The sequence below is a fragment of the Cohnella rhizosphaerae genome (assembly GCF_029525575.1).
Lineage (GTDB): Bacteria > Bacillota > Bacilli > Paenibacillales > Paenibacillaceae > Cohnella > Cohnella rhizosphaerae.
Genome location: NZ_JAPDIA010000009.1, coordinates 1 through 230,686, shown reverse-complemented (window position 1 = coordinate 230,686; position 230,686 = coordinate 1). Strand labels below are relative to the sequence as shown.

The following is a 230,686-nucleotide window of genomic DNA, read 5'->3' as shown; positions in this document are numbered from 1 at the left end:
TCCGGCGATCGTCGTCCACGGCTGGCGACCATCAAAGCACCGGCTCTTGTCATTCATGGTGCGGACGATCCGTTATTCGTCCCGGCGTGCGGCGAGGACACCGCTTCTGCCATTCCAGGCGCCGAGTTCATGCTCGTTGACGGCATGGGACACGACATTCCGCATCAACTGTACCCGGTCATTTCCGATGCCATTGAGCGAACGGCGCGTCCGCAGTCTTGATCTAGCGGTTCTTCCTGATTCATTCATAAACAAGAACCCAATATCTCGCGCCAGGCGCTCCTTCCTCTACGACGGCTTTCCAGCCCCGCTTTTTTATAGAAACGGAGCGCTTTATGATTCTCGGAGACGCATTTTAAGGTGACTGGCGTTCCAAGCTCGGCCACAGCGCGTTTGAGCAGCAGATCGCCGACACCTTTGCCGGAAGCAGTCGGGTGGACAAACAAATTGTGAATAAAGCGGTCAGGCACATACAAGGAGGCGAATCCGAGAACTTGGGCGTTCTCCTCCGCCAGAACAATTTGCTCTTCCGATGTATCCCGGTCAAAATCATCAAGCGCCATCTCATCAGCATCGGCCCAATGGAAGCTTTCACGTCGGGCGTCCAGATAAATTTGCCTCAGTTGCGGATAGTCTGTCATACTTGCTTCCCTGATGATCATCATTATCTCCTCTTGCGCTGCCACGCTCGGGCATCCAAATGCCTTAGGAATTCAAGTACACGCTGCAATACCAGCGCTTACGAAATATCAAGTCGTCTTTAGGTTTAAAAGACAAAAGTCTTCCCAATGATCCCTCGTGTTCTTTGATTGTGCATTTGCAGGTATGATAAACTTTTCCGTCGGCAAATAAAAATATTTCTTTTGATCATGTTTCTGCAAGCCCGAGATCTTCTTTAAGTCTTTTTTGTAAAGTTCGATAAAAAGATTGGATCTGTTTATCCGGTTGCTTGGATATCATACGCATTTGAATGAGTTCTCGACTTTTATCGGTTTCTCTGCCGCCTTTAACTTCGATCGAATAGGAATCCGGTTCATCATAAAAATATCCGAATTCTTTGATTTGCGTTGTGGCTTGTACGGGATAGCAGGAAAAGAAAAATGAGTTATACGCCGTATTTGTGAAATAGTCCGCGAATAATTCCATTTCTTTACTTTCGAAAGTTGAATATTGACGGTCGCCTTCGGCATTAACAAATATTTCGGCGTACAGTTTAACGCCATGGCTCATCATTGCATGCTGGCTCTGCATAAGAAAATCGATAACAGGCATTGAAATATTGAAGTAGGTAGCGATGTGAACTTCCCCCCTTTTTCGCTAAATCGAAATATCATTCCTAGTTCGTACAGCCTCCCTTTAACCAAGCTTACTCGTCCGACCCGGTCTCAAGCTGAATGGGCTTATAACGCTTCACTGCCTTCAGCGTTCATAATTTCCCTTACCAAATAAGTTATGGCTTCTTCTGTATTTGTTCAACCACTTTTGTTAACCGACTTAGCTCTTCCCTAAGCAACTGCGTTTGTTCTTCATTTTCACGAACGAATTTCAAAAACGTATAACCAATAATCGTTAACACAAAACCAAAAATAGGATATATCACTCTTTTTGCAATTATGGACATAAAAACACTGTCTGGTGTGTCGGATGAAAATGACTTGGGCATGTATTGTTTAGTAATGTTGTAATACAGTGTAACCACCCCCTGCCCTTGTGTCTGATCGAACGCTCGTTCTCCGTCAGCGCAACTATAGCCCATAGCTGCAACGACATAATGTGCTTAATCCGACAGTGCCCGCATGATGTTGGATTTCGCCTCTGCCGCAATCTCTTCATTCCTGTCATCGACCGCTTGCATCAAGATCAGTACGGGGATGTATACCGCGATCAGCCGCGCCAGCAACTTCGTTTCCTCGTCCGCTCCTCCGTAAGTTTCGAAAAACACGCCGCGCGCGTATGGTGGTAAAAAGCTATAAGCAACGCTCAAATCGCAAGCCGGATGGCCTATGCTCAGATCGCCCCAATCAATAATGCCGGAAACGATCCCTTTCTCATTCACAAGCATATTTTTGAAATGAAGATCGCCATGTAGCAGTGCATTCACCGCCTCGACACGGTCCGTTTGCAGCCTGCTAATATACGCTTCGATCACACCGTACTCCTCCGGCGACAAGTGTTCAACCAACTTCGATAGAAAGCCCTCCAATTTCACTTTGCGCGATGCGATGTCCGTCAGGCTTCGATGATCTTGCTGAACTCCGCACTTCAGCGCCGCCTGCACCGGAAACTCATGCAATCTCCGCAAAAATTTCGCCAGCGTCTCTGCCGATAAAGCCCGGCGTTCTTCCGCCAACCCGATGGGAAAATCTCCCGGCACATAGTCATAGCCAAGAAATGGTGCCGGGTATTCGTCACTTGCTTCGCCATAAAACAACGGTTTGGGATAGGGGATGGTCATATATGCATCCAGCATCGGCAGCAGCTTCCCCTTCCATACGAATCGAGCCAACTGAAATCGTTCTTCTAGGAAACCGGAACACGTACTCGTCACCGATGAGAAAAACCGTATTGTCCCAGCCCCAGTCCAATCGCCTCACTTCTTTCAATGACAGCTGAGGGAATTGTCTGCCGATCAGCATCCGCGCCTGCTCTTCGTTAACCTCCCACTCCGCATCCCATACATTCGTTCCTCCCATGAAATATCTGCCTCCTCGTTCCTTACTTTTTTTAGACGCTTACATTCCCTGGAAGTTACGCCTAACTGTCCATTACTTCAAACGGAAACGGCAACCGATCGTCTGACCGGCTGCCGCGATGCTCGTTATGCTACCGTTCACCGTTAGCTTAACATCATTTCCCTTGGTTCATATCTTTAGTTGCCAAATCTAATGCCACTGCAATTTTAATTTGGTGCATTTTGCTAAACCCTTTAAGTAACGATTCAAAAGGATATATCTCAATTATAGGCTCAACTTGATGATCGAAACGATCAAGCTCGATCGTAATAACGGAATGTGTATCCACCAGGAATGTGATAATATCTTCACCTTGTTCGGGTATCCAATATAGAATGTATGCTGTTTTCATTGCTGGAAAGCTTTCTTTAATGATGCTTAGAAACCTGCACGTGGATTCATCATTGAATAAGCGATTTTTCGATGCTTGTAATTCCTTTCTGTATCCTTGTTCAGTGATGGTTCCTTTTAGTTTCAATGTCCCGCCTACTTTCTTGCCTACCCGCTTTTGTTAATCAATCTCGCCCGTTCGCGTGGAGAAGGCAGCCGATTGTTCTCATTGCGGCTGCCTTCATGTCATTGAACTAACGTTCTCCGATAGTTCAATTACTTAATTTTTGTTTTAGTACTTTGAAAGCATATAAATCGAAGTTATTATGCAAATACTGTTTGATTTGCTGTGCACATTCATAAGTACTATTGAATTCAGTATTTATTTCTAAGTCGTAAATGCCATGGGCATGAACCAGATTAAACTGATAATTTGCAAGACCAATATTCCGATCTCCTCTTTCCCTTTCTCTTCGTTGAAGTTCTTCTAACGAACAATTTACTGAAACAAACATCACTTTGTAATCTGCTAACAACGTAACGCATTCATCTAACCACTGTCTTTCTTCGAGTACATGGTCGACAATTAGGTTATTCCCAGCAGCAACTAGTGCAGGAAGTGCCTGATGAAAACCCTTAATAACGTTCAACATCGCATCTTTTGATATTTCCGCTGGTTTACTTCCATTAAGATAATCCTCTGGCAGCATATACAAAAATTTATCTACCGATATGTGTAAGTATGGTTCGTTTAAAGTTCGTTGTAATTCTAAGGAAATACTGGTTTTCCCCGAACTTGAAGTTCCATTTAAAAATATAACTGTCCCTGGCGGCACTGTACATTCCCCTCATCCCGTTGGCGACTCTATGTTAACTCCCGTTAGCGTAACACTGACTACGTCCCTTTGAACCCTCCAAGCAATGCAACTATTACTAATACGATCCCTAAGCAAACACTAACATATCCGCTTATAATAAATCTTTTGATTGTAGCTTTTGATGGACTTTTTGGATATACGAATGTAGCTGAAGACTTGTACATCATTTCAGGTTTTATTATTGAGAATATCCCTGGGACCATTAGTATTAATGCGATGAACAGTGCAAGAGTAATTCTGTCTCCCATGTTTATCTCCTCATCTCTTCCAACACGCATACAATTACACATGCCAATGCCAGTCTTGTTTTCGTATTAATCCCCTCCTGACCGACAAGTCGCGCATTCCATCCATCCAATGATCAGTTCAAAGACGATAAAGACGCTGACACGCTAATCGTCCACATATCTAAAGCAAAAAAAAATGCCGCACCAAAACATCACTGCGCCGTAGCGCCTTTTATGAACGATCTTCTCAATCGCCTTTAATAAAGTCACGATAAAAACGAAGCTCAATATCGGCACGAGATAAATGGAGCTAAAAAAGAAAAGCTACCATTGCCGCAGCCCCCCTGACTGTTTTAAACGATCTTATTTAAATATTTCGCAAAGCGCTCCGATATGCCGATCCCACGCTGCCAGTCGGTTCCCCCCGTCTTCTATCGTCCAACACGCTTCGAGCACGCCTCGCGCGACGCCCCACATCGCGATCCGGCGCGGGTCCAGCCCAAGACGATCGGCCATGATCGCGATTCTGTTTTGCAACACTTGATCGCGGTCGCCGCCTCGATCTTCGTAGTTAAGCAGGTATTGGATCGTTTCGAAATGGATATCGCCGACGACGCCTTTCGGATCGATGACCGCCCATTGCGATTCGCCGCGGAGCAGGATGTTCTCATGATGCAGATCGCCGTGCAGCAGGACGTCCTCGCTCGTCGTCGCGATAAGGTAGGCCAGGCATTCTTCCGCATTTTCCAGCCAACTCTCCGGCAGCGGAGCTTCGAGCTCTCCCCCGCTTTGTCTCTCGCGATATCGCTCGATGCCCGCGAAGTGCCGCTTCATGGCGTGGTACCCCGCACCGGTCGGAGCCGAGAGATGAAGGCCGTTCAATACTTCGCAAAAAATCTCGGTCGCAGCCGCATCGTCCTCGATCGCCGATAACGGCGTACCCGGTTCTACGCGTTCAAGCAGCGCCACGCCCCATTCTTCGTTTTCTTCCAGCACGCGGACGGTTCCCCGCCCTTCGTAGGCCCGGAGCGTCTTGATTTCCCTGGACAGTTCTTCTTTCATGAAGGACGCTTTAAGGACGACCGGTTCTCCGTCGCTGCGCTTACCGCGAAGCAGGAAGTTGTAGGATAAGTTGGTAAACGGCTCTTCCGGCACAAAGTCGAAGCGCTGCGCGAAGTCGCGAACCAACCCGGGCAACGCCTCCGTCCAAGCGGATCCTTCCTCCCCGTGGAGCTCTTGCATCCTTTTCCTAAAAGTATCGGGAATGACGATCATCGGCGTTGTAGCTCCTTTCTGCGAGCGTATATGGTTTATCGTATAAAAGGATTGGCCAGAGATCATAATCCTCGAGGCTTCTTCCCTGCGGTCATGTTAAACTTGTTTCACGCGGACATTTGTCAGAAAGGGGATTTTTCTTTTGCTTTTCGCCATTCTACTATTCGCGATTGCCGGATTGGCCGAGATCGGAGGCGGTTACATGGTGTGGTTGTGGCTGAGGGAATCGAGGCCGCTGTGGTATGGCATCGTCGGCAGCCTCATTCTAATCGTATACGGGATCATTCCGACACTTCAAAGCTTCCCCTCGTTCGGACGCGTATACGCCGCTTATGGCGGCGTATTTGTCGCGCTTGCCGTACTATGGGGATGGCTCATCGATAAAAAGGCGCCCGATCTGTACGATTGGATCGGGGCCGCCATCTGTCTCGTGGGCGTATCGGTCATGCTGTGGGCGCCGAGAAGCGGCTGATCAATGCAGCACCTCGATCAGGAATCCGCCCGGCGCTTTGACGTAGAACGTCCATGAGTGGGTCCGCTTCGGTTGATCCACCTCGACCCCGTCCTCGCGCATCCGTTGGTTGATCTCGTTTACCCGTTCTTCGCTTGGTTGAATGAAGCCGATATGGAAGTTGTCGGGATAAGCGACTTCCTTGCCCTTCATCAGCGCAAGCATGAAGCCGCTGTCGTCGAACAGGAAGGCCATGGCATTGCCGCGGGTGTGCCCGATTCGCATATTAAAATATCGGGCCAAAAAAATCCGCAGTTGCCTTCACATCGGTAACGGTTAGATTGAGATGGTTTAACTTCACATTTGCACGCTCCTCGCAAATCGCAGTTGGCTTATCTCTTGGCCTAACTTCGAAGCTTCATATGAAGCAAGCGGAAAAGGCTTGCCCGAGCCGTCCGTTTCCGATCGTCCGGTCTGAACGAATCCGTATCGGCTGTAAAAGGAAAACGCGCCTTCGTTCTGCTCGTTCACGTCGACCTGCAGACCCGGGCCCTTCATGCGCTCCGCGTGTCGGATCAGCTCGCTGCCGATTCCCCGCCCATGATAATCGGGATCGACGAACAGCATCTCGATACGTTCGCCGTCAAGGCCCATGAAGCCGACCGGGGCGCCATGCGCGTCGCGCGCGACCCACAGCTCGACCGCCCCGAGCGCTTCGTCTCGCACGATACGATGATAGAATCGAATGTCCGATTCCGCGAGAAAACGATGGGTAGCCCGCACCGCACGCTCCCAGATATCAACGAGCGCTTCGTGCTCGTGCTGATCGGCCTGCGCCAACTGCCAGTTCATTGTCTGTCTTCCCTCGCTTTTTTCGAATGGCGCGCATCGATATCGTCCTGAGATTCGAACATCACGCGATCCCCTCCGTTTTTCCAGGTCCGTTCATTTTACCACAGGAACATTCGTTTCTTTAAGCCGCTTCATAAAGAAAGAGCAGCTGTCGCGTCGACAATCTGCTCCCTCATACCCGTTCATCACTTTTCCCAAAGCTCGACCAGCCGGCCTTCGGGATCCTTGATCCAGGCGAACTTTCCGTAATCGCCGACCTCTTTGGCTTTGGCAAGCGGTACGCCGATCCGGTCGAGGTGCCGCAGCATCTCGTCCAGGTCATGTACCTGGAAATTCAACATCGCTTGCTGCTCGGGCGGAAAGTAGCCGTCGTCCCCGGCAAAAAACGAAAAGATCGTTTGGTTGCCTTCCTGCGGCTGGATGATCGTCCCGTTCCAATCGCCGATCTCGATCTTCAGCACTTCGCTATACCACTTTTTTAGTCGCCTCAAGCTGGTTGGTTCTCCAGAACACGCCTCCAAAGCCTTTGATCACGGCAATCGCTCCTCCACGCAGCCTATTTTTGGATATCCGTTTGCTTTGATATTCGAGATGGAAGGGACAACCCCCTCCAATCCCTTGAGTTCCCGATGAAGATGCCCCTGTTCTTCACCGCCAAAAAGTGGTGCATGTTGCCTTGTCCGCTATATTAAACTCAATCATCTTTTCAAGTAATGCGTATTCAACCGGACGAGCCCAGGGGATACGCACGATCTCTTTCGTTCGCTCATACCCGGCCTTTGAGATCTCCTCGGAGAAACGTACCATCCCCGCTTGCTCCGGGGAAACGGCCATATGTTTCTTGGATACGCTAAACCCGATGATAAATGTACCATGATCCGTAAACATAGGCTGATTCCACTTCAGCGCAGGAGACAAATTCGGGAATTTCCTCGTCACCCAAGATAATACCTCTTCCATACGCGCTTGATGCTCCGGGTTTTCAATAGGATCCAGGAATTTTGCGAATACGTTCATACGATCCCTCCCCCGCAAATTCTGCAGACTCTCTCATATAATAAAACAGACACTGAAAAAGTGTCTGTTTTATTATATGACACCGATTGGTGTCTGATCAATTCCCGAATCGATGCCCTTAGTTCGCACCTACAAACCGGTCTCTTGAAGCCCCCATCCCGACGATGAACAGCAAGACTGAAGCGCCCAGCAATATGAAAAGCGGCGGGGTCCAGCTATTTGTCGCATCATGCAGATAGCCGATGAGCGCGGGACCCGCAGCGGCCAGAAGATACCCGACGGATTGCGCCATGCCGGACAGCTCCGCCGCTTGATGGGCATGCTTCGTACGCAAGCTGAAGAACATCATGGACAAGCTAAAGGCGAAGCCTGCGCCGATGCCGAGCAGGATCATCCACAACAAAACGACGGCGGCGCTGCCGTAGAGCAGTCCAAGCGTTCCCGCCATAAGCAAAAGGCTTGTGATCGTCACCAAGCCAAGTTGGTTGGACATTCGGCCGGCCACAACGGGAACGATAAACGTAAACGGCAGCACGGCTAGCTGCATGAGGGAGAGGTACCAGCCGGATTGGCTCGCGTCAATGCCTAACTGAATTAATATTTCAGGCAGCCAGGCAATCAGCACATAGAAAACCATCGACTGTATCCCCATGAATAGGGTAACTTGCCAAGCGACAGGGGAACGCCACACGTTCACATGATGACTGACCGTCCGACGCGTCGTCGCTCCTTGCTCGGGTAGACGGTTTTTGAATTGGGTTAGCCAGCATAGGATCGAGACAAAGCTAAGCACGCCCCATATTCCCAATGCCCCCTGCCACTTCAGGCCCGCATTCGCGGCAAGCGGCACGCTGATCCCCGATGCGATCGCTCCGCATAAATTCATCGATATGGCATAGACGCCCGTCATGGCGCCAATCCGTCTGGGAAAATCCCGCTTGATCAAGCTCGGCAACAATACGTTGCAAACGGCAATGGCGAATCCAAGAACGGCCGTACCGATATACAGACTGGCGGCGCCGTAGAACGAACGGATGACGATACCGACCGTCAAAAAAGATAAGCGCGATCAGAATCATGCGCTCGAATCCATATCTTCGTCCTAGTTTGGGTACCAGAGGCGATAATAAAGCAAAGGCAAGCAGCGGTACCGTCGTGATCAAGCCTGCCAATGTATTGGAAATATGAACCTCAGCTTTAATCAGGCTCACCAAGGGACCGACTGAAGTTAGTGGCGCTCTTAGATTAGCCGCTATAACGATGATGCAAAGTATTAGCAGCCCCATAGACGCGGGCACGGCCGCTTTTTTAATTTGTTTGTCCGGCATTCTCCTGCCTCCTTCCTTGATCGACAACAAAGCAATCTCGTTCGCGCGAACAAGGAAAGTATATTATAGTATTATATTTTTAACAATAATTAATTTATAATATACTAAATCTCGTTAAAATTAAAAAACAACCCCAAAATCCCTGCACGGAATTTGGAGTTGCATTCAAGGCGTCGTATTGGGCTGCCTTCGCCATCAATACCCATACTTCAAGGAGATATGGAGCACCGCTTCGCGATCCGTAGAATTAGTATAGGCGTGAGGGTAATCCGCACGAAAGCTGATCGTATCGTATTGATTCAACGTATAAGCTTCTCCATTGACTTGAATTTCGACGGAGCCGGTCATTACGGTCGCGATTTCGGTTGTATTTACATGATGACCTTCAGGATAGTACGCGCTATTGGGCTGCAGGTACGCCCGGCACATTTCGATATCGCTGCTTGCGTTTTTGAATATGGGTTCGATGGTCCAATTTTTCTGATCGTTCGAAAATCGCATGCCTTCGCCCGCCCGATACAGGCTGACGGATTCCTCGGATTTAAACAAGGCAAACAGCGGCAAGGAGATGCCTTTCGAAATTTTCCAGATGATCCCCAAGGTGGGATTGGTCTCGCCGCGCTCGATGTTCCCCAGCGTCAATTTGCTTACGCCCGTTAACGCCGCCAAGTCGTCCAAGCTCATGTTTTTTTCTTTTCTGTACTTTTTTAAGGCGCCGCCGATTTGCAATACCATTTGCCTGGATTCGTCGACTTCGTCCATTCCCTATTCACCTCAACACCAAACGATTACAGCTAGTATATGACTTATTGAGCTCCTTTTCCATACGATCGGTCCCCGCCGCTTTCGCGGCAGCTATGCCATTCCTTTCGAAAATTTTTTTTCAACCTTCCGTAACGAAAATCCCGTTGCCGATACTTATGTTGTAGGAGGTGAATGGATGGAGAGTATGGAGCAAGCTGTACGAAAACTATGCGCAGACCGTTTATCGATACTTATATAGCCTTACGCAGAACGCCGATCTGTCGGAGGAGCTGACGCAGGAGACGTTTTATCAAGCGATGAAAACCATCCATCAATTCCGCGGCGAGTGCAAGCTGTCCGTATGGCTGTGCCAGATCGCCAAGCGGGCCTGGTATAAAGAGCTGAATAAAACTAAGCGGAAGCCTTCCGTCTCCTTGGATGAGCTTGAATCCCCGCTCCCCGCGAGCCGAGACCCGGAGAAGGATGTCTTGCGAAACGAAGATAAGCTCGCCATGTTCCGAACGCTCCATCAACTGGACGCGAAAACCAAAGAGGTCATGTACCTCCGTCTCTCCGGCGAACTGAGCTTTGCCGAGATCGGCGATATTGTGGGCCAAAGCGAGAACTGGGCGCGAGTCACCTTCTACCGCGGCAAACAAAAAATGGCGAAAGGAAGATCCGAATGGAACCGAGATTAAATTGCGAGATCGTGCAAGATCTGCTGCCCAACTATATCGAGGGCCTGACCGGCGAATCGACGAACAAGTCCATTCAAGCGCATCTGGCCGACTGCGGGGAATGCAGAAGAGCGTTGGAGCAGATGACGCGCGATACCCAAGGCATCAAAGGGGCTCCGCCCAAACAAATCAACTTTTTGAAGAAAATCAAGCGCAGACAGTGGCTCGTCGCCAGCGTCAGCGTCGCGATCGTCGCCACGCTCCTGATCGGCGCTTATTACTTGTTCGGAACGCGCGACTTCTCCGTACCGGCGAGCGATGCGAAAATCAGCGACGTGTACCGGATGCAAGACGGCACGATCCACTATCGCGTGACCGCCAATATAAAGGGAATTGTCAGCCGGGTGTCCACGCGCGGCAATAATCATACGGAAATCTACCGGATCTACGAGCATAGGCGGCTGTTCTCCAAGGAGAAGGAAAGCGTCGTTACGATGCCCGAGAACTGGTCGACGAAGAACGCGAACACGAAGCAGGAGAAAACCGGTATCTACTTTGAAGGCATCAATAAAAACGATCGAATCGTCATCTGGGAAAAAGGCATGACGATCCCCCAAGCCACCGCCGAGCAAGAAGAAGCGTACCGGAAGTATCTCGGAAGATAAACCGAATGACAATGGCAGCCGACACTTCTTCAGATCGGCTGCCATTCATTATTATTCGTTAAGCCGATAAATCAACTGCACGACGCCCGAGGAGAACGATTTTGTATCCACCCATTTTAAATTTAAGCGCTGCCTGACATCGACGAACAGCGGCTTTCCTTCTCCCAATACGACCGGATGAACGGATAACCTGAATTCATCGACCAGCCCTAGACGGATAAACGTCGTAATCAGACTCGCTCCGCCATACAGCCAGATGTCTTTGCCGGGCTTATTTTTGATCCGATCGACTTCTTCAACAAGATGGTCGTTGATGAACGCGGCTTGATGGCCGGTTCCCTTCTGCGTCCTGGAAAACACGTATTTCTCTTTGCGATGGACCAATTCCCAAAATTGTTTTTCGGCTTCTCCGGATTCCTGATCCGGCGTGAATTGCCCCCATAAGTCATAGCTTTTTCTTCCGTAAAAAATCGTATCGATTGAATTCAAAAACCGATCGAATCCCATCTCCGCGTCCATGATGCACCAATCGACTTCGCCGTTTTTCCCTTCAATAAAACCGTCCAGCGTAACGGCCAAATCCAGTATGATTTTTCGTTTCAAGCTTGTCGCTCCTTTCGTTCATCTACCTCCCAGTATAAGGTTTATATATGTCACCTTATGTCATATTAAAAGGCGTTGTTAAAGTCATTTGCGCAAAGCGCGTTTTAAAGCCGTCCGGTATCCCGCTACGACGCGCCGGCTGATCTCGGCGGTCGGGAAGTATTCTTCGAAGCCGTGAAAGCCCCCCCGGATACAAATGGAACTCCGTCGGAACGCCGGCCTGCGTCAGCCTTGATACATAATCGATCGTCTCGTCGCGGAACGGATCCAAGTCGCCTACGCATGTATACGTGGGCGGAAGACCCGACAGATCGTCCGCGCGCGCCGGAGCTGCATACGGGGACGCTTCGCCCGTCTCGCCCAAATACATTTTCCATCCTAATTGATTCTTATCCTTATTCCACACCCTTGCATCCGTGATCTCATTGCTGGATTTGGTCCGATTGCGATCGTCTATCATTGGGTACAGCGGCATCTGGAACAGGATCGCGGGACCGTGCCGGTCCCTTGCCAGCAGCGAGAGGGCGGCCGTTAATCCGCCTCCCGCGCTCGGACCGACGACCGCGATCCTGGAAGCGTCGACGCCCAGCGCTTCGGCATTGGCGGCGAACCAAACGAGAGCGGCATAGCAATCTTCGAGCGGAGCCGGAAAAGGATGTTCGGGAGCCAGGCGATAATCGACCGATACGATGACGCAATCCACTTCCGGTACGAGCTGCTGCAAGGCAGGATCCATCATATCCGCGTTTCCAAAAATATAGCCGCCCCCGTGAATATAAAGTACGCCGGGAACCCTGCCGGGCTTTGCCCGCGGTTCGTAAATTTTGACGCGAACCTCCGGATCCCCCGCGGCTCCCGGAATATATCGCTCCGAGGTGAGCACCGAATCGTTAACGGGCAGAGAAGCGGCCATATCGGCGTACATCTCGTTCATCTCGTTTCTTGCGGCACCTATGTTCTCTTCTGTATAAATCGTTTCCGGCACGAACGCGAACATTTCTTTCAGCTCCGGGTGCAGCCTATCTTCCATGATCCTATCTCCCTCCCGTAGGGTCAGATTCCTTGCTTGCTTCTCCATGCCGTTTGCCCCAGCAGCTGGCGCATGGCAGCCATGTACGTATTTTCCGAAGCGGTCCATCTCAGTCTGGCCGTCTCTTCCGCGTCCGGCCCCGCGACATAACGCAGTCGGTCGGACTTGTCGGAAGCGGCTGCGTAAATCTGTTCGGCAACCTGGTTCTCGTCCGCATATGCGAAAGGATAGTTCATCATCGACTGCATCATATGATCGAAATACGGCCTGTACGACTCCGGAACGGACATGTCCCGGGAAGCGGACATCGTGTTCGACGCGAAGCTCGTCGTTCGCATGGCTCCCGGCTCCACCAGTTTGACGGCAATATTTTGCGATTCGAGCTCGTAGGTTAGCGACTCCGACAGCCCCTCGACCGCATGCTTGGTCGCCACGTAGACTGCCAGCAGCGGGTTCGACGCGAAGCCCATATTCGAAGTGACATTCACGATCGAACCGCCGCCTTGCCCGCGGAAGTAAGGCGTAATGGCTTGAATAACGTTCATCGTACCGAAGACGTTCGTCTCGAAAACGCCGCGGATCGCGTCCATGGGCGTCGCCTCAAAAAAGTCCGAGGATGCTGACCCCCCGCGTTGTTTACGACGGCGTCGATCTTTCCGAACCTGGCGATCCCCGCCGCGATCGCCGTCCCGATACTCGCGGGCTTCGTCACGTCGAGCTCCGTCACGAAAATCCGCTCGGGGTTTTCTGCCGCCAGGCTTTGGTCCGGTTTGCGCATGGTCGCGACCACGTTCCACCCTTCATCGGCAAACTTCCTGGCCGCGGTATGGCCGAGCCCGGTCGAACAGCCCGTAATTAAAACCGTTTTTATCATTAAAATTCTCCTTTATACCCGCTTATTTGACTACCTTGTAAGCTTAACAGGCGGTAGTCGCTCTAAGTCAAATGCGTCTCCGCAAGCCTTTTGGCGTCCCCAAACGATCCGAATGGTTTGACTAAATAAAAGCGCGAACAGTAAAATTGGTTAGAGCCACTCTAACCGGAAGCGGGTGCGAACTTATGGCTTATACCGTTAAAGAAATATCGCAAAAAACGGGCATCTCTCCGTATACGCTTCGCTTCTACGAGAAAGAAGGCGTCCTGCCGATCGTCGGCCGGGGGGCCGAACGGGGCGCGCCTGTTTAACGAGCAGTACGTCGATATGGTGAAAACGGTACAAGCCCTGCGTTCGACGGGCTTGCCTTTGGCGGAGATCAAAGAATACGTGGCGCTTTACAAGCGGGGAAGCAGCACCCTTGAGCCGCGAAAAAAAACTGCTGAAACGCCAAAAAAAGCAAAGTGCAGGACCAGATAGCGCTGCTCATGAGCGAGCTGGAAAAAATCAATTACAAGCTGGCGTTAATCGAAGCGCAGCAAAATAACTTCGAGCAGCTGCCGTAATGCGAGGGGACGAACGAATGCTGGAGGCGGAAACGGCCCACCCGGCTCGACCGATCGATGCTCACACGCCGCATGACGGTATTTTCGACCAGCCGATCACGGGGCGGACCCTTCCCGGGGGCTTCGTTTGCTTTTGGTTGGTGGCGCCGGGATTCCTCCGGCTTAAACTGCAGTTAGTCCACCAATAAAGGTTGAACCGCGTTCCAGGTCTCTTCTCCAACCTTGACGCCCGTAAAAAAGATGCGTCGCCCGACCGTACTCGTCGAAGAGCAGTTGGGGACGCTCTCTGCGATCCGCTAACGTAATGACCCCATCCTCCCGAACCAGGCTATGGTCATAAGCGATTACCGATTCATGGGGACGCCAACCGGTTAAACCGTCGTCCGACACGAGATGAACGCCATACCGTTCATAGCCGGAAACGCTGCCTCCGTTATCTTCGAGAATCATCTCGAACCGCCCGCCGCGACTGAATAAAAATGGATCCTCCAGCTTTTTACCGGGTACAAGATCCTCTTGGACCACCCGATACGCCCCATTGAAGGCTTCCGCCTCGGCCATTCCGATCCTCATGTGCGGCCCATGCCGGAAGGCCAGAAGCACGCGGCCGTCCGAACCGATCCAGGGAGCCGGATTATTGGAATCCGGCATAAGCGGAAGCGCGTCGCTTGTCCGAACCCAAGGGCCTTCGATAGACTTTGAATAGGCGTAGCCGATCGCTCTCGTCTCCGGCGCCGGGCTCCTCGCCCCCAGGTAATACAGAATATATTGATCCCCATGCCGCACGATCGCCGGGTTATGAACCATCTGCGCGTCCCAATGCCCGCCCCCCTCTTCCGCGCAAGACCACTTCGACGAAGGTATAGGGGCCCTCCGGCTTTTCGGCGATCGCCCTTACGATCTCCGAATGCGTGCGGTACCCGTCGGGAAAACCGGTCTCGACCGGCCACCTTGAAGCGAACATGTGGTAGCGGCCGTCTTCCGCCTTCACAACGCTGCCGCACCATATGTAATAACCGTCCATGCGAAATCCGCCGTCCTTCGGCATAGGCAGAAGCCGGCTTCGAAAGGTCATCGCCATGTTACGTCCTCCTTTTGCATTCAAGCGCTTCAAAGTAAAGGAGGAGGCCCGACGAACAAGCCTCCTCCCGTTGTCCTATTCGTTTTTCACAAGTGCGTATTGCGCATTGTATTCTTCGATGACTTTGTTGCCGCCGCCTTTCGTCCATTCTTCGACGGCTTTGTTCCAACCGGCTTCGTCGATCTCGCCCATGATGTATTTGGTTCTCGCATCGTTAATCATTTTAGTCAACTGCTCGCCCTTCTCCGTTTGCGTATCGGAGGTAAACGGATTCACGGCGCTTACGACTGCGAGCGGAGCGTTATCGCTGATCATCTTCTTGGCCTTGGCAACGACCGGCGTATCTCCATCCATCGGATCGAATACGCTCAAGAAGACCATCAGCTGATTCAACGGGTTAACTTCGGCATTATAGAGATCCTGATTGGTGATTTTACGAACATTGTTTTCCTTCGTATGGTGAACCCCTTCGATCCCGTATACCAGAAGATCGCGGATCGTTTGGTCGCTCAGCTTGTCGAAGAAACCCAGAATCTCCTTCAGCTCCGCCTCGGTCTTCACGCTCGATTTAGGGAACATCATGACACCGCCATAACCGGGCGCGCCGGGCGTCTTCTCTCCTGCCGGACCTTGAATGCGGGATACGACATCAAGCTCCGCTTTCGGGTTGGCGCTGGCGAGGTCCTTGTATTTCGCCCAGACATCGTCAACGGCGCCGAACTTGACCCCCCGCCTTGCCCTGATTAATGTTCGGGCTGCCGTCTTTGGTAATGGCGAAGTCGCTGTTCATCAGCTTCTCGTCGTAAAGCTTTTTTAAACCAATTAAGCGTTTCGACATATTCTTTCGTCATGAAGGCCGGCGTGACTTTATCGTCCACGATCCCCCACTCGTTGAAGCCCCCCGTTGTAGACGAGTATGTCGTTGAAGGCGCCCAAGCCTGCCTCCAAACTTAGACCAAACGTGTCGTTTTTCCCGTTCTGGTCCGGATCTTGCGTCGTAAACGCCTTCAGAACGTTGTAGATATCGTCGACGCTCTTCGGCGGCTGCAAGCCCAGGTTGTTCAACCAATCCTTGCGGATAACGAAACCGTCGCGCGTTAGCGGACGATAGCGATACAGCCCGTACACTTTGCCGTCGATGGATATGTTATTAAGCACGTCCTTGTTGAGCTTGCTCAGGTTCGGATAATCTTTGAGATACGGCCCTACTTCCCAGAATTGACCGCTTCTTGCTCCGTTAACAATGTAGGATGCTTTATTATTGATGACAGTCAGAACCTTTGGCATCGAGCCTGAAGAAATCGTAATACTCAGCTTATCGTCATAGGCTACGCTTGGGACCCAGGTTAGCTCCAGTTTGGACTTGGTATACGCCTCTATTTTCTTCACAACCGCATTGTCCGGCTTGATCGGCTCGGTCGTGAACTGCGGAACCAGAATGGAAATCGTCGGAATCCCGCTTGCTTCCTTTCCCCCCTCCTTCGTACCGGCACATGCCGCCAATAGACTCCCCGCCAACGCCAACGTACTGACAACCGCCAGCACGCGAGTCATTTTCCGTCTGCTCATTTCTGTTGCCCCTCTCTTTGTCCACTTTTAATTTATCAGTAAATACCCTTACGGATATTAACCTTTCACGGAACCAAGCAAGATCCCTTTTGTAAAATGCTTTTGCAAAAACGGATAAACGAGCAGAATCGGAAGGGTACCGATCACGATCACGGCCATTTTGACAGAAGCGGACGGCACGACAAACTCCCCCCGAGAATTGGGACGAGTCTCCGATCCCGCCCGAAGCCAGAATGACAATCTGGCGGAGCAGCACCTGGATCGGATATTTCGCATAATCATTGATATAAAGGATCGCGCTAAAGTAATTGTTCCAATTGCCCACTGCGTAGAAGAGCGCGAAAGTGGCGAGCGCCGGCGTCGAAAGCGGGAGGACGATTCTCCACAGGATCGCGGCGTCGTGGCAGCCGTCGATCTTGGCGGCTTCCTCAATGCCGTCCGGAAGCTGCTGGAAGAAATTTTTCAAGATGATCAGATTAAACGCGCTGATGGCCCCCCGGAATGACTAAGGCTGCATAGGTATCGAGCAGGCCGAGGGATCTCACGACGATAAAAGTCGGGATGAGCCCGCCGCTGAACAGCATCGTAAAGATGACCATGATCATAATCGGCTTCCGCGCCGCAAAATCTTTTCTGGCCAGCGGGTAAGCCATAAGGGAGGTCATCAGAAGGTTGAAGAGGGTTCCCGCTACAGTGACCCCTACCGTGACCCACAGACTGCGCAGAATCGTCGACGTAGAGAACATGTAGCGATACGCATCCAGCGTAAGCCGCTTCGGGATCAGAAAAAATTCATTGGACGCGATCTGTTCATTCGGAGCCAGAGAGCCGGCCAATACATAGATGAAGGGGACGAGGGTAATCAAGGAGATCAAGAGCAGGAGCATCAAGTTCGTTCCATCCAGTATTCGACCCATCCACGACGAACGTTGAGGCATTAGTAGATTCCTTCCTCTCCCCATTTACGGGCTCCGTAGTTCGCGGCAACGACCAATACCAGGCTGATGACGGATTTAAACAGTCCAATCGCCGCGCTATAGCTGAAATTGCCTTGCAGGACGCCAGAGGTGTAGACATAGGTGTCGAACACTTCTCCGACATCCCGGTTCAGACTGTTCAGCATGAGAAAAATCTGCTCGAACCCATTCTCCATGAAGCTGCCCAGTCTTAGAATCGCCAGGATAATGATCGTGCTTCGTATGGCCGGAAGGGTGATGTGCCACATCTGTCTGAAGCGATTCGCCCCGTCCAGCTTGGCCGATTCGTAGAGACCCGGATCGACGCCGCTGATCGCCGCCAGGAAAATAATCGTTCCCCAGCCCGTCTCTTTCCAAATGACTTCCAACGTGATCATCGGTCGGAACCAGCCGTCGCTGCCCAGGAAAGGAATCGGATCTGCCCCGCCCATGGACAACCAATTGTTAACGATGCCATCCTGCGTCGTGAAGAACATATACGCCAGTCCCACGACGACGACCCATGACATAAAGTGCGGAATATAGATGACCGTTTGAATGACCCGCTTCATCCATTGAATGCGGAGTTCATTTAACATCAAGGCGATGAGAATAGGCAGCGGGAAGAAGAACACAATGTTGTAGAGCGAAAGGACTAAAGTGTTCCTCATCAGCATCCAGAAGGCCGGCTCATGGATGAAACGGTCAAAATGCTTCAAGCCCACCCATTTGCTGTGAGCGATGCCCAGAAACGGCTGATAATTCTGAAAGGCAATCACCAGGCCCGTCATGGGCAAGTATTTGAAAATGACAAAATAGAGAATGCCCGGCGTGACGAGCAAATACAACCATCCTTGCTTGCGCAATTGCCTGTTCCAAACGGTTAACAAGTGACTCACCTCCCTTTGGGTTCGCTTTTGGTTCGCCCGATCTCTGTGGTTCCGGCGGTTACAAACCGATTCTAGATGCCTCCGGCGATGCCCGTCGATGCTCATAACTGGACTAAACCCGCCGAAGCCAGGCCGATGTTCATTTGCGGACCTTCCTGCACAGAAAGAAACCAAGAGGAAACGTATCGAGGGATACATAAAAAAAAGCCGAATCGGCAAGGATTCGACGGTCTTCGCGTTATCCGACGGGACGATTGTCCCGATATTGGCCTGGCGTTATTCCCTCCATCTTTTTTGAAATAGCGAATGAAATTCTGAGGGCTGTGATACTTGAGCTTCTCGGCAATCTCGGCAATTTTCATATCGGTATTCATTAGCCAATCCTTCGCCATGGAGAGTCGGTACTGCGCCAAATAATCGCTGTAGTTGATGCCCGTTCCTTTCTTGAATACCCGTCGCAAGTAGTCGGCATGGTAGTTTAACTTCTTGGAGCACACTTCGAGCGTCAACTCTGTATCGAATCCCTCATGGATCATCTGCAGCATCGCATTGGATATTTTGGTTACCTGCTGTTCGGATCGTTCGGACATGTCCTTCAGGATCGGTCCGATGATGCTGCTCCGGAACCAGACTTCGACCTCCTCCTGTCCGTCCAGCTCGAATAATCGTTCAAAGGTCGTTTTCGTATCGTGTCCCTGCAGCATGCCCCACTGATGCGGCGCCAGTTTCATGATATCGATGAGGAGCCTGACCAAAGCAAACTGAATCTCTCGGACCGAATTCGCTTTATAGATGTCGCTTACCAGCTCATGCAAGGTAGAATCGGCGCTTGCGGGATCCCGATTCTCAATCGATTCGATCAACTCCAGCTCCAGGTTGTCCGGATAAGGCCGAACCTCGGCTCGAGCCGGCATGACATCCTGGAAGAACAAGACTCTTCCCTCTCCGAAGTTGATCGGATCCTGCAAGGCAAAGGTGCTTTCCCGATAGGCCGCGGCCATGTCGGACAAGCCGCCATACTCGGAGCTGATGCCCACGCTTACGCTAAGCTGCAGGAACTGAAGTACGGCGCGTTGTATACGCTCCACGATGCCGGAAGCCCTTTCCTTAAACGTCAGGGACCCTGTCTCCAGCTTGAGCACCGCAGTGACCGCGCGCTCCATGCAAATGGGCGGGAAGGCCTGATCCTCCGCCAGAAGTTCGCCTACGATATTCTGCACCGCGAACATAAGCAGGTCGAAATCGTTCGGTTCGTATTTCGTCCTCAGCAGGGAATCGATTTGTACCGAAACGATGAAGAAGGTAGCCGCTTCAGGCGGCGTGATATACTTGGCGAGCTCTTCCCAATCGGACCTTTTCATATGACCGGTCAGGAGTCTGAACACCGTGTAGTCGCGGAGCTGGGATTGCTGTCGCGCGGTTCTGTCCCTCAGGTCCGATTCCGTCTGCATTAAAGCAGTCAGCCGATTCCCGACAGTTAAAAGCTCATCCGAATGATCCCTCAGGTCGCGGCCTCCCCCGGTTGAAAGGTTGTACAGCCTTCGGATCGGCGAATACATATTTCGCGACAGCGCGATGGCAAGCGCCCCGGTAACGAGCAGAATCCCCAAACAGAGCGCGAACGTCGTCCATCCGATCGTTCGAACGTCCTGCGTCATCGTTTGGACGTAGGAAACCGAGACGTACCTCCACCCGTTGTATGCGGATTCGCGATAAATGCATACCACTTGCCGACCGCCAAGCTCCGCGTGAAAGAGCCCGGCATTGGACGCGCCCCGCATCTCCGATAGCCAGTTGGCCGGAAGTGTCCCCTCCAGCCCGGCAACCGGCCCGGAAGCCGTCAGGATGCTCCCCTGCCGATCGGCGATCATCAAGATCCCGCCGTCGCCGCCTGCGAGCGAAAGCCATTTTTGCATCTGATAGTCGGGAATTTGCGCTTCCACGATAATCGAAGGCTTCCGGCTATAGATCGGAAATTTTTTGACGAGTCGAACCATTGAAGGTCTGAGCTTCCCGATGCCTTCTCCGCCGACGCTCCCTTCCGACACCCAGAACGAGCTTTCGCTGCGCGACGCATAATCTTGAAAGCGCTGCGTATTCTGAGCCTCGCTTAACCGAATCATCGACTGATTGTCGATCAGCCACGCTTTATCCAGATTCACCAATACCACATCGCTGACGCCCATCTCGAATGACTGTATGCCCGACAACAAGCTTGTCAAATCGGCGAAAAAGTCAAAGTTGCTCCCCACCAGCTCTTTGGCGGCAAGCCGCCACAAGCCCGTGGGAGTTCATGAACTGGGTCATCGAGTAGTCCACCATGGTAAGTATTTGTTCGATGCGCAATTGAAATTGCGTCAACGACTGCTCCGACACGCGGTTCACTTTCTCTTGAAGCTTATTCGAATAGAGCGTATTGGACACATAACCCAAGATGAGAACCGGGAGCGCTCCGATTAAGCAACTGTACAGAATGAGACTTCTAACGAAGCGGGGAATTTTGATCAGACGCTCCATTCCTTAACCTTCCTTCGGCACTTTGTCTACGCTGTTATTTCGCGACGTTCGGGCCAAAACCCTGTTTCGTCTCATAGGGGTCCGATCTCTCCAGTAAATCCCCCCGGGAACAACGTCCCCGGGGGATTCGCTTGGACAACGGCTGATCTGTCACGTTTTGGATAACAACATGTCGCTCGCCGTCACGGTAAGCGTGTGCGGGCCGAGAGGCCGTGTACTCAATCGTAGACGCCGAGGTTTTTGACCGTAAACGGCGGCAAGTCGTTCACCGTCGTGTTGACCCCGAGCTGCAGGCTGAGCAGACCGTTCAAATCGAGCTGTCCGTTCGGATCGTCGCCGCCGAAAGAGGTGAATTCCTCAAACGGAATGCGAATCTGGTTCCAGCCCTGCTTGATCGAATAGCCGTCCGCCGTGTAGTAGCGGGAGCCGGTGCTCTCCTTGAGGAAGAGCCTTAACGTCGTTCCGGCCAACGCTTGATCGGCATAGATATCGAACGCCAGTCCCTCGTAGCCGGTATAATCCGTCCCCCGCGGGCAGAATCAGGTAAGGATAAGCCCAGCGGTCCCCGTTCGTAAACGCGTAATCGAATTGCACCGAACCCGTGTCCGTACCCGTCGTTATCGCTCCCGTCCCTACGGACGCGATCGCATCCGGCAAATCGAGGCGCCAGCTCGCGGGATCGGCGCTTCCCGCAACCAGCTGGCTGATCGGAACGTCTTGCACCGTACGCACATCGCTGACGGCCTTTGTCGTCATTTGTCCGCCGAACGTCCCTTGAAACGAAATCGGCGACGAAAGATTGGGGACGACGTTAGGACCGGCGGATACTTGGAATTCCACCTCTGCCTTCTCGAACGGCTGAATCGTCACCGATTTGGAAGTCTCGCTTAACGTCCAGCCGCCGCCGGCCACGCCTTCTATCGTTCCGGTCATCGGAACGTCGTTGAAATTGTAGGCTTCCACTTTGACTGTCGTGGGCTGATCGGCGGCGAGCGTATACCCGTATTTTTTGCTGTCGGCGCTTACTTCCTGCGGATACCGCTGCACCAGCACGACGCGCTCCGCCGCAGTCAACGGCGTGGCGGGCGGTACGCTGTCCGTGCCCGATACCGATCCGCCCGAGAGCGGTACGGAGACATTCCCTGCAATCCTTACATAAACGGGATCATTGCCGACGGGAATGCTGTACGACCCGTCGCCTGCGGGTGTCAGCGTCTGCTTTCTGCCCATGAAATCCGTCAATACGGCTTGCGGCTGCTCAAGCGACAGCGTCACAGCGGTAGACGAAGTCCCCCACAGGACGAGCACGGAATCGGCTCCGTCATGGAACGCATAGCCTGTTACGCCGTTCGGCAGCCCTTGCAGCGCGCCGGCGTACTGCCCTTTGCCGAGCGCCTCGGTCATGGCGGCTTCGGCCGCATACGCCGCGTATGGCGTGAACGAACGGCCGAACAGCCCCCAGTAATAAGAATTCTCTTGGTAAGGCGGCGCGACAAAATAAAATTGCTTATCCGATCCCTGCGACAGCGAGGTTACGGTCGAGGTGACCAAATAACGGGCCTGCGCTTTCTGCTCCTCGTACGTGATGTCGTTCGGCGCCTGGGAAGCGATCGCAAGTCCGGCCTCCGACACCCACATCGGCTTGTCTCCGCCGCCGTTCTGGTCGAGGAACGCTTGGTGCGCCGCCACGCCGTCCGGGAACGGGACCGGAAAGACGCCCGGCTTATTCCGCTGATGACGGTGGAAATTGTAGATGTCGATATAGGGGAAAATGTCGTTTTGCGCGAGCAAGTTCTCATAATTGCCGGGAAGGAGCGCAAATCCGCTCACGGATAGGGTCGGGTTGGCTGCGGAATCGCGGTATCCGATGGCGGCGGCCTTCAGAAAGGCTGCGTATTCGTCCGCGGTTTCATCCGTATTCGTAAACGGATTTTCCGGCTCGTTCCACATCTCCCATGTATCCACGCGGTTCCCGTAGTAGTCGGCCGCGCTGCGCGCAAAATCGTAGGCTGCGAACAGATTGTAAGGCAGCTTCGAGCCGTTCGCTGTCGTCCACGACGGGGCGCTGTGGTAGGCCATCAACACGTTGATGCCATTGTCGGAAAGCGCCTGAGTAGACTCGTCCGATGAGTCGGCGGCAAAGTTGAACGCGCCCGGCCCCGGATTCACCGTATCTCCCCAGTTCATCCGATCGCGCGCCCAGGATATGCCGGACAGCTTCATGGCCGACGCGAAATCTTCCATCTTGCTCTTCGGCACCAGCCAAGCGGCGGCGGTATCCAACCCGAACGGCGTGTCGCCTAGGGCCGGCCGATCCGACAAGGCGCTGACGACGGCGAACATGCCGGACACCGTCTGCTCCGAGCCCGTCAATTGGGCCGTATACCGGTAGTGCCCTTTCGCGAGCCCGGTCAGCGTTAGATCCGCGCTCTTGCTGCCCGCCGGGAACGTGACGGTATGATGCTCGGTCCCGCTCGACCAATAATCCGTGATATCGACGGCCACCTCAGTCCCCTGCTGCGCCATTGCCGTCAGTTGAACGCCCAGCTTAACCGGATTCCCGTCCTGAAAAACGTTAAGCGGAGCTTCGGTCGTCAGCGTTTTGAGCTCGAGAGGGGCCGGCGACAACGAGAACGAATCGATAAACATCGTGTACTTCTGATCCGGCTGCGCGCGCCTGTCCGTGACGCGGAAGACGATCGTGTTCAAGCCGGCCTTCAGGTCCACCCCATCCAGATGAAATTGGCGGACCGTACTGTTGATCTGGCCGTACTCCACCGCATTCGTCACCCGGTTGAAAGCGCCTTCGTTGATCTTTATATCAAAATGCGACGCCCACGATTCGTTCGGCGGCGTCGAGGTCAAGTCGAGCTGATACGTGCCCGCTTGGTCGATCAAGACGTTATATGCGGCCGTATAACCTCCTTCGGGCGCCTGCGTGTCCGTAAACAGCCAGAGCATCTTCCCGCCGCTGTACGCGCTGCCATTCTGGATGCCCGGCGCAAAATTGGTCGTTGCCGCCTCCCCTTCTATGGTCAAGGGATACGTGATCGGCGAGGGGGGTCAGCGTGAACGAATCCATATAAAACGTGTACTTCTGATCCGGAACCGTGCGCCGGTCCTTCACGCGAAAAACGATCGTATTCGTCCCTTCCTGCAGCAGCACCCGATTCAGGTGATACTTGTGAACCGTACTGTTCAACTGGCCGTATTCCACGGCCCCCCTGGACACGTTCGAACGCCCCGTCGTTGATCTGGATATCGTACGGCGACGTCCAGTTCGCTTCGGGGGGGCGTCGTTGCGACGTCAAGCTGATAGAGCCCCGCTGCCGGAGCTTGAAATTGATAAGGCATCAGGTAACCTTCGGAAGGCGCCTGCGTATCCGTAAACAGGGCCAAATACTTGCCTCCGCTGTACGCCGTCCCCAATTGGATGCTCGGCGTGAAGTTCGCGCCGTTCACCGATTCCCCTTCGACTTGGATCGCGCTCACCTCTGCCCGGGACACAGCCGGCAGCCAGGCGCACAGCAGCGCCAGAATCAACAGCCAACATACCTCGCGTCGTAATGCGATCATCATATAACCTCCAATTCCAACATCAGAGGCTCTCTCTATTCTCCTATCCGTGCTTGGCGCAGCCGCCTCTTCAGTTACCATCGGAACGAGCGGCGACTTTAAGGACCTGTGCTGCTCACCTCCTTTTGGTTCGCCCGATCTCTGTGGGCCCGGCGGTTACCCCCCGATTCTAGACGCCTTCGGCGATGCCCGTCGATGCTCATATCTGGACTAATCCGGCCGAATCCAGGCCGATGTTCATTAAAGGACCTGCTTTATAGGTAAAAAAACAAGAGGAAACGCAAAAAAAGGTCCAACCCGCACTTCTCAGCAAGGTTGAACCCGTATTTAATCGCGTTAGATCTTCGAGTAACGATATAAACTATAACCCGTGTATTTGACATAAAATCCGTCTTTAAGCCGATTCTGGTCCCAGGTTTTTTCGCTCATCGGGTTGAAAAGCGATGAAAGTAAACTTCTTTTTAATTTCATCCTTCGCTACGACTCCCCCCCATATATAACTCCTCTTAACTCGCTCGTCAGCTCCTTCGATATCCTGTATCCCTGCATGCTGTTATCCGTATCTACGAGCAAGGCGTTCATGCCGTCTTGGTCCTCGACGTTAAGGACGTATTTCTTTTGCGTGCCGTCCTCGAAAAAGAGATACATGAAAAAAGTGACGCCATAATCCAGAACGCCGTTCATTTTTTCCGCTTTAACGATCGCCTTGCGGAATACGTTCAGCGCGTCGCCATTTTCTTTCGTAAAAATCTTTTTCGCAAACGGTGGTTTTTCCGCTTTTTTTGCAGAAGTCCGCGCATTCCAGCTTGACGGACACGATTTCTTTTCCGTTCAGCATGACTTTGCCGTTCGTGTGTTTGGCGAACGTGCAACCTGTCGCGACGATGCTCAAAACCAAAACGATAACCGCGATCAGTCTCACGTCTATCCCCCCCTATAAAAAGTAAAAACGATCCATTTTATTAAAAAGTTGCTTGAACCCCCCTCATAGAAATAGCCCGCCGGATTGCGCCGGCAGGCTATCGCTTTTCATGATGTTTTATCGTTCGTTCGCGTCGTTAAGAATTTACCGGCTCCGGATTCCAGTTCTTCACGCCGTTGTCTTCGATGATCCCGAGGGTCACGTCGGCGATGTCGGCGTCCAGCAGCAACCGATCCCGGATCTTGAACTTGATATCGTCCGCATCCGCCAGCGTCAAGCCGGGTCGCAGCTCGATCAGTCCCTCGACGTGGTAGTAACGGCCTTCCTGCAAAATGCGCATTTGATAAATATCGGTCACATCGCTGTTGGAGAAAATGATCTGCGCGACCTTGTCCTCCACATCCCTTGGCGCGGAAACGCCGATGAGCCCGACCATATTGTCATAGCCGACCTTGAACGCGACCCCGACCATTAACAAGCCGATGAGGATGGTCGAGACGCCGTCAAGCAGATGAAAGCTCGTCAGCGACGTCACCACAACGGCCAGCAGCGCCAGAAGCGCGCCGGTCGTCGCGACGAGATCCTCGTAAAAGACCAGACGCGTCGGCGGCGCGGCGCGTCCTACGTTTTTGAACGCTTGGGGAACGATCGCCAGTCCCTTCGCTTCCGCCCGCGACTCGTGGACGATTTCCTTCATCGCCTTTATGAGGACAAATCCGTCGACCCCGACGGACAGGAGCAGCACAATGAGATTAAACCAGAATCCGTGCGATTCGGCCGAAGGGTGCTTCAGCAGGTGAAAGCCTTCGAGCATCGTCTCGTACGCCATCACGGTGACGACGATGACCGCCACCATGCAGAACAGGTTGATGACCCGGCCGAATCCGGTCGGGAACCGGCGCGTCGGCTTTTTCTCCGCCAGCACGCTTCCGGCGAATACGAACGCTTGATTCACGGCATCGGCGATCGAATGCATCGTCGACGCGAACATCGCCCCGCTGCCCGTCGTAGCCGCCGCGATGCCTTTGACGATCGCGACCCCGGTGTTGCCGATGGCGGCCGCCGCCGACGAGGTGTTTCCTTTTTTCAACAATGCGATAAAGCTTGTCCGTTGACTGTCCGATTCCACGATGCAAAGTCCCTCCTAATGATGATCCAAGGCTTACTACGTATAGAACGGGAAGAAGGTCGCGCTAAACTGCGATTGCTTATGATGCGCGGACCATTCATTCATTATAATGGAAATACCCATTTATGGTTAATTTATAATTTTTCAAGAGGTTAAAAGCATGACGAAGCAAGCGCGCGACTGGAGCGAATCGTCGCGAATCAAGGTTTGTCTATCGCGCGCACCAGCGCCAGGCAGCTGCTCGTCAATAGCCGCATAACCGATGCCCAACGTCAAAGGGCTCAATCGCGAAAGACGATCGCATGCAGAGCCTACCGATCATCGCCTGCAAGTTTTGATCCTGGTTAGGACTTTCTGCGGCCGGCGATCCTCAAAGCTGCCGCGGGTGTTTCTGGTTGGGACTTTCTGCGGTCGGCACGCCTCTAAGCGACCGCGAGTGTTTCTGGTTGGGACTTTCTGCAGCCGGCACGCCTCAAAGCGGCCGCGGGTGTTTCTGGTTAGGACTTTCTGCGGCCGGCGATCCTCAAAGCTGCCGCGGGTGTTTCTGGTTGGGACTTTCTGCGGTCGGCACGCCTCTATGCGGCCGCGATTGTTCCTGGTTAGGACTTTCTGCGGATGGCGATCCTCAAAGCGGCTGCGGTTGTTTCTGGTTGAGACTTTTTTGCGGTCGGCACGCGGCTGCACCGATTCACCGCAGCCTCCCAGCTTTTTCCGCTCGCGATGCGAAGATCCGTCGCGATCAGATAACAGTTGTCCGCCAATCCGCAAATCAAGTTATGTACCAAGAATCTCATCTTTATTATTTCGCACCGTAAATGATCGATGATCGAGGAAACCTGACCGATGATGCGAAAATGAAGGCCGTTAAAGGCAATGCTGCGAAAATACGAATAGCCCAGGACGTCCGCTCGGACGACTTGGGCTGCCGTAGATGTTTCTCTTTATTGCTCGTCGGCGCTGGGGCCATAAATGCCCGGAATCGGCACATCGAGCAGCCTTAGATAGACCGTCAATTGCCCGCGATGATGATAACAATGATTAAGAAGCGTCGAACGTACCTGCTCGTATCGCGAGGTCGAAGCGATCGATGCGCCCTCGAGCGTCCAGTTGAAATTCTGCTGGAGATCATTGTCGCTCCACTCGCGGATCTGGCTTGCCGCTGCCGTCGTGGAACGTTCCAGTAGCGCCATGATTTCCGATACGGATTCGGCTTCGGGAAGTGGAACGGTCGGCACTTCATGGGACGATGAAGACAGCATCGAGGCCACTGCCTCGGGCATGCCGGCCAAATGCAGAGCAAGCTGTCCCAGCGACATGGACTTGGCATGCGGTCTCCAAGCCAGTTTTGCTTCCGGTATGATCTCGATGATACGGCGCGTAGACGCCGCCTCCCGGTGCAGTTCTTCCTCTAACAGCTGGATCAAGCTCATGATTGGCATCCTCCTTGTCATAGCCCGATTATAAGTCAAAGCCCGACAAGACGTTTCTTACCGATTGCTCGATTATAAAAGAGATCCATTTCGCGAAAAAAAGAGGAACGGCTGATTGCCGTTCCCTGGAGCAGCAAACTTCGCTGCTCCCATGCTTCACTCCCTGTCCAACCGCAATCCCAGCGCCCCGAGCACACCCGCATCCAGCAGCGACGCGTCGTCGTGGCCGAAGGGCGTGCGCTTTTCCGGATCAAAAAAGGGTGAACGTCTCGTTGTACGACCAGTAGCTCCAACCGATATCGTGCGCCTCCATGGCCTCGCGGAAATCGCGTATGAATGAGAGCCGCTCCTCCGGCACGCAGCCGGGGCCGCCGTACTTCCGGCCCATCACGGCATCCATTACGCCGAACTCGTTGCACAGCACGGGCAGCCTGCGCCCATGCCTCGCCCGCCAATCCGCTACCCGCTCCACGCGACGCTCGTGCCAGCCGCGGTCGAACCAGCCGTGGTTGCCCTGCTGGTAATTACCTTCGCCGTAGCGCCTCGCATAGCCGGCCGCCTCCTCGCGATGCCCCTCCGCTACGCCCGACAGCATATCGTCCAGTCGGCGCTCGACGATCGCCGGACTGGCCGGATAAGGCACGCGCCCCACCCGATCGAGCTCGGCCGGCGTCCCGCCAAAGAAGGCATTCCAGCTCTGCAGCGTGAAGGCGAACGGGTCATAGCTGGTATAGCCGTAATACACATTGTCGTCGTCCACGGGGTTCATGGCCAGCATGCCCGCCAAACTTCCGACCCGATCGCCCGACAGAACCAGCGTATGCCGTGTCATCTCCGCACGCACGACCTGCCACAGTTTCGGATGCATGTCGTTCCAGTCGGTATAGTTGGCAAAAGGCTCCGTCATGATCTGAAACGCGATCTCGCGTTCCTCCCATCGTTCTGCCAGCCACGCCGACAACTCGCGATAGAAAGCGAGCACGGTTTCGAAGCGTTCGGACGACGCCAGATAATCCTGCTTGAACGGCGCCTCCGGGTGAATGCACACCAGGCAGGGCAAGTTCTCCCCTACGGCCATCCCGACGATTTCCTCGACGTACCACAGCTTGCTCCGGTCCAGGGCATCGCCTGCCATCAGGGACGACGGCGTGAACAACACTTTCACATGGTCGGCGCCCAGCCGCTTGATGATGCGCATATCCCCCGGGCTCGATTCTCGCAGACGCATCCGGCGGTATGCCCGCAGGCTGACACTTGTCGATGACGATTCCCTTTTCCAGCTTTATGAACGGCTTGCTCATATCCAGGCCTCCACTTCGGCGTCCCGCGCCGCTTTAGTCGTCTCCCAGCAGCGCCTCGACGAGCGCAGAATCGACCTTCTGCCCGAATGCGTCCGGATGCAGGCTCGCCGTGATCAGACCCTTGCGGTCGCCCGGCTTCAGCAGCGTGAACGACTCGTTGTATGACCAGTAGCTCCAGCCGATGTCGTACGCTTCGAACGATTTTCTAAAATCCTCGATCAACTGGATTCTTGTCGCATCGCTGTTGCCCGTGCCTTGGTTGGCTTCGAACAGCTCCACCGGCGTCTGGCCGTCCATCGCGCCGAACTCGACGCTCATGATGTGAATGTTGCCGCCGTACCGCATGCGCCAATCGTTCAGGCTGCTCGCGCGCGCCAAGTGCCAGTCGTAGCCGTACGTCAGTCCGGGATAGGAATTCGGCATGCCGCTGTCGGACGTCGCGTCCAGATACGCGCTCACCGCGCCGCGCGCTGCGGACTGAAGATTGGACGGCACGTCCGCGACGATGTCATCGACGAGATCCTCCTTCTGCTGCGCGGTCAATCCCGTCGGCGCGGGATACGGGATCTCTTTCATGTACTTCCAGTATTCGTTCGAGATCGATTGCAGCGTATTGAAGCCGATCGTATAGGGCTCGTAAGTCGTGAACGAGTAGATCAGGTTGCTGTCCGTCGCCGGCGACATCAGCTTGAGCCGTTCGAGGTTGCCGCTCGCATCGGAGCTCGTGACGATCGTATGGTCCGGCGCGGCGTTACGCACGGCGCCCCAAGTACGGTCCGCGATCCAGTCCCAGCTGACCGCCGTAGAATTGCTGTTCGGCTCGGTCATAAGCTGGATGGCGACCGTGTCGGCACTCCAGCGCTCGGCGACGTAAGAGGCGAAATCGCCGTACCATTTCAGCAGCGGCTGCAGGTTAGCCTCGACGGCCGCTTTATCGGCGCCGCCCATGTACGCGCCCTTGAAACCCTCCTCCGGATGAACGCACAGGATCGCCTTGAACCCTTGGGCCGCCACCTCGTCGAGCACGGTCCCGATGAAGGCCATCCGCTCCTCGATCAGCGCGCCTTCATTGTCGATCAGCCAGTTCGGCGTGATCAGCACCTTGACGTGATCGAAGCCAAGCGCCTTGATGTTGGCGATATCCTGCGGTGCGACGATCGACCGTTCGTAGTCGTACGGATTCCAGTTCCAGTATTGGCGGCGATCGATGACGACGCCCTTCTTCAGATCGAGCGCCGGCGCCGCGGGCGTATTGTCCGCCGTATCGATGACGGCTGAGGTCACCTGGGACGGCAGCTTCACCGCGTCATAAATGCGCAGCTCCGCCATGGAGCCGTCGAAGCTCTCCCCATGACTCGCGTTCGCTCCGATCACCACGCCGTCGCCCAAGCTTACCGAGCCGGCGCTCAGCGTACCGCTGTACGCGCTCGTGCCGTCGATATAACCTTTTAAAGTCCCGCTTCCGTACGAGATCAGCACATGATGCCAGAGACCGTCCGCGAGGTTCGTACTGCTCATGACGGCAGTACCCGCACCGCTGTCTACGCTTAACCGGCCGTCCGCATCGAGATACAGCTTGATGTTGCCGGACGCGAGGATCGTGCGATCGTCCTCCTCTCGCACCGGCGCCATGATCCAAGCTGCCACCGAAAATTCGCCGGACGACAGCTCGCTTGCCAGATCCGCGTCCGCGGACACATACGACTCCGCGATCGAGAAATCCAGCACCTTGCCGAACGTGGCATTGTTCAGCCATACGCCGTAATGGCTCGCGGCAGCCGTGCCGCCTGCCAGCTCGGACCGGACGATGCCCGACAGGCCGCCGTCGTCCAGCGCCCATGCCTCGACCGCATTCGCCAGCAGCGGATCGCCGAGCGCCGTCCACTGGGCGGTCAGCGTCGCGTCGGACGACTGCAGCGTATAGTAGGCGCCCGGCAAATATGTCTTCGAGCCGTCGCTCCAACCCGCGAACGCGTACCCGCTCCTCGCGAAAGGACTTGCCGGAAGCGCTACGCGTCCGCCCGGCAGCAGACTGATCGCGGTAGGCGCCGTCCCCGTGGCCGAAGCATGCCCCTTGTCGAACGTCAACGTCCCCGGCGCCGTGGTCGTGCCGGCGTACAGGTTGTCGATGCCTACAGTCACGGCGCCTGTGCTGTAGACGTACAGCCTGAAGCAGTTCAGGCTCGCGAGGTCCGGCGCATTGCCCGTAAATACGCCTTTGTCGAAGCGCAGCGTCAAGTGATTCCATCCGTTCGCGAGCGGGATGTCCGTGCCGAGCTCGCCCCAGTGCACCTCGTTCACGTCTGCCTGCGCACTGCTCGTCAGCTCGATCTGTCCGCCCGTAATCTTGGATGCGTCGCTCACGTAGACGGATAAGTGGATGAGCGAATCCTTGTATTCCTGGAGGTCCTTGCGGAACGTATTGACCGCCCAGGCATTCGTGACATAATGCTTCTGAAAATTAATATAGCCTGCCGCCACCGCGGTCGACGACAAGTAGCCCTTGCCTTCTGGCGCGCCGGTCGTGACCAGAGACATCGTCGAGCCGCTCCAGTCCTTCTTGCTGTCCATATTGTCGATCTGGTAAGGCTTGCGAGGCGCCACCGGCTTCGTGTTCCCGATCGTCGGCAGATCGGCGGCCGTACCGAGATAGACGCCTTCCAGCTTCAGCGTGGTCGGCGCCGTCACTTCGGCATGAATGCCGAAGTAGTTGATCGCCGACCAGTTGGCGTCGTCGCTGCCGTCCGCCGAAGCGACCGGGAGTGCCAGTTCGTTCCAGCCGGCGGTCAGATTCAGCTGGTCCAGCTCCCAGGAGGTCTCGGCGTAGTCGGGAATCGTGCTGCTCGTCAATTCCAGCTGACCGCCTGCAATATTGGCTGGATTGCTTACGTACAGCCACAGATACACGTAGCCTCCGTTTGCATACTCGCTAAAATCAGTGTTGCTGAACGTCTTGGACAAGCCGACCTTATCGTCCAGGCTCGAGACCTCGAGCACGCCGGTGCCAGCGAGGTGAATGCCAGGCTTTTCGACGGCGATGCCCCTGATCTTCCAGCCGCCCGTACTGTAGATGGAGCTGCCCTTGAAGCTCTGGGCACCGAGCAATGTCGTCGCATCCAGTTGACGAAGCGCGTTCGCATACCGCGGCTCGACATAGTCGGCATTCAGAATGCGCAGATGATCGATGGCAAAATAGGTTCCGGTCGCAGTCGTATGTTGATAGAAACGGAACGAGACGATATTCGACCAATCCGCCGTATTCCTCGTTGCCTGCGCAACGCTGAGCGTCAGCGCGTTCCAGCCGGTCACGAGTTGCGAAGAGATGTCGTCCCAGGCGATCACGCCCGACGCGGCGTCGTGCAGCTCGATGCCGCCCTGGTTCAGGCCGGCGGCGAGCTTCGCCGCATCCTCGACATAGACGCTTACCTTGACGATGCCGCCGGCCAGGTAAGACCTCAGGTCCACATCCGGCAGCGTGCCTGCGACGACATACGCGCCGCTCGTATCCGGAGCCGTTACCTTCACGTAGCCGTCGCCCTGCGGAGCGCCGCCGCTGACGAGCGCCAACGTCCCCGAACCCGTAAGCCCGTCAAGCGATTCAAACTCGCCGAGCGCGGTCGCCGTCGGCTCGATCCGGTCGACGACGCGAAGGTCGTCGACGCCGAATACGAGAGTGCCGGTCGTGACGGCGCGAATGTGGATGAACTTAATCGCGGACAAATCCGTCCCCGCGCTCGCCCCGTCCGCCAGACGGAAGGTCAGCTCGTTCCAGCCCGTCTGCAGCGAGGATGCCGTCCACGTGGTCGTGTTCAGCGGGGCGCTCTCCGTATGCGTAATATCGAAGTAGAGCTGCGGTCCCGACGCCGCCAGCTTGCGGGCGTTTGAGATGTAAACCCACAGCTTCAGCGCCTCGGCCCGGCTAACATCCACCGTGCTTGCCAGGTTGCCTGCGATGACGTTGCCGTCCTGCGTCGTGACGAAGCCCCCGCCCTCCTTCTGGCCCGTCGTCGCGAGATTCAGCGTGCCGTCGCCCCACCAGCCGCTCGTCGTATCGAACGGGAACATCTGCACGACATGATCGGCGGCGTCCGCGTTCAGGATGCGCAGATCATCGGCGCCGAAGGAAGTGCCGGCCGCGGTCGTCGTCTGGAAAAACCGGAACGAAACGATGTCCGACAGATCGGCCGTGCTGCTCGCCGCCTGCGACAACGGCAGCGTCAGTTCGTTCCACCCCGTCGTCAGTCCTGAAGAGAAGTCGTCCCAGACGATGACGCCCGAACCGCTGTCGTGCAGCTCGACGGCGCCGTGATTGGGACCAGTCGATACCAGCTTGGCGGCATCCTCCACATAGACGTCGAGCTTCAGCACGCCGTCCGCGGCATACGCGCCCAGATCCGTCGCCTGCCACTCGCCTGCGATGACGTAGCTGTTGTTGGCGTCCGGCGTCGAGACCTTCACATAGGCATCCCCTTGCGGCGCATTGGCAGTCTCCAATGTCAGCGTGCCTGTTCCCCAGTGCCCGGTCAAGGTCTCGAACGCATCGATCCGCTTCACGGTCGGGGAGACCGGCTTCACCTGCCGCAGGTCATCCAGACCGAAGGTGACCGGCGCGGTCGCATCGATACGGATGCGGACGAACCGGATCGCATGCAGCTTCGTGTTGGAGATCGCCGCATCGGCCATATAGAAGACGACCTCGTTCCAGCCGGTCTGCAGTCCGTCCGCGGTCCACTGCGCCGTTTGAAGCGGAACATTTTCCACATGCGAAAATTCGAGATACAGCTGAGGGCCCGTCGCGATCAGCTTGCTCGCGTCGGAGATGTACACCCACAGCTTGAACGCCTGGGCCTCGCTCACGTCGACCGGCGCGGACAGATTGCCCGCGACGATCGAACCGCTCTCGCTGAAGTAGCCCGCGCCTTCCTTCTGCCCGCTCGTGTTCAGCGACAGCGCCGCATCGCCCCACCAGCCGGTCGTACTGTCGAACGAAAAGATGGAGTCCGTTTTGCTGGTTGCCGCCGAAGCCGTGCCGTTCCCCGCCAACGCGAGCCCGATCGCCGCGATGAAGACGAACAGTGAACCTCCGCACAATCTCGCAAACTTCTTCATCCGTCATGCTCCTCTCGATTCAATGGGTTAGACATAACCGCGCCCTTCTTCTTCAAGCGCTTCCTCCCTCCTTGCGATTCGTAAATAGCGTCCGTATGCGTCGTCCCAGAAGGAAACGTCCGCCGGACTGTACCTTTCAGACTTGAAGGATCGCGCAGCCACCTCCCGCGCTTGCGACTGGTCCGCGAGCTCGCCGCAAGCCGATCGCCTGTACAAGCAGATTGCCCGCGGACGTCGCCTCGTCCGGGCCGGCGATGACGGGTTTCCCCGTCGCATCCGCTGTTAATTGGCACAGCAAGCGGTGCCGGACGCCACCGCCGACGATATGGATCGCGCCAAGCCTCCTGCCGAGCAGACGCTCCAGATTTTCCGCCGTCTGCCTGAACTTCAGCGCCAGGCTGTCGACGATGCAGCGCACGATCTCGCCCTTCGTCCGCGGCACCGGCTGCGCCGTCTCGCGGCAGTACGCCGCGATCGCTCCGGGCATATGCGGCGGCGCCAGAAATGCCGGATCGTCGGGGTCGACGAAGCAGACGCCGCCCGGTTCGGCGCGCGCCCACGCCTGCATGTCTGCATAGCTCGCCTCCTCGCCTTCGATCGCCCACTGCCGGCGGCACTCCTGCAGAAGCCATAGACCCATGATATTTTTGACGATCCGGGTCTTCCCGTCCATTCCGCCTTCATTGGTAAAAGACAGCTTCAGGCCAAGAGGATCTCGCATCGGCGCCGCGCGTTCGACGCCCATGATGGACCACGTGCCGCAGCTGATGAACGCCGCGCTGTCGTCCTCCATCGGCACGGCGACGACGGCTGCCGCGGAGTCGTGGGAAGCGGTCGCGATCACGGGAACCGCGGGCATCCCCAGCTCGGCACCGACGGCGGGCAGCAGCGCGCCGACCCGGGTGCCCGGCTGCACGAGCGGGGCCAGCATGCGGTCCGGCAGCTGCAGCGCGGACAGCAGCGGCTCGGACCAACTGCGCAGCGCCGGATCGAGCAGGCCGCCGGTGCTGGCGACCGTGAATTCCGAAGTCTTCGCTCCTGTCAGGAAATAGTTGAACAGGTCGGGCATCCAGAGCACCGTCTCGGCCTTCTCCCACAGGACGGGATCGTAGCGCCTTGTCGCCAGCAGCTGGAAAACGGTATTGTACTGCCACGGATACGAGCCCGTCAGCCGGTACATGTCTTCCTCCGGGAGCTGACGGGCCGCGAGCGCCTGCATGCCTTCGTTGCGCGCGTCGCGATAATGATAGGGATTGGCCAGCAGCCTGCCCTGCCCGTCGAGAAAGCCGACGTCCACGCCCCAGGTGTCGACTGCGATGGAGGCGAGCCCGTCCCCGTAATGCTTTTTGAATTGTCCGATTCCTTGCAGGAGTTCATGGTACAAGCGCAAAAAATCCCAGTAAAAATGGCCGCCCAGCCGAACGGGCGTATTGTCGAACCGGCGGAGCTCCTGGATCTGCAGGCGCGAGCCGTCGAAGGCCCCGAGCATCGCCCGGCCCCCCGCTCGCGCCGTAATCCATAGCCAGCATGTTCAGCGTTCGATTCACGATGCAGCACCTCGGTAAATTGATGGGATGAGTCAGCCGCGGCTCGCGTCCGTAAGACCGGCTCCCGACAAATGACGCAGCGCCTCGCTTAACAGAATGCCATCGTGGGGTATGAACTGGCGCCAGTACCGCACGGATTCGCGCATCTTGTACAAAATGTTGGCATTCATCTCGCTCGTGCCGGCGAAGATCTCCAGCGTCAGATACAACTCCTTGCACGGCGGCGGCATTCCTTGCGCTTCTTCGCGTTCATAGGAGACGGCGAGCGCTTGCAGCAGCGGTTCGCCGAACACGATGCCCTTGCGGTTTTCCTCCTCCGTAAACGGCAGATGCGCGGAGGATGTCCCGTCCGTCTGCTGCAGATGGACGATCGGTGAATAGCGTCCCAGCTCCTCCAGCCACAGATACGTATCCCCGTCTGGGAACGACGCGAAGAGGTGCGGATACCGGTCCATCTCGCCGTCGATCGCTTCGAGATACGCCGCCCACTGGCTCTCCGGCTTCGCGAGCATCTCCTGGAAAAGCAGTTCGGCGGACTTCGGACCGAGCCAGATACCCTGAACGCTTGCTGCCTGCGCCTTCCTCGCCGCCTCCTGCCGAATGCGGTCCCGACTCGGCCTCGTAAATTTGCGCTGTCCGCTCTGATGCCCGGTGTCGAGCGTCAGGTAGAACGGCGCTCCCGACTGTCGGTACACCTCGCGCAGCAGCCTCTTGGAGCCTTCGATCGTCCACGGGATCTGATGGGGCGTGTACATTTGCTCGACGCCGGCCGCGCTGATGCCGAGGTCGCGGCAATGAATCGCGAGCTCGGCCAGTCTCGCATACAGGTCCCGCTCCGCATCGTCATAAGCCTCGGGCGACTGGAGCGTGGCATCGGAGAAGGCGTGGCAGTAGAAGCCGAGACCTGCGCCCGCCTGTGCCGCGAATGCCGATATCGGCTTCAGCCAGTCGTTCAAAAACCGATCCCGGTTGCGCTTATCCGTATGGGCGAGCCCGAGCGTCGCGTAGGTACCGTGACCCGAATAGATATTGCCGATCCGCACGCCCGTCCGCTCGCCTTCGCGCTTCGCCTCGGCCAGCCAGTCGGCCATGTAGGACACGTCCATATAGAGCGGATCCAATTCGTTGTCGGCACTCGCCTCTGCGACGCTCACGCCGAACTCCCGCAGCAGCTCCATCCACTCCGCCGGCCTGGTCCATCGTTTTTTGGCAAAGCTATTGTCCACGGCCAAATATAATTTAGGATCGGTTTTCATGCCTTTCACTCCATATCCGTTCGTTCTATGTGTTACGGGCATCAGCGCAGCGATAGGTTCATAGCGTCCAACGTGATCCAGCCCCGGTCAACGGAGATCGCAAGCCGGTTCTCCCCTTCGCGGAAAGCGTCCGGCGGAAAATCGATCCGGGTCGTCCGAGATTGGGCGAGCTGCCACGGCTCCGCAAGCTGGAAGCCGTAGCCGGCCTCGATCTCCGCGGACAGCGAGACGCAGCCGAGCGCAGCCGCGAGACGCCCGCCTTCCTCCGCCTGGTCCGCCGAATAGATCCGCAGCGTGCCGGCCCGGCCGGCCTGCTCCGCGCTCAGCGTGAAGCGGAACGTCAGCTGCCGGTCCCACAGATAAGGCACTTCTCCCGTCGGTACGCGGCCGTCGGATGCGGCTGCGACGAACACGGCATCCGACGCAGCGGCATCTGCACGTCCGACGGAAGGCGCCGCCGCGACCGCGGCCGCGTTCTCAGTCCCGGCTCCCTGTTCGACCGCGGCCGCCACAGCCGCCGCAGCAATTGCGCCATCAGCTTCAGCCGATGTGCCGTCGAACCCGGCAAAGCCTTCGCACGTCAGGTCCTGCCGCCCCGTCCAAAGCGCCACGTCCTGCGGCGGCGCCTCGGCCGTCGCCGCGTTGTATGCGGTAACGTACCAGCCGGTCTGCGCCAGCGTCAGATCCTCCCGCCGCGGCGCGGTGATCGTGATGTCCCGGTACTCCCCCTTGAGGAATGAAGCCGAACTGCTCCGAGAAGGTAAGGTCGGTCCGGTAGAGCAAAAGCGGATGCGTCTCGACGTACAGCGCCGTCATGCCGCCAGTATTTTCCACGCGAAGCACCAGCGTCTCCCGCTCCCCGTCGGCCCGATGGCTCCGCACCTCGGCGCGAAGCGCGGTGCGCTTGACCGATCCGCCCATCATCCCCGTATACGTCGGCGGCGTGCCGAATTCGGGGTCCGGAAGCCCTTCCTTGAACAGTCCGGCCAGCGGCGCCCGCGCGCCCTGCGCGCCGAAGACGTAGAGGCGTTCGCCGAGACGGCGGCCGTCCGCATCGTTGAGGTATAGCTCCATAATGACGGGACCGGTCTTGAGGGCCAGCGCCGGCTCGATCCGGACGCGCCCCAGAGACTTGGCCTCCAGCATTGCGATCTCGGCGGTGCCTTCGCCCGTGCGATAGACGTCCCCGTGGCGATCCCGCAAAATGTAGCGCCACTGCAGGCCGGCGGCCGGCTCGGGCGCGTCGCTGCACAGGATCAGTTCCGCCTCGAGCCCGTCGAACAGGTCGAACAGCACCGCGTCGTATTTCAGGCACAGGCTGATCGGCTTCATCGCCTGCGCCACGCCGTAGAACATGTGCACGGGCCGGCCGTCATGGTCCACCAAGTACGAGCCGGCCCCGTTCGGCCACGGCTCGTTAAAGCACCAGCTCGTGAAGCCGCCCATGTTCATGCGCCATCGCAGCGAATCGTAGGCGTAACGCAGCCCTTCGGCCCCCATCCACTGCGACGTCGCGATCAGCTCCTCGAACGTTTCCGCCTTGCCGAACAGTCGCTCGATATTGTCCGGCATGAGCCACACCTCATCGTTGAACGCGGCGCGGATCATGTTTTTGCGGATCAGCACCGGATCTTCCTTGTCGATCGGAAACCGGGACGCGGGCGGGATCGTCCGCTTCAGCAGCTCGACGTTGCCCGCCGTCTGCGTGCCGAATTCGCCGTTGCGCAGCATCGGATAGGTCCCGGTCTGGTCGCGCATGTTCTCGTCGTTGTAGATCTTGTAATGCACGGCCGAATTGTAGTCCCATGGCGCATGGCGCACGCCCTGCGAGGGACAGGTCGCGCGGAAGTACCGGCCGTCCTCCTCCGCGATGATCGCCCGGGTCGCGGTCAGCGCCGGGTGGACCGTGTCCTGCTGCCAGCCCATCTCGTTGCCGCCGGACCATTCAATGATGCTCGGATGGTTGCGCAGCAGCTTCACCATGTCGGTGACGACTTTGCTCCAATGCGCGACGATGTCCTCGTCCTCTTCGATGATGCAGTTGCCCGCCGGAAATTCGATGGACAGCAGGATGCCCATCTCGTCGCACGCGTCGTAGAAGTCCTCCGTGAACACGATCTGTCCCCCCGTGCATGCGCAGCGTATTGAAGCCGGCCTCCACGGCTCGCTGCGCATAGAGCCGCGCGCGGTCGTGCGCTCTTCCATGCAGGAGGTCGGGCGAAGACATGTTGCTGCCCATCGTGCGGATCTGCCGCCCGTTCAAGGTGAGCTTAAGCGGATTGATAAAGTCCGCGGGCACGCCCGCAAGCTGCCCCCACTCCACGCGGCGGATGCCGAAGCGGACCGCGCGACCGTCCGAAGGCTGTTCGCTTCCCGCAACATGCAGCTTGCTCTCGAGCGTATACAGCGGCTGCGCGCCGTGTCCGACGGGCCACCACAAAGCCGGACCTTCGATCGTCTGCTCCCACCGGAGCTTGTTGCTGCCGGCTTTCAACCGCACCGCCTGCCTGAACCTCAGCTCGCCGCCGTCCGGCGCGAGCAGCCTGATGTCGAGCTCGCCTTCCGCGTCCGCCGCGCTGTCCACTTCCCATACCGCGCGCACGACCGCTTGCTCATACGTGTCGTCCGGCTCGCTTCGCACGTGCAGATCGTCGATGCGGACCGTGTCGGAGGCGTACAGCGCGACATCCTTCCACAGCCCCATCGTCCAGATGTTCGTGCCCCAGTCGTAGCTGAAGTTCGTGATGCTCTTCAGACCCCGGAGCACCTGACGGGTCTTGTTCATCCCCCCAGACGAAGAAGAATTCGGTGCCTTCGCCGCTTCCAGCGCCGTCGGACTTCTGAATGTATTCCTCGAGCTCGGGCGGCATCTTGTGAAAAAGCACCGACAGTTCGTGCGTCGTCCCGGCGCCGACGCGGTCCGTGATATCCGCGGAAAACCGCTCGAACTGCCCCTCGTGCGACGCGATCGGCAGGCCGTCCAGATACACATCGCAGGCATAGTCCGCCCCGTCGAAGCTCAGCTTGATCCGCTTGCCCGCCCATTCGGCCGGCACCTCGAACGATTTGCTGTACCGCCAGTCGTGGCGGGCGACCTCCCAGATTCGTTCGTCCCCGACGCCGTAATAGATCGGCTTCAGGCAGCGCGCGTTTTCCAGATCGGCCTGAATATTGCCCGGCACCTGGGCCGGGACGGTCGGGAATGCCCCGCCCTCGCACGAGAGCGTCCAATCCTTCCCGCTCAGCGAGTAGACGTATTCCGCTTTGATCATTGTCCGAATCCTCCTTCACTAATAAAGCTGTTTTATTGAATAATGCCGATCAATCCGAGACGGAAGTTCGTCCCCTTGCATTCCGGCCGGTCCCCGTGCACGACGACCAACTCGCAGCGATGCTTGCCCGCCGGCAGATCATCCGAGACGACATCGGTCCAGAACACGCCGTCGTTGCCGCACCAGTCCGGACGATCGCGCCTGGTCGTCGTCCACTCGTCCCCGTCCAGCCGGATCATGTATTCCGACGAGGCTTTGCCGTAGTCGAATCCGAGCGCGAGCCCGCGTCCGGTAAAGGTAAAAGCCAAGCGCGCGCCGACGGCCGCGGTCTCCAGCGTCCGATCGATCCAGGGGTTGTTCAGGCAGCGCCGAACCGTCCATGGCCCTTGCCGCTCGATCAGCGAAAAGTCCAGCAGCGACACATGCTCCCACAGATCGGTATCGAGCGGTGCGGGCCGCTCGGGCCAGGCATATGCGCCCCCCGGATCCGGGGCATCCAGCAGCTCCCGATTCAAAAAGGACGTCACGCTCTGCGCATAGCTCAGACTCCCCCCCGGACGGACGGATGAAGTCCGTCCGGCAGCCATTCCTCCCAGCTCATCCCGCCTCTCGTCACTTCGCCAGCGGCATGCATTCCCATCCAGACGGAGCCGATGCCGTAGTGCCCGGCGAGCCGTTCGAATTCGGCGACCGACGGGGGCGATACGCCGTTCATCATATCCGCATACCAGCCTTGCTCGAACGCATAGACGATCACGATGTCGCGACCTTCCCCCGGAGAGCAATTGGCGCAGCAGCCCCTCTCTTGCCCGCATGCGCCGGGCGGCCGGCAGCCCCTGGTCGTTGACGGCATATTCGATGAATACGAGATCGCAGCCGCGGCGAATAATGTCCCGCTCGCAGCGGAAGGCGGCAAGATTGCTTGCGGTAGCCCCGATCGCCGCATTCTCGACGTTCACCTTGAGGCCGGGGAAGCAATCGACGAACCAGGCGATCACCGGCTCGGGCCAGTTTTGCCGCGCCCTGCCGTCGGTGATCGAGCCTCCAAGAAAGCCGATCGTCAACTCCCCGCGCTCGATGCATTCGATCGTTCGGCGCAGTCCGCGCCGATGGTTGTGCACGGCAGTCATGATCGGCTTGATTCGCGGACTGCGTCTTTGGCGACGAAGCGCCAGAGGCTGCCCGGCTTTCCTTCCACGTTGTAAATTCCGTCGCCCCGGTCAACCAGGCCGTCGTGCAAATCTGCGATCGCATAACCCTCCGGCAACATCAGCGAGAAAGCGCCTTCGACCGTCGTCGCGAGCTCGACGTCCAGGGTCCGCTGCGCTTGATCCCAAGCCAGCGTCACGGACGCCCCGTTACGGCAGCCGACGCGACCGATGCGGCCGCTCGCCCAGCGTTCGGGCAGCGCCGGCAGCAGCTTCACCGTGTCCGGCGTCGAGAAGACGAGCGCTTCAAGCACGGCCGCGCTGATACCCATATTGGCGTCAACCTGGTACGGCGCCCCCCTTGCCGAGCGAGACGCGCAGCGTGACGCCCATGTTGCGCCAGTCGTTGTGGTAGGTGAACAGATTCGCGCCGACGCAGGTCCGGGCGAGCAGATCGAAGCACGTCTGCACCTTGGCGGCCTCGCCCATCCGCGCATAGATGCCGGCCTGATGCGCAAGCGACCAGCCGGTCTGCGCCTCGAGCCCGATCGACATTCGCTTTTCCATCGCGACTCTCGTAGCTTCGAACAGCTCGGGCTGCTCCTCCTTCGTAATCTGGAAGCCGGGGAATACCGGATAAATGTGGGACAGATGGCGATGCGCGTAGTTATCGTGATGGTCCGAGTGAATCCACTCCGCCAAAGCGCCGTCCTCGTTGATCCGGAAGGGACGCAGATGTGCGACGATATCGTGCCAGACGGCGGTATCCGCTTGCGGTAGGCCGAGCGTGTCGTACGCTTCGCACAGGTTGCCCAGCAGCTCGCGGACGAGCGCCGTATCGATCGTGGAGTTGATCGTGAGCGGCACGCCCGGATTCATCATGACGCTGAGGTCCACCTCGCCCGCGATATCCTCGCTCGGCGCGTTTTCCGGCGAGTTGGACGGCACGACGAGCACGCAGCCTTCCTCGTCCCGCAGCAGATAATCCTCATAGAACAGGGCGACCTCCCGCATGAACGGAACGGCTCGGTCCCGTAGGAAGGCTTCGTCCCGCGTGTACAGGTAGTAGTCGTAGAAATGTTGTGCAATCCAGGGGGGCGACGCCGATGAAGTGCAGCACGTGCGGCTGTCCGTCGCGGATCAGGCCGGTGTCGGCGGCCGCGGTGAGCGGGATGAAGATGCCGCGGCAGCCGAACAGCTTGCGCGCGTTCTCCCGGTAATCGGCGATCCGATCCTCGAAGTAGCCGAACATGGCTCCCGTCACTTCGGGGAGCGAGCCAGCCAGCGCCTGCCAGTAATACATCTGGGTGTTCTCGTTGTGGACGTAGAAGCTGTTCCACGGCGGATAATAGTCGCCGTTCCAGGTGCCCTGCAGCGTCGGCGGGAGGCAGTCGCCCGTGGAGCAGGCGATCAGCAGATAGCGGCCCATGTCGAACATGCGCTCGACCAGTTTGAGAGGTGCGACGCCTTGATAGGCCTCCAACAGCAGCATTTCGTTCGGCGCAGGAGCGGCTTCGGCGGCGTCCTTGGCGGCTACATCGCCGAGGACGAACTCGCACCGAAGGAACTTCTCGCGGTGCACGACGGCGTGCCGCTCGAACAGCGTGTCGTAGTCGGCAGGCAGCGCGTCCAGACGGCGGCACAGCGCCTCGATCTCGCGCTCGGGATCGTCCGTGTTGACATAGACGCCGACGATCGCCACGATCTCCGCCGCGCCGACGATCTTCTCGGTCTCGTGCGATTCGATCGGCAGGTTCCACATGACGTTCAGCGAGGACAGCTGCTCCGTCCACGACAGCTCGCGGGCGAACCGGCGCTCGCCCGCCCCGCAGACCGTGCGGAGCACCGCCCCGTACTCGCCGCCCATGGAGCCGTTCACGCGCAGGACGAGCTTGTCGCCGCGCACCTCGGACTTGAATTCGAGAGGCGGCGTCTTGGGAACGCCGTCCATCTGCACCGAATCGCTCAGATTGTGCTCGCACAGCTGAAATCCGGCGTCCACGCTGCGATCCCCGGACTGAATCCGCAGAACGGCGACGTCGTCGGTGTGGCTGATAAAGAAGTCCCGGCGTTTGTCGACATCGCCGTCTTTCCAAGTCACGGTCGCCTGCCCGGTCTCGAAGTCGAGCGTTCGCCGGTACGCGGCGAACCCCTGCTTCTGGTGCATGACGATCTTCAGGTCGAAGGCGGGATGCAGGATCGGCAATCCCGATACGAAGCCGCGCTCGCTCAGCGCCTCGGTCATTTGCCGGTTCGCTTCGGCGAAGCGGCCCGCAAGGGCGAGCCGCCGCGCTTCCGCAAGCGTATCCGAGACATCGGGCAGCGGCGACTGCGTCGCTTCGTACCACAGGGAATCGTGATTGAACTGGATGGTCTCCGGAGAGATGTTGCCGTACACCGACGCGCACAGCGCGCCGTTGCCGCAGGGCAGGCCGTCTCTCCAACTGACGGCCGGCGTCAGCATCGTCATCTGATGTTTAGCGGTCATGGCGGTATTCCTTCCTTCTATTGAATAGTCGCTTACGAATCGCAGCCGGCGATCAGTAGATCGGGTCGCCGAATCGCTCGACGTTTTTCTTGTAGCGGTCGGTCATGAAGGCTTCGAGCTTGTCGTAATTTTTAACCTTCTTCATGTCGGCCAGCATTTTGTCCAGGACCTGCGCGGACTTCTCGGCGGTCGGCGCCGCGATCGCCTTGATCACGTTGTCCGCCAGCTTCGTCACGGTCGTGAGCGCGATGCCCTCGTCGGAAGAGCCGCTCGGCGTCATGCGATACGATTCGTTGGTTGAGTCATAAGCGTAGGGAACCGAATTCGGGATATCGTACGCGATGTTGTCCGGGGAGTCGCTGCGCTGGCCGGGCATCGGCTGATACCAGAGCGAATAATAGTCCCAGATGCCGGTCTTGTTCTGGTAAGCCGTCACGTCTTTTTCAACCTCTTTGGCCTCCGCCTCGGGTCTGAAGTACACGCCGTCCTTCACTTGATAGTGCTTGCCGGGGTTGCCCTGGCTGATTTGCATCGTACCCGTCGTGCTGAATCCGTAGCGGATGAGCTTGATAGCGGCTTCGGGATCCTTGTTTTTCTTGGTGATGAAGGTCTGCGTCGCGCCCCCCCATGCGGGATTGGCCGGGAAAGCTGAACGGCTTGCCGGTGGCGGACATCGGCGGGATGGCGATGAAGTGGCTGTCCGGCTTCTTGGCGTCGAGGATGGTGTTGGCCGATCCGGCCGCGTGATAGACGTAAGGCAGCATGAACGCGCTCGTCGCGAGGTCCTCGCTCACCTGCTGTTCGTCCTTAACGAAGATCTCGGGGTCCAGCAGCCCTTCGCGGAACAGCTTGTTCATGTAGGCGATGAAGTCCGGATAGTTGGGGTTCATATACTTGACGGTGCAGGCGCTGCCGGCTTCGTCGCAGTAAATGTCGTGGATGCCGAAGGAGTAGCCGATCGTCGACAGCGCGCCTTCGCCCTTGCCCCAACCGCTGATGCCGATCGACGTCTTGCCGTCGATCGTCGGGTACTTTTCCTTGAACAGCTTCAAGGTGTTGTACAGATCGTCCGGCGTCGCGATGGAGGGATGGCCGAGCTCATTCCAGATATCCTTGCGCACGCTGTAGGAGAAGTTGCCGATGATCGGGTCCTTCTTCTCCTTGAGCAGCCACTCGGGGTTCGTGACGCCGGAGATGCTCCACATCCGGTCGTCGATCTCCTCGTAAGTGCCGATCTCCCGCAGCACCTGCGGCACCTCGCTCTTGAAATCCGGAATGTACTTGTCGATCAGCTCGTCGAGCGAGTACACGTATCCGCCCTTGATCAGCTCCTCGCCTGCGGCGTCGCCGAAGGGAAGCGTAATGAGGTCCGGCATGTCGTTGGTCGCCATCATCAGATGGATTTTCTCGTTGGGATCGCCGCTCGGTATCGACCCTGTGACGTTGATGCCCGTGATCTCGGCGACGGTCTTGAGCGCCTCGTATTCGGTCCACGGCTTCGTGGTGAGATGGTGGTTGTAGTTGAAGTACCAGGTGAAGTCGACGTTGCGGCCGACGTTCCATTTTGCTTTTTCGTCCTGCACGTATTGGTCGAACGGGAAGCTGTCGTCCACGTTTTTCGTGATGTCCCAGGACACCTTCTCCCCTGCGCTTGCGCCAGCGGACGGGGCGGCGCTCGAAGCGCCGGAAGGCGAGGCGGAGCCGGAGCTCGGCGGGGCGGATTCGGAGCTTGACGCGCTTTTCCCGGCGTCGCAAGCCGTCAGCATGAGCGCCAGCGCGCTCGCGGCGATTGTCAATCTTCTTTTGTTCACCATAGTGACCTCCTTATATGTTTGAAGAGTCGGCAGTACGGATACTGGCGACTGAGCTTCCAAAAGGAACTACTCCTTCATGGCGCCGATCAGAAAGCCTTTGACAAAAAATTTCTGAAAAAAAAGGATAGATCAATATGATCGGTCCGATCGCGACGACGATCGTCGCCAACTGAATCGAATAAGGCGTGACGCGTCTGGACAAAATCTCGTCGCTCGACACCATCTTCGTAATCTCCGATGCCGCGCTCGATCCCTGGATCACTCTTTGCAGCACGAGCTGTACCGGCATCAGCGATTCCTTGGAGATGTAGATGTAGGCGTCGATCCAGGCGTTCCACTGCGAGACCGCATTCATCAGCCCGATCGTCGCGATGACCGGCATGGAGCTCGGGAAGACGATCCAGAAGAAGATGGAAAAGTCGTTGGCCCCGTCGATCATCGCAGACTCCTCGAGGGCGGCGGGCAGCGAGTTGAAAAACGACTTCATGATGATCATCGCCATGATGCCGTACATCGCGGGGATGATATAGACGAGATAATTGTTGGAGAAGCCGAGATTGGTCATGTTGATGACGCTAGGAATGAGCCCGCCGCTGAAGAACAGGGTAATGAAGCAAAGCGTCAGGTAGAAATTGCGGAACATCAGCTTCTTCTTGGACAGTCCGTAAGCGAATAAAGCGGTTGCAACGACGCTTGTGATCGTACCGAGCACCGTTCTGGATATCGTAATGAGGTATGAGCTGTAGATCAGGTCGTTCTGGAAAACAACCTTGAAGTTCTGCAGCGTGAACTTCCGCGGCCACAGCAGCGTACCGCCAAGCGACGTATCGTTCGCCTCGTTAAACGCCATGACGATGACCTTCCAGAACGGATACAAAAACGCGAGGGTCAGCAGCACCATAAACGCGTAAAGGAACGTATCGAACACTTTGTCGCCCGGGCTTCGTTTGAACATCGTCGGCCTCCTTTCTTCAAAACAGTCCTTTTTCGCCCTGCGTCATCACTCGGGCGGTCCTGTCCGCCGCGAGCAGCAGGCAGAACGACACGATCGAAGTCGCCAGGCCGATCGCGGTGGCATACGAATAGCGGCCCGACTGCACCCCGGTTCGGAACACGTACGTATCGATCGTCTCCGCCGTCTCCGATACCATTTTGTTGCCGAGCAGGAAGTGCTGCTCGAAGTTCGAGCCCAGGATGCCGCTGACCGACAGGATGAGCAGGATGACGATCGTCGGCATGATGGACGGGATCGTGATATGGATGATGCGGCGGAATCGGTTGGCCCCATCCATGTAAGCGGATTCATACATCTCCTGGGGAATGCTCGCGATGGCGGCCAGGTAGATGATTGATCCCCAGCCTACGCCCTTCCACAGGTCTGAGAGCACCGCGATCGCCCGGAACAGCTCGGGCTGCGACAGATAGCTGATGCGCTCCGAGATGATCCCCATCTGCAGCAGGATCGAATTCAGTGGTCCGTCCAGCGACAGCATCGTCTGCATGAGCGACACCATGACGACCCAGGAGATAAAAAAACGGGAGATAGGATACGGTTTGCGCGATCCGTTTGAAGGCGAGCGAACGGATCTCGTTGAGCAGGAGGGCGAACAGGATGGGTGCGGGGAAGCCGAAGACGAGCTTGAGACCGCTAATGATCAGCGTGTTCTTGATCGCCTGGATGGCGAACGGATCGGAGAAGAACGCTTCGAAATGCTTGAAACCGACCCAGGCGCCGGAGAAGAACCCCTCCGAAATCCGGTAATCCTTGAAGGCGATAATGATGCCATACATGGGAATGTACATGAAGATAATCAGCCAGACGATTCCCGGCAGCACCATCGCCTGCAGCGTGATCTGCGATTTGAACCTTTTGACGCCCTCCCCCGATCCGCTGCGCGGCGCTCCATCGATGAGCGGTTATTTGTTCCGTACGACGAGCAACATCTCCTTGAATCTGTTTCATCGATCTCACATTCCTTTCACCTGGCGGCTCTGATGATGAAATGAATGAAGCTTGAAAGGTAAGCGCTTTCTATTGATTCGATATTGTTTGTGGCTATCCCCTCCGTATGGCAGGACGTACGCGTTTCGTTCATGCGGCCCTAAATCCCGTGTCGATTCTTTATCTTGTTTTGCGCCTTGTTCTTCAGGTAAAGAATAGCATTCCTTTTACGATATAGTAAATATCAATTATCAAATTTTTATTTTGATTTTAGATATATAAGATATCAATTATTAAAAAAATACTTATGACCTAATTTAAAATACCTTTATATATAAAGGATTATTAGGGTGCGTTACGGAAATCGGCTTGGTTTAGTAATAATAAAATTATGATATAAATTATCTTATTTTATCTTTTTGAATAAACCTTTTTTATGATATGATTTAATTCATCATTCATCTATTGATGCGATATCGAATATCATCTCCGGCCGCACGCAACGAACGGACCGCGGAGATAGAACGGAGCCGCTATGAAGTCCATGCTCGTATCCAAAGGCGGATGCATTCTACGTATTCAGAGCATCCTGAACAACCTCAAGTCGGCGGAACATCGCGTGGCAAACTATATTCTGGACCATGCGGAACTCGTCACCGCCCAGACAATGGAGGAGCTCGCCGTCGCCAGCGACGCCAGCTATTCGACCGTCGACCGCCTCTGCCGCAAGCTGGGCTACACGGGCTTCCGGGAGTTCAAGGCAAGCCTGATCTACGATGTCATCAACAATAACAATGTCGGGACGATCATTCAGAATCTGACGGTCGGACAGGAGACATCCACGCAGGGCATCGCCGAGAACGTATACAATCTTGCCTTTAAGGTGCTTGAAGACAGCCTGGCCATCATGAACATCTCCGAGATCGAGATGGTCGTCCAGCAGATGATCAAGGCCAAAAAGCTGTGTTTTATCGGGGCGGGTTCTTCCGGGTTGTGCGCGCGCTATGCCTACAGCCGCTTCTTCCGGATCGGACTGAACTGCGCCTCCGACATCGATTCGACGTTGTACAAGATGCAGGCCGCCCTGCTGACGGAGGACGACCTGCTGTTCGTCATCTCCTCCTCCGGACGCACGGAGAACGTCGTCGAGGCGGCGCGCCTTGCGAAGAAAAACGGCGTGACTGTCGTCGGACTGAGCGACTACGCCATCACCCCGCTCTCCAAGACCTGCGACTACAACCTTTACACGACGTCGCGCAATGCGAACATGTTCCTCAACATCGACATGCCGCTCATCACCGGCCAGATCACGATCATCGATCTGCTGTACATGTGCACCTGCGTCGCGCTTGGCGAGGACGCCTCCCGCCATTACGAGAAGACGATCACGACGGCGAATCAGGAAAAGACGAGAAACGGCTGACTGTCGTTCCTCGTCTTTAATCGGCCCCGGCTATTGCGAATAGTTTTCGCCGCTGGGCGATTCCCGTTCAATAAAAATAAAAACGACGTCGCCGGGACGGATCTCCTCGATCTCTCCTCCCAACGAAATTGATGACCGAGCAAGTCGGCACGCTGCCGGGGAGAAGTCTATTAATCGATGGGGGGTTCGCTTGATGCGGCGCGCTTCCGACGGCAAAGAGCCGGTACGCGGTGAGTCGCGCGCCGGCTTGTTTTCGACTTGCTGGTTTCGTAGCGGACTCACCGTCCGCTATTGTTGCAAACTGCTTGCATTTTTCATGCTCCGCGGACTCCAGTGCCGTAATTTCCTCCTAAAACGCCTGCTTTCATACTGTTTATCGAGGATAACGGATATGGGGTCCGCAAGACGCTCCAAAACGAACTCGATTGTTAATATAGCGGCTCTCAGGTCCACTTCGCCTTGGATCATACCGCTATTCGAAACGAATCTCGTCGATCGTAAAGCTGCCCGAAAACGCGCCGTGCTTGAACTTCCTGGCCGTCGCTTTGTCGAAGCCCGCGAAGTCGGCGAGCGGAATGCGGATCGTCTGGTAGCCGGTCGTCGCGGTGACGGTCTTCGTCCCCTTCGCCCCTCCCGCGTCCCACATCGTCACGTTAAAAGAGGCGCCGTTCGTGCCGCTCTTCACGACGTAGACGAGGTATGTAGGCGGACAGGTCGACGTTCGTCTCGGCGGCGCTGAACGTGGCGTCCCACCAGCTGACGCCGTTAAGCGACAGCTCGGAGCCGTTGCTCGATATCGTGCCGTCTCCCCAATAGCCGCCTCCCATATCGTTCGTGTGCAGCGTGTTGTATTGGTTGGCATTGTCGTAATTGTCGAAGACAAGCGGCGTTACGCCGCCTCCGCCGCCGCTAGCGCTCAGTACGATACGGTCGAAGTCGGGCGCATAGCCGGTCGTCTGGGAAAAGAGCAGCGTGTTGGCACCTGCCTGCAGATGCACGGTCGTCGTCTTCGATGCGACCGTCGTCCAGCCGCCGGAGCTCGGGAAGCTGATCGACGCGCCCGCGCCGCCGTTCACGCTAAGCGAGGCTGAGCGGCTCGCGTCGCCGTTCAAGTAGTAGATCGTCAGCGTATAATCGCCGGCGGCAGGCGCCGTCACGCCGTTGAACCGCAGCGTGCCGCTGCCGTTGCCGACGTAGCCGACCTTGCTGCCGCCGGAGCAGGTCGCGCAGCTCGAGACGGCAGCCGGGCTAACGAGCGTGTTGCCCGACGCTTCTGCTTCATAGACAGTCGTGCCTGCAGGCGGCGTCGGCGTCGGGGTTGGCGTCGGGGTTGGGGTTGGTGTCGGTGTCGGTGTCGGTGTCGGTGTCGGGGTCGGGGTTGGGGTGGGTGTCGGTGTCGGTGTCGGGGTTGGGGTTGGTGTCGGCGTTGGCGTAGGCCCGCCGGTCAGCGGCGGATCGGCCAGCGTCGTGGACGTCGTGGCGCTCGCGGTTACGCGGAAGCCCGACAGCGTCAGCCAGCCGCTGCGGTTGGCGTCCTGCCGCGTGTTCGCGAAGCGAAGCGGCTTGCCGTTCGACAGCGGGTTGACGACGCGCATGACCAGCTTATAGTCGCCGGCGGGCAGATTGTGGCTTGCGCTGAAGGCAAAGCTGTAATCCGCGCCGCCCGGCAACACGCTTTTCAGATTCCAGCTTGCGGTGCCCAGCGATTTGACCCAGACGTCGGAGGCGTTCAGCACGCCGAACTCGACCGGCCAATTATAGTAGAACGGCGCTACGCCCTTGTTCTGCAGCTTGACGTTGACCGTCAGCGAGGACGCCGGCGAATCGGGCAGCTGCACGCCGGAGTTGTACAGCGTATAGCCCAGCATCTTGTGCCCCCGCAGCGCGTTGGCCGAGGCGGTGGCGTTCGGCAGCGACGTTTTGAACAGTCTGTCGTACATCATCCAGGAAGCATGCGTCGTCTCGACCGAGGTCTGGTAGTTCTGCCCGTTCTGGTTGGGCCAAGTCTGCCAGAAGCTCGTATCCTGCTGGAGCGGCGGATAGAGCTCGCCCCCGATCGGATGCGTTTGCCAAATGTTCTGCACGCCGTTCTGCGTGATCAGATTCCAGAAGTCCCAGTCCGTCTCGAACAACGTCGCGTAAGCGAAGGAGTCGTCATGGTACCCGAAGGCGTTCTTGAGCGTCGCCGTGCTCGCGGAGTACGGATACCGGGCCAGCACCTGCGTCGTGTGAAACGCGTCCTTGAACGCCGTCAGCAGCGCGTCCATGTTCGTCTGGTTCATCCGCCAATCGTTCGGGGCGGCGTCGTAGGGCCACGTATGCCACTCGCCCCAGAAGCCGTACAGCCCCGCCGTCACGAAGCCGATCCGCGAATCGCCGTCGTAGCGGGCGCCGAGCGCGGCGACGAACTGGCGCAACGCCGTGTTCAGGTTGGCGTCGTTCCAGTCGGGCGCCAGGCTGTGCGTCGAAGTGTCGTGGTTGCCGTTCTGGTCGTAATCGCGCGTCAGCAGACCGCCGTTGATCAGAAACTGCGGAATGCCGGTCGTGCGTCCCGGGTAGTCGACGTAGACGCGGAACGCCGCCTGGTTGCCCCGGCTCGCGATATCGTTCAGATACGCGTCCAGCGGCGCCCAGTTGTACGTGTTCCAGCCCGTCATGAGATCGCGCAGCGAGACGTAAAACCACTCCATGCTGTGCGGGAAGCTGTTGTTCGGATCCACGCTCTCGGAAGGCTGTTTGGAAAAGGGCAAAAAGCCCTTGAGCGGATTCTGCTCCAGCCCCGGCTTGTTCGGGTCGTACGTCTGAGCCTGCCATTCGCCCGAGGCGGCCGCGTGCGGAGGTTTCAGGTTCATGAACAGCATCGTGCCGATCAGAACAACGATTATCAAAACGAGCGTTGGCTTTGCGGGCCTTGCGATTCTTGCGTTCCACACCACATCGTTCACTCCTGTTCGCATGGGATATGTTGCCGAAGCGTCCGGCGAGCCTGCCCGCCGTCCCTGCTCCTCGCCCCCCTTTCCGGTACGGTCACGCGACTGCGCTCCATGACAACGCAAACGAACGGACCATCACCCGCCTGACTCGAATATCTTGGTAAGCGCTTACGATATCATCATAAATCACGCGTTTTGCGCGTCGATAGGCCCCGATTTTAAGATCTAAACCATCTTTTTTTAGATTCGCTGTCCGGGGTCGGGCAGTACCGGCAAACAAAACAATGGCTGTCTCTCAGGTCGCTTTATGACCTGTCGAGACAGCCGTTTGGCAGGGGATGGGCAGCGCTGAAATGGCTTCGCGCACCGCACCCGCAGCGGTGGCCTCCATCACTCCGCTTCCTTATCCTCCTGCACCTGCCATACCAGCTCCGCGCACAGCCCGCCCCGCTCCGAGTGGCTGAGGAACAGCCCGGAGCTTTTGCCGAACAGCAGCATGAGCCGCTGGTGGACGTTGTGCAGGCCGGCGTCGATCTGGTCGCTCGGCGCCGTGCGGATCTTTGTCTGCAGCGCCTCCAGCTGCGCCGGCGCGAGGCCCGTGCCGTTGTCGTCGACCGTAAGCCGCGCGAGGCCGCCATCCTCCAGCGTTCCCCGGATGCGGACGCTGCCGTACTTCACCGGTTTTCTGAACGCATGCACGATCACGTTCTCGATCAACGGCTGCAGCGAGAGACGAGGGATCTCCATCTTCAGCAACGCCGGATCGATGTCGATCTCGTATTCGAAGTCGTCCGTCAGCAAGCGGTGAATGTCCAAGTAGTTTTCGATCAGGCTAAGCTCTTCCTGGATGGTCGCGAAGCTACTGCTGAGCTTGGTCGTATAGCGGTAATACCGGCTCAAATTCATCGTCATCGAGACGGCCGCTTCCTTTTCCTCGAGCTCGACCATGCTCTTGATGTACGCCAGCGTGTTGTAGAGGAAATGCGGATTGATCTGCGACTGCAACTGCTTGACGTTCGCTTCCTTCGTCCGGATCTGCTCCTTCAGCACGTCCTCGATCAGCTCCTCGATTCTTGCGGCCATCGAGTTGAACTTCTGATAGACGTAGCGGAACTCCCCCCTTCGGAGGGTCCTTCATCCGGCTCGTATAGATGCCCTTCTCGATGAAGTTCATGCCCTGCATCAGCTTGCGGAACGGAATCCGGATGCTCCGGTACAGCAAAAAGCTCAGGATGCACGCCATAAAAAGCATCATGCCGCTGATCGAGTAGAACATCGTCTGGCTGCGCTTGATCGGCGCCATGATTGTGTCGATCGGCACGTAATCCACCAGGTACCAGCCCAGCGGCTGCACCATGTCCATATGCACCTGGTACGTGCCCCCGCTCGTCCGGATAAGCAGCGGCTCGAAGCCCTCTTCCGCGGCGACCGGATCCAGCTCGGGCAGCAGCTCCCGGATCAAAGCCTGATTCGCCGTATAATTGTAGATCGGGTTGTCCCCCCGGCTTGTATAGAAAAGGATCCTCCAGCCCGTTGCTCTTCATCTCGGACAGATCGCTCTTGATCTCCCCTTCGTCCACCTTCGCGACGACCGTCAGGTCCGCCTCCTCTTCCCTGGCGCTCTTGGCCGGATTGGAGATCGTCTCGATAAAATAGGCGTTGCCCTTCGGCCCCGTCCGGTAGCTCCAGAAGCCGTCCTTGTCCGGCAGCTCCGCGGGCACGGCGCCCAGGCTGGAGTTGCTCTTGATCACCACCCCCGTCTTCGGGTAGACGACCGCGATGATGCCCTTCCACCGCCCGTAGCCCGCCAGCCTGCTGATCTCCTCGGACACGGTCTTAAGCGTGCGGTAATAGAGCAGATCGTCGTTCAGCAAGTCCGGATAGGCCAGATTGCGGACTTCGGTGCTCTCGTACAGCATCTTTTGATAGGAATCGTATTGTGCGAACATCTGACCGAGCTGCCCGACGAACGTCTCGACCTGCGTACGCTTTGCCTTCACGATTTCCCTTTTCAGCACGCTGGAGCTCGTATGGTTCGAGTAGGCGTACAGCGCGATGATCGGCGTCAGCAGCAGAAGCAGCGCAAGTACCATCCTCGTGAAAATGCTGGATTTCACTTCGCTCCCTCCCGATCCGCGCGGGAGGTCTGCGACGCTCTAAAATCCGCATATTGTCGCTTGAATTCCACCCAGACTTTGTCGTAGCCGGCTTTCTTGAGCGCCTCCATCGAACCCGGAAATGCCTGGTCATAACCGACGATGCCGAGGTTGATCGGCAGGAACTTTTCGTTGTAAACCGCGAGCACTTTGGCATACTCTTTTTTTGACCGGCTCCTGGTTAAAATGAAAACCGAAAATTTTCGAGATCCGCGCATTGTCGTCGTTATGCAGCATATCCTCCACGACGGAGTCGTCCACGTTGGTCGCCGGCATGAAGTAATTTTTGTTGCGCCACATCCACTCGTACATGAACTGGTCGTTCGTGAGCAGCTGGATTTTGTCGTTTTCGATCCGATAGTCCTTGCCTTCAACGCCATAAATGATGAAGTTGTAGTGCTCCTTGCTCTGCAGGATCCAGTTCATAAACTGCATGGCGCGCTCCGGGTGGAGGGCCTTGGCCGGAATCATAACCGCCTCGTTGGACGGCGCCACGATGTATTTCGGTTTGTCCGGGGCGAGGTAATATTCCCTAAGCTTGGCAGCGGGGTCCGCGTTCTGCACCGTCTGCAGGTTCTCCATCGCCCGGGAGACGGCGCCCACCCGGAACAGCAGCTTGCCCGCGTCCTCCTGATCGATGTTGGCCGCCTTGTTGCCGGCGAGACGCTTGTCGATGACCCCGATGTCCACCCAGCGCTTGCGAACTTCCGAGACCTTCTTGTACAGATCGGATTCCAGATAATCGACCAGCTCGCCCGTATTCTCGTTCACGGCGAACATCTGGTTTTCATCGAGGAAGGTGAGCGGCTGATCCGACAGCTCCCGCCAGAGGACGTCCTGACCGCGATCGTTCTCCAGGTACCCGTAGTAGCTCGGATCTCGCGCATGCATTTTCGTATAAAAAAGCTTCTAAATCGGCGATCGTGCGGATATTCTTCATGCCGACCGACTCCAGCAGATCCTGGCGCACCATCACCGACGTGAACTTGCCCGCCGAGGTGAATGCCTGGGAAGGAATCGCCCACAGGCTGCCGTCCATCTCGTACTGCTTGAAGTTGTCCGCCGGGATTTTCGCCGTCAGATCCTGTCCGTACGTCCGAAGCAGCGTATCGAGCGGCTGGATATACCCCTTCGTCTTGTAATCCGATACGAACGAGGTGCCGTACCAGAACAAATCGTAGTTCTCCCCGGTGGACAGCGCAAGCTCGACCTTGGATTGATAGTCCGCCCAGGGGATATACGTCAATTCCAGCTTCATGTTGAGCTCCTGCTTCAAGCGCGCGTTCAGCTCGTTGTCGACGAACTCCCGCATGCGCGCCGACTCGTCCCCCCGGCATGATCATGCTTAACGTGACATAAGGCTGCGGCACGTCCGCGCCCGTGGATTCGCCATGCTCCGGCGCGCCTTTGCAAGCCGAGGCAGCCGCGACCCACGCGATGAACGAACATAGCAGCAAAATACGATGGATGGTTTTCATCTTAGGCCTGTCTCCCCCGGAAATTGAACATGGATACCATTCAATTGTATAAAGCCCCGGCAGATTCCTGCCGAGGCTCCAAACATTCAGTTCATAAATTGAACGCGCTGCAAAAACCGTTTGAGCAAAACGACCGCTTCGGCTCTGCTTGCGCTCGCGCCGGGATCGATCGTCGTTGCCGATCTACCGTGCATGATGTCGGCGGCAAGCAGCCCGGCGACGGCCGGTTTGGCCCATGTGCCGATCGCGTCCTTGTCCGCGTACTTCGCGAGAATCGTCTCTTGGGCATCGCCTGCCTGCGTGGATGAGCCCGCATACTTTAACGCTCTGGACAGCATGACCGCCATCTGTTCGCGGGTGATCCGGTCGTCCGGTTTAAATGTACCATCCTGATAGCCCTCGACGATACCCGCATTCACCGCCTGTTCGACCGCACCGTTATACCAGTCCGCTTGGGAGACATCGCTGAACGAAGCTGCCGCAGCCGGCGAATTTAAACCGAGCGAGCGAACGAGCAGGGCCGCGAATTCCGCGCGCGTGATCGATTGATTGGGCGAAAAGCGGTTCAACGAATCTCCGTTGACGATCCGCTTCGAAGCCAGCGATTCGATATCCGCCTTGGCCCAGTGACCGTTCAGATCGGCGAAAGTCTTGCTGCCGGACGCCACCGCGTAGATGCTGTTCCCGTTCCGCTTGATCACGGCTTCCGTACGGTCGCCGCTCGTCCGGAAGACGGCCGGTACAAAACGGAAGGTGCCTGCAGCCGGGTCGTACAGCAGCGCTGTCGTTATCGATGGATCCACCTTTCCGGACAGGATCACCGTTCGCTCGACGTAAGTGCTGCCGAAGTCCGCGAGCTCGACGGATTTTCCGTTCGCCTCCGCAAAGATGTTGTATGCCAGCGCAGGGGCAAGCAAGATCAGGTCATCCTTAGCTGCTTGTGCGGACAAGGATTCTGCCGCCGCGCCTGCCACTTTGTTGATCTCGATTCGGACGGTCATTGCATCGGCGCTTACGCCCAGCTTTTCCGCCATCGAAGACAATCCCAGAACGGGGACAGGCACCTTGTAGCTTCCCAAATCCGTCTGCACGACGATGGACGCGCCCGGCAGTTTGCCCGCGGCATCGATCAGCGCGGACGACGGAATCTCTACCTTCACGCTGCCGCCGTCGTTTTTCACGTCGATCGTGACCGCGTTTAAGGTCGCCGACGCTTGCTTCGCGAGCGCGTCGAAAGCCTCTTTAAGCCGCTTTGCATCGATCGTCGCGGTTGTTTCGGCGACGCCGTCCGCATTTTTGGTTTGCGTCGTCTTCACGGCGTCCTGCCCCAGCTTGACGCCATCCTTCGTCTGCTCCGGCGCCGGCGTCGAAGGCGTTACGTTCGTGCCGCCGGAAGGCGGGTTGGTCTCCGGCTCGGTCTCGGAAGACACGGTCACCTGGAACTGCTTCGCGAAGTTACCGTCCGAAGTCTTGGCCGTGATCACGGTCCGGCCGACGCCAACAGCTTTAACCAAACCAGCCGCAGATACGTAGGCGACCGCCGGGTCTGCCGAGGACCACACGACTCTTGTGTTGCTAGCTTCTGCCGGCGCTGCAGCGACGCTGATCTGCGCGCTTTTGCCCGGCGCCAATCGCAGTTGCTCCGCGGTATCCGAGGCGATGCCGGTCACTCTAGCCGGCGCCTCGGCGGCGCTGCCGGACACGACGACGCTGCCGAGATTTAGCCATCCGCCGTCAGTTTGCTCGGCGTTCGCAAAGCGGAACGGCTTGGCGTCCGCATTGATCTGCTCGAGCGGATTCACGTAACGCAACAGAATTTGATAGCTTCCGTTGCCCAGTTCCGGATTGCTCGTAGACTCGAACAGTTTATTGCCGTCGAAGCCGTTTGTATTGGGCAGCAGGTCCTTTAGATCCCAACCCGGCTCCCATATTTTAACGATGCCGTTGTCCGCTTGAGCCGCGAGCTCAACCTTCCAATTATAGTAGAAGGGTGCCACGCCTTTGTTCTCCAGTTCTACGCCAACCTTCAGAATTCCGCCCGCCGCATCCAGATAAGTCGTCGGCACATTATACTCGTAACCCATTTTGCGCGAGCCTTCCGTCGCTCTCGCAAGCGGATCCTGGGCCAGCGGCGTCTGGAAGATACCCTGCGCGATCAGCCAGGAAGCGTGGGTCAGGTTGAGGCTCGTGTAATAATCCTCGCCTTGCGCGCCTTCGATCGGCGTCGCCGGTTCGTTGTACCGCGGCGGATCGTTGTTCCACATCTTCACCTGAATCTCGGGCCGCATCTCACCGCCCATGCTGTTCGTCTTCCAGAACTCGGTTGCCGACGCATCCTTGATGCGGCCCCAGAAGTGCCAGCTTTGACCGCCGAGGCTCGGCGGCAGCGTCTGGAACGCGAACGAATCGTCGTGATAGCCGACATCGAAATTCGTCGTTGTCAGCGTGCCGTTGTCCATCGGATACCGCAGCACAAGCTGCGTGCTGTCGAACGCATCGTCCATATCGGTCAGCACGCGCTTGAGGTTGGCGTCGGTCGGCATGAGGTTGGGCGATTTTAAGTTCCCGTCATACGGGTACGTATGCCACTCTCCCCAGAAGCCGATCAGGCCGATCATGATAAATCCGATCCGGGGATCGCCGTCATAACGCGCGCCAAGCGCGCCGATGAAATGGTCCAGAGCGCCCATCAAGCGTTCGTCGTTGTAGTCGGGCGCCAGGCTCGTGGCATCCTTGCCGTTGTCGTAGCCTTCATAGGCAAACGTCTTCAGCCCTTCGTCGATCAGAAATTGCGGAATGCCCGAAGGCTTGTTCGGATAGTCCAGATACACTCTGAACACCGCCTGATTGCCTCTGGCCGCCACCGCTTCCAGCCGTTTGTCGAGCTCCGTCCAATCGAAATCGTTCAGGTTGTTCATCAGCTTGCTCAGCGGCAGGTAGAAAAACTCCATGCTGTACGGCAGCTGGGTCGGACGGTCTCTCCAGTCGTCGCCTGCCGTGAAGTACGCTTCCTCGGACGCATCGTAAAAAGGAAGGAAGCCCTTGAGCGGATTGTCTACGGGTGCCTGGCTGTACGCGAGCGCATGCGTCCCCTCTGCCGTCGCCCAGGCCGGCGCGCTCGGGTGGTCCACAGGCTCCGGTCCGGATGGACCGCCGTCGCCGCCGCTCGTTCTGCCCGCCAGCGCATACAAGCCAAGCGCGTCGATCGTGAGGACATTGTCCGATTGACTGGCCGGGCCGAAGCCGAACTGAATTTGCAGCACCTTGCTTCTGTCGAATGCGGCGTCGCAAGCGCCGCAGCCCTGCCAGGACGATTGGGAAAAGGCATCCCAAGGAATGCGGACCATGCCCTTGTAGCCCGCCGCGATCGACAGCGAACCTCCGCCGAGGGCGGTCGCCTTCCAGCCGTCCGCAGCGTTGTAGAACTTGACGGCGGCTCCGGCTTTTAAGGAGAACTCGCCCTTCGACGCGTCGGTAACCAACGCTACGTTAAGATCCATGCTTTTGCCGCTCGGCGACGCATTGTTCACCCAGAAGGTCAGTCCGTCGTAGTCGGTCCAGTTCGTGTCCGTCCCGGTAAACGCCGCGCGCTTGATATTGACCCAATTGGACGCGGGCTTGCCGGACGGCGGAACAACGGAAAATTTCATCGCCTGCGCGCCGTCTGCGGCATTGGTCTTGTCGATCGTCCGCAGCGCGGACGGATTCCCGTCCTCCCAGTCGATCTTCCAGACGTTCTGCAGCGCGGCATCGTCCGCATAGGTATCGAAGTTGTCTAAAATGCGATCCGCCCGATAGAGCGCGATGTCGTCGATCGTGACGACATTGTGGATGTAGCCCTTGGGCGGGAAGCCGAACTGGAGTCCGTCGATCTCGCTCGGGTCCAGCGCGGCCGCGCATGCCGTCTGATCGCCGTCGCACTGCCAGGCGGCTTGAACGAATTGATCCCAAGGGATTCGGACGACGCCGCTGAAGCCCGCAGGAACGTTGAGCGAAGCGCCGTTAAACGCCGATGCGCGCCAGTTTCCGTCGGCGGCGAGCGTCCAGGCCGATCCGCCGTCTTTTAACCCGAACTCTCCCTTGGCGACGGGTGTCTCAAGCGCGACGTTCAAGCTGAAATCCTTGCTGTCGCTCGTCGTGTTGTTCACCCAGAAGCTTAAGCCGTCATAGCGGGACCAATCCCGCTTGTCTGCCGGAATCGCGTGGATGATATTCGCCCACTCCGAATCCGCGGTGGCGACGGACAGCCGGAGGCCCTTGCTCCCGCTCGCTTGGCCGAGCGCTCTCGTCACCGAGCCCGGCTTGTCCGACCAGGCTTCCGTCCACGCTTGACCGATAGCCGCATCGTTCGCATAGGACTCGAAGTCTTCGATCAGCCCCGGCGTGCCGGCGCCCGGATTCGTCGGCGTGTCCGGACCGTTTCCATTGCCATTTCCGCCTGTCTCCGTATCCGATTCGTATTTGTCCGTGAAGTAAATTTCATCGATATAGATCGTGCCCGTCGTATTCCAGGTCGCTTGCGCGAGGGCGATGCTCCAGATCGTCTGCGACAGATCGACGCCGTTGGCCGGCAGATCGATCACGAGATCTTTATAGCTTGTCGTAACGGTGTCGCCGCTGAATTGGCCGAGCGTCTTCGTAACGCCGCCGATCGTGAGGTTGAGCTGGCTTTCTTCGCCGCCCACGGCGCCTTTCGCCCGAATGACAAGCTTGCTCGCAGCGGCCAGGTTGCGGCCGATATTCGTCTCGAGCCGGGACATGTTCTGATACTGAAGGATGAGCGCGCCGTCTTCAACGACGCCCGCGCCGTTCCCGTTCGCGAAGTTGCTGGAGCCGGTCCATTGATTCAGATCGTTCTGCGTGCTGGCCGACCAGGCCGGCGTCCCGTCGTAATTATCGACGAGCAGCTTCGTCGGCGGAGGCGGAGGCGTTGTCGGCGGCGGCGTGCATGGCGACGCGCAGTCCCCCATCAGCACGGTCCCGAGATTGAGCCAGCCTTCCTTGTCCTGATCCGTATTCGCGAATCCCACCCGTTTCGCTTTGCTGCTGATCGCCTCGAGCGGATTGACGACTTTCATGACCAGGTAATAATAACCGTCGCTTAAGGCCGGATCGTCGATGGTCGCATCGAAATAATACGGCTCGCCGAACGGCACGTACTTCGGATTGCCGTCGACGTTCCATTCCGGATACGTGCGGATTTGCGCAGGCTGCACCTTCGTGATGTCCCATGCCGTGTCCCATTGCTTGACCAGCTTGCCGGACGCGTTTTTGACGCCCAGCTGTACCTTCCACGGATAAGAGAACGGCGCCACGCCGTTATTCTGAATGGTCACGCCGACCTTGAGCGGATCGCCCTGGGCCACATTGTTGTAATAAGCGCGCTTCACGTTCAGATCGTAGCCCATCTTGCGGATGCCCGCAGCCACCGCGGCATCGTTCGCGTTGTAGCTGCCGATGCCCTTATGGTTGATCATCCACGTCGCATGCGTAAGCTCGATGTCGTCGATCGCGTCGTCGACGTCGGCGCCGCCGCTGAAGAATCGCTCCTGAATCTCGGGACGGACTTCGCCGCCGATCGATTCCGCGATCCATTTGTTTTCCGAACCGGCATCCAGCATCTGCGTCATGAACGAATAGTAGGCGCCGCCCATGCTCTCCGGCTGGGTTACGCTCTGCAGCGGATTCCCTTCCTTGAAGCCGAACGAATCGTCATGATAGCCGAAATTATAATCGCCCGCGCCCGGCAGGCCGGGATTGCGAACCTCTAATTTCGTGTGATTAAAGGCCGTGTCGTAGGCGTTAAAAATGGCGTTGATCGTCGTGGCGTTCGGCATATGGTCCGGGTAGCTGTCGCTGCTCGTATCCGTGTCGTACGGCCACGTATGCCACTCGCCCCAGAGGCCGACGAGGCCCATATGGATGAAGCCGATGCGCGGGTCGCCGTCGTATTTGGCGCCGAACGCTTGAATGAAGTCGGTCAAATACGCGACCATGCGCGGATCGTCGTAATCAGGTTCGTCCTGGTTGAAGGCGTCGTTGTGTCGAATCGCGATGCCGTCGTCATGCATGAACTGCGGGATCGCGTCTGCCTCTCCGGGGTACTCCAGATAGACGCGAAGCACCGCCTGATTGCCTCTGGCGGCAATCGCATTCAGCTTGCGGCTCGATGCCCGAGTCGAACGTAAAGGAATTCGGGCCGTTCATGACCGCCTTAAGCGGAACGTAGAACCATTCCAGGCTGTGGGGAAGCGACGTCTCGTTGTCCCACGGATAAAACGGGGCGAAGCCCTTGAGCGGATTGTCCAGCGGGCTGGGAGCGGCGGTCAGATCGTGCTTGGCCAGCGCGCTGTCCACCGCGGGGCTCGGGTAGGGATTGACCGGCACGCGCTGCGCCGGGTCCGGGCCTTCGGCATTGGCTCTGCCAGGCGCCGCCGTATTTGCCAGCACCGTGCTCAAGAGCAAACACATCGCCAGAAAAACGCTGAATGACGATTTTCGAATCTGATGGGCCGATATTGGATGCATCGGAAACCTCCTTAAATGGTTTTTACCAATGATAGCGTTATCAAATAGGATTAAAGAAAAATTTTAACAGGAGCTTAATCCGCTCTTCCGCTCTAAAGTAACTTTTTGCCCTTACAGCCCCGAAGCCGGGCACTTACGTCGCTCTTGAGTAACTTTTTGCCTCTACAGCTCCAATGCCAGGCACTTTTGCCGCTCTAGAGTAACTTTTTGCCCTTACAGCTCGAAAGCCAGGCACTTACGCCGCTCTAGAGTAACTTTTTGCCCTTACAGCCCCAATGCAGCGTACTTTTGCCGCTCTAAAGTAACTTTTTACCTTTACAGCTCGAAAGCCGGGCACTTTTGCCGCTCTAAAGTAACTTTTGCCTTTACAGCCCCGAAGCCGGGCACTTACGCCGCTCTAGAGTAACTTTTTGCCCTTACAGCCCCGAAGCCAGGCACTTTTGCGGATCTAGAGTAACTTTGCCCTTACAGCCCCGAAGCCAGGCACTTTTGCCGCTCTAGAGTAACTTTTTGCCCTTACAGCCCCGAAGCCAGGCACTTTTGCCGCTCTAGAGTAACTTTTTGCCCTTACAGCTCGAAAACCAGGCACTTTTGCCGCTCTAAAGTAACTTTTTGCCCAACTATTGACCTCACTGCCACCCTCCGAACCCGGCGGCGTCTTGGCGCTGCCAGGTTCGAATGATGACGCTTCTCCCTCGAGCCGCCTCAGCCCTTGCTCGCGCTGAACGCGACGCCTTCGATGAACCGCCGCTGGAAGATAAAGAACAGCACGAGCATCGGAATGACCGCCATGAACGCGCCGGCCGTGAGCACCGGATAGTCGGTGCCGAACATGGACACGAGCGTCGCAAGTCCTGCCGACAGCGTCAGCTTCTCGGGCGAGCTGTTGATGATCAGCGGCCATTGCAGATCGTTCCACGACCAGAGCAGCTGGATGATGACGATCGCGACGAGCGCCGACTTCACGAGCGGCAGCATGATGTGGCGGAAAATCTGGAACGGATTGCAGCCGTCGAGCACGGCGGCCTCCTCCAGCTCCTTGGAGATGCCGAGGAAAAATTGCCGCAGCAAGAAGGTGGCGAACGGACTGACGAGCGAGGCGATCCAGAGCGCGGTCACCGTGTTGACGAGTCCCAATTTGCTCATCATCATGTATTGCGGCGTGTAAAAGACCGGGTTGGGCACCATCATGACCGAGATGATCAGGAAGAAGCACAGCGCGCTGCCCGGGAAGCGAATGCGCGCGAACGCGAAGGCCGCCATGGCGCTGAAAACGACGGGAAACAGCGTCTTCATGAACGCCGACATCAGCGTGTTCGCGTAGTAGTGCAGAAAAGGGGACTGCGCGAGCGCGTCCTTGTAGCCGCGGAGGCTGGGCTCGGCAGGGAACAGTCGGATCGGAATCTGGGTCGCCTCCGTCGTCGTCTTGAGCGACGTAAGGACCATCCAGAGGAACGGAAGCACCATGATGAGAGCTCCCGCGATGAGAATCAAGTGAATGACGAGATTGCTTCTACGCTTGGCAGAGGCGACGCCGCTCATATTCGTACCTCCTCAGTCGTAAACCACCCATTTTTTTTGCATCAGGAACTGGAAGCCGGTCAGGATCAGGTTGATGACGAGCAGGATATTAACGATTGCCGCGCCGTAATTCTGATCGTAGTAGATAAAAGAATTCTGGTAATAGGCGTACACGAGCGAGCGCACGGATGGCAGCGCGACGTTCGTCTTGCCGATGATCAGATAGATGCTGTCGAAAATTTGCGTGGCGCCGATGACGAGCACGATGGACGTAAAAAACAGCGTCGGCGTCAGCAGCGGGAGCGTAATATAGCGGAACTTGCGGAAACCCACCGCGCCGTCCAGCTCGGCCGCTTCGTACAGCGGACGCGGGATGCCCTGGAGACCCGCCAGGATCAGCAGCATGTTGAAGCCGATCGCGCCCCATACGCCTACGATCACGAGCGCGTACATGGCGAACCGTTTGTCCGAGATCCAGGCGATATGCGTGCCGATCGCGGAGTTCAGCAGGCCATAGTCCTGCGCGAAAATAATGACCCATACCATCGCGGCCGCGGCGGCCATCGTGACCTGGGGCAGGAAGTAGATGACCCGGTAAGCGGATCTACCCTTGATCTTCGCGTTCATCAGAACGGCGAAAAACGTGGACAGCACGATCGTCAGCGGCACGAACAGCACGACGTACAGCATCGTATTTTTAAGATTTTGCCAAAACTCGTCGTCCTTGAACAACCGCTCGTAGTTGGCGAGGCCGACCCAGCGATTGTCCATGCCGAAATTTTCCGACTTCAGGAAGCCCAGATAAACCGAGTAGATCGCCGGCCACAGCCAGAACACCAGCGTCCCGATCAAGGTAGGGGCGATCATCACGTAGGCCCATGCGTACCTGCTCTTTGCGTTCATTGCGTTCACCCCGTCATGGCCGAAGGCGTCCCGCGAGCGGGATCGCCTTCGACGATATTACCTCTTGAGACGAAACTTACTTCGCGTCCGCGATCGCCTGATTCATCATTTCGGCGACCTTCTTGGCGCCCTCTTCGACCGAGATCGCGCCGCCCCATGCCTGGGACATGATCTCGCTCTCCTTCGCGAACCAGACCGGGTACGACTTGGAGCCGCTCGGATAAGGGACCGCGTCCGCCGTCTGGTCGATGAACACCTGCAGGTTCAGGTCCGGCTTGGACTTCACCCAAGCGTCCTGCGTGCCGTTGAACGCCGGGATCGCCGCGCCCATCTGCGCGGTGATGTCCGCCGCTTCCTTCGAGCCGAGGAACTTCAGGAACTGCCAGGACTCTTCCTTGTGCTTGCCCTTCGCGGACATGACGTTGCCGAGGCCGTTGATGATGTTGCCGCGCTTGACCTTGCCCTGCGGCAGCTTCGCCCAGTCGTACTTGCCCTTGATGACGTCGCTGCTGGCCAGGTTGCCGTTGTCCCACGAGCCGTCGAAAATCATCGCGAGCTTGCCGGACTTGAACATCTCGACCGCGTCCGTGTCGGTCATCTGCTGATGCGTCGGCGAAGCCTTGTCGAGAATCAGCTGGTAGCGGGCCTTGAGCGCCTCGATGGTCGCCGGCTCGTCGTAGCCGGACTTGGTCATGTCGTCGTTCAGAATGTGGCCGCCGTTGGCGAGAATGTCGTTCCAGTAGCCGGCTTGCGTATCCAGCTTGGCGCCGAAGCCGTAGATGCCCTTGTCCGGCTGGCTAAGCTTCTTGGCGACTTCGGCAAGCTTCTCGTAGGTCCACGTATCGTCCGGATACGGAACGCTCGCCTGATCGAACAGCTCCTTGTTGTAAGCGAGGCCGATCGTATCGAAGTCCTTCGGAATGCCGTAGTTCTGCCCGTCGAGCGTGTAGATCGAACCGAGGTTCGCGGCGTAATTGTTCAGGTCGATCTCGCCCGCCTGCACTTTGTCTGTGATCGGCTCGAGGAACTTCCCGGACGCGTACTTGATAAACTGGCCGCCGTGCATCCAGAAGACGTCGGGCAGCGTGCCCGCCGGCGCGGCCGCGGACATCTTGGTCCAGTAGTCGCCCCAGGGGATGACGTCGACCTTGACCTTGATGCTCGGGTTCTGGTCGGTGAACGCCTTGGCGATCGCCTCCATGGCCGGCTGCTGGTTCTTGTCCCAGATCGTGTAGGAGATCGTGACGGCTTTGCCGCCGTCGCCGCCTGCCGGCTTGCTGGCTGCCGGGCTCGAAGCGTCTCCCGCCGAAGCCGGCGCGCTGCTGGCCGCGCCCTCTCCGTTGTTCGAATTGCCGCCGCAGGCAGCCAGCGCCAGCGAAGCGACGAGCAGCACGCCTGCCGCCGAAGCCGCTTTCGATTTTTTTGTTGCGTTCATCGTGATATCCCCCTCGTTTTTGGCTGATGATCGTCGTGAGCTCTTGACGCTCTCATCATAAGCCACGGGATTTGCGCGTTGATATGCCCCGATTTTAAGATTGCGGCCACATTCTTTAGATCCGCTTTCCAGCCGTCTGCGTTGTCTGCATAATTACAACTGAAGCCAAAATCAGCTGAACGAGGACGCAACAATCGCCGGCTTCCGCCCGCAACCGTCCGCTACAGACAAGGAGAATGAAGTCATGACCGACATATCGATCGCCAGGCTGCCCGGCGAATATTGGTGGGGCGGCGTTATCAACGAAGGCAGCGCGATGCCCTTTGGACAAACGGTCCATACGAGAGATCTGCGCATGACAGACGATAATCAGGCCTCTCCCCTGCTGCTGTCCAGCCGGGGCCGATACATCTGGAGCGAGGAGCCGTTCGTCTTCCGCGCGGACGAGGAAGGGCTGTCCGTCTCGCCCGGCGCAGGCAAGGTTATCCTGGAAGAAGGGCATGGTTCGCTCAAAGGCGCATACATGCATGCCAGCAGCGCTCACTTTCCGCCGTCGGGCCACATCCCCGACGCGCTCGCCTTCACGGCGCCGCAGTACTGCACCTGGATCGAGATGTTCTACGCGCCCACGCAGGACAAGATCATCCGCTACGCGGAAGCGATCCTGGCGAACGGGCTGCCGCCTGGCATTCTCATCGTCGACGACAACTGGATGAAGGACTACGGCATGTGGGATTTCGACAAACACCGGTTCCCCGATCCGGCTGCCATGGTGGCCGAACTGCATCGCCTGGGCTTCAAGGTGATGCTGTGGATGTGCCCCTATGTGAGCGCGGATTGCACGATCTTCAAGGCGCTTCGAAGCGGCGGGCTGCTCATGACCGGCGCAGACGGAGCGCCCGTGCTTCGCCAGTGGTGGAACGGCTACAGCGCCGTCGTCGACTATACGAAGGCGGAAGGCGCGGCCTGGTTCAGGCGGCAGATGGACCGGCTGATCGCGGACTACGGCGTCGACGGCTTCAAGCTCGACGCGGGCGAGCCGATCGTGCCGGGTACGCCCGACGTGACGCAGCCCGTCGCGTGGTCGCGTCCGCTGCGCCAGCTCGAGGACTGCGAGGCTTACGCATCGCTTGGCGTCGGCTACTCGCTCGTCGAGCTGCGCATGTGCTGGAAGCTCGGCGGGCAGGCGCTTATCCAGCGCCAGCGGGACAAGACGCACACGTGGGACGCGAGCGGGCTCGGCGGCCTGATCCCGAACGCCATCGCGCAGGGGCTGCTCGGCTACGCGTTCAACTGTCCCGACATGATCGGCGGCGGCATGGACGGCGACATCAACGCCCCCGATTTTCGCTTCGACAGCGAGCTGTTCGTCCGGTATGCCCAGTGCGCCGCGCTGTTTCCGGTCATGCAGTTCTCCATGGCGCCCTGGCGCGTGCTGAGCGGCGACGAGCTGGCCTGGTGCCTGGATGCCGTGCGGCTGCGCACCGAGCTCGGCGAGGAACTGCTCGCGCTCGCCCGCCAAGCGGCAGTCGATGGTCTCCCGATGCTGCGCAGCCTGGAATTCGAGCATCCGGGCCAAGGCTACGCGCTCGTGCAGGATCAGTTCCTGCTGGGCTCGGACCTGCTCGTCGCGCCGGTCGTCGTCAAGGGACAGACGGCCAGGGTCGTTCATTTCCCCGAAGGCCGTTGGCTGGGCGATGACGGCAGCCTCGTCGAAGGTCCCGCCGCGCTTGAAGTTGAAGCGCCGCTCTCGCGGCTGCCGTGGTATCGTAAGCAATAGGCGTATGCAATGAACCGTAAATTTGCAATGAACCGTACATTCGCCATGAACCGGGATGCACCATAACGGGTCGCAACGAACCGCAATAAATCGCAAGGAATCGAACCATGGGGGGGAGCCTGCATGTACGAACTGCTCATCGTCGACGACCACGCTCACCTCGTGGACAGCCTCGAGCGCAATATGTCCTGGCAGGAGCTGGGGATCGGCAAGGTGCACAAGGCGTTTTCCGGCGAAGAGGCGCTTGAATTTTGCAAGACCTGCCCCGTAGACATCGTCCTTACCGACATCCGCATGCCCGGCATCTCCGGCCTGGAGTTGATCCAGCAGCTCAAAAAATACGACAAGCACTTTAAAAGCATTCTGCTGTCCGGGTACGGGGAATGGGATTATGCGCAGGAGGCGATCCGGCAGCAGGTCGACGGCTACCTGCTCAAGCCGGTCGATCACGAGGAGCTGGCCGGCACGGTCCGCCGGCTGACGGAGGCCCTTCGTCTCGAGTGGGACGAACGCGGCAGGCAGCGGAAAGCGATGGACTTGGTTCGCGAGCACATGCCGCTGTTCAGGGAGAAGCTGCTGACGGATCTGCTGCAGGGGCGGAAGCTGCCGCCGGAGCTGCTGGAGGAGAAGCTGGCCTATTACCAGTTGCCGTTTCGCCCGGAGGACCTGGCCGCGATGTGCCTGGTGCGCATCGAGTCGTCCGCGGAGGAGCTGAACTGGCGGGACCAGTCCCTGCTCGCCTCTGCCGTCGCCAACATCGCGGAAGAGACGTTCTCGGATCTGTTCCAGATCTGGCACGGCCGCGATGCCTACGATTACGAGGTGTTCATTCTCAAAGTCCGGGAGGAGACGTGGCTGGCGCAGGACCCCGAGCCCGAACGCGCCCGGCAGCAGTCGTTCGAGCATTTGGCGTCGCGGCTGCAGCAGCACGTCCGGCAATTTCTCAAGAGCAGCATCTCGGTCGTCCTGAGCGATTGGCAGGTCATGTCGCGCGGGCTGCGCGGCATGTACCGGGATTCGCTGGCCGTATTCGCCCGCCAGCTCGGCGGCGGGACGGATCTGCTCATCCGGCTGCAGGACGCCGCCGCGCGCGAGATGCCTTACCGCATTCACAGCCTGTACGAGTCGCCGACGTTCATCCAGCTGTCCGAGATCGGCCAGTGGGACGCGATTCGCTCGAAGTGGGACACGGTCTTCCAGGAGGTCGCCGACAAGGGGATGGAATCGCGGGAGACGCTGCTCGAGCTTTATTATCACGCGATGGGGGCTTTCAGCTTTTTCGCCCACAAAAACGGACTCAGCCTCCACGACGTCCTCCCGTCCGAGCCCGACAAGCCCGGCGACGCCGGCCGGTTCCGTCAGATGCGCCAGCTCCAGGACTGGGTCGCGCAAACGCTCGAACGGCTGCAGGAGATGACCAAGAGCGAATGGAACAACGAGCAGGCCGCGCTCATCCGCAAGGTGCAGCATTTCGTCGCGGAACGGCTCGCCGATGCCACGCTCCAATCGGCGGCGGACCATGTCGGCCTGCATCCGGCATACCTGTCGTCGCTGTTCAAGAGCAAGATGAGCGAAAACATTAGCGATTATCTGTACCGCGCGCGCATGCAGCGGGCGCGCGAGCTGCTGCTGGAGCAGCCCGAGCTCAAGGTCAGCGACGTCGCTTCGGCGATCGGCTACCACAAGCCGCAGTATTTCATCAAGCTGTTCAAGGAGCACTACGGGCTGACGCCGCAAGACTACCGGCACAAGTCCTCCTGACCGATTCCAAGAAAATAAAACGGCCTTCGTCCTTAACGTTCAGGACAAAGGCCGTTCCGCGAAGCTGGCAGACTCCGAAATGACTAGTACGTGCCGAGCGTGGCGCCCGACGTGATCGCGTAATCGGAAGTCAATACGACCTTGTACGTGCCGGAAGGCTGGCTGCTCGCAAGATTGTACCACCCGCCGACCGTCTGACCCGGGCCGATGTAGGCGGAGTTGCTGCCGACATAGACGTCTCCGGCCGACGTGACGCGATACAGCGTCATGTTCATGGACGTGCCGTAGACCGAACTCGTATTGGTCCAGGCGCCCCCCGACGCGAATATTCCCGGACGCCAACGCGCTCGTCCACGTCCCCGAGAAGGCTTGGGTGGTCGCGGTAATCGAGGCGGATGCCGATTGACCCGTGCTGTTCAGCGCGACGATCCGGACCGCGTAGGCTCGGCTCGGCGTACCGCCGAACGTATACGAGGTGCCGCTCGTAGTGCCGAGCAGCACATTGTCTCTGTACACTTCGTAGCTTACGGCATTGGAGGCGGTCCAAGATAGATTGACCGATGAATATGTGCTGGTATACGCGATCGAAGGCGCCGTCGGAGCCGGCGCGCAGCCAAGCGTGGTGGCCGCGGCCGAAGTCGTTCCGTACCCGCTGCCGCCGGCAACGGTGAACGTGTAGGCGGTGCACGGCGTCAGTCCGTTGACGATCATGCCGTTGCCCGCGTAGGTCGTCAGATAGCTGCCGTTCTGGTAGACGGTCACGACGCCTTCGCCGGGCTGAAGCGTCCAGTTCAGCTGCAGCGAATTAGCCGTGACGTTGGTCACGGACGCGCCTGTCGCGGCGCTGGCCGTCGCGGCAGGAAGCGTCGCCGCCGCCACCAAAGCTCCCATTAACCATTTGCGAAATTTCATCATACACGTCCTCTCGATTCGATATGGAATGGATTTGAATAGAAGCAACGATAATCTAACATGCCACCGATTTCCAAACAACCAATTTCATCTATTTATGTAATATCGCGCATATTTTCCGTACGATCGCACATGAAGAGAAAACCATCATAGTCTGATCCTAAGAGGCGCTGTACAGCGTTACCTGCCGGCACTGCGGCGGGTTCCGAGCCGAAGAGGCGCTGTACAGCGTTACCTGCCGGCACTGCGGCGGGTTCCGAGCCGAAGAGGCGCTGTACAGCGTTACCTGCCGGCACTGCGGCGGGTTCCGAGCCGAAGAGGCGCTGTACAGCGTTACCTGCCGACACTGCGGCGGGTTCCGAGCTGAAGAGGCGCTGTACAGCTTTACCTGCCGGCACTGTGGCGGGTTCCGAGCCGAAGAGGCGCTGTACAGCGTTACCTGCACGCACTGCGGCGGGTTCCGAGCCGATGAGGCGCTGTACAGCTTTACCTGCACGCACTGCGGCGGGTTCCGAGCCGATGAGGCGCTGTACAGCGTTACCTGCCGACACTGCGGCGGGTTCCGAGCCGAAGAGACGCTGTACAGCTTTACCTGCCGGATTTTTATACGTTCTAACCTGTGGACAAAGTAGTCTCAGGTGGGACTTCTTGCGGAGCGTCGTCTGGTCAGCAGGACAAAGAAGTCCCGGCTGGGACTTCTTGCGGAGCGTCGTCTGATCGGCGGTACAAAGTAGTCTTGGCTGGGACTTCTTGCGAAGCGTCGTCTGGTCAGCAGGACAAAGAAGTCCCGGCTGGGACTTCTTGCGAAGCGTCGTCTGATCGGCGGGACAAAGTAGTCTCGGCTGGGACTTCTTGCGGAGCGTCGTCTGGCAGGCGGGACAAAGAAGTCTCCGTCGAGACTTCTTGCAGAGCGTCGTCTGATCGGCGGGACAAAGTAGTCTCGGCTAGGACTTCTTGCGAAGCGTGGTATGATCGGCGGTACAAAGTAGTCTCGGCTAGGACTTCTTGCGAAGCGTCGTCTGATCGGCGAGACAAAGTAGTCCCGGCTGGGACTTCTGCCGGAGCGTCGTCTGATCGGCGGGACAAAGTAGTCTCGGCTGGAACTTCTTGCGAAGCGTCGTCTGGCAGGCGGGACAAAGTAGTCTCAGCTGGGACTTCTTGCGAAGCGTCGTCTGGTCGGCGGAACAAAGAAGTCTCCGTCGAGACTTCTGGAGGCGTCTTCTGATCGGCGAGACAAAGTAGTCTCGGCTAGAACTTCTTGCGAAGCGTCGTCTGGCAAGCGGGATAAAGTAGTCTCGGCTGGGACTTCTTGCGAAGCGTGGTCTGATCGGCGGTACAAAGAAGTCCCAACTGGGACTTCTTGCGAAGCGTAGTCTCGTCGGCGGAATAAAGTAGTCTCGGCTGGGACTTCTGGCGGAGCGTCGTCTGATCGGCGGTACAAAGTAGTCTCGGCTGGGACTTCTGGCGGAGCGTCGTCTGATCGGCGCTAAAAAAAGATGCCGGCGCGCTGCGCCGGCATCCAGAACCGCTATCCGTCCCAAACGGCAAAATCGTCGTACCGCGCATCTGCGAATCGGCTGTCCAAGCCGGCCTTGCCGGCCGCGAGCTTGTTGTCCGTCGCGGACACCTGCAGGGTGCCGTTCACGTAAAGCTTGAGCGAAGTGCCCTGAACGACGGCTTTGAACGTATACCATTCGCCGGTCTGGAGCGTATACGCCTTGCTGCCCAATCCAACATTGGCGCCGGCTACCCGTCGGTAGATGGTCAAGCTGCCGTTTTTGTAGCCGAGAAAATAATAGTTGTCCTTGTCGGCAAATCGGAGGCGAATGCCCGCATTCGGCGAATTGGTGGAAGACCAGCCGTTCACCTTCACGCGCGTCTCCACGGTGTAATCGGTCCAGGAGGCGCTGCCGACGGCGGAAGAGTTGTCGAAGGTCGTACCGGAATTGTAGACGCGGCTCCCGTCGTTAACGACCTTCCAGGTACCCGTGACGACCGACCAGTCGCCAGCTCCGCTCTCGAAGTTCGAGAAGTGCAAGTAATTCGGCGTCGTCATCGTGACCGGCGCGCTGACCGCGGATACGTTGCCGCTGTCATCGTAAGCCGCTACGGTATAAGCATACGTCGTCGACGAATCGATGCTCGTATCCGTATATTGGGTCCCGCTTACGACTGCGACCTGTACGTTATCCCTGTACACCTTGTACCCTGCCATTTTTCGATCGTCCGTAGACGCCGCCCACGTCAGCCTGACCGACTTCCCCCTGCAGCGCTGCGGCGACGCTGCCGGGCACGGACGGCGGCGTCACGTCCGGGGCGAGCGTCGTCACGCAGGCGCCGCTGCCGCCGGAATCGTTGTTCGCAGCGTCGTAGGCGAGCACGTAATAATAGCCGTCGGCGGATGCGGGCACGCCCGTGTCCGTATATGTCGTCGCGGAAGTCGTACCGATCTGCGAGCAGTCTCTGAACACGGCGTAATGGTCGACGCCGGTGTCGTCTTCGGATGCGTTCCAGCCGAGCTCTACGGTACCGGCAGCCATCTCGTAGGCGGTCAGTCCGGACGGCGCGGTCGGCGCGGTCGCGTCCGAGGCGCTCGCCTGGGCGGACATCAGCATCGCGGCGACGAGGCCCAGCACAAGCGCCTTATAGGTCGTTTTGCCATGGGATCTTGTCTTCATGCCAGCAAGCACATCCTTTCTCCCCTTATTGAGTGACGGTAAAATCGTCGAACCGCGAATCGCCGAACCGGCTGTCGACGCCTGCTTTGCCCTGCGCGAGCTTGTCGTCGGTCGCGGTCAGCTCCAGGCTGCCGTTCACGTACAGCTTGAGCGACGTCCCCTGTACGACGGCTTTGAACGTATACCATTCGCCCAAATTAAGGGTGAACGGCTTCGAGGCTTTGGCGACGTTCGCGCCAGCCACTCTTCTGTAGATGGTCAGAACGTTGTTCTTGTAGCCGAGAAAGTAGTAATTGTTGGCGTCCGCGAACCGAACGCGTATGCCCGCGTTCGGCGAATTGGTCGAGGTCCAGCCGTTCACCTTCACGCGCGTCTCCGCGGTATAATCGGTCCACGTATCGCTGCCGATCGCAGCCGAATTATCGAAAGTCGTGCCCGACTTGTAAACGCCGCTGCCGTCGGCGATCACGCTCCAGGTTCCGGTAACCGCCGTCCATCCCGCCGAGCCGCTCTCAAAATCCGAATACGACACGAAATTCGGCGTCGCGACCGTGAACGGCGCGCTGGCCGCGGATAAATTGCCGCTGGCGTCGACGGCTTTGACCGTATACGAATAAGACGTCGACGATTCGATCGTACCGTCCGTATACGTAATACCGGAGACCGATGCGATCTCGCTGCCGTTCCGGTACACCTTGTACCCGCTCAAGCTCCGGTCGTCGGTCGCGGCCGTCCACGACAGCACGATCGACTTGCCGGTCTGCATGCCCGTCGGCGCGCCCGGCACGGTCGGCGGCGTCACGTCGGGAGGCGGGACGGACCGGCATGCCCCGAGTCCGCCCGATCGGTTGCCCGCCAGGTCGTAGGCGACGACCGAATAGAAATACCGGCTGGAAGCCGTGAGGCCCGTATCGGTATACGAAGTGCCGTACGTCGTGCCCACCGGCACGCAGTTGCGGTATACCTCGTATTTGCCGACCCCGATATCGTCGCTCGACGCCGTCCAGTTCAAATCGACCGAATAACTGGCCGTCGACACGGCCGTCAAGCCGCGCGGCGCGGTCGGGGCGCTCGTATCGGCGGGCGTCGGGCCGCCGACCGATACGGACAGATCGCTTTGCGCGAGGTCGAGCGTCAAGGTCAGCTGCCCGGTATGGGACGAAGCGGACGTCTCCGTCGTTCCGTCGCTCCATGTCAGCGTATAATTCGTATCGGGCGCCAGCCCGGTTATCGTCACCTGACCGGACGCGGCAGCCGCATCCCGCGGACTGGACGCCCACAGCTTAAAGCCGCCGTCTTGCTTGGCGTAGCGGGCATTGACGGCCTGGCTGAAAGCGAAGCGCAGGTTCGGAATCGTCAACGCGTTCCCTTGAATCATCATCGCGTTCGCCAGATTCGTGCCGTTCATCGTATACACGAGCGAACGGGCATTCGAGTCTGCATAGGGGGTCCTAATCGCGCCCGTGCCCGCGCTGCGGAACGACAGGTAGTCCGTTTTTCCGCCCGCTCGCGCCACCGTCATTTTCGTGCCTTCTGCATCTTTGACGACCGTCGGCTTGACGAGATCCGCCTCGCCGTTCAGCTTCGGGTAGAAGACGCCCAGGAAGTTCGTCGCCGTCGACGGCACCGAATTGCTGACGCTCAGATTCGTGCCCATCTCCGCTTTGCGCGCCGGACCCACGGTCGCCGTCAAGGCGTCGGGCTGAAGCATGAACAGCTGCATGCTGTCCGTACCCTGCGTAATCCGATAACCGCCGCTCGCGTCTCCGGTCCACGTACCGTTGCTGTTGTACAAAAATTGATACGTGCGCTCCCCCGGCGCTTGACGCCAGGTCGTCGAACACGACGGCATACCGGTCGTCGACGAACAGCAGATTGCGATCCATCTTGCTCATGTTCGGGTAGGCGTTATGCAGGTCCCCCCGTCGTAAAGCCGTAGCCCGGGCTGCCGAAAAACTCGGTAATGCGCGCGTCGTCCCGCATGCCGGCAGTCGGCTGGAAAAAGGCGATCGCGCCTTCCCCCCGATTGTCCGACACCGTCGACCAGAAGCGAGTTGACGTCCTTCGTCCAGCGGTCGACCTTGTCATAGGGCGGATATTCCGCCCAGCGCTTGCCGGCGAATTCGATATACAGATTGCCCGCATCCGGCCGATCGTGCCCGACGTTGACATAAGTGCCGTCCGGACTGATCCGGTCTCTCCACGCATTCAGCTTGTGTCCGCCCGAAGGACCGCTTTTGAACGATACGCTCAGATCGTTCGCTCCCCAACCGGTGCGAAAATTCGCCATCTCGAGGTCCGGGAAGTATCGCCAGGGCTCGTAAGGCGTGCTGTCCGGAACGAGGGAGTCGTCATAGTAGAGAAAATTCCATACGTCCCAGGCGAACGAATTCGGATCGACCGCATAAGCGGACTTGGCCGCGGCCTGAAGCTTGGCGTCCCCGTATTTCGATGCGACCTTGAACAGAAAATTGTTGAAATACCCCGTGCCGTTGGAGTCGTCGGCATACGGCGCAAGACGCTTGTAGCCCGGACCGTAACCGTAAAGCTTGAACAAGCCCATGTTCCGAACGGACTCGTTCCAAAGGCTTCCGTCGCCGGTGACGGATTCATAGGTGGTCAGGGAACGGACGATATGCTCGTCGCCGAAGGACATGTACTGCATTCCCTCGTGCTGGGAGCCGTCCGGCGCAATCTCGTCCAGGAGCGTCTCCAGCTCCTGCTCCGCGAATGCGTACATCGTCGCGACTGCCGGATCGCCGACATCGCCGAGCACGGCGGCCGTCCCCGTCAACAGCCCCTCGATGCGGAATTGCCGGTGATTGTTCTGGTAGTCGCTTTTCCAATAAGCGAGCGTGCCGCTCATATGATTGAAAAATTCGTCGTACAGCTTCTTCGACTGCTGCTTCAGCTTTAAGGCGATCTGGGCGCGCTCGCTCTCGCTAAAGGCATCGTAGCCCCAGTCGTACGCGAATCCGACGCCGATCAGCCCGCAGGCGTTGCCCATCGAGCCGCCGTAATCGACGGACTCGTTGCCCCAGGAAGGCCGGTTGACGACATCGAGCACGTAGCTCCTCAGCTTCGTCTTGTACGCGTCGTCCTTCGTCAAGTAATAGGCCATCGCCAAGGTCGGAAAGCGGAAAGAGACGACTTCCCAGTCGTAATCGGAGCCATAGCTCGACGTGAACCAGTCGACCGTATTCGAGAACCCGTTGGCCTTGCCGATGATGGAGGCGTAGTACGTCTGGTAGTCGGCATCTTCCTTTCTCCGCGCCAATTCGCTCTCGGAGGCCGGATTGACGATCAGCCGCGGATGGACGCCGATGAGATCCGAGCGGAACGATGTGCCGTTCACGAAGGACGCCAGCGTGAGGGATACCGGATTGGCGTCGGCCGAATGGTTGCCCGAAGGATCGAAAGCGCTTACAGTATACGTGTAAGCAACGCCGGGCTTCACTTGCGTATCGGTATAATTCGCCGAGGTCGTCATGGCGAGGGCGCTGCCGTCGCGGCGCACGACATAGCCCGCCACGACATCGTCGTCCGTCGAAGCCGACCACGCGAGATTGACCTGTCCGGGCGGCGACTCTGCCGCGGTCAGACCGGTCGGAACCGTAGGCGCCTGCACGTCCGACGGAGGCGGAGTCTCCTGAATCGAGATATCGTCGAAGCTGACGTCTCCGTATGCGGTAAGAAGCCCCAGCTTGCCCGCGGAAAGGGCCGTGTCGATCGCGGATAAAATCTCCGTTCCGTTCATCGACAGCTTCAGCCGCGAATGGTCGGACACGGCCTTCAGCGTGTACCAGGTGCCGGCGTTTAACGTATACGGCACGCTGGCGAGCACCGTCATCGCGCCGGCCACCTTTTTCTTGATGTTCAGCACGCCAAGGTCGTAGGTGAACAGATAATAATTGTTCGTATCCGTATAGCGGGTCACCAGGCCGACGGTCTGAAACTGGGTCGAGCCCCAGCCGTTCAACTTGAATCTCGCAGTAGCCTCATAATTGTCCCAGTCTGGTTGGCCGTAAACCGTACGCGCGATGGAACTTGCGGCGGAGGAACGATAAACTTCGGTGTCATCGTTCACGACGGTCCAGGGACCATTGACGACGGTCCATCCGGCCGCAGTGCCATCCTCGAAGTTCTCGGCGTACGGAAGCGAAGGCGTATCCGCATGGGCGTTGCCCACGCGGGCGACGGGTATTGCAGGTATCGACGAAACGAGAAGCATCATCACTAACAGTCCGGAGAGCATCGACTTGCTGCGCAGCCATTTCCACGCCATCCATGAACCCTTCCTTTCGTCACTTCAGATTGTCGCCGCAAAATAAAGTTATCCAATCCTAATACAAGGTTTTAATTCATCACCTCCTCTCGTCCGATCTTCGAATTCGGGCCGAGCCTTTTCGAATCGATCAACGCCCCGTTAGCCTTTAACGGAACCGAGCAGCATCCCTTTCACGAAATACTTTTGAAGATACGGATACACGGCTAAAATCGGAACGATGCTGATCACGACCGCGGCCATCTTGATGCTCTCCGGCGACGAAGCGAGATCCTGCAGGCCCGGCTGGTTGGCGAGCGAATCTTCGCGGAGCATGCCGTTCAACACGACCTGCAGCACGCGCTTGCTCTGGTCGTTGATGTACAGGACGCCGGGCAAAAACTCGTTCCAGCGGGATACGGCGTAGATAAGACCGATCGTGGCGTTCACCGCGCCCGACAGCGGAACGACGATTCGCAGCAGCACGTACCAGTCGCCCGCGCCGTCCATTTTGGCCGATTCGATCAATTCGGAAGGAATGCCTTTATAAAACTTGATCATGATGAGCATGTTGTACACGCTCACCGCGGACGGCACCATGAGCGCCCATAAGGAATCGATCATATGGAGCTGCTTGATCACGATATAGGTCGGGATCAGTCCGCCGTTAAACAGCATGGTGAAAAAAATAAGCGAAAACAGAAATTTGCGGCCGCGCAAGCTCTCTTTGGACAGCGGATAAGCGCAGCCGATCGTGAGCAGCATGCTGATCAACGTGCCGAAGACGGTAACGATAATCGTGTTCTTGAAACCGGTGTACAGAAAGGGCTGGGTCAGCACGTATTTGTAGGTCGACAGCGAAAAATGCGAAGGGTACAGATTAAGCTTGTTGACGGATGCGCGCAGCGGATCGCTTAGCGAGAACATCAACACATACCAGAATGGATAGAGCATGAGGACGCCCGTCAGGATAAAAAACAAATAAAGGAACAGGACGGAGAAGCGAATGCGGCGAGTGCGGTTCATTTACATCAATCCTTCCTCGCCGAATTTTTTGCTGATCCACTGCGCGCCCAGGATCAATACCAGCGCGATCGCGGAGTTGAATAGCCCGACGGCTGTCGCGAAGCTGTAGTTCCCTTGCTGCAGGCCGAATTTAAAGACGAACGTGTCCAGAATCTCGCTGACTTCGAGTACCGCGGAATTTTGCATGACGAGGATTTGCTCGAATCCGGCGTTCATCAGCAGGCCGATGCGCAAGATCAGCAGCAGCACGATCACGTTGCGGATGCCCGGCAGCGTGATATGCCAGGTCTGCTTCCATTTGCCCGCCCCGTCGACCGTCGCCGCTTCGTACAGGCTCGGATCGACCTGCGTCAAGGCGGCCAAATAAATAATGGTTCCCCACCCAAGATCTTTCCAGATATCGGAGGCGACCAGGATGATGCGGAAGGCGGTCGGATCGGCAAGCAGATTTTTCGGTTCCATGCCGAACCATTCGTATACGATCGACAATACGCCGTTCGTCGGCGACATAATGGTGAGCACGATGCCGGAGATGACGACCCACGAGATGAAGTGAGGCAGGTACAAAATCGTTTGAACGTACTTTTTGAAATATCGGTTGCCGAGCTCGTTCAGCAGCAGCGCGACGACGATCGGCGCGGGGAATCCGAACAAAATCTTATAGACGCTGATCTGCAGCGTATTGCCGAGAATGACCCAGAAATCCGAATACGCGAAAACTTCCTTGAAGGTATCCCATCCGACCCACTCGCTCTCCCGGATGCCGCGGAAAATATCGTAGTCTTGAAAGGCGATGACGATGCCGTACAAGGGGATGTATTTAAATACGATAAAAAAACAACAGCCCGGGCAGCAGCATCAAATACAGATGTCTGTCTTTATAGATCGGATGACGCCGGGATAATCGCTTCGCGGCCGCCTCCTCGCGCTTGTACGTATGAACCGTCTCCATATGAAACTCCTCCTGGCAAGGACCAGGGAGAAGCGGACGGGCAAGCCGCTCCGCTCCCCATGGACCGTGTTGCTGATCTCCGTAATGCGAGGCGACTTTATTTCTTGTTTTTCTCTTGATACGCGTCGTTGAACGCTTGCGTCAGCGCATCGCCGCCCCGCTTTTTCCATTCCTTCACGTAATCCGCGAACATGTTGTCGATCGGTCCGTCGCTCATGATCATCTTGACGTATTGCTGGCCGGTATACTGATCCAGCTCGACCTGCTTCGTATTGTTCTCTACGACGAGTCCGTCCGCCGGATCCTTGTAACCGATCTTGTGCGCATAGTCGAACAATTCCCGGTAACGCGGCGAGGTCTGGTCGTACAACGCATTGAAGGCGAGCCTTAATTGTCCGATTCCTTCTTGCTTCATCTGATCGTCCGTAATCGTTTTTGTCAGCAGGTCGCCTTCAACCTTGTAATCCACGCCTTCTTCGCCATAGTTCATATACTTGTTGCCTTCGTCGGAGGCGAGGAAATCCAGCACGCGCAGCGCAGCATCGACATGGGGCGAACTGTTGAGCACCGCCGTCTTTAACCATCCCCGCCGCGTCAGCATGCGAAATCCGACGCTGTCCCCGGGACCCTTCAGGATGCCGCCCTCGACGAACTCCGCATTCGGGTTATTCTGCTTTAACGGTTCGTAATAATTGTTCAGGTTGGAGCTGTCCATCAGGAAGTACCGGTAGACCGGAGCGCCGATGACGCCTTTGAGCACTTTGTCCTTGAATCGGGCGCTGTTGTCGGTGACGAATTCGGGATCGATCATTTTCCCCTTGTACATTTTGTTGAGGAATTTGAGCGCATCGAGCGCGCCGGGGACGATGGAGCCCCATACCAGCTTGCCGTCCTGCAAGAGCCAGGAGTTCGGCAAGGTCCCGTATGCGCCGAACACCTGGTCCGACGTCGATAGATCGAAGCCCCCCGTTCGCGGTCCAGCCGCTAAGCGCATACGTATCCTTCTTCCCGTTGCCGTCGGGATCTTTGTTGGAAAAGGCGTCCGCTACCGCGTAGTACTCGTCGATCGTCGTCGGCACCTTCAGGCCGAGTTTGTCCAGCCAGTCCTTGCGATAGATCGGAATGTTGTCGATGGCGCTGCCGCGGATCGGGATGGCGTAAACGTTGCCGTCGCTATGCTTCATGGCGTCCCAAATGCCGTCCGCCCCGAACTTTTGCAAATTCGGCGTTTTGTCGAAGGAGGCATTGAGCGGAAGGAGCAGCCCCGATTTCGTAAATTTCATCTCGAGGGCGTCGGTGCCGATCTGAATGATATCCGGTTTGTCCCCGGACGCCAGCATAATCTGCAGCTTGTTCTCGAAGTCCGCACCCGGAATCGCGGTGATTTCCAGCTTGGTATTCGTTTTCTCCTCGATATAATGGGTCGTCTTGTTGTCGAACGAGACGCCCGGGTACATCTCGATCACCGCGAGCTTAAGCGTCGTCGGCGCCTCTTTGCTGGGTTCGGCAGACGCGGGGGACGCCGTAGAGGAAGACGATGACGATGAAGATGACGATGACGACGGCTTTACGGACGATTCAGAATTGCCGTTCGATGAGCAGCCTGCGAGGACCGAGGCGGCAACCGCGATAATCATGACCTTTTTATACGTATTAGGCAACGATACAACCTCCATTTCATTTTCCCACCCTTGAACAAGCTGAAAGCATACTCGGCCGGCCAACCGTTTTTGAAAAGGCTTACAGTGCACTGTGCCCTTAGTATAGGCGCCGGATGCCCCAAGCTGTAAATGCTCGATTTCTCCGATTTATCGCGATTACGACGATACCGGAAGATTTGATCGTTTTCGGCGTCCTAGCCTTATCCGGTCGTCTTCCTGCTTCGTCTATATTCCAGCGGCGTCATCTTATACGCCTTTTTGAAGAAGCGGATGAAGCTTTGAATGTTGTTGTATCCGACCGCCAATGCCACATCCTGGATTTTGACGTCCGGATCGAGGACCAGATGGCCCGCCGCCTTCATCCTGACCTGGGTGATATAGTCGTATATGGTCATGCCCGTCTCGTTTTTAAAGATCGTGCTCAAGTAGCCCGGACTCAAATAGACATTCGTAGAGATCTCCTTCAAAGAAAGATCCTCCCGATAATGCCGTTCGATAAAATCCATCGTCTTGGCGATCGTCTCCGTGTGCTGCTTCCGCTTGAGAACGGCGGCCGTCTCCATGCAATCGTGAATGAACGCCGCGATCAACGCCTCCAGCCGCGTGAGCGTATCCGCCTCATGGATGTCTTTCCAGAGCGCCTGTACGTCGATGCCCGCTTCCTCCGGCTTCCCGCCGACCTCCGATAAGGCGTCCATCAGGTTCGAACACACCTGGAAAATCACGTATTTGATATAGTCGATCGAATACGACAGCTCGGTCAACGTACGCGTGAGCGAAGCGAGCGCAGCAGCCGCCTTTTCCGCGTTTTGCGAACGAATGCTCTCCAGCAGGTTTTGCTCCTGCTGCTTGGGGTAGAACGCGCCACGGTCGACGATCGGCCGGATCGTTTCGCTGACGATCATTTCGTTTTTGCCCACGAAAAATTTATGGTTCAGCAGCTGCAGCGCTTCCTGGTAAGCGAGAAAAAGCTTGTCCAGGCTGTCGAATATTTTGCTCACGGATATCGTCAGCTCCGCGTCGCCGCGGTTCAGCCTCAGCTTCAACCGATTGAACAGATCGATCAGCTCGTTTTTGTCCCGCTCCGAGTTCACGATGGCAACCAGACGGCGCTCGCTCATGATCGACAGCAGCATCGATTCCTCGCATTCGAGGAAAAAAGCTTCGATGTCCCCGATCAGACGGTCGGTCAGCTCCGTATTCTCGAAGTCGAGAACGGCGACGACATAATGAGGTTTGTGGAGACTGATCCCTAGCAGCTGGATCACCGCGCCGAGCTTCTCTTCATCCCACACTTTTCCGCTCAGGAGCTCGAACACGGAATGCTGTTTAATGTAGGGGTAAGCCATATCGAATTGGGATTGCAGCTCGCGGTTCTGCTGGTACAGCGTATTCACGGCGCTGCCGATCATCGCGTATTCGTCTTTGCCTTTGCCCGAAGCGGGATTCGTCCGCCTTCGAATGTCGGCGACAAGCTGCGCAAGCGGTCTATATAAGTAGAAGGAAAACAGCCCGGCCATGACGAGGGAGATCGACAGCACGATCAGCACGGTAGACAGCAGAACGCGACGAAGCAGCCTGGTCGAATCCACGACCTGCTCGTACGGCTGGGAATAGACGATCGTCCACCGGAGCGCATCCGAGCGCGTCATGCTCAAATAATAGTCGGTTTTGCCGAAGGTCCGGTTGATCGACGTCCCGTCGGCATTGCGCATCTGGGCCAGTTGATCGCGAAGAAGACGTTCCTCGATGCCGCTATGATTCAGGATGAGCCGATCCCGATCGTCGAAAATGAGCAGATTCATCGGGGAGGACATGCCCCTCGTCTGCTCCAGACTCTCCGAGAAATCGCGGTAATCGATATTGACCGCGACCTCCATCGACTCTCCGCTGTACACGTTGCGGAAGGTCCGCAAGAGACTGACCAGGCTCCGGTTCGACGCGCCGATCGCGCCCCCGGTCCGCGGCGGCAAAACGGTATAGTCGCCCTGGACGTCGACTTGAAGCACTTCGGGATCGTAAAAGTTGTCCAGGCTGTATTTCGCGTCGGACAGGACGTAGTTTTTCGTTTTGTTGATCAAGTAAAGAGAGGCGACGTGTTTGTTGGCGCTGACGATCTTATCGAAGAAACGAAGGACGCCCGACATCGCCTCCGCCTGCTCGGGATACGTTTCGTTCGGCTCGAACAATTTCCACACTTCATCGCTGGCGATGATTTGGTTCGTCAAATAGACGAGCTCGGATATTTGCCGTTCCATGTACAGCTTTTTCTCGTTAAGCAAAATCGTGCTGGAAACGTCCGCCTGTCGGATAATATGCGCCGTGCTATAGTTCATGGCCAAATAGCCGATCGAAATCGCCGGCAAGCTGATGGCGATCACAAACATCGCCAAAATTTTATAAAACGACTTTTGCCTCGCAAAACGGTTCAAAGCGACCACCCTCCCCATCACGAATAAAGCGCATTCATTCTATGTTTACTTGAGTATATGTCATATTCGGAGCCATGATAAATGAACAAATCCGACGATCATGCAAAAATACGCCGATCGTCGGAATCGAGACGGATTAAATGAATCGATTCTTTACGTTTCGGAGTGCCCCTTACTATACTTATGTGCGTATGCTCCGAATCCTTTTCGTATCCGATTACCAGACCGCACGGTTTTTAAGGGGGGATTAGCAAACGTATGAAGTTGCTCCATATCGGCAACGCCGACTCGCGTTTTCCGGAAGCCGGTCCGTTCGTCGACGCCTTGCGGGAAATCGGCGAGCTGACCGTCATCCGGAACGGAGATGCGTTGACGGACGAAGCGCGCGCGGCGCTCATTCGGGAATGCGACGTGCTGCTGACGCTCTGGGGATCGAGCCGCGTGCCCGAACAGATCGCCGAATCGCGCGGCCGATTGTCCTACATCTGCAATATTTCCGGCGGCATCTCCCACTGGATCCCGCTCTCGATCGTCGAAGCGGGCATACCGGTCACCAACTGGGGAGATGCGATCGCTCCCGAAATGGCGGAAGCGGCCGTGACGCTGCTGCTGGCCGTGTTGAAGGAGCTCCTCCCACAGCAGCTGCATGTGCGGGAAGGCGGCTGGCATCGGCCCGACCGCCGCATCGGCTCGATGTACGGACTGCGAATCGGCATCTTCGGCATGGGCGCGATCGGTCGGAAGTTCGTCGACTATGTGCGTCCCTACGAATGCCGGATCCGCTACTACGATCCTTATCTGCCCCCCGCATCGGCGCCGGCCGGCTGCGAGGCGGCGGAGAGCCTCGAACGGCTCGCGGCGGAGAGCGACGCGCTGGTCATTCATGCCGGCCTGACCGACGAGACGCGCGGCGCGGTGAACGCCGCCGTGCTGGCCAAGCTGCCCGACTACGGCATCGTCATCAACACGGCGCGCGGAGACATCGTCGAGCAGGAAGCCTTGTTCGCCGAGCTGAAGACGGGCCGCCTGCGGGCCGGACTCGACGTGCTGGCGGGAAGGGACGCGCTTGAACCGGACCACCCGGCGCGCGGCTGGCCGAACGTTCTTTTTACGGCGCACGATCTCTTCTCGGCCAACTGGCAGAAGCCGCCGCTCGAAAGGTACGAGGCCGTCTGCCTCGAAAATCTGATCCGCCACAGCCAGGGAAAACCCCTCCTGCATCGGTTCGACCGGGATCGCTATTTGCGAAGCACCTGACGAACCTGCAAGGCGAACCTGTATGACAAACGTGCAAGACGGTCCTGCATGACGGTCCTGCGGAGCAGGCGGTTTGCCGGAGCGGCGGACGGAATCGCATTCGGGCAACGACACTTTGTAGACATGGAGGATATAGAAATGAAGTTGTCCTTTACCACCCTCGGCTGTCCGGATTGGACGTGGGAGCGCATCGTCGACGAGGCGTCGCGGCTGGGCTACGACGGCGTGGAGCTTCGCGGCATCGCGGGCGAGCTGCGGCTTGGCCGCTGCGAGGCGCTGCGCGAAGAGCGGCTGGAAGCTTCGCTGGCTTATGCAAAAGAGCGCGGCATCGCGATATGCTGCCTGGATACTTCGTGCGCGTTCCACGACGAGGAACGGTTCGACGAAGCCATTGAAGAAGGCATGGAGACGATCGATCTGGCCGTACGCATGGGCGTCTCTTCGATCCGCGTGTTCGGCGATTCGATCGCGGACAACGCCCGCGCGCAAGAGACCGTCGCACGCGTGGCCCGCGGGCTTCAGACGCTCGGAGACTATGCGGAAGACAAAGCCGTTCAAGTGCTGCTCGAGACGCATGGCGACTTTTCTTCGTCAGACCGGGTGAGCGAGGTGCTTCGGCAGACGTCTTCGCCCGCTATCGGCGTCATCTGGGACATTCACCATACGTTCAAATACGGCGGCCATGAATCGCCTGCGGAAACGTGGCGAAGGCTGGGCGACGATATCCGGCATGCGCACATCAAGGATGCGCTTGGCGCACGGCCCGTTCTCTTGGGCGAGGGCGAGCTGCCGCTCCCGGATTGGATCGCGCTGCTGCGCGAGGTTGGCTATGACGGCTGGTTGTCCTTCGAATGGGAAAAACGTTGGCATCCGGAGATTGAAGAACCCGAGGTTGCATTCCCGGCCTTCATCGACTACGTACGCCGCTATCTTTAAATACATTCAAGTATGGGAGTCCGCAAATGTTCGTATGGCAGCTTGTATTGACGAGCCTGTTGTGGGCCGGAAACTTCGTGGCCGGCAAATGGACGGCCGGACACGCCTCGGCGATGATGCTGTCCGAATTGCGATTCGGGATCGCGATCCTCGTCATCCTCCCATTCGTATGGATGAAGGAAAAACGCCTGTTCCCGCCGCGGAAGGCCATCCTTCTTTTGCTTGGCATGGGCGCGACGGGCGTGACCTTGTTTAACGTGCTGCTGTTCGAGGCGCTTGCGCATACGTCGGCCGCCAACACGGGGCTGTTGTCGACGCTTAATCCTGCGGCGATCGCCTTGATCTCGTTCCTGGCGTTCGGTCATCGTTTGACCCTGCGCCAGGCTGCCGGCATGCTCGTCTCCTTCGCGGGCGTCGTGATCGTCCTAATGCGGGGAGACTTGGAGCGGCTGCTCGCCCTCCAATTCAATCGCGGCGACCTGATGATGATCGGCGCCGTGCTGTTCTGGGGCTGCTACACCATCCTGTCCCAAAAAAGCGATGGCCTACGTGTCGCCGCTTGCCGCAACGCTGTGGTCCGGCATTTTCGGCCTGGCGTTCATGCTGCCCTTTAACATCCAGCAGTTCACGTTAGCAGACGCCTCGCCCGCGTTCTGGGCAGCCATGATCTACATCGGCGTCGGCGCGACCGTGGTTGCCTCGCTGCTATGGAATCTGGGCGTCAAACGAATAGGCGGCACGCATGCAGGTATCTTTCTGAATTTAAACCCTGTATTCACAGCGTTGCTTGCCTACCTGTTGCTCGACGAACGAATGAACGCATCGCAATGGATCGGCACGACGGTCGTCATCGGCGGCATGCTGCTGTTCTCGACGGCCGCGAAGCGTTCAGCTTCTTCTATGGAAGGGAGCGATTCCTTATGAGCGTCGATCGGTTGCCTGATCGAGATTTCAATCGGGATTTATTCGCAGGAAACGAAGGATAAGCTGCGCATACAGTCCCCAACCGGGACGTTCGACGCTCACAAGCGTCGCAACATCGTATAGAACATGAATCCATCGTCGCTTTATTTGGTCATATTTACCATATTATAGTTCCAAATATTTAAAAATATATAGGTATAATGGTTCACTGAAGCGGAATCGGTTTAAAGGATCAACAACGCCCAGCCTGTGCGTGCCTTTGAATACGATTACAGAGGATAAGAGGGGACCCGATGACCGACCTTCAACCGCTTCATATGAACTGGCTTCTCTTCGCGTTCGGGCTGATCGCCAGCGTCGCCGGCGCAGCCATCGTCACCTACGGCACCGTGCCGCTCCTTTCCATCCGAAGCGCATGGCAGGTGTCCGGCCGCTGCAGGCGAACCGTCTGGCTCGGCACCGTCGCCTTCACGCTGTCCCATCTCTTCGCCCCGCTGGCGCTGAACATCCCGATCGTCTCGTCCTACTACCTCCTGCACGTCCTTTTCACGCTTGCCGGCTGCTATGCGGCTACGCTGTTCAACTTCCGCTATGCCGGACGCCCCCGCGGCCGGGTCTCTCGCTACTACCTCTCCGGCATCGCCGTCTCCGGCATCATCCTCGCCTTCGATTATGCGAACGCGCTGTTCCTGTTCCGCGGCATAACGGCCTGGCGTCCGGCGCTGTTCGCCGTCACCGCAGCCACCGTCGGCTGTCTGATGCTGTCCGTCCTGCGGGTGCTCGACGTCTCCAACCGCAACCGCGAGCACGACCTGCACTCCCGGGCGACGGTGCCGGGCTTTATCCTATGCGGAGCGGGCCTGTTCGCCGTCCCGCTGCTTTGCGCAATCTCCGTCGTGCCGGCCGCGGATACGCGCTTCGGGGGTTATGCGAACCTGACGCCGTACCTGCTGACGCTGTTCGTTTGCGTCGGGCTGCATCTCATTCCCGATTCGTACAACAGCGCCCGGCAGAGCCGGCAGAACCGGCGGATCGTCGAGACCGAGCAGCACTATATGTCTTTGTTCGAGCACAACCCGGACAGCGTGCTCGCGTTCGACAGCGGCGGCCGCATCACCGGGCTGAACCGCCAGGCCGAACTGCTCGCGGAGCGCTTCGGCTTGAAGCCGATCGGCCTGCATTTCTCCGACCTGTTCGAAGGCGAATATCACGACCAGGCTATGCGGCATTGCAAAGAAGTGCTGCACGGGAGATCCAGCACGATCGAGCTGCAGGCGAAGGCGCTCAACGGCAAGACGCACACGTTCTGGCTCACCTCCCTGCCGATCTTCGTCGACGGCGGCCTGCGGGGCGCTTACAGCGTGATGAAGGATGTCACCGAGGCGAAAAAAGACCAGGAGACGATCCGCCATCTGGCCTATCACGACGAGCTGACCGGGTTGGCGAACCGGCGATTTTTCCAGGAGTTCCTCGCCTCGCGCACGGACGCGAAGTCGGCGGCGACCCAGCGTCCCTTCACCGTTTTCTTCATCGATCTCGACCGCTTCAAGCGTGTGAACGACCTGTTCGGGCACGCCTTCGGGGACGAAGTGATCAAGCAGTCCGCCGCCAAGCTGCGCAGCTGCCTGCCCCCGAACTGCACGCTCGCCCGCATGGGCGGCGACGAATTTACGGTGCTGATGCCGAATCCGGCCGCGCAGGAGGAGATCGAGCGGGCGGCGGCCGCGGTCGTTCGCGAATTCGCGCGTCCGTTCGGCGTCGGCCACCATACCGTCAAGCTGTCGGCTTCCGTGGGCATCGCCCGCTATCCCGAAGACGGCCGGGACGCGGAGTCGCTGCTCAAGCATGCCGACATAGCCATGTACAATGCCAAAGAGAACGGCAGCTCGCAGTATCGCTTCTACGACGCCGAGCGCGATCAGACCACGCTTGAGCAGATCACGCTGGAGAACAGATCGACCGCTCCTTCATCCGCAAGTTCACGACCGATCCGGACAGCCGCGCGATCGCCGAGATGATCGTCGCCATGGCGAGGCAGCTGAAGCTCGATATCGTCGCCGAAGGCGTGGAGAACGAGGAGCTGATTCGTCTCCTGAAGGAGCTTGGCTGCTTCAACGTACAAGGCTACTACTGCAGCCAGCCGATGCCCGCGGAAGAGATCCCGGGATCGCTGCAGCCGGATCGCTTGCGCTGGCGCCGTGAGGCATCTTGCCCGACGTCCGCCGCCGTTTTGCTATTTTTCAACATGTATTGACAATTCTTCAGGCGCTCGCTTACTGTAATTGTTGGAAGAGAATTCAAACTGGAAAGGGTGCGGCCGTTGGACAACGGAATAGCCGTCATTTTATATAAGAAAGACTTGGACGACAGTCTGGTTGTCGTCGATGAACGCGCATGGACGCTGAATATGATCGCTTCGCTCGAGCACGTCAACTTCATCACCATCTCCGGGCAGGAATACGAGACCGAGGAAGGCCGGCTGAATCTCGACACCGGCAAGCTGGAGATTCTCGTGACGCCGACGGAAAACGCTTGATCGATAGACCGATTGGAGGAAAAGCGGTTGAAACCCGAGCATGGACCGGACGAGCCGGTCAAACCTAAGCTATTATCGAAGGACAGCAGGCCGCTGCGCACGCTGTCCACTTCGCTGGGCATCGCGCTGCTGGCCAACGCTGCGATCGGACCCGCCGCGTACGCAGCGGCCGCGTCGCCGAGCGCCTCCTCGGCCGAGCAGCCTCAGCTGGTGTCCTGGTCGTCCGAGGAAGTCAAAGCCTACTTCGACCCGGCGGTGGATTGGAATATCCCGCTGGCGCCCGGCGAAGACGATTGCGTCCAAGACAACGCCGACAACAAAAGCGCGCAGACCCCGGCCGTTCCGTGCGATGCCGCGCCGACAGCCGGCGCAGGCAACGCCGTACAAAGCGGGAGCGGCACCGTCGTCGTCAATAACCACTACGGTTCAGGCCTCGGCTGGGACGATTTGATCTTATACCATCTTCTCTTTAATAACGGCGCGTCCTACTCCACGTCATCCTGGTATAACTCCCATACGACCTATTATGCGGGTACCAGCAAGCCTTACAAAGCGAAGAAATATACGGCCGACAGCTTCCAGAGCAAACCCGTGGTCGGGTCCTCCGTGCGACCGAAATCCGTCGACAAGAGCGGGACGGTCACCCGCCGCTCCTCCTCCTCCAAACCCGGCGGGATCGGGAGCAAATCCAGCGGCTTCAGCAGCTCGTCGTCCGGCAGCTCGAAAAAATCCGTCTTCGGATCTTCAAAATCGAGCTCCAAGAGCTCCCGTTCCTCCTCGGGCGGCTTCGGCGGATGAGTTCCGTATTCGAGGTGCGGGGGACTCCGCATGGCGACCGCGCCGCGCGCGTCGCGCAGCTTGAAGCGCTCGGGTTCGCATGGGCGGATCTCGAGGAAGAGGAATATTGGCTCGATCAGATCGTCGCGATGCCGCCCGAGCTCTACGCCGAGCTAGTACAAGCTTCGAAGGCGCTGTGGCGCATCCTGGACAAGACGGTCCGCTTCGTTGCCGGGAAGCATGAATTTTACGAGCTGCTCGGCATTCCCGACCTATTGTGGGACACGCTCGATCTGCTGCCCCTGCCGTCCGAAGGGCTGATCAGCCGGTACGCGCGCTTCGACTTCGCGATCGGCGACGACGGCGCGATCAAGCTGCTGGAGCTGAACGCCGATACGCCCACCGGCTACGTCGAAGCGGCCGTAGCGACGCCTTGGCTCTGCCGGGAAGCGGGGATCGCCTCTCCGAACGAGGCGATGGCCGCCAAGGTCGCCGCCGCCTGGGCGGTCGAACGCCCGGAAGCGGCGGCCTGCATAGCCTACGGCGAGCATCTGGAAGATTCGGGGACCATCGAGGCGCTAGTGCGCCACGGCGGGCTGGACGCCCGCTGCGTCGATTGTCTGGAGCTATGGGTGGAGGACGGCGTGCTCAAGGATGGCGAAGGCTTGCCGATCCGGCGCATGTTCGCCCTGTACCCCAAGGAGTGGCTGGCCTTCGACGACGGCGGGGAAGCGCTGCTCTATGCGATCGACAGCGGCAATCTGGCGCTGTTCAACGGGCCGCACAGCATCATTCTGCAATCCAAAGGACTACAGGCCGCCGCGTGGGGACTGTTCGAGCTGGGGCTGCTGTTCGACGAAGAAGAACGGGAAGCCATCGAACGGTACATGCTTCCGACCTACAACTCGCCCGTGCTGGAAGACAGCTTCGTCTCCAAGTCCATGTTCGGCCGCGAAGGCGGCTCCGTCCGCCTGTATGACGAGCGGGGAGAGCTCGAGCTGGCGGACGAAGACGGCTTCGATACGAGTGCCATGTTCCCGCTTGTATACCAGAAAAGAGCCGAGTTGGCGTCCATTCGAACCGCCGCGGGCGAGTTCCGTCTGCTGACGGGCATGTTCATGCTGAACGGAGAGCCGTGCGGCTTGCTCGGGCGGGCAGGCGGTCTGATTACAGGCAATACGAGTCATTTTATCCCTATAGGAGTGAAGGAGTCTTGATGACCGATCGACATTCAGACCGGCCTGTGCCAAGGCGCAAGCCGACTCGCGCCCGACGCAAATTCCCCGTCCTGGCGGGGCTCGCGCTGCTCGTGCCGCTACTTCTCGGCGGCTGCGGAAGCGACCAGCCCTCCGTTTTCAAAAACTCGGCGACCGCCGCCGTATCGGGCGATGCGACCCGGATCCCTTGGGATTACAAGCTGGTAGAGGGAACGGTGGGCGATCTGATCGGCAGCGACATGACGATCTTGCCGGACAATGCGCTGCTGCCCAATGACGGCAATTATGCGACAGGCGACAAGATTTGGACGCTGCAATATATGAGCGCCGACATGAAGACCAACGACAGCGGCCGCAGCGAGGTCAAGCTGTCCGCCTGGACGCCCATCAAGTCCTATACCAAAGAGAGCGCGGCGAAGGCGGACATCGCGGAACTGAAGGTCTCGCTGAAGACGACGGTGACTTTGGTCGGCGTATACAAGACGTCGTATCAAGGAAAAGCGCGAAACTTCGCCGTGCTCACGCTGCCCTCGGGGAACCAGCTCAAGCAGCCGATCGACGACGAGCGCTTTAATCGGCTCAAAAGCTTGAAAAAGGTGCCCATCATGGTCGAAGAGGTTCACGATTTTGCCGATTACGATTTGGCATACGCAAAATTCAGGGGGTGGGCGTAATGGTTGTCGTCACCAATGTTATCGTCAGCGTGATCGTTATGATCGTTCTGCAGCTGCTCGGCATGCTGATCTTCAGCTGGATGACGCCGTTCAAGGATATGGAAGAGCTGCGCCGGGGCAACGCGGCCGTCGGTTTGGCGTTCGGAGGCAAATTTCTGGGCACGGCCATCATCCTCGGCGTGTCCGCGTACACGAATTCGACGATCTGGGATATGATGCTCTGGTTTGCGGTCGGTTACGTCTGTCTGGTCGCCTCCTATTGGATCTTCGAACTTGCGACGCCGAAGCTGAAGATCTCCGAGCATCTGCAGCAGGGCAACCTGGCGATCGGCATTTTACTCTGCTGCGTCTTTTTGGGGACCAGCTTCGCGGTCAGCAGCCTGATCGTTTAGCCGCCTGTTCGCAGCATGACGCACGAATCGATCCCGCGTTAAGAATGAGGAGTCCGCATGCACTTTTTCCTAAGATTGCTGGTCAGGACGATGCGCTTCAAAAATACGTCCATTGCTTTAACGGCGGCCGCTTTTATTGTCTTCAGCGCTTCGGCCGCCTTCTTGCTGGAGCCGGGCACGTTCCGCAACTGGTTCAATGCGCTGTATTGGGTGCTGACGACGATGTCCACGGTGGGTTACGGCGATTATTACGCGAAGACGGCGCTAGGCAAAATGCTGACGATCTTCCTGTACATCTTCGGCATCGGCTTGCTGAGCGTCCTGATCGGCAAAGTGCTCGATTCGATCGCTTTCATTCAACGGCAGAGGGAGGCCGGCCTGTTGCGCTTTCAAGGCAATGATCACTTTATCGTCATTAATTGGGGCAAAAAAGGCGCAGTATGCCGTAGAGGAGATTCTGGCCAGGCTGCCCGATGCGCATATCGTCATCATCGACGAGATCGATCGGCACCCGATGCAGCGGCACAGCAATGTCCACTTCATCTGCGGGGACGCCTCCGCCGAGGAGACGCTCGAAGAGGCCGGACTCCTACGTGCGCGCGCAGCCATCGTCTTCGCGGACGCGCGGATCGAAGAGGCGGCGCTGGCCGACGGCAAGACGCTCCTCATCGCCTCGAGCCTGGAGCGAATCGCGCCCGATATCCATACGACCGTGGAGATCATCCTGGAAAAAAACGTACATAACTTCCGCTACATCAATGTCAACGAGTTCGTCCTCTCCTATGACGCGATCTCGCGGCTGGCCGCGCGGGCAGCCATGAAAGAGGGCAACGCCGACATTTTCAACCAGCTGCTCAGCCGCCGGCACGGAGACGATATTTACGAAGTGCCCGTCCGGCCCGAATGGCGAACGTACGGGGACGCCTTCAACGATCTGCTGGAACGCGGCGCGACCTTGATCGCCGACAGGGGCGATCTCGGCATCAATCGCAAACGAAGCGAACCGATTCCGGCCGGCGCAAAGCTGTATATCGTCGCCGACGAAACGACGTATCGCGCGATTGCGGGCAAGCCGGGCGTCTAAGAGCAACGCCTTTTTCAAAGACGAGGGTTACGACCCTGAGAATGGCTCGCGACGAACCAGCGGCATACCCGGACTGAAAAGCAAAGTTCGGGATTGCCGCTGGTTCGTTGTCGTTTTCAGCTCCTGCTTCCGGCGCGCGGAAGGCATGACCCCGATCCAGTTTCGTAGCCGGCATCCCTTTTCGTAACGATGCTCGGCATCCAATTTTCCATTGACATTAAACGGTCTTTTAACTATGATTGACCTGTCTGATAGGTGAATAGGGAAGAAGGAAAGGTTCATGAAAAAAATACAGAAAATCCATCTGTATGAGCAGGTCTCGGAGGAGCTGCAAAATTATATTCAGGAGAAAGAGCTGAAGGAAGGCGACAAGCTCCCTTCGGTGGAGCGATTGACGGAAATGTTCGGCGTCGGACGCTCTTCGCTCCGCGAAGCGCTGCGTTACCTCGAAGCGAACGAAGTGGTCCGCATCGAGAACGGAAAAGGCGTTTTCGTAAGAGACATGGATACTTTCCGTTTCTCGGGGAAAATTAAAATCGAAGTGGAGCGCAATTCGCTGCTCGCGACCCTCGATGTCCGCCGCGCGCTCGAAGGCAAGGCGATCGAATTGGCGGCGAAGCGTATTACGCCGAAGCAGATCAAAGAAATCGAGGCGTGCCTGAACGAATACCGCAGATTAAAGGAAAAAGGCGAAAGCACGTCCAAAATCGATTTTACCTTTCATCAACTCGTCAATAAGGCGGCTGCGAATCCGATTTTAGAAAGCGTTTTAGAATCTTTTTCCGCTCTTTACAATAAATTTTTCGACAGACCGCTCGGGAACACGGGATTGTTCGACGCGACCTACCCTTTTCACTTTACGATGTTCGAGGCCATCGCGGCCCACGACGTACGCGCCGCGCTAACCGAATTCAATAAGTTAATGGACTCTCTGGAAGAAATTATTAAAAATTACGAAATTTAAAGCCGCAGGTCCTGTGTTCGTATGCGATTTAAAAATTTATTGTAAGAATTATTAACACCCAGGTAACAAAATGGTTGACAAAAAATAGGTCTACACATACCATTATACCTATCATACAGGTTGATAGTTAGATAGTGAGATAGCTAGCCTGCCGGTATGATATCCATAGAAGGAGGGGAATTAAATGTTTACACAAGATGGAATGAAAACGATTTCAAAGTTGGCGGTATCTTCGGTTGCGCTCGCTCTGGTGCTGTCCGCTTGCGGCGGCAACGACAACAAAAATTCGTCCGGCGCTTCGGCGGGCAATGCGTCCGGCGGAGAAAAGGTTAAGCTCCGCATGATCGAAAGCTTGACCTCGGACACCCGCACGGCAGAGCTCCAAAAAATGATCGACGCATTCAAGAAAGCCAATTCCAATATCGATGTCGAGTTAATCTCGCCTCCGTTCGACCAAGCGGACAACAAGATCCGCACGATGCTCTCCGCCAAGGAAGATATCGACATCGTCGAGGCGCGCGACCTCAACGTAGCGGAATTCGTCAACAACGGCTATCTGGAGCCGCTTAACGCGTACACGAAAAACTGGAGCGAGTTCTCCACGGTAACGAAAACGGCGCTCGACGTCGGCAGCATCGGCGACAAGCTGTACTTCATTTCCAACGGCCTGTACCAGCGTCAATTGTTCTACCGCGCCGACTGGCTGAAAGAAGCGGGAATCGATGTGCCTAAGACCTACGAAGATCTGGTCAACGCCTCGATCAAGCTGACCGACAAGTCCAAAAATCGCTACGGCTTCTCGTTCCGCGGCGGTCCTGGCGCGAACGGCGTTCCGGACGCGATGGTTCTGGCCTACAACGGCGCGGACGTCAACACGAACGACGCCATGTTCCTCAACAACGGCAAGTCGATCTACTCTTCCGACGCGGCCAAGCAAGCGCTTGAGCTGTACGTCAAGCTCTTCAAGGAAGGTTCGCCTGCCGACTCCGTCGGCTGGGGCTTCTCCGAACAGGTACAAGCCTTCACTTCCGGCGTTACCGCCTTCCTCCTGCAGGATCCGGACGTCATCAACACGCTGAAGGACAGCATGGAAGAAGGAACCTGGGCGACGGCGCCGATGCCGGTCGGTCCTGGCGGCGTAGCGCTGATCAACTCCGGCGGCGCAGGCTGGGGCATCACCTCCTTCTCCACGAAGAAGGAAGCAGCCTGGAAGCTGATCGAATTCCTGAGCTCCAACGAGCAAAACGTCGAATGGTCCAAGACCTACGGCACGATTCCGATTCACAGCACCGCCACCGAAGACGAGTTTTTCAAATCCGGTCCTTACAAGACGCTGCTGGATATGACGGCCGACGCCAAGACGTTCGTCAGCTACAAGGCTCCGTTCAACTACCCGGCCAACGGCAAGTTCGGCACGGTGTCCATGGAGACCGGCCAACAAATGCTGCTCGGCAAGGCAACCGTTGAAGAAACGCTGGCCAAATGGGACAAGTTCTGGGTCGACGCCAAAGCAGAGCTTGACGCGGCTAAATAAGAAACGGCAATGAATGCGTAAAACAAAAGCGAATATGGCGGGCAGCGCAAGCTGTCTGCCATGTTCCCTGCATCTAAAGGCGGTGACTCCTAATTGAAACAGCGTACATTTATATGGTTTAGTCTGTTCCCCGCTTTTCTGCTGCTTGCAGTCTTCACGTTTTACCCGTTTTTGCGGGGCGTCGTTATGGCCTTCCAGCATTACGAACTGTTCAACCTGAACAACATCGAATTCGTCGGGCTGGATAACTTCGAAGCTGCCTTCAAGGACGGCAAGTTCCTGTCCGCGCTGGAGAACAGCGTGTATTGGGTCTTTTTCTCGCTGATCTTTCAATTTGCGATCGGACTCGCGCTTGCGTTGATGCTGAAAAAGCAGTTCCGCGGAAGAGGCGTGTATCAGGGCTTCGTATTCTATTCCTGGGCGCTGTCCGGATTCCTGATCGGTCTGATCTGGAAGTGGTTGTTTAACTCCCAGTACGGCGTTATCAACGACTTGCTGCTCAGAACAGGCCTCATCCACGATCGAATCGGCTTTCTCTCCGATCCGTCCTGGGCGATGTTCTCGGTTATCGTCGCGAACGTGTGGTACGGCATCGCTTTCTTCGCCATCATGCTGCTGGCCGCGCTGCAATCGGTGCCCGGCGAGCTGTACGAGGCGGCGGATATCGACGGCGCGAACGCGTTCCGCAAGTTTTTCAATGTGACCTTACCTTACATCATGCCGACGATCATCGCCACGACGCTGCTTCGCGTAATCTGGATTTTCAACGATCCGACGCTCATTTACGGCATGACCAACGGCGGACCGGCAGGGAGCACGAACGTGCTGTCCTCCCTCCTCATCGAACGACTGCTCGCGGGCAATTACGGCGCAGCTTCCTCGGTCGGGGTTATCATGCTTGTCATCCTGATGCTGTATACCGTCTTCTATCTGTTCGTGACGAAGTCCGAGAAAGTGGGTGACTTCTGATGGCCGCCAAGTCGACGCTTAAAGGTTTGAAAATATTGTATCTGGCGCTGCACCTGATCGTCATGGTGTTCCCGCTGTACTGGATCGTCATCACGTCTTTTAAACCGAAGAGCGACATCTTCAAGCTGCCGATCTCCTATTGGCCGACCAACTTTTCATTGAGCAACTTCGACCGCATCTTTACGGTCTCCAAGTTTCACGTGTATATCATGAACAGCCTGATCGTGTCCATCGTGTCCGCGCTGGCCGTCATCATCATCTCGATCTTGTGCGCATACGTCATGGCGCGCTTCACGTTCCGCGGCCACAAGCAGATCATGCTCGCCTTTTTCCTCACGCAGATGCTGCCGGGCTTCGTGTCTCTGGCGCCGCTGTACCTGATGATGTCCAACATGGGACTGACGAACACCCGCCTGTCGCTCATCCTGCTGTACACGACCGGCTCGATCGCGTTTTCGACCATCATGCTCCGGGGCTTTTTCCAGCGCATACCGGCCAGTCTCGAGGAAGCGGCGATGATCGACGGCTGTTCGCGCATCAGTTCGCTGTTCCGCATCATTATCCCGGTCATGCTGCCGGGCATCGCTTCGACGTTTATTTTCGCCTTCGTGCAGAATTGGAACGAATTGTTCCAGGCGGTCATGTTTATCGACACGAATTCGCTTAAGACGCTTCCCGTCGGGATGAATTCATTCGTACTCAAATTCGATATCGATTGGGGATCCATGTCGGCCGGAACCGTCATCTCCGTGATCCCGACGATCATCATGTTTGCCTTCGCTCAACGATATATCGTCGAAGGCCTGACGCAGGGGGCAGAGAAAGGCTGAGCAAGTTTCTTGCGGGATAGGAGCAGGTAATCATGACAACTAGCGAAAGAGACAAAAATCGTTTTTATACCGAAGTATCGCACGATGCGGTGGACACCCGCCATCAAGGCGCCATCTCGATGCCGGTCTACCAAAGCAGCCTGTTCGCGTTCGAGACGCATCAGAAGTTCGACGAGGCGATGCGGGACGTGCTCGCAGCCTCCGTCTATTCGCGAGGCAACAACCCGACGGTCATGTACCTGGAGGAAAAAATCGCGCGGCTCGAAGGCGGGGAAAGCGCCCGCTGCTTCGCCTCCGGCATGGGCGCCATCTCCGCCGTGCTGTTCGCGCTGGCCGGCACCGGCGATCACATCGTCTGCGTCGATCAGGCCTACGGGCCGACCCGCGAGCTGCTCGCCGATCTGTCGGCGCGCTTCGGCGTCGAAGTCACCTTCATCGACGGCAAGGATACGGAAGGCTTCGCGAACGCGATCCGTCCCAATACCAAGCTGTTCTACCTGGAGAGTCCGACGTCTGGCTTGTTCGAAATGCAGGACCTCCCCGCGCTCGCCAGCCTGGCCAAGGCGCACGGCATTATCACCGCGATCGACAACTCCTGGGCGACGCCGTACTTCCAGAAGCCGATCGCGATGGGCATCGATCTCGTCATGCACTCGCTCACCAAATATTTTTCCGGCCATAGCGACAGCCTTGGCGGCGTCGTCGTCGGCAGCAGCGAGCTGATCGGTCTGATCGGTCACCGAAGCTACCTGAACCTGGGCGCCGCGATGGCCCCGCAGACCGCGGGCCTCATTACGCGCGGCCTCCGCACGCTGCCCCTGCGGCTCGAGCGCCACCAGGCCAGCGCGCTCAAGATCGCCGCGCATCTGGCAGCCAAGCCGGACGTCGCCCGCGTCAACCATCCGGGGCTCGAGAGCTACCCGCAAAAAGAGCTGGCCGAACGCCTGCTGAGCGGCAGCGGGGGGCTGTTCTCCTTCGTGACGCGCCACAGCGTGGAGAAAATGAAGCAGTGGGCGACCGACCTCGACTACTTCCGCATCGGCGTCAGCTGGGGCGGCTACGAGAGCCTCGTCACCGTCGGCTCCGCGCCGGCCAAAGATGTCGAAGAAGGCGTCGCGCTGGCGAGCGTGCGCCTGTACATCGGCATCGAGGATCCGGACGAGCTGATCGCCGATATCGAACGGAATTGGGCCAAGCTCTATGAGCCCATATTGGAAAGCCAGTCTTTGTAAGGACGCGTACAGCGAAAAAACGGGATGAAGCAGAGTCTTTTCTGCTTCGTCCCGTTTTTGCGTCGTGCGCTCGCTCGCCCGCGACGCCGGAACCGCACAAATATTGTGCGGTTATCGCCCGGTGCCCGCCGCGCCGCGACACTTCGCTCCATCTCCACGCCCGCGACGCCGGAACCGCACAAATATTGTGCGGTTATCGCCCGGTGCCCGCCGCGACGCGACACCTTCGCTTCATCGCCTCGCCCGCGACGCCGGAACCGCACAAATATTGTGCGGTTATCGCCCGGTGCCCGCCGCGACGCGACGCCTTCGCTCCATCTCCACGCCCGCGACACCGGAACCGCACAAATATTGTGCGGTTATCGCCCGGTGCCCGCCGCGCCGCGACGCCTTCGCTCCATCTCCACGCCCGCGACGCCGGAACCGCACAAATATTGTGCGGTTATCGCTCGGTGCCCGCCGCGCCGCGACACCTTCGCTCCATCGCCTCGCCCGCGACGCCGGAACCGCACAAATATTGTGCGGTTATCGCCCGGTGCCCGCCGCGCCGCGACACCTTCGCTTCATCGCCTCGCCCGCGACGCCGGAACCGCACAAATATTGTGCGGTTATCACCCGGGGCCCGCCGCACCGCGACGCCTTCGCTCCATCTCCAAGCCCCGCGACGCCGGAACCGCACAAATATTGTGCGGTTATCGCCTCACCCACGCCGCGCCGCGACACCTTCGCTCCATCTCCAAGCCCGCGACGCCGGAACCGCACAAATATTGTGCGGTTATCGCCCGGTGCCCGCCGCGCCGCGACACCTTCGCACTCTCTTCGCCCCCATTGATAATGAAAATCTTTGATAGGATCCATAAAATGTTCATTTGCGCGCAGGAACGAATCGTGGTAAGTTTTAATCAATTATTAGATAATAATTATTCTAATGTAGGACGAAAGGAAGATGGGCATGAACCAATACGATTTCCATCACCTTGATCACGTCAAAGAGCAAAAGACCTCCAAAAAAGACGCTTTGGATTACGCTGACTTTGACTCTGTTTTTCACCATCGTAGAAATCGTGGGCGGGCTTGTGTCCAACTCCCTCGCCCTGCTCTCCGATTCGGCGCATATGATCTCCGACGTGCTCGCTCTGGGCCTCAGCATGGTCGCCATTTATATGGCCACCCGCAAGCCCAATCGGAAGTACACGTTCGGCTTCCTCAGGTTTGAGATTATCGCGTCGTTTCTGAACGGGCTGGCGCTCGCCATCATCGCGACAGGCATTTTCGTGGAAGGGATCAAGCGCATCGTTCATCCTCAAACGGTTGATATGCCGATTATGTTGACGATCGCATCCATCGGCCTGGTCGTGAACATCGTTCTGACGATCGTACTCAGCCGCAGCATGAAGGAAGAAGACAATCTGAACGTAAAAAAGCGCGCTTTGGCATTTTATCGGAGACCTGCTTAGCTCCATCGGCATTATCGTATCCGCGATCGTCATCCACTTTACCGGCTTCTTCCTGCTGGACCCGCTGATCAGTATGGTCGTGGGCGCGATTATTTTCACTGGAGGGTCGAGGATCATTCGCGAATCGTATCTCGTGCTGATGGAATCGGTCCCCGACAAGTTCGATCTGGACGCCATTCGCAAAGATCTTAACGATCTGGACATCGTCGTCGACGTACACGAGCTTCATCTGTGGGCGGTGACGACGGAGCATTACTCACTAACCGCGCATGTTTTCGTGAAGCAAGGGATCGAGCCCTTCTGCGCCATTTTGGCGATCAATGAGATTTTGAAAAACAAATACGGCATCGCGCATTCGACGATCCAGATTGAACACCCGATCCTGCACGATCACGGAGAATACGGCAAAGCGTTTATGCTGAAGCAGGCGTAAGCCTGCCCTGCCACGCGAAATGGCCCGCCTGTCGGCGAGCCACGATTTACGAGCTTGCGGAATGAGCCGACTTCGACTCCTCCTTATTCGCCGAGCCACCGATCCGCGAAAGCGTACGTTTTTTCGCCGTCCCACACATGCCCGCCTTTAAATACATGGTGAACGAATCGTTCCCCCCGCCTCCATCAGCCTGTAGGCCCCCGCGGCGATCTCGACCTGTTCGGTCACGTTATCCAATCCCCGTTCGCCGTTAAGCGGATCTTGATCGCCGGTCTCGATCAGCAATGCGCGCGGGGCGATCAAGGCCGCAATATCGCCCATATCCACGTTTTCCCACAAATGGGGCACGTAATTGCACGAACAGTTGTATAGATTCAACAAGGCGTCCTTGTAACCGTAAAAATAGCCGCTGACGACCGCGCAGTTCACCCGCTCGTCGAGCGCCGTCAGCCAGAGCGTTTGCAGTCCGCCACCCGACAAACCGCAACACCCGATTCGGTCCTGCGCGCAATCTTCGCGGGTCTCGATGTAGTCGATGAGACGCATCAAATCCCATGTCCACATCCCCGTAAGAGACAGTCCAAGACCGATCGCCATGACGTTCAAATGATTGCAGGTGCTGGATATGAATACATTCTCCTCATCGCCTTGTCCCGACGATTCCCGGCGCTCCCCGAACCCCCGGGCGTCGGGGCAAAAAACGATATAACCCCTGCGTACGAATTGAACGCCGTAATCGTAACGATCGTTTTCGATCATTTCTTTAAGAGCCGGTATATCGGTTCGACCCGCCGGGGAAAATTTTCCGGCGCTGCCGTGACCGTGCGCCGCGATCATGCAGCTTCTTTTCTCGCCCGGCTGCAGATCGTCCGGTATCAACGTATAGAATGGCATCCACACGCCCGGCTCCGTCTGGATGAGCCATTTCTCGCGACGATACCCGTCCAGCTGTATCGTTTCCAGCCGTTCAGGCTGCAAGTCGCACGCTTCCATCCTCGTCAGGCCGGTGATATCGCCAAGCTTGGATCGGACGCTCGTCTTCCAAGCTTCGTGCGCCTTCAGATCCGCGGCATTGTATCGCAGCTTGCGGGCAACCCGGTCGAACCTGTCCGCCAAACTGGCCATGGCCGTATAGTACTTATCGATATGCGCCGTCTTCATGGTTTCCACCTCGAATGCTTGTGCTCGCTTCTTTTTTTGGAGCCTTAATCTGTAGTTAAAGGCAAAGTGTAAAGCCTGCCCTCGCCGGGAGCGAGCGACGAAGTCAACATTCCCGTCGATGCATTATAATCCGTACTCGTCTCCAAACCGGTCGATTTGGATATTTCGGCAACGTTGGCCGGTTTCGGCGATATCGCAAACGAGACGGTTCTCGCGTTCACATAATCCCGATTGACGACCATCACGTATTTCCTTCCGCTCGCGTTTTTAAAATAGCCGATAATCAACGGCTTGCGTCGTATCGACGGGCTTCCAGAAAAAGTTCGCCGGCAGCGCCGATCCCGACGGCGGCAACGTTCCGGTATGATATACGGCCTGCGAGACGAGCGTCTTGAGCGTGGGGCCGAGTTTAAGCAAGCCCGCGTTTATTGTTTGCGCAGGTGCGTATAAGGGGCCTTTGGAACCGTCGGGGAGAATGATCCCGTCATGGAACGACTCTCCCTGCCCGCTCGGCGTTTCGTACGTAAAATAATTGATCCCTTTTGCACCGTAAGCAAGGCTGGTATAGATCTGATACCTAAGCTCGTTCTCGGTCGGCAGACGCAGTGCCCCCCGTTATCCCGACCGACTGGATATAGGTCCAGAAATCGATCGAAGCTGCCAGCGTTTGCCGCCGGATGATTTCCAGATTCGTATAGTATTCGTTGCTAAAACCGCCGCCTGCATCAAAAGGATAATGATCGTAGATGAGAAAGTCCGGTTTCTTGCTCGCCCATCGGTATACGTAGTCTTCGTAGGAGAAAGGGTTCAGGCTCTGATTCAGCGCGAACCAATAATCCCCGTTGATCGGGACGCCGGACGCGTAAGCGGTTCCGTCCTTTTCCAACTTCACGCCGCCTGTGGTGCGGATAACCCAGCCAACGGAGTTGTCTCCTCCCCGCCATGCGTCAATTCCCAGTAATATACCGTATTTGGACTGACCGACGCATTAACCGTAAATATAGGAAAATTCGTTGACGAGCCCGATAAGGTACTTTGGCCCAAAAGCGTCGTTTTGGCCGACGAATTCCATAATTTGAGCGTCAACGGTTCATTGCTTCCCCATTGGCTCTTGTCGATATACAGTTGAATCGTCGAAATATGAGTCGTACCTGAATTCGTCTTGAACGATTGACCCAAGGCGCTGCTTGTGGTGACGTAATCGCCGGCCGCGGCGCCGAAGCCGAGATTTGAAGCATAGGTCGGCAGCAAATTAACGTAAGTCAAATGATTCGGATCGGCCTGCCTGAACTTTTCCATCGTCCCTTGCAGTCCGACCATCGCCGCCGCGGAAGGTTCGTCCACGAGGCTGTAACCCAGCACGCCCGGGTTCGCGGCGTAATGTGCCGCAATATCGTTTATTAACGTCGTCGAAGGCTGCGTGCCGCCGCTGTACATTTTCTGTCCATAGTTCAGCCTGAACCAGAAGTCGTAATTGGCCAGCGCCGTACCGTTCTGATACGCCGTACCACCGGCATATACGTTCGAGGTTTGGCCGACGACCCAGCCAATATTTGAAGCGTTATCGCTCGTCAGCTCGAAATAATAAGTCGTGCCGGACGCGAGCCACTGGTACAGCTTAAAAACGGGGTAATCGTCCGCTACCGGTCCCGTGATGGAGGATGAGCCGAGCAAATTTGTTTTGCTGGGCGAAGTATAGAGGCTCAATGTAAGTTTTCTCCCCGCCGTCCATTGCGTCCTGTCGATATAGAGCTGAATCGTATCGATCGCAATGTCCGGATCGGCGGGCGTCGTAAACGTCTGTCCCAGTGAATTGCCGCTGGAGACGTATTTGCCGTCGTTGCCGGCCGTTTGGCCGACAGTGAATTTATACGAGCCGAGCCTGTCGTCCTGGACGACGCACTTCAAGCCTTTTGCCGCGCATTGCGCAAGCGACGCATCGTTCTCCGCGTAGGTGTCCACGCCGTTGGACAGCAGCACGAAGGTCGCGTTCATATCTTTAATCTCCTGGTACTTGGCGCTCGTCGTTTCCGCAGGGCCAGGCGACCAAAAAATTCCGATCGGAAACGGATCCACGGCGGGGACCGCGGCTTGTGCGGATGCCCCCCTGCAATGCTGGCTAGCGCAACCGATAATAAGGCCATTTTCTTGATGTTCACGATCGCATCTCCCTTCGATTGTCAAAGCGGAAAAGCCCTTAAGCATGCCGGTTTGCTTCCATTTCATGCCGATCGGAACAAGATCGGCCACCGGCCCTGTAGTTGATGCGCTTTCAACCAAGACGATACGGGGCGGTCATACGAACCTGGGGCGATAACCCGCGTTATCCATTCGTCACCTCCTTGATGATATAAAGCAGTCACATCTTCAGGGCGCCCTGCGTCATCCCCTGGATGTAGTACTTCATGCCGAAGGAGAAAATGAACAGCAGGGGAACGGACGAGATCGCATATGCCGCGAACCGCGTTCCGAGATCGGTAACCCCGAACTGCTTGGTGAAGAGCGTGAGGCCGACGGAGATGACCTGGAGGTTGCTGTCGCGAATCGTGAGCAGCGGCCAGATATAATCGTTATATACGCCGACGGATTGCATAATAAAAAGCGTGGCGAGAATGGGCAGCGATAGCGGCACGACGATCTGAAGGAAGACCCGCCTCTCCGTCGCTCCGTCCATTCGAGCCGCTTCGAACAGTTCGCCCGGCAAGCCCGCCATATACGTTCGGCAGAGGAAGGTTCCGAAGATCTGTCCGCCCGCCGCGCTGGAGACGATGATTGCCCAGGGCGTATTCGTGAGACCCATGTTTTCGTACAGCACGTAAGAAGGAATGAGCGTCAGAATGCCCGGTATCATCATGATTGCAAGCATCATCAAGAAAAGCGTTTCCTTGCCGGGAAACGTCTTTTTGGCGAACAGATAACCCGACACCGCGGACAGAATCATGACGCAGACGCTGCCGGCGACCGCATAACCGACCGTGTTCACGATGTAGCGCCAGATGACGCGGAAGGCTTCGGCATAATTGCCCCATCTCGCGGGGGACGGTATCCCCCCAAAAGTTGCCGAGAATCTGGGCATTGCTCTTCAGGGAGCTGATCATCATGAACAGAATCGGCACAAGCGTAAGGAAAACCAGCAAAGCGAGTATCGCGACGATGCCGAGCTGTCGAAAGTTAAGGTGCTGGCGAATATTCATAGTCGTGCCTCCCTAATCGTTCGCCGATTTGATGAGCTTCATATTGATGACGGTAATGACCAGTATGACGGCGAACATGCTGACGCCGAGCGCCGACGCGTAGCCAAGATCGTTGAACTTCGTAGCGGCATAGTACATTTGCAGCGCGGGAACGTAGGTCGAATCCATGGGACCGCCGCCCGTGACGATCAAGATCCCGTTGAAGTCCTGGATGATGCCGATCAGGCCGAGAATAATCAGGAACTTGAATTGGCTGGACAGCATCGGCAGATGAATCGAACGAATGATCCTCCACAATCCAGCACCGTCCATCTTAGCCGATTCGGTGAGTTCTCCGGGGATGGCCAGCAGGCCCGCATACAGAACGAGCAGTTGAAGGATGCCCACGAACGGAAAACCGATAAAGATCAGCGCCCAGAGCGCCGTATTCGGATCGCCCAACCACCCGTGCGTCCAGGAACCGAGCCCGATCAACTCCAGGAAATTGTTGAACAGTCCCGTGTTCGGATCATAGAAGTTCTGCCATATGAGCAACCCCGCGACCGAGGGAATGACCATCGAAGCCGTAAAGGCCGTCCGCGAGCCGTACTGAAGCCTTTTGCTTCGCAAGTGGTAGATCAGTTCGGCGACGATAAGCGGAGGAATGAGCGTCTTGACAAGTCCCGTCACGATCAGAATCAGCAGGTTGCCGAATCCTTTCGTTACATAAGGATCGTCGATCATGCGCTTGAAGTTGTCCAGACCGACGAAGGTCGTCGTTCCGCCCGGCTGCCACTTGTACAGCGAGTGGAACAGTCCCGAGGACGCCGGGAAGTACAAGAACACGAAGATGAGCAGGAAGCTCGGAGCGAGTCCGATATAAATCCATTTGGCTCGCCACATGTCTTTGAATATGCCCAGCTTATTGCGCTTCTTCATATAAAGCAGGAGCAGCAGAAAGGCCGCAACGGCTGCAGCCGCCAACGCCGTCCACAGGATGATTTTTAGTCTCGCTTCGCTCTCCGCGCTTTTCACGACGCTGCCGACGTCCAGCTTCAGAACTCGGCCGACGTCCGTTCCCGCGTAGAGGGTCTTGCCGTCCGGGGCGAACTCCACGGCACGTCCAGCCTTGCCTTCCTTCGCTTCCCACAGCTTCTTGCCGCCGCGGTTGTAAATATAGAAGTTGCCCGACAGATCCGCGGCTCCCACAAGCTCGCCGTCCTTCGAAAAGGTAACGGCAGAGACGCTATCCCGCGTGTCGTAGACCTTCGCCTTATTACCATTCGCGTCGAAAAGCTCGACCTGGTCGGAATTCGTCCCGACGGCCGTGTAGCCGTCGTTCGTCACGGCAATGGAAGCGATCTGACCTTCGGCGCCGAACTTGCGCAGAACCTTCCCGTCCTTCGCCACCAGATGCACATATTGGTCCGCAGTCGCAACGGCGATCCATTCCCCATTCCCGGATATCCTGACCGTCTTCATGACCGTGCCGATCTCGGCCGTGCCCGTCGTATCTCCGGTTAGCGCATTCACGAACAACAGATCGTTGCTCCGCTGAATGACGACGGCCAGGACGGAACCGTCGCTCGAGGCCGATATGCTCTTCACCTGACGCTTCATATCGACGTCCCAACGCAGGCTGCCTTCGGGATCGTAAGCGTAAAGATGCCGATCGTCCGAGGCAACGAACAAGGTTCCGTCATTTAGCAGCGAAACGTCGGTGACGACATTTTTCGCTTGCGTCTCATGCAGCAGCTTCCCCCTCTTGATCGTAGACATTCGTCTTGGAGCCATGGGTGCCGACCGCTAACCGGCTTCCGTCCGCCGAGGCGCTGATGGATGTAATCCCTCCGGCACCTTCGATGATCCATTCTGAATTCGCAGAGACGGCGCTCGGCACGAGTCCCAACAGGAGCAACAGCGTCAATAGGATCCAAGGGATTTTTCTCATCGTGCTCCTCCTTGCCTGTGCTTGGCCTTCCATGTTCATAAACGGGATGCTCCTTCGTCAACGTGCAAACTCAACCGCGCAGGCTCGGCGCCTGCGCGGTTGAAACTCATTTTCTTACTTGCGTTCGGGCGGTCTTCTCTCAGGCGTATCCAGATCGGACAGCTCCTTCTTGCTCTGCTTCAGCATGGGCTCCAGGTACTTGTCGATATTGGCTTGAAGCTCGCTCAGGTACTGCTCCGTCGTAAGCTTGCCCGCGAAGAAGCGCTGCACGCTGCCGACCCAATCCTGCACGGAAGGCTGGTAATCGTTGATGCCGCGGGCCAGATTGTTGCTCGGGCTCTCGTAGCCCTCTGTATTGCCGATCGGCTCGAAGTTGGCGAACGCGGCGGTCATCTCGGCCGGAAGCGTGATGTCCTTCAGCGCCGGCGCTCCGGAGAGTGACGCATCCTTACTGTTTTGAATGGCTTCGGCATAGACCTTGTACCCTTCGGGACTAGTCAGATACATCATAAAATCCATACCGAGCGCGTTCTGCTCTGCATCTTTGCTCACAAGACCGTAGAAACCGATCGGAATCTGTATCGTGCGGGCCGGAGCGATGACGCCTTCGCCTTCCATCGACGGCATGTTGAAAAATCCATAGTCGAATGCCTTGACGCCGCCTGTAGCGCCCGTCTTCGCCTCATCGGCGAAATCCTTCGGCAGCTGCCAGTAGGAAGCGGGCGTAGAGACCATCGTCGCCGCCTTGCCCGTCAGGAACATCTGGTAGGCCTGGTCATCCTTTACGCCGAAGAATCCGTCCGGCGTATAGGAGAACAGCTTCTTCAAGTTATCCGCGTAGGCCGTCCACGCCGGGTTGCCCGCGATCTTGTACGGTCCCGACTTGTCTTGAACGGCCTTCCATTGGCGAAGCGGGTTCTTGGTGACGTTGCTGTTTGCATCGTTGAACGGATCCGTCGGGTCGTACTTCCAAATGCCGTCTACGCTCGGCAAATAGGTGTAATCCTGTTCTTGCGACCGGATGACATTAATATAATCTCGCAAGTATTGGTCGGCATAGATCCGCACCAGCCAGCCGGCCTGACCGCTCCACATCGAATTAGCGTCTCCGGCCAGGGCAAGCGGCGTGTAACCTGCGGCCTTGATCTTGTCGAAGTCCGCCGTCAGTTCGCCGAAGGTCTTGGGCACCTCCGAAATGCCAATCTTGTCGAAGATCTCCTTGTTGTACATCCAGACGATCTGCACAGATTCGAAATTCAGATTGTACAAGTGGTCTTCGGTTCCCACGCTATCCAGGTTGATGCCCATCGCGGCGAGATCGAGCGAATCCTTCCAAGGCTTGTTGGTATAAGGATTCACTTGGTCTAAATACGGATAATAATCGACGAATTTTTTATCCGCCAACAGGTTCGCCACTTCATTGTTGGTGACGAGGTCGGCATCCGGCGTTCCCGCCGCGAACTGGGCGGTCAGCCATTCTTTGTAGTTATCCGCCGGTTTGATGTCGACGTTAACCTTCACGCCGGGATTCTTTTTCATGTAGGCGCCTGCGACCGCGTTCCAAACGGCTGACGAACCGTTCGAAAGCGAGATGTTAAACGTGCCCGACAGCTGGGAAGCCGCCGTTTCGGTCGAGCTTGCGGATGCGCTTGCGGATGCGCTCGACTCTGGCTCCGCTTTGTTGTTGTTGTTGCTGCATGCCGCCAGCGCAGTCGCGGTTAACAGCGCGCTAGCGAGGATCGCCGAGCTTTTTTTTAATGTTCATGTCAATCTCCTCTCTCATTTCAAAACGTTTTGAAGCGCTACTTTCCCCCCGATAAATGGCTTTCTCGGAAAGGTATGTATATACTAAATCGATATACCTTACAAATCAAAGTATACAATAAACATTCCCCATCGTGCAATAGCCTTTTTGAAAAGTTGGCGAAAAGACAAGAAAAAAGCTGTCGTCTTGAGCCGACAGCCTTTCCTTTAATTAACGAATATGAAATCTTTCTTTATTGGTCCGGCCCTTTCATCGCCACCGGTCCCGTGCTGTTCCGCAGCTTTAAGGTCGGTACGATCTCATCCTTAAGAAGCTGATTCTGTCCGTCCTTCAATTCAAACAGCAGGATCTCCGCAGCCCGCTGACCGAGCTTCTTCGTATTCTGGTTAACGGTGGTAAGGGGTGGATACGTATACTGGCCCGCCTGAATATCGTCAAAACCGACGATGCTGATGTCGTTCGGCACATTCAGCAGCATCTTCCTGGCCGCCTCCATCGCACCGATTGCCTTATTGTCGCTTGTGGCAAATACCGCGGTCGGCGGATGATCCAGGCTCATTAAGCGCCGAAAGCCGTCCGCCCCCATCTCAGTCCGCTCCTGACTGCCGCTCACAAAGACGATGAGCTCAGGCTCAAACGCGATCTGGTGCTGCGACAGCGCTAATCGGTACCCTTGCAGACGGAGAGAAAACTCCTGATTCATGTCTAGAACCGAGTTGCCCGTGAGGATGACTCCGATTCGCCTGTGCCCCAGTGAAAGCAAATGCTGCGTAGCCAGATAACCCCCGGTCAGATTGTCCACGATCACATACGGTATGCCCAAATGCGGATAATAAAAGTGAACCGTCGCAATCCGCCTGCGCTCTTGCTGCCATTTGCTCAGGCGGGTTAGATCGAAGTCGTCCTGCCCTGTCAGAAGAATGATGCCTGCCTGAGGATCATCGGGAAGCACATAATCTTTGCCGATATTCCAAAGATAGAAGTCGACTCCGTTCTCCTCGCATACCTCTTTGATCCCGTCGAACATATCGTTAAAGAAAGGATGATTAAAGCTGTCGGTCTCAATCTGGTATACGAAATAAAGGGTGCGAATCGGTTTGACGCCGCCTTCGGCGTTCGATTTCTCTTGAATGAAGCTCCCCTTGCCCCGGATTCGATAGACATGTCCTTCCTTCACGAGCTCCGACATCGCCCGGCGGGATGTAATCTCGCTCGTGTTATATTCTTTTGCCAGTTCGATTTGCGTGGGCAGCGGGTCGTGAGGATTGAGCTCGCCTCTTTCGATCTTACGCCTGAGATCGTTCACGATATATTGGTACATGGGCATTTTGTCAAATTTGTCCGTATCCATACGAATCCACTCCCCTGAATGGATTAAGTATACTTAAGCTCGCGATTTTTCGCAACACAAAAAGGCGGCTCGCTTCCTTGAGAACCAGCCGCCAAAACAAAGGAATTATTACATTATACGGTTGTAGTCCAAGCCGCCTCCGCATTCATTGCCGGCAACGTACCTGTAATGCGAACGCTGTCTCCGTTCTCCGAAACAGTCGCCGACGCTACGCTCGCCGCCGACCAGAAGATCCCTTTCGGCAGTTCCGCCTGGTAGCTGATCTCTCCATTCGACTGCCGCCCCCACCGGACGCGGATCTCTCCGCGCTTGGTCGGAACGACGCCTTCGGCCCAGTCGATCCCTTGGGCCGCGAAGGGCTGCAGCACGACCCTGTTCTCTCCCATGTGGGAGACATCGATGCCCAGCAGCTCTTTGCTTAACAAGTACGTAGGCGAGGCCCCCCCATCCGTGGGACAGGCTGACCGGAATGAAATCCTGAAGATACGTAGGCGTATGGCCCATATATGGACTCGGAGTCGTCGAGAACGGCAGAGAAGGATCGAACGTTTCCCACCAAGTCGTCGCTCCCCGGTCCAGCATGGCTCCCCAATACGACCGAATAATGCGAACCGCGTCTGTCGCGTAGCCATTGTCAAATAGCGTCTCCAGCACGATATGGTAGAAGAAGGATCCGCGAATCGGAGGCAGCCTGCCGGCCAGAAACTCGCCCTCGACAAAGGCCATGACCTCGCTCTTCTCCATTATGCCGGACCAGGCTGCAGCGAAATTCGTCTGCGCGGTGATGCTGGACGATAAACCTTTGTCTGTCCGGCAGTCGACGTACATTCCCTTATCCGGCTCCCGGAGCATTCTTCGGATCGATGCTCTCGTCCTTTTTTGCCCTCTCCTCCAGCTCCTTCCCGAAGACGGGCTCTCCCGCAGTATCGGCCAGGGACGCTGCCGTCATCAAAAATTTATAGTAGAAACAGGAGAGCGCCGTCACCCGGTCCTTCCGCTCGATATCGTCCGACCAATCGATAAAACACCACCAGCCGTCGCGGTCCGCCCTGGCGAACAGTCCGGTTTCGTCCTCCTGGTCGGCGAACCACCTCGCAAGGCAAACGATGGTCGGCCAGATTTCCTCCAAGAAGGACTTGTCATGGCTGTAATCGTAATACGCCTTCACGCCAAAAAGCCAATGCGCGCAAAAATCGGGCAGCATAAACGAGTTGCGCACGGGGCCGTTGCCCGGAATCGAGCCATCCTCGTTCTGGATTCGCGCCCCTTGCAAGAGAGACTTGCGAACAAGGGCGGAGTCGTCAGAAACCTGATAGACGACCTTCGCCATAATCACGGCATCTGCGACCCACAAAGCCGCCTCGCGGTAAGGACAGTCCTCGAAGTGATGCTGGCTGTTCACGAACGTCGTATAGCGGCCCGTCTCCCATATTTGGTTCAGCCTCTCGTCGCTGCAGCGGAACGAGCCCGCCTCCGTAAACGGATAACGCACGAATTCCATCTCTAAGCGTTGAACGCGAAGCGGTACCGGCGTTGCCATCGCCGCCAGCTTCAGGTAACGGAACGCGCGGCGGCCGAACGGTTCGAGGAGATTCTCTCCTGGGCGCAGCAGATACGTATCTGTCAGCGATACCTCCAGCGACTCTCCGCAGTAAAGTTGAAGGACGCCCCCCTTCCGGCGCTTCAACCCTAAGCTTCGGGTAGCCGACCACTTCAGCACCGAAGTCGTAGGTAACCTGCGGTAAGCTCCCCCGGCTTCGAAGCATCCATCGTCAGCGCATTTTCAGGCGAATCCGTCAACGCAGCTTCAGCGAACGCAAGCCCGCCAAGAAACGGCTCCGACGAGACGACCGAAGCAGGTCGGACGAGCGTGCGCCGCAGAAACGGAATCTCGCGCGGCAGCAGTCGCGGCCAGGGAGAGCCCGGTTCCTCCGCTCCGGCGACAACCTCGGCATCGGGCCAACCGGAATCGTCGTAATCGATCCGCTCCCAGCCATCCTCCCGAGCGACATCGAAGATCTCCCGGTAGCCGCCCCAGAGATGCAGCCGGCTCGCGTTCGCCTTCCAACGCGGAGAACGCCTGCACTTCCACTCGGTTCCGCTCGCGATCGTCTGCAGTGGCTCCTCGTGCGCCGCTTCGGAATCGTACAAATCCAACTGGCAGATAAGCCCGCCGGGTCCTTGAAGCTGATTCGTCACGATTTCTCCCGTACCGAAGTTATTCGCCACGATCGCGAGCACATTCGACCCTCTGGAGAGGCGGTCCGCAACCTCATACGTGTCGAACGACATCCACGCCAGATCCGAAGGGGCAGGGCCCCTTCCCAATTCCTCGCCGTTCAAATAAAGCTTGTAAGCCTGGTTCGCGGAAATTCGAAGCTTCGCGCGCTTGATTGACGGTCCGACCTCGAAAACCTTTCTAGCCTCTGCGTAGACGTCGTTCAGATCCTTAGCTCCCGAGACCCATATCCACTTTGCCGTCCATTGTTGTTGTGAACGCATGCTCTTCTCCCCGCACTTGATTTGAATAATTGTTCTTTCGTTTATGGCGAATAAAAGTATTCTTTCATTCTTTGTATAATATACTTTATCAAAAAATAAAACAAATAAATATACTTTTTTTTATATTTGAAAGTTCAAATCGATGACCTTCCTCGGCCGAAGCCCCTGCATGAAACGAAACGAAAAGCCGCTCCTCCTCCCATTCAGGGAAGAGAAGCGGCTCCGCGCCGGCAAAGCCGGCATGTTGCAATTGAACCGGCTTACCACTTAAAAGACTTGCAGCCTTTGGCCTTCAGGGCCAGCTCGGGTTTACTCGGCGTGAAAAGATCGAGAATATTTTTGCCCAGATTCTCTTCCTTTCCTTTTACCGAAAACTTCTCTAACGGATGGAACAGATCGGTCTTGAACGGCCCCGCTTCGAATTTTCCGATCGGCTCGACCTCCAGACATCCGCCTTCCCATCGATCCTTCAGCTTGACGCCGACCGTCAGGGCCAGCGGGCCTTTGACGATTTTGGCGGTCGCTTCGACCGACAACCCGTCCGAGGTCAAGCCCTCGAGCGGCGCAATATCCAGTCCGCCCCCTACGCCAAAGCCTGCCTCCAGGCAGGAGGAAAAGCCTTCATCCGTAATACAGACGCGCCCGCCCCCGCCGATTCCGTCATAGGCGGTAGCTCCGATGCACATGGTTCCGCACGGATCGCGGTACTGCACCGGATTGTTGTTGACGTAGGCATACAGATTCGCCTGGCCGCTCTCGAACAGAATCGGATCGCGCGCCGTCCACCGGCCCGACAGCGTATCCAGGTCCCGCGCGCCGAACCTCGCCAGTCCCGTCCCCCCGGTCCTCCAGTCCGCCCGCATATCCGATCGCCAGCGCGAAGCCCGGATTCGAATCCGACAGCAAGCCGCCATAGCTGTCGTATTTCAGCCGCTTGACGACCTTCCCCCTGGCCGTCCAGCACCTGCTGCGGCGTCCCTACGCCATCGGTAATCACATAATATCGGACGTTGTTCCGCTCCAGTCCGAGCAGCAGGCCGTCTCCGTCGTACAGGTAATTCGTCAGCTCCCCGTTTTCGTTCACCGTGCTCGTCACCAGTTGCAGCGAGGTCGGGTCTCCGTAAAAATACTGGGTCGAATGCCCGGCGCCATCCTCGCGGTACGTTTGTCTGCCCAGCGCGTCGTACGCATAACTGTAAGTTATGCCGCTTACCGACGCTGTCAACAGCTCCCCGCGGGCGCCGTATTTGAACGTGTCCGCGCCGCGCTGGCGAAGATAGCCGTCTTCGTCGAAGCTGTACGCCGTGCCGCCCACAGCCGTCAGAACGTCATGCGAGCCGTAGCTGCTTGCCATCCGTTCCGAACCCGTTACTTCGCGGACGATCCGGTTTTTGTTCGCATCGTATTCATACGTCTCCGTCGTCGCGCCTTCCGGACCGCTGCGCCGCGCATTCGTCAACTGCCCGTCCAGATCGAACGTATAGACGGTCGCTTCCGTGCCTTCCGGCGTCGTCACCGTCAAGCGCGTGATGTTGCCGCTCAAATCGTATTCAGGCGCGATGCGGTAGACTTCCCTGCCAGCCAGCGTATAGATGCGCTCCTTCTGCCGGCCCAGCTCGTCGTAGGTCTGCGTCACCTGCAGCTTGCCGTCGTTCATCCCCGCTACGCTGCCGTTCGGGCCGGTTCGGTCGAACGTGAACGGTCCGTACTTGACAAGCCGGCCCATGTCATCCCTGCGCATATCGGTTGTCATGTTAGAGGTCTGCGACACGCCATAGACCGTTCTGGTCACGGAAGTCTGGATCTTGGTCAGATTGGCCAATACGTCGTACGAGTAATCGTAAACGCCTTTTGCCTTGCCCGTGATCGTCTGCTTGCTCACCAGATCGCCGACATACGCGAACTCGTTGGTTTGCGGCAGCGATCCGGGGATTTGACCGACGCTTTCCAGCTTTTTCGCCCGGTCTGTATTGTCCGCATATTCGAACGTGCGCAGGATATCCGCATCGTTCATGCCGGTAATCCGCTTGCCGCCTGCTGTATCGTAGACATAGTCGATCTGACGGCCGCCGCGCAGCGTCGACCGCGCCAATTTGCCGCCGTCGCCATGCGCCAGGCTGATCCAATCCGGCCCTTCCGCGGACGCAAATCCGTCAAACTGGCCCAGTTCATTGTAGCTTTGCCGGTAAGTCGTGCCGTCCGGCATCGTCAGACCGGTCAACTGCCCCAGCTCGTCGTACGAGCTGCCGTATACTTTGCCGCCCGGCGTCGTCGAGGAGATCAACCGGTCGGCTTCGTCATACGCGAACGACCTTGTCCGGCCGGCCGCATCCGTCAATGCGGTGAGCCGATTCCGTTCGTCGTACGTGTACTTGGCGAGCTGTTCCCCTTGCGCGGACTGGGCCAGCCGTCCTTTCTCGTCGTACGTGTATACGATCGGCGCAAGCTGCTGTCCTGGCCATTCCACCTGTACGACCCGGCCGTATTCATCGTAGGCGAAAACCTGCTTCAGCCCGTCAGGCCCCGTCTCGGTCAATTGCCGCGTCGCCGCTTCGTACTTCGACTCGGTTACGGAAGTCCCCGTTTTGTTCGTATGCGTCAACGATTTCAAGCTGCCGTCCTCATTCCACTCCACCGCGCGGGATTCGTTGAAGATCGCCTTCTTCCCGTCAGGCTGCGTCAGCGTCGCTTCCTTCATGACCGGGACATCCATGTCCCAGCGCGGATCGCCCGTCATCGTCTTCGTCATGACGCTTCCGTCCGGAAGCTCGATCCGTTCGCTGCCCGGCCGTACCGCAGCGACCAGACGCGTGCCGTCCGGACCGGTCGTCGTCCGCTGCACGCCGCCTTCGATCCGCTTCGTCTCGTACACGGTCGCACGGCCCTCCGCATCGGTAAAGGTGACGGTCGTCCCGTCGTCCGTATCCGCGCGGCTCAGCGTCTGCACGCCTCCCGCCCCGTTCTCGGCGCGAATCAGCAGTCCGTCTTCGTCATAAGCGTAGCTGCTGGTCCGCTCCAGCGGATCGACGAAGGTTTGCAGCAATCCGCCGGCGTCGTACGTCATCCGATACGTTTCTCCGGCCGGACTTGTCACCGCAACCAGACGGCCTTGCTCATCCGTCGCCAGCTCCGTCCGCTGTCCGCCCGCTCCGATAATCGCCACCGGCTTGCCGGCGTCGTCGCGTTCGATCGACATCTCGTTGCCGCTCCGGTCGGTAATTCGTACCAGACGGCCTTCCTCGTCATAACCGAGCGTGGTCAATACAGCACCCGTCAAGGCGTCCGTCGTCTCGGCATGCGTTCGGTCCCCGGCCTCGAACTGATAGACGACCTGTCCGCCTTCGTCGGGCGTCTCAAGCAGGCCCTCCGCCTCTTTCACCAGAAAATAGCGGACCCGATCACTTTCCGTTGCGACGATACGTCCGCCGTCGGCGGTAACCGCCGTCAGGTTAAACTTCTGCGTCGCCTGGTCCATGACCCATGACGGCGTCTCCAGCTTCTCCAGAAGTCCGTCCTGCGCGACACGGTAAACGTCCCTGCCTCCGGCTCTGAAATAAAGCCGGTCCTGCGCGTCCAGGAAAAGCCTGCTTAGTCCGCCGGCATAGTAACTCGAAAGGAAGAAAAACTCGGCTTCCGTCGCTTTCATGCCATGAGCGGCCGGCCTGCTCCCAGGCTCATCGAGCAGTACGCCCGCCACCCGGGACAAGGTGCCGTCCGGGCTTAGCTTGCGGATCCGCGTGAAGGCGCGGCTGTCGGGATATATCGTCCCCCCGGTCGTATCGGTCATATAAAGAGAGCCGTCGCTGCCCATCCGGATCTGCTCCACCGCGCCGATCCCCGCCTTGTCGCCGGGACCGCCGTCCTTGCCTTTGGCCATATGATCTCCAAGCGTCTGAAGGATGCCGTCCGGACCGATCTTATACAAGGTGGTGCGGTACGGAACCAGGTTCTGGTCGCCCGGCCGAAACGGGTAAGACGTGAAGTAGACGGAACCGTCCGGACTTGCAGCCAACTCGGCGATGCCTGCCAACGCTACGCTCGTGGCCTCCGCCCCATCAGGCAGCGGCGTTGTAGGGCCTCTTCTGCCCGTGCCTGCGATAACCTCCCAATCGGACTGTCTCTTCGTTTTGCGAAGCAGCTGGTTTTTGTCGGTATCGTAGCTATAGATCGTCCCTTGCGCGTCAACCGCGATGACGCTCCCGTTGGACAGCGGAACCTCCGCCGCCTTTACGACTTTACCTCTCGGATCGAGACCTAAAATCGCTCTGCTCCGCTTGAAGAAGTCGACCGCGGAATAATAGATCCACCCGTCCATGCCGGTCGTCATCGTACCGTAATCGATCGTATATCCTTCGAACGAGAAATCCACTTCGCCGCGTAGCGACCTGGTTTTGGTCTGCGTCGTGCCGTCTCCCAGCAGCAGTCTCTTCGAGCCGTCATCGTAAATATGATGCGGATCAAGGCTCCAGCCTGCGACGCCGGCGTCCGCGTACGGATTGCGAGGGCTCTCCAGCGCGCCGCGCCATTCCTGGCCTACGCTGACCTCGGAGGTGTCTCTCATCTGCCCGTATACGGTGGATGGAGCGGCCGAGATCCGGCCGAAGCTGCGCTCGAATTCGCCGTTTGACGGATAATACTGAGCCTTGTACACATAATCGACGCGGACCGTGTAAGGATGAGAGCCAGTCAGCTCGCGGCCGTAAGCGTCCTTGCCGTCCCACTCGAACGTATACGTCTTGTTCGGAGCCGGGGCGAAGCTCGCCCGATACAGCTTGCCGCCGATCTGGATGCTCACGTTCATCCGCCGCAGCGAAGCCGGCAGCGGCTTGCCGTCGCTCACCGGAATTTCCAGCGTCGACTTCGCCTTGTAGCCTTCCTCCCGCTCGCTCATGTAGTTCAGCATGTACGGCGTTCCCGCGATCGGAATCTGCTGCCCGAGCGTCTGATTCTGGCAGCCGATGATCGAGCCCTTCTTTTTGCACGGATCGTCTTCCTTCTTCCGCTTCTCCCAGGGCTCCCGATCCGGCGGCGATTCGGCGTCTCCCGGAGGACCGTACGGCCAGTTGTGGTCATAGGGCGTGAAATGCGTGATCGGCACCCGCCACAGCGTTTTCCCCGGTTCGTACAACTCCGCGAGCTTGCGCCGCTCCTCCTCCGTCATGCCCAGCTTCGCCAGCTGCTCATCGCCGTCCGCCGTTCCGTCTCCGTCCGCATCGATCCCGGCCAGGCCGCCGGCGACCGAGACGATCTCGATCACCTTGCCGTTCGGCGCCGCGATCCATCGCCCTTTCTCCCGGTCATAGTATGCATTCGGCACCGCTTCCCCGACCGGGAAGCCGATGAAGTTGTCCAGGTAATGGTACACCTCCCGGTCAAAGGTCACCTCCGTCGCTCCCGCCTGCACCGCTTCGTCCGCCGACAGCTCCACCGCATACGTATATGCCACGTACGGCGGCAGCTCGCCCGGCATCGCCTTCGGCCCCTCCGGCCCGGCCGTATACTCCGTCGAGCGGAAGCCGATGCTCGGCAGCGGCTGCTCGGTCCCGTCCGGCAGCCTCATCGTCGCCGTCGTCCCCGCCGGGAACAGCACCGTCGACTGACGGGTTCCGTCCTCATCCGTTACCGGCGTACCCTGCGCTGCCTGGAGCTCCGTGCTGTCCTCCAGCTGCACCTGCGTCACCTTGCTGTCGTACGCCGTCAGCACGACATCTTCCAGATGCTCGTAGTCTCCCGGCGTCGCCTGCTTTTTCCGCTGCACGGTCATATACCCGTCCTTCTCGTATTGCAGCGTCCAGATGCCGTCGCCGTTCACGGCCAGGTCGAACATCCCGTCCGCCCGGCTCAGCGTCTGCCCCCATTCCGGATGATCCAGCACCGTGATGCGCGCGCCGCCGACCGGCGCCTGGGCCGTGTCCAGCACGCGCCCTCGCAGCACGCCTGCGCGCTCCGCCTCGATCGCGCCAGGCTGCACGCCCGTCTGGATCGGATTCGGTCCCGTATACAGGAAGTCCGTCATCTCCTGGAAGCTCGCCTGGCCCGAGGCCGGCAGCTCCGAGGCTACGCTGCCCGGATCGGGCGGCAGATTGCCTCCGCCGCCGGTCGGCGTCGCCTGCACCGCGCCGGACTTGGCCGACTCGTTGCCGCTCTTGTCGTAGGCCGATACGGCCAGCTCATAGGCGATGCCGCCCGTCAGGCCGGTCGCCGTGTAGGAGGCGCTTTTACCGGCTTCCAGCGCCGCGCCCCACGAGCCGGCCCCTGCCGCGCGGACGTAAACCCGGTAGCCGGCGAGATCGTCCTCTGTATTCGCCGTCCAGTGCAACGCGGCCTTGCCCTCTCCCGCGACGGCGGTCAGCCCGGCGGGCACGGCCGGCGGCGTCGTGTCCGGCTGCTCCTCGCCAAGCGGCGTCGCGCTGACGGCCGCCGACATCGCGGAGATATTGCCGCTCGTATCGTACGCCGCAATGGCGAACTCGTACGTCCGGTCGTGCCAGACGTCGAGCACCGTATACGTCGTCTCCAGACCGACATCGACGCCTCCGCTCCAGGTCTGGCTTCCTTCCACGCGGCTGTAGATCCGATAGCTGTCCAGATCCGTCTCCGTGTTGGCCGTCCAGCTCAGCTCGATTTTACGAACGCCCGGCTCCGCCTTCAGCCCGCTCGGCACGGCCGGAGGCTCCCGGTCCGGCGTCTGATCGTCCCGCGGCGTCTCGCGCCTCGTCTCGGATTTGGCCGACTCGTTGCCGCTCGCATCGTAGGCACTCACGGCAAAATCGTACGTCGTGCCGTTCGTCAGTCCGGTAATCGTATGTCCGCTCTCGCGTCCGGGCTTGTCGATCTTGCTCCAGGCCGCTTCTTCGGCCACGCGCCAGTAAATTCGGTAACCGGCCAGATCGTCCTCCGCGCTCGGATCCCAGGTCAGCACGACTTTCCCGTCCCCGGCCTCCGTCCGCACGCCGCCCGGCACCGCGGGCGGCGTCACGTCCGGCGTTTGCGTGCCGCCTCCGCCACCGCCGCCCGAGTTAGGCGCGCCGCCGTCCAGGCGAAGCATGCCCAGCTCCAGCCTGGCTCCCGCCTTGGGGGCCGTGTAGGTTTCCGGCGCGTCCGTACGGACGCATTTGCAGTTGTCCGACTTCGCCGCCTCGCCGTCCAGCAAGGCCAGCGCCTGCTTTGCCTGCTCGGTCTGCAGCAGCTCCGGCTCGGTCGTCCCCGCCTTCGCAGCCGCCGCACGGATGCTTTCGTCCGCGATATAAGACAATCGGTATACGCGCTCCGGCTCGACATACGCGGTGAAGGAACCGTCGGCCTTCGTGATCGCATAATAAGTCGGGTTCGTCGTAAACGCCAGCACGATGCCGCCCGCCGGCTTGCCGTCTTCTCCCGTCAGCCTGCCTTCCAGCACGGCCACCTTGCTTGCGACCAGGTCGTAAGCTGTCGTACCGGGCATCCAATCCACGCTGCGGAAGCCGGCGACGCCGTCGCCCGTCGCATAGATATCGTACGACCCGCTCTCCCACGCTCCAGGCAGCACAAATTTGCCTTGCGCATCCGTCCGCCCCGCGGCGAGCTGAGCCCGCTTGCCCTTCGCGTGAACGCGAACGAGCGCATGGGCCAGCGGCTGCCCTTCGTCCGACTTGACCGCAACCGTCAGCGGAGCCGCCTTGTCCGGCCCTTTCAGCAGTTTCCAGGCACGATGAAGCGCCACCGCCGCTTCTGCGCGGGTCAGGCTCTTCTCGCCGCGGAATGCGCCGTCCTCATAGCCTTGAACAATGCCGGCCTCATGAAGAGCCGAGATCGCCGGAGCCGCCCAGGCCGGAATCCGGCCGCTGTCGGTGAATTCGACCGCTCGTTCCGCCTTCCGGCCCGTCAACCGTGCCAGCATGACGGCCGTCTCCTGGCGGTTCAAGAGCGCCTGCGGCCGGAAAGCGCCGGTCGCATCTCCCTGTACCAGCCCCAGCTGCGCCGCCTTTTTCACGTCCTCCGCATACCATTCATCGTTAATATCCGTAAAAAACGCTTCCCGCGTCGGATCGCCTTCGACCAGCCCGTCCTTCGGCAGCTTGGCCATCAGTCGGTTCATCATCGCGGTGAACTCCGCCCTAGTCACGGCCCGGTCCGGCCGGAAGGTTCCGTCTTCATAGCCGCTCAGGATGCCCGCGTCCGCCAGCTCCGCAGCTTCAGCTAAAGCCCACGCGGGCAAACGGTCGGTCCACCGCGCAGCGCCGCCTGCGCTCTCCATGCTCCCCGGCCCAGCGGCGTTCCCCTCGCTCTCCGGCCCGGCCGCGGACGCGGTCTCCAGGGCGCCCGCCGGAACGAGCGGCTGCACGGCAAGCGCCGCTGCCAGAAGCAGCGGCGTCCACCGTTTGATCAGCTTTCTGTACATTTTCCAAGCCTCCTCACCCCTACTGTTTGACATAGTATAGCGGCCGCTTCGACCCGCGCGTAAGCATCCATCCGACTAGACGGGTCACTGGAATTGTCACCCAATGTTGTCACCCCCTATGACAACTCGCGTCATATTCGTCCCGGGTGCGTCGACACGCGGCCGTTTGACTTGATTGAAAAAGCCGCCTGCGCCTTTGTTTACGCAATAGCGCGCGCAGCGTACGGACTGAGGAGGCCTTATTTTTGTTCCTAATGCGCTTTTCGGCCCGCTCGCGGACCCAGGAGCCTTTATTGCAGGATTGGAGACCTTTTTTTAGCCTCGATCCGGGTGAATAACGACTCTCCAGTCCGAAATGATCGCAATTGCATCGGTTTTTATGAAATAGCGTCACCTGAGTCCGGTATCTTTGCTCGGCTTGTGTCCGGCTGTTCCCGCAGTTCTCGTTTGCATCTTGCGCTTACCTTCCCGCCTATTGCCGCCGTCAGGTTAGTAAGTGAAGCCAGCGGGAGCGATCGGACGCCGCCGCTCCTGTCCGCAATCTGCCTGCGCTAGGGATAACCTATGAATGCCTGCAAAGGATTGGCAGGCATTTTCGCCTCGGCTCGTCCAATCGGCAGAAAAGCCTGCGTTATCCAGCGTTATCCCCTTTCTCGCCTCGCGCGATGATGCGGGAGGGGGCGTAAGGCGCTGTACACCGTTACTTGTCGGGACTGTGGCGTATTCCGGGCCGAAGAGGCGCTGTACACCGTTACCTGTCGGGACTGTGGCGCACTCCGGGCCGAAGAGGCGCTGTACAGCGTTACTTGTCGATTTTAAATAAACCAGCCGCCGCTCCTCCCCTGGGAAGAAACGACGGCTGGCTCATCGGCCTACGGCTATGAAGCTATAACTGACGGAAGCCAGTTTGATCGCGCGAACGCTTCGATCCCGTTCGGCGCTACAGCTTCCGGACCGCATCATGAGGGATCATGTCTTCGATCAGCACTTCCTTGGTGCGGATGACGTCGAGCAGCGCCTGCCACTCCTTGGCCGACAGCTGATCGTGGTCGAGCGCGAGCTGATTGGAGGAGGGCTTCGCTTTGTCTTTGTCTTTCTTGTCTTTTTTCTTCTTGCCTCCGGCCTTGCGCTCATCCTTCTCGTGCGATTTGTCGGGCGGGACTTTGGACTGTTCGCGGATGGCCAGATCGATCGTCTCTCCCTTGTCGCCCGCGAGCATGCCGTCGAGCAGGAAGTAGCGCATGCCCTGCGAGGTGTACAAGGCCGACAGGTTCGCCGGATCGATATAGGACAGATCGACCTCGACCGTAGCCGCCGCATCGAACTTCTTGCCCTTCGGATTGACCGCATCCTCGTTCTGGGCCGTGACCGACAAGTAGTCGGAAGGCTTGTGTCCCTGGACATGGTGCATCTCGTCGCTCTCCTTGCGGATCTTATTGCCGCCGGTGCCGCTCGCGACCTGGCTGATGTCCGCGTCCTCCACCGGACTCATGCGCGACGGGTACATCCCCTTCTCTTCCCCGTGCTTGCCGTTCAGCTCGTCGAGATTCGCCTGCGAGATATTGCGGCGCGAGTACCGGGGGACCAATTGGCCAAGCTTGTCGAGGACGAACTCGCCCTCCTCGCCCCGCAGAACGATCAGCGTCTGATTCGCGTTGTTCGGCGACGCGGTTTTTTTGATGTCCCGGCGGTTCAGCGTACGCTCGCGCGCCTTGCGCTCCAGCGCAAGCTGCTCCTCCGCATCCTCCGGCCTGTCCAGCTCGCCGGTCCAGCTTTCTTCTTCCTCTTTTTCAAAAGGCTGATATTCATACGCCGCGCGTTTCTTCTGCGCTTTGAACGCGAAGTCTGCTTCCCGGAACAGGTCGTTAAGCTTGCGAAGCTCGGCCAACGTCTGCTTCGACTTCGGGTCCTGGCCGCGCTCCTTCAGATAAGCCGCGATCGCCTTGTCGAACCCGAAGGCGGACAGCCCTTCGAGCGTCTGAAGCGTATCGAGCCTGTCCTGCAAGAACTTGGCGTCGACCCTCGCGACGCGCCTCTCATTTTCATCGTCCCGACTGCGCTTCTCCTTGTCCGCCTCTCGCTTCGACGCGGCATCGCCGCGCCGCTCCTCGACCAGCTTGGAGGTATGTTCGCCGGTGCCGGCCGTGTCGCCATAGACGAGCATCTCGTGAATCGTCTCGTCGATGGCGTCGTCCGACAGATTGTCGGCCGTTCGCTGGCGAAGCTTCAGGATCGCCCGCTGCTTCTTGTCCTCGTCGAGCGGCTTGCCGTTGTGGCGGATCAGCAGCATCGATTCGAACAGGCAATCGCCCGTCTTGCTCGTCTTCAGCCACCTGCGCTGACGGCCGACCTCCATCCCGTCCGCCACGCCGTCCACCACCTCGTAGTGGTTGCCCAGATGCACCAGAGCCAGCTCGCCGACGGGCGTGTGATTGGCGCCGACTTGATTGACGCGGTGAAATACCCCTGCGACGATGACGTATACCTGGGCCCTGACCCGGAGATGATCGGCGAGCGACTCGGCTTCCGCTTCTCCCGCCCAGGTGCCCATCTTCTTCAGATCCTCCCGATAATGGCGGCGTTCGTCGGGACCGACGTCCAGGTTCAGATGGTCGGGCGCCTGCTGCGGCGCCTCTCCCGAATCCGAGCCGGCGTCCGACCCGGATCTCGAACCGGAGCTTTGGCCTTCGGCTTTAGCAAGCTCCCGGGAAAGCGAGATGACGACATCTTTGTACACCTGCACGGACGGATGCGCCGTATTTTGTTCGACGAACTTCCGCGCGGACGCCAGCTTGACGGCAATCTCCTTCATCCTGTCGCGGTCGGACGCTTCAAGCTCCTCGGGCTTCTTCTTCTGCAGCTCCGCGATCCCTCCCCCCAAGCTCGAACAGCTCTTCCAAGTCCACCTCGCCGTCAAGCTCGCCCTTGTCCCATTCCCGCTGGATGCGCTGGAGCAGCGCCAGATTGCCTTCGAGGGTCATCTCCAAAATGAGGGAGTGCCGTTCGAGCGCGCTCAGTCTCTCGGTATCGACCACGTCTTTGGCCGCATCCGTCTCCTGCGCTTCCCGATAAACCGCGTCCTTGACGATGCGCATGCGCTGAATCGGGGGAGCCGAAGCCGCCGGGACCGCGCCCTTGGCGCGCAGCATCTGCATGACGGCCCGGTTGCCGCCTTGCTGTTGAAGCTTCAGCAGCGCTTGCGCCTGCGATCCGAACGAGGCTGCCCCGGGCGGCGCGGACGCGGCGGTCTGCGGGGCCGTTCCGCTGCGGGAGGCGTCCCTGGCTTGTGCAGGACGCGGCTCCGCTTGACTGCGCTGCTGCGGCATAGCCGTGCGTTCCAATCAATTCCCTCCTTTTTCCTGTACCTGGATATTACTTCGGCATTTTCTCCGGCTTGGATTAGAAGCCCGCCGGCACATTCGATGTTGCTCGCTCCACTGTCCGGGACCTATAATTGAACCGCTGAACCTCACGAAGCAAGGAGGGGATCGGGATAACCGCACATCAAACGCCGCCGCCCGCTTCGCCCCATGGCTGCAAGGGTTCCTCGGAATGGCGGGAGGAGCTGCCTTTTCAACACGACTTCGACAGCCTTTCTTACATCGGCATCCAGATGCTAAGCGCCTGGCAGGTGGACAGGCATTCGCACGAGCACTTCGAGCTGTGCTACGTGGATGAAGGACAGGGCTGGTTCTCGATCGACGGGGATTTGTATCGCGTGCGGCAGGGGGGACTTGTTTTTGACGAAGCCGGGAGAAGGGCATCAAGGCGCTTCGCTCGGGGAGTCTTACCGGTTGTACTACACCGGGTTCCGGCTGGCGTACCGGCAGAAGCTCGAAGCGGATTTTTACCGGCTCGGGCGGGCCCGCACGGTACGGGACACCAGCGGCGAGGTGAAACGGTTGTTCGATGCCGTCTTCGCCGAGATCGAGGAGCCCGGCCCGCATTCGGCGCTGATGGCGGAAAGCCTGTTCCAGCAGTTGCTGATTCGCGTCGTCCGCCTTTATCGCGCGGCGGCCCTGCAGGACGGCGATCCGGGAGACGGTCCGCTCGCTCCGGCGATGAAGGCGCTGCTTCATTACCTTCACGAGCATGCAAGCATCGACTTCAACGCGACGGACCTGGCCAAGAGACAGCATCTGAGCCGGACGCATCTGGAACGGGAATTCAAGCGCGCCTTCGGCATGCCCCTCGGGAAGTACATCCGCATGCTGTGCACCGACCGCGCCAAATATTGGCTCGCGGAGACGAGCGAGACGATCACGTCGATCGCGGAGAAATTAGGCTTCTCGTCGCTCCACGCCTTCAGCGTGTTCTTCAAGCGCCAGACGGGAATCTCGCCTTACGCCTATCGGCACCCTGCCTCGCCGAATGACGAAAAACGTTAACTTCCGGTGGAAGCCGAACAAAGCCGGCCGCCGACCCCCCCGCGTTAAAATGAAGGCATCGCACGAGGAAATCGTGCGGCACCCATCGAAACGGGAGGAATCGGACATGTCGGATCGGAACCAACTGCTGCCGACGGAGGCAGACATCGCTTTTTTACGAACAGAACGGGTATTGGATTGCGCCGCAGCTCATCGACGAAGCTCGGCTGGAACGGCTGCGCGCGCATATGGAACGGGTCTTTGCCGGCCAATTCGAGACGGGACGCGCGCCGTTCGACGGCTATTGGACGCCCGAGCAGGGCAACGGGCTGCGCAAAACCGACAATTCCCACTGGGCCGACCTGGAGCTTCGCGCGCTGGCAACCGATCCCGTCATCGGCGAGATCGCAGCTCTTCTGACGGGGGCCGACGCCATCCGCCTGTGGCACGACCAGCTGCTGTTCAAGCCGGGCAATCCCGACCGCAGGGCGGGCGGCAACGTAGGCTGGCATCAAGATTATGCCTATTGGCAGTGCGCGGCCGAGCCGACGCTCATCACCGCCTGGGTCGCCTTCGACGACGTCAATCCGGACAACGGCTGCATGCAGGTCGTTCCGCGGAGCCACCGGTGGGGCTTGCTTAACGTGAACGATTTCTTCGAGCAGGATATGGAAAAGCAGCGCCAAGGCATGGACATTCCGGAGGACGCCTCGTTCGAGCCCGTCCCGATGGCCATGAAGGCCGGCCAGGTGAGCTTCCATCACGCGCTCGCCATCCACGGCAGCGGCCCCAACACGACCTCGCGGCCGCGCCGCTCGCTGGCCGTCCATCTGACGACGGGAGATACGCGTTACAGAGCCGGAACGCGCGGCGACGGCCACATGAACGTGGGCCTGCTGGGCGGACGCGACGGCGATCTTTTCGCAGGAGAGGCTTTTCCCGAGCTGTTCCGGAGGAACTGAGCGGCTTCACGCGGCAGTTTTTAAGCTTCCTGTTCGGCGATGTACACAAAGAAACCCGGAATCGGCAAGCCGATCCGGGTTCATTGCGTGATGCGCTCGAACGAGCTGGCCCGTTTACCAAAGATATAAATCGTTGCCCTTCAGCTTGAAGATCCCTTCCATTAAATAATAATCGCCGTAAATGATCGGATGATGGTGCGCCTTCGAATGATAAGCGGCCGAGCCGTATTGCACGATGGCGTCCGAGCCTTCCGTCCAGTCGCACCGCGCATCGACCGCCTTGAGCAGCTTGACCGCGGCGTCCAGATAGAGCCGCCGCTCGTTCGCGCCGACGGCCTTGGCCAGCTCGATCAGTCCGCAAGCGGCGATCGCCGCCGCCGTATCGTCTTCAAGCCGCGGCGCCTGCGGCTGTCTGAAGTCGACCGGAATGACGCCTTGCTCGGGGATATTGGCGATAAAATAGTGCGCAATGCGTTTGGCCGTCTGCAGGTACGCTTCCTTGTGCGTATGGATATAACTCATCATAAATCCGTACAAGCCCCAGGACTGTCCTCTCGTCCATGAAGAGCCTTCCTCGTAACCTTGCCCGCCGTACGTACGAACGACGCCTCCGCGCTCGGGATCGAATTCCACGATATGATGCACCGACCCGTCCGGCCTGACGAAGGTGTCCATGACCGTGTCCGCATGCCTCATCGCGATTTGCTTGTACCGGGGATCTCCCGTCTCTTCGGAGGCCCAGTAGAGGAGCGGGATATTGAACATGCAATCGATGATGGCCCAGCCTCTCGTATCCTGCCCTTCAAGGTCGTTCCAGGCGCGGATAAAGCCGCCGGCCAGGTTGAAGCGTCCGGCCAGCAGGTTCGCGGCATGCAGGGCCCGCTTGCGCGATTCCGGATTTTTCGTCACGCGATAATTCGCGACGCTGGTCGGCAGCCACATAAATCCGACGTCGTGATGCAGCCCGTAAAACACCTCGAAGCACCGGTCCAGCTTCTCCTCCGAGATCGCCGCGATCGCTTTATACTTTTCGCTGCCGGTCTCGTGATACATGAGCCACATCATGCCGCCCCAAAACCCGTTCGTCCACCAACTGATGCCGTCCGCCGGATCGCCCGCCGGCTGGAGCGCGGCGCGGTCGTCATAGGTGCCGTTTAAGGTCGTATACGGAATCTTGTGCTTCGTTTTCTCGCTGACCCATTCCATTTTGGCGGTCACTCTGCCAATGATGTCGCGCAGCCATGTCTCGTCTGCGGTTTGCAGCATATCGGCTTCCCTTCCTTCTCTTCACATTCGTTAGATGGCCGCTCGAGCGCCTCTACGGCTGCTTGCCGTCGCCGGACGCTCTGAATTCCTGCGGCAGCTTCCCGCTATGCTTTTTAAACATGTCGCTGAACTGCCTGGCATTGTTGTAGCCGACCTCCTCGGCAATCTGATAGATCATCAGATCGGTATGGAGGAGCAGCTTGATCGCCTGCTTCATGCGAACCTCGGTCAAATACTGCTTGAAGTTCATTCCCGTATGCTTTTTGAAAAAGCTGCTGAAGTAATACGGATTCATAAAAATTTTGGAGGCGGCCCCTTCAAGGGTGATATTCGCTTTGTAATGCTGCTCGATGTACGCTTTTACGTCCGTCAGCTGCCGGCTCTCTCTGCCCCCTGTCTCGAGACGCTGGAAAATGCCTTCCGCGGCTTCAAGCATATACGCCTTTAATTGCGGGTATTTGCCGAAGCTTTGCAGCTTGTCCAAATGCCGCTGAAGCTCGTCTTCCTCGACCGCGATGCCGATCTGCGCCAAACCGTCCGCCCATTCCGCGAGCGTCCCGTAGGCGGCCATCGCCGACTTTTCCCTGCTGCCGCCTGCGTGACGTTCGATGCTCTCCAGCAGCGCTTCGCAAGCTTCGCGCATCAGGCCGCGGTCTTTTTTCAGAACGGCTTGCAGCACCCGGTCTCTCGCTTCGCCCAGCTCCTTGGCGGACGCCCGGCTTTCCCAGTTCTCCTCCGCCCAGCACACGACCGCTCCGCCATCGGCGAAAAAGCTCCGGTTTAACGCTTCCGCCGCGGTCCGATAGGCGCGTCGAATGCCTTCGACGCCCGACTGTTCTTCTCCGATTCCGGCCGACAAGGCGATCTTCAGATAGCCCGCCGCATGCATGACGACTTCCGAAGCAAGCTTCTTAACGGACGTGGCCCGGCTATGATTAATCATGGCGCAGAGCCGGTCGCCTTTTCTGAACAGCACGATCGCGGCCTCGCGCGCGACCACTTCCTCCGTCATATTGCCGATCGCAAAGAGCAGAAGACGCCGCTCGTGCTCGCCCCAGCGAATGTCCGTCTGCGGTTCGGGTTCGAGCAGCATGACGCTAAAGCGCGGATAAGTAAAGCGGTGCCCGAACAGCCGCAGCTTTTCCTCCGCTTCCTCGATCCGAATGTCGCCTTCGATGAGACGGTCGAACAGCTCCTCAAGCTTCGTTTTGCGATCCATTTGCTCGTACTGGGCCAGCTTATTTTTGGTCCGGCGCTCTTCGGATTCTTCTCTCAGGAGCGACAGGGCGCGCGTAACGGCCGACAGCAGCAGCTCCTTTTCGATGGGCTTGATCAGGTAATCGACGGCACCCAGCGCCAGCGCTTCCTTCGCGTAGGAGAATTCCTGATAGGCGCTTATGAAAATGACTTTGGCGCCATAGCCGAGACGTCCGATCTCCTTCAGCACGTCGATCCCCCGTGCCGTCCGGCATGCTGATATCGGTCACGACCAGCGCCGGCCGTTTCTTTTCCACGAGCTCGAGAAGTCCGCGCCCCGTCCAAGCTTCGCCTACAATTTGAATGCCGAGCGTCTCCCACGGAATCAGCTTGCGCAGTCCCCTGAGGATCATCGGCTCGTCGTCCGCAAGCACGGCGTGAATCAAGGCTCGTTCCTCCCCTCTCTGCAAGGAAGATCCAGTCGCACGGACGTCCCGATATTCGGCGTACTATGGATGCGAACGCCATATTCGGGTCCGTACAGCGCGGCCAGCCGGTCATGCACGTTTTTGATGCCGATGCCGCCGTTCTCCTGCAGCTCCGGCTCCGCGCGCTCGGCATCCCGGTACAGTCTCGCTCTAAGCCGCTCCAGCTTTTCGGGCGCCATCCCGACTCCGTCGTCGTCGACGGTGACGATCAGCTTCTGATTCTCGATCACTGCGGAGATCCGGATCGTTCCTTTGCTCGACTTCGGCATGATCCCGTGATAGATCGCATTTTCGACCAACGGCTGAATCGACAGCTTCGGCAGCCGGCAATTCAACGCGTCTGCGCTCATGCGTATATCCATCGCCAACCGCTGCTCGCCGTAGCGGAGCGACATCAATTTAAAGTATTGCTCGATATTCGACTTCTCGTCGGCGAGGGTTACGGTTTCGTCGCCGTAGTCCAGCACGTATTTCAACTGACGGGAGAGGGCCAGGATCATGTCGGCGACTTCTTCGTCGTCGTTGGCCACGGCGCTCATGCGGATCACTTCCAGCGTGTTGTAAAGGTAGTGCGGACGAATCTGGCTCTTCAGCGCGGTCAGCTCCGCCTGCTTCTGCTTGATTTGCGCGACGTACACTTTATCGATATAGCTCTTGAGACGATCCGTCATCTTGTTGAAGCCCCGGGCGAGCATGCCGATCTCGTCGGGACTCCTGACCTGCACCTGCGTATCGAAGTCGCCGGATTCGACCCTGGCCATATGACGGATAATGACGCGAATCGGGTTCGACAGATTGTTGGAAAACCATATCGCCACGAGGACAAGCGCCGCGATCGAGAGCGCGATGACCACGGCGATCGTATTTTTAATGCCGTTGATCTTGCGGAACAGCTCGTCCTTGTCCACCTCGCCGATCACATGCCAGCCGGCGTCGGGCATATCCTGCTTCACATACCGATAGTCGCCGGAATCCGCGGCGCCGAAGCGCTGCCCGATCCGGTCGTTCTTGTTGCTGTAAAGGATCCATCCGTCCGGATCGACGACGTACATCCCGTCGTGCCTGTCGATGGTGAGACGATTAAAGATGTCCGCGAAGGCGTCGACGGACACATCTACGTAGAGGCTTCCCACGACTTTGCCGTCAAGACCGGGGCTGCCCGTCACATCGATGAGATTGCGGGCGAACGTCAATACCGTCGTGCCTGAATTCAGGTAGTAATCCTGATGGTGCGTCGGAAACATCGCCAGCCGGTTAGGCCGCTCGAGAAGCGCCTGCCGCCATGCGGGAGGCGGAAAGTTATAACGAAAGTCGATGCGGCTGCCTGCGCGGTTCAAATCCTGATAGCCGCCGCCGGCAAATACGAAGGCGGCGCTGCGAATATGAACGTCCGTCGCGACGACGGTCTGAAGGAGATCGTCTACCGACGCCGCGATCTGGCCGTCCCCCCTCGGCCGCGCCTTCCCCCCATGCGCTTCGCTAACTGACCGACGCCGCCAGACTGGCCATAGGCGTACATCAGCTTGGAAATATTGTTGTATTTGATATAGAACTCATTCACGTTGTTGCCGGCGTTCAACACCATTTGCTCAAAGTTATTAATGGTGTACCGTTCCATATAGCTGCCGAACGTATTCAGCGAAAAGAAGCTGACCGCCAGCAGCGGAACGAGCCCGACGATAATGAAGGAAAACGCGAACTTCGCAAAAATGCTTTTTCGCAGCCGGTTAAGCTTCAAAGCGTTCAACGATGGAATCCTCCGATCATTGCCGCGTCAGCAGTAGCGGGCAATTCCAATTTCCCGCTATCATAACACTTCGGTCGCCGTATACGAAGTAATCGAAATCCGCCGTTCTACCCTTTTGTGGCGCCGGCGGCAATGCCTTTTACAAAATACTTCTGCAGCGCGATAAAGGCGATCAGGACGGGAACGATGGACATCGTCGTGCCTGCGAACACCAGATCCCACCGCGAGGCGAGCTCGCCGACGAACCGGAAAATCTCGACGATCAGCGTCCGCCGATCCGAGTGGAGAACCAGGCTCGGCATAAGGAAGTCGTTCCAGATGCCCAGTCCCTGCAGAACGACCATGCTGGCCGTACACGGTCCGAGCAGCGGGAACACGATCTGCCAGAACGCCCTCGCGCGCGAGCAGCCGTCGATCGCGGATGCTTCTTCGATCTCGACGGGAATCCCTTTGATGAAGCTGGTGTAGAGAAGCACGCCCATGCCGACCGAGCCGGAAATGTAGATCAGGATCGGCGCCGTCAGCGTGCCGTACAGTCCGAGCGTCTTCATCTCCTTGAACAGCGGGATCATGTAGACCTGGAAGGGAATCATCATCCCCGCCAGAAAATAAACGTAGATGCCGTTCGTCCACCGTCTGGCGGTTCGCTCGATGGCATAGGCGGCCATCGGAATAAAAGCGATCATGCAGAAGACGGACGCGACGGTGAGAATCAGGCTGTTCAGCATCGCCTTCGGAAAGTCCGTCTCCGTGAGCAAATATTTAAAGCTGTCCAAATACAGGCTCGAAGGGAGCGATACGGCATTCCGCAATATTTCCCCGTTCGATTTGAATGCCGAGATCAGGCTGAAGTACACGGGAAAAAAGAACAGCACCGCGAGCAGCAGCGCGACGGCCACGACGATGAGATCGATCCGGAGCTTGGCCTTGTCCATGCTACATCTGCACCTCCCGCCTGCGCAGCAGTTTGACTTGAATCAGGGATATCGCGAGGATCAGGACGAACAGCACGAGCGACAACGCCGTCCCGTAGCCCTGGCGCAGTTCGCCGAAGCCGACCTTGTAAACGATGTACGTCAACGTCTCGGTCGCGAAGCCCGGTCCACCGTCCGTCATGACCGCGATCTGGTCGAAAATCTTGAGCGCGCCGATCATGGACAGCATCACGCTGACGGTCATCGCGCCGGCCAGCAGCGGGAACGTGATATGGCGGAATCTTTGCGCGCGGTTCGCCCCGTCGATCGCGGCGGCTTCGTTCAGCTCGGGCGGAATGCCTTGAAGCCCGGCCAGATAAATGATCATATAGTAACCCGAGCCCTTCCATACCGTCGTGATAATGATCGCGAGCAAGGCATAATTCGGATCGCCGAGCCAGTCGATCTTCCATTCGCTCAGTCCGATCCGGTCCAGCAGCTGGGAAATGACGCCGAAGTTAAAGTTAAAAATAATCGCCCAAACGAAGCCCATCACGATGCCGCTTAACAGCACGGGGAAGTAAAAAACGCTGCGGAACAAGCTCTTGGCCCACCGAACCTGGTCCACGAGGATCGCGAGCAGCAGCGCAACGATATTCTCAAGCACGACCAGCGACACGGATAATAGCAAGGTGTTCTTCAGGGCGTTGTAGACGCGCTCGCTATGGAGCATCTCCTTAAAGTTGTCGAAGCCGATATAACGAACATGGTCGCTGACGCCGTCCCAGCTCGTGAAGCTCAGGTTAACGCTGTTCAACGTCGGATAAATGACAAAAGCGGTATAGAAAATAAAAGCAGGCAAAATGAATAAAATCGAATAGGATATCCGTCGTTTTCTTTTGGCTTCTCTTTGCGTCGCCGCGCGCATCGCTTTTGCGCTCGCCATCGTATTCGCCACGCTCTCACTCCTAAAGCCCGCGGTTAAAGGGGGACAGCCTTTACCGGCCGCCCCGTCTTCATCCGCTTTATTTTATTTGGCGGCTGCGTTCGCCTTCACGTTGGCGTCCCATTCCGCATCGGCCTTCTTCATATACTCCGCGCTGAACTTGCCCTTGACCAGCCACTCCTGCGCCAGCTTGTAGAACCAGTTCCGCCATTGCGTCGGCATCTGGTCTTCGCCCCAGAACGCGTTGATCTGCATCGATTTGATCGTATTCGGGTCGCTCATGACCTCCAGCACGCGCTTCATCTGCGGCGAAGCCTCGTAGGCAATCGGCTCCTTCGTCGTCGGGATGCCGTTCACGGCTTGAATATACTTCGTGTACTGGTCCTTGGAGAAGAAGAACTTGACGAAAGCCGTCATCGCCGCTTGCTTGTCCGCATCCTTGCCCGCATCGGTCGAGATCGCCCAGCCCTGCAGATTGTTTAATCCGTTAACGACAATTCTCCCTTGACGGTCCGGCACCGGGTACCAGCCGAATTCAAAGTTCGGATCGGCCTGGGAGATCTGCGCGAACATCCACGGCCCCGAGAACAGCTGCGCCGCTTTGCCCGTCACGAGCATCGAAGCCGTTTGATTGTCGGCCGTGCTCGCCCAGCCTTTATCCACGTAGCCCTTCGTGAACAGCTCGGTAAAGTCCGTCATCGCCCGCATCGGACCTTCGTCCGCGAAGCTGACTTCGCCTTTGGTGCGCTTGGCGTTCCAGTGCGGATCGTCGGCGAACATGTTGTCCATGAAAAACTTGTTGACCCAGAAGCCCCAGTGGAAGATATCTTTGCCGCCGAAGGTCAACGGCGTAATGCCGCTCGCCTTCAGCTTCTCCTGAATCGCCAGGAACTCGTCATAGGTTTTCGGCTCGGCCGTAACGCCGGCCTTCTCGTACGCTTTTTTTGCTGTAAATGATGCCCTGCGGGACAGTGCCCGCGATCGGCGCCGTATAATGCTTGTCGTTCAGCGCAGGCGGAGCTGCGATCAGATCCAGCCACTCCTGGGGCAGCTCGGCGATTTTGCCGGCCTCCGCGAACAGCTGCGTGTCGCGCATCTCGATCAGATCCGGGAACTCGCCGACGGCCTCCTTCGTTTTGAGCCAATCCAGATAGGCCATCGAGCCGCCCTCGGAGATATCCTTGATCTTGATGTTCGGATTCGCCTTGGTGAATGCGGCGATGGCATCCGCCATCGCCTGCTTCGTGGACGGATCGCCTGTGGCGTAGCCGACGGAAAACGTGACGTCTTTTTTTTACCGCCGGTTCGCTTGCCGGAGCGGATGAGATTGGGGACGAGGACCCAGAAGCATTCGCGCCGCCGTTCGAAGCGTTATTGTTGCCGCCGCAGGCCGACAAGACGAGCGAGAGCGCCATAACGCTCGAGATCGATAATGCGACCGCTTTTTTTATTCATTGCCATAGCGATAAGAGCCTCCCTTTATCGATAAAACCTTCTTTGGAAAGAAGCGATGACGGGTGCGTGAGCGCCGCTTTCATTTCCGTGCATTAAAATTAACATAGACCGAAATCAGGTAGTATGCTGTTTTTTTAAGCTTGATATGCAGGAAGTTAAGTTGTTGAAAAGAAGACGAAAAACCGCCAGGGAAGATCGCAGCTCTCCCTGACGGTCCTTGCATCAAGCGCGTGCGCGATCTGCGGACAGCCCGCGACCGGTCTGGACGCACAACCAGCCGCGCCAACGTCTCCACAGCCGCCCGTTCTAACCAACAATCCTTTGGCAAACGCTCGGTGAAGCCGTCTCTTGCGTTGCTACTTATGCAAACTGAAAAAAGGTAATATGCGCAAAAAATCCCTTGCTCGGCAAGGGATTTTGCGATCGTTGCTTGTATAGAGCGTTTACGGATTCATCGTCACGATCACTTTCGTCACGTTCGCTCCGCCCGCGCCGCCGTTGAACCGGATGACGTTGTTCGTCCCGGCGGCGAGTACGACTTGCTTGCTTACGCTGCCTGTGTAAGTGCTCCAGCCGCCGGTTCCCGGCAAAGTCAACGAATACGCGTTGCCGCCGATCGTCATGCCGAACGTCGACTGGGCGTCGGCGGAGCCGTAGACGACGGTCACTTGCGCATTGCCCCCCGTGCCGCCGTTCACCCCGGACACCTCGAAGTACGCACCCGAAATGTGCATGTTCTCGATGCTGGAGCTGCTCTTCGTCGCCCCGCCCCCGACAGTCACGTTACTGCCGGTCACCGGGTACTCCGTCGTCGTCTGCGGAACCGACGATTTTAACGATATGCTGACTTGGGATACGTTAACCCCGCCCATGCCCCCTGTCAGCTTCACCACGTTGTTCGCGCCGGGATTGAGGTCGATAAGCCGCTTCGCGACCCCGGTATAATTGCCCCAGCCGCCCGTATTGGCCATGCCGAGATAGTAGCCGTCGCCGTACGGATCTCCGCTTGCGTCGACTTTGAAGGCCGGTCCGCCGTCGGCCGACGCATACGTCACCGTCAACAGCGCCTTGCCTCCGCTCGCGCCTCCGTTAATGCCGCCAAGTTGAATATAAGACCCCGACAGATGCAAATTCTCGATCGTGCTGCCGGGCCGCGTCGCTCCGCCACCGAAGGTCACGTTGCCCGCGGTCATCGCGTAGTCCGTCTTCTGGGTGTATTCGCTATAGTTCGCGTTGACGATATCGTAGGATTTGACCTCCGTCGCCGTCGAACGCGGTCCGACCGCCGGCACGCCATCCTCCGTCTGCACGACCTTCTGGATCGTGCCGTCGGCGTTGAAGTACAGCCGGTCCACGCTCGTGCTTCGAAGCGTGCCGTTGTTCGAGACTTTGGCGGTATGATAGAACAAGTACCAATTGCCCTTGTACGCCACGACCGAGCCGTGCGTCGTCTCGCTTCCCGGGACCGGATCCAGCAAAATGCCGCGGTTCGTCCACGGGCCGAGCGGATTTGCGCTCGTCGCGTAGCGCATACGGTTCGCGCCCGGATTGCCGTCGGCGTAAGTCATGTAGTACAGGCCGTCCTTTTTGAATACCCACGGCGCCTCGTGATAATCCTGAAGCTCGGTGAACTGCGAGACCGGACCGTCGATCGACATCATGTCCGACCCTAGCTTCGCCCCGTAGCTGACCCCGCCGCCGCCGGCATACAAGTAATAGGTGCCGTCGTCGTCGCGGAACACGTTCGGATCGATCATGTTGCTGCCGGGCAGCCCGGGTATATAGCCTTGCACGGTGAAGCCGGAATCGGGCTGGCTGCTCGTCGCGACGCCGATCTTCCATGAGTCGTTCCAATTCGTGCCGCTCGGGTGCGGGAAGTAGAAGTAGTACGTCCCGTTCTTGTACGCCGCGTCCGGCGCCCACATGAAGCCGCCCTCCGGCCGTCCCCACGGCACGTCGTCCGCGCTCAGAATCTCTCCCTCGTCCACCCAGTCGACCATGTTGTCCGACGAGTAGACGTGATACTTGTCCATCAGATCGCTGCCCCGGGACGGGAAAATATCGTGCGACGGATACAGGTAGATTCGGCCGTCGCTCCACACATGGGCGGAAGGATCCGCCGTGAAGATGCTCGTAATGATCGGGTTGCCCGACATGACGACGGGATCCGCGGCCGACGAGGCCGACGTGAAGCCGAATAGAACCGATGTCAGCATCGTTCCGGACAGCAGCAGTTTGCCGAGCTTCGCCTTTTTCATAATTACCTCCTCGAGTGGTTAATATGGCAATATTTTCAATACTAGCGTATCTCATCGATGCCTTTTGAAGCGACGAGTCGATCATAAACTTTTCCTGACGATCTTAGCGTAGTTGGCGTGCCGGATCGCGCCTTCCCTATCCGTTCACGACAGCCATATGAACGTCTGCGCGAAAAAAAACCCTTATTCCGGCGATTGGGCGGAATAAGGGGGCAGCTTGGTTCCTAAAGATAGCGTTACGATAATACAACGCTGGCAGATAACAACGCGCTTTGCAGCACGCCGATATCCAGCGCGGCAGGCGTCCGTCCGAGCATGGCAGCCAACCCTGCCGCCGTCCCCGCCGCCTGGCCGGTCGCCATGCAGCTCGGCGTCAGCCGCGTTGTCGCAAGCGCTTCATGCGACGTGGAAATGCAGCGGCCGCCCACCACCAGATTGTCGATCCGCTTGGGCAGCAGGCACCGGAACGGAATGTCGTAGGCGCCGTCGCCTTGCACCCAAGCGGCGGTCACTCCTTTGCCCGACGGGTCGTGGATGTCGATCGGATAGCCGCTGCGGGCGATTACGTCCGAAAATCGGCGACCCTGTACGACATCCTCCGCCTGCAGCGTATACAAGCCGTCGATCCGGCGCGTCTCCCGCACGCCGATTTGCGCGCCGACACCGGATATGGATGCGCGCTCGAAGCCCGGCAGCCTGCGCTGCATGAACTCGGCTACCATCAGCACCTGCTTGCGTCCCAGCGCCTCCGCTTGGGTCAGGTCCTCGACGTCCAATCCGTTTAACCCTTGCACGCGGGTCGTATTCACCAGCACCTCGTCCTCCGCCGGACCGGTGAAAAACAGCACCTGGTCGCGGTTAATCGGCAGGTCCGCCTCCTGCCAATGCTTGTAGAAGCCCAGTACGCCGGAGAGCGGCAGCGCAGCAAGCTCGCCGAACGGCGTTTTTCGGTAAAATTCATCGGGATGCTCCAGCATATACTGCTTGACCCGCGCCAGATCGACCCCGCGCATCCGGAACTTCATCGTCATCGGCTGCGTCAGACCGTCCCCGTCTCTCCCCCTGCAGGCAGGGCGCCCCGGACAGGAAGGCCAGATCGGCGTCGCCCGTCGCATCGACAAACTGGGCCCCCGCTATATCGATCCTCCCGGACTTGGTCGCAAGCCGCACAGCGTCGATCGACCGGCCGTCCGCCCCGGTTCGCACGTCGTCCGCAAAGCTGTGCAGCAGCAGCTTCACGCCGGCTTCCGCCAGCATATCGACGGCCAACACTTTGAAAATTTCCGGGTGGTAGGGCGTAATCGTATGCGTAAACCCGACCGTGTCCCGCAGATGGCCCGGCGACCCTTTTAACGCACTTAGCCTATCGACGATCTCCTGCGCGATGCCTTTGACGACCTGTTTGCCTTGCAACGTATGAAAAGTCATCCATGGATAAACGTACGCGGCCGTCGACATGCCTCCGACAAAGCCGTACCGCTCGACCAAGACGGTTCTGGCGCCGGTCCTGCCGGCTGCAATCGCGGCGGCCAAGCCGGCCGGTCCGCCTCCGCATACGACGACGTCCGCTTCCATCGATCTTGTCATGCGCGATTCCTCCGTCCGTCATCCTGTCGTTCCATCGTTTACAGCTCCTCGGAGAGCATCATGAGCAGCAAGCCTTGGCCGTAGCCCTCCTGGCGCCCGCGCGCAATGACATGATATTCGCCGGGATGGCTCTGCACGCCCGTGCCGCTCGATACGCCGCGCAGCACGCCGTCATGATCGACCAGCGCGCAGACGGCCCGATACGCCATGCGAGCCATATCCGCGAAGGCGGGATCGACCGCTCCCTCGCGAATGCCGCGCAGCACGGCATAGGCGATGCCGGCCGCCGCCGAGCTCTCCGTATACGTGCCGGGCTCCGTCACGACGGTCGTCCACAAGCCCGACAGGTCCTGGTAGGCCTGCAGTCCCTTCAGCTGCCTGTGCAGCGCCTCTTGGATAGCCTTCCGATCCTCCGCGTACCCTTCCGGCAAGATGCGCAGCAGCTCCACCGCCACGACGGCCGCCCAGGCATTGCCGCGCGCCCACTGGCAGCCGATGACGCGTCCCTTGCTCTCGTCCCAGCCATGGTAGAACAAGCCGTTCGGCTGCTGCAATCGCTCGACATGGACATGGAACTGCTGCAGCCCTTCCCGGACGGCCTCCTCATGGCCGAGGCGAAGGCCCGCTTCCGTCAGGAACAATCCGGCCATGAACAGCGTATCGACCCACATCTGCTTCTCGAACTTGGTCTCGGTCAGCGTATGCTCGTAAGCGCCGTTCGCCAGTCTGAGCGAGCGGTGCAGCAGGTGCTCGACGCGGCCTGCGAGCCGGTCCGCGTAATCGAGCGACTGCAGCTTGCCCGCCAGCTTCATCAAGCCGGCCCAAGGCGCCGTGGCGTTGACCGTCTCCGCGATCTCCCCCTCCGCTCAGACGCTCGCCGTACCACCGTTCGAGATAAGAAAGAATGTCCGGCGAGCCGGTCCGCTCCCATAGCGATGCCAAACCGTACAGCGCTACGCCTTCGCTCCAGTTCCATTCGCGAAGCGGCATCCTAAGCGTCGCATCCACGGCGTCGCGTCTTAGATCCTCAATCGTTCTTGACATCCGTATCGCCCTCTCCGCGTTGAATCAAGACTGCGGGTAGGGCGGCAAGCTGCCCTTCCGCTCGTTGTCCCAAAAATGAAAGCCGTTGTGGCCGTATTCGTGGCTGCGGATATAGCGCCGGAACGTCTCGCCCGGCTTCGGATCCCAATCGATCAGCCCGCCCGCGGCCGTATCCCGCTCCCGCGAGCGAGGGCCTTCCCCGATGCCGTTCACCGCCGCCACGCTGTACGCGCAGTCGCCCTCCGTCCCATCCTGCAAAAAGCCTTCGTCCAGAAAACGGCGCTCCCGCCCCTCGTAAAGCAGTTGGCTGTCGCTCTCTCCCGGCCTCCGCCGATAAAGCCGGTACTGCAGCGCGCCCAGCACCATCCCCCCAGGACGCTTCGACCGCTCCGTTCTTGCGGCTGAGCCGCAATCCCTGCGGCGCGGCAGGCGGCCGCTCCGACGGATAGATCGGGTACGGCTCGGCCCATGCTCCCGCCGCCTGCCCCCGGCATGCGCGAACCTTGACATGAAGCTTCGTCCCCGCAACCAGCGCCTCCAGCCGATACCGGGGTCCAAGGATAGGACCCTCCGCCAATTGCCAGGAGCGGCAGCCGTCCTTGCTGACGGCCAGCTCATACCCGTCCGCGCCCGCCGCAGCGCCCCATTCGATGTCCGCCGCCTGCGGGGATGCGAGCGAGACATGCAGCGGTCCCGGATTCCCCGGCACGGCATCGCCATCCGTCCATTGCCAGTCGCTTCGGCCTGCCGGCAGCGCAAACGTCAGCACGGTCCTGCCGCGCTCGCCGCCGGCCATCGTCTTCGATTCGTATACCTTGCCGTCCACATAGAGCTTGTGCCGCGCCGTCGCGCGGGAGGACGGCAGCTCCAGCCGGACGGCCAGCGGTGCCGCCGAAGCGGCTTGACCGCCGAGCAAGCCGCCGACCGTCGCAAAGGCGAAGGCTGCCTCGACGCCCGCGGCGACGCGATCCGCCGACTGCTCCGTTGCAGGCGCCTCTCCCACGGCAGCGCCATGAGCCGACGAATTCGCCGGCGCTTCCGTCGACGCTTCAAGCCCGATCGTCGCCGCGATGCCCGCCGCCGCGATATACCGGCCGCGGAACAGGGCCGCCTCCGCATGATCCGGGCCATATCGGCGGACGATGCCCGCATAACCGTCGAAGGCGAGATCTTCGCCGCTATGGCGAATCCGGACGGCGCTGCGGAAGAGATGATCCACTCGGCCGGCCATCGAGACGACGGCGCCGTATGACGTCGCCTGTACGCCCGTTATTTGAGGCTGCCACTCTCCGCGGTGCGTAACGATCGTCAGAAAATCGCCGAAGCCGTCGTAGTAGCGTCCGACCGAGCCGTCGGGGTAGCCGTTCGACTGCCGGCTGATCCGATAGCCGCCCGGAGGGGAGCTGCGGCCCGTCGATCGGCCCGGCCAATGACACAGGCGACGGCGCGACGCCCGGCTTCAACTGATAGATGGCCGGAAACGGATCGTCGCGATGCGCGAACCAGGAGAAGCGCCCCCCGCACCCGCATATCGGCCACCTCGTCGTAGATGGCAATATAGTCGTTGCCGGACATGAGGACGCTGCGGGAGCGATAGTGCGGCTGCGCGTCCGGCCCCGCGTTCAGCTCGGCGAACTGCGCGAAGCCGAAATCGTGAAGCGGCCCCGTCAGCTCCCGGCGGCCGATGCTCTTGTATTCGTGCCCGTCGAGCACGGCGAACGTCGAGCTGCCTTCGCCCGTTCCCATATTGTCGTCGCCGACGTCCTCGGGACGGTTATAGCTGTACCGCTTGCCGTTCGCATAATAATAGATGACGCCATTTCCGCCGTCGCCCGATCTTCCCCAGCGATAGTTGGGGCCCTCGTCGATCTGCTGCATATGCACCGACATCTCGCCGGACGTCCCCGCGGCGCTCCGAAGCACGATGCCGTAGCCGGTGAACTTCGCCGATCTCAGCCGCGGCGGCGTGCCGGCGTTGGATGCCGTCTCTCCCTCCAGCATCAGCCTCCACACATCGTCGTGCTGCATGCTCCCGAAGCCGGACGCATCCGCCGGGCATACCGCCAGCAGCCGCTCCGCCAGCAGCGGATCGTAATCCATCATCAGCTCCCCCCAGGACGCGAAGCGCATAGGGCGGGAACTGCGGATCCTCGTGGACGCCGGCATGCGCCCCTTGCGGCGGGTAGGACCGGCCGCCCGGCAGAGGCGCGCTCAGACTGTTCAGCAGCCAGTTCGCGAGCTTTGCCAGATTGGGATACAGCAGCGTGTTTTCGCCGTACGTTTTTCGCAGGCACCAGGCGGCGCGCACCATCGGTACCAGCGCGGCCCATACGTAGCAGCCCAGATTTTCAGTCCAGCGGCCGCCATCCGCGTTCCACGCGGCTACGTCGGGCCGCGTGTGGTATTTCAAGTTCAGCGCCATCGCTTTTTCGAAATGAGCCATCCACCGAACGGCATGCGGGTGATGGGGGAACGGGGCTGCCATGTATCCCGGCACCATCTTGTAATCGGCAAGGAAGTTGGGATGGCCCCCCCAGCATCGTATGAATCGGGGCTACATATTCATCCTCGCGCACATAGGCCATGAAGGCGCTCGCAGCCTTGCAGCGCCGGAATTGCTCCGGCGTCATATCCCTGGCCGCCAGGTCGAACACCGGCGTCCAATAAGCGAACTCCCTGCTCGTTACCGGAGAGGTGCCCTCGATCTGATTGAAGTTGAAGGACAGCTTGCCGACGATCTCCTCCATATCCTCCGGCGTCGGCGGCCGATACAGATCGAAGTACCACAGATGCGCCTTTTTGGGCAACAGCGCCGGGTCGAACAGCCGCGGATAGCGCTCCTGCGGCTCCTCCCAGTCCAGCACCCAGTCCTTCACCTTGTCGAGCGCCAGGAAGCTGTGCCATAGCGCGAGCACCTCGATCGGCGGCAGCCCTCTGTCGGCCTTCGGATCGCCGAATGCCGCCGTCGCCTCGGCCGCGCGCTTGCGATCCGCGTCGTACACCGCGATCTTGGTCGCCCGCACGCCGGATGCGAGCGGATAGGACCAGCTCAGCTTATCTTCCTCCGTACCGGAATCGCTCCCGTACCGGAAGGAGACCGCCAGCGTATCCGAGGATCTCCACAACGCATATTCCCCGTCGTCCCATTTCATCGGATCGCCCAGGAACAGACCGGCCGTCAGGCCCCTGCCTTCGTCGACAAACGCGGCGGACCGCCCCCGGTTCCAGGAGACAAAGTTGTCGTAGGGCAACAGGAGAAACGGCAGCTCTCCCCCGCTCGCCGAGATAAGCGTCGATCGGCTCCTCGCCCCGGTTCCGGGTGTAGCGGCGGGTCGGCCGCAGTCCCTTCCACGCGATGTCCAGCCGGGCGCCGGCCGCCGCCTCCATCTCCTCCTCCAGCTCTACGAAAGGCATCTCTGCGGCTAGACGGATCAGTATGGAATAACGCCCGCCGCTCTCCCATTCAAAAGTGATCCGCTGCTCATGCAGCACGGGACCTGAGGCGACGCATTCGCTTAGCACCGCGCAAGGCCGCTTCCCGCCTGCCAGATATGCCGCGGCCAGCTCGCCGCCCGACGCCAGATGCAGGCCGAACGTCTCCTGCGGCCCGGCCTCCGGCAGCCCGGCCTCCTCCGGCGAATAGCCGGCGCCCGGCACGGTCACCTCGAGCAGCCCGTTGCCATAGCGAAGCCGGCTGCCTTCTTGCCTCACTTCTATGCCGCGAAGCCCGCGCTCCCCCCGCTTGCGTCTCGCTGCCTTGCGCCGGCGGCGGGACCGGGGCCGGTCCGTATTGCAGCTCGTAGCGCCGCGTCCCCCCCTCCGGGCAGATCGGTCAGAAAAGCGATCTGCCCGGAGACGACATAGCCGTCGCGCAGCTCGGCTTGGGCGAGCTGCACCGGCACCCGTCGGCCCGCTTCGTCACGCAGGCTCAGGCTGTCCGGATGCGCTTCGCCGGCCTTCAGCCGGATCGGGTACCTGACCAGCGACAGCGGCCATTCGTACTTGTGGTGGTTCAAATGCTCCTTCAGTTCATATACGATTGTGCCCATGGCCGTACCTCCATTGCCTATCGTGACGCAGCGGCGCTATTGCAGCGAGTCGTACAGCTCCTGCGCTTCCTTGCGCAGTTGCTCGCCGCCCATGTCGTTCCACTGCTTCACGAAGCTGTCGAAATAGCCGACCGGCTGATCCCCCGCGAACGATCGCGGCATACGTTTCGATCTTCAGCTTTTTCAGATCGCCCCAATATTGACCGGACGAAGGCAGGATGTCCGGCTTGCCGAAAATATCGGCGACAGGGTTCGACGCGTACTTCTCGTTGATCGCCACCAGCTGGTCGCCGTAATATTTATAGAAGATATCGAAGCCGGGACGTCCGCCGAAGTACGTCTCGCCCGCCTTGATGCCTTCCTCCTTCAGCTTGACCGCGTCGTCGTAAGGCGGCAAATATTTGACGCCTTCCTTCAGGTCCGTGCCGTTCTTGAAGTCCCAATGCTTGCCTTGCGTGCCATAAGCGAGCGGGACGAACGTCTCTTCGTCGTTGATGACCGCATCGATGATCTCGAGCGCGAGCTGCATCTTCTCCGGCTGATCCTTGAGCTGCGCGCCGAACGATATTCCGTTGGCAGCCGTCCCCCAGGACCATCCGCCGCTCTCGCCCCTCGGTCCCTTCGGCAGCGTGCCGAATTCGACCTTGCCCGCCGGATTGACCGCCTTCAGCGCCGAGATCGTGGAGTTGGAGCTGCTCTCGTCCGTCGAGTAGATGCTGGCCGTGTCGTTGTAGGCGTAGACGCCGTCCAGATGCTTCTCGCCCAGATTTTTTCCGGTCACGAACTCGGGATCGATATACCCTTTGCCGTACCAATCCGCCAGCAGCGTCAACGCTTCCTTGGCCTCCGGCATGACGGCGCCGTTCGTCACCTGGCCGTCCTTCGCCATCCACTGGATCGGCATGACGCCGAACGCGCCGAATATTTTTTGGAAGGCCGCATAATCGGAGTTGCCGTTGGTGCTCATGCCGTATACGCCGATTTTTTTTCAGCGCCTCGAACGCCGTCGTCATCTCGTCGATCGTTTCCGGTATTTTTTGGATGCCCGCCTTTTCCAGCAGATCGACGCGCCACAATCCCGGCGTCGTCGTCTTGCCGCCGAACAACGTCGGCACGCCGTAGTTGACGCCTTTGTGATTCGTATAAAACCATCCCTGGGAAGCGTTCTTGTCGATCTCCGCCTTCGTACGCGGCGCATATTGCTCGATCGTCTCCATCGGCACCTCGGCGAGAAGACCTTGCTCCGCGTACTTCTTCATTTCGTTCGGATCCATGACCAGCATGACATCCGGGACTTCCCCCCGTCGTCATCATGATCTGCTGGCGCTGGGCGTAATCCGCCCGCGGAATCGAGACGATATTGAGCTTGACGTTAAACTTTTCCTCCACGAACTTTTCTCCGAACGAATCCGGCAGCATCACGTCGTTGACCATCCAGGTCAACTCGACCGGCTCGGTTCCCGCCGCCTTCTGCGTCGGACTTGCGCTAACCGCTGCGGATGGCGAGGAGTTCGCCTCCTTTTCCGTATTGCCGGAGCAGCCTGACGCCGCGAGAGCCGCAGCCATCGTCAATGTCAGCGCTTGCAGCGCCTTGCTTTTGTTTCCCCGTCTCCGTACCATTGTGGGTCCCCCATTCGAGAAGTTTAAAGAACTGCCGTACTCTAGCCGTCTATGGCAAGCGAATGCGCCTGTCAGCCTTTGACGGAGCCCAGCATAATTCCTTTGACGAAGAATCGCTGGATGAACGGATAGATACATAAAATCGGCAGCGTCGCGATCATGACGGTGGCGGCCTTCAGCGTTTCCTTCGAGTAAGACTCCGCGTGCATCAGCTCCGCCTGCGTGGCCAGCGCGTCGCTTTCCTCGATAACCGTTCTTCGGACGAATAGTTGGAGCACCTGCTTATCCAAATCCTGAATATAGATCATGGCATCGAACCAGGCGTTCCAGTGACCGACGCCCGCCCATAGCGCCACCACCGCGAGCACCGGCAGCGACAGCGGCAGCACGATCGAAGCGAACGTACGCAGCTCTCCCGCTCCGTCTATTTTGGAAGAATCGATGATCTCCTCCGGGATCGACTGGAAAAAGTTGCGCATGATAATCAGGTTAAAAGCGCTGACGGCCCCTGGGAGCATAAGCGCCCACATGCTGTTGAGCAGTCCCAGATTGCGGATCAGCAAATACATCGGGATCAGCCCGCCGCTGAACAGCATGCTGAATACATACAGTTTCATAAGGAAGCCGCGGTGGGGAAAATGAAGGCGCGACAGCGGATACGCCGACGAAGCCGTGAACAACAGCACCAGCGCCACGCCGCCGACCGTTCGCAGCGCCGTATTCAGGAAAGCCTGCGCGATGCCGCTTTGAGTGAACACCTTCCCGTACGACTCCAGGGTGGGGCGCATCGGAAGGATATGCAGACCGGGCAGCTTCGCGTCGATCGGCGTGCTGAGCGACATCGTCAGCGTGTACAGGAAAGGATACAGCGTCAAAAAAAGCAAGAATGAGCAAAACCAGCATATTCATGACGTCGAATAACTTTTCGCTTCGGGTACGATGATGCATATCGTCTCTCTCCTCTACCAGATGCCCTGATCTTTGTCTCGCAGCTTGACCAACCGGTTGGAGAGAATGACCAGCAGCAGTCCGAAGGTCGAGCTGAACACGCCCGCCGCCGCCCCAAGCTCATAATTCATCGACAGCAGTCTGCGCAGCACGTACGTATCGAGAATATCGCCGACCTTCGAGGTGGTAGCGGTCATCAGATTGTACACCTGATCGAATCCGACGGACAGGAAATGGCCGATCGACAGCAGCAGCATAATGGTAATCGTAGGCGCGAGGGCAGGCAGCGTGATGTGCCAGATTCTCCTCCGCCGGTTGGCGCCGTCCGCGATTGCGGCCTCGTACAAGGTGGGATCGATCCCCCGCAAGCGCCGCGAAGTATACGATGGAGCCCCAGCCCACGCTCTGCCATATGTCCGTCGCTACGATAAGGCCATAGAAGTAAGAGGGCTCGATCAGCCAGCTGACGGGCTTAACGCCGAAGTAACTCAAAATCCGATTGAAGCCTCCGTCCCGTCCCAGGAACGTGAACAGGATGCCGCCGAGTATGACCCAGGAGAAAAAATGCGGCAGGTACGTAATCGTCTGAACGCTCCTGCGCAGCCAGCTCTGTCTCACCTCGTTCAATAACAGCGCGAGCACGATGGGGGCCGGAAACGCGAAGAGGTATTTAAGCAAAGCGATGATGATCGTGTTTCTCAGCGCATCGGTAAAGCCTTCGCCCGTGAACAGATATCGGAAGTGCTTGAAGCCCGCCCAGGGGCTTCCCAGAATGCCCTCCGTAATCTTAAAATCCTTGAAGGCGATCAATATGCCGTACATCGGCACATAATGGAATAACAGGAACAAGAGAAAGCCCGGCATAAACATCACAATCAAATACTTATTCGATGCATAGGAACGAAGCAATGCTTTGGTTTTGTTCGGTCTCACTCCCCATCACTCCCAATTCAGGTACTTTGCTAGCCGGCCTGACCCCAATGTAGCCGGAGTATGGATTTCGATGCCATTCACACTTTTTGAATGGGCGATATACGGCTGTCCGGGAAGCCGCGTCAGCCGGGAAAAATAAGTCCCCGCAATCGTAACGACGGCCGGAGCCATAAAAAAAGCTCCGGCATCGCGCAAAGAACGACGCCGGAGACGTTATTCGCTTTTGGGGTCCGCCGCGCTTTCTCTGTATTCCCCCGGCGTCATGCCGAGCTTCTTCTTGAAGACGCGAAACATCTGCTGCACGCTCGTATAGCCGATCGCCTCCGCGATTTGCTGCATCGTAAGCTCTGTCTCGACCAGCATATTTTGCGCCTTCTCCAGCCGGATGCGGGTCACGTAATCGATAAAGGTCTCTCCGAGCTCCTCCTTGAACAGCTTGCTCAGGTAGGAAGCGCTGATCCCCATGTTATCCGCCGCCAGCTGCAGCGACAGATCGGACGCGTATCGTTCATGGATCAGTTCAACCGTCTGCCGAACGATCGTGTCGGTATTGCGCCGCTTGACGGCGTCCATATAAGCCAGTATCGGGCGCAGCGGCCACACGCGAAACCAATTGTCGATTTGAGATACCGATTGCATGCGGAAAAAGGACTCATACGGATTATCGCCGAATACGGCTGCCGGATCCTCCTCGTATTCCTGCACGAACCGCACGACGGCGACCAGCAGCTGCAAATAAAAGGTCTTCGTCATCTGCAGCGACGCGTGCTCGCCGTCGAGCTCCTCGCGAAACGCCTTCAGGCTGCGCTCGGCCAGCGCGCCGTTCCTTGAACGAAGCGCATTCAGCAATTCCTGCTCCTCGGCTGCGGGATAATGAACCAGCTTCTGCGCGACCAGCGTCATATTGGCATAGGGCAGCACCTCGTCATAGGCGCTGGCCATGTTCATCTGGAGCGCCTGTAGCGCGTCCCGGTAGGAATAGGCCAGATTGTGGGCGGAATCGACGCCCGTGCCCACGCCGATCGTGACCGTATGCTTCAAGATTTGCTTGACGACCGAACGAAGCCGATCGGCGAGCGTCACCGGCAGCTTGCTCGCTTCCGGATCCTGGTCATAATTGACGATGAGCACCGCATGACGATCCGTAATCACGGTCTCGATCCGGAACGTCGCCCCGTCCTGCTCCTGCAGCTTGTTCAGCTCAATGCCGATATTCGATACCGCGAACAAGAACAATTCCCGATCCTTCAGGAAGGCGCTGTGCCCCGACTCGTCCATCTGCGCAATCATCACGCACAGCTTGCCGAGCGGGAACATCTCGCTTCTGTCGAGCTCGTTCGCCAGCCGCGACATATCGACCGCATTGCCGTGAATGAGAGCCTGAAGATAATACGAACGAAGCAGGGAAAGATGAAGATCCCGCTTGCTCTGTCCTTCTTGGACGGTGGAGAGAAGCCGGTTGATTCCTTCCTCCATCACCGCGATCCCGTCTCCCTGAAGCTGCGTTTGCCCGGCAGGACGGGCAGAAGACAGTCGATCGAGAATCGAGCGGATGCTCCGCTGAAACTTGCTGTGCGTAAAATAGGCGGAATACACGGCCAGCAGACACAACAGGGTGGAAATCGCGACGATCATGCGTTTAAACCCTTCGACCTGCTGTCTCGGCACGTTGGCGGGCACCGCAATGGCATACGTCCAGCCGTTCTTCTCCGATTGGAGCACGGACAAGAAATGCTTGCCGACCCGAACGGTGCGCACATCCTCCTGCGAAGAAAGGCTCATTTCGCGAAGAAAGGTCTCGTTGCTGCCGTCTTTCCCGTTCTCATCGGGAAATTGGGCAATCAACCGCCCTTCCTCGTTCATCACGAGCAGCTTGCCGTGGGCGTTCAGGGGAAATCTGGAGATCGTCCGCTGCAAAAAGTCGGGCTTCATATTGACGACGATCGCGGCTTTGGGTTCTTTGTACAGCATCGGCAGCAAACGAATGTGCGTCAACGTGAAGGTCGCTTCGCCGTTCAAGCTGACCATCTCTCTGGGCGACACCCACGTTCGCGTTCTTCTGGAAGCGATCATCGAATCCACGTTGTCGAGCCAGGACGAATCCTTGAATGTCCGGCGTTCATGGACATCGGAGACGATATCGTGGCTCACGACGATTTGCTGCCCGATATGATAGAAATAAATGGAGTGGATCGTATCCGTTACGTTTTTGATCTGGGACAACAGATTGCGAACGGCGTTCGTCCGCGGAAAAGCCCCGAGCGTCGTTTCATTCTGAACGTTCATCACCGCGATCATATCGGACTGCAGCGCGATTTGATTCGTCATCTGCTCGATATTCACCATGTCGGACTCCACCTGGTGCCGGACCTGGGACAGACTTTCCATGGACGAACGGTGAATCTCATCCTGCACGATCCGGGACCCCATCAGGTAGATGAATGCTCCGAACAGCATGACTGGAACAATCGACAACAGCAGCGTGTGCGTAACCCATTTCGAGGAAGCTCTGATTCTCATCGAAAGCCCTTTCACGCCGCACATCCCCCTGTTGATTGCGTCTATTCATCTCATGATGTCATAAGGTGCTTTACAATTCCATTAATATTGCGCTTGCTCACCTTATCAGCCACGGCGTTACGTATCCATTAACATTTTTTGCGGCCTGCATGTGTGCCGCGTCCAGGCGAATAAACCCGAACTCCGCAGGACGGAATTCGGGTTAGATTCATTTGCTGCGCAGCCTCTTACCAGTCGATCGTGTTCGTTCCCTCGTCCCGAAGCGGTTCGCCTACGGAAGTAAATGAATTATCCTTTAGAAAACTCGCATCGACGCCGGGAGACAACAGAATGCCGACATCCGAGTTGCCGATGCTGTTTCCTTCCAGCAAAGTGGCCAGCACGCCCTTGCCCGTCAACGAGGACGGCGTGCGGAAAGCGATGGGTATCGCCGCAGCGACGTCCCTCAGCGTGGACTCGTCCTCCGATCCCTCGCGATCGACGGCGTTGCCCTTGAATTCCGCTCCGTATACGACGACAACGTCCACACGATTGCCTAATCCCGCCAGCGCCGCGTTGATGCCGGCCCAGGTCGTCTCCAATTGCGGCGACGCGCCGGTCAGCGTATTGCGCTTCACTTGGATGAAATAACTCGGCTTGCGGCGAGCTGGTGCTCGTATCGCGTGCCCAGATCGAGATGCCCTGCGTATTTTCCGATACGTTGTCGGCGATGACGGCGTCGTACGTATTGTGATAAACCTGGATACCGCCGCGGCTGTTCAGCGTCAGGTTATCCGCAACCACGACATCGCGCCCCATGCGCAGTACGCTGAACTTGCTTGTCCGGTCGGGAACGATCGTCCAGGGCTCGTCCACGGTCGCCACATGATCCTCATAACCGGCGATCGATCGCATCTGTCCGAGTCCTTTGCCGTCGACGATCACGATATTCCATTGCTCGTTCCAGCTTCTCGCCGGATCGGCATAGTCGATCCCCAGCGTGGCCGTGTCGGCGGTGGCCGCGACGATCTCCCCGTCAGCGAAGTTGGATCCGGGGCTTTCCATCAATAGCGTCTCGCCGTCGTTGAACGCCGAGCCTACGCCTTCAATCGTATTGGACGCCATGTAGATTTGTTCCGCATTCCAGCCGCGCGAGCCGATTCCGAACTTGATGCCGCGGAAATTGCCGCCTTCGGTCACCCCGGGAATGAGATGGCCGGTTCCGTGATTGCCTTCGATAATCATCCGCTTGGCGCCGATGTTGACGATATTTCCTTCCGCCACATCGAACCGGTTGTTCCGGAGGGTGGCCCTCCGCTCGACATTCGGCGAATAAATTCCCGCTTCATAGCCGGTAATTTCATTGTCCAAAAACAAGACGTCTTCTTTCGCCCCGATGATCCCCGACGGGCCGATCATCGGGTTGTCCAGCGGAAAATCGACGATCGAACGATACACGAAAAACCGGCCGGCCGTCTGATTCGGCGTGTTCCACGGGTGCCCGAGCACGAACAGGTTTACCTTCGAGGCAAGCCCGTTTTCGTCCAACGTCCATTTCAAATCCGCGAATCCCGACCTGCCCTCGGTAATTCCGTCTCCCTTGCTGCCGATCATCGCGCCTCCGCTGCCGGTATAATGAAGAATGGCCGTATCGGGGTCTTCGCCCTGCAGCACCACGCCGGCTCTCATTTTCAGTCCGGTGTACCTGTAGGTGCCCGCCGGAAAATAGAGCACGCCTCCGCCGTCGTCGGCGATATCGTCGATCGCGGCTTGAATCGCCGCCGTATCGTTAGCGACGCCGTCGCCGGACGCGCCGTAGTCGACCCGGATGTCGCGCACCTGCAACCAGTTAAAATCCTTGGCCCAAGACACGTTTAATCCGAGCGGATCCGGATTTGCGCCCGCATTCACCACCGTCAGCGTTTCGTCCTTCAGCCGGGTCCACGGAACGTTCGAACCGTTCCTCACCTCAACCGCATATTCGCCTGCCGGAGCGCTGCCCACCTGAAAATCCAGCGCATAAGCCGACACGGACGACAAACTGGCCGGCTCCGCATTTTGGCTGACCGTATCGACCAGTCGGATCTGCGTCTGACGGGTCCCGCCGAATTCCGCCGCGTCCAGATTGCGCCCGAACAGGCGAACCTCCATCCCCGCGAATGCTTCGTCGTCCGACAGCCAGCGCGGATCCGCGCCGTTGACCGCGACAGGATCGCTCAAGCCGTACGTATTTTCCGCCCAGACGGCATACATCCCGTCATCGAGCGACGTCGGCACCACGACCCGGACAAACCGGCCGCCTTCCGCTTCCCGCTGCTCCGTCGTCAGCTCCATCGCCTGGGAAGAAGGCGTTAAGGGAAGCGTCGAACCGATTAATGGTTCGATCCACACCGAGGTGTCGGCGCCTTCCATCCCTCCGCCGTACAAGGATAGCGCTTCTCCCGCTTTAACCGCTTCGGAGGCCCGTATAATGACAGGAGGCTGCTCCCATGACGCGGTTAGCACGGTCACCTTCATTTTGTCCCGGGCGCCGGACAAGAGCGCCGTATCGTCCGGCGGCACAGCTGCCGCCACTTCATACTCGCCGGCATAATCGGCCGTCCAAGCTATATTCGCTTCCCCGTTCTCGTCCGTGACCGCCGTCCCGATCTCATCCGGAATCGTGCTGCCCACATAGCGCCCTTCTAGACGAAATTCGACCTCAATGCCTTCCAGCGGCGTATACACCGATCCGGCGACCGATTCCACCGTAACCCCTGAGGTTCACGGTCTGGCCCGCATCCACGACTTCCTGCGCGGAATCGAAAGTCAGACCGGTCGCCGTGTACACGGGCAGCGTAATTGATGCAGCGCCCGAAGGCAAGGAGCGCAGCTGACCGGTCACGTTTTGCAAAGCATATTGATACTGGGCGCCCTGTTCCAGATTTTCGTCCGTGTACGTCGTCACGCCCGGAGCCGCTTCCCCGATCTTTTGGAATGCGTCTTCGCCCTGTTTTTTTCGCAGCACATCGACTTTCGTCGACGCAGCGTCGTTCCAATCGAGCTGTACCCTGCGTCCGCCCAGATTGTGAAGCGTCAGATCGGATACGGTTACGGGCACGATGTCGTCGAAGAAAAATCCCTCGGCATAGGCGTACGGCCCGCTCAGCTTCGTTATTTTCAGCTTGAAGTCGCCGCTCACCTGATACGTGATATATTTGCCCTGGTTGATCGTATCGACGGTCCGTCCCTCAAGCACCTGATTTTGGGCATTCAAAATTTCATACTTTTGTTCGACGGACTCTTGACTGCCAAAGTCGGTCGTATAGACGGTAAATAAATGCGGATCGTCGTCATTCAGGTCGAAGCTGTACGTGCCCGTCGTTCCCACGTACGCAGTCAGCTTTTTCCTCGCGCTCCCGTCCGGCAGCTGCAGCGCCCGAGGATCGTTGGCCGGATAGGTCCAGTAGTTGGTCCCGCTTTTGGAGTAAGCGTTTACATAACTAGGTAATTGAGCCACATCGGCTGCGGGCGGCGTATCTCTCCCGGTCGTCAACCCGGTCGTAAAAAACGGCAGCACATACCCGTCCGCCCCATACGTTCCCACCCAATTCCCCCTGCGTCCCGGTATCCGTAGACACGTACTGCGCCGACGGCGTCAACGCATCGGCTTGTCCGATCGGTCCCGCCGCCTGAATCAGCGAGCCGCATAATGTCAGCATTAGCGCCAGCATTCCTATCCTTTTCATCCAATCATCCTTTCTCATCGTCATTTAATTGATGGGAGAAACGAGAGGTCCGACAGAAAACGATCGATCTCGGAAAGCGCCTCCTCCGTCTGCGCCACGGTCGCCGTGTAGTTGTACAGGATGAAGGCGTGCTTCGCATCGGCGAACAGCCGAAGCCTCGTCATCGACTGGACCTGCTTGTACGCTTCGTACAAACGTACCGCTTCCTCCGCAGCCACCGTGCCGTCCCGGAGACCATGCAGGATCAGCAGCGGAGGGACGCCTTCCCTGACGTTGTAAATCGGCGACAGGCGCCTCGCCTCGCCATAGCGCGCGAGCCACGCTTCCACCGCCGCCTCTTCCATAGCCGGCTGCGCCTCGGATTCATCGCATAGCCCCGCCGTCTTCCTCCACTGCTGCGTCAGGTCGGCGATCCCGTTGCAAGCGATGACGGCATTGGCATATGCGCTTGGGCGGCCATCGGGGATGCCGTCGGGGCTGCCTTCGCCGTTGCCGTCGTTGTCGCCGTCCCTGACCATCTGCATCGCCAATGCCAGATAGCCGCCCGCCGAGTCTCCGATGACAGCGATTCGTTCCGGGTCGATGCCCCATGTCGAAGCATGGCCGCGAATAAAACGCAGCGCCGATCGGCAGTCCGCCAGGCAATCCCGAACCGACGATGCGGGCGCATCGGCGCCCCCGATCAAACGGTACTGCACGCTGAAGCACACCGCACCCCGCACGGCAAAATAGCGGGCATGCGGAATGAACATGTCCGGGGAGCCGCCCTGCCAGCCTCCTCCGTGAATCCACAGCAAAGCCGTTCGCCGATCGCCCGCCTGCCAGCCCTCCGGCTTCACGACCCGCATTTTTAGCGATACGCCTTGCCTTTCCTCATAAACAACGGTTTCCGGTACGGCGTCGCTTTGTATGGCCGCGTCTAAAATGATATTCATGCGGGCTCCGCCCTTGCTCACCTCTACTCTCTTTTAATTTCATCAAGCCCGTTCCTAATGTATCTTCCTTGCTATTTCGAATCGACTGACACTTTTTTTACGTTCCCGTCTTCGCGGAAGGTTCGGCAAAAATAAAATGTTAGCGTGACCGAAATCGGCGGCAATGCCCGTTCCCCGTTGTCCAATGCCGATGTCGCCTAGCTTCGATCGAAAGCCCCGCTTCCGATTTACGGAAACGGGGCTGCTTTGGCGATGCATTGATAAGATCGGCGGCTCCTCATAGCCATTGAATAACCCTGCCGTTTGTGTGGCAGCTTACGCTACCTTGCGATCCACTTGAACTTCTGCCAGGTCCCGATCGAGCTGCCGCTCGCGATCAACGGATTGACGCCGGCGCTGTCGGCGGTGACGAACTTGCCGTTCGCATTGGCCTGCATGGCGATGGTTCCGTCCGCGTTAAAGATCAGATAAAACTTCTCGTCGGTGCCGATGCTGCTCGCGCTGGCGATCAACGACGAAGCCCCTCCGCCGGAAGCGGACACGAACTTGCCGTTTACGTTGGATTGAAGCGCCGCATAGCCGCCGCCAAGCTGCACGACATAAAACAATTCCTCGGGACCGACGCCGCCGATATTGGATACGAGCGGAGAAGCCCCTCCGTTGTCCGCGGACACGTACTTGCCGCTGCCCACCGTTTTGATCGCAATCATCCCGGCATCCTTGATCGCAATTTTATCCAATCGGTCGAAGCCCCCCGGTATCTCCGGCGTCGATCTGAAGCTTGATCGTATTCGATCCCGCCCCCCAGCATGACGTTCGCGTACGCGACGGACATGACCTTCCCCGACCAGAAGCCCGCGGAGCCGTCCAGATCTCCGGGCGCAAGCGTCACCTGCGAGATTTTGGCGCCGTTCACGTACAGGCTGACCGTCTTGGCGGAGGCATCGCTGCGATTCTGATAATAGATCTTCAGATGCTTCAACCCTCCCGTGCCGCCGTTCACCGTGAACGCCGCGCTGTCCCCGGCCGCATCCCAGCCGGTCAGGTAGCCGAGTCCCGTGAAATATTCCGGATCGTCCTCGGCCGTCCCCATGGCCGCAGACACGCCGCTGATCGTCGCGGCTTCCGCCTCGTACACCGTATCGGCCGCTACGCTTTCGTTCGGCGCGTAGCTCGGAGACAGCGCCGCAGCGCCGTCATTCACGATGATGGAATCCATGAGCAGCTCTCCCGAATCGGACGCATCCTTCTGGATCTTGATCGTATTCAAGCCGGAGGCGAGCGTGACGGGCTCGTTCACGATCTGCCAGGGCGCCCAGGTGGAGGCGAGCGCAGGTATGCTGAGCTGCTTGAGCTTCGTCCCGTTCACGTACAAACTGACCGTTCTGGCGCTCGTGCTCTCGTTTTTGAACCGGAGGCTCAGCGTCTTGCTGCCTGCCGTGGCCGCGCTTACGCTGAATTGGACGTTGCTGCCGTCCACAGTCCATCCCTTCACGTAGCCGGTTCCGCCGAGGAGCGGGGAACCGTTCATCGTGCCCTGCAGGAAAGGACGGTTGTAGATGCCGACGGATTCCGCTTCGTACCGGAAGCCGTTGACCGTCAGATGATCCAGCTGAATCCCGCCGGTGTCCGTGCTGTCCTGCTTCAGCTCGATCGCGTTCTTCCCGTCGCCCGCCGTCAGATTGACCGTATCCGACAAGCTTGCCCAGGCGCTCCAGCCGCCCGTAGGCGCAAAGCTCAGTTGCTTGATCTTCGCTCCGTTCACGTACAGACTGACGGTCTTCGTCGTCGCGTCGCCGTTCGCATATCGCAAGACGAGCGGCTGACTGCCTCCGGCGCCGCCCAGAACCGGCACTTTAAAGGCGTCTCCGACGGCGTCCCATCCGCGGACGTAGCCTCCCTTGGACGCATTTTGCACCCGATCGACGGCATTCGCGCCGCTGAGCGCCGCATCCTCCGCTTCGTAGGTCGCGCTGTCCAGGACGACGATATCGTCGATATTCATAATGCCGCTGTCGCCCGCATCGAATTGAATCTTAACCGTATTGCTGCCCGCGTTCAGGAGCGTCTTGGCGGACAGCACGCTCCATTTGCTCCAGTCCGCAGCTACGCCTACCGGGAACGACAGCTGCCTGAGCTTCGTTCCGTTCACGTACAGGCTTAGCGTTCTCGGAATCGTCTGCGCGTTGGCGTAGTGGATCAGGAGCTGCTTCTGGCCCCCCCGCGCCGCCGTCGACCGTGAAGGTCGCCGACTGGCCGGCCGTCCCGAACGGCACGAATCCGCTGCCCGTGTATCCGGTATGATTGTTCGCCGCGGCGGCGCCGCCGCCAAGCGATGCGTTCTCCGCCTCATACAGCCCTTGCGGCGCAGGTACGGGCACCGGGATGAGGCCGGCCGCCATCGTTCCGGAGGCCGTCGACGCGGAGGTTCCGCCATAGGCGGTGTCGCGCGTCGCTTCGCCGGATGCGACGTCCCTCACGCGTCCCGTCGGATCTTGCGGATTCCAGAACGCCACGAGATCGAACGCCCGTTTGGACCCGTTCGAAGCCCCGCTCGGCGTTACCTCCACGGTGATGGTCTTTGTCGCGCCAGGGCTCAATTTTCCCGTTACGGTATACCCCGCATTGCTTTTGACCGCTGCGGTGATATCCGTCGCGCCGTCTTTGTACGCGATCGTCCAGCCATTGTCTCCGCTCTCCAGCGCGCGGAGGTTCGGCATCGCTTCGACATCGCCGTCGTTTTTCAATTGAACGCTGTACGCGACCGTCGACGTGTTCGTTTTGGCCGATCGGTATTGGGACGACCCCGGCTCGCTCTGGTACGATCCGGTGCCGGCGTACGAAGCGTCTGCGGCTGTCTTGATCGTCAGATCGAGGTTCTCGAGACTGCCGTCCTCCTTGATGCCCTTGATGTATTTGATAAAGTCTTTGACCAGGTTCGTATACGTATAAGCGGTCGTCTCCGGAACGAGCGTATTGGGCCACGGATACCACGATTCCAGCAGGTAGCGATCGGCCCGCCCCCCCGTCGGCCTGATACTTTTTTGACATAAGCCATCGAGTCGTTGTAATACTGCTGATCCTGCTGCGCCGGCGTCAGGCTGTCCAGGCTGTCGGCATTAATTGTCAGGGAGTGCAGGTAGCCATTGGCGTGAAGCCATGACTCGTACGCTTGCAGCTTGGCGGCCTGGTTATATGTCGTATAATACCCATACGGCATATCCGAGGCGAACGCGGTCATCTTTTTGCCGAGATCGTCGTTAGCCGCCTTGAACGCGGACTGAATGAACTGGTCGCCCGTCACGCTCACGTCCCGAAAATTCATGAAGCTGTCGGAAACCGCCGGATAGCCGTACCAGCTCAGGTAGACCGGACTGTTAAAATGCGAATAGCGGATGTCGGGGTCGGATTTGACGATCTCCTTGAAGTAATCGACCCAATAATCGTTTTGCGCGGCCGTCTCCGGATAAGTCGCGCGATCCCCGGTCAGCGCCGCAAGCAGGTCCTGGCTGTTGTAGTCGGGCTTGGCGTTCTTGATCATCTTCGTCATATAAAGATTGTAGTTGGTGATGACCTCGTTGACGCGCACGCCCCACGAGCCGATGATCTGGGCGGCGTTCGCGTCCCCTTGTCCGGTCAAGGTGCCGATATTGCCGATGCTGCCGTCCGCCGGCAGCGCGGGATGCGGCAGCCCGCCTTCGGCGGTGAACTGGGGCTTGTACGGACCTAGCGCCCAAGCGAACTTAAGCCCCGTGTCCAGCGATCGGACATCGCTGCCCCAGTACGCGGTGTGAAAATGAAAGCCGTCGGCGTACTTCTTGACATACTCCCATCTGGCGCCGTCCTGTACGAGCTGGTCATTGTTGGAATAACCTCCCCAATAGACGGAGGCCGGGTACTGGATGACAGGCGGCGACCAGGCCGCATGCGCGACCGGCGCGAACGGCTTCGGCGGACTGACGATCGTCCCTCCCGCCGCCAGCATCGCCGTACACAACACCGCCGCCGCTTTTTTCAGCTTGCTTGCCATGTTAGACAACATCCTCTCCTGAATCGAATGCAATCCCGTTTTTTGTTACCGCTTACATCTATGCATGAACGTTGGCTCCCCGATTCCCGATGAATGGGGAGCCAACGCGGCTGCCGGTGTCAGGCCGGCGATATCACTTGAATCGCCGGAGGCTGGAGCAGTCCCGAAGGAAGCAAGGCGTAGCCGCTCGAAAAAGCTTCCCCCTCCGTCACGAAACTGAACGGCGCGTAGGCGGGAGCGAGAACCGGAACCATGTGCAAAGGTCCGAACGTATTGCGGCGGGTCAGCATCGTTTCCAGTTCGATCGCGCCGGCATCCCCGGCGATGGCTTCAATGTCCGCTTCGTACGGCTGCCACGCCATCATGGTTTGCTGCGTCCCGTCCACGCTTCGGACGCGGGCAAAGGCGCCGCCGAACGCCGGCAGCGAGATGCGCAGCGGGACGGACGGCGCGCGATCCGCCCGCGCGGGAACCGGAATCTCGTAGACGATGCCGGCGCCGTAGAACGGCAGACCCTGGCTTGCGACATCGCCCGCGGCGAGCCGTTCCGGCAGCGCGGTCAGGACAGGGCGCTCCTGCTCAAGCTTGACGCCGAACGATCCGAGCAGGTAGATCGCCTCCAGGTTGACGCCTTCATGGAAATCGACCGTCAGCGCGATTCGGTTCGGGCCGATCGCGAGCAGGCTTGGCCGAATCGGGAATTTGCGGAAGCAAGGATCGACCCACCAGCCGTCATCGCCGTCATCGCCGACCAGCGCCAGCTCCTGACCGTTCACCGAGACGCGAAACATCTCCGGATGCTCGATGGCCAGCTCGATTCCGCCTTCGCTACCCATCTCAAGCTCGAAGGCATACGTCAGTTCAAGCGTGCCGAGCGGCTCGAACTCGGATTTTGCGGCGAACCAGGGCTGAATCATCTCGCCTCCGCGCCGATCCAGGCCGAACCGGTCCCGAAGCTCGATATCCGCTCGCAGCACGTCCATGCGCGCGGACGGCGCGTCTCCATCCATCCGATAGACGACGCTGTCGAGCACGCAGACGTTAGGCTCGGTCAGCCGATAAGCGAACGGTCCATTTACCGTCACCCATTCGGCGTCCCGCTTCGTCGGAACGATTGTGTCGGGCGCCTTCGCCTGCATCGTCCCGGTCTCGATGCGGAACAGATGCTCCTGCGACGGGGTGAACGACGTCCGGAAGGAGATGCCCTCGCCGGCCGTCTCGCAAGCGACTAGCGACCGGCTTCCCGTCGAGCAGTTCCATTCCTCAAGCCGCCCTGCGAAGGGGAGCGTCACCCTGACGTCCGAAAAGCCGCTTGCCCGGTTCACGTTCAGCAGCATGAGGAGATAGCCGTCTTCGACGATGCGAAGCTGCGCGAACAGATCGGAAATCGCCGCGCCCGTACGTTCGTCCGTCACGGCGATGACGAACGAGGAAGACGCTTGGCATGCGGCGACGACGGCATCGCCCGCAAGCGGCACCTCGACGGCTCCGGCCAGACGATGCGCCTTCGATGGCACAGCGTCGATATAAGCGGGGCGCGCTCCGGCGACGACGACGATGCCGCCTGCCTGAATGAACGACTCCAGCACGCGGGCCGTCGAAGCGCGCATCGTCGTCATCCCCGCGACGACGACGATCCGGTAGCGCGCCTCTCCGATCCGCAAACAGGGCGTCCCGCATGGTTCTTCGCCCAGACTGTGAAGCCGGCCGAGCATCTCTTCGTCCGCGTAGTCAAAATCAAGCTGCGCTCCCGCAAGCCAATGGAACATGTCGCGATAGGTTCGTTCGATGCGCTGAATATCGGGCGAAGCCGTCCGCAGCCAGCTCGACCACCCCGGATACACCTGCGCCCATACGCTCTCCACCGGATTCAAGACAACGATATCGCACGCCGGACGCCCCGCGCTCATCGCCGCGCCGAACCGCGCGAAGTAATCTTCCACGAACTTATAGTCTCTCCACCAGGCCGATTGATAAAAAATGCTGGCCGGGTAATCGCGTTTCGATTCGCCTTCCATCGTGTACCAGGAAAGATGATGGCATCTCAGATTAATGCCGAACAGCGCTTGCCAATCGCCGACGGACTTATGGTTTTCGAAGCTGAATTGCCAGCCGGTACACCCGTACAGCTCGGAGAGCAGCCACTTCTTCCCGGTCTGCCTCGCGGCCGAAGACAGCTGCTTCACGATCCAGTAATTTTGATTGCCTTCCGTCAGCACGTCGACGCCGGGATAATCCACCAGCTCGTAAAACCGCATCAGCGATCCGGCCATCGCCGTCTGCGCCGAGAGGCTGTCCTCGTGAAGATAGTGTCCGGTGAGCAGCAGCCGATTCGCCGTACACCACTTCTGAATCGGCTGGATGTAATTTTCCATAAACAGCGTCTGGAGCATCTCCACGTAATGCCACTTGACCTGCGACACCGTCTCCCCCTCGCGACGAAGGAAAAGAGCCGGCAGGCGCGGCAGCAGATCGTAGCCGAAGCGCTCGCGGAACCGGTCGAACAGCAGCGGCGTCCACGGCACGTTCCACTCGGGACGGTCCATGTCGATCGAGAACCCTTCCATCAACGGGCCGCGGTGCGGTTCGTCCGTGAATATGCCTTTGATCGACGTGCCTAACCGGGGACCGCATTCGGACTTGTACTTCTCGTGCGTCATCCGGATGAAGGCGTTCACGGCTTCCCGATCCATCGTATCCAAGTACGTGTAGCCGTTATAAAAGCTGGATGCGTTCATGGGCCGGACGACGAATTCGAGGATTTGCTTCCCCGCGCATGCGCCGGGCGGCGAATCCGCGCGCCAGACGGCGGCGTTCTTGTAGTCCAGACCGTCCAGCTCGCAGCAAAAGCTCGCGACTGCGTCGGGATCGGGGACGTAATCGGCCGCTTCATGAACGCGCAAATGCAAAAACTTCATGCCGTAAGCCGGATTGGACGTGACCATGCCGCCCGCCGTACCGCTCGGCCACCGGTCTTCGTCGTACAACCAAGCTTCCAGCCCCATTTTTTCCGCTTCGTCCGCGCAAGCGTTAATGAGCGAGAACCATTCTTCGCTTAAATATTCCGTTTGCAGCCCGGTCCGGGAATGCATGAAAAATCCGCCGAAGCCCATCTCCTTGATGACAGACAATTGACGAAGCAGCTCGTCCTTCTCCAGCTTTCCGTTCCACGACCAGAACGTTTTGCCTCGGAAGGCGACGCCCGGATCGCGGAATTCCGCTTGCCATGCGTGATTCAACGCGTTCCCTCCCCCCACGTGAAATCGAAAGCCGCTCACGTTGAACAATCTGCCCGGGCCCCCCGCGGAAGACCAGATAGAGCGCATGAACGCCGCCCTCGGCGCTAACCTCGCAAGCGAACGTCCGCCAGCGCTGCCAGCCGCCCGTACGGGATACGCTGCACTTGCCGATCAGCGGCCCGTCGAACCGGTCCAATCGGACTTCGATGTCGCCGCCCTCGGTCATGCTGGCCGCCTGCACCTCGAAGGAGACTGCCCCATGTCCGAAATCCAAATATTTATAAGCCGCCCAGGCTCCGTCCTCGATCATGGACAAAAACTCGGCAGGCGGCCCCTCGACCGCAACCGGAAGTTCGGACGATTGCGTTCGCGCATTCCCGGCCAGCAAGCAGGCTCTGTAGGCATCCATGCGTTCGAATGCCGATATCGGTCCAAAGGCGCCCTGCGTCGTCATCTCGACTTCGGGAATGGATCCGTCCGCGTTGAAATGGATCGGTTCGACGCATACGCGGCGACTGTACGGGCTCCCGCGGGAAGAGCGATGGTAAAAGACGTACCACCGTCCGTCCCATTCGGCGATCGAGCCATGGTTATTCCAGGTATGCGGATCGCACCCGTCGTTGTCGACGATGACGCCGCCCTTCGTAAAAGGGCCGAGCGGAGACGCGCTTGTCGCATAGGACAAACAGGTCGCCTTGCCCCGCGAGGTGTCCGTATAGACCAAATAATAAATGCCGTTGCGCTTGCGCACGGAGGCGCCTTCATGAAAGCCGTGCTCCGCTTCGTTCAGCAGATGGCTGCGCACGGAGGCTGCGTCGAGCGAAGCCAGATCGGCCCGCATTCGCGCGCCCCGCGCGTGGAATTGGCCCCAATAGTAATAAACCTGGCCATCGTCGTCCAAAAAAGACCGCGGGGTCGATCGCGTCTCCGTGTGCGCCTTGCACCGGAACGGCGTCGGCGAACGGGCCTTGCGGAGCGTCGCCGACCGCCACCCCCTCGCCGTTGTCCGCCTGGCAAAAGTAAAGATAGTACTTGCCGTCCACGCAGATGCAGTCCGGCGCGTACAAAGGCATCTCCGACCAGGGCACGCCCGAGGCCTCTCCACGCGAACGAAAGCTTACGCCGTGGTCCGTCCATTGCTTCAGATCGCCGGAGGAGAACACCTTGTATTCGCAGCTGCAGTAGGCGGTATTGCCCTCGATATCCAGCGAACCGTATAAATAGAGACGCCCGTCCGACCACGCTCGGGCTTCCGCGTCGGGTACGAACGTGCCCGGAGGCAGCAGCGGATTCATCGTATTCCCATCCCTTCCGTCAAGCTTTTACGGCGCCTTGCGTGATGCCGGACACCATGTATCTCTGCCCGAACAAATAAATGAGAATCACCGGGATCGAAGTCAGCACCAGGTCCGCGAAGATCAAATTCCACTTGGAGATATACATGCCTTGAAAACGGTAGACCATCATCGGCATCGTCCACTTGCTCGCATCGACAAAATAGATTTGCGTGACGACGTCGTTCCAAACGCCCATGAAATTAAAAATCACGAGCGACATCGTAACGGGCGTCAGCAGCGGAAAAATGACGGAGAAAAACATCCGAAGCTTGCCTGCCCCGTCGATAATGGCCGCCTCGTCCATTTCGCGAGGCACGGTTTTCATGAATCCCGTGTACAGGAAAACGCCGATCGGCATCGTTTGGGAGAGCAGGACGACGATCACGGAATAATACGTGCCGACGAGTCCCATCTTTTGCAGCATAAAATAGGTAGGAATAATCGCGCCGGGAAGAATGATCCCCGACAGGAAGAGGTAATAGCTGAATTCGGTCAAGCGCGTCTGCATCCGCGCGATCGCGAAAGCGCCCATCGAGCTGAACAGCACGGAAAATACGATAATGACGGCGCAATAGAACAGGCCGTTCAGAAAGGCATCGGCGATGTTCGCTTCCTTAAAGACGGTCGCGTAATTTTCGAAGGAAAAGCGCGACGGCCAACCGATGCCGAAAAATGCCGCTTCCTTTTGCGATTTGATGGAATTGACAACGACCATCCACACCGGAATGACGAATACGAGCGAAAACAGCAGCATGACCGCCTCGGCCGCATAGCGATAAGCGCCGGCGACGCGCATCAGTACTCCACCTCCGTCCGTCGGAGCAAGGACAACAGCACGAAGCTGATCGCGCAGACGAGGATGGTGAACAACAGACTGATCGCGGAAGAGTATCCGAACAGTCCCATGGCAAAGTTTTTATAGATCAATGTCCCGAATACCTGCGTGGCGTCGTTAGGACCGCCGTTCGTCAACGCGAACACCTGCCCGAATACCTTTAAGCCCCCGATCAAGCCCAAGATCAAATTGACCGTAATCGAAGGCATGATCAACGGGACGGAAATATGCCGAAGCTTCTGGAAGGCGCTGCATCCGTCCAATTCGGCGGCCTCGTAATAATCGGACGGAACCGACTGCAAGCCTGCCAAATAGAGCAAAATCGTCACGCCTATGCCGCTCCAGATCGACATGACGATGACGCTGTTCATGGCGAAAGCGGCATCGTTCAGCCAATCCCGCGCCAAGCCCCCAAGGCCGATATTGCGGAGAAATACGTTAATCGGACCGTACTGCGGGTTGTACAAAGCATTAAAAATCGGCGCGACGACGACGAAGCTGAGCGTCGTGGGAATAAAAAAAGGCGCTTCTGTAGAAATTTTGAAGCTTCAATTTTGCGTTCATGACGACGCCCAGCAAAAATCCGAGCACGTTGCCCGCCACGACGGTCACGATCGTAAAGTAGAACGTGTGCCATATGGAATCGACCAATATCGTTTCGTCCAGCATCATCTTGAAATTGTCCAGCCCGTTAAACCGTATCTCCGTGAGATGATAGATGGACCAATCCGTAAATCCGAAAACAAGATTGAGCAAATTCGGTAAAATAAAGAAAACGAAGTAGACAAGCATCCCCGGCAGCAAAAACGCGGCAGTGTAGAACCTGCGGTTCCCTCTAAGCCCCATCCCTCGAACACCTCTCGATGTGACATGCCCTGAAGCCGATCGTTCAGGGCATGCTTTCTGACCTTGATTTAAAAACCCGGTATCCCTTTCGCCTTGTTCGCTTTAGCCAGGCCGCTCTGCATATCCGCGAGCGCCTTGACCGGATCTTTCCCCGCGAAGAGCGCCTGGGCCGCGGCCCCGATGTCACCCGCATTGAAGCCGGTGCCGACTTTGAAGTTGGCGATCGCGGATACGAACATTTCGTTGTCGTGCGCAACGCCGCTTGTGAGCAAAGACTGCATTTCGGTATCCCAAGGATTCGCTTTCGTCTCGTAGCCAAGCACGTTCGCGCCGGGCCGCACCTCGTACATCGCTTTCATGACTCTCTCGCTCAGGACAAAATTAACGAAGTCCTCCGCCGCTTCTTTTTGCCGCGATTGGGCCGGAATGTACAGGGAAGCGCCTGCGCCCGTCTTCATGACGTTGAAGTCGGCGGGATCGTCGCCCCAATTGACGCCGGTCATCGAGATATCCGCAGCCTGGTCGGGATAGTTGCTCTGGAAGTCCGTATACAGCCAGTTGCCGCCCGCCACGAACGCAGTCTTGCCTTCCGCAAGCGCTTGCTCCGCCATCGCCATCGTCGCCGACAGCATATCGTCGTTCATGTACCCTTTGGTCTTGAAGTCCAGCACGCGCTTGAACATATCCACGAGCGCCGGCGAATCTTGAAGCTGGAGCTTGTTCGTGTAGACGCCTTCGGCGAAAGACGCCTCCTTGATCGGTACGTATTGGGAGCCGATATATACGAGAATTTGCGCCGTCCAGCCGTCTTTGTTCGGAAGGTAGAGCGGCGTGATGCCCAGCTTCTTGACCGCCTCGAGCGCCGCGACGAATTCTCCGTACGTTTTGAGGGGGAAGCTTCACGCCCGCTTGCTCGAGCACTTTTTTTGTTGTACATCATGCCCTGGAAGTCCGCGCTGCCGAATGGCGCCGCATAGACGTTGTCGTCGCCGGCGATCATCACGCCGGTTCTTGGACCGGAGGATTTGTCGACGCGTTCGACCCAGGGACCGGTCAGAGGCGCGATCTGACCGGGGCCGAAGTCGCTGATCGACGTATTGAAGGCGAACACGTCGGGCACGTCGCTGGTCGCCAGCTTCGCTTTGAGAATGTTCATGAACTGGTCGTCCGGATAAATTTGCGGCTCGATCTTGTTGCCGGTCTCTTCTTCGTACATCTTGATCGCCGTTTTCAGGTTGTCATAATTCCACCAGGTGTTAAACGTCGCGAAAGTCAGCGTAACGGGCTTTTGGTTGTCGGAGGGCGATTCGGCCGCGGCCGTCCCCGAGGCCGTCGCGGTCGCCGTGTCCAGGGCCGACGGGCTCGACGAATGGTTTCCGTCGTTCCCGTTGCCGCAAGCGGAAAGGACGGGCAAAAGCGACAAGCAAAGCGTGCCGATGGCGGCGGTGCGCTTGATCCATTTCTTCAATTTCTGTTCCCCCCTAGCCGTATTTGTCGTTGCTTCATCAGTATAGGGCGAACGGATCGGCGTCAAAATGGACGAATGCTAATCGGAAGGATGGATTATTCGAAGGCGGCCCGATCGCCTTTGGTATGCGTCTCTCTGTACTCTGAAGGACTTGCGCCGGTCACCGATTTGAAAAGCCTGCTCAAATAATACGGGTCGTCGTACCCTACCGCGTCGGCGATATCCTTCAAGGGAATGGGCGGCTTGATCGCCAGCAGCTCCTTGGCCTTGCCGATTCGGAGCTGAATGATTCGCTCCAGCGGCGTCATGCCCTTCTGCTTCTTGTAAAGACTGCCCAGATAAGGCGCCACCACGCCGAAATGATCCGCGATCGACTGGACGGACAGCCGTTCGGCGAAGCGCTCCCGGATATAGCGGTCCGCCTGATCGGCGAGCGTAAGCGCGCGGCTTCCCTCGGAGGCCCCTCCGCCCCAAGCCTTGAACATCTCTTCAAGAAGGAAGGTCAGCCCCTCCTTCACGGCCTTGTAGGAGACGGCGTTGCTGATCAGCTCGTCGATCTCCAGATCCAGATCGATTCTGCGGCTTTCGGGGACGACGGCGCTCGCCGCCTGCGCTTGACCGGCAAGCCGTTTGAGCAGATTTTCAAGCAGCAGCTGCGGGGCGTCGTTCTCCCGGTAAACGTTCAAAAGACGGTAAACCTCCTGCAAGTAGGGCTCCTTCTTGCGATTGTCCAGGAAAAAGCCGAGCCTGCTCTCCGTCTTGGCGTCCAGGTGCAGGTTCTGCCCCGAAGCTTCGGATCGGCGAAGCGCTTCCGCTTCCGTATCCGAATCCGGCAGGATAAGTCCGGACTTGCCGAACACGACGCGCTTCTTGAGGACGATCTTCGCCATCTGCAGCAAAAACGGCAGGTCCGACAAGGCCTCCATCGCCCGGCTGGCCGTAACGGTCACGGGAAAGTTCCCGTCCAGCAGCCGTTCGTATATCGCGGCATACGAAGTCGCGTACGATTCGAGCGCCTGGCGAGAAGCCAGGACGACCAGCTTTTCGTTCCCGTGGTTAAACGGGTATATCCAGTAGTCTTCGCCGTCTCCGATCGATTCGCCGACGATCCGGTCCAGATCCGTCCGCAGCCAATAATCTTTGGCGGGCGTGAACCAGTCGCAGCTGAACGTGCATACGGAGCCCGGGCAGATCAGCAGCATGCCGTAAGATGCATACGGCGCGAACGCCGCCTGCAGCTTCGCTTGCGGGAGCTGGTCGTGGACGTCGCTCTCGACGAGCGATTCGAGCATAGCGCGGCGCTCCTCTTCGCGGACGCGGTTCAAATCGCCGTGCATCTTTTCCAGAAGCTGCTTCAAGGACGCATCGGATAACGGCTTCAGCAAATAATCCTCCACTTGATGCCGAAGGGCGCGCTTGGCATATTCAAAGTCCTGATATCCGCTAAGCAGCACGATCTTCGCTGCATTCCCGCGAGCCCTGAGCGCCTCGATCAGGCTTAGCCCGTCCATTTTCGGCATGCGAATGTCCGTGAAGACGACATCCGGATTCGACTGCGCGATCACTTCGAGCGCCGCCGTTCCGTTCATGGCCTCGCCCGCGATCCGGAAGCCGCTATGGGCGTCCCGGATGCTCCTGACGATGCTGCGAAGCAGCAGCGGTTCATCTTCCACGACGACGATTTTATACATCAGCTCCACGCTCCTTGCCTTCTGTACGTACGATGGTGCCGCCGATCTTTACTGTCGCTCCCTGACTGTTGTTCGAGATCTCGAATACGGCATCTTGCCCGTACAGCATTTTTAATCGGATATAGACGTTGCTGACCGTCATGCCGCCGATCTCGAGCTGGTTGCTGAAGTCGTGGTTCGACAGGTTGGTATCGTGCTTCCGGAATTGCTCCTCGATCCGCCGAAGGGCGGACGGGGAAAATCCGCCTCCGTTGTCCTTGATTTCAAGCGCCCATGTCCGCTCCGTACGCGTTCCCGTTATGGCGACGCAATACGGCGGGGTCGCATTCGCGAATCCGTGCGAAAAAGCGTTTTCAACGAGCGGCTGCAAAATCAGCTTGGGTACGCGAATGCCGGCCAAGCTGTCGTCCAAATCGAACTTCGCTTCGATGAAGTCCTCGTAGCGAAGCTTCATCATGCGGATGTAGTTAACCGCATGCCCCCATTCGTCGGCGATATCGACGGAGGACTGCTTGTGCGAGGCCGTATAGCGCAGCATCCGGGAGAGACAATCGCACATCTCGACGACGACGGGCGCGTCCGCTTCCCGGGCGACGGAGCTGATCGCCATGAGCGAATTGAACAGGAAGTGAGGATCCATCTGCGATTGCAGCGCTTCAAAGTGAGCCTCCAGTTCCCTGGACCTCGCTTCGAGCATTTGATCGATCGAGTCGCGCATTTTCAGTACCGTCTTATTGAACGCGCGATTCAACAAGATGATTTCGTTCTGGGAGCCTTGAACGTTCAATTCGAGCGACGGCGATTGAAGGGAAACGGACGCCAGCGACTTCCTTAACGTTCGGATCGGCGCCGTTAACGAATTCGTAATCAAATAAATGACGATTAACGTAAACAAAAATAGGAGTACGCCCGCGGATACGATGATCTGCTGGACGCGCTTGACCGGCTTCATGAGATCGGCGCCGGAGATCGAATGGACGAACGTCCATTGGGTCGCCGGAGATACGTAACGGTATTCCATCCTTTTTGGAGGCGTGCGGCCGATCGTTCTCGTCTGGCTTCGAGTAGGGGTAGACGATGCGGCCCTCGCCATCCCGGATCGTCAAGCGAGACCCCTCGGGCAAAGACTTCTTGACGATGCCGTCCAGCAGGGAGGAGGGCTGTTGAATTTCCAGAAAGCCGATTGTCGTCCCGCCCTTCAGATAGAGCAGTCTGCGCACGAACGAGATGACGCTGACGGGCTCCCGCTCCGTAGACCATAGATCCGCATGCGGGGGCAAAAACAGCTCGTTGCCGCCTTTTTCATTGAGCTGCTCGATCCAGGGCAACGTTCGAAGATCCGCTATCCACATGCCGTCCGTCCGGGGCGTTATGGAATAGTTCACGAACGTATGCTTTCCGTTGTAAACGGCGACCCTTCGCGGGATGTCCCGAATGCCGATGATCGACAGCATCGTATCCTTGAACTGCATGCGCTCCGGCAGGTTCAGATCGAAATAGTTGCTGTCGCTGTTCTGATAGGGCAATGTGTCGAGCAGCATATCCTGCACGTCGTTGCTGAAGAGGAACAATTGGGACAGATTGTTCATCCGGTCGAGCAGCGCGTCCGTTTGCGCGGAGATCGCCTTGACGGTCTGCTCCATCTCGGCCGTCTTGCTGTTCGTCAACGAATGACTGATATAAAAATAAACGGTCAGCACGATTCCGAGGATAAGCGTCGAGAAGAACAAAGAATACAAAATAAAAACTTTCCACGCAAACGTGAGTCGCATTTTCACCTTGTCTTCTCCCCTCGCGTCGATAACAATCTATTATTCACGATCTTTCCTCTCTCGGGAATGCAGAAATGCTAAAAACGAGGATGGATTTTTGCTAAATGTCGAAAAACGACTCTTTATGCCGAAACTTGTCTCCCTCAGTCTAAGCAATTCTTATAAAAACGAAAAGAGACCACCGTTAATGCGGCGATCTCTTTTCGTTGCACTATTTAATTGAATGAAGCAACGTCTTCAATCGCGGATTAAGCTCCAGCGCATTCAAGATGATTTGCAGCGCCTCTGCGCGCGTTGCACTGCTCCAGGGATCGAACGTTCCCTCCCCCTTTTGCCGCTGACGATGCCTGCTTGCGCTTCCGCTTTGATCTCGCCAGCTGCATAAGCGCCATTCAAATCCTTGAAGCTGCCCTTGGCTGTATCTTTCGCCACGTTATCCAGGTTTACGATGCGAGACAGCATCATGACCATTTCTTGACGTGTAATCGCGTTGTCCGGCCTGAACGAACCATCTTCATAGCCATTGATTACGCCTGCCGCGACAAGACGCTCAATCGCTTCTTTCGCCCAGCCATGACCGATATCCTTCAAGCTCACACGCGTATTGCTGCCGCCTTGGATGCCGAACACGCGATCCAGAATCACTGCGAACGCTGCGCGCGTGACGTTGCTATTCGGCCTGAGCGTCCCATCCTCGTAGCCTTTAATGACTTGCATTTTATAGAAAATAGCAATCGTCTTTTCCGCCCAGTGCCCTTGAATGTCGGCAAAATCAGCCGTTGCGTTCGCTTCCTTCGCTTCCGCGATTTTGGATTCAATCGTCTTTACCAAATCGGCTTCATCCACCATGCTGCTGTTGAATACATCTGCCGCAGGCTGTGGATTAGCAGGCGAATCGGGTGTCGTAGCAGGCTTCTCGGACGTTGACGTTGGCGTCGATGGATTGGTGCTGCCGGATGCCGTTCGCGGCGTTGCGCTCAATTCATTGGAAGCTGCGCTGATTCCGGAAGGATTAACGGCTTTTACGACAAAATAATACGTTGTCCCATTGGTTAATTCAGTGGCGTCATATGCGAGTCCGGTCACATTAGCTACCGCCTCCCCATAAATGCCGGGAACCGTCCCCTGATAAACGGCGTAGCTAACCGCCCCATACCCTGCACGCCAAGCCAGGCGCACGCGGCCGTCTCCTGCCGTAACAGCTTCCAGACTCGGCGCAACGGCTCCAGGCCAGGGGAGCGTCACCGTACGGCTCGTCATCTGCGGCAATCCCGTCGCATCGAAGGAGAGCTGCGCCCCCGTCACCTCGGCTGCGTTCGTTGCGCCAAGACCTGTAAATGCGACAACCCCCGAGTTCGCCGTCGCCGTTACCGTTCCCGTCAGCGTCCACGAGCCCGCATCCTTTTTCGACACCGTCACGACCGTGCCGCTGTCGCTCGTGCTCACGTTGCCGAAAGCATCGACAATCGCCACGACCGGCTGCTGCGCAAACGCGCCTCCGTTGCCGGCCGGAGCCGCAATGTCCGTGGTCAGCTCCATCGCAGCCGCGCTTCCCGCTTCTGGCGCGATGCTCACCGGATTCGCTGCCGGCGTCGCCACGCCCGCCACGCTAAAACCGATTGTTTGCGCAGCGGCCTTGTTCAACCTCAGGTTCGCTGTCGCGATGCCATTCGCGAACGTAACGCCGATCGTGTTCGGCCCTGTTGTCAAATCCGTCCCGTTAAAGCTGCCGTAAGAACCGTCGGGGGCCGCCGTATGACCGGAAATCGTCACATCGTGCGCCCCGTTAAACGTCGTATCCGTGTTCCCCAGCTCATCCTTAACCGTCAGCGTGACCGCATCGTCCGCACCGACCACGGGAGTCGCCGCAGCGACGGAAGCGATGACCGTTTTCGGTTCGTTCGTGATTTCTAATTTCTGGATTCTGTGATTGTCGAATTCGGACACGTACACGATCCCGTCACGATCTATCGCTATGCCGAGCGGACTGCTAAACTCGCCCAGGCCGCTGCCCGAGCCGCCGCCGCTCTTCTTCCACTCGCTCCATCCCCCCCGTAGCTGCCGTCAGCTTCTGGATGCGCTCGTTATTGGAATCGGCCACATAGACATTGCCGCTGTCGTCTACCGCCACGCTGTACGGTTCATCGAACTCGCCCAAGCCGCTGCCTGCGCCGCCGCCGCTCTTCTTCCACTCGCTCCACTCCCCCTGTCGCTGCCGTCAGCTTCTGGATGCGATGATTTCCCATGTCGGCCACATAGACATTCCCCCTCGCCGTCTACCTCTACGCCGGACGGATCGTTAAACTCGCCCAAGCCGCTGCCTGCGCCGCCTCCGCTCTTTTTCCACTCGCTCCACTCCCCGGTCGCTGCCGTCAGCTTCTGGATGCGATTGTTATTGGAATCGGCCACGTACACATTCCCGTTGCCGTCTACCGCTACGCCGCCGGGATAACCGAACTCTCCCAAGCCGCTGCCCGATCCGCCGCCGTTCTTCTTCCACTCGCTCCACGCGCCCGAGGCCACATCCAACTTCTGAATGCGGTGGTTATATGGATCTGCAACGTACATATTTCCGCTGCTGTCTACCTCAACATCCGTCGGCGAGTCAAACTCTCCCAAGCCGCTGCCCTGATCCGCCGCCGTTCTTCTTCCACTCGCTCCACGCGCCCGAGGCGACATCCAGCTTCTGAATGCGGTGGTTATCGAAATCGGCTACATATAGATTGCTCAGGTTGTCTACCGCCACGCCGACCGGATAACTAAACTCGCCCAAGCCGGAGCCGGCAACCGCTCCCCCGATACCCATATTGGCTCCAAAGTTCCGTAGCTGCCGTCCACTTCTGGATGCGGTGATTTCCGGCATCGGCCACATAGACATTCCCGCTGCTGTCCAGCGCCACGCCTCTTGGCTTATTAAATTGTTCCAGATCGCTGCCCGATCCGCCGCCGCTCTTCTTCCACTCGCTCCACACGCCCGAGGCGACATCCAACTTCTGAATGCGGTGATTTTTAGAATCGGCCACATACCATACATTCCCGCCGCTGTCTACCGCTACGTCGGACGGTTGGTTGAATTCGCCTAATCCGCTGCCCGTTCCGCTGCCCGTTCCGCCGCCGCTTTTCTTCCACTCGCTCCACGCGCCTGTAGAGATCGTGAGCTTTTGGATGCGGTTATTTTTAGAATCGGCCACGTACACATTCCCATCGCCGTCCACCGCCACGCCAGTGGGCTCATTAAACTCCCCCTAGGTCGCCGCCCGTCCCGCCGCCGCTTTTCTTCCACTCGCTCCATACGCCCGATACGGCATCCAGCTTCTGGATGCGATGATTTTTAGAATCGGCCACATACAAATTCCCGTCGCCATCTATCGCTACGCCGCGGGGATAACTAAACTCGCCCAAGCCGCTGCCCGATCCGCCGCCGCTCTTCTTCCACTCGCTCCATACCCCCCGTAGCTGCCGTGAGCTTCTGAATGCGGTGGTTATAATAGTCCGCCACATATACATTTCCGACGCTGTCTACCGCCACGCCGCTAGGGTTGGCAAACTCCCCCCGGTCCGCTGCCTGAGCCGCCGCCATCCTTCTTCCACTCGCTCCATACGCCTGTCGCCGCGGTCAGCTTCTGGATGCGATGGTTTTCAAAATCGGCCACGTATAGATTCCCGCCGCTGTCTACCGTTACGCTGTACGGATTAGCAAATGCTCCGAGATATTTATTGCTTCCTTGACCGATCTTGGCATATTGACTCCATTGATCCGCGGCTTGCGCCGGAAAAGCAAATAATGAGATAGAGAGCATAAAAATCAAAATGCCTGATACCCACCGTTTTCCGGCGAAATAAAACGTACTCCTCTGATTCATCGCTTTTACGCTCCTCTTCCTTGTCGCTTACATCCCTCCCTGCATACTACAAGATCATTCTCTCAAAATTCTCAAATGGCGAAACGGCAGTTCGACAAAAATCGGCCACGGCAGCATTCGCCGTGGCCGATCTCGCCTACTGTATCGACGCGGTTTGATTCAGCTCAATGGTATTACAGATTCTGTTGCGTAATGTAGAGCGACATGACCGTCTCCCCCCATGCTATCCATTATGCCGGAGGAGTCAAGCCCGTCGTGATCGCGATGCGGTTCCAGCCGTTGATCGTGATGATGGCTATCAGCAGCTCGCTGATCTCCTGCTCGCTGAAGTGGCGGGCCGCATCTTCGTACACGTCGTCCGGAACGTGATTGGATGCGACCAGGGTGACGGCCTCCGTCAACGCCAGCGCCGCGCGCTCCTGCGGAGTGAAGTAAGACGTTTCGCGCCAAGCGTTAAGCGTGTAGATGCGAACCTCCGATTCCCCCAGCTTTCGGGCGTCGGTTGCATGAATTTGGAGACAGAAGGCGCATCTATTGAGTTGCGAAGCGCGTATTTTTACAAGCTCCTTCAGTTTTTTGTCGAGACTTGCGCCATCCAGAAATTTTTCGAGTCCGACCATCGCCGTGAAAGCCGCAGGGTTAACCTCTTTCAACAACATTCTGGGTTCCATTGCCAATCACCCCTTAAATAGTTGTGCCGACCTGCTTGCATCGACATTCGCTATCTAAGACCAAGCGGCGAATCGGTTTGTGACACCCTCAAGCTTGTCAGGGTTCAAAATAATAAAAATGCGCGAGATCCGCTTTTCCGCATCCCAACCGAACACCATGACCATGGCCGGCTGGCCATTTTGGGTAACGATAAAACCGGGTTGGCCGCTCACGTCGACCGGCAAGAACGAATCGCCCATCGTACCTTTGCGCGCGTTGCCGATAAAGAATGCCGCGATGCGCTCGCTGCCCTCGATCGGATTGATCGCCGCGCGAGTCTTGTCGCCGCCATCGGTTACGAGTACGGCGTCATGCGCCAGCATGTCCACGAGCGCGGACGAATTTCCGGTCTCGGCCGCCTGTATGAACGCTTTGGCGATCGCCCATGCTTGTTCCTCGTTGCGCCGCATGGGATCGATCGCTTCCGCGCCGCCGCCTTCTCCCGCCAAGCCTTGCAGCTTTTCCTTTGCCCGACTGAAAATTTTGCGGCAATTCGCTTCCGACTTTTGCACGACGTCCGCGATTTCCCCATAGTCGAAGTCGAGCGTCTCGCGAAGCAGGAAGACCGCGCGCTCGACGGCAGTCAGCCTCTCCAGCATGACGAGCATCACATACGTGATGTTCTCTTGCCGCTCGATGTAATGGGCAGGATTTCCGTTTTTTCCGGTTGCGGATCCGAGCGCGGCGGGCGCACCGTCGACCCCGCCATCGGAAATGGCAGGCTCCGGGAGCCACTGCCCGACATAGAACTCGCGGCGTTTGCGAGCGGATTGCTTCAGTTTCAGGCTTCTGTTGGTGACCATTCGAACCAAATAAGCTTTTTCGTGCGTAATGCTGCCGCGATCCACAGTCATTGCATAATCGGCCAGCGCATCCTGCACGATGTCTTCCGCTTCGCTTAAGGAACCGAGCATCCGGTAGGCGAGCGTCATCAGCAGAGGACGGTACGATTCAACCGCCGACATATCCAACATTCCTTGCAACTCCTTATCTCAATCGAATCTATTAAATTTCGAATGATAGGTTTTCATGTCCCGTTATTATACTGCTTCTTTCCATTATTCTGCTAAACCTTATCGAATTCCATACAGCTCTTCATACGATTTATTTGTTATTTTCCATTTAGTTTAGCGCTTGCCGCATCTTATGTCACAAATGCGATAACAAATGGGTCTTAAATACAAACAGTAAAGGAGGCAGTAACAAATGAAGATTTTAGTTGCTGGAGCAAGCGGCGTCATCGGGAGGGCACTCATTCCGATGCTCGTACAAAAGGGACATGAAGTGATTGGGCTCATACGCAATCCGGAGCATGCAGAAAGCTTAAAAAAAAGTCGGAGCTTCATTCGTCCAGGCGGATGTATACGATCGCAAGAATCTGTTCAGCGTACTTGCCGAAACATCCCCGGAGGTGGTCATTCACCAACTGACTTCGCTGCAGGCTTTGGATCCGGAAGCCAATGCAAAAATTCGCGTGGAAGGAACGAGAAACTTAGTGGATGCTTCGCTCGCCGCCGGCGTTCGCCGGATGATCGCGCAAAGCATCACAATGACCTATGCGCCCGGAGAAGGGCCGGCAACGGAGGATTGTCCACTGGACTTCGAGGCTCCGGAACCGCAACTAACAAGCGTACATGGCGTTCATGCGCTGGAAACCGCCGCTGCGGAAATGCCGGAGCATGTCATACTCAGATACGGCGTGCTGTACGGCGAAGGGACCTGGTACGCTTCGAACGGCTTGTTCGCAGAGCAAGTTCGAATGGGGAAATTGCCCGCTACTGACGGCGTCGCTTCTTTTGTTCATACAGAAGATGCCGCACTTGCTGCTGTTTTGGCACTGGAATGGCCCACAGGCACGTATAACATTGTGGACAGCGATCCGGCAGCGGGTACCGAATGGGTGCCTGTGTATGCGAAAGCCCTTAACGCTCCCGAACCCAACACATTGCCAGGAAGCGGGCGAGCAGAACGCGGAGCGCTTAATACAAAGGCACTTCGGAATGGTTGGCGTCCGCGGTTCGCTTCATGGCGCGATGGTTTCCCTCAGACGCTTCATGAAGCGGCATCCGCAGAATAAACAATTGAACATGTTCAAAAAAAGCGGAGATTTTTGATCTCCGCTTTTTTTTCAAATGATTACCGTTCGCTTAACCCTATCCGCTCGTTAATCCCAGAAATAAATGCGAGGCGTCCCGTACAAGCTTGGGAATGCGTTGGCCTTACCGCTTTTGATATATTCGTACGGTCCCCATTTGGACTGGATCTGCGTCGGATTGCCGCTGGCGTCCCATGCCGTCACCTTGGCAAAGTGGAAGCCGCCGTAATAGATCGCATCGGGATAAGGCGCCGGCGTCATCGAATAGGAGGTGAACACGGTGCCCGCTCTGCCGCTGTAGATACCCTGCCTTAGCATAAAGTCGATAATGTAAGAATCCGGCTGCAGCGGCTCGACGACCGACCATTGATTGACGATATACTCGTAGCACATCTGCTCGTTGTTGGCAGGACCGAGGAAGCTATGGTCGTAAGGCGTGTTATAGTACCAGGTAGCGTCTGCGTTCTCGTAAAAGCTTCTCGTCTCGTACGTAACATAGAACGTAATCTCCTTCGATACCGTTGCGCCTCCGTACGTGGCCGTGATGCGCAGCTTGGGCATCGTCATGGCGCTGCCGCTTCCGACCGGAAAATGCGTGTTAAACGTGTGCGTCAGCTCGTAGCGGGTGCCCGTAATATTAGACAATGTCCCGAGCGTGGTCGTGTCGCCGCTTCCGTTCACGGCGGTCGCGGTCACGGAGGTCGGCGAACCCGTCACAAATGCGACGATGGTGTGCGTGCTTCCCTTGAGCAGGTAGGCGTTCGGAGACGGAGAGCCGATATCGACCAGTCCCGGACTCTGGGCGTTGATCTGCAAGTTCCAGGACGAAGGCGCCGGGTAGCCGACGGGAAACGTATGAATTTCATAGGTGCCGTCCAGTTGAATGTCGTACGTATTGCCGCTTGAGATATTGGCCGGCGAAGCGATCACGTTGCCCGTCGCAAGACTCTTGATGGCGACCATAATCCCGCTGCTGCCGGAGGAGAAGCGAAACGCATAGTTATCGAAGGTTGCGGTGACCTTCCGTCCCCCGGGGAAAAGATCGCTATCGGGGTAAAACGAGTCCATCGACATCGACGCGGACGTGGACGTATAACCGTTAACCGTGATTTGTCCCGGCGTCGCCGACGTCTGCGAGGGGAACAGAAGCGCCGCGAAAAGCGTGAATAACATGGAAAGAACTAGCACCGGTTTGTTCAGAAGCCCGACCGTACGAATCATTAAAATTCCTCCTGTTCATAAGTAATCTACCGGTACTCGATAACAGTACGATGAAACGAAAAAAGGTTTTCTCGCCTCAACACTGTTGGCAGCATCCATTGTTTTTTCAGCTACAGTGTCAGCAGATTATTGGGCATTCCTTCCTTTGGTATTTGTTTCTGGTTTAGCGTATTCTTTCTTCTTGAATCATTCAATAATCTTTAGAGGACAATTTGGTACTGCGAATGAATGAACGCCTTTTATGTCGTTTGCGAATGGCCTTCACCTTGTCCCCTATGCTCATCACATTAGCCCCCCTTTAAACAAAAGTAAGGCCGTCCCTATGCAGCAGGACGGCCCATGATTTATATAACATAACTTTTTGTAATTTTATCGGTCTGAACAAAACTTAATGTCCAAAACAACACTTTATTGTAATGAATCAATTTTATAACTGAACTTGCTGTTTATTACTCCACCGTCACGCTCTTCGCCAAATTCCGCGGCTTATCCACGTCATGCCCCAACGCCAGCGAAGCGTAGTACGACAGCAGCTGCAGCGGAATGACCGACAGGGCCGGCGTGAGCAGCGGCAGCGTGCGCGGGATGGCGAATTGGCGATCGACGGACTTCGCCGACTCCGCTTCGTGGCCTTCGTTGACGAGGCCGAGCACCTCGGCGCCGCGCGCCTTCACTTCCTTAATATTGCTAACGGTCTTCTCGAACAGGTCCTCCTGCGTGAGCAGCGCGATGACGGGCACGCCGTCCTCGATCAGCGCGAGCGTACCGTGCTTGAGTTCGCCCGCAGCATAAGCTTCGGAGTGAATGTACGAGATCTCCTTCAGCTTGAGCGAGCCTTCAAGCGCGACGGCGTAGTCGATGCCGCGGCCGATGAAGAACAGGCTGCTCGACTTCGCGATCGATTCGGCGATGCCTTTGACTGTATCAGCCTGGGCAAGGATGCGCTCGACCTGCTCCGGCAGCGCGTCCATCGCCGCCAGGATGTGCGCGATCTCCGCCTCTTCCTGCGTCCCCAGCGTCTGTGCCATGTACAGCCCGAGCAGGAAAAACGCGACCAGCATCGTGGAGTACGCCTTGGTCGATGCGACGGCGATCTCCGGACCCGCCAGCGTGATGATGACGTCATCCGCTTCGCGCGCGACCGAGCTGCCGACGACGTTGGTGATCGCCAGCACGCGGGCGCCGCAGCGCTTGGCTTCGCGCAGCGCGGCCAGCGTGTCGGCCGTCTCGCCCGATTGGCTCACGACGATGACGAGCGTATCCTTCGTGATGATCGGCGAGCGATAGCGATACTCCGACGCTACGTCGACCTCGACCGGAATGCGCGCCAGGCGCTCGATGACCGTCTTGCCGACCATGCCGGCATGCATCGCCGTGCCGCACGCGACGATGTGCACGCGGCTCACGGCGCGCAGCTGCTCGGCCGTGATCGACAGCTCGGGCAGGACGACCGAGCGTCCGTCCTCGCTGACGCGTCCGCGCATCGTGTCGCGGTACGCGCGCGGCTGCTCGTAGATCTCCTTCAGCATGAAGTGATCGTAGCCGCCTTTTTCCGCCGTCATCAGATCCCAGTTCACGCGGAAAACTTCCTTCGCGACCGGGCTGCCCTCGACCGTCAGCAGCTCGACGCCGTCGCGCGTCAGCACCGCCATCTCGCCATCCTCGAGAATGTAGATGTCGCGCGTATACTCGAGGATCGCCGGAATATCCGAAGCGATGAACTTCTCGCCTTCGCCGACGCCGATGATGAGCGGGCTCGCATAACGAACGGCTACGAGACGGTCCGGCTCGTGCTCGGTCAGCACGCCCAGCGCGAATGCGCCGCGCATCTTGCGGACGGCCTTTTGCACGGCCTTCACGATATCGCCTTCGTATTCGACGGCGATCAGATGCGAGATGACCTCCGTGTCCGTCTCGGACAGGAAGCGATGACCCGCGAGCATGAGCTCTTCCTTCAACTCGAGATAATTCTCGATGATGCCGTTATGCACGACGGAGAATTTGAGCGAGTTGTCCGTATGCGGATGCGAATTGGCATCCGACGGCTTGCCGTGGGTCGCCCAGCGCGTGTGCCCGATGCCGATCGTACCGCGCAGCGGATCGCCCGTCAGCCGATTTTCAAGATTAACCAGACGTCCGACGGCCTTCGTCACTTCAAGACCGCGCGCCGTCTGAACGGCGATGCCCGCAGAGTCGTAACCGCGGTATTCCAGCTTCTTGAGCCCTTCGATCAGAATGGGCTGAGACTCTCTAAATCCGATATATCCGACAATTCCGCACATTGCTATATGCCTCCGCTTCGGTCAACGTCCGATGGACGCGCCGGAGCCGGTCAGGCTGCCGCACGCCTATAGCAGACCGCGGACAACCAGGGGTACGCATGCAGATCCGCGATGCCAAGTCGGGCCCGGACGCCTCGCAGGCGTCCCGCCGGCCGCAGCCTTGCGCAGGATGAGCATTACCCGATATCCACGACATGTCGAGGCCCCCCGTGCTCCGGTTCGCCGGACATTCCGCTATAGTATGATTCCGATTCATTCATCTTATCGTGCCGGCGTATTGTGCGCCCGGTTGCCCTGAGCGATTTGTCTTCCGGCTGACGGCCCCGATTGGGCCGGGAGGTCCCCGCCGATCATCCGAACACCTCCACCTCGTCAACTCGCCGCGCGCCGGCGGCAAGTTCTGGCGCTTATGAAGCCAATGTAACCTCGACCCTGCCTTTCCTTCTTGAATGGCGTCCTTACTTATTACCCGCGGCTTGCGCCGATAATCTAACTCATCATATTCGTTTTGAAAATTCGGTGCAACCTTTATCCGCAACTTTCCGCCAAATGACCGTATTGCCCAGGAAATGACACCGCCCGGCATCGTCGACACCGGGCGCGCCAGCTTGCTGTCAATTAGACGAGCTCCGCGCGAATGACGTCGGCGATCGCTTCGACATGTCCTTCGATCTCCGCTTTGTCCGGCCCTTCGGCCATGACGCGGATAAGCGATTCCGTGCCGGACGGCCGCACCAGGATGCGCCCATTGTCGCCCAGCGCCGACTCCGCCGTCGCGACGGCGTCCGCGATCGCCGCATTGCCTTCATACTTCGACTTGTCCGCGACGCGAACGTTGACGAGTACTTGCGGATATTTGCTCATTACTTGCTTGAGATCGCCAAGCTTCTTGCCGGCGGCGACGATCGTGTCGACGAGCTGCAGCCCGGTCAGGATGCCGTCTCCCGTCGTATTGTGATCGAGGAAAATGACATGGCCGGACTGTTCGCCGCCCAAATTGAAGCCCCCGCGGACCATCTCTTCCATCACGTAGCGGTCGCCGACCGCCGTCTTAGCCGTCTTCAGGCCCAATCGGTCCGCGGCTTTGAAAAATCCGATGTTCGCCATGACCGTCGTCACGACCGTGTCGTGCTTCAGCCTTCCCCGGCCGCGCATCGCTTCGCCGCAGATGAGCAGAATATAGTCGCCGTCCACTTCTTCCCCGTTCTCGTCGATGGCGATGAGCCGATCCGCGTCGCCGTCGAACGCGAGGCCCAGATCGGCGCCGGCTTCCCGCACCTTGGCGGCCAGCTTCTCCGGATGCGTCGATCCGACGCCTTCGTTGATGTTCAGGCCGTTAGGCTGCGCGCCGATCGTCACGACCTCCGCGCCCAGCTCGCGGAAGATCGTCGGCGCGAGCTCGTAGGCGGCGCCGTGCGCGCAGTCCAGCACGATCTTCAATCCGGCGAACGAATGCTTCACCGTCAGCTTCAAATAATCGACGTACATCCGCTTCAGCGCCAAATCCGTCGTTACCGTGCCCAGGTCCTTGCCGACCGGCCGCGGCAGCGTATCTTCTTCGGCGTCGAGCAGGCGCTCGATCTCCGCTTCCTTCTCGTCGAGCAGCTTGAAGCCGTCGCCGCCAAAAAACTTAATGCCGTTATCCTGCACCGGATTGTGCGACGCCGAGATCATGACGCCCGCGTCCGCGCCGAGCGTGCGCGTCAAATACGCGACCGCCGGCGTGCTCACGACGCCGAGCCGAATGACGTCCGCGCCGATCGACAGCAATCCCGCCGCAAGCGCATTTTCCAGCATCGCCCCCGATACGCGCGTATCGAGACCGATAATGACCTTCGGGCGCTGCGCGCCACCCGCCAGTACGTAGCCGCCGCAGCGGCCGATCTTATATGCAAGCTCGGCGGTGAGCTCCAAGTTGGCTACGCCCCGAACGCCGTCCGTTCCGAAATATTTCCCCATGCTCCTCTTGACCCCTTCATTCCCAATTCATGTTCCCGACGAAATGCAGTTCGTACCCCCCGATACTGCCTAAGCGCCGTCCGTCGGCGATGGCGCCGACGACGGCGTGACGCTCGGCGTCGGCCCCTGGGACGGGCTTGGCGTCGGCGATTCCCCCCTCGGTCCCGCCCGCGCCTGCCGTGTCCGTCCCCGTCGACTCGCCGCCCTCCGGCTCGGTCATGCCGCCCGAGGCGGCCTCGTCCGTCGTCGACGCGCCAGGCGTAGGCGTCGGCTCCGTGCCGATGTTCGTAATCTCGACTTCGATCGATGTGTTGCCTCCGCTCTGATCCACGAATCGCGGCGAATTCACGTTCAGCGGAATCGTGTACGTGCCGGGACCGCGTCCGCTAAGGTCGGCCTCGACGCTGACATCGCCCGGCTGCAGCTTGTCGAGCACGGCCGGGGCGCCTTTGAACGTAATGTCCGCCTGACCGTTCGCCGGCTTCGTGATCTGCATCTTGAGGCCGTTGCCGAGCCCCTTAACCGTTATCGGCAGGCCCTGGATCGTCCGCGTCTGCGTCAGCACGACCTGGACATCGACGGTGATCGCCGCCGGGGATACTTCCGTTACCGCATCGGACTTGCTCAGCGCGATATCGACTTTGCCCGACTTGGTCACCTCGGACAGGTTGAGATCCGTTTCGATGAAGTCGATCTTGTCCAGCTCCGCCTGCGGTCCGTAGATCGTCGCCTGCTCCGCGCTCGGGGTCAGATTCGCGACGCTGAGGCCCGCTGGCAATTGACCGATCAGCTTGAGCTGGATCGGCACCTGCTTGAACGGATTGGTGATCGGCACTTCGACCTCGAGCACGGCAGGATCGACCTCCGCGCCCGGAATCTCCTGTCCGGAGCCGTCGTAGGCAATCAGCTTCACGCTCTTGTCCTTGAGCGTCTTGTCCGCGCCATCGATGGAGATCGAGCCGCCGACGTGATCGACGCGATCCATCTCGCTCGCCGGTAGCGTCACATGGACCCGGTTCGTCGGACGCAGCACGGGCGCTCCCGCCTTGTAGCCTTCCTTCGGCGTTCCCTTCGTCGTCACTTGAACCTCGAATTCCTTGGTCTGCAGCTCCTCCAGCTCGACCGTCACGGTCGAGGGTTCGACCTGGATCGTCTGAATGCTTCTGGGCAGATCCGTTCTTAGCGTTATCGTATGCGTGCCGGCCTTGACTGTGCTTAGATCGGCCTCCACGATATATCCGCCGTCCGAACGCGCGGCGAGCAGGTCGCTCGGCGTCCCCCCGCACGATCAGCTTGACCTTTGTCGGGTCCATGCTTTTCAGCACATAGCTCTGCTCGTCCAGTCCGCGCACCTGCACCTTCACGTCGGTAAACGTGCGCGTCTCGATAAGCGAAGCGACGTTGTTCGGCGTCGAATCGGGATTAAAGTGAACGACCGCCCACAGCAGGATGCCGAGCGCCAGCGAGATGAGCCGTACGGCGTTGGGATGGCTGAGCCACTTATCCATGGCCGTCACCGCCTTTCCGCCGCCAGAACTTCCAAGTGATGTTCCAGCTCCGGCCGGTCTTCTTCGCGTTCGTCTGGCGAAGCTCGTCGAACAGCTTGGAGATCAGCGACTCCTCCTTGATGTCCCGCACGATCTGTCCGTTCAGCGCGAGCGATACGTGCCCCGTCTCCTCGGAGACGACGACCGAGATGGCGTCGCATACCTCGCTGATGCCGATGGCGGCGCGGTGACGGGTGCCCAGCTCCTTCGAGATGAACGGATTTTCCGACAGCGGCAAATAGCAGCCCGCCGCCATGATCTCGCCGCCGCTCACGATGACGGCGCCGTCGTGCAGCGGCGTGTTGGGAATAAAAATATTGATGAGCAGCTCCGAGCTGATCGCGGACTTCATCTTGATCCCGGTCTCGATGTAGTCGCCGAGGCCCGTGCGCCGCTCGAAGACGATCAAGGCGCCGATCTTGCGTCTCGCGAGGTATTGAACGGCCTTAATGACCTCGTTGATCGGATGGCTGATATCATGCTCCTCCAGGGAGGAACGGCTGAACAACGTGCCGCGGCCGAGCTGCTCGAGGGCTCTGCGAAGCTCCGGCTGGAAGATGATCAGAATGGTCATGATCCCGAACGGGAACAGCTGATTCATCACCCATTTGAGCGTATACAGATTCAGCCACGTGCTGAGCGCCCAGGTGAGCACGAGCAACAGGATGCCTTTAAGAAGCTGCACGGCCTTCGTGCCGCGCACCAGCAGGATCATGCGGTATATAAGATAGCTGACGATGAGGATGTCGGCGGCGTCCTTGACGGCGCCCCACACCGTTAAGTTCTCGAAATAATCCAAGACGCACCCCCCGTCTGGCGTCTCGATCGGGTTTCCCGAATCTTGTCAGATTGCGCTTAGGATATGTACCTATTGTTTTCTATAAACGAACTTCTAAATCCTGTTTAGAATACAAAAAAACCTCCCCCGATGTCCAGGGAGGCCGCCTTGTCTGGCCGCCGGACGGCGGCCGTCAAGTTCCGTAAGCCACCGTGTCGAACCAGGTCGTCACCTTGTACCAAGCCCAGTCGAGCGCCCGGTCCACGGTCTTCACCTTGCCGGCGATATGCGCGGTCGACGCGAGCGTCACGTTGCCGTCGATGACGGTCAGGTTGCCCTCGACTTCGCCGAGCACCTCGGCTTCGCCGTTCTTGATCGTCAGGTCGCCTTCGACCTTCTGCCCGGCGGGCACGATCACCTTGTTGCCCTCGATCACGACGTGCGACAGGTCTCCGCTCAGGCTGAGCTGATCGTCCTGATTCCACATCGCGACGAAGCTGGACAGCATGACGACCAGGAAGATCGCCGCCGCCGATGCCGCCGGATGCCGTTGCACCCACGAGGTCCACACCTTCGGGCTCCGCTTCTTGGGCAGCGCGCCCATGATGGCGTCGGTCAGATGGGACGGCGCAGCCGGGACAGGCTGGGCATATATCAAAGCTTCCGTTCGCTCAAGCGCCCCGTAGCGCTCCTCGCAGGCCGGACATTCGCGAAGATGTTGCTGCAGCAGCACGGACTCCTCGCGGGGCAGATCCCCGTCGAGATAATCGTGCATACGCTTCACGGCATCGTTGCACTTCATGATAGCCATCCCTTTCTGCACAGGAGAACATAAAGCCTCCTTTGCGAATGCTTCTATACTGTACGTTCCCCGTCTTGGGACGGTTTCATCTTTGGCGGAAAAATGGGCCGATCCGTTAAAGCTTGTGCTCCAGCTTCTTGCGCATGAACTCGCGGCCCCGGTGGACGCGCGTCTTGATCGTCGTCACCGGCATATCCAGCACGTCCGAGATCTCCTGCAGCGACATGTCCTGCAAATAGCGCAGCACCATCACCGACTTGTACTTGACCGGCAGCGTGTCGATCGCGTCCCGGATGATGCGCTGCGTCTCCGACAAGATCAGCTCGCTCTCGGGCGTCCGGTCGTCGCTCGGCAGCATCGCGTATCCGTCGAGCCCCTCGTGGTCCGACGACTCGGCGTCCAGCGAGTAGACCGGACGGCGCTTGCGCAGCCGATCGATGCACAGATTCGTCGCGATCCGATAGATCCACGTCGAAAATTTCTGGTTTTCGTCGTAACGGTCCAGGTTGCGGTAAACGCGCAGGAAACACTCCTGCACAACGTCCTCCGCTTCCTGCCTGTTGCTCGTCATCCGGTAAGCCAGATGGTACAGCTTGTCCTTGTATAAATCCACGATCTCCGCGAACGCGCGCTGATCGCCCTTGCGGGCCAGCTTCGCGAGTCGCGTCTCAATTGGCTTCAACGTGTTAACCCTCACCTTCTTCGCCGGTCGCCCGGCGCTCGGCCCGTCTCGTCCGCTCGGCATCGCGATGCCCGCGGGCGGGACGCCCAGGCCCGGCCGGGTCGGGAAGACCCTTCGCATGAATGCGATCAAGAAAATGGTAATGCACCTGTATCAAAAAAAGCAAGACGCGGATGCTCGGGCTCCCTCTCCCCCTTCGCCTAATTTGTCGTCCTATGCGCCGCCCGACGCTCAGCCCTCGCTGTAATTTCCAAGACACTGATTTCCGTCCATTCCAAAAGACAATTACACGTTTTGGCGCATATTGAACGGACAGAGCAGCCGCTATTTTTCTTTCTACCGCGATTCGCGGCCCGCTCGCGGACTCAGCGGACGCTATCGCGCGGTTGGCGGCCTTTTTTTGACGCGGATCCGAGGAAGTAGCGTCCCCCCAGTCCGATAAGATCGCCCTCGGACTTATTTTTAAGAAAATAACGGCCCCGGGGTCCGCAAAGTCTCCCGAAATCTACCAGACTCCGCTCCGCCAAAATAAAGGACCCGGGCATTTGCCCGGGCCCGCCTATCCGATATAAACGCTTATCAGCCCGTGTTGCGGAGGCCGGCGGCGATGCCGTTGATCGTGAGCAGCACCTCGCGGAGCAGCTCCGTATCGTCCTCGCCCTCGTCCCTGCGCTGTCTGAGCTCGCTCAGCAGCTGAACCTGAAGGTAGCTGAGGGGATCGACGTACGGGTTGCGCAACCGGATCGACTCCTGAATGACCGGCACGTTGTCCAAAATCTCTTCCTGGCCGGTGATCTCCAGCAGGATGCGCTTGGTCAGGTCGTACTCCTCTTGAACGAGCGTGAATATCCGCGTACGGATCTCGTCGTCCTTGATCATGTCCGCGTATTGCCGCGCGATCAGCAGATCCGCCTTGGCCAGCGCCATCTGCAGGTTGTCGACGAGCGTCGCGAAGAACGAATATTCGCGGTACATCCGGCGCAGCGTCTCCAGCTTCGCAGGATCGCCGGCGACGTACTTCTCGAACGCGGTGCCCGCCGCATACCACGCAGGCAGCAGGTAGCGGCTCTGCGTCCAGGCGAATACCCAAGGGATCGCGCGCAGGTCCTCGAAGCGCTCGCTGTTCTTGCGCTTGGACGGACGGGAGCCGATGTTCAGCTCGCCGACCTCGGACAGCGGCGTCGACTCCTTGAAAAAGGTCATGAAGCCCGGATCGCGGAAAATCAGATCCTGGTACTTGGTCTGCGCCGTCTCCGAGATCGACGGAAGGATCTCCTCCCACTGCGCGTCGGCCGTCTGGTCAAGCGTCGGATGCTTCGCCAGGTACGCGGCCTTGACGAGCGCGCTGGTCGCCTGCTCGAGACTGCGGTACGCGATGCCTTCCATCGAATAGCGGGACGTCAGCACTTCGCCCTGCTCCGTGATCTTGATGCCCGCGCCGATCGTATGCGGCGGCTGGGCCAGAATGCTCCGGTTCAGCGGCATGCCGCCGCGACCGAGCGCGCCGCCGCGTCCGTGGAAGAACTTCAGCTTGACGCCGTAGTCGCCCGCCGTCTCGGTGATCTTGTTCAGCGCGACGCGCAGCTCCCAGTTCGCCGTGACCATGCCGCCGTCCTTGTTGCTGTCGGAGTAGCCGAGCATGATCTCGTGCATGTCGCCGCGCGCGGCGACCGCTTCGCGGTAGACCGGCAGGTCGAACAGCGTCTTCATGATCGCCGGCGCGGCGTGCAGGTCGTCGATCGTCTCGAAGAGCGGCGCCGACTGGATCGAGCTGACGAGCTTGCCCTCCGGCGTGCGGCGCACGAGGCCCGCTTCCTTGGCGAACACCATGACCTCAAGCAGGTCGCTCGCGCCGCGGGTCATGCTGATCAGGTACGTCGTGATGCAGCTCTCGCCGAATTCTTCCTGCGCGCGGTGGATCGTCCGGTATACCTCCAGGCACTCCTTGGCGCCTTCGCTGAGCGATGCCGTCGCGTGCAGCAGCGGCCGGGAATCCGACAGCAGCCCGTGCAGCAGCTCGATCTTCTCTTCCTCGCCCAGCTCGTTGTAGCGATCCGTGACGCCCGCCTTCGCCAGCACCTCGGTCATCGCGTTCTCGTGCTCCTGGGAGTGCTGACGCACGTCCAGCGCGGCCAGATAGAAGCCGAACAGCTCGACCTGGCGGATCAGCTTCTTCAGATACGTATCGGCGACGAAGTCCGCGTAATGATGGCGCAGGCTGCGGTCGATCAGCTGAAGGTCCGCGATGAACTCGGACACCTGATGATAGCGCTGCGACGTGCCCTTGAGTTTCTCCTCGCGCATGTTCTGCAGCTTCTGGATCATATAGGTGATCTTGATACGATAAGGTTCGTGGTCGTTGGTCCAGCGGTCCACCGTGCGAAGCTCGACCGCCTCGCGCTCCTGCTCGATCGATTCGAGCAGCTCCGGGTTCACCTTGACGATCGTCGTGCTGAAGCTCATCTTGCGCATGAGCGCCTTCAACAGCGTCTCGTACTTGTGGATAACGAGGTTGCGCTGCATGTTCAGCGTGCGCCAGGTGATGTCGGCCGTCACGGACGGGTTGCCGTCGCGGTCGCCGCCGATCCACGTACCGAAGCGGAGATAAGTCGGCACATGCCACTTCTGCTCCGGATAGTACTTGGCCAGGCAGCGCTCCAGCTCGTCGTAGACGTCGGGCAGCACGTTGAACAGCGTCTCGTGGAAAAAGTACATGCCGTTGCGCACTTCGTCGATGACCGTCGGCTTGCGGTCGCGGAGCTCGTCGGTCTGCCAGAGGGTGAGCACCTCGTTGCGCAGCTGCTCCCGCAGACGCTCGCGCTCGCGGTAGGTGAGCGACGGATTGTCGAGCTCCATCATCTCGTTGGCGATGCGCTTGTGCACGTCGAGCACGGCCCGGCGCATCGCTTCGGTCGGATGCGCGGTCATGACCAGCTCGAGCGAGATCCCGGACAGCAGCTCCTGAACCTCGTTCAGCGGCAAATTCTTGTTCTTCAGCTCCACGATCGCGCTCTCGATGGAGCCCGGCTGGACCGCTTCGCCCGCGGAACGTTCGTAATCGCGCTTGCGGCGGATGCGGTGGTTCTGCTCGGCGATATTGACGAGCTGGAAGTAGATCGCGAACGCGCGGATCACCAGGTGGCGAACCCCCGGCTCCAGCCCCGTAATCGTATTGACGAATTCCTCGTAAAGCTCGGGCACGAATTCGGCGCGCAGCGCCTTGCTCGTCTCCCGGATCTTCTCAACGTGGTCGAGCAGCTCGCGGCCGCCCTGGTGCACCAGCACTTCGCCCAAGATGTTGCCCAGGAACCGCACGTCCCGGCGCAGCAAATGGTTGGTCGAGGAGCGGCTTGCCGTGGCCATTTCTGTCATCCCATTCACCTCAAAATCATGACTTTCGACGCTAAACAATCTTCTAAACATCATACTACAAATGATCTATAAAATCTGCCCCTCGCGTCAGCGCCTTCGAAAATAATGTACCCGCATCGGGTTAGCCGGGAACCGGGACGCAGGGCCTTCGGCAAACTTTATTTTCCTTGCAGGTCGCGGCATCCCGCGCTCCGATGAACCGCGGAGACATGCGGACTCCCGCCGTCGGCAGCGTCGCAGCCCTGCAGCTATCCAGGAGAATGCCGCTGCGTGTAAAATATACCTGATTATGTACATACGGAGGTTATCGCTATGAATTCTTCTTCCTCATCCTCTTCCTCGAACTCGTCCGAGCCGAATCACGACGAGATCTACCGCAGCAGGGCGGCGGAGTACGAGAGGCTCATCTCCGCCCAGCCCTCGCTCGGCGCGCGCATCGACGCGATCCGTCCGCTCGCCGGGCTCGACGTCGTCGACCTCGGCGCGGGCAGCGGCCGCTTGACCGTGCCGATCGCCGCCATGGCCCGCACCGTGCTGGCGGTCGATCTGTCGCCGGCCATGCTCGAGGTGGCCGCTTCCAGGCTGACGGCGTCGGGTGCCCGCAACTGGCGCACCGCCGTCGGCACGCACCTGCGCATCCCCGCCGAGGACGCCAGCGCCGACCTCGTCGTCTCGGGCTGGAGCATCGCCTATTCGGCCGCCTCGGATGCGGACCCGGACGGCGCCGCGCTCGCCGCCATCATAGAAGAGATTCGCCGCGTGCTGCGGCCCGGCGGTACGGCCATCGTCTTTGAAACGATGGGAACCGGCTATACCGCGCCGAACCCGCCGGCATTTTTGCTTTCCTATTATGATGCGCTCGAGCGCGTCCATGGCTTCGCCCACGAATGCTTCCCGTTCGACTACACGTTCGCGGACGCGGCCGAGGCCGAGCGCCTGGCTCGATTCTTTTTCGGCGACGAGACCGGGGACAAGGTCGCGGCGAGCGGCTCGCCCGTCGTGCCGGAGTTTGCCGGCGTCTGGCATCGCGTTTACGCGTAACGCGGCTCGCCGCCGCTCTCCGACGCTAAGTCCACAGCACGAGCGCGAGCGCGATCAAGGCCGGAAGACCCTGCACCAGCAGAATCGAACGTTTGGCCGTCAAGCCGCCGAATAGGGCAGCGACCAGCACGCATGCCAGGAAAAACACTTCGATCTGCTCCCCCGTCTGTCCGTTCGGGTGCAGCAGTCCCCAGCACAAGCCGGCTGCGAGAAATCCGTTGTACAGCCCCTGGTTGGCAGCGAGCGACTTGGTCGCCGCGGCGGTTTCCGGCGTCGTGCCGAACGACTTCATCGCCCGCGGCGTCGTCCAGAGAAACATTTCGAGGATCAGGATGTAGACATGCTCGAGGGCGACCAAGCCCGCGAAAATTTGACCCAACATGCGAGGACCTCCCTTTAATGGCGTATGGACTCTAGTATATCATCGCTTCAGCCGTTTCGAAGGCAAGAAAAACGGCCCTTGCAGCCTTTGTTTGCGCAATGGCGCGCAGCGGCCGGACTGAGGAGACCTTATTTTTGTTCCTAACGCGATTTGCGGCCCGCTCGCGGACCCAGGGGCCTTTATTGAGGAATTGGAGACTTATTTAGCCCGGATCTGGGTGAATAACGACTCTCCAGTCCGTAATAATCGCAATTGCACCATTTTTTATGAAATAGCGTCATCTGAGTCCGGCATCTTCGCTCGGCTTACATTCGGCTGCTCAGCAATTCTCAATTGCCTCTCAAGCTTACCTTGCCGCCTAACGTCATCGTAAGGTTAGAAAGTGAAGTCAGCGGAGGGGGATTGGATGCCGCCGCTCATGTTTCGCAATTTGTCTGCGCGAGGGATAAATTGCGAATGCCTGCAAAGAATGGGCAGGCGTTTCCTCCTCTGCTCTTCCAGTCGGCTGAAAAACCTGCGTTACCCAGCGTACTTCCCCCTCTCGCCTCGCGCGACGATGCGAGAGGGGGCTTAAGGCGCTGTATAGTGCTGTAAAGCGTTACCTGTCGATTTTATACTTTCTATCATTTTAAAAAAGCCGTCAGGGAAGGTCGCAGCTCTCCCTGACGGTCCTTGCATCAAGCGCGGGCACGATCGGCGGGCAGCCCGCGACCGCCTGAACGCACAACCAGCCGCGCCAACGCCTCCGCACCCGCCCGCCAGAGAGGTGCGTTTGAATGACGCCTTTGCGCGATCAGCATACGCGAAGGATTAGAATTCCTTAGCGTCCTTCTAACGCTTCAGCAAAATGGATACGGATTTGCAGAAACGTCCTCTTCGGCTGGTCCAATCGGCCGATATGCCGCTATATTTAACCTTGAACAACGCCAAGCCTGCGGGCTTGACGAGTTTGGCAGACTTCGGCGGATTTGGCGGGCTTGGGGGCTTGGCGTCCTCGCGCTCGCGGCCTATATAGAATAGCTGTTGAACCGCATTTATTTCCTTCGATCACGACATTATTGGGCCAAATAAGGGTTGAAGCGCAATTAAATTCCCACTTTCGAGCGTTTGGACCCGGCCATGAACAAATTAAATGCGGTTGAACACTTATTTCCTCCCCAGCCCCGATCATCGGTCCGATTAACTGCATTTCAACACTTATCGCCCCCGGCCCCCGGCTCCCAGCTCCCGGGTTATTCGTGTCCAGATCGAGCACAATCGCGCTTGATCTCTTCCTGGAACATCCGATTACAAAAAAACGAGTTCGTTCCTACCCGAGACTTCAACGGCCGCGCGATGGCGCAAGAGGACCGGTTTGTTCCTAACCGAGACTTCGGCGGCGGGACGACAGTGCAAGCGTATTCGTTCGTTTCTAACCGAGAATCCTTCGGCAAACGCTCCATGAAGCCTCTCTTGGGTTGCAACTGAAGCAAACTGAAAAGGGCAGCATCCCACACCGAAAAAGCCGCCTGCGGCCCTTTGGCTTGCGCACTGACGCGCAGCGAACGGACCGGTGAGGCCTTATTCTACTTTTCAGACAGATCGAAAAAACGTCCCCGAAAGGACGTTTTTTCGTATGCATGCAGCGTGACGAGTTTACTGCGCTTCCTTGATGATGCCGAAGTACCGGCCCATCCAGTAGGGAAGGGTGAACACCGCGGACGTATCCATGCTGCCGTGATTGTAATCGAAGTTCGGATTCGCGGTATACGGCCCGTCGAACTGTGCGAACGGATTGCTGTTGTTCTTGACGATCTTCCGTTCGTCCGGCGCGAGCGCGTAGTTCGTCTGCTTGAGCTTGTCGCGATCGCCGGGCTCGATGTAGAGGACGTCCTGACGGTCGTACTGGGCGGCGAGCTCGATGCGGTACAGCGGCATGCGGTACAGGAAGCGGACGGCCGACGCCAGGTCCACGGTCGTATCCTCCGGATGCGCCATTTGATAAAGGAACGTATAGAACGGATTTTCCTCGCGCTTCTCGTTCGCGTACCACTGGTCGTAAGCCGCGACGATCTGCGCCTTGCGGACCGGATCGGTCTCTTGCAGAATCAATTCGTAGACCGGGAACCAGCCGAGCTCCTCGTCGGAGTAGTTGATGTACTGGGTCCAATCGCCGTGCAGCGTCCCGTTGATGTTCGAGTCGTCTTCGCGGTCTCCCGTGTAGCCGGGCTTCTCGTACGTAACGGGATTGTTGCCGTTAATGTTGTAGGCGTTGTTCGCCTGGCGCACGAGCCTGCGCGCCTGATAGTCCAGCGCCATGTTGATATAGCCCTTGCCGTTGACGAACGGCTCTTCCTTGCTGTAATCGCCGTCGTAGACGAGATCGTAGGCCGCCTTGAACTTGGCCTGATCCTGCGGGTACGCCTCCGCGGTCACCGTGATCGCCGTCTTCAGCATGGACATGATCTCGAGCGCGTTGAGCGGTCCGTCCTCGTAGCCGTAGGACAATGCATCGTCGCCGTTCGCGTCCACGCCGATGCGCTGCGTCCAGAGCGCCTGCTTTTCCATGACGTTCAAGCTGTCGTTGAAGTATTTGGACAGCCATCTCGACCATTGGGTCGACTTGCCCGTCGCGTCCTCGATGTAGTAATGGTCGTCCTTCAGAATCAGGTTCGTCATCCGGTCGGTCGCCTCGGCGGTCAGGCGCTTGAACTCGGCGAGCTCGGGATCGGACGTGTCGTCGCACAAGTATTGATAGGCGGTGAAAAAGAGCGCGTAGTGGCCGTCGACCTCATCCGAGGAGGTGTCGGCTTTGTAGACGATCTGATTCTGATCGATATAACCGTCGCTGCCGATGGCGCTGGCCGGGAACAGGTCATTGAAGAACTTCGGGATCTTCTCGTAAACCGGCACGGTCAGCTGGAAAAGCGGCTTGTTCGAAGCCGTCGTCGTCTTGTCCTCCGCCGCGTTCGCGTTGTTCGTCTTGGCGGTGATCACGGGCAGCACCTGGTAGACATTTTTGGCGACCGAGGTTTTGATATCGATGCCGAGCTTCTGTCCGTCCGGACGCGCCGCGTTCAGCGCATCGATCGACTCCTGGCTCAGGCCGAAGCCGTTGTAATTCATGACGTCCGAGCCGCCGGAAGGGAACAGCGTATCGCCCTTCTTGCTCTCGGCGTCCTTGGTCACCCGCACGAGACCGTAGCCGATCGGCGTCTTGCCGGCCTGCTGCATGCTCGGGACGATGGCGTTCGGATTGACGGCGTTGTCGCCGACGATCGTATGGAACCAGAGGCCGTTCTGGCTCTGGAAGCCGTAATCCGTGCCGTCGGTCGTCTGGGCGCTCCCTTCGCTGGTCAGCATATAGGAGCGGGCGGGGAATCCGTTGCCGCGGCCGGACACGTAGTCCAGCAGCAGCACCGCCTTGGAGGCGCGCAGCGCATCCGCTTTTGCGGCCGCGATATCCGCTTGCTGCTGCGTCGTCGGGTTTGCTCCCGCTTCATCCTTCAGCGTGCGGTAGCGGAAGATCTCGCCCATCGCGTACATCGTCGTCCACAAGCCGTCGTTGTCGCTCGTCGCGGGCGAGCCCGTGAACGTTCCGGTTGCGGAGCTGTAGTCCACGCTCGAGTTCGCGCCGTCCGAGAAGGCGAACGAGGCGCCCGAAGCCATGCCGCGGCGGTCGTTGACGGCTTTGACGAGCTTCTCGTAGACGGAGGTGCGCGCAAGCAGCGTCATCTTCGGCATCGTGATATGCGTGACGCCGCTCGCCGTCTTGGCCCATACGCCGCCGTCGCCGTCGGAAGCCAGCGCCAGCACGTTGTCGTCACCGCCGTACAGGTAGCGCGGGCCCGCGAAGTACTGGACGATGTCGCGCGCGTCGGATTCCGTGAAGTCCACGCGCTGCAAGCCGGTCTTGGTGCCGATCCAGTAGACGTTGTCCTTGTCCTTGAACGCCGCGGTGACGTCGCCGGTCACGGCGCCGGGCAAGAACGGGATGTCCGTGGCGGTCGTCCAGTCCAGATTCGCGGGGATGGAGGCGTCGCCCGCTTTGTAATAAACGACGTTTTTGGTCGCGGCTGCATGGAGCTGGACCGGCGTGAACTGCGCGCCGGGCAGCGCGACGTTCGCGCTGGCCGACGGAACGGCGATCGCGGCGGCCAGCGTCGCGGTCAGCGCGCCGGTCGTCCATTTGCTGAGTTTTTTGTTCGCCATGGGGCACCTTCCTTATTGTTGGATGTGGGATACGCCGGTCTCCGTGATCGCATAGACGCCCATTCCGCCGTCGGAGATCAGAAGAAGCACCTTGTCGTCCTTCAGATCCTTGCTTGCCAGCGTGTAGGACTTCATCTCGTTGTCCGCCAGGCGGACGCGCGTTACGCCGTCGTTCGTTCCGAGCCATAGCCACGTACGCGACGCGTCCAGCACCGAAGTGTTGACGCCCCGGAGCGAGGCGAAGATCGAAGGCTTGACGTCAAAGGAAGCATTGACGAAAGTCGTCGCGTTGGTCAGATCCGGCACCGCGGTCGCCGCGTTGGCGACGCTCGGCTTGTAGCTCGGATCCTGCAGGAAGGCGATATACTGCTTGACCTGAAGCTCGGCCTTCGTGCTGCCCAATTGCGAGGCGGCTTCCGCGTAGCTGTACAGCTTCGTGCTCAGGTCTACAACGCCGCCGTTGCCTCCCGTGCCTCCGGCCGCGCCGCCGCTCGTTTTCGTCTCGCCCGCGATCTTGGCGCTCTTCGCGTTCAGCGTCAGCAAGCCGGGCGCCTTGGACAGTTCGACGCCTTCCGCGTTGATGACCGCCGTCGCGATCTTCCCGTCGCCCGTCACCTGTACGGGGCCGTTGGCCGTAAACGTGTCCACGGCCAAATCCGCTGCGAATTCGATCTTCGCGTTCTTCAAGCCGGCGTCCGCCGTAAACTTCGCGATATGCCCGGCACCGCTCCCGAACGACAAGCCCGATACAAACGTAAGCTCGGTCGCGTCGCCCTTCCACTGGACCGTGTCCGACGGCTTCGCCTTGATGACGACGATGCCGACCGGCTGCGTAGACCCGTTCTCCAGTTGGCCGCCGGATGCGAACTCGACGTTCGCGATGCGCGTGTCGCCCTCGAGCTTGACGCGAATCTCGCCCGAAGGCTTGTCTACGACCAGGCGCGCCGCCTTCGTATTCTTCAGCACGACCGTATGCGCGCCGCCGCCGAGTACGTAGACCGTACCGCCGACGTCCGAGCCTTCGATCGTCACTTCGCCGTCGCCGACGCCAGGCGCGATATACAGGCTGCCCGTCAGGTTCAAGCCCGACAGTTTGGCCCCCCGGCTTGTTGACGGTCAGGTTGCCGCCGGACACGCCGTCGTGCGCTGCGCCGTCGGCGATCAGCGTTCCCATCGCCCCGTTCAGCATCTTGACCGCCTCGGCGCGCGTGAGGGTTTTCTTGGGCTGGAACTCGCCCGCAGGCGTTCCCGTTATGTAGCCCGCTGCCTGCAGCGCATGCACCGAATCCTTCGCCCAGGCCGCGATTTGACCCTCGTCGGCGAACGTACCCGCCGACGAAGCCGCGCCCAAGTGCAGCGCCCTGTCCAGCATGACCGCCGCCTGCTCGCGGGTCACGTCGGCCAGCGGCGTCGCGTTGCCTGCCGCATCGCCCTGCATAATGCCCGCCGCCGCGACCTTCGCGATATCGGCCGCATACCAGGCTTGCGCCGGCACGTCGGCGAACGACGCTGCGCTGCCGGCTTCATAGCCGTAGATGCGATTCAGCATCGCGGCCAGCTCCGCCCGCGTCACGGCTCCGTTCGGACGGATGAGCCCGTTCTGGTCGCCTTTCAGCAGACCGAGCGCCTGCCAGGTCTGAATGTCGGCCGATGCCCAGGCCGGGATCGTCTCCGCGGACGTCGCCGCGTACGCGCCTTGCCCGAGCGCCATCAGCGCCGACGCCGACAGCAGCGACACTGCTCCTTGCTTCCACCTTTTGCCCATTGGTGAGCCTCCTCGGTTGATCGTTTGGTATCTTTAGCGTTTGTTTCACCGAACCCCGTTCTGCCCTGCTCCCTGCCCCCGCTCGCTCCGGCGCCGCGCCGCCGGCCGATCAGCCCCTCTCAGGCGCCAGCGCGCCGGCCGCCTCGAGATCAAGCACGACCGTCGCGTCCGGATGGAGCTGCAGCAGCGACGCCGGACAATCCGTGCCGATCGGCCCTTCGAGGGCGCGGGCGACGATCGCCGCCTTGGCCGCGCCCGTGGCGAGCAGCACGATGGACCTGGCTTGCAGGATCCGCCCCGCGCTCATCGTCAGCGCATATGCCGGCACCTGCTCGCCTTCGCCGAAAAACCTTGCGTTGGCCCGACGGGTCGATTCGGCCAGCCGAACGACTTGCGTGCCGCCCGTCGCGGAAACAAAGCCCGGCTCATTAAAGCCAATGTGGCCGTTCGCCCCGATGCCGAGCAGCTGCAGGTCGGCGGGACCATAGTAGCGATAAAGCGCGTCGTACAGCCTGCACGCGTCTTCGGCACGGTCTGCGTCGCCTTCCGGCAGATGCGTCCGGTCCGGCGACAGGTTGACGTGGTCGAACAAATGCGTCCTCATATACGCCGCGTAGCTCTGGGGATGCGAAGGCGGCACGCCGGCATATTCGTCCAGGTTAAAGGTCCGCGCCTTGCCGAAGTCGGCTTCGCCCGCGCGATGCGCCGCAACCAGCGCCCGGTACACCCCGACCGGGGTCCCCCCGGTCGCCAGTCCGAGCACGCTGTCCGGCTTGCGGCGCAGCTGCGCCGCGAACAGCGCCGCGACATGCCGTTCCGCCTCGTCCGCGGACGGCAGCACCGCGACACGCACGCCGCCCGCCATCCGTTCGGCTCCCGCTTTCGCCGCGCCCGCCGGGTTCACCGCGTAGGCCGCATTCACCGTGTTGGCCGCGTTGCCCGTGTCCGCCGCGCTCGCTGCGTTGTCCGCTTTCGCCGCATTCGCCGGTTTCACCGCGCGCTCCGGGTTCGCCTTGTTCGCCGCGTCCGCGACTTGCTCCGCATGAAACGCGTCGCCCCCGCTCACCGCCGGTCTCACGGCACCAACGTCGCGAACTGCGGCAGGTACGCCGCGTTCGCCTCCAGAATATCGGCGAGCACCGTCTTCGCCAGCGCGGCGTCGCCGACAAGCGGGTGAACCGTGAGCGCCTGCAGCGCGGCGCGGCGGTCCCCGTGAACGGCTGCCTCGATCGTCAGTTCCTCGTACGACTTGACGAGCTGCAGCAGGCCGCGGATTTGCGGGGACAGCGGCGCCGCCAACTGCAGCGGATGCGCGCCGTCCGCCTTGATCACGCAGTTGACCTCGATCGAGGCGTCGTCGGGCAGGCAGGAGACGATGCCGCCGTTTCGCACGTTGACGACCTGTATGTCGCCCTTGTCCGCGTAGATCGACTTCATGAGCCGCACCGCCGCCTCGGAGTAGTAGGCGCCGCCCCTTTTCTCCAGCTGCTTCGGCTTCTCCGTCACCTCGGGACGACGATAGATGTCGAACAGCTCGGCTTCGACCGACTTCACCTCGTCGGCGCGCGTCCGGCCCGTGCGTTCAAAGTCGGACGCCAGCTCCGCCAGCATCTCGTTCTTCATATAATAGTAGCGATGGTACGAGCACGGCAGCGCGCCGAGCGAGGCGATGAACGCCGCGTCCCATTCGAGATCGGGGACGTTCTTGACCGTCAGCCCTTTGCCCGAAGCGAGCGTCTTCAGGAACGAAGCCGTGACGTCCTCGCCGTCCAGCAGCACGCGCGTCGTCCAGTGCAGATGGTTGATGCCCGCCATCTCGATGAACACCCGCTCCGGCTCCACGCCGTACAGCGCCGCGATCTGCATCTTCGTGTCGATCGGCAGATTGCACAGCCCGACCGTCTTGATGCGCGAATGCTTCAGCACCGCCTCCGTCACAAGTCCCGCGGGATTGGTGAAGTTGACGAGGAAGGCGTCCGGCGCCAGCTCCTCCATGTCCCGGCAGATGTCCAGAATGACCGGCACGGTCCGCAGCGCCTTGGCGAAGCCGCCCGCCCCGGTCGTCTCCTGGCCGATCAGGCCGTGCGACAGCGGGATTTTCTCGTCGAGCGATCTCGCCTCGAGCATGCCGACGCGCAGCTGCGTCGTGACGAAGTCCGCGCCCGCGATCGCTTCCCGGCGGTCCAGCGTCGTACGCAGCGCGATCTCCTTGCCGCTGCGCGCGATCATGCGGCGAGCCAGCTCCGCGACGATCGCGAGCTTCTCCGCGCCCGCTTCGATGTCCGCCAGCACGAGCTCCCGAACCGGGAATTCGTCGTGGTACCGCAGGATGCCGTCGATCAATTCAGGCGTGTAAGAGGAGCCGCCTCCGATGACGGCCACCTTCAAATGTTGTCTGGTCATACGTTTACGCTCCTTCGTCTTGCTGACCTTCGTCTTGCTGACCTTCGTCTTGCTGACCTTCATCTTGCCGGCTTGCTTCGCGCAACCGCCGCCCGCCGCCGGATCATTCCTTGACGCCGCCGGCGGACAGGCCGCTCACGATATAACGGTAGAGCACGAGCGAGATGAGCACCGGCGGCAGCGAGGCGACGACGCCTCCTGCGGTCATAAGGCCCCAGTCGATGCTGTGCTTGCCGATGAATTCCCGTACGACGATCGGCAGCGTCTTCGAGGCGACGGTCTGGGTGAACGCGTTGGCGTAAATAAATTCGTCCCAGCAGTTGAGAAACGTGAAGATCGCGGTCGCCGCGATGCCCGGCATCGCGAGCGGCACGAGGATGCGCGCCATCGTGCCGAGCTTGCCGCAGCCGTCGATGTACGCCGCCTCCTCGAGCTCCCTGGACACGGCCTGCAGGTAGCCCGACAGCAGCCAGGCCGCATACGGCAGGGAGAAGGACAGATTGGCGGCGATGAGCGCCGCGTTCGTGTCGAGCAGCGGCGGCGTATGCCAGCCGATGCCGGTAAACGGGATGCTGAAGTCGATGCCGTCCCGCATCATCACGTACAGCGGGACGATGATGCTGATCGACGGCAGCAGCTGCATCGCCAGGATGATGAACAGCAGCGTGACGCGCAGCGGAAACTTGAGTCTGGCCAGCGCATAACCGCCCAGCGTGCCGACGACGATCGTCAGCACCGTCGTGAGCGTGCTTACGGTGAAGCTGTTGCGGAGCGCGTGGAAGAAGTCGCTGCCGACCGTACCCGCCAGCAGATGCCGATAGTTAAGCCAGGTCGGCGCATGCGGCAGCAGGTGGCCGGACAGCAGATCGCGGGTCAGGCTGAGCGAGCTGGTCAGCAGATAGACAAAGGGGCCCATCGTGAACAGCGTTAGCAAGGCGATGCCGAGCCACAGATAGAACGGCGGCATCAGGTCGCCGTCGCGCGGCCTGGTGAACCAGCGCCGGAGGCCGGCGCTTCGATTGGTCGATTCCATACGATGCTCGGCTCCTTAAAGGTGGGAATCTTGGTTGCGCCTCAGCAGCACCATGTAGACGACGACGAGGATCAGGATGAGCAGCGTGGATACCCACGCCATCGCCGACGCCTTGCCGAGATAGAAGTAACGAAAGGCATAGTTGTAGGTGAGATACGAGGTCGAGGTTTTGGCGTCCCCCGTGAATACGGTGAGAATGTCGTACACCCGGTACGCCCCGATGATGCGCAGGATGACCGCGACGATCGCCGTAGGCAGCAGCTGCGGCACGGTGACATGCCGAAGCTTTTTCCAGAAGCCCGCCCCGTCGATGACCGCCGCCTCGTACAAGGAATGCGGAATGCTCTGAAGTCCCGCCAGCAGCAGCAGCGTCATGAACGGCGTCATCTTCCAGATGTCGGCGATCGCCGAGAACGTGACGACCTTCGTCGAGCTCGACAGCCAGAGCGGGTTGGACGACTCCGGCAGCAGGTGAAGATTGTGCAGGACGACCGTCAGCGCGCCATAGCCCGGCTGGTAGATCCAGTTCCACAGCAGGCCGCTGACGAGCGTCAGCATCGCCCACGGAATCATGATCATGCCTCTGAAAAGCAGCCGCCCCTTGAACGCATGATTCAACAGCAGCGCGGCGAAAAAACCGATGGCAAGCTCGGCGGCGACGGAGAAAACCGTGAAGTACACGGTGTTCCCCATCGACGTCCAAAAGTCTTGCAGCCTGAAGATGTCGGCATAGTTGCCGAGGCCAACCGGCTTCGGATCCGAGCCGTCCATCAGGTTGTACTTGTAAAGGCTCCATACAGAGGACTGGAAAATCGGCACGACAAAGATGCGGAACAAAATGTAAAGGGTCGGCACCAGCAGCACGTAGGCCAGCAGCGCGTCGTGTCGCATGGCGGGCGTGTATTTCGCTCGTTTTCTCTTGGGTGCCGCGTTCGGCTCAGCCACTCTTGCTCCTCCTTGCTATTTGGCCGCGCGCTGTATCGCTTGGTCGATCTTGGCGGCCGCGTCATCCAGCGCCTGCTGCGGCGTCTTGTTTTTCACGAGCGCGCTGTAGATCTCGTTCGACTGAATGTCGGCCCACTCGACGTAGCCGGGCGCGTTCGGACGATTGGAGCCGTATTGGAATTGCTCGACGATCTTGCCCAGCGTCTGGGTCGAATCCGCGGCGATCATGTCGGGGTCCTCGTACAGGCTCTTCAGCGACGGATAGATGCCCATCTCCTTGAAGTTGTCGAGCTGGAAGCCCTTCTCTCCGATCCACTTGACGAACTCCAGCGCGGCCTGCTTGTTCTTGCTGCTCTGCATGATGCCGATGCCTTCGGAGCCGGAGACGGCGGTGGACTTGATGTCCCCCTGTCCGGGGATCAGCCCGACGTCGGTCTGTCCGACGACTTGCGACATCTCCGCGTTGTTCAGGTCGGGGTACATGCCCTCCCAGTTGATCATCATGGCGATCTTGCCCGCGGCGAAGGCGTTCTTCACGTCGTCCTCCGTCCATTGGAGGCTCGACGGGTCGACCGTCTTGTCGACATGAATAAGGTCCGTCATATACGTGAGCGCCTGAACGGCTTCCTCGGAGTTGACGTGCAGCTTGCCCTGGTCGTCGAGCAGCTTGCCGCCGAACGCCGCGACGATCGTGTCGAAGTCGATGTTAAGCGACTCCGCCTGCTTCCAGGACCAGGCCGAGCCGTAGACGCCGCCCTTAGTCAGCTTCTTGGACATTTCGCGGAATTCGTCCCACGTCTTCGGCGGGGCGTCGTAGCCCGCGTCGGCGAGGAGCTTCTTGTTCCAATACAGATGCTTGCTGCTGGAGTAATAAGGAATCGCGAGCACGTGGCCGTTGTAGATGACCGAATCGACCGAGGATTGCGTATAGTTCGAGAGGATCTCCTTCGGCATGACGTTCGTCAGGTCCGCCGCGATCTTGCCCTCGTAAAACTGGCCGCCCCAGATCGTATCCATCTCGATGACGTCGATGTCGGAGGAGCTGGACAGCGAGGCCGTCGTGATCTTGCCGAAGAGCGAGTTGTAGTCGACGCCCATGAAGTTTACTTCGATGCCGGTCTCTTCGGTAAATTTTTTCGCCATTTGCGCGACGCGTCCGTCGGTGTCGACCATCAGCACAGTGATTTTCTTGCCCTTTTGCGAGCCGTCGCCGAGCTTGGACCAGTCCATCTCCGCTTGGCTGCCTCCGGCCGATGCCGATGAACCGGCGGTCTGCGAGGCGTCCGATTTGGCGGACGGCGTCACGCCGCATGCGGTCAGCAGCGCTGCGGATAAGAGGATCGGCGCGGCCCACTTGGGCCAGGAATGTTGGTTTGGCAAAACGGATGACCTCCCTGTCTGATTTTCGTTCGTTGCGGATGATGCGGTTTCTGCATGGTTTGGGAACATCTCTTTTTTTTGGAAACATCTCTTTTTTGGAAATATCTCTTTTGGAAACGCTTTCCTTTGTGCGAAACGCGCCGGTTCGCCTGCGCGATCCTTCCGCGCGCTGCCCGCAGCTTAGCCATGCGACGAGCAAGCAATGATCGGATGTGCTTCCAACCTTTACTCCGCCAGTCAATTCGTACCTTCCGTACCCACTCACCCCTAAATGGTAATAATGAATTAAGTACATGTTATTATTTGTTATTACCTTTGTCAATCATCTAAAAAATTTTTGTGCGCATTGGCTAGTGCTAAACGAAGCAAACGTTGTCTTTTTTAATAATAATCGTGAAAAAATAGCGAAAATACACGGAATCAAGGAATCGATTCACAAAAATGACGAATACATTTATAATGATGAATGCTGGCAGTTGCACTTAGTGGAGGTAATTTGTAATGACAAAGAAACAACATAATCCCCTTTACGCGATGCTGAAGGAGAAGCTGCTGCTTCAAATTCAATCCGAGGAGTATAAGGTGGGGGGATCGACTGCCAACAGAATCGGAGCTGTGCGATCAGTATCAGGTGAGTCGCACGACCGTACGATACGCCCTTCAGGAGCTGGAGCGCGAAGGCATCCTCGAGCGGATCCAGGGGAGCGGGACGTTCGTCAAGCGCAAGGAGCTGCAGCTGCTCGCGACCCGAAGCTTTTCCGAGGATATCAGCGCCCAGGGCAAGAAGCCGAGCAACAAAGTGCTCGAAGCGGTCGTCGTGCCCGCCGACTCCCCGCTTGCCGGCGTGCTCGGCATTCCGCTGGAATCGCCGGTGACGAAGCTCGTGCGCCTTCGGTACGCGGACCACGAACCCTTGATTTACGAGACCTCGTACATTCCCTGGAGCCTGGCGCCGGGTCTTGCGCTTAATCATGACGAGGGCTCCTTGTTCTCGCTCATTCAAAGCCGCTACCAGCTGCAGATCCACCGCTCCGTAGAGAAGCTGAAGCCCGTGCTAGCGGACAAGCAGGCCGCGAAGCTGCTGAACATCCCCGAAGGCTCGCCCTGCTTCGAGGTGCAGACGATCACCTATTTGACGGACAACACGCCGCTTGAGTACAACTACGGCATTTTCCGCGGGGGATTTCCCGAACTTCACGATCGAGCGGTTTTATTGAGCGTGCCGCCTTGCCATATAGAGACGTTGCGCGGATTTCTGCGCTTTGTCTCTGGCGGCTTAGCAAGCAGCAAGGAGATCATTTGTTGCCGGTTGAGACTTCTCGCGGTAGGCGAGGTTGCGGCGGAGCTCGTGTGATCCCGGTTGAGACTTCTCGCGGCAGGCGAGGTTGCGGCGGAGCTCGTCTGATCCCGGTTGAGACTTCTCGCGGTAGGCGAGGTTGCGGCGGAGCTGGTCTGTTCCCGGTTGAGACTTCTCGCGGTAGGCGAGGTTGCGGCGGAGCTCGCCTGATCCCGGTTGAGACTTCTTGCGGCAGGCGAGGTTGCGGCGGAGTTCGTCTGTTCCCGGTTGAGACTTCTCGCGGCAGGCGAGATTGCGGCGGAGTTCGTCTGTTCCCGGTTGAGACTTCTCGCGGCAGGCGAGATTGCGGCGGAGTTCGTCTGTTCCCGGTTGAGACTTCTCGCGGTAGGCGAGGTTGCGGCGGAGCTGGTCTGTTCTCGGTTGAGACTTCTCGCGGCAGGCGAGGTTGCTGCGGAGCTCGTTTGATCCCGGTTGAGACTTCTCGCGGTAGGCGAGGTTGCTGCGGAGTTCGTCTGATCCCGGTTGAGACTTCTCGCGGCAGGCGAGATTGCGGTCGAGCTCGTCTGATCCCGGTTGAGACTTCTTGCGGCAGGCGAGATTGCGACGGAGCTTTCTTGTTCCTGACCGAGACTGTGCGACGTGAACGGGCACGGTGTTATCCTAGGTCCACAAGTGCCGCATTTTTGATCTTGGCGGGATAATCACCAAAAACAAAAAATCCGCTCTCGGCGGATGTAAGGTTCGTTATGGAGCGGAAAACGGGATTCGAACCCGCGACCTTCTCGTTGGCAACGAGATGCTCTACCACTGAGCTATTTCCGCATATGTACTCAAAATAAAAAAGCCTTGACGGCAAGGCTGTGCTTGCAAATGGATGTTGGAGCGGGTGATGGGAATCGAACCCACGCCATCAGCTTGGAAGGCTGAGGTTCTACCATTGAACTACACCCGCGTAAAAAATGGTCGGGACGACACGATTTGAACATGCGACCCCCTGGTCCCAAACCAGGTGCTCTACCAAGCTGAGCTACGTCCCGACAGTATGATTAAAGTGGCGCGCCCTGAGAGATTCGAACTCCCGGCCTTCAGATTCGTAGTCTGACGCTCTATCCAGCTGAGCTAAGGGCGCAAATGATGGAGCGGAAAACGGGATTCGAACCCGCGACCTTCTCGTTGGCAACGAGATGCTCTACCACTGAGCTATTTCCGCGTATGATGGTTAGTCCGAGGGCGAACATCGTCGTTGTCTTCGTTCATGTTTTCCCCCAAAAGCGACTTTTTTATATTAGCAAATCCCCAAGAGAATTGCAAGCGGTAATTTAAAAAAAGATGAAATTGTTTGTGGGACGCGGTTCGAAGGCGGGATTTCGGCGCCAATCATGGCAAGTGACATTAGCCAGCGTCACATGACGAGAACTCGGCGCCAACCGGGTAAAAGAGACACTTCACAGCGTCACTTGACGGGAACATGGCGCCAATCTTGACCAAGGGACGCTGTACAACGCCTCATAACAAGTCCTCGGACCAATCTTGGCCAAGTGACGCTGTACAGCGCCTCCTGACGCGACCCTCGGCGCCAACCGTGGCCAAGCGACACTGCACAGCTACTTGGCGGTACTTCAGCGCCAACCGTGGCAAAGGGACGCTGTACAGTGTCTCTTGGCTGGACTTCGTCGCCAACTAAGACCAAGAGAAGCGGCCAAGAGCTTCTATGCGATGCTCAATCATGGAATCGACCGAAGCGAAGGAACCTTTGAAGACAAGCCTGTCAGCCTCGACTGACGGATATCGCTCATACGGAGCCCGTATAGATCTCCGTCTCGTAATCGAAGGATAAGTAACCGTCCTGCTGATAACGATCGAAGATATCGCGCAGTTCGCGCATCATCGGCTCATAGTCCGGGTGACCCGGCACCGGGGTATACGAGGAGGAACGCAGCCGCCCGCTCAAGCCGTCGAAGTCGAACACCTGGCGGTTGGGAAACCGCGCTTCGCGCTTCGTACCCGGCTGAAAAAAAGCCGCGAGCTGCTCGGGCGTAATGTTGCGATGATTCACAGTGGCATAATCGGTGCCCAGACGCAGAAGCAGCGCCTCGTACGCTTCAAGGAACGGCGTCCCGCTCGTGAGCCTCGTATTCCAGATCAGCGCCGCCTTCCCTCCCAGCCGCAGCAGCCTGTTGAATTCACGCTTTGCCGCCGCCTGGTCGAACCAGTGGAACGCCTGGGCGGATACGATGAAATCCGCGGAGCCGTCGGGCAGCCCCGTTTGCTCCGCCGCGCCGTTCACTGCCTTAAAGCCCGGATAGCTGCCCAGCGCCCGCTCCGCTTCTTCGCGCATCGCCCGGTTCGGCTCGACGGCCGTCACCGGCGTGCCCCGCGCAAGCAGCAGCCGGGAGAAGATCCCGGTGCCCGCGCCGATGTCGACGACCTGCGAATCGCGCCTCAGGCCCGCCTCCCCGTACAAATAATCGATGGCGGCCACAGGATAGCTCGGCCTGTACTTCACGTAAGTTTCCACGCGATCGGTAAAACGCTCTTTGTTTTCCACTCCTAGCAAGCCTCCTCGCTTTTTTTACTTTTACCCGGCGTCTTCCGACGCTTCCCCTTGCCAAAGCTTGCGGAAGCTCTCGCTCGATTCGAGCAGTTCCGCCGCCGTGCCCTGCGCTTCGATTCGCCCGTCGCGCAGCAGAACGATCCGGTCGGCTCGCGCCAACGCCGCCTTGCGGTGGGAAACGACGAGGCAGGTCGCGCTGCCCTTCGCCTCGAACAGGCGCTCCCACAGCCGCCGCTCGGTATCAACGTCGAGCGCGGAGGACAAGTCGTCGAACACGTACAGCTGCGCCTCCCGCGCGAGCATGCGGGCCGCCGCCGTACGCTGCGCCTGTCCGCCGGACAGCTTCACGCCGCGCGGTCCCACCATCGTCTCCAGCCCGTCTCTGAGCCCGGCGATGTCCTCCTCCAGCACGGCTGCATGCAGCGCGGCCCGGAGTTCCTCGGGCGTTGACGGCGCACCCAGCAGGATGTTGTCGCGCAAAGTGGCGCTGTACAGCCTGGGAATCTGCGCGGTATACGCGCTCTGCGGCGGCACGAAGAAGTCGGCGGGCTGCGCGACCGGCTCGCCGTTCCACCGGATCGTGCCGCGTTCCGCCGGCAGCAGGCCAAGCAGCGCGCGCAGCAGCGTCGTCTTGCCCGAGCCGACCATGCCGGTGATGACCGTGAAGGAGCCGCGGGGCAGCGTCAGGTCGATGTCCGCGATGCCCCTTCCTGTCTCCGGATACCGGTAGGTCAAGCCGGATGCGGCAAGCTCGCGCAGCGGCGCCGCCCGAACGGCCGGCGCGAGCGCCTCTTCCTCCGCATGGTGCGCTGCGCCTTCCTTCCGTCCATTCTCGTCGTGCGCGTCTCTCCGCCCTTCCTTTTTGCCGAGACCGATATACGCCTTCCTTACGAGCAGCGCCGGCGACGCGCCGCGCAGCATCTCCTTGAGCCGGCCGAAGCTGACGTCCATCTGCTTGTAGTAGGTCATGAAGTTGCCGACGTTGGAGATGAGCTGCGTCACGAAGGTCAAATAATAGACGAACAGCGAGAAGTCGCCGATCGTAAAATTGCCGCCCCTCATCTTGATGCCCGCGAGCAGCAAAATGATGCCGGTGCCGAGGTTCACGGAGTTGTTGAACACGGACGACAGCGTCTCTGTCAGCAGTTTGTCCTTGATCATCGACTGCCGTCTGCTCTCGCCCAGCTTCGCGAACCGGTCGACGACGCGCTTCTCCGCGCCCGCCACCTGGATGGCCAGCACGCTGCCGAACATCTCGCTGATCGCTCCCGTCACCTGGGCCGTCGACTCCCGGCTTGCCGCACGGTACTTTCGAATGCGCGTCGTGGCGATCTGCGCGGCGGTGACGACGAGAATGAGCGGCACGAAGACGAGCACGGTCAACTGCGCGTCGATCGAGAGCAGAATCCAGCTGGCCGCGATCACAAAACCGACGAGCCCGAGCGTATCGACCGACCAGCTCGTCGCTTCTTCGGCCTGCTCGACGTCGTCCCGGAAGTTGCTGATCGCTTCGCCCGGAGAGCCGGGGAGCGCGCGTGCGCCTGGCGCACGCAGAACGTGGGCCAGCAGATTGCGCCTCAGCAGGCTGGAGATCCGGTAGCGGAAAGCGACGTCCGTCAGAAATCCGCAATAAATGAGCGCGATGCGCGCCAGCGCCGCGGCGACGAGCAGGGCGGCGATCGCGCCGGCGCCGAAGGGAAACGGATGCGTGCCTTCCAGATGATCGAAAAACGCTTTGGTCAGCAGGCCCGGCAGCAGCGGCGCCATGTGGATGAGCGTCCAGGCCAGCAGGTTCAGCAGGTACAAGCCCGGCCGGTAACGAAGCATCCGCCAGAAAAACTCGCTGGTTTTCATACGAGCACCTCCTCCATGCCGACGGCGAGCATCCGGCTGAAGCGGGAATCGGGATCGCCCGCCAGCTGCGCCCGTTTGCCGTGTTCAACCACTTGCCCCTGCTCCAGAATCGCGATGTCGTCGGCGCGTTGGATCGTCGCGAGCCGATGCGCGATGATGATGCAGGTTCGATCCCGCAGCAGCCGGTCGACCGCCGATTCGATCCGGCTCTCCGTCAGCGGATCCAGCCGAGACGAAGCCTCGTCCAAGATGACGAGCCGCGGATCGGTTAGGAACACGCGAGCGAATGCGAGCAGCTGTCCTTCGCCGGCGGACAACCCCGCGCCGCCCGACGACAAGTACGTATCCAGTCCGTCCGGCATGCCCGCGAACCATCCGTCCAGTCCCAGCTCGGACAGCACGTCCATAATGCGGCGATCGGGGATGCGCGCGTCGAAGAGCGTCAGATTGTCCCTGACCGTGCCCGCCAATATTTCGATGTTTTGCGTCACCATGGCGACATACCCGCGCAGCTCGCCGAGCTTGAAATCGCTCAGGTTCGTGCCGGACAGCGTCACCGTGCCCTGCTGCGGATCGTAGAAGCGAAGCAGCAAGCGCGCGATCGTCGTCTTGCCGCTGCCCGTGCGGCCGAGCAAACCAAGCGTGCGGCCGCTCTCCAGTCTCAGATTCACGTCGCGCAAAGTGGGCGCCCCGTCTTGTTCATAGGCGAAGGTGACGCCGCGCAGTTCGACGGCGGCCGGACCGCTCGGCAGCGAGGCGCCGGGTCCGTCCTGAACCGCGGATCGCGTCGCGAGCAGCTCGCCGATCCGTACCATGCTGGCGTCCGCCTTTTGCAGATCCTCGAGCTGGGTCCGGATCTTCTCGATCGGCTTGGCGAGCAGCTCCGTATAGTAGAACACGAGATACGCCGACCCGATCGTCAGCTCGCCTCGTTTCCAGAGCAACGCGCAGACGATGAACGCCGCGGCGTTGCCGAGCGCGAACACGAGAATCGTCGTGCTCCACATGAGAAAGTATCCCATGAATGCGCGCACGCGCATCGGGAGCATCCGGCGGGTCAGCTCGTAGAAGCGGCCCATCGCAAAACCGACTGCGCCATTGGCGCGCGTATCTTCGGTTCCCTCGAGCTGCTCGCCGATGAAGCCGTAATATTCGGCGTTGGCCTGCCTCCACCGCGTCCACACGGGAACCGCGAACGCCCGGATGCGCTGAATCGCCCAGATGCTGCCGCCCACGAAGACGGCCATCACGATGCCGATCCAGACGTTCTCCCGGAACAGCAGGACGAGGATGCCCAGCGTGAGCAGCCCGTTGCCCGCGAGATTGATCATAAAGCTGGAGAAAAATTGCGCGAGCGCGTTGACGTCTCCGTCCACGCGTTCGATGAGCGAGCCCGAGGTGTGTTTCTTATGAAACGACATGTCGAGCGACAGGCAATGCGCCGCGAGATCGACGCGCAGCTTGTTGGTCGTCTTCCAGCCGAGATTTTCGCTGAAGTAGGAAGCCGCGACGGACACCCCCTGCTGCAGCAGGGAAAACCCGATGAACAGCGCCCCTGCATAGTAGAGCGGCGTCAGACTTCCCTCTCCTTGCGCCGTATCGATAAAGTAACGGATGATTTGCGGATTGACGAGCTGCAGCGCGATCGAAGACAGCAGCAGGATGCCGAGTCCCGTCAGCGCCCGCCATTCGGGCAGCAAATAGCCGCGCAGCATCGCGCGGTAGCGTCCTTCCGGTTTGCCGCCGGATTTTTTGTTGCTCACGGCCTGTCTCACCCTCCTTGAATCGCATGCCGTCTATTATACACGCCCGGCGGCGGCCGCGGCAGATGGACAGCCAAGAAGGACCGTCCGGAAAGATCGAAGATCTTCCTGACGGTCCTTGAAGTTTGGCCGATATCCGAAACGCGGTTCGCTTAGAATGCCTAGCGACGCGATTCGCAGACAATGACGCGATTCGCGCACAACGCCTAGCGACGCGATCCGCAGACAATGACGCGATTCGCGCACAACGCCTGGCGACGCGATTCGTGCACAACGCCTAGCGACGCGATTCGCGTAGAACGCCTGGCGACGGCTTATCCGACAGCCGTACCGGAAGGTCGGCCGATCCTGGCGCTTGTCGTTCCGACTTTCGACGTAAAACCTGCAAATATACATCCTTTTTTTGCCGATATCGACCCTTTTGGGCATAAAGGATGCGAAAATGCAGGTATTTTCCTCCATCGGCCGTAGCTCCCGCTTGCGCTTCGAAAATACCTGCACATTTGCATGTATTTCATCAAGCGTCGCGGGGCGCTCGAAAATTCATGCATAAATGCAGGTTTTTTGAACGTTAAGCATGCTTGAACATTAAGCCCTTGAACGTTTATCCTACTGAAACGTTAAGCCCCTGAACGTTAACCGCCCCGAACGTTAACCGCCCCGAACGTTAACCGCCCGAACGTTAACCGCCCGAACCTCAACCGCCCGAACCTCAACCCCTGAACCTCAATCCTTGACGCCCGCCCGCCTACAGCTTGATCGCCGTCGACAGCAGGCCCTGCACGTAATAGCGGTTCGTGAACGTGAACAGCAGGATGAGCGGAACGGACGCGACCAGGTAGCCGCCGAACGTCACCGGCATGTTGGACGAATATTGTCCGGTGAAGCTGATGAGCAGGCCTGCCGCGATCGTCAGCTTCTCGTGGTCGGCGATCGTGATCATCGGCCACAGGTACTCGTTCCAGGCGCCGACGATCTGCATGATCGCCAGCGTCCCCATGATCGGGATGCATAGCGGCAGCGCGATGCGGTAGTACAGCTTGAAGTCGTGCGCGCCGTCCATTTGGGCCGCCTCGAAGTAGTCCTTCGGAATGCTCTCGAAGAACGACCGCAGCAGGAAAATGCCGAAGATCGGCCCGCCCGTGACGAGCGGCAGGATGAGCGCCCAATAGGAATTGAGCAGGCCGAACGTTTTGTACAGCATGTAGCCCGGCACGAGCGTGAGCGCCCCCGGAATCATCATGAGGGCCAGGACGAGCATATACAGCCATTCTTTGCCGAAAAACTTCATGCGGGCGAACGTGAACGCCGACAGCGAGGCGATCAGCAGCATGCCCGCCGTGCCGACGCCCGCGACGAACACCGTGTTGAGCAAATAGCGCCAGATGCTGCCGAACGCGCTGGACACGTTGCCGACGCGAAGCGGCAGCGTCGGATACCACCGGGTCGCGGTGAACGCCACGTCCGACTTGAACGCGCCCCACAGCGTGAAGCCGAGCGGGTACAGCAGCATGGCGAGCAGCGCGACGAGGGCGGCGTTCAGGAACCATTGCGGCAGCCGTCTGTATTGAGTCATGCCTCTTCTCCCCGTTCCATTAATTCGTCTCCGTCTTCATGCCGCGGTACGCGACCAGGCTCAAGAGGAAGATCGCGGCGAACATGACCGTGCCGATCGTCGTCGCGTAGCCCATCCGGCCGGCGGTAAAGGCTTCGATGTACATGTAGTAGGCGGGGACGTAAGTGCTGTAGCCCGGCCCGCCCGACGTCAGGACGATCTGAATGCCGAAGTCCTGCAAGCCGCCGATGATGCCGAAGATCAGAAAGAAGCGGACCTGGCCCATCAAATGCGGCAAATCGATATGCCAGATGCGCCGCAGCAGCCCCGCGCCGTCAAGCTCCGAGGACTCGATCACCTCGCTGGAGATGTTCATCAGTCCGGCCATGTAGATCAGCACGCTCGTCCCTCCGATCCAGGGGGAAGCCCATGAAGATGATGCTCGGAATGATCAGGTCGGCGCTGCCCAGCCAGTCGATCACCCGGTCCGGGGCGATGAGCCCCGTGCCGCGCAGCAGCGAGACGAGCAGGCCGTTCGTCGGATCGTATATGTTTTTCCAGATCAGCAGTCCGACGACGCCCGGCGCCACGATCGGCAGCAGCACGAGCACCCGGTACGCCGACTGCAGTTTTTTCTGTCTCACGTTAAAGATCATCTCCGCCGCGATCAGCGGCACGACGATGCCGATGATCAGGCGCGGCACGAGGATGAGGAACGCCGTCGGGATCGAGTCGAGGAACACCTGGTCCCTGAACAGTTCCCTGTAGTTGTCCAAGCCGACGTAAACCGCCTTGCCCACGCTGTCCCAGTCGAAAAAGGAGTGGTAAATGCCGCTTATCGGCGGGTAGTAGCAGAACATGATCAGCCCCAGAAACAGCGGGGATAAAAACAGATAAGCCTTGCGGCTGCCCCAGATTTTCGCCCAAAGCGTAGAACCGGTTGCCATCCTTCTGTCATTCCTTTCCTGCCCGGCGCGGCGCTTGTTCGTCACTCGCCGAAAATGTCGTCCAGGCTGTGATTGCTCTTGGCCGACCGTTCCGGCTGCACGAGCGGCACGGTCACGGTCGTCTTGGCGTTGATCTCGATAAAGACCGAGTTCGACTCGTCGATGACCTTGATCCGCACGTCTTTGGCCGGCTGCAAATCGGAAGCTTTGTAAGGATAATAAGTGTACGACGCCTCGCCCGCATCGTCGGTCACGACGCGGCTGGCCGACAATATGCCGCCGCCCCTCGGGAACGCGTAAAGGGAATGTCCCTTCGCGGGCCGGCCGCTCGCGTCCGTGACCTTAAATCGCAGCGCGACGGGCGATTGGCCGTCCGCCGGCGCCTGCCGCGGTTCCATCGAGAGCAGCGCGATGCGGTACTGCGTCGCGCGATAAGCGTCGTAACCGGCGAGCAGGGCGACGATGGCCACTACGACCGCCGCGATCGTCCATTTTCTTTTCATGCCGCACTCCAATCCACGCCGGCCGGGAGCCCGGGACGGTACGCGGGCGGACAAGCCGATCGCCTGCCGCCCCGTCTCCCGCCGTTTACCAGCCGGTCGTATCGATGTTCATTTTTTTTGATATAGTCGTCCGCGCTCTTCTGCTGGATCTCGTTGCTCTTCGCGAAAAACTTGGCGTCGTCCGTCTCGCCCTTCACCCACATCTCGAACGCCTTGTTCAGCGCGATGCCTTGCTCGTCGGTAAAGGCGTTCGGCCAGCTGGCTTTGGGCATGATCGGGAACGCGTTGTTCATCCAGTCGTCAAGCAGCGGCGGAATCTCCGAGCCCTTGACCGCGCCGAGCGAGGCGCCTTGTTCCAGCACCATCATCGAGATGTTCTCCGGGACGGTCAAATACTTGAGGAAGGCGACCGCCGCTTCCTTCAGATCCGGATTGTCCTTGACGATCGGCTTCAGGATGTTGAGCGACAGGTCCGGATCGGGCTGGTACGGCCCCTTCTCCGTGTACTGTACGTCGGCGACGTCGGGCGAAGTCGACTTCGTGATCGGCGGCGCGGGAATGACGCCGTAGTTGAACTTGCGCTGCTTGTTGCCGTTCTCGGCCTGGAGCGCCCACAGTCCTTCCTCGCGCATGGCGACCTTGCCGTCGTTCCAGGGCTGCGAGAAGTCGGTGTTCTGCCAGCCTGCAGGCAGCAGCTCCGTGTACATGCGCTTCAGCTGCCGGTACATCTCCTGGGCGTAATCGTGCTCCGCCGCGTTGAACAGTCCCGCCTTCGTCGCGCGCAGCGTCTCGAGCGTGTCGACTTGGCCGTCCTTGTCGTAGTCGGTCTTGTCCATGAGCGCAGCCGCGAAAAACGGGCCGACGCTGAATTGCTGATTCCATTGGCCAAGTTCGATCTGCTTGAAGTTGCCCCATTGGGCGAACGGCACGTAGCCCTTTTCCTTCAGGATCTTGGCGTCCGCGAACATCTCCTCCCAGTCCTTCGGGGGGGGGGGTGATGCCGAGCGACTCGAACAGTTCCTTGTTGTAGTAGTAACCCGTAGCCGGTCCCGAGTACAGAACGATCGGCACGGCGACCGGCTGCTTGCTGTTATCGACAAGCGAACGGTGCTTCATCAGATAGTCGGGAAAAAGGTCGCTCCACTTCGCGTTGCCCGCCACGTATTCGTCCGGCGTGGACAGCGCGTCGCCGAGCGGCTCGTACCAGTCGCGGTCCAGGTAGTTGTTGCCCCAGGTAAAGGTGATCGCCGGCGCGGTGCCCGCGGAGATCTGGGTCGTCAGCCATTCCGCAATTTCGTTCTGCAGCTTGCCGACCGGCTTCGTGCGCGCCCAGGCGATTTTCACGTTCGGGTGGAGCTTCATGAACGCGTCGGCGATCTTTTGCGTGGACAGGAATACCGTCGGATTTTCCGCCGTCGGCTCCGTATTGACCGTCGGCATCCAGCCGTGCAGGTCGACCGTCAGCGTCACTGGACGCCCGCCGGCGATCTCCTTGGGACCAGCTTCCGTCCCTTCGGGCGATGCGGTCGCCGAGCCGGCCGCCGTCTGCGATGCGCTCGCGGTTTGCGAGGCGCTCGCCGTCGACTCCGAATTGCCGGATCCGCCGGAGCAGCCGCTCGCCACGAGCGCGGCTTGCCGCCAGCATAAGAGTCTGGGACTGCCATTTGAATTTAAGCAATGCCGTCACGCTCCTCTATCGGGGTAAAAGCCAATATTCGTTCCATATACAGATCCAAAAATGCCTCTTGCTCGACGCTCGTGCATACCCGCACATGCGATTCCGCGGCCGGCCGGTGCCAGTTCATGCCGGACAAGCTGATGCTCATCCCCCCGCGTATACGCGCCGCCGGTCTCGATATCGATCACCCGCCGCTCCGTCCGGACCAGGTCCTCCCGATATACGGCAGCCACCGCGAGCGGGTCGTGCAGGTAGATATGCGGAGAAGCCCAATGCTCGCGCATCCGCATGACGAGCTTGGCGGCGGGGTCCGCGCTGTCGCGGATCGCCGCCGTCTGCGCTTCGGACAAGAGACACCGGAAGGTGACGTCGAGCCCGACCGCGACGATCGGGACGCCCGCGTTCAGTACGATCTGCGCAGCCTCCGGATCGCACGAGAAGTTGTATTCGGACACGTTCATATCGTAGGCGCCGCCCATGACGACGATCTTGGCGATGCGGTCCGCGATCTCCGGCTTGACGCGCAGCGCCAGCGCGACGTTGGTGAGCGCGCCGAGCGTGACGAGCGCGATCGGCCGTTCGGCCTCGAGCACGGTACGCACGATGAATTCGGCCGCCGTCCAGCGCGTGTCGACCGGTTCGCTTCGCATCTCCTCCAGGTACTGGGCCGGCGCCTCCTGCGGATCGACCGGTTTCCCGTAGATTTGCCGGCCGATCAGCGGCAGCGAGGCGCCCGGCACGACGGGGATATCGGATCTGCCTGTCGCCCGCAGCAGCGAGGATACCATTTGCGCCCGCTTGTGCGTCTGCTTATATACGGTCGTGATGCCGGCGATGTCGAGCTCCGGCGATTTGACGGCCAGCCATATCGCGAGCGCGTCGTCGATGTCGTCTCCGATATCGGTGTCGATGATGACGCGCTGCGCGCTCCCTGCTATCGTAGACAAGTTGATTGCAACCTCCTTTGTTTCTCCGAACGCCGATTATGGAAGCGCTTTATCTTTGTCGCGCGATCGGCCTTTCCTATTTGCAATTGCGCCATTAAAGCCTTGTTGCCGGAGTCCTCTGGACGCAGGACCTCCCGATTCTGTAAAGCGTCAGCCTCGCGAGAGCTATTTTCCTGTCCTATCTGAATGTAACACAGCCTCCGGGGGCCATCTATCCGGAAGTGGTTGAACATTATCTAAAAATGGCGATCTTCCCGAGGAGCATGCAGACAAAAATGCCTTTTGCTACTATACTGTTGGTGAGATTGCCGACCGTCAATCATTCATATATGGGGATGTCAGGAGGACGAGCATGTTCGCCGATCAGCTTGAATTCGCCTTCACCTACCACCACAAGCCGCAGACCGAGATTACGGCCCATCATCACAACTGCTATGAGCTCGTGTACTACACGTCCGGCGCCGGCTCCACGACGATCGGCGGCACGGAGTACCGCTACGCGCCGAACACCTTCAGTCTGATCAGGCCCCGCACCGCGCACAACGAGGTGCACGACGAGACGACCGAGCTGCTGTGCATCGGCTTTTCGTTAAATGAGAGCGCTTCCGTTCAATTCGAAAACGGCGTCTATCCGGATCGCTCCTCGCTCCTCATGCAGATCGTCAACAAGCTCAAGCACGAGCTCTCGACCCAGCGTCTGCATTACCAGCACAAGCTGGAGCTGCTGCTGAACGAGTTCATCATCGAGATCGAGCGGACGCGTTCGTCCCGGTCGTTCGCCGACCTGCTGGAGTACATCGAAAACTATATCAACGAAAACTTCCACCAGGAAATCGACCTTCCTTCGCTGGCCAAGATCACCGGATACAGCTACGACCACTTCCGCCATGTATTCAAGGACAAGACGGGCGAATCGCCGCTCAGCTTTATTATCAACAAACGCGTCGAGCACGCCAAAAAAGCTGATGCTGTCCACCGACATGACGATGTGCGCCATCTCCCTGGACTGCGGCTTCTCCAACAGCTCGCAGTTCGCAAGCACGTTCCGCAAGCTGACCGGGCAGACGCCCAGCGCCTTCAAGCGCAATCATTTCATCCGGTCCTCCACGCAATAAAAGGGATGACGGCGGATTCGATCGCCGTCATCCCTTTTTCCGCGCATCAAGCTTCCTTTCCCCGCTTAATGCCCTCCATATCGCGCTCCATGGCCGCGCTCATTTTTCGAACGTCACGAGCAGCGCCTGCCGCTCTCCGATCGCAAGCTCCGCCTGCGCGTACCCGTCGCCGGACGCCGATACGGCCAGCTGCTTCACCCCGCCGCCGTCCGGGTCCCACAGCCGCGCCCGCTTGCCTGTCGCGCGAAACTGCACGGAGAGCGTCTTCGCCTCGTTCCCGGTATTGACGAGCAGGAACGTCTTGCCGCCCTCGCCCGTTCGCATGGCGCTTAATAGATCGGGGTCCGACGCCGCGAGCTTCAGATCGGGCGCAACCAGCGCCGCGAGCCGCCCGTCCAGCTCGTTCGCCGAACCGACGCGCTGCACGCCCGGGAGCTTGGCCAGCCGTTCGTACAGACCGTCCGCTTCCTTCAAGCCGCTCTCGGTCCGGATATACTCCGGCCCCTCGCCGATCAGCACGAGCGGCACGCCCGCGGTCGCCAACTCGGTCAGCTTGGCGGCGGTCCCTTCGTCGACGACCGTCGTCTCAGGCACGATCAGCGCCTCGTAACGCAGCCCGCCCCGGGCCGACAACCCGCCGTCCTCGGCGCGACTGTCCGCGATGCCGTCCGCATCGATGTAGTTGTAATCGAGCTGACGATCGGCGAGCCGCAGCGCCGTCTGCTTGAAGCTCTCGCTCACCTTCACCGCGCGCTCGGCATAATCGGCCGGATTGAGCGACATCGGCGGCAGCGTCTCCGCCCATACGCTCTCGATCGGATAGTACACCGCGACCTGCGGTGCCGGCTTGCCGGCATCCATCATATAGCCGATCCGCCCGATATAGTCCGCGAAGCGCTTGTTCTCCTCGTCGCTCATCCGGTCGTACTCGTAATAGGAGTTGAACCGGTCGACGCCGAAGGCGAACTGGACGGCAGCCGCGGCAAGGCGCCCTTTGAAGTCGGCCTTGTCGCTGTCGAACGCGTCGGAAATCTCGCTCATCACATGCGGCTTCCCGTCTTCCTGCGCCGCGGAGCTGGCGAGCTTGGCCGTCGTCGCCGCCCATTCCTTGGCGAGCTTCGGATGCGCCGTGAGCAGATCGATGCCCGGCAGCTGCATATGCCGGTAGATGTTCATCAGATTGCCCTCATAGATGGCCTGATGGTACATTTCCTCTTCCAGCAGCAGATGGCCGGAGCAGGCGACGCCCGTCTCTCCGCAGAACGTCTCGAGCGGCTCGAAGTAGCTCTCCAGGACGAGCTCCGACAGCGTCCGGTAATAATCGCCGCGCACGCGCAGCGCCTCCTTGCCCTCGCCCCCCGACCAGATACGGCAGGACGGGCGGTAGCTCGTAGCCGCGCCGCTTCCGGAACTCTTCGGCCAGCTCGTTGCCCCAATTCAACGTCTTCAGCAGCGGCACCCCCGGATCCGGCGCGTCGAGGACGCTCGGCTGCCGGGGAGGCGTGCCGATATACGTCCCGGTCAATGCCGGCTCGTCCGTGAAGAACGCTTCGATTCCTTTGCCGAAATAAGAGCCGAGCCGCTCGTAATACTGCTTGTGCGTGACGTCGATAAAAGCTTCGGTCGCGTCCTTCTCCAGCAGATTAATGTAGCGGCGCTGCTCGAACCAGTTGTTGACGGCATGCGTTCCTTCGTAGAACGGCTTTTGAACGAAGTAGAACACGACCCAGCTGCCGGAAGCCGGCGCCTGCCAATTCAAATTTCCTTGTCCGTCGACGGCGGACCGCAGATCGACTGCCGACGATGCATCGAAGCGGGATGCCGTGCCCCGGTAAGCGGTCGCGTTCTGGACTTCACCGTGTCCGTAAGGGTGCTCGATGACGACCTTCTTGCCGGCTGCGGCCTCCTTGACGACGACGGCCAGTCCCTGCGCCTCAAGCTCGGGATGCCCGGCCAGCACCAGACCGCCCGCCGTGCCGCTCGGATACCCTTTTTCGTCGTAGATCCAAACGCGCAGGCCGAGCTTGTCGATCGCATAAGCGACGTTTTGCTTCAGAATCTCCCAAAATTCCTCGTTTTTCAAGTACCCGTTGTAATCGACGTTCGTCACCATGCCGCCGTAGCCCAGATCGCTCAGCTTCTTGATGACGCCGGTGTGCAGCTTATCGTGAATCATGAGCAGCGGCCGGTACCGTACGTCCGGATCGGCGAACTGCGCTTCGTCGAAAGCGGCCGGCTTCGGCCGCTCTGCGGCTGATTCGGCGCCTGCCTCCGATGTCCCCCGGACGCCCCCTGTCTCTTCTCCTCCTCCGGTCGCTGCCGGGGAAGCCGACGCGTCCTTATCCTGAGTGCCTTGTGACTGTCCTTGCGCGTTCTCCACCTCCGCATCGTCCCCTTTCCCCTGTGTCGCGAAAAACAGGAAGCAGCCCAGCGCCGCCGCCGCGAGCAGCATCGCCACCGCCGCATTCCGTCTGTTCTTTTTCAAGTCTCTCTCCTCCTGGTCCCTGCATGCTACTGCACAACGACGCTGTCGACGAATGCCGTGTTGTCCCCCGTCGTCGCTCCCTTGAACTTGATCGTGTGCGTACCGGCCGTCGCATAGAAGGCGCGCGTCTCGAATGGCGCGAAGGCTCCGGTCGACGGCGAGAACGTACCGATTTTCCGGTTGTCAAAGTAGACGTCGAACGTCTGCCGTCCCCCGAAGTTCGTCCGCATCGCCGCCTTGAAGCCCACGGTGTGCATGCCCGCGTTCAGGGACACGCTTTGCTCGAAGGCCGCGTCATGCTGGATGAATGCCGTCTGCACGCCATCCGGCGCGGCTTGCGCGCCGAAGTCGGAGCCGTTGCGCTGCACGCCCGTGTAATTCGCGAACGTCCAGCCGCTCGCGATCGGCCCGTACGCGTAATTCGCGGTGACCGGCGCTTCAAAACCCGCGTTCGCCATCGTCACCCCGCCCGACGCATCGGTAAGCGAGATTCGGTCGATGTTCATCGTGCCGGTATTCGCGAACGGGTCCAGTCGCAACTGCTTGATCGTCCCGCTCCAGCCGCCGACGGTCCCCAGATCGACGACGTAGTCCGCGTAACCCGTCATGTTCGGCGCGATCGCGAACGTCTTGGACTTCGCCGCCGTGAAGACGGCGTCGGCATTCGTTTTGAAGAACACCTCTGCCTGGGTGGCGCTGGTATTGTTTTTCAGGCGAATCTTGAAGTAGCGGTTGGAGGCGGACAAGCCTAAGCCCTCGGCCGAAATCATGTAGGGATCGCCGCCCGTCGAAGTCAGCGTCAGCACGCCGCCGGATACGCTGCCCGCCAGCTCGTTCGCCATGATCCATTGCTGGTAGTCCGCCGACGTGGCCGCGACGTTGAAGTCCCAGTCCTGCGTGCCGTAGGTCTCGTTGCCCGAAAACGCGAGCGTGCTCGGCATGGCGTTGAAGGTCCCCGCGGACGGCTTGAAGTTGACGAACTGGTTGTTCTGCACCGTTCCCGTAGAGTTGCCAAGGATGCGAACCGCGTAGTTTTCGTCGGCGACGCCCGGATTTTTGGCATAGTTCGCGATCGTATTGTTTTCCATCACCATATTGGTGTTGACGCCCGCATTGTTGAAAATGAATACGCCTTCGGCATCGGTGTCGTGGATGTAATAGTTTCTCAGCGTGATATGATCATTGGCGCCTTCATAGTCGAAGCCGACGCCGTCATAGGCTGCCGTATTCCTGCGGATGTTGGCCAGCTCTCCGCCGTCGAAGGTGAGGTTCCGGCACACTTGAACGATGATGCCGCCCACGCCGAAAGGATTATACGCCGTACCGAGCCCGTTTACGCGCAAATTCGATATCGTACCGCCGTCGATCCAGTGAAAATCGAAGCCCCACATGCCGCCGTTTTCCGCATACAGATTCGACATGACGACATTTTTGATGGCAGGCGCGTTCACCTCGTGCATGTAGCCCGTGCCGACCCGCCCGAAGAAATTGGCCGTATCGCAGTCGTAAAAGCTGGAGTTGGTCAGCGAGAAGCCGTCCAGCGCCGTGCGTTTAATGCTGAAATCCGTCGCATCTCCCGGCACGCCGCCCGGCCAGGGCTGCAGGCCGCGCACGTCCACGCCCGCGGAGACGTGGTTGTAGGTTTCCGGCGCGCTGTTGTACGTGTGATTCATATGCAGGAAGATCATATTGTCGATGACGATATGACTCTTGTCGTACACGTCGTTGTACGTCAGCATGATGCCCGTCATCGCGTTTTGCAGCTCAAGCCCCGCGATCGTCCAGCCGCCGACGCCGTTCAGCGAGATGCAGATCGCGTCCACGATGCCCGGCGCTATGACCGGCTTCGCACCCGTTCCGTACGCGGACAGCGTGATCGGCGCGGCAGCGGTCCCTTCCCCGTGGAGCGTCAGCGTCTGTCCGGTCCACGTATCTCCCGTCTTCAACAGAACCTGGTCGCCCGGGCTGAATGTCGCGGCGGACACCTTGCTCAATGTTTTCCATGGCGCCGTCGCGCTCGTGCCGCTATTGGCGTCGTTGCCCGCGGAATCGCTTACATAATACGTCGCGGCTGCCGCCTCGCCGCTGCGTACGTTGAACAGCAGCAGCAGCGCGAAAGCGGCTGTAAAGCCAAGCAGGCAGATCGTTTTCTTTCCCATCATCCCAGCTCCTCTTTTCATCAAATGGTTGCGAATGGGCCGATCGACTTTAAAAATAGCATGATATTGCGCCGGCTTCTATCAGGATGTGGTTGAATGCTATTCACATTTGGGCGAGCGGGCTGCGCGTCAGGCGCGAAAAAAAGCCGCGTCCGCGGGCAGCGGAGCGGCGTCAAGCTTACAGTTCCTGGTGCGTCAATGCCCAGAGCGAGGGGCTGCTGACGGACAGCGAGGTCGCTCCCGCGTTCAGCGCGGCGGCAGCCTCGGCGGCATTGTCGATCAGGCCGCTCGCGACGACAGGGATGTCGGGGAGCGCGTCCGCGAATGCCCCGATGATCTTGGGAATGGCGCCCGGCATGATCTCGACGGCGTCGGGCCGAAGCGATTCGGCCAGCGACAGACCGGCGGACAATGCGCGCGAATCGATAACGAAAAGGTGCAATATCGCGTACAAGCCGATCCGCTTCGCCTCCTTGACCAGATGGGCCTTGGGCGTGACCACCCCGTCGGCGCCGATCCAGTCTCGAAGCAGAACCAGGCTTTCCTTGTCGGTGCTCGACAGACCGCGCACGAGGTCCAGATGGACGAACAGGCCTTTGCTTTGTGATCTAGCAGCCTTGGCGAGGCGCACGACCGCATCTACGGTGCCGTCCATGACGAACAGATTGGCGGCGCCGCTCGCCAGCGCCAACTCGCCGGCTTCCTCGGAGCGGACCGCGGCGATGATGGGGCTTTGCGCCAACCGGTGCAGCAGCGTCATGCGTGTACCGCCGTTTCCGCCGGTCCGTCCGACTCGCGTGCAGGCAGCAGCCGGATGACCCGATACCCGCCATCCAAGCCGGCGGCCGTCACGTACTGGCGCGAGCCCCGCCCGAACGCGTCATCGTGGGCAAAGTGAACATGACCGCAGAAGACGCCGATCAGGTTTCCTTGGGGATTGTCCATCAATAATTCGTAAAAGGCGAGCGTCTCCATCCCCGCCGGTTCAACCTGCCATTGCTTCATCAGATTTGCATCCCAGCCCTGCGCGGCCATCATGATCGGAGAGCCCCAGACACGCACGACATCCGGCAATAACGAAGGCACGTAAATTGGAATATGCATGAACAGCAGCGTAGGCAAGCCCCGCGACAGTGCCTGTTCGAAGGCGGCCAGCTGCGCTTCCGAGATCTGATAGGTGCTGTTGTCGACGGCGACCAGCTGAATGCCGCCGATCTCAAGCGTTTGAAAGGACGGATCTCCCGCCATTAATGGTTCAAACTTGGGATATTGCTCGGCGCGCGTCGCTTCGCCCCACGACCGGCCCGGGTATTCCCAGTCGTGATTGCCCGGCGTGTACAAATAGGGGACTCGCAGACTCGACAGTCGCTTATCTAACAAGGACAGATTTCCTGCGGTCGCTCCGTTCACGATATCACCGGTGAGCACGACGGCGTCGGCCTGAAGGTCGTTCGCATAAGCTAGCGCTCTGTCGAATCGGGTCTGCGTATCCAGCGCGTCGAAGTTATAAAGCCGAATCGATTCCGCCAATGCCTCGACGCCTTCCGTCAGATCGGACGCGTTCATATGGCTGTCGGTCAGGTGCAGCAGGGTGACCGGCGCAGGCAATCCTGCGACGCGAATGATCGTCTGCCTGTCGCTGTTCGTACATACGTGCTCATATTTCACGTTTTTCCCCTCCATGCCGTAGCTCTTGTGCGATTTCCGTCAAGCTTCGTATGACCTTATCCGCCATCGGGCGTTTTTTCGCAGGGATCCCTGCTTGATTCGCATCTTCGGCCGACATCGTTAACCATAACGTATATAACCCCGCCCGTTTGGCTCCCGTTATGTCGGTATCGTAGTTGTCTCCGACCATCGCCGCGCGCTCGATCCCTCCCCCGCACCGCTCGAGCGCGCAATGGAATAAATACGGCTCCGGCTTGCCTACGTACGTTGCCTTCACATTCGACGCTGTCTCCAGCGCCGCTGCCAACGCGCCCGTTTCCGGCACCGGATGTCCTCCCGCACCCGGATGGGAGGCATCCGCGTTCGCCGCGATGAGCATCGCTCCGGCCGAGACCGCTTGGGTCAGCCATTCCAGCTTCTCATAAGTGAAGCCCGGATCGAGTCCGATGACCGCGGCGTCGGCCGCGTCCTTCTCGCCCGGCATCAGCACGTGATGGCCGGCTTCCCGAAGCGCCGACACGAACGCATCGCTTCCAGCCGCCGCCAGCTTCAGGCAGCCATACCGCTCCTTGATAAAGCGCCCCGTATATTCGGTCGCCGTCACGATGTCGCGGGCAGCGGCTCGAATACCCATGGCGTTCAGTTTGCGGGCGACTTCTTCTGCAGGATGCCGGGAATTGTTCGTAACGAATTGAATGCGGACGCCTGCGGATCTGAGCGCGTTCAACGTTTCTCGCGCGCCCGGCATCGGCTCCCCGCCGCGGTAGAGCGTTCCGTCCAGATCGAACAGCCAGGTCCGAATGTCGGATAGCGCTCTAGCTTTTATTTCGCCTGCCATGCTTGTTTACCTCCTCCGGTCCGACGGCAACAAAAAAACTCCACACGGCAAACGAAGCGGAATCGCACCGCTAGCGTTAGCCGTCTGGAGTTATCGCTTGTCCTTGGCCCCAAATCGACGAGGTCAGTATATCACGCTGCGCGCATCGCGGGCAAGAGCATCTGCCGGCGTTTTTATTTGCCGTTGTTTCGGCTACGCTTTGGAGGTAAACTTTGTCTATACCGTTGACGATGAGAGGAGCATTGCCTTGGCCCCGCACTATTCGATTGCTTATCAGGCCGGCAGTATCGATGAAGAGACGTGGTTACACGTCCAGCCCGCTCCTATAACCCACTATCTTTGGGAGAAGGAAACGGTCGCGCCTTACCGCCCGGAAACAAGTGTACAGCTCTGCTGGACGAAAGATGCGCTTCACGTCAGATTCGTTTGTTACGAGCAATCCCCTGTCATTAGCTATTCAGGCGCCAACGAGCCGGTTTACCGCGACAGCTGCGTCGAGTTTTTCCTGCAGCCGATGCCGGAGACAGACCCTCGCTATTTGAATTTTGAATTTAACGCGGCAGGCACGATGCTGCTTGGACTCGGCGTAGACCGCAATGATCGGGACAACGCTTTCGGTTTGGTCCCCGAACGCTTCAACATCCTGGCCGAACGCGGACTTGCCGACGAAGCGGGCCGCATCTACTGGACGTTATCCTTTCGTATTCCGCTCGATTGGCTGGCCGAGGTATTCCCGGGCTTTTCAGCCGTGCCGGGCTATGCGTTTAAGGGGAACTTCTACAAGTGCGGAGAGACACCGGTCCAGCATTATGTATCCTGGTCTCCAGTCGGCGTTCCGAAGCCCGACTTTCACTTGAGTCCTTACTTCGGGACGTTTGCCTTTGGCTAACACCATTACAAGGGACGAAGCCTATGCTTCGTCCCAACTGTTGCGATATAGCCGACGCTTTTCCTGAATGACTTCCTAAACGTGTTCCAGAAGTTGCCCCTCAGACCCTTGGCAGCTTGTCCGTTCAAGATTCCGTCGTAGCCTCGAATGTGCTCAAATAATGATGCAAATCAAAATTTTTCATCTTTTGGGCGCAGCAAAATTTATACTTCGCTCCGCTACCGCAAGGGCATGGCTCGTACACATTCGCTGGCATATATTTTTCCCGAATCGCCTTTTTCAAATCAGTCAGATCTTCCATATAGTCCATGCCCATTATATAATTCCAGTTGAAATGCTCACACACCTGTGTAACCTGTGCCGCTCGCTCCGGAGCGTTTACCTTGACTATAATCGGCTGATGCGCGGAACCCCATCCCTTCTCCGGATAGGCATTCTTCTCTGTCATTGCCGCCTGTCCCCCATTCATAAGTAATGGCACGGATGAAGTCTTGCTCAGCGTGCGTTCATGCTCGGGCAATTCGTCCACCCTCTCACCCATATACATCTCAGCAACGGGCAGGAAAGAATCCATATCTCCTGCATGCAAGTCAATTTCATAGGATTTTAAAACAGGCAAGTGCGAAGAAGTCGATTCCTCCCCCCTCACTTGCTGCTGCAAGCTCCTCCTCTGTAGGCAGAAAGGAAACTTTATGTTGCAGCCCACGATAAATATCAAGCAGCATTTCCAGCCCGCTCGCCAAAATAGCGCGCAACTGTAAGGAATCAAGCTCGGTATAAAACCGGGCATATACGAGCGCCTGACGGAAATGCTTCGCAGCAAGCTCCCATTCCCCAACATCGTACAGCAAACTGCCCAACGAATAATGGGATTCCACCTGCGTCTGGTCGATGCCGATCGAATACTCGAACACGGCTTGCCGCCAAATCCGGCCTTCCACCCTTATGATACAAGTTGCCAAATTTGTTCCAGAGCAAACTGTTGTCTGGCTCTTTCCTCAACTGCTCTAAAAAAACCTTCTTCGCCTTGAGTTGCCCATCGCGGACTCATACCGTTATGCAGTTCTATCCTGCCAATCATATATCCTGAATTCAGTTCTTCTTCCTCAAAGTTGGCCCGTAACACATACCCCAATAATTCAAGTCCAAAAAATACCGTGGTGAATTCCCATGCCCCCGCAGCATTGCACTCGACACAACGAAAATAACCGGTAAATTGCGAGTGGTCGAGTAGACTCCTTATACTTTGCTGTGGATCCGAGCCGGATCTTGGTGCCTCTTCCGCCGCTTTTGTCCAGCCGCTGACGTCCATTACAATCAATCCGAGATCATAGTTTCCCACTTGACCGCAGTGTCCGCACCGTAGGCGCTGCTTTTTCGGCTTATATAACGGCTTAATTCTTTTTTAGTTGCTTTACTACCAGCTTTTTTTCATTTCCCGGCAGCATCGCTACTGTCGGCGTCTTACCGATCGGAGGTTCTGCTCCAGTCATCAAAGTGACAAGATCCGGATGAAATCCTTTCCCCTTGCTCATTAGCTTCACTCCTTTAAACGCATTTTGGATCGAAGGGAGAAAAATAAATAAAACCTCTAGCTCAAATGAACTAAAGGCTAATGAATTCCATTTTGGTGCGCGTAGAGGGACTTGAACCCCCCACGGTTGCCCGCCAGATCCTAAGTCTGGTGCGTCTGCCAATTCCGCCATACGCGCAGATGGCCAGTGTCTAGCCGGCTGTAAAAACCAAATGGCTGGGGATCTAGGATTCGAACCTAGGAGTGACGGAGTCAAAGTCCGTTGCCTTACCGCTTGGCTAATCCCCAACGGATAAGATAATGGATGGTGGAGGCTGAGGGGATCGAACCCCCCGACCCTCTGCTTGTAAGGCAGATGCTCTCCCGGCTGAGCTAAGCCTCCGTATGTATGGTGACCCGTGGGGGAATCGAACCCCCCGTTACCTCCGTGAAAGGGAGGTGTCTTAACCGCTTGACCAACGGGCCATTAAAGCTGGAGCTCTCAACCGGGATCGAACCGGTGACCTCATCCTTACCATGGATGCACTCTACCTACTGAGCTATGAGAGCTTATGTTTTACAGAGCTTGCGCCCTGAAAACCGGATGCGAAACGAATTTGCGCTAGAAATGCTCTTACCTGTGCGGCTTGCCGTTTGTTCCTCGGAAGGAACGGTAGGATAAGCCCTCGACCGATTAGTACTCGTCAGCTACACCCATTACTGAGCTTACACCCCGAGCCTATCAACCTGGTGTTCTTCCAGGGGTCTTACATACTGGGAAATCTCATCTTGAGGCGGGCTTCGCGCTTAGATGCTTTCAGCGCTTATCCCTCCCGCACTTGGCTACCCAGCGATGCTCCTGGCGGAACAACTGGTACACCAGCGGTGCGTCCATCCCGGTCCTCTCGTACTAAGGACAGCCCCTCTCAAATTTCCTACGCCCGCGACAGATAGGGACCGAACTGTCTCACGACGTTCTGAACCCAGCTCGCGTACCGCTTTAATGGGCGAACAGCCCAACCCTTGGGACCTACTTCAGCCCCAGGATGCGATGAGCCGACATCGAGGTGCCAAACCTCCCCCGTCGATGTGGACTCTTGGGGGGAGATAAGCCTGTTATCCCCAGGGTAGCTTTTATCCGTTGAGCGATGGCCCTTCCATTCGGTACCACCGGATCACTAAGCCCGACTTTCGTCCCTGCTCGACTTGTAGGTCTCGCAGTCAAGCTCCCTTATGCCTTTGCACTCTTCGAATGATTTCCAACCATTCTGAGGGAACCTTGGGGCGCCTCCGTTACGCTTTAGGAGGCGACCGCCCCAGTCAAACTGTCCGCCTGACACGGTCCCTTCACCGGATTCACGGTGACAGGTTAGAACCTAGATACGATCAGGGTGGTATCCCAACGGCGCCTCCATTGAAGCTTGCGCTCCAACTTCTTAGGCTCCCACCTATCCTGTACAGACCGTACCCAAGTTCAATATCAAGCTACAGTAAAGCTCCATGGGGTCTTTCCGTCACGTCGCGGGTAACCTGCATCTTCACAGGTACTAAAATTTCACCGGATCTCTCGTTGAGACAGCGCCCAAGTCGTTACGCCATTCGTGCGGGTCAGAATTTACCTGACAAGGAATTTCGCTACCTTAGGACCGTTATAGTTACGGCCGCCGTTTACTGGGGCTTCGGTTCACAGCTTCGGGTTGCCCCTAACCGCTCCCCTTAACCTTCCAGCACCGGGCAGGCGTCAGCCCGTATACTTCGCCTTACGGCTTCGCACAGACCTGTGTTTTTGCTAAACAGTCGCTTGGGCCTATTCACTGCGGCCCCCTCGGGCTATTCACCCTACCGAGGCACCCCTTCTCCCGAAGTTACGGGGTCATTTTGCCGAGTTCCTTAACGAGAGTTCTTCCGCGCGCCTTAGAATTCTCTTCTCGCCTACCTGTGTCGGTTTGCGGTACGGGCACCTTCTCCTGGCTAGAGGCTTTTCTCGGCAGCGTGAGCACGGAACCTTCGGTACTGTAATTTTCCCTCCCCATCACAGCTCAAGGTTAAAGCATGCGGATTTGCCTACATGCACCCCTCACTGCTTGGACGAGCTATTCCATCAGCTCGCGTTCTTGCCCTCCTGCGTCCCCCCATCGCTCGTAACGGATTACGGTGGTACAGGAATTTCAACCTGTTGTCCTTCGACTACGCCTTTCGGCCTCGCCTTAGGTCCCGACTTACCCTGAGCGGACGAACCTTCCTCAGGAACCCTTAGGCTTTCGGCGGACAGGATTCTCACCTGTCTTTTCGTTACTCATACCGGCATTCTCACTTGAATGCAGTCCACCGGTCCTCTCGGTCCGACTTCTACCCGCATTCAACGCTCCCCTACCCAAGCGTTTCTAAAAGAAACGCGAGCCATAGCTTCGGTGGTGTGTTTAGCCCCGTTACATTTTCGGCGCAGAGTCACTCGACCAGTGAGCTATTACGCACTCTTTAAATGGTGGCTGCTTCTAAGCCAACATCCTGGTTGTCTTCGCAACTCCACATCCTTTCCCACTTAACACACACTTGGGGACCTTAGCTGATGATCTGGGCTCTTTCCCTCTTGACGACGGATCTTAGCACTCGCCGTCTGACTCCCGAGCATACATCCATGGCATTCGGAGTTTGACTGGACTTGGTAACCCTTGGCGGGCCCCGCACCCAATCAGTGCTCTACCTCCATGATGCTAAATCTCGAGGCTAGCCCTAAAGCTATTTCGGGGAGAACCAGCTATCTCCGAGTTCGATTGGAATTTCTCCCCTACCCCCACGTCATCCCAGAGCTTTTCAACGCTCACGAGTTCGGGCCTCCAGTAAGTGTTACCTCACCTTCACCCTGCACAGGGGTAGATCACCCGGTTTCGGGTCTACGACTACGTACTCAAGCGCCCTATTCAGACTCGCTTTCGCTGCGGCTCCGTCTCTCCCGACTTAACCTCGCACGTAAACGTAACTCGCCGGTTCATTCTACAAAAGGCACGCCATCACCCCTAGATCGGGCTCTGACTTCTTGTAAGCGCACGGTTTCAGGTTCTTTTTCACTCCGCTCCCGCGGTGCTTTTCACCTTTCCCTCACGGTACTGCTTCACTATCGGTCGCCAGGGAGTATTTAGCCTTGGCAGATGGTCCTGCCGGATTCCCACGGGGTTTCTCGTGTCCCGCGGTACTCGGGATCCGTCTCGGAGGGAGCAGACTTTCGGCTACGGGGCTTTTACCCACTATGGCGGACCTTTCCAGATCTCTTCGCCTAACCTGCTCCTTTGTAACTCCATGTGAGACGTCCCACAACCCCTGAGAGCAAGCTCTCAGGTTTGGGCTAATCCGCTTTCGCTCGCCGCTACTGACGGAATCACTCTTGTTTTCTTCTCCTCCAGGTACTTAGATGTTTCAGTTCCCTGGGTGTGCCTTCTCATGAGCTATGTATTCACTCATGGATGACTGGGCATGACCCCAGCCGGGTTTCCCCATTCGGACATCCCCGGATCAAAGCCTGCTTACGGCTCCCCGAGGCAATTTCGCTGTTCGCCGCGTCCTTCTTAGGCTCCTGGCGCCTAGGCATCCTCCGTGCGCCCTTAATAGCTTAACCTAACGCTCCGAGTTGTCGATGTCACTGCGTTCTCCGATCAACCCGCCGACCTGCTTCCGCAGTCCGGCCGATCCTCGAAAGGCTGTTCCATTCGACATCTCTTCGCTCTCAGCAAAGTCTACACAAGGCATTGTAGAGAATTTCTAATTTGCGCATTTTCGTTTCGCTATCCGGTTTTCAAATCCCCACCCGTACAAGCAAGTGCTCGTCAAATCGGCTATTTCCTCCTCTCTATTTGATCTGAAGGATTTTTCCTTCAAAACTGAACTTGAGCGTTAAAACCACGGACTTCGTATTGCCCCGAAGGGCTCCTTAGAAAGGAGGTGATCCAGCCGCACCTTCCGATACGGCTACCTGTTACGACTTCACCCCAATCATCTACCCCACCTTCGACGGCTGGCTCCCTTGCGGGTTACCCCACCGGCTTCGGGTGTTGTAAACTCTCGTGGTGTGACGGGCGGTGTGTAGAAGACCCGGGAACGTATTCACCGCGGCATGCTGATCCGCGATTACTAGCAATTCCGACTTCATGCAGGCGAGTTCAGCCTGCAATCCGAACTGAGACCGGCTTTGGTAGGATTGGCTCCGTCTCGCGACTTCGCTGCCCGTTGTACCGGCCATTGTAGTACGTGTGTAGCCCAGGTCATAAGGGGCATGATGATTTGACGTCATCCCCGCCTTCCTCCGGTTTGTCACCGGCAGTCGATCTCAGTGCCCACCGAAGTGCTGGCAACTAAATCCAAGGGTTGCGCTCGTTGCGGGACTTAACCCAACATCTCACGACACGAGCTGACGACAACCATGCACCACCTGTCTCCTCTGTCCCGAAGGAAAGGCCTATCTCTAGACCGGTCAGAGGGATGTCAAGACCTGGTAAGGTTCTTCGCGTTGCTTCGAATTAAACCACATACTCTCACTGCTTGTGCGGGTCCCCGTCGATTCCTTGAGTTTCGAGTACTTTCGAACGTACTCCCCAGGCGGAGTGCTTAATGTGTTAAGTTCGGCACCGAGGGGTGGAGTTCCCCAACACCTCAGCACTGATCGTTTACGGCGTGGACGTACCAGGGTATCTAATCCTGTTTGCTCCCCACGCTTTCGCGCCTCAGCGTCAGTTACAGTCCAGAGAGCCGCCTTCGCCACTGGTGTTCCTCCACATC

197 protein-coding genes, 10 tRNA genes, 2 rRNA genes and 24 pseudogenes (1 of these 233 cut by a window edge) are annotated in these 230,686 nt (G+C 58.6%); 40 read left to right on the top strand and 193 right to left on the bottom strand.

What is annotated here, in order from left to right:
- Positions 1 to 222 carry the 3' end of an alpha/beta fold hydrolase gene (locus OMP40_RS35380; RefSeq protein WP_277538540.1) on the top strand. Its footprint begins 672 nt before the window's first position, so the window shows 222 of its 894 coding nt (coding positions 673–894); its start codon lies off the left edge, out of view; the stop codon is at positions 220 to 222.
- Positions 223 to 241: 19 nt separating this feature from the next.
- On the opposite strand, the pseudogene OMP40_RS35375 reads toward OMP40_RS35380, so the two are convergent.
- From OMP40_RS35375 to OMP40_RS35350, 6 genes and pseudogenes are all read right to left on the bottom strand, one after another.
- Positions 242 to 662, bottom strand: a pseudogene (locus OMP40_RS35375) (GNAT family N-acetyltransferase).
- A 205-nt stretch (positions 663 to 867) separates the two neighbouring features.
- A complete protein-coding gene (locus OMP40_RS35370) occupies positions 868 to 1,233 on the bottom strand; it encodes a hypothetical protein (RefSeq protein ID WP_277538538.1) in 366 nt (121 codons plus the stop codon).
- 544 nt (positions 1,234 to 1,777) lie between these two features.
- Positions 1,778 to 2,693, bottom strand: a pseudogene (locus OMP40_RS35365) (phosphotransferase).
- 154 nt (positions 2,694 to 2,847) lie between these two features.
- Positions 2,848 to 3,210 carry a hypothetical protein gene (locus OMP40_RS35360; protein WP_277538536.1) on the bottom strand — a complete coding sequence of 121 codons (363 nt, stop codon included), beginning with the start codon at positions 3,208 to 3,210 and terminating at the stop codon, positions 2,848 to 2,850.
- A 124-nt stretch (positions 3,211 to 3,334) separates the two neighbouring features.
- Complete coding sequence (locus tag OMP40_RS35355; RefSeq protein ID WP_277538534.1) at positions 3,335 to 3,898, bottom strand: chloramphenicol phosphotransferase CPT family protein; 564 nt, start codon at positions 3,896 to 3,898, stop codon at positions 3,335 to 3,337.
- Between the two features lie 632 nt (positions 3,899 to 4,530).
- Positions 4,531 to 5,355: an aminoglycoside phosphotransferase family protein gene (locus OMP40_RS35350; RefSeq protein ID WP_277538532.1), complete on the bottom strand. Its 825-nt coding sequence runs from the start codon at positions 5,353 to 5,355 to the stop codon at positions 4,531 to 4,533.
- Between the two features lie 229 nt (positions 5,356 to 5,584).
- Here OMP40_RS35350 and OMP40_RS35345 point away from each other — a divergent pair, with 229 nt between their 5' ends.
- The gene (locus OMP40_RS35345; RefSeq protein WP_277538531.1) at positions 5,585 to 5,914 is read left to right on the top strand and encodes a YnfA family protein; all 330 of its coding nucleotides are present in this window, start codon (positions 5,585 to 5,587) and stop codon (positions 5,912 to 5,914) included.
- Here OMP40_RS35345 and OMP40_RS35340 read toward each other — a convergent pair.
- The 6 genes and pseudogenes from OMP40_RS35340 to OMP40_RS35315 all read right to left on the bottom strand — a co-directional run bounded on the left by OMP40_RS35340 (position 5,915) and on the right by OMP40_RS35315 (position 9,852).
- Positions 5,915 to 6,254, bottom strand: a pseudogene (locus OMP40_RS35340) (VOC family protein).
- Positions 6,251 to 6,745, bottom strand: a complete 495-nt coding sequence (locus OMP40_RS35335; protein ID WP_277538528.1) for an acetyltransferase — start codon at positions 6,743 to 6,745, stop codon at positions 6,251 to 6,253. Before OMP40_RS35335 ends, OMP40_RS35340 begins: the two are co-directional and overlap by 4 nt.
- Before the next feature lie 185 nt (positions 6,746 to 6,930).
- Positions 6,931 to 7,279, bottom strand: a pseudogene (locus OMP40_RS35330) (VOC family protein).
- Positions 7,280 to 7,393: 114 nt separating this feature from the next.
- Positions 7,394 to 7,762, bottom strand: coding sequence for an iron chaperone (locus tag OMP40_RS35325; protein ID WP_277538526.1), 369 nt, complete (start codon positions 7,760 to 7,762; stop codon positions 7,394 to 7,396).
- A 118-nt stretch (positions 7,763 to 7,880) separates the two neighbouring features.
- Positions 7,881 to 9,090: pseudogene (locus tag OMP40_RS35320) on the bottom strand (CynX/NimT family MFS transporter).
- A 195-nt stretch (positions 9,091 to 9,285) separates the two neighbouring features.
- Positions 9,286 to 9,852 carry a helix-turn-helix domain-containing protein gene (locus OMP40_RS35315; RefSeq protein ID WP_277538524.1) on the bottom strand — a complete coding sequence of 189 codons (567 nt, stop codon included), beginning with the start codon at positions 9,850 to 9,852 and terminating at the stop codon, positions 9,286 to 9,288.
- A 170-nt stretch (positions 9,853 to 10,022) separates the two neighbouring features.
- On the opposite strand from OMP40_RS35315, the gene OMP40_RS35310 reads away from it, so the two are divergent.
- Both OMP40_RS35310 and OMP40_RS35305 read left to right on the top strand, forming a co-directional pair.
- Complete coding sequence (locus tag OMP40_RS35310; RefSeq protein ID WP_277538522.1) at positions 10,023 to 10,532, top strand: RNA polymerase sigma factor; 510 nt, start codon at positions 10,023 to 10,025, stop codon at positions 10,530 to 10,532.
- A complete protein-coding gene (locus OMP40_RS35305; RefSeq protein WP_277538520.1) occupies positions 10,517 to 11,176 on the top strand; it encodes a zf-HC2 domain-containing protein in 660 nt (219 codons plus the stop codon). The genes OMP40_RS35310 and OMP40_RS35305 overlap by 16 nt, the downstream gene beginning before the upstream one ends.
- Positions 11,177 to 11,227: 51 nt before the next feature.
- Here OMP40_RS35305 and OMP40_RS35300 read toward each other — a convergent pair whose 3' ends face one another.
- From OMP40_RS35300 to OMP40_RS42770, 4 genes and pseudogenes are all read right to left on the bottom strand, one after another.
- On the bottom strand, positions 11,228 to 11,779 hold the full coding sequence (locus OMP40_RS35300; RefSeq protein WP_277538515.1) for a dihydrofolate reductase family protein: 552 nt from the start codon (positions 11,777 to 11,779) through the stop codon (positions 11,228 to 11,230).
- 84 nt (positions 11,780 to 11,863) lie between these two features.
- Positions 11,864 to 12,809: pseudogene (locus tag OMP40_RS35295) on the bottom strand (alpha/beta hydrolase).
- 23 nt (positions 12,810 to 12,832) lie between these two features.
- A pseudogene (locus tag OMP40_RS35290) lies at positions 12,833 to 13,411 on the bottom strand (SDR family NAD(P)-dependent oxidoreductase); the annotation flags it as partial.
- Positions 13,351 to 13,683, bottom strand: a complete 333-nt coding sequence (locus OMP40_RS42770; RefSeq protein WP_420872109.1) for an SDR family NAD(P)-dependent oxidoreductase — start codon at positions 13,681 to 13,683, stop codon at positions 13,351 to 13,353. The gene OMP40_RS42770 and the pseudogene OMP40_RS35290, both read right to left, overlap by 61 nt.
- A gap of 185 nt (positions 13,684 to 13,868) precedes the next feature.
- On the opposite strand from OMP40_RS42770, the gene OMP40_RS35280 reads away from it, so the two are divergent.
- On the top strand, positions 13,869 to 13,994 hold the full coding sequence (locus OMP40_RS35280; RefSeq protein WP_277538513.1) for a MerR family DNA-binding transcriptional regulator: 126 nt from the start codon (positions 13,869 to 13,871) through the stop codon (positions 13,992 to 13,994).
- Positions 13,995 to 14,010: 16 nt separating this feature from the next.
- Entirely contained in the window at positions 14,011 to 14,163 is a 153-nt protein-coding gene (locus OMP40_RS42765; protein ID WP_277538511.1) for a MerR family transcriptional regulator, read from the top strand.
- Between the two features lie 248 nt (positions 14,164 to 14,411).
- On the opposite strand, the gene OMP40_RS35270 is transcribed toward OMP40_RS42765, so the two are convergent.
- The 32 genes and pseudogenes from OMP40_RS35270 to OMP40_RS35115 all read right to left on the bottom strand — a co-directional run bounded on the left by OMP40_RS35270 (position 14,412) and on the right by OMP40_RS35115 (position 47,768).
- A complete protein-coding gene (locus OMP40_RS35270; RefSeq protein ID WP_277538510.1) occupies positions 14,412 to 14,900 on the bottom strand; it encodes a glycoside hydrolase family protein in 489 nt (162 codons plus the stop codon).
- A 145-nt stretch (positions 14,901 to 15,045) separates the two neighbouring features.
- The gene (locus OMP40_RS35265) at positions 15,046 to 15,330 is read right to left on the bottom strand and encodes a glycoside hydrolase family protein (protein WP_277538508.1); all 285 of its coding nucleotides are present in this window, start codon (positions 15,328 to 15,330) and stop codon (positions 15,046 to 15,048) included.
- Positions 15,331 to 15,405: 75 nt separating this feature from the next.
- Positions 15,406 to 15,912, bottom strand: coding sequence for a type 2 periplasmic-binding domain-containing protein (locus tag OMP40_RS35260; RefSeq protein WP_277538506.1), 507 nt, complete (start codon positions 15,910 to 15,912; stop codon positions 15,406 to 15,408).
- Between the two features lie 124 nt (positions 15,913 to 16,036).
- A complete protein-coding gene (locus OMP40_RS35255) occupies positions 16,037 to 16,168 on the bottom strand; it encodes a hypothetical protein (RefSeq protein ID WP_277538504.1) in 132 nt (43 codons plus the stop codon).
- A gap of 29 nt (positions 16,169 to 16,197) precedes the next feature.
- Complete coding sequence (locus tag OMP40_RS35250) at positions 16,198 to 16,899, bottom strand: extracellular solute-binding protein (protein WP_277538502.1); 702 nt, start codon at positions 16,897 to 16,899, stop codon at positions 16,198 to 16,200.
- Between the two features lie 57 nt (positions 16,900 to 16,956).
- Positions 16,957 to 17,837, bottom strand: a pseudogene (locus tag OMP40_RS35245) (carbohydrate ABC transporter permease).
- Positions 17,837 to 18,850 (bottom strand): ABC transporter permease, encoded by a 1,014-nt coding sequence (locus OMP40_RS35240; protein ID WP_420872108.1) that lies wholly within the window; start codon positions 18,848 to 18,850, stop codon positions 17,837 to 17,839. Before OMP40_RS35240 ends, OMP40_RS35245 begins: the two are co-directional and overlap by 1 nt.
- A complete protein-coding gene (locus tag OMP40_RS35235; RefSeq protein WP_277538499.1) occupies positions 18,847 to 20,997 on the bottom strand; it encodes a helix-turn-helix transcriptional regulator in 2,151 nt (716 codons plus the stop codon). Before OMP40_RS35235 ends, OMP40_RS35240 begins: the two co-directional genes overlap by 4 nt.
- Entirely contained in the window at positions 20,981 to 21,262 is a 282-nt protein-coding gene (locus OMP40_RS35230; RefSeq protein ID WP_277538497.1) for a hypothetical protein, read from the bottom strand. Before OMP40_RS35230 ends, OMP40_RS35235 begins: the two co-directional genes overlap by 17 nt.
- 357 nt (positions 21,263 to 21,619) lie before the next feature.
- Positions 21,620 to 24,223: a hypothetical protein gene (locus tag OMP40_RS35225; protein WP_277538494.1), complete on the bottom strand. Its 2,604-nt coding sequence runs from the start codon at positions 24,221 to 24,223 to the stop codon at positions 21,620 to 21,622.
- Positions 24,165 to 24,494, bottom strand: coding sequence for a hypothetical protein (locus OMP40_RS35220; RefSeq protein WP_277538492.1), 330 nt, complete (start codon positions 24,492 to 24,494; stop codon positions 24,165 to 24,167). Before OMP40_RS35220 ends, OMP40_RS35225 begins: the two co-directional genes overlap by 59 nt.
- Positions 24,461 to 24,841 (bottom strand): hypothetical protein, encoded by a 381-nt coding sequence (locus OMP40_RS35215; protein WP_277538490.1) that lies wholly within the window; start codon positions 24,839 to 24,841, stop codon positions 24,461 to 24,463. Before OMP40_RS35215 ends, OMP40_RS35220 begins: the two co-directional genes overlap by 34 nt.
- Before the next feature lie 474 nt (positions 24,842 to 25,315).
- Positions 25,316 to 25,522 (bottom strand): hypothetical protein, encoded by a 207-nt coding sequence (locus OMP40_RS35210; protein WP_277538487.1) that lies wholly within the window; start codon positions 25,520 to 25,522, stop codon positions 25,316 to 25,318.
- A 10-nt stretch (positions 25,523 to 25,532) separates the two neighbouring features.
- Positions 25,533 to 25,676 (bottom strand): hypothetical protein, encoded by a 144-nt coding sequence (locus OMP40_RS35205; RefSeq protein ID WP_277538485.1) that lies wholly within the window; start codon positions 25,674 to 25,676, stop codon positions 25,533 to 25,535.
- Positions 25,677 to 25,896: 220 nt separating this feature from the next.
- Positions 25,897 to 26,889: a cation diffusion facilitator family transporter gene (locus OMP40_RS35200; protein ID WP_277538483.1), complete on the bottom strand. Its 993-nt coding sequence runs from the start codon at positions 26,887 to 26,889 to the stop codon at positions 25,897 to 25,899.
- Between the two features lie 941 nt (positions 26,890 to 27,830).
- The gene (locus tag OMP40_RS35195; RefSeq protein ID WP_277538481.1) at positions 27,831 to 28,319 is read right to left on the bottom strand and encodes a DinB family protein; all 489 of its coding nucleotides are present in this window, start codon (positions 28,317 to 28,319) and stop codon (positions 27,831 to 27,833) included.
- A gap of 250 nt (positions 28,320 to 28,569) precedes the next feature.
- Complete coding sequence (locus tag OMP40_RS35190) at positions 28,570 to 29,517, bottom strand: glycoside hydrolase family 5 protein (RefSeq protein ID WP_277538479.1); 948 nt, start codon at positions 29,515 to 29,517, stop codon at positions 28,570 to 28,572.
- A 136-nt stretch (positions 29,518 to 29,653) separates the two neighbouring features.
- Positions 29,654 to 34,729 carry a LamG-like jellyroll fold domain-containing protein gene (locus OMP40_RS35185; protein ID WP_277538478.1) on the bottom strand — a complete coding sequence of 1,692 codons (5,076 nt, stop codon included), beginning with the start codon at positions 34,727 to 34,729 and terminating at the stop codon, positions 29,654 to 29,656.
- 136 nt (positions 34,730 to 34,865) lie between these two features.
- Positions 34,866 to 36,218 (bottom strand): rhamnulokinase, encoded by a 1,353-nt coding sequence (locus OMP40_RS35180; protein ID WP_277538476.1) that lies wholly within the window; start codon positions 36,216 to 36,218, stop codon positions 34,866 to 34,868.
- Between the two features lie 90 nt (positions 36,219 to 36,308).
- Complete coding sequence (locus OMP40_RS35175; protein WP_277538473.1) at positions 36,309 to 37,532, bottom strand: TIM barrel protein; 1,224 nt, start codon at positions 37,530 to 37,532, stop codon at positions 36,309 to 36,311.
- A 41-nt stretch (positions 37,533 to 37,573) separates the two neighbouring features.
- Entirely contained in the window at positions 37,574 to 38,143 is a 570-nt protein-coding gene (locus OMP40_RS35170) for a hypothetical protein (protein ID WP_277538471.1), read from the bottom strand.
- Positions 38,073 to 39,647 (bottom strand): glycoside hydrolase family 2 TIM barrel-domain containing protein, encoded by a 1,575-nt coding sequence (locus OMP40_RS35165; RefSeq protein ID WP_277538469.1) that lies wholly within the window; start codon positions 39,645 to 39,647, stop codon positions 38,073 to 38,075. The genes OMP40_RS35170 and OMP40_RS35165 overlap by 71 nt, the downstream gene beginning before the upstream one ends.
- A gap of 271 nt (positions 39,648 to 39,918) precedes the next feature.
- A pseudogene (locus tag OMP40_RS35160) lies at positions 39,919 to 40,236 on the bottom strand (hypothetical protein); the annotation flags it as partial.
- Complete coding sequence (locus OMP40_RS35155; RefSeq protein ID WP_277538466.1) at positions 40,145 to 40,804, bottom strand: glycosyl hydrolase 2 galactose-binding domain-containing protein; 660 nt, start codon at positions 40,802 to 40,804, stop codon at positions 40,145 to 40,147. The gene OMP40_RS35155 and the pseudogene OMP40_RS35160, both read right to left, overlap by 92 nt.
- A 32-nt stretch (positions 40,805 to 40,836) precedes the next feature.
- Complete coding sequence (locus OMP40_RS35150) at positions 40,837 to 41,934, bottom strand: SGNH/GDSL hydrolase family protein (RefSeq protein ID WP_277538464.1); 1,098 nt, start codon at positions 41,932 to 41,934, stop codon at positions 40,837 to 40,839.
- Complete coding sequence (locus OMP40_RS35145) at positions 41,931 to 42,284, bottom strand: glycoside hydrolase family 95-like protein (protein WP_277538462.1); 354 nt, start codon at positions 42,282 to 42,284, stop codon at positions 41,931 to 41,933. Before OMP40_RS35145 ends, OMP40_RS35150 begins: the two co-directional genes overlap by 4 nt.
- A 7-nt stretch (positions 42,285 to 42,291) precedes the next feature.
- A complete protein-coding gene (locus OMP40_RS35140; RefSeq protein ID WP_420872130.1) occupies positions 42,292 to 43,014 on the bottom strand; it encodes a glycosyl hydrolase family 95 catalytic domain-containing protein in 723 nt (240 codons plus the stop codon).
- Positions 42,941 to 44,440 carry a glycoside hydrolase N-terminal domain-containing protein gene (locus tag OMP40_RS35135; RefSeq protein ID WP_277538458.1) on the bottom strand — a complete coding sequence of 500 codons (1,500 nt, stop codon included), beginning with the start codon at positions 44,438 to 44,440 and terminating at the stop codon, positions 42,941 to 42,943. Before OMP40_RS35135 ends, OMP40_RS35140 begins: the two co-directional genes overlap by 74 nt.
- Before the next feature lie 52 nt (positions 44,441 to 44,492).
- On the bottom strand, positions 44,493 to 44,972 hold the full coding sequence (locus OMP40_RS35130) for a type 2 periplasmic-binding domain-containing protein (RefSeq protein WP_277538456.1): 480 nt from the start codon (positions 44,970 to 44,972) through the stop codon (positions 44,493 to 44,495).
- Positions 44,884 to 46,254, bottom strand: a complete 1,371-nt coding sequence (locus OMP40_RS35125) for a type 2 periplasmic-binding domain-containing protein (RefSeq protein ID WP_277538454.1) — start codon at positions 46,252 to 46,254, stop codon at positions 44,884 to 44,886. The genes OMP40_RS35130 and OMP40_RS35125 overlap by 89 nt, the downstream gene beginning before the upstream one ends.
- 10 nt (positions 46,255 to 46,264) lie before the next feature.
- On the bottom strand, positions 46,265 to 47,209 hold the full coding sequence (locus tag OMP40_RS35120) for a carbohydrate ABC transporter permease (protein ID WP_277538452.1): 945 nt from the start codon (positions 47,207 to 47,209) through the stop codon (positions 46,265 to 46,267).
- 16 nt (positions 47,210 to 47,225) lie between these two features.
- The gene (locus OMP40_RS35115; RefSeq protein ID WP_277538450.1) at positions 47,226 to 47,768 is read right to left on the bottom strand and encodes an ABC transporter permease subunit; all 543 of its coding nucleotides are present in this window, start codon (positions 47,766 to 47,768) and stop codon (positions 47,226 to 47,228) included.
- On the opposite strand from OMP40_RS35115, the gene OMP40_RS35110 reads away from it, so the two are divergent.
- Positions 47,755 to 48,261, top strand: coding sequence for a hypothetical protein (locus tag OMP40_RS35110; RefSeq protein ID WP_277538448.1), 507 nt, complete (start codon positions 47,755 to 47,757; stop codon positions 48,259 to 48,261). The two genes, OMP40_RS35115 and OMP40_RS35110, sit on opposite strands and share 14 nt — an antisense overlap.
- Before the next feature lie 470 nt (positions 48,262 to 48,731).
- Positions 48,732 to 49,619 (top strand): MurR/RpiR family transcriptional regulator, encoded by an 888-nt coding sequence (locus tag OMP40_RS35105; RefSeq protein ID WP_277538446.1) that lies wholly within the window; start codon positions 48,732 to 48,734, stop codon positions 49,617 to 49,619.
- 472 nt (positions 49,620 to 50,091) lie between these two features.
- Here OMP40_RS35105 and OMP40_RS35100 read toward each other — a convergent pair whose 3' ends face one another.
- From OMP40_RS35100 to OMP40_RS35045, 12 genes are all read right to left on the bottom strand, one after another.
- The gene (locus OMP40_RS35100) at positions 50,092 to 50,271 is read right to left on the bottom strand and encodes a hypothetical protein (RefSeq protein WP_277538444.1); all 180 of its coding nucleotides are present in this window, start codon (positions 50,269 to 50,271) and stop codon (positions 50,092 to 50,094) included.
- A gap of 1 nt (position 50,272) precedes the next feature.
- A complete protein-coding gene (locus OMP40_RS35095) occupies positions 50,273 to 52,471 on the bottom strand; it encodes a DUF4832 domain-containing protein (protein WP_277538442.1) in 2,199 nt (732 codons plus the stop codon).
- Positions 52,472 to 52,942: 471 nt separating this feature from the next.
- Positions 52,943 to 53,635, bottom strand: a complete 693-nt coding sequence (locus tag OMP40_RS35090; protein WP_277538440.1) for a sensor histidine kinase — start codon at positions 53,633 to 53,635, stop codon at positions 52,943 to 52,945.
- Positions 53,611 to 54,669, bottom strand: a complete 1,059-nt coding sequence (locus OMP40_RS35085; protein ID WP_277538439.1) for a hypothetical protein — start codon at positions 54,667 to 54,669, stop codon at positions 53,611 to 53,613. The genes OMP40_RS35090 and OMP40_RS35085 overlap by 25 nt, the downstream gene beginning before the upstream one ends.
- Entirely contained in the window at positions 54,666 to 54,857 is a 192-nt protein-coding gene (locus OMP40_RS35080; protein WP_277538437.1) for a DUF3502 domain-containing protein, read from the bottom strand. Before OMP40_RS35080 ends, OMP40_RS35085 begins: the two co-directional genes overlap by 4 nt.
- Positions 54,799 to 55,599 (bottom strand): hypothetical protein, encoded by an 801-nt coding sequence (locus OMP40_RS35075; RefSeq protein WP_277538434.1) that lies wholly within the window; start codon positions 55,597 to 55,599, stop codon positions 54,799 to 54,801. The genes OMP40_RS35080 and OMP40_RS35075 overlap by 59 nt, the downstream gene beginning before the upstream one ends.
- Positions 55,496 to 56,020: an extracellular solute-binding protein gene (locus OMP40_RS35070; RefSeq protein WP_277538432.1), complete on the bottom strand. Its 525-nt coding sequence runs from the start codon at positions 56,018 to 56,020 to the stop codon at positions 55,496 to 55,498. Before OMP40_RS35070 ends, OMP40_RS35075 begins: the two co-directional genes overlap by 104 nt.
- A 252-nt stretch (positions 56,021 to 56,272) precedes the next feature.
- Positions 56,273 to 62,311 (bottom strand): S-layer homology domain-containing protein, encoded by a 6,039-nt coding sequence (locus OMP40_RS35065; RefSeq protein ID WP_277538430.1) that lies wholly within the window; start codon positions 62,309 to 62,311, stop codon positions 56,273 to 56,275.
- Positions 62,250 to 62,714, bottom strand: a complete 465-nt coding sequence (locus tag OMP40_RS35060; protein WP_277538428.1) for a hypothetical protein — start codon at positions 62,712 to 62,714, stop codon at positions 62,250 to 62,252. The genes OMP40_RS35065 and OMP40_RS35060 overlap by 62 nt, the downstream gene beginning before the upstream one ends.
- 705 nt (positions 62,715 to 63,419) lie before the next feature.
- On the bottom strand, positions 63,420 to 64,256 hold the full coding sequence (locus tag OMP40_RS35055; protein ID WP_277538426.1) for a carbohydrate ABC transporter permease: 837 nt from the start codon (positions 64,254 to 64,256) through the stop codon (positions 63,420 to 63,422).
- Between the two features lie 12 nt (positions 64,257 to 64,268).
- Positions 64,269 to 65,138: a carbohydrate ABC transporter permease gene (locus OMP40_RS35050; protein ID WP_277538424.1), complete on the bottom strand. Its 870-nt coding sequence runs from the start codon at positions 65,136 to 65,138 to the stop codon at positions 64,269 to 64,271.
- Between the two features lie 76 nt (positions 65,139 to 65,214).
- Positions 65,215 to 66,573: an ABC transporter substrate-binding protein gene (locus OMP40_RS35045; protein WP_277538422.1), complete on the bottom strand. Its 1,359-nt coding sequence runs from the start codon at positions 66,571 to 66,573 to the stop codon at positions 65,215 to 65,217.
- A 244-nt stretch (positions 66,574 to 66,817) separates the two neighbouring features.
- Here OMP40_RS35045 and OMP40_RS35040 point away from each other — a divergent pair, with 244 nt between their 5' ends.
- Positions 66,818 to 68,353, top strand: a complete 1,536-nt coding sequence (locus tag OMP40_RS35040; RefSeq protein WP_277538420.1) for a glycoside hydrolase family 31 protein — start codon at positions 66,818 to 66,820, stop codon at positions 68,351 to 68,353.
- A 123-nt stretch (positions 68,354 to 68,476) separates the two neighbouring features.
- A complete protein-coding gene (locus OMP40_RS35035) occupies positions 68,477 to 70,114 on the top strand; it encodes a response regulator (RefSeq protein WP_277538418.1) in 1,638 nt (545 codons plus the stop codon).
- Between the two features lie 39 nt (positions 70,115 to 70,153).
- Here OMP40_RS35035 and OMP40_RS35030 read toward each other — a convergent pair whose 3' ends face one another.
- The 12 genes from OMP40_RS35030 to OMP40_RS34975 all read right to left on the bottom strand — a co-directional run bounded on the left by OMP40_RS35030 (position 70,154) and on the right by OMP40_RS34975 (position 84,039).
- The gene (locus OMP40_RS35030) at positions 70,154 to 71,029 is read right to left on the bottom strand and encodes a fibronectin type III domain-containing protein (protein ID WP_277538416.1); all 876 of its coding nucleotides are present in this window, start codon (positions 71,027 to 71,029) and stop codon (positions 70,154 to 70,156) included.
- Positions 71,030 to 72,274: 1,245 nt separating this feature from the next.
- On the bottom strand, positions 72,275 to 72,574 hold the full coding sequence (locus OMP40_RS35025; RefSeq protein ID WP_277538414.1) for a hypothetical protein: 300 nt from the start codon (positions 72,572 to 72,574) through the stop codon (positions 72,275 to 72,277).
- A complete protein-coding gene (locus OMP40_RS35020; RefSeq protein ID WP_277538412.1) occupies positions 72,555 to 73,241 on the bottom strand; it encodes a family 16 glycoside hydrolase in 687 nt (228 codons plus the stop codon). Before OMP40_RS35020 ends, OMP40_RS35025 begins: the two co-directional genes overlap by 20 nt.
- Positions 73,213 to 73,704 carry a hypothetical protein gene (locus OMP40_RS35015; RefSeq protein WP_277538411.1) on the bottom strand — a complete coding sequence of 164 codons (492 nt, stop codon included), beginning with the start codon at positions 73,702 to 73,704 and terminating at the stop codon, positions 73,213 to 73,215. Before OMP40_RS35015 ends, OMP40_RS35020 begins: the two co-directional genes overlap by 29 nt.
- Positions 73,705 to 73,729: 25 nt before the next feature.
- On the bottom strand, positions 73,730 to 75,499 hold the full coding sequence (locus tag OMP40_RS35010; RefSeq protein ID WP_277538408.1) for a family 16 glycoside hydrolase: 1,770 nt from the start codon (positions 75,497 to 75,499) through the stop codon (positions 73,730 to 73,732).
- Between the two features lie 96 nt (positions 75,500 to 75,595).
- Positions 75,596 to 77,989, bottom strand: coding sequence for a DUF4962 domain-containing protein (locus OMP40_RS35005; protein ID WP_277538406.1), 2,394 nt, complete (start codon positions 77,987 to 77,989; stop codon positions 75,596 to 75,598).
- Between the two features lie 141 nt (positions 77,990 to 78,130).
- Positions 78,131 to 78,994: a carbohydrate ABC transporter permease gene (locus OMP40_RS35000; RefSeq protein WP_277538405.1), complete on the bottom strand. Its 864-nt coding sequence runs from the start codon at positions 78,992 to 78,994 to the stop codon at positions 78,131 to 78,133.
- The gene (locus OMP40_RS34995) at positions 78,995 to 79,804 is read right to left on the bottom strand and encodes an ABC transporter permease (protein WP_277538404.1); all 810 of its coding nucleotides are present in this window, start codon (positions 79,802 to 79,804) and stop codon (positions 78,995 to 78,997) included. It abuts the gene before it with no gap.
- Positions 79,805 to 79,814: 10 nt separating this feature from the next.
- Complete coding sequence (locus OMP40_RS34990; protein ID WP_277538402.1) at positions 79,815 to 79,946, bottom strand: hypothetical protein; 132 nt, start codon at positions 79,944 to 79,946, stop codon at positions 79,815 to 79,817.
- A gap of 97 nt (positions 79,947 to 80,043) precedes the next feature.
- Complete coding sequence (locus tag OMP40_RS34985; RefSeq protein ID WP_277538401.1) at positions 80,044 to 80,706, bottom strand: type 2 periplasmic-binding domain-containing protein; 663 nt, start codon at positions 80,704 to 80,706, stop codon at positions 80,044 to 80,046.
- Complete coding sequence (locus OMP40_RS34980) at positions 80,612 to 81,607, bottom strand: extracellular solute-binding protein (protein ID WP_277538399.1); 996 nt, start codon at positions 81,605 to 81,607, stop codon at positions 80,612 to 80,614. The genes OMP40_RS34985 and OMP40_RS34980 overlap by 95 nt, the downstream gene beginning before the upstream one ends.
- A 200-nt stretch (positions 81,608 to 81,807) precedes the next feature.
- Complete coding sequence (locus tag OMP40_RS34975; RefSeq protein WP_277538396.1) at positions 81,808 to 84,039, bottom strand: helix-turn-helix domain-containing protein; 2,232 nt, start codon at positions 84,037 to 84,039, stop codon at positions 81,808 to 81,810.
- Positions 84,040 to 84,297: 258 nt separating this feature from the next.
- On the opposite strand from OMP40_RS34975, the gene OMP40_RS34970 reads away from it, so the two are divergent.
- The 11 genes from OMP40_RS34970 to OMP40_RS34925 all read left to right on the top strand — a co-directional run bounded on the left by OMP40_RS34970 (position 84,298) and on the right by OMP40_RS34925 (position 92,752).
- A complete protein-coding gene (locus OMP40_RS34970) occupies positions 84,298 to 85,296 on the top strand; it encodes an NAD(P)-dependent oxidoreductase (protein WP_277538395.1) in 999 nt (332 codons plus the stop codon).
- 138 nt (positions 85,297 to 85,434) lie between these two features.
- Positions 85,435 to 86,232 (top strand): sugar phosphate isomerase/epimerase family protein, encoded by a 798-nt coding sequence (locus OMP40_RS34965; protein WP_277538391.1) that lies wholly within the window; start codon positions 85,435 to 85,437, stop codon positions 86,230 to 86,232.
- A gap of 26 nt (positions 86,233 to 86,258) precedes the next feature.
- Positions 86,259 to 86,846: a DMT family transporter gene (locus OMP40_RS34960; RefSeq protein WP_338131361.1), complete on the top strand. Its 588-nt coding sequence runs from the start codon at positions 86,259 to 86,261 to the stop codon at positions 86,844 to 86,846.
- Positions 86,782 to 87,156, top strand: a complete 375-nt coding sequence (locus OMP40_RS40860; protein WP_338131360.1) for a DMT family transporter — start codon at positions 86,782 to 86,784, stop codon at positions 87,154 to 87,156. Before OMP40_RS34960 ends, OMP40_RS40860 begins: the two co-directional genes overlap by 65 nt.
- 293 nt (positions 87,157 to 87,449) lie before the next feature.
- The gene (locus tag OMP40_RS34955) at positions 87,450 to 89,174 is read left to right on the top strand and encodes a sensor domain-containing diguanylate cyclase (RefSeq protein WP_277538390.1); all 1,725 of its coding nucleotides are present in this window, start codon (positions 87,450 to 87,452) and stop codon (positions 89,172 to 89,174) included.
- Positions 89,171 to 89,410: an EAL domain-containing protein gene (locus OMP40_RS34950; protein ID WP_277538387.1), complete on the top strand. Its 240-nt coding sequence runs from the start codon at positions 89,171 to 89,173 to the stop codon at positions 89,408 to 89,410. The genes OMP40_RS34955 and OMP40_RS34950 overlap by 4 nt, the downstream gene beginning before the upstream one ends.
- Before the next feature lie 66 nt (positions 89,411 to 89,476).
- Positions 89,477 to 89,692, top strand: coding sequence for a hypothetical protein (locus OMP40_RS34945; RefSeq protein WP_277538384.1), 216 nt, complete (start codon positions 89,477 to 89,479; stop codon positions 89,690 to 89,692).
- A 27-nt stretch (positions 89,693 to 89,719) separates the two neighbouring features.
- A complete protein-coding gene (locus tag OMP40_RS34940; RefSeq protein WP_277538381.1) occupies positions 89,720 to 90,490 on the top strand; it encodes a hypothetical protein in 771 nt (256 codons plus the stop codon).
- Positions 90,487 to 91,686 carry a glutathionylspermidine synthase family protein gene (locus OMP40_RS34935; protein ID WP_277538379.1) on the top strand — a complete coding sequence of 400 codons (1,200 nt, stop codon included), beginning with the start codon at positions 90,487 to 90,489 and terminating at the stop codon, positions 91,684 to 91,686. The genes OMP40_RS34940 and OMP40_RS34935 overlap by 4 nt, the downstream gene beginning before the upstream one ends.
- Positions 91,686 to 92,360, top strand: coding sequence for a hypothetical protein (locus tag OMP40_RS34930; protein WP_277539705.1), 675 nt, complete (start codon positions 91,686 to 91,688; stop codon positions 92,358 to 92,360). Before OMP40_RS34935 ends, OMP40_RS34930 begins: the two co-directional genes overlap by 1 nt.
- The gene (locus tag OMP40_RS34925; protein ID WP_277538377.1) at positions 92,360 to 92,752 is read left to right on the top strand and encodes a DUF350 domain-containing protein; all 393 of its coding nucleotides are present in this window, start codon (positions 92,360 to 92,362) and stop codon (positions 92,750 to 92,752) included. The genes OMP40_RS34930 and OMP40_RS34925 overlap by 1 nt, the downstream gene beginning before the upstream one ends.
- A gap of 38 nt (positions 92,753 to 92,790) precedes the next feature.
- Here OMP40_RS34925 and OMP40_RS34920 read toward each other — a convergent pair whose 3' ends face one another.
- A complete protein-coding gene (locus OMP40_RS34920; RefSeq protein WP_277539773.1) occupies positions 92,791 to 92,982 on the bottom strand; it encodes a hypothetical protein in 192 nt (63 codons plus the stop codon).
- On the opposite strand from OMP40_RS34920, the pseudogene OMP40_RS40855 reads away from it, so the two are divergent.
- A pseudogene (locus OMP40_RS40855) lies at positions 92,915 to 93,061 on the top strand (potassium channel family protein); the annotation flags it as partial. The gene OMP40_RS34920 and the pseudogene OMP40_RS40855 overlap by 68 nt on opposite strands.
- On the opposite strand, the gene OMP40_RS40850 reads toward OMP40_RS40855, so the two are convergent.
- Positions 93,017 to 93,145, bottom strand: coding sequence for a hypothetical protein (locus OMP40_RS40850; RefSeq protein ID WP_338131410.1), 129 nt, complete (start codon positions 93,143 to 93,145; stop codon positions 93,017 to 93,019). The pseudogene OMP40_RS40855 and the gene OMP40_RS40850 overlap by 45 nt on opposite strands.
- A gap of 4 nt (positions 93,146 to 93,149) precedes the next feature.
- Between OMP40_RS40850 and OMP40_RS34915 the strand changes: the two genes are divergently transcribed.
- From OMP40_RS34915 to OMP40_RS34885, 7 genes and pseudogenes are all read left to right on the top strand, one after another.
- Complete coding sequence (locus OMP40_RS34915) at positions 93,150 to 93,836, top strand: NAD-binding protein (protein ID WP_338131359.1); 687 nt, start codon at positions 93,150 to 93,152, stop codon at positions 93,834 to 93,836.
- Positions 93,837 to 94,116: 280 nt separating this feature from the next.
- The gene (locus OMP40_RS34910; protein ID WP_277538375.1) at positions 94,117 to 94,800 is read left to right on the top strand and encodes a FadR/GntR family transcriptional regulator; all 684 of its coding nucleotides are present in this window, start codon (positions 94,117 to 94,119) and stop codon (positions 94,798 to 94,800) included.
- 184 nt (positions 94,801 to 94,984) lie between these two features.
- On the top strand, positions 94,985 to 96,334 hold the full coding sequence (locus tag OMP40_RS34905) for an ABC transporter substrate-binding protein (protein ID WP_277538373.1): 1,350 nt from the start codon (positions 94,985 to 94,987) through the stop codon (positions 96,332 to 96,334).
- Between the two features lie 93 nt (positions 96,335 to 96,427).
- On the top strand, positions 96,428 to 97,303 hold the full coding sequence (locus OMP40_RS34900) for a carbohydrate ABC transporter permease (protein WP_277538371.1): 876 nt from the start codon (positions 96,428 to 96,430) through the stop codon (positions 97,301 to 97,303).
- The gene (locus OMP40_RS34895) at positions 97,303 to 98,133 is read left to right on the top strand and encodes a carbohydrate ABC transporter permease (protein WP_277538369.1); all 831 of its coding nucleotides are present in this window, start codon (positions 97,303 to 97,305) and stop codon (positions 98,131 to 98,133) included. Before OMP40_RS34900 ends, OMP40_RS34895 begins: the two co-directional genes overlap by 1 nt.
- Before the next feature lie 32 nt (positions 98,134 to 98,165).
- Positions 98,166 to 99,365, top strand: a complete 1,200-nt coding sequence (locus OMP40_RS34890) for a trans-sulfuration enzyme family protein (protein WP_277538368.1) — start codon at positions 98,166 to 98,168, stop codon at positions 99,363 to 99,365.
- A 952-nt stretch (positions 99,366 to 100,317) separates the two neighbouring features.
- Positions 100,318 to 101,255, top strand: a pseudogene (locus OMP40_RS34885) (cation diffusion facilitator family transporter).
- Between the two features lie 147 nt (positions 101,256 to 101,402).
- On the opposite strand, the gene OMP40_RS34880 reads toward OMP40_RS34885, so the two are convergent.
- The 17 genes and pseudogenes from OMP40_RS34880 to OMP40_RS34805 all read right to left on the bottom strand — a co-directional run bounded on the left by OMP40_RS34880 (position 101,403) and on the right by OMP40_RS34805 (position 124,879).
- Positions 101,403 to 102,416, bottom strand: a complete 1,014-nt coding sequence (locus OMP40_RS34880) for an alpha/beta hydrolase family protein (protein WP_277538366.1) — start codon at positions 102,414 to 102,416, stop codon at positions 101,403 to 101,405.
- Between the two features lie 267 nt (positions 102,417 to 102,683).
- A complete protein-coding gene (locus tag OMP40_RS34875; RefSeq protein ID WP_277538365.1) occupies positions 102,684 to 102,833 on the bottom strand; it encodes a hypothetical protein in 150 nt (49 codons plus the stop codon).
- Between the two features lie 160 nt (positions 102,834 to 102,993).
- Positions 102,994 to 103,302 carry a hypothetical protein gene (locus OMP40_RS34870; protein WP_277538363.1) on the bottom strand — a complete coding sequence of 103 codons (309 nt, stop codon included), beginning with the start codon at positions 103,300 to 103,302 and terminating at the stop codon, positions 102,994 to 102,996.
- Between the two features lie 2 nt (positions 103,303 to 103,304).
- On the bottom strand, positions 103,305 to 104,411 hold the full coding sequence (locus OMP40_RS34865) for a hypothetical protein (protein WP_277538361.1): 1,107 nt from the start codon (positions 104,409 to 104,411) through the stop codon (positions 103,305 to 103,307).
- Positions 104,412 to 104,775: 364 nt separating this feature from the next.
- On the bottom strand, positions 104,776 to 105,492 hold the full coding sequence (locus tag OMP40_RS34860) for a carbohydrate ABC transporter permease (protein WP_277538359.1): 717 nt from the start codon (positions 105,490 to 105,492) through the stop codon (positions 104,776 to 104,778).
- Positions 105,493 to 105,622: 130 nt separating this feature from the next.
- Entirely contained in the window at positions 105,623 to 107,368 is a 1,746-nt protein-coding gene (locus OMP40_RS34855; RefSeq protein ID WP_277538357.1) for an ABC transporter permease subunit, read from the bottom strand.
- Complete coding sequence (locus OMP40_RS34850) at positions 107,334 to 107,540, bottom strand: hypothetical protein (RefSeq protein ID WP_277538356.1); 207 nt, start codon at positions 107,538 to 107,540, stop codon at positions 107,334 to 107,336. The genes OMP40_RS34855 and OMP40_RS34850 overlap by 35 nt, the downstream gene beginning before the upstream one ends.
- Before the next feature lie 114 nt (positions 107,541 to 107,654).
- A complete protein-coding gene (locus tag OMP40_RS34845; protein WP_277539704.1) occupies positions 107,655 to 109,247 on the bottom strand; it encodes an ABC transporter substrate-binding protein in 1,593 nt (530 codons plus the stop codon).
- Positions 109,248 to 109,537: 290 nt separating this feature from the next.
- Positions 109,538 to 110,656 (bottom strand): GntR family transcriptional regulator, encoded by a 1,119-nt coding sequence (locus OMP40_RS34840; RefSeq protein WP_277538355.1) that lies wholly within the window; start codon positions 110,654 to 110,656, stop codon positions 109,538 to 109,540.
- A 113-nt stretch (positions 110,657 to 110,769) separates the two neighbouring features.
- Positions 110,770 to 111,081, bottom strand: a complete 312-nt coding sequence (locus tag OMP40_RS34835) for an alpha-L-rhamnosidase C-terminal domain-containing protein (protein WP_277538353.1) — start codon at positions 111,079 to 111,081, stop codon at positions 110,770 to 110,772.
- Between the two features lie 407 nt (positions 111,082 to 111,488).
- A complete protein-coding gene (locus OMP40_RS34830; protein ID WP_277538351.1) occupies positions 111,489 to 112,343 on the bottom strand; it encodes an alpha-L-rhamnosidase-related protein in 855 nt (284 codons plus the stop codon).
- Positions 112,344 to 112,369: 26 nt separating this feature from the next.
- Entirely contained in the window at positions 112,370 to 113,158 is a 789-nt protein-coding gene (locus OMP40_RS34825) for an alpha-L-rhamnosidase N-terminal domain-containing protein (protein WP_277538349.1), read from the bottom strand.
- A 260-nt stretch (positions 113,159 to 113,418) separates the two neighbouring features.
- Entirely contained in the window at positions 113,419 to 113,709 is a 291-nt protein-coding gene (locus tag OMP40_RS34820) for a hypothetical protein (RefSeq protein ID WP_277538347.1), read from the bottom strand.
- Between the two features lie 198 nt (positions 113,710 to 113,907).
- Positions 113,908 to 114,021: pseudogene (locus OMP40_RS43245) on the bottom strand (RHS repeat-associated core domain-containing protein); the annotation flags it as partial.
- A 95-nt stretch (positions 114,022 to 114,116) separates the two neighbouring features.
- Positions 114,117 to 121,394: pseudogene (locus OMP40_RS34815) on the bottom strand (S-layer homology domain-containing protein); the annotation flags it as partial.
- Positions 121,395 to 122,478: 1,084 nt separating this feature from the next.
- Complete coding sequence (locus tag OMP40_RS34810; protein WP_277538343.1) at positions 122,479 to 124,419, bottom strand: OTU domain-containing protein; 1,941 nt, start codon at positions 124,417 to 124,419, stop codon at positions 122,479 to 122,481.
- Positions 124,370 to 124,879, bottom strand: a complete 510-nt coding sequence (locus tag OMP40_RS34805) for a hypothetical protein (protein ID WP_277538341.1) — start codon at positions 124,877 to 124,879, stop codon at positions 124,370 to 124,372. The genes OMP40_RS34810 and OMP40_RS34805 overlap by 50 nt, the downstream gene beginning before the upstream one ends.
- A gap of 272 nt (positions 124,880 to 125,151) precedes the next feature.
- Here OMP40_RS34805 and OMP40_RS42760 point away from each other — a divergent pair.
- The 3 genes and pseudogenes from OMP40_RS42760 to OMP40_RS34795 form a co-directional block, all read left to right on the top strand.
- A pseudogene (locus tag OMP40_RS42760) lies at positions 125,152 to 125,220 on the top strand (hypothetical protein); the annotation flags it as partial.
- 58 nt (positions 125,221 to 125,278) lie between these two features.
- Positions 125,279 to 125,926 (top strand): helix-turn-helix domain-containing protein, encoded by a 648-nt coding sequence (locus tag OMP40_RS34800; protein WP_420872107.1) that lies wholly within the window; start codon positions 125,279 to 125,281, stop codon positions 125,924 to 125,926.
- A 113-nt stretch (positions 125,927 to 126,039) separates the two neighbouring features.
- Positions 126,040 to 126,867, top strand: coding sequence for a phytanoyl-CoA dioxygenase family protein (locus tag OMP40_RS34795; protein ID WP_277539702.1), 828 nt, complete (start codon positions 126,040 to 126,042; stop codon positions 126,865 to 126,867).
- 114 nt (positions 126,868 to 126,981) lie between these two features.
- On the opposite strand, the gene OMP40_RS34790 is transcribed toward OMP40_RS34795, so the two are convergent.
- The 43 genes and pseudogenes from OMP40_RS34790 to OMP40_RS34590 form a co-directional block, all read right to left on the bottom strand.
- Positions 126,982 to 128,133: a glycoside hydrolase family 88 protein gene (locus OMP40_RS34790; protein ID WP_277538338.1), complete on the bottom strand. Its 1,152-nt coding sequence runs from the start codon at positions 128,131 to 128,133 to the stop codon at positions 126,982 to 126,984.
- A gap of 52 nt (positions 128,134 to 128,185) precedes the next feature.
- The gene (locus tag OMP40_RS34785; RefSeq protein WP_277538336.1) at positions 128,186 to 129,580 is read right to left on the bottom strand and encodes a helix-turn-helix domain-containing protein; all 1,395 of its coding nucleotides are present in this window, start codon (positions 129,578 to 129,580) and stop codon (positions 128,186 to 128,188) included.
- Between the two features lie 73 nt (positions 129,581 to 129,653).
- Positions 129,654 to 129,743 (bottom strand): annotated as a pseudogene (locus OMP40_RS34780) (hypothetical protein); the annotation flags it as partial.
- 29 nt (positions 129,744 to 129,772) lie between these two features.
- Positions 129,773 to 131,155, bottom strand: coding sequence for a cache domain-containing sensor histidine kinase (locus tag OMP40_RS34775; RefSeq protein ID WP_277538334.1), 1,383 nt, complete (start codon positions 131,153 to 131,155; stop codon positions 129,773 to 129,775).
- Positions 131,156 to 131,238: 83 nt separating this feature from the next.
- Positions 131,239 to 131,565, bottom strand: a complete 327-nt coding sequence (locus OMP40_RS34770; RefSeq protein ID WP_277538333.1) for a hypothetical protein — start codon at positions 131,563 to 131,565, stop codon at positions 131,239 to 131,241.
- Between the two features lie 107 nt (positions 131,566 to 131,672).
- Positions 131,673 to 132,500 (bottom strand): carbohydrate ABC transporter permease, encoded by an 828-nt coding sequence (locus OMP40_RS34765; RefSeq protein ID WP_277538331.1) that lies wholly within the window; start codon positions 132,498 to 132,500, stop codon positions 131,673 to 131,675.
- A 1-nt stretch (position 132,501) separates the two neighbouring features.
- On the bottom strand, positions 132,502 to 133,407 hold the full coding sequence (locus tag OMP40_RS34760) for a carbohydrate ABC transporter permease (protein ID WP_420872129.1): 906 nt from the start codon (positions 133,405 to 133,407) through the stop codon (positions 132,502 to 132,504).
- A 102-nt stretch (positions 133,408 to 133,509) separates the two neighbouring features.
- The gene (locus OMP40_RS34755) at positions 133,510 to 134,313 is read right to left on the bottom strand and encodes an ABC transporter substrate-binding protein (RefSeq protein ID WP_338131397.1); all 804 of its coding nucleotides are present in this window, start codon (positions 134,311 to 134,313) and stop codon (positions 133,510 to 133,512) included.
- Positions 134,314 to 134,320: 7 nt separating this feature from the next.
- The gene (locus OMP40_RS34750; RefSeq protein WP_277538326.1) at positions 134,321 to 134,659 is read right to left on the bottom strand and encodes an extracellular solute-binding protein; all 339 of its coding nucleotides are present in this window, start codon (positions 134,657 to 134,659) and stop codon (positions 134,321 to 134,323) included.
- Between the two features lie 664 nt (positions 134,660 to 135,323).
- Entirely contained in the window at positions 135,324 to 137,138 is a 1,815-nt protein-coding gene (locus tag OMP40_RS34745; RefSeq protein ID WP_277538324.1) for a family 43 glycosylhydrolase, read from the bottom strand.
- Positions 137,139 to 137,374: 236 nt separating this feature from the next.
- Positions 137,375 to 138,169, bottom strand: a complete 795-nt coding sequence (locus OMP40_RS40845; protein ID WP_338131358.1) for an FAD-dependent oxidoreductase — start codon at positions 138,167 to 138,169, stop codon at positions 137,375 to 137,377.
- Positions 138,096 to 138,725 carry an FAD-dependent oxidoreductase gene (locus OMP40_RS40840; protein ID WP_338131357.1) on the bottom strand — a complete coding sequence of 210 codons (630 nt, stop codon included), beginning with the start codon at positions 138,723 to 138,725 and terminating at the stop codon, positions 138,096 to 138,098. Before OMP40_RS40840 ends, OMP40_RS40845 begins: the two co-directional genes overlap by 74 nt.
- Positions 138,726 to 138,763: 38 nt before the next feature.
- On the bottom strand, positions 138,764 to 139,579 hold the full coding sequence (locus OMP40_RS34735) for a glycoside hydrolase family 88 protein (protein WP_277539699.1): 816 nt from the start codon (positions 139,577 to 139,579) through the stop codon (positions 138,764 to 138,766).
- 10 nt (positions 139,580 to 139,589) lie between these two features.
- Positions 139,590 to 139,715: pseudogene (locus OMP40_RS42755) on the bottom strand (glycoside hydrolase family 88 protein); the annotation flags it as partial.
- A gap of 37 nt (positions 139,716 to 139,752) precedes the next feature.
- Complete coding sequence (locus OMP40_RS34730) at positions 139,753 to 141,000, bottom strand: fibronectin type III domain-containing protein (protein WP_277538322.1); 1,248 nt, start codon at positions 140,998 to 141,000, stop codon at positions 139,753 to 139,755.
- A 77-nt stretch (positions 141,001 to 141,077) separates the two neighbouring features.
- Positions 141,078 to 141,899, bottom strand: a complete 822-nt coding sequence (locus OMP40_RS34725) for a hypothetical protein (protein WP_277538320.1) — start codon at positions 141,897 to 141,899, stop codon at positions 141,078 to 141,080.
- 218 nt (positions 141,900 to 142,117) lie between these two features.
- Positions 142,118 to 142,894, bottom strand: a complete 777-nt coding sequence (locus tag OMP40_RS34720; protein WP_277538319.1) for a hypothetical protein — start codon at positions 142,892 to 142,894, stop codon at positions 142,118 to 142,120.
- Positions 142,824 to 143,480 carry a hypothetical protein gene (locus OMP40_RS34715; protein ID WP_277538318.1) on the bottom strand — a complete coding sequence of 219 codons (657 nt, stop codon included), beginning with the start codon at positions 143,478 to 143,480 and terminating at the stop codon, positions 142,824 to 142,826. Before OMP40_RS34715 ends, OMP40_RS34720 begins: the two co-directional genes overlap by 71 nt.
- 2 nt (positions 143,481 to 143,482) lie before the next feature.
- Positions 143,483 to 143,818 carry a hypothetical protein gene (locus OMP40_RS34710; protein ID WP_277538316.1) on the bottom strand — a complete coding sequence of 112 codons (336 nt, stop codon included), beginning with the start codon at positions 143,816 to 143,818 and terminating at the stop codon, positions 143,483 to 143,485.
- Complete coding sequence (locus tag OMP40_RS34705) at positions 143,799 to 144,785, bottom strand: type 2 periplasmic-binding domain-containing protein (protein WP_277538314.1); 987 nt, start codon at positions 144,783 to 144,785, stop codon at positions 143,799 to 143,801. Before OMP40_RS34705 ends, OMP40_RS34710 begins: the two co-directional genes overlap by 20 nt.
- Positions 144,786 to 144,858: 73 nt before the next feature.
- Positions 144,859 to 145,077: pseudogene (locus OMP40_RS42750) on the bottom strand (hypothetical protein); the annotation flags it as partial.
- A 432-nt stretch (positions 145,078 to 145,509) separates the two neighbouring features.
- Complete coding sequence (locus tag OMP40_RS34695) at positions 145,510 to 146,322, bottom strand: carbohydrate ABC transporter permease (RefSeq protein ID WP_277538312.1); 813 nt, start codon at positions 146,320 to 146,322, stop codon at positions 145,510 to 145,512.
- A gap of 78 nt (positions 146,323 to 146,400) precedes the next feature.
- Complete coding sequence (locus tag OMP40_RS34690; RefSeq protein WP_277538311.1) at positions 146,401 to 146,733, bottom strand: ABC transporter permease subunit; 333 nt, start codon at positions 146,731 to 146,733, stop codon at positions 146,401 to 146,403.
- A gap of 799 nt (positions 146,734 to 147,532) precedes the next feature.
- Complete coding sequence (locus OMP40_RS34685; protein WP_277538310.1) at positions 147,533 to 149,839, bottom strand: helix-turn-helix domain-containing protein; 2,307 nt, start codon at positions 149,837 to 149,839, stop codon at positions 147,533 to 147,535.
- Positions 149,840 to 150,127: 288 nt separating this feature from the next.
- Positions 150,128 to 152,566 (bottom strand): glycosyl hydrolase family 28-related protein, encoded by a 2,439-nt coding sequence (locus tag OMP40_RS34680; RefSeq protein ID WP_277538309.1) that lies wholly within the window; start codon positions 152,564 to 152,566, stop codon positions 150,128 to 150,130.
- Entirely contained in the window at positions 152,520 to 153,404 is an 885-nt protein-coding gene (locus OMP40_RS34675; protein ID WP_277538308.1) for a fibronectin type III domain-containing protein, read from the bottom strand. Before OMP40_RS34675 ends, OMP40_RS34680 begins: the two co-directional genes overlap by 47 nt.
- 162 nt (positions 153,405 to 153,566) lie before the next feature.
- The gene (locus OMP40_RS34670; protein WP_277538307.1) at positions 153,567 to 154,481 is read right to left on the bottom strand and encodes an alpha/beta hydrolase; all 915 of its coding nucleotides are present in this window, start codon (positions 154,479 to 154,481) and stop codon (positions 153,567 to 153,569) included.
- Positions 154,482 to 154,801: 320 nt separating this feature from the next.
- Positions 154,802 to 155,191, bottom strand: coding sequence for a fascin domain-containing protein (locus tag OMP40_RS34665; RefSeq protein ID WP_277538306.1), 390 nt, complete (start codon positions 155,189 to 155,191; stop codon positions 154,802 to 154,804).
- A complete protein-coding gene (locus tag OMP40_RS34660) occupies positions 155,188 to 156,633 on the bottom strand; it encodes a CBM35 domain-containing protein (RefSeq protein WP_277538305.1) in 1,446 nt (481 codons plus the stop codon). Before OMP40_RS34660 ends, OMP40_RS34665 begins: the two co-directional genes overlap by 4 nt.
- Complete coding sequence (locus OMP40_RS34655) at positions 156,518 to 157,201, bottom strand: carbohydrate-binding protein (RefSeq protein ID WP_277538304.1); 684 nt, start codon at positions 157,199 to 157,201, stop codon at positions 156,518 to 156,520. The genes OMP40_RS34660 and OMP40_RS34655 overlap by 116 nt, the downstream gene beginning before the upstream one ends.
- Before the next feature lie 146 nt (positions 157,202 to 157,347).
- Positions 157,348 to 158,511: a hypothetical protein gene (locus tag OMP40_RS34650; RefSeq protein WP_277538303.1), complete on the bottom strand. Its 1,164-nt coding sequence runs from the start codon at positions 158,509 to 158,511 to the stop codon at positions 157,348 to 157,350.
- A gap of 119 nt (positions 158,512 to 158,630) precedes the next feature.
- Positions 158,631 to 161,750: a glycosyl hydrolase gene (locus OMP40_RS34645; protein WP_277538302.1), complete on the bottom strand. Its 3,120-nt coding sequence runs from the start codon at positions 161,748 to 161,750 to the stop codon at positions 158,631 to 158,633.
- Between the two features lie 55 nt (positions 161,751 to 161,805).
- A pseudogene (locus OMP40_RS34640) lies at positions 161,806 to 162,603 on the bottom strand (carbohydrate-binding protein); the annotation flags it as partial.
- Positions 162,512 to 163,045, bottom strand: a complete 534-nt coding sequence (locus tag OMP40_RS34635) for a family 43 glycosylhydrolase (RefSeq protein ID WP_277538301.1) — start codon at positions 163,043 to 163,045, stop codon at positions 162,512 to 162,514. The pseudogene OMP40_RS34640 and the gene OMP40_RS34635, both read right to left, overlap by 92 nt.
- A 19-nt stretch (positions 163,046 to 163,064) precedes the next feature.
- Positions 163,065 to 163,883 carry a carbohydrate ABC transporter permease gene (locus tag OMP40_RS34630; protein ID WP_277538300.1) on the bottom strand — a complete coding sequence of 273 codons (819 nt, stop codon included), beginning with the start codon at positions 163,881 to 163,883 and terminating at the stop codon, positions 163,065 to 163,067.
- Positions 163,883 to 164,389, bottom strand: coding sequence for a carbohydrate ABC transporter permease (locus OMP40_RS34625; RefSeq protein ID WP_277538299.1), 507 nt, complete (start codon positions 164,387 to 164,389; stop codon positions 163,883 to 163,885). Before OMP40_RS34625 ends, OMP40_RS34630 begins: the two co-directional genes overlap by 1 nt.
- A gap of 4 nt (positions 164,390 to 164,393) precedes the next feature.
- Entirely contained in the window at positions 164,394 to 164,768 is a 375-nt protein-coding gene (locus tag OMP40_RS34620; RefSeq protein WP_277538298.1) for a carbohydrate ABC transporter permease, read from the bottom strand.
- 68 nt (positions 164,769 to 164,836) lie between these two features.
- Complete coding sequence (locus OMP40_RS34615; protein ID WP_277539698.1) at positions 164,837 to 165,604, bottom strand: extracellular solute-binding protein; 768 nt, start codon at positions 165,602 to 165,604, stop codon at positions 164,837 to 164,839.
- Positions 165,605 to 165,699: 95 nt separating this feature from the next.
- Positions 165,700 to 165,984, bottom strand: a pseudogene (locus OMP40_RS34610) (extracellular solute-binding protein); the annotation flags it as partial.
- 347 nt (positions 165,985 to 166,331) lie between these two features.
- Positions 166,332 to 167,927 (bottom strand): response regulator transcription factor, encoded by a 1,596-nt coding sequence (locus tag OMP40_RS34605; RefSeq protein WP_277539697.1) that lies wholly within the window; start codon positions 167,925 to 167,927, stop codon positions 166,332 to 166,334.
- Positions 167,920 to 168,645 (bottom strand): sensor histidine kinase, encoded by a 726-nt coding sequence (locus OMP40_RS34600; RefSeq protein WP_277538297.1) that lies wholly within the window; start codon positions 168,643 to 168,645, stop codon positions 167,920 to 167,922. The genes OMP40_RS34605 and OMP40_RS34600 overlap by 8 nt, the downstream gene beginning before the upstream one ends.
- A gap of 13 nt (positions 168,646 to 168,658) precedes the next feature.
- The gene (locus OMP40_RS34595) at positions 168,659 to 169,705 is read right to left on the bottom strand and encodes a cache domain-containing protein (protein ID WP_277538296.1); all 1,047 of its coding nucleotides are present in this window, start codon (positions 169,703 to 169,705) and stop codon (positions 168,659 to 168,661) included.
- 258 nt (positions 169,706 to 169,963) lie between these two features.
- Positions 169,964 to 171,238: an S-layer homology domain-containing protein gene (locus OMP40_RS34590; protein WP_277538295.1), complete on the bottom strand. Its 1,275-nt coding sequence runs from the start codon at positions 171,236 to 171,238 to the stop codon at positions 169,964 to 169,966.
- Here OMP40_RS34590 and OMP40_RS34585 point away from each other — a divergent pair.
- Positions 171,225 to 171,434 (top strand): hypothetical protein, encoded by a 210-nt coding sequence (locus OMP40_RS34585; protein WP_277538294.1) that lies wholly within the window; start codon positions 171,225 to 171,227, stop codon positions 171,432 to 171,434. The genes OMP40_RS34590 and OMP40_RS34585 overlap by 14 nt on opposite strands.
- A gap of 255 nt (positions 171,435 to 171,689) precedes the next feature.
- On the opposite strand, the gene OMP40_RS34580 is transcribed toward OMP40_RS34585, so the two are convergent.
- The 10 genes and pseudogenes from OMP40_RS34580 to OMP40_RS34545 form a co-directional block, all read right to left on the bottom strand.
- Complete coding sequence (locus tag OMP40_RS34580) at positions 171,690 to 171,857, bottom strand: SBBP repeat-containing protein (protein ID WP_277538293.1); 168 nt, start codon at positions 171,855 to 171,857, stop codon at positions 171,690 to 171,692.
- Entirely contained in the window at positions 171,841 to 171,954 is a 114-nt protein-coding gene (locus OMP40_RS42745; RefSeq protein WP_420872106.1) for a hypothetical protein, read from the bottom strand. The genes OMP40_RS34580 and OMP40_RS42745 overlap by 17 nt, the downstream gene beginning before the upstream one ends.
- A 133-nt stretch (positions 171,955 to 172,087) precedes the next feature.
- Positions 172,088 to 172,378: pseudogene (locus OMP40_RS42740) on the bottom strand (hypothetical protein); the annotation flags it as partial.
- A complete protein-coding gene (locus OMP40_RS34570) occupies positions 172,305 to 172,472 on the bottom strand; it encodes a hypothetical protein (RefSeq protein WP_277538291.1) in 168 nt (55 codons plus the stop codon). The gene OMP40_RS34570 and the pseudogene OMP40_RS42740, both read right to left, overlap by 74 nt.
- On the bottom strand, positions 172,459 to 172,920 hold the full coding sequence (locus tag OMP40_RS34565) for an NHL repeat-containing protein (RefSeq protein ID WP_277538290.1): 462 nt from the start codon (positions 172,918 to 172,920) through the stop codon (positions 172,459 to 172,461). The genes OMP40_RS34570 and OMP40_RS34565 overlap by 14 nt, the downstream gene beginning before the upstream one ends.
- Positions 172,921 to 172,933: 13 nt before the next feature.
- Complete coding sequence (locus tag OMP40_RS42735; protein WP_420872105.1) at positions 172,934 to 173,101, bottom strand: hypothetical protein; 168 nt, start codon at positions 173,099 to 173,101, stop codon at positions 172,934 to 172,936.
- On the bottom strand, positions 173,088 to 173,279 hold the full coding sequence (locus OMP40_RS42730; protein ID WP_420872104.1) for an SBBP repeat-containing protein: 192 nt from the start codon (positions 173,277 to 173,279) through the stop codon (positions 173,088 to 173,090). Before OMP40_RS42730 ends, OMP40_RS42735 begins: the two co-directional genes overlap by 14 nt.
- The gene (locus tag OMP40_RS34555; protein ID WP_277539695.1) at positions 173,233 to 173,499 is read right to left on the bottom strand and encodes a hypothetical protein; all 267 of its coding nucleotides are present in this window, start codon (positions 173,497 to 173,499) and stop codon (positions 173,233 to 173,235) included. Before OMP40_RS34555 ends, OMP40_RS42730 begins: the two co-directional genes overlap by 47 nt.
- A gap of 293 nt (positions 173,500 to 173,792) precedes the next feature.
- Positions 173,793 to 174,233, bottom strand: coding sequence for a carboxymuconolactone decarboxylase family protein (locus tag OMP40_RS34550; RefSeq protein WP_277539694.1), 441 nt, complete (start codon positions 174,231 to 174,233; stop codon positions 173,793 to 173,795).
- A 54-nt stretch (positions 174,234 to 174,287) separates the two neighbouring features.
- Positions 174,288 to 175,247: a sigma-70 family RNA polymerase sigma factor gene (locus OMP40_RS34545; RefSeq protein ID WP_277538288.1), complete on the bottom strand. Its 960-nt coding sequence runs from the start codon at positions 175,245 to 175,247 to the stop codon at positions 174,288 to 174,290.
- 232 nt (positions 175,248 to 175,479) lie between these two features.
- On the opposite strand from OMP40_RS34545, the pseudogene OMP40_RS34540 reads away from it, so the two are divergent.
- A pseudogene (locus OMP40_RS34540) lies at positions 175,480 to 176,350 on the top strand (NAD-dependent epimerase/dehydratase family protein).
- Between the two features lie 87 nt (positions 176,351 to 176,437).
- Here OMP40_RS34540 and OMP40_RS34535 read toward each other — a convergent pair.
- From OMP40_RS34535 to ppc, 8 genes are all read right to left on the bottom strand, one after another.
- A complete protein-coding gene (locus OMP40_RS34535) occupies positions 176,438 to 177,589 on the bottom strand; it encodes a hypothetical protein (RefSeq protein ID WP_277538287.1) in 1,152 nt (383 codons plus the stop codon).
- Positions 177,590 to 178,038: 449 nt separating this feature from the next.
- A complete protein-coding gene (glmS, locus tag OMP40_RS34530) occupies positions 178,039 to 179,871 on the bottom strand; it encodes a glutamine--fructose-6-phosphate transaminase (isomerizing) (protein ID WP_277538286.1) in 1,833 nt (610 codons plus the stop codon).
- Positions 179,872 to 180,489: 618 nt separating this feature from the next.
- Entirely contained in the window at positions 180,490 to 181,830 is a 1,341-nt protein-coding gene (gene glmM / locus OMP40_RS34525; protein ID WP_277538285.1) for a phosphoglucosamine mutase, read from the bottom strand.
- A 16-nt stretch (positions 181,831 to 181,846) separates the two neighbouring features.
- Complete coding sequence (locus tag OMP40_RS34520) at positions 181,847 to 183,061, bottom strand: CdaR family protein (protein WP_277538284.1); 1,215 nt, start codon at positions 183,059 to 183,061, stop codon at positions 181,847 to 181,849.
- Between the two features lie 269 nt (positions 183,062 to 183,330).
- The gene (cdaA, locus tag OMP40_RS34515) at positions 183,331 to 184,176 is read right to left on the bottom strand and encodes a diadenylate cyclase CdaA (protein ID WP_277538283.1); all 846 of its coding nucleotides are present in this window, start codon (positions 184,174 to 184,176) and stop codon (positions 183,331 to 183,333) included.
- Between the two features lie 172 nt (positions 184,177 to 184,348).
- The gene (locus OMP40_RS34510) at positions 184,349 to 184,957 is read right to left on the bottom strand and encodes a zf-HC2 domain-containing protein (protein WP_277538282.1); all 609 of its coding nucleotides are present in this window, start codon (positions 184,955 to 184,957) and stop codon (positions 184,349 to 184,351) included.
- Positions 184,958 to 185,072: 115 nt separating this feature from the next.
- Positions 185,073 to 185,630, bottom strand: coding sequence for an RNA polymerase sigma factor SigW (gene sigW, locus OMP40_RS34505; protein WP_420872128.1), 558 nt, complete (start codon positions 185,628 to 185,630; stop codon positions 185,073 to 185,075).
- 588 nt (positions 185,631 to 186,218) lie between these two features.
- Positions 186,219 to 189,011 carry a phosphoenolpyruvate carboxylase gene (gene ppc, locus OMP40_RS34500; protein ID WP_277538281.1) on the bottom strand — a complete coding sequence of 931 codons (2,793 nt, stop codon included), beginning with the start codon at positions 189,009 to 189,011 and terminating at the stop codon, positions 186,219 to 186,221.
- A gap of 312 nt (positions 189,012 to 189,323) precedes the next feature.
- Between ppc and OMP40_RS34495 the strand changes: the two genes are divergently transcribed.
- On the top strand, positions 189,324 to 190,052 hold the full coding sequence (locus OMP40_RS34495; protein WP_277538280.1) for a class I SAM-dependent methyltransferase: 729 nt from the start codon (positions 189,324 to 189,326) through the stop codon (positions 190,050 to 190,052).
- Between the two features lie 25 nt (positions 190,053 to 190,077).
- Here OMP40_RS34495 and OMP40_RS34490 read toward each other — a convergent pair whose 3' ends face one another.
- From OMP40_RS34490 to OMP40_RS34455, 9 genes and pseudogenes are all read right to left on the bottom strand, one after another.
- A complete protein-coding gene (locus OMP40_RS34490) occupies positions 190,078 to 190,434 on the bottom strand; it encodes a DUF1304 domain-containing protein (RefSeq protein WP_277538279.1) in 357 nt (118 codons plus the stop codon).
- 1,635 nt (positions 190,435 to 192,069) lie between these two features.
- Positions 192,070 to 194,625, bottom strand: coding sequence for a hypothetical protein (locus OMP40_RS34485; RefSeq protein ID WP_277538278.1), 2,556 nt, complete (start codon positions 194,623 to 194,625; stop codon positions 192,070 to 192,072).
- A 12-nt stretch (positions 194,626 to 194,637) separates the two neighbouring features.
- A complete protein-coding gene (locus OMP40_RS34480) occupies positions 194,638 to 195,708 on the bottom strand; it encodes a hypothetical protein (protein WP_277538277.1) in 1,071 nt (356 codons plus the stop codon).
- A 124-nt stretch (positions 195,709 to 195,832) separates the two neighbouring features.
- Positions 195,833 to 196,336, bottom strand: a pseudogene (locus OMP40_RS42725) (S-layer homology domain-containing protein); the annotation flags it as partial.
- Between the two features lie 163 nt (positions 196,337 to 196,499).
- Complete coding sequence (nagB, locus tag OMP40_RS34475) at positions 196,500 to 197,243, bottom strand: glucosamine-6-phosphate deaminase (RefSeq protein ID WP_420872127.1); 744 nt, start codon at positions 197,241 to 197,243, stop codon at positions 196,500 to 196,502.
- Positions 197,244 to 197,464: 221 nt separating this feature from the next.
- Entirely contained in the window at positions 197,465 to 198,793 is a 1,329-nt protein-coding gene (locus tag OMP40_RS34470; RefSeq protein WP_277539693.1) for a 6-phospho-beta-glucosidase, read from the bottom strand.
- A 103-nt stretch (positions 198,794 to 198,896) separates the two neighbouring features.
- A complete protein-coding gene (locus tag OMP40_RS34465) occupies positions 198,897 to 199,826 on the bottom strand; it encodes a carbohydrate ABC transporter permease (protein ID WP_277538275.1) in 930 nt (309 codons plus the stop codon).
- A 15-nt stretch (positions 199,827 to 199,841) separates the two neighbouring features.
- On the bottom strand, positions 199,842 to 200,771 hold the full coding sequence (locus tag OMP40_RS34460; RefSeq protein ID WP_277538273.1) for a carbohydrate ABC transporter permease: 930 nt from the start codon (positions 200,769 to 200,771) through the stop codon (positions 199,842 to 199,844).
- A gap of 15 nt (positions 200,772 to 200,786) precedes the next feature.
- Positions 200,787 to 202,151, bottom strand: a complete 1,365-nt coding sequence (locus OMP40_RS34455) for an ABC transporter substrate-binding protein (RefSeq protein ID WP_277538272.1) — start codon at positions 202,149 to 202,151, stop codon at positions 200,787 to 200,789.
- Here OMP40_RS34455 and OMP40_RS34450 point away from each other — a divergent pair.
- From OMP40_RS34450 to OMP40_RS34440, 3 genes are all read left to right on the top strand, one after another.
- Positions 202,145 to 202,357 (top strand): hypothetical protein, encoded by a 213-nt coding sequence (locus OMP40_RS34450; RefSeq protein WP_277538271.1) that lies wholly within the window; start codon positions 202,145 to 202,147, stop codon positions 202,355 to 202,357. The genes OMP40_RS34455 and OMP40_RS34450 overlap by 7 nt on opposite strands.
- 371 nt (positions 202,358 to 202,728) lie before the next feature.
- Positions 202,729 to 203,505: a GntR family transcriptional regulator gene (locus OMP40_RS34445; protein WP_277539692.1), complete on the top strand. Its 777-nt coding sequence runs from the start codon at positions 202,729 to 202,731 to the stop codon at positions 203,503 to 203,505.
- A gap of 159 nt (positions 203,506 to 203,664) precedes the next feature.
- A complete protein-coding gene (locus OMP40_RS34440; protein WP_277538270.1) occupies positions 203,665 to 203,913 on the top strand; it encodes a hypothetical protein in 249 nt (82 codons plus the stop codon).
- Positions 203,914 to 204,195: 282 nt separating this feature from the next.
- On the opposite strand, the gene OMP40_RS34435 is transcribed toward OMP40_RS34440, so the two are convergent.
- The 15 genes and pseudogenes from OMP40_RS34435 to OMP40_RS34365 form a co-directional block, all read right to left on the bottom strand.
- Positions 204,196 to 204,270, bottom strand: a tRNA-Gly gene (locus tag OMP40_RS34435).
- Positions 204,271 to 204,326: 56 nt separating this feature from the next.
- Positions 204,327 to 204,400: transfer RNA gene (locus tag OMP40_RS34430), tRNA-Gly, on the bottom strand.
- A gap of 8 nt (positions 204,401 to 204,408) precedes the next feature.
- Positions 204,409 to 204,485: transfer RNA gene (locus tag OMP40_RS34425), tRNA-Pro, on the bottom strand.
- A 15-nt stretch (positions 204,486 to 204,500) separates the two neighbouring features.
- Positions 204,501 to 204,577 (bottom strand) — tRNA-Arg (locus tag OMP40_RS34420).
- Between the two features lie 6 nt (positions 204,578 to 204,583).
- Positions 204,584 to 204,658, bottom strand: a tRNA-Gly gene (locus OMP40_RS34415).
- Positions 204,659 to 205,240: 582 nt separating this feature from the next.
- Entirely contained in the window at positions 205,241 to 205,996 is a 756-nt protein-coding gene (locus OMP40_RS34410; RefSeq protein WP_277538269.1) for a class I SAM-dependent methyltransferase, read from the bottom strand.
- 30 nt (positions 205,997 to 206,026) lie between these two features.
- Entirely contained in the window at positions 206,027 to 207,856 is a 1,830-nt protein-coding gene (locus tag OMP40_RS34405) for an ABC transporter ATP-binding protein (RefSeq protein WP_277538268.1), read from the bottom strand.
- Entirely contained in the window at positions 207,853 to 209,571 is a 1,719-nt protein-coding gene (locus OMP40_RS34400; RefSeq protein WP_277539691.1) for an ABC transporter ATP-binding protein, read from the bottom strand. Before OMP40_RS34400 ends, OMP40_RS34405 begins: the two co-directional genes overlap by 4 nt.
- A gap of 796 nt (positions 209,572 to 210,367) precedes the next feature.
- The gene (locus OMP40_RS34395) at positions 210,368 to 211,195 is read right to left on the bottom strand and encodes a carbohydrate ABC transporter permease (protein WP_277538267.1); all 828 of its coding nucleotides are present in this window, start codon (positions 211,193 to 211,195) and stop codon (positions 210,368 to 210,370) included.
- Between the two features lie 19 nt (positions 211,196 to 211,214).
- Entirely contained in the window at positions 211,215 to 211,574 is a 360-nt protein-coding gene (locus OMP40_RS34390; protein ID WP_277538266.1) for a carbohydrate ABC transporter permease, read from the bottom strand.
- The gene (locus OMP40_RS34385; RefSeq protein ID WP_277538265.1) at positions 211,510 to 212,121 is read right to left on the bottom strand and encodes a carbohydrate ABC transporter permease; all 612 of its coding nucleotides are present in this window, start codon (positions 212,119 to 212,121) and stop codon (positions 211,510 to 211,512) included. The genes OMP40_RS34390 and OMP40_RS34385 overlap by 65 nt, the downstream gene beginning before the upstream one ends.
- A gap of 41 nt (positions 212,122 to 212,162) precedes the next feature.
- Positions 212,163 to 212,624, bottom strand: coding sequence for an Ig-like domain-containing protein (locus OMP40_RS34380; protein WP_277538264.1), 462 nt, complete (start codon positions 212,622 to 212,624; stop codon positions 212,163 to 212,165).
- A complete protein-coding gene (locus OMP40_RS34375; protein ID WP_277538263.1) occupies positions 212,621 to 213,724 on the bottom strand; it encodes an extracellular solute-binding protein in 1,104 nt (367 codons plus the stop codon). The genes OMP40_RS34380 and OMP40_RS34375 overlap by 4 nt, the downstream gene beginning before the upstream one ends.
- Positions 213,672 to 213,968 (bottom strand): annotated as a pseudogene (locus tag OMP40_RS42720) (hypothetical protein); the annotation flags it as partial. The pseudogene OMP40_RS42720 and the gene OMP40_RS34375, both read right to left, overlap by 53 nt.
- A gap of 339 nt (positions 213,969 to 214,307) precedes the next feature.
- A complete protein-coding gene (locus tag OMP40_RS34365; RefSeq protein ID WP_277538260.1) occupies positions 214,308 to 215,249 on the bottom strand; it encodes a nucleoside hydrolase in 942 nt (313 codons plus the stop codon).
- 352 nt (positions 215,250 to 215,601) lie between these two features.
- Between OMP40_RS34365 and OMP40_RS34360 the strand changes: the two are divergent.
- Positions 215,602 to 215,973: pseudogene (locus OMP40_RS34360) on the top strand (cupin domain-containing protein); the annotation flags it as partial.
- A gap of 490 nt (positions 215,974 to 216,463) precedes the next feature.
- Here the strand turns inward: OMP40_RS34360 and OMP40_RS34355 are convergent.
- From OMP40_RS34355 to OMP40_RS34330, 6 genes are all read right to left on the bottom strand, one after another.
- Positions 216,464 to 217,282: a glycosyl hydrolase gene (locus OMP40_RS34355; protein ID WP_277539690.1), complete on the bottom strand. Its 819-nt coding sequence runs from the start codon at positions 217,280 to 217,282 to the stop codon at positions 216,464 to 216,466.
- A 268-nt stretch (positions 217,283 to 217,550) separates the two neighbouring features.
- Positions 217,551 to 218,849 carry a hypothetical protein gene (locus OMP40_RS34350; RefSeq protein ID WP_277538259.1) on the bottom strand — a complete coding sequence of 433 codons (1,299 nt, stop codon included), beginning with the start codon at positions 218,847 to 218,849 and terminating at the stop codon, positions 217,551 to 217,553.
- A gap of 26 nt (positions 218,850 to 218,875) precedes the next feature.
- Complete coding sequence (locus OMP40_RS34345) at positions 218,876 to 221,011, bottom strand: hypothetical protein (protein WP_277538257.1); 2,136 nt, start codon at positions 221,009 to 221,011, stop codon at positions 218,876 to 218,878.
- 175 nt (positions 221,012 to 221,186) lie between these two features.
- Positions 221,187 to 221,768: a glycerol-3-phosphate responsive antiterminator gene (locus tag OMP40_RS34340; RefSeq protein ID WP_277538255.1), complete on the bottom strand. Its 582-nt coding sequence runs from the start codon at positions 221,766 to 221,768 to the stop codon at positions 221,187 to 221,189.
- A complete protein-coding gene (locus tag OMP40_RS34335) occupies positions 221,765 to 222,676 on the bottom strand; it encodes a metallophosphoesterase family protein (protein ID WP_277538253.1) in 912 nt (303 codons plus the stop codon). The genes OMP40_RS34340 and OMP40_RS34335 overlap by 4 nt, the downstream gene beginning before the upstream one ends.
- Positions 222,666 to 223,514, bottom strand: a complete 849-nt coding sequence (locus OMP40_RS34330; RefSeq protein ID WP_277538251.1) for an HAD-IIA family hydrolase — start codon at positions 223,512 to 223,514, stop codon at positions 222,666 to 222,668. The genes OMP40_RS34335 and OMP40_RS34330 overlap by 11 nt, the downstream gene beginning before the upstream one ends.
- A gap of 247 nt (positions 223,515 to 223,761) precedes the next feature.
- Between OMP40_RS34330 and OMP40_RS34325 the strand changes: the two genes are divergently transcribed.
- The gene (locus OMP40_RS34325) at positions 223,762 to 224,403 is read left to right on the top strand and encodes a carbohydrate-binding family 9-like protein (protein ID WP_277538249.1); all 642 of its coding nucleotides are present in this window, start codon (positions 223,762 to 223,764) and stop codon (positions 224,401 to 224,403) included.
- A gap of 124 nt (positions 224,404 to 224,527) precedes the next feature.
- Here the strand turns inward: OMP40_RS34325 and OMP40_RS34320 are convergent, their stop codons facing one another.
- From OMP40_RS34320 to OMP40_RS34270, 11 genes are all read right to left on the bottom strand, one after another.
- Positions 224,528 to 225,064, bottom strand: a complete 537-nt coding sequence (locus OMP40_RS34320; RefSeq protein ID WP_277538247.1) for an SEC-C metal-binding domain-containing protein — start codon at positions 225,062 to 225,064, stop codon at positions 224,528 to 224,530.
- A complete protein-coding gene (locus OMP40_RS34315; protein ID WP_277538244.1) occupies positions 225,000 to 225,317 on the bottom strand; it encodes a hypothetical protein in 318 nt (105 codons plus the stop codon). Before OMP40_RS34315 ends, OMP40_RS34320 begins: the two co-directional genes overlap by 65 nt.
- A gap of 29 nt (positions 225,318 to 225,346) precedes the next feature.
- Positions 225,347 to 225,745 (bottom strand): hypothetical protein, encoded by a 399-nt coding sequence (locus OMP40_RS34310; protein WP_277538241.1) that lies wholly within the window; start codon positions 225,743 to 225,745, stop codon positions 225,347 to 225,349.
- A gap of 52 nt (positions 225,746 to 225,797) precedes the next feature.
- Positions 225,798 to 225,938: a hypothetical protein gene (locus OMP40_RS34305; RefSeq protein WP_277538239.1), complete on the bottom strand. Its 141-nt coding sequence runs from the start codon at positions 225,936 to 225,938 to the stop codon at positions 225,798 to 225,800.
- A 93-nt stretch (positions 225,939 to 226,031) separates the two neighbouring features.
- A tRNA-Leu gene (locus OMP40_RS34300) sits at positions 226,032 to 226,115 on the bottom strand.
- A 35-nt stretch (positions 226,116 to 226,150) separates the two neighbouring features.
- Positions 226,151 to 226,225 (bottom strand) — tRNA-Gln (locus tag OMP40_RS34295).
- A 17-nt stretch (positions 226,226 to 226,242) separates the two neighbouring features.
- A tRNA-Val gene (locus OMP40_RS34290) sits at positions 226,243 to 226,319 on the bottom strand.
- Between the two features lie 7 nt (positions 226,320 to 226,326).
- Positions 226,327 to 226,402 (bottom strand) — tRNA-Glu (locus OMP40_RS34285).
- An 8-nt stretch (positions 226,403 to 226,410) separates the two neighbouring features.
- A tRNA-Thr gene (locus OMP40_RS34280) sits at positions 226,411 to 226,486 on the bottom strand.
- 104 nt (positions 226,487 to 226,590) lie between these two features.
- Positions 226,591 to 229,529: ribosomal RNA gene (locus OMP40_RS34275) — 23S ribosomal RNA — on the bottom strand.
- Positions 229,530 to 229,845: 316 nt separating this feature from the next.
- Positions 229,846 to 230,686: ribosomal RNA gene (locus tag OMP40_RS34270) — 16S ribosomal RNA — on the bottom strand; the annotation flags it as partial.

What these genes read in the sequence shown, in the direction of transcription:
- OMP40_RS35370 (WP_277538538.1), bottom strand. Translation starts at nt 1,233, where the DNA reads ATGATGAGCCATGGCGTTAAACTGTACGCCGAAATATTTGTTAATGCC.
- OMP40_RS35335 (WP_277538528.1), bottom strand. Translation starts at nt 6,745, where the DNA reads ATGAACTGGCAGTTGGCGCAGGCCGATCAGCACGAGCACGAAGCGCTC.
- OMP40_RS35325 (WP_277538526.1), bottom strand. Translation starts at nt 7,762, where the DNA reads ATGAACGTATTCGCAAAATTCCTGGATCCTATTGAAAACCCGGAGCAT.
- OMP40_RS35315 (WP_277538524.1), bottom strand. Translation starts at nt 9,852, where the DNA reads ATGGACGAAGTCGACGAATCCAGGCAAATGGTATTGCAAATCGGCGGC.
- OMP40_RS35305 (WP_277538520.1), top strand. Translation starts at nt 10,517, where the DNA reads ATGGAACCGAGATTAAATTGCGAGATCGTGCAAGATCTGCTGCCCAAC.
- OMP40_RS42770 (WP_420872109.1), bottom strand. Translation starts at nt 13,683, where the DNA reads ATGATAAAAACGGTTTTAATTACGGGCTGTTCGACCGGGCTCGGCCAT.
- OMP40_RS35280 (WP_277538513.1), top strand. Translation starts at nt 13,869, where the DNA reads ATGGCTTATACCGTTAAAGAAATATCGCAAAAAACGGGCATCTCTCCG.
- OMP40_RS42765 (WP_277538511.1), top strand. Translation starts at nt 14,011, where the DNA reads ATGGTGAAAACGGTACAAGCCCTGCGTTCGACGGGCTTGCCTTTGGCG.
- OMP40_RS35270 (WP_277538510.1), bottom strand. Translation starts at nt 14,900, where the DNA reads ATGCCGGATTCCAATAATCCGGCTCCCTGGATCGGTTCGGACGGCCGC.
- OMP40_RS35265 (WP_277538508.1), bottom strand. Translation starts at nt 15,330, where the DNA reads ATGGCGATGACCTTTCGAAGCCGGCTTCTGCCTATGCCGAAGGACGGC.
- OMP40_RS35260 (WP_277538506.1), bottom strand. Translation starts at nt 15,912, where the DNA reads ATGATGTTCCCTAAATCGAGCGTGAAGACCGAGGCGGAGCTGAAGGAG.
- OMP40_RS35255 (WP_277538504.1), bottom strand. Translation starts at nt 16,168, where the DNA reads ATGTCGAAACGCTTAATTGGTTTAAAAAAGCTTTACGACGAGAAGCTG.
- OMP40_RS35250 (WP_277538502.1), bottom strand. Translation starts at nt 16,899, where the DNA reads ATGAGCAGACGGAAAATGACTCGCGTGCTGGCGGTTGTCAGTACGTTG.
- OMP40_RS35240 (WP_420872108.1), bottom strand. Translation starts at nt 18,850, where the DNA reads ATGAGCATCGACGGGCATCGCCGGAGGCATCTAGAATCGGTTTGTAAC.
- OMP40_RS35230 (WP_277538497.1), bottom strand. Translation starts at nt 21,262, where the DNA reads ATGGAGCGTCTGATCAAAATTCCCCGCTTCGTTAGAAGTCTCATTCTG.
- OMP40_RS35225 (WP_277538494.1), bottom strand. Translation starts at nt 24,223, where the DNA reads ATGCTCTGGCTGTTTACGGACACGCAGGCGCCCGAAGGAGGTTATACG.
- OMP40_RS35215 (WP_277538490.1), bottom strand. Translation starts at nt 24,841, where the DNA reads ATGATGATCGCATTACGACGCGAGGTATGTTGGCTGTTGATTCTGGCG.
- OMP40_RS35210 (WP_277538487.1), bottom strand. Translation starts at nt 25,522, where the DNA reads ATGAACGGCGTTCTGGATTATGGCGTCACTTTTTTCATGTATCTCTTT.
- OMP40_RS35205 (WP_277538485.1), bottom strand. Translation starts at nt 25,676, where the DNA reads ATGCTGAACGGAAAAGAAATCGTGTCCGTCAAGCTGGAATGCGCGGAC.
- OMP40_RS35195 (WP_277538481.1), bottom strand. Translation starts at nt 28,319, where the DNA reads ATGAGCTTGATCCAGCTGTTAGAGGAAGAACTGCACCGGGAGGCGGCG.
- OMP40_RS35190 (WP_277538479.1), bottom strand. Translation starts at nt 29,517, where the DNA reads ATGCGCATCATCAAGCGGCTGGGCGCCGACCATGTGAAAGTGTTGTTC.
- OMP40_RS35185 (WP_277538478.1), bottom strand. Translation starts at nt 34,729, where the DNA reads ATGAAGAAGTTTGCGAGATTGTGCGGAGGTTCACTGTTCGTCTTCATC.
- OMP40_RS35180 (WP_277538476.1), bottom strand. Translation starts at nt 36,218, where the DNA reads ATGCTCGGGGCCTTCGACGGCTCGCGCCTGCAGATCCAGGAGCTCCGC.
- OMP40_RS35175 (WP_277538473.1), bottom strand. Translation starts at nt 37,532, where the DNA reads ATGAAAACCGATCCTAAATTATATTTGGCCGTGGACAATAGCTTTGCC.
- OMP40_RS35155 (WP_277538466.1), bottom strand. Translation starts at nt 40,804, where the DNA reads ATGATCAAAGCGGAATACGTCTACTCGCTGAGCGGGAAGGATTGGACG.
- OMP40_RS35150 (WP_277538464.1), bottom strand. Translation starts at nt 41,934, where the DNA reads ATGACTGCCGTGCACAACCATCGGCGCGGACTGCGCCGAACGATCGAA.
- OMP40_RS35145 (WP_277538462.1), bottom strand. Translation starts at nt 42,284, where the DNA reads ATGGGTATCAGCGCGGCCGTGCTTGAAGCGCTCGTCTTCTCGACGCCG.
- OMP40_RS35135 (WP_277538458.1), bottom strand. Translation starts at nt 44,440, where the DNA reads ATGACCGCTAAACATCAGATGACGATGCTGACGCCGGCCGTCAGTTGG.
- OMP40_RS35130 (WP_277538456.1), bottom strand. Translation starts at nt 44,972, where the DNA reads ATGCAAATCAGCCAGGGCAACCCCGGCAAGCACTATCAAGTGAAGGAC.
- OMP40_RS35125 (WP_277538454.1), bottom strand. Translation starts at nt 46,254, where the DNA reads ATGGTGAACAAAAGAAGATTGACAATCGCCGCGAGCGCGCTGGCGCTC.
- OMP40_RS35120 (WP_277538452.1), bottom strand. Translation starts at nt 47,209, where the DNA reads ATGTTCAAACGAAGCCCGGGCGACAAAGTGTTCGATACGTTCCTTTAC.
- OMP40_RS35110 (WP_277538448.1), top strand. Translation starts at nt 47,755, where the DNA reads ATGAGCGACACCATGACGACCCAGGAGATAAAAAAACGGGAGATAGGA.
- OMP40_RS35115 (WP_277538450.1), bottom strand. Translation starts at nt 47,768, where the DNA reads ATGGTGTCGCTCATGCAGACGATGCTGTCGCTGGACGGACCACTGAAT.
- OMP40_RS35105 (WP_277538446.1), top strand. Translation starts at nt 48,732, where the DNA reads ATGAAGTCCATGCTCGTATCCAAAGGCGGATGCATTCTACGTATTCAG.
- OMP40_RS35095 (WP_277538442.1), bottom strand. Translation starts at nt 52,471, where the DNA reads ATGAACCTGAAACCTCCGCACGCGGCCGCCTCGGGCGAATGGCAGGCT.
- OMP40_RS35090 (WP_277538440.1), bottom strand. Translation starts at nt 53,635, where the DNA reads ATGGCCGCAAGAATCGAGGAGCTGATCGAGGACGTGCTGAAGGAGCAG.
- OMP40_RS35075 (WP_277538434.1), bottom strand. Translation starts at nt 55,599, where the DNA reads ATGCATGCGCGAGATCCGAGCTACTACGGGTACCTGGAGAACGATCGC.
- OMP40_RS35070 (WP_277538432.1), bottom strand. Translation starts at nt 56,020, where the DNA reads ATGCGGGAGTTCGTCGACAACGAGCTGAACGCGCGCTTGAAGCAGGAG.
- OMP40_RS35060 (WP_277538428.1), bottom strand. Translation starts at nt 62,714, where the DNA reads ATGCATCCAATATCGGCCCATCAGATTCGAAAATCGTCATTCAGCGTT.
- OMP40_RS35055 (WP_277538426.1), bottom strand. Translation starts at nt 64,256, where the DNA reads ATGAGCGGCGTCGCCTCTGCCAAGCGTAGAAGCAATCTCGTCATTCAC.
- OMP40_RS35050 (WP_277538424.1), bottom strand. Translation starts at nt 65,138, where the DNA reads ATGAACGCAAAGAGCAGGTACGCATGGGCCTACGTGATGATCGCCCCT.
- OMP40_RS35045 (WP_277538422.1), bottom strand. Translation starts at nt 66,573, where the DNA reads ATGAACGCAACAAAAAAATCGAAAGCGGCTTCGGCGGCAGGCGTGCTG.
- OMP40_RS35040 (WP_277538420.1), top strand. Translation starts at nt 66,818, where the DNA reads ATGACCGACATATCGATCGCCAGGCTGCCCGGCGAATATTGGTGGGGC.
- OMP40_RS35035 (WP_277538418.1), top strand. Translation starts at nt 68,477, where the DNA reads ATGTACGAACTGCTCATCGTCGACGACCACGCTCACCTCGTGGACAGC.
- OMP40_RS35030 (WP_277538416.1), bottom strand. Translation starts at nt 71,029, where the DNA reads ATGATGAAATTTCGCAAATGGTTAATGGGAGCTTTGGTGGCGGCGGCG.
- OMP40_RS35020 (WP_277538412.1), bottom strand. Translation starts at nt 73,241, where the DNA reads ATGGCAGGGTACAAGGTGTACAGGGATAACGTACAGGTCGCAGTCGTA.
- OMP40_RS35015 (WP_277538411.1), bottom strand. Translation starts at nt 73,704, where the DNA reads ATGAAGACAAGATCCCATGGCAAAACGACCTATAAGGCGCTTGTGCTG.
- OMP40_RS35005 (WP_277538406.1), bottom strand. Translation starts at nt 77,989, where the DNA reads ATGGCGTGGAAATGGCTGCGCAGCAAGTCGATGCTCTCCGGACTGTTA.
- OMP40_RS35000 (WP_277538405.1), bottom strand. Translation starts at nt 78,994, where the DNA reads ATGAACCGCACTCGCCGCATTCGCTTCTCCGTCCTGTTCCTTTATTTG.
- OMP40_RS34990 (WP_277538402.1), bottom strand. Translation starts at nt 79,946, where the DNA reads ATGGAGACGGTTCATACGTACAAGCGCGAGGAGGCGGCCGCGAAGCGA.
- OMP40_RS34970 (WP_277538395.1), top strand. Translation starts at nt 84,298, where the DNA reads ATGAAGTTGCTCCATATCGGCAACGCCGACTCGCGTTTTCCGGAAGCC.
- OMP40_RS34965 (WP_277538391.1), top strand. Translation starts at nt 85,435, where the DNA reads ATGAAGTTGTCCTTTACCACCCTCGGCTGTCCGGATTGGACGTGGGAG.
- OMP40_RS34960 (WP_338131361.1), top strand. Translation starts at nt 86,259, where the DNA reads ATGTTCGTATGGCAGCTTGTATTGACGAGCCTGTTGTGGGCCGGAAAC.
- OMP40_RS34955 (WP_277538390.1), top strand. Translation starts at nt 87,450, where the DNA reads ATGACCGACCTTCAACCGCTTCATATGAACTGGCTTCTCTTCGCGTTC.
- OMP40_RS34950 (WP_277538387.1), top strand. Translation starts at nt 89,171, where the DNA reads ATGATCGTCGCCATGGCGAGGCAGCTGAAGCTCGATATCGTCGCCGAA.
- OMP40_RS34935 (WP_277538379.1), top strand. Translation starts at nt 90,487, where the DNA reads ATGAGTTCCGTATTCGAGGTGCGGGGGACTCCGCATGGCGACCGCGCC.
- OMP40_RS34930 (WP_277539705.1), top strand. Translation starts at nt 91,686, where the DNA reads ATGACCGATCGACATTCAGACCGGCCTGTGCCAAGGCGCAAGCCGACT.
- OMP40_RS34925 (WP_277538377.1), top strand. Translation starts at nt 92,360, where the DNA reads ATGGTTGTCGTCACCAATGTTATCGTCAGCGTGATCGTTATGATCGTT.
- OMP40_RS34915 (WP_338131359.1), top strand. Translation starts at nt 93,150, where the DNA reads ATGATCACTTTATCGTCATTAATTGGGGCAAAAAAGGCGCAGTATGCC.
- OMP40_RS34910 (WP_277538375.1), top strand. Translation starts at nt 94,117, where the DNA reads ATGAAAAAAATACAGAAAATCCATCTGTATGAGCAGGTCTCGGAGGAG.
- OMP40_RS34905 (WP_277538373.1), top strand. Translation starts at nt 94,985, where the DNA reads ATGTTTACACAAGATGGAATGAAAACGATTTCAAAGTTGGCGGTATCT.
- OMP40_RS34895 (WP_277538369.1), top strand. Translation starts at nt 97,303, where the DNA reads ATGGCCGCCAAGTCGACGCTTAAAGGTTTGAAAATATTGTATCTGGCG.
- OMP40_RS34890 (WP_277538368.1), top strand. Translation starts at nt 98,166, where the DNA reads ATGACAACTAGCGAAAGAGACAAAAATCGTTTTTATACCGAAGTATCG.
- OMP40_RS34880 (WP_277538366.1), bottom strand. Translation starts at nt 102,416, where the DNA reads ATGAAGACGGCGCATATCGATAAGTACTATACGGCCATGGCCAGTTTG.
- OMP40_RS34865 (WP_277538361.1), bottom strand. Translation starts at nt 104,411, where the DNA reads ATGAACGCGACCTTCGTGCTGCTGTCCAACGGCGTGGACACCTACGCG.
- OMP40_RS34860 (WP_277538359.1), bottom strand. Translation starts at nt 105,492, where the DNA reads ATGCCCAGATTCTCGGCAACTTTTGGGGGGATACCGTCCCCCGCGAGA.
- OMP40_RS34855 (WP_277538357.1), bottom strand. Translation starts at nt 107,368, where the DNA reads ATGTCTACGATCAAGAGGGGGAAGCTGCTGCATGAGACGCAAGCGAAA.
- OMP40_RS34850 (WP_277538356.1), bottom strand. Translation starts at nt 107,540, where the DNA reads ATGAGAAAAATCCCTTGGATCCTATTGACGCTGTTGCTCCTGTTGGGA.
- OMP40_RS34840 (WP_277538355.1), bottom strand. Translation starts at nt 110,656, where the DNA reads ATGGATACGGACAAATTTGACAAAATGCCCATGTACCAATATATCGTG.
- OMP40_RS34825 (WP_277538349.1), bottom strand. Translation starts at nt 113,158, where the DNA reads ATGCGTTCACAACAACAATGGACGGCAAAGTGGATATGGGTCTCGGGA.
- OMP40_RS34790 (WP_277538338.1), bottom strand. Translation starts at nt 128,133, where the DNA reads ATGCTGCAAACCGCAGACGAGACATGGCTGCGCGACATCATTGGCAGA.
- OMP40_RS34765 (WP_277538331.1), bottom strand. Translation starts at nt 132,500, where the DNA reads ATGGACAAGGCCAAGCTCCGGATCGATCTCATCGTCGTGGCCGTCGCG.
- OMP40_RS34760 (WP_420872129.1), bottom strand. Translation starts at nt 133,407, where the DNA reads ATGCGCGCGGCGACGCAAAGAGAAGCCAAAAGAAAACGACGGATATCC.
- OMP40_RS34750 (WP_277538326.1), bottom strand. Translation starts at nt 134,659, where the DNA reads ATGGCGGATGCCATCGCCGCATTCACCAAGGCGAATCCGAACATCAAG.
- OMP40_RS34745 (WP_277538324.1), bottom strand. Translation starts at nt 137,138, where the DNA reads ATGAAAAAGGCGAAGCTCGGCAAACTGCTGCTGTCCGGAACGATGCTG.
- OMP40_RS40845 (WP_338131358.1), bottom strand. Translation starts at nt 138,169, where the DNA reads ATGACGATGAAGTTCCGGATGCGCGGGGTCGATCTGGCGCGGGTCAAG.
- OMP40_RS40840 (WP_338131357.1), bottom strand. Translation starts at nt 138,725, where the DNA reads ATGACAAGATCGATGGAAGCGGACGTCGTCGTATGCGGAGGCGGACCG.
- OMP40_RS34730 (WP_277538322.1), bottom strand. Translation starts at nt 141,000, where the DNA reads ATGGCCGGCCGAGTGGATCATCTCTTCCGCAGCGCCGTCCGGATTCGC.
- OMP40_RS34725 (WP_277538320.1), bottom strand. Translation starts at nt 141,899, where the DNA reads ATGCGCTTCGCGTCCTGGGGGGAGCTGATGATGGATTACGATCCGCTG.
- OMP40_RS34710 (WP_277538316.1), bottom strand. Translation starts at nt 143,818, where the DNA reads ATGGGCACAATCGTATATGAACTGAAGGAGCATTTGAACCACCACAAG.
- OMP40_RS34705 (WP_277538314.1), bottom strand. Translation starts at nt 144,785, where the DNA reads ATGAGCACCAACGGCAACTCCGATTATGCGGCCTTCCAAAAAATATTC.
- OMP40_RS34685 (WP_277538310.1), bottom strand. Translation starts at nt 149,839, where the DNA reads ATGAGAATCAGAGCTTCCTCGAAATGGGTTACGCACACGCTGCTGTTG.
- OMP40_RS34670 (WP_277538307.1), bottom strand. Translation starts at nt 154,481, where the DNA reads ATGAATATCATTTTAGACGCGGCCATACAAAGCGACGCCGTACCGGAA.
- OMP40_RS34665 (WP_277538306.1), bottom strand. Translation starts at nt 155,191, where the DNA reads ATGATTGCGATCAAAACGGTGGGCAGCGGCAAGTACGTGTCCGCGGAC.
- OMP40_RS34655 (WP_277538304.1), bottom strand. Translation starts at nt 157,201, where the DNA reads ATGCCGAACCTCCGCGCGCTGGAGAGCGGAGACAATGGCTGGACGATC.
- OMP40_RS34650 (WP_277538303.1), bottom strand. Translation starts at nt 158,511, where the DNA reads ATGGCAAGCAAGCTGAAAAAAGCGGCGGCGGTGTTGTGTACGGCGATG.
- OMP40_RS34635 (WP_277538301.1), bottom strand. Translation starts at nt 163,045, where the DNA reads ATGAATCCGCTGCTGCCTCCGGGCACGTTCGTACCCGACGCGGAAGCC.
- OMP40_RS34630 (WP_277538300.1), bottom strand. Translation starts at nt 163,883, where the DNA reads ATGCGCGTCGCCGGCGCTTATCGCTATGCGGCCGAGGCGGTCATGCTG.
- OMP40_RS34620 (WP_277538298.1), bottom strand. Translation starts at nt 164,768, where the DNA reads ATGGGGCTTAGAGGGAACCGCAGGTTCTACACTGCCGCGTTTTTGCTG.
- OMP40_RS34605 (WP_277539697.1), bottom strand. Translation starts at nt 167,927, where the DNA reads ATGTATAAAATCGTCGTCGTGGAAGATGAACCGCTGCTGCTTCGCAGC.
- OMP40_RS34600 (WP_277538297.1), bottom strand. Translation starts at nt 168,645, where the DNA reads ATGCGCGACTCGATCGATCAAATGCTCGAAGCGAGGTCCAGGGAACTG.
- OMP40_RS34590 (WP_277538295.1), bottom strand. Translation starts at nt 171,238, where the DNA reads ATGGAGCTGACCACGGACATTGCGGCTCCGGCCGGCAACGGAGGCGCG.
- OMP40_RS42730 (WP_420872104.1), bottom strand. Translation starts at nt 173,279, where the DNA reads ATGGCGGCGGCTCAGGCAGCGGACCGGGGGGAGTTTGCCAACCCTAGC.
- OMP40_RS34555 (WP_277539695.1), bottom strand. Translation starts at nt 173,499, where the DNA reads ATGCTCTCTATCTCATTATTTGCTTTTCCGGCGCAAGCCGCGGATCAA.
- OMP40_RS34550 (WP_277539694.1), bottom strand. Translation starts at nt 174,233, where the DNA reads ATGGAACCCAGAATGTTGTTGAAAGAGGTTAACCCTGCGGCTTTCACG.
- OMP40_RS34545 (WP_277538288.1), bottom strand. Translation starts at nt 175,247, where the DNA reads ATGTTGGATATGTCGGCGGTTGAATCGTACCGTCCTCTGCTGATGACG.
- OMP40_RS34535 (WP_277538287.1), bottom strand. Translation starts at nt 177,589, where the DNA reads ATGATTCGTACGGTCGGGCTTCTGAACAAACCGGTGCTAGTTCTTTCC.
- glmS (WP_277538286.1), bottom strand. Translation starts at nt 179,871, where the DNA reads ATGTGCGGAATTGTCGGATATATCGGATTTAGAGAGTCTCAGCCCATT.
- glmM (WP_277538285.1), bottom strand. Translation starts at nt 181,830, where the DNA reads ATGGGGAAATATTTCGGAACGGACGGCGTTCGGGGCGTAGCCAACTTG.
- OMP40_RS34510 (WP_277538282.1), bottom strand. Translation starts at nt 184,957, where the DNA reads ATGAAGTGCAACGATGCCGTGAAGCGTATGCACGATTATCTCGACGGG.
- ppc (WP_277538281.1), bottom strand. Translation starts at nt 189,011, where the DNA reads ATGACAGAAATGGCCACGGCAAGCCGCTCCTCGACCAACCATTTGCTG.
- OMP40_RS34495 (WP_277538280.1), top strand. Translation starts at nt 189,324, where the DNA reads ATGAATTCTTCTTCCTCATCCTCTTCCTCGAACTCGTCCGAGCCGAAT.
- OMP40_RS34490 (WP_277538279.1), bottom strand. Translation starts at nt 190,434, where the DNA reads ATGTTGGGTCAAATTTTCGCGGGCTTGGTCGCCCTCGAGCATGTCTAC.
- OMP40_RS34485 (WP_277538278.1), bottom strand. Translation starts at nt 194,625, where the DNA reads ATGGCGAACAAAAAACTCAGCAAATGGACGACCGGCGCGCTGACCGCG.
- OMP40_RS34470 (WP_277539693.1), bottom strand. Translation starts at nt 198,793, where the DNA reads ATGACCAGACAACATTTGAAGGTGGCCGTCATCGGAGGCGGCTCCTCT.
- OMP40_RS34465 (WP_277538275.1), bottom strand. Translation starts at nt 199,826, where the DNA reads ATGGAATCGACCAATCGAAGCGCCGGCCTCCGGCGCTGGTTCACCAGG.
- OMP40_RS34405 (WP_277538268.1), bottom strand. Translation starts at nt 207,856, where the DNA reads ATGAAAACCAGCGAGTTTTTCTGGCGGATGCTTCGTTACCGGCCGGGC.
- OMP40_RS34400 (WP_277539691.1), bottom strand. Translation starts at nt 209,571, where the DNA reads ATGCTGCGCGGCTATTTGCTGCCCGAATGGCGGGCGCTGACGGGACTC.
- OMP40_RS34395 (WP_277538267.1), bottom strand. Translation starts at nt 211,195, where the DNA reads ATGACTCAATACAGACGGCTGCCGCAATGGTTCCTGAACGCCGCCCTC.
- OMP40_RS34385 (WP_277538265.1), bottom strand. Translation starts at nt 212,121, where the DNA reads ATGGCAACCGGTTCTACGCTTTGGGCGAAAATCTGGGGCAGCCGCAAG.
- OMP40_RS34380 (WP_277538264.1), bottom strand. Translation starts at nt 212,624, where the DNA reads ATGAAAAGAAAATGGACGATCGCGGCGGTCGTAGTGGCCATCGTCGCC.
- OMP40_RS34355 (WP_277539690.1), bottom strand. Translation starts at nt 217,282, where the DNA reads ATGAGCGACGAGGAGAACAAGCGCTTCGCGGACTATATCGGGCGGATC.
- OMP40_RS34345 (WP_277538257.1), bottom strand. Translation starts at nt 221,011, where the DNA reads ATGATGGGAAAGAAAACGATCTGCCTGCTTGGCTTTACAGCCGCTTTC.
- OMP40_RS34340 (WP_277538255.1), bottom strand. Translation starts at nt 221,768, where the DNA reads ATGACGCTGCTGCACCGGTTGGCGCAAAGCCCCATCATCGCCGCGGTC.
- OMP40_RS34330 (WP_277538251.1), bottom strand. Translation starts at nt 223,514, where the DNA reads ATGGCAGGCGAAATAAAAGCTAGAGCGCTATCCGACATTCGGACCTGG.
- OMP40_RS34305 (WP_277538239.1), bottom strand. Translation starts at nt 225,938, where the DNA reads ATGAGCAAGGGGAAAGGATTTCATCCGGATCTTGTCACTTTGATGACT.